Here is a 225,170-nt window from a genome sequence, read left to right as displayed (position 1 = left end):
CTTGGCGCGGGTAGTGTGCGAGACCGATACGCGGATGCGCGGCACGCTGTCGATCAGGGCCTTGACCAGGCTGGTCTTGCCGGCACCAGAAGGAGCCGAAACGATGTAGAGAGTGCCGGTGGTGACGGTCATGGTTGCATCCTGAGCAAAAGGAAATGATGCCTGGCGGGCACCGGTAACTTATTCGATGTTCTGTACCTGTTCGCGCATCTGTTCGATCAGCACCTTGAGATTGACCGCTGCCTGGGTGCTGCGGGTATCGAAGGCTTTCGAACCAAGGGTGTTGGCTTCGCGGTTGAGTTCCTGCATCAGGAAGTCCAGGCGCCGGCCAGCTGCGCCGCCCGCCTTCAGTACGCGGCGCACTTCACTGACGTGGGTGGTCAGGCGATCAAGCTCCTCGGCGACGTCGCTCTTCTGCGCCAGCAGCACCAGTTCCTGCTCCAGGCGTTGTGGCTCCAGTTCGGCCTGCATGTCGGCGCAGCGGTCGAGAATTTTCTGCCGTTGCCCGGCGAGCATCTGCGGCACCAGCTCGCGCAGGGCGACGACTTCGTCCTGAATGCTGTCCAGTCGCTCATTGAGCAGCTTGGCCAGTTCGGCGCCTTCGCGGCCACGGCCTGCTTTCAGCTCGCCGAGGGCCTGGTCGAACAGGGCCAGGGCCGCGGCGTTGAGGGCTTGCGGGTCGGCCGCGTCGGCCACCAGTACACCGGGCCAGGCCAGTACTTCGAGCGGGTTGAGCGGGGCTGGCTGCTTGATCAAGCCGGCCACCTGCTCGGCAGCGGCGATCAGTTGGCTGGCGCGCTCGTTGTCCACTTTCAGGCTCTTGCCACTGCTTTCCTCGGCGAAGCGCAGGGTGCATTCGACCTTGCCACGCGAGAGTCCCTGGCGCAGCGCTTCGCGCACGGCGCCTTCGAGATCGCGAAAGGCATCGGGCAGGCGCAGGTGCGGTTCCAGGTAGCGGTGATTGACCGAGCGCAGTTCCCAGCTCAGGGTGCCGTGGGCGCCGGCCCCTTCGACGCGGGCGAAGGCCGTCATGCTGTGCACCATGGGAATACCTCTCGGATCAATGAACAAGGGCGCGGGATTGTAGCGCAGTGCGTCGGTCGGCCCAATCCGGCATGTCGCGCGCGCGATGGCGGCCCTATAATGCCCGGCAGATTTCCCCGCTCTCTTATCAGGTATTAGCAGATGAAACGTCCCAGTGGCCGTGCCTCCACCCAGTTGCGCGCTGTTCGCATCACCCGCAACTACACCAAGCATGCCGAGGGTTCGGTGCTGGTCGAGTTCGGCGACACCAAGGTCATTTGCACCGCCAGCGTCGAGTCCGGTGTGCCGCGCTTCCTCAAGGGGCAGGGCCAGGGCTGGCTGACTGCCGAGTACGGCATGCTGCCGCGCGCCACCGGCGACCGTAACCAGCGTGAGGCCAGCCGCGGCAAGCAGGGTGGTCGTACCTTGGAGATCCAGCGCCTGATCGGCCGCTCCCTGCGCGCAGCGCTGGATATGAGCAAGCTGGGCGAGAACACCATCTATATCGATTGCGATGTCATCCAGGCCGATGGCGGCACCCGCACGGCCTCGATCACTGGCGCCATGGTGGCCCTGGCCGATGCGTTGAAAGTGCTGAAGAAGCGCGGCGCCCTGAAAGGCGAGCCACTCAAGCAGATGGTCGCTGCCGTTTCCGTGGGCATCTACCAGGGCGAGCCTGTGCTCGACCTGGACTACCTGGAAGACTCCGCTGCCGAGACCGATCTCAACGTGGTGATGACCGATGCTGGCGGTTTCATCGAGGTGCAGGGCACGGCCGAAGGTGCCCCCTTCCAGCCTGAAGAGCTGAATGCCATGCTCGCCCTGGCGCAACAAGGCATGCGCGAGTTGTTCGAACTGCAGCGTGCCGCACTGGTCGACTGACAGAGAGGAGAGCCCTATGAGCGAGCAGAATCTGGTTCCCATTCCAAGCCAGGAGGCTCGCCAGTGGGCGATGCTGTGTCACTACGCCGCCTTCTTCTGGGTATTGGCGCCACTGATTGGCAATGTCATCGGACCGCTGATCGTCTGGCAGTTGAAGAAGGAGTCCGATCCCTTTGTCGATGACCAGGGGCGCGAAGCGCTGAATTTCCAGATCACCTACAGCATCGCCATGATGGTCTGCGGGTTGCTGGCCTGGGTACTGATCGGTTTTCCGCTGATGCTGTTGGTCAGTGTAACGGCGCTGGTGCTGACTATCATTGCCGGTATCAAGGCCAATGAGGGCAAGCCTTACCGCTATCCCCTCTGCTGGCGCCTGGTCAAGTAAGCGTTCCATATCGCTGCTACAAGGAGTACGTGCGTGGCCGGAGCCAGTCTACTGACCTTGTTTGATGACATCGCCACCGTGCTGGACGATGTCGCTCTGATGACCAAGCTGGCGGCGAAGAAAACCGCTGGCGTACTGGGCGATGATCTGGCCCTGAACGCCCAGCAGGTTTCCGGTGTCAGAGCTGACCGTGAATTGCCGGTGGTGTGGGCGGTGGCCAAGGGCTCGCTGCTGAACAAGGCGATTCTGGTGCCGGCGGCCTTGCTGATCAGTGCCTTCGTACCCTGGGCGGTCACGCCGTTGCTGATGCTGGGCGGGGCTTTCCTGTGTTTCGAGGGCTTCGAGAAACTTGCGCACAAGTTTCTGCATGGCAAGGAGGCGGCGCGCGAACAGCACGATCAGCGTGTGCAGGCGCTGGCCGACCCTGACGTGGATATCCAGACGTTCGAGAAGGACAAGATCAAGGGGGCGATTCGTACCGATTTCATCCTCTCGGCGGAAATCATCGCCATTACGCTGGGCGTGGTAGCGGCTCAGCCATTCATTCAGCAGGTTGCCGTGCTGTCCGGCATCGCCCTGGTCATGACCATTGGGGTGTATGGCCTGGTCGCGGGTATCGTCAAACTGGATGATGCCGGGCTCTACCTGAGCCAGCGTGACAGCGTCCTGGCGCAAAAGACCGGGCATGGCATCCTCTGGTTCGCGCCCTGGCTGATGAAGGCGTTGTCGGTGGTGGGTACCGCCGCGATGTTCATGGTTGGTGGCGGCATCCTGACTCACGGTATTCCGTTCGCCAATGCGCTGATTCACCAGGCTGCCGAGGCGGTGGTGTCCGTTTCAGTGGTGGGCGGCGTGCTGGGTGCGCTGACCCCGACGCTGCTCAATGCCGTATTCGGCATCGTCGCGGGTGGGGTTGTGCTGGTGCTGGTCAGTGCCGTGGCAAAGGCCTGGCGCGCGCTGCGTGGTGTGCGCGGCTGATGCAGGCAGCTGGAGCTGCTCAGACGCTGAGCAGCCAGTCGTAGTCGACGATCAGCGGTGCATGCTGCGAAAAGCGTGGCTGGCGCGGAAGCTTGGCGTTGCGCACGGTGCGGCGCATGCCGGGCGTCAGCAACTGATAGTCGAAGCGCCAGCCAAGGTTGAGCATTTCTGCCTGCTCGCTATCCGGCCACCAGCTGTACTGGTCGCCTTCACGGCTGACTTCACGCAGGGCGTCGACATAGCCCATGTTGCCGATGACTTCGTCCATCCAGGCACGCTCGGGCGCCAGAAAGCCGGGCATCTGCTGGCAATCGCGCCAGTTCTTCACGTCGATTTTCTGGTGCGCGACGAACAGCGAGCCACAGTAGATGTAGTCGCGTCGCTTGCGGCGCTGTTTGTCCAGGTAGCCGCTGAAGTCGTCGATGAATTTGAACTTCTGGTTGAGGTTCTCATCGCCGCCCTGGCCCGAAGGCAGCAGGATGGTAGCGATGCTGACCTTGTCAAAGTCCGCCTGCAGGTAACGCCCGTAACGATCGGCCATCTCGAAGCCGAGACCGTGGATGACCGCCTTCGGTTGCAGGCGCGAATACAGCGCTACGCCCCCTTGGTCGGGTATCTCGGCATCACACGCATAGAGAAAGTAACCATCCAGCTGGAAAGCCGGATCATCCAGTTCAACGGAGGAAGCACGGGTGTCTTGCAGGCAGATCACGTCGGCATTCTGGGCTTGCAGCCAACTGAGCAAACCACGCTCGACCGCACCCTGAATACCATTCACGTTCACACTGATGATCCGCATAAATGGCCCCCAAAAACACCTGCGTGTATGATACCTGAGCTCATCCCTAATTAGCCAAATTCATAGCTACAAGCGTGTCGTTCGGGGCTTTTCATGCAGGCGTATCAGCGCGAATTCATCCGTTTTGCCATCGAACGCGGCGTGCTGCGTTTCGGTGAGTTCACCCTAAAGTCCGGACGTACCAGTCCCTACTTCTTCAATGCCGGCCTGTTCAACAGCGGCCTGGCCCTGGCCAAGCTGGGGCGTTTCTATGCCTCGGCGCTGGTCGACAGCGGTATCGATTTCGATGTGCTGTTCGGCCCCGCCTACAAGGGCATTCCCCTGGCAGCCGCGACGGCCGTGGCGCTTGCCGAGCAGCACGAGCGCGACCTGCCATGGTGTTTCAACCGCAAAGAGGCGAAGGCCCATGGCGAAGGTGGCACGCTGGTCGGTGCGCCGTTGAATGGCCGAGTGATGATCATCGATGACGTGATCACCGCCGGCACGGCGATTCGCGAAGTGATGCAGATCATTCAGGCGCAGGAAGCCCAGGCGGCAGGCGTGCTGATTGCCTTGAATCGCCAGGAGCGGGGCAAGGGCGAGCTATCGGCTATCCAGGAAGTCGAGCGCGACTATGCTGTTCCCGTGGTGAGTATTGTGTCGCTGGAGCAGGTGCTGGATTATCTGGCGGGCGATAGCGAGTTGAAGAAGCATCTGCCGGCGGTGGAGGCTTATCGCGCGGAGTATGGAATCTAGGCGCTGCCGAGTTCTTTCTGAGGCAAGCCTAACATCACGACCAGGACAAGAAGGGTGCGGCTCATGCTCAAGTCGGGCGCAATGCGCTGGATACTGTTGATGACCTTTTGCCTGCCACCGCTGGCAGGCGCTACGGAGCTGTACCGTTACCTCGATGATCGCGGCGAGATCGTGATCAATCGCCTTGGTGTGCCGCCAGAGTACGTGGGCAAGGGCTATGACGTGCTCAATGAGAAGGGTCGTGTGGTGCGTGTGGTGCCGCCCGCACCTAGCGAAGAAGAGCGCGTGCGTCAGGCAAGCGAGAAGGCCAAGGCCAACTCCGATGCTCAGCTTCTGCGGCTATACAGCAGTGTCGAGGACGTGGACCGGGCGCGTGATCGCAAGCTGGTCGAGCTGGACGGTGTGATCAGTGTGGCACGCAGCAACCTGCAGTCATTGCGTACTCAGCAAGCCAATCTGCAGGCTCAGGCAGCCGATACCGAGCGTGCTGGTGGTGAAGTGCCGCAGCACCTGCTGGTGCAAATCGATAACCTGCGTGCTGAGCAGGCGGGGGCGGAAAAGGATATTCAGCGTTTTCTCAAGGACAAAGAGAATGCAGCGGCCTCGTTCGCAGCCGACCGCACACGCTTGCTCGAGTTGTTCAATCGACGTAAATGAAACAGGCCGCCGTCTCACGGCGGCCTGTGGCTCGATCAGAAGTGCTGCTTGCGGTTGCTGATCAGCGTGCCCACGCCACTGTCAGTGAAGATCTCCAGCAACACGGCATTCGGCACGCGGCCATCGATGATATGGGCGCTGGTCACGCCACCTTGCACGGCCTCCAGGGCGCAGCGGATCTTCGGTAGCATGCCGCCGTAGATGGTGCCGTCGGCGATCAGTTCGTCGACCTGCTCGGTGGTCAGGCCGGTCAGTACTTCGCCCTGCTTGTTCATCAGGCCGGCGATGTTGGTCAGCAGCATCAGCTTCTCTGCTCGTAGCGCTTCCGCCACCTTGCCGGCGACCAGGTCGGCGTTGATGTTGTAGGACTCGCCATCCGCGCCCACCCCGATCGGGGCGATCACCGGGATGAAGTCGCCCTTGACCAGCATGTTCAGCAGGTCGGTATTGATGCCGACCACCTCGCCAACGTGGCCAATGTCGATGATTTCCGGCTGGGTCATTTCCGGGGTCTGGCGGCTGACGGTGAGTTTCTTCGCGCGGATCAGCTCTGCATCCTTGCCGGTCAGGCCGATGGCGCTGCCGCCGTGACGGTTGATCAGGTTGACGATGCTCTTGTTGACCTGGCCGCCGAGGACCATCTCCACCACGTCCATGGTGGCCGTATCGGTCACGCGCATGCCGTCGATGAAGTGGCTCTCGATGGACAGGCGCTTGAGCAGGTCGCCGATCTGCGGGCCGCCACCATGCACCACCACGGGATTGATGCCGACCGCCTTCATCAGCACGATGTCGCGGGCGAAGCCTTCCTTGAGCTCTTCGCTTTCCATGGCGTTGCCGCCGTACTTGATCACCAGGGTCTTGCCGACGAAGCGCCGGATATAGGGCAGTGCCTCGGACAGGACTTTGGCGACTTGGGTAGCGGCATCACGGTTGAGGGTCATTGCAGCGAAAGCTCCAGGGCAGATCAGAACGACAGGTTGAGTTCAGGGGCGACGGTGTAGAGCTGGGCGCGGAAAACTTCCTTGATGCGCGCCAGCTCTTCTTCGGTCTCGGCTTCGAAGCGCAGTACCAGCACCGGGGTAGTGTTGGAGGCGCGGACCAGGCCCCAGCCTTTCGGGTAGTCGACGCGCACGCCGTCCAGGGTGGTCAGGTTGGCTTCACCCCAGACGCCGTCGCGTTGCAGTCTGTCGATCAGACGGAATTTATTCTCGTCGGTCACGGTGATGTTGATCTCCGGCGTGGAAATATCGCTCGGGAAGGCGGAGAACACATGTTCGGCGTCGCGTTTGTCCTGGCTGAGGATTTCCAGCAGGCGCGCAGCGGCATAGATGCCGTCGTCGAAGCCGAACCAGCGCTCCTTGAAGAAGATATGCCCGCTCATTTCGCCGGCCAGCAAGGCGCCGGTTTCACGCATTTTTTTCTTGATCAGCGAGTGACCGGTTTTCCACATCACCGGGCGGCCGCCGTAGCCGCTGATCAGCGCGCCTAGGCGGCGGGTGCATTTGACGTCATAGATGATGTCCGCGCCGGGGTTGCGTGATACCACGTCCTTGGCGAACAGCATCATCAGGCGATCCGGGAAGACCATGTTGCCGAGGTTGGTGACCACGCCGACGCGGTCGCCATCGCCATCGAAGGCCAGCCCCAGGTCGGCGCCTTCGGCTTTTACGCGGGCAATCAGGTCGACCAGGTTTTCCGGCTTGCCCGGGTCCGGGTGGTGGTTGGGGAAGTTGCCGTCGACATCGCAGAACAGCGGGATCACGGTGCAACCCAGGGCATCGATCAGACGGGGGGCGATCACCCCGGCGACGCCGTTGCCGCAGTCGACCACTACTTTCAGTGGCTTGGCCAGGGCGATGTCGCCGACGATCTGCTTGAAGTAGCGCTCGAGGATGTCGACTTGCTCGACGGTACCGGTACCGCTGGCCAGGTCGTTGTTGTCGATGCGGGTTTTCAGTGCCTGAATCTGTTCATTGGCCTGAGTGTCGCCGGCAATGACGATCTTGAAGCCGTTGTAGTCCGGCGGGTTGTGGCTGCCGGTGAGCATGACCCCGGACTTGCCTTCGAGTACATGGGTGGCGAAATACAGGGCCGGTGTCGGCACCATACCGATATCGGTGACGTGGCAGCCGCAGTCGAGCAGACCCTGAATCAACTGTTGGACAAGTTGTGGGCCAGACAGGCGGCCGTCACGGCCGACAGCGACATTGGGCTCGCCCTTGGCCAGGCTTTCCGAGCCGATGGCGCGCCCGATCCAGTAGGCGGCTTCGTCGGTCAGGGTGTCGCCGACCACGCCGCGAATGTCATAGGCGCGGAAGATGGTAGCGGGCAGGTTGGGGGGCGTCTGTGTGGCGTCAGCCATGAAAGTTTGCTCCAGTCCCAGGAGATCCTGGTCTTCGTCAAGAATGTCGATATCGAGTATGTCGGTGTCTTGGAACAGCGGGTCTGCCAGTTGCGCGGGCTTGAGTGGCGTCTCCGTCTTGACCGTGGCGCTGTGGGCGCCGCCGTCGGTGCTTGGGCTGTCCTGCTTGCGGCGTGGCAGGCGGGCCATGGCCTGGCCCAGTCCATCGAGGGCGGGCAGGCGCAGGCTGAAGGCTTTGACCGACTTTCCGGCGGAAAGCTCCTTGAGCATCTGTGCTAATTGGTGCACGTCGCCGCGCAACTGCCCGAGCAGGTGATTGCGGGTCAGGTACAGGCCAAGGAGGGCGCCGCCCAAGGCAAGGATGATGGCCAGTGCGAGCATGGCCGGTGCAATCGGCGGGGCGGACAAGGTGCTGCCGACACTAAAGGTCAGCGTCCAGTTCGGGTTGCCTGTGGCAAATTGCACGGGCTCGCCCGAGGCGGCCTCACCGCGTAGCGCGAGGATTTGCGGGGTGCCCTTGTTGAACTGCTGGCTCAGTTGGAGCTGGCCGACACCGGGCGCCAGGGGCGGCAAGGCATTGAGCAGTCGGTCGATGTCGACCACCAGCAGCAGGGTGCCCTGCAGCGGACCGTTGTCCGAGCTGCGCAGTGGCGCCACGCTGTAGACCAGCCAGCGCTCACCGACCTTGTAGGCTTCGGGGGCCGGCTGCTGGCCGTTCTCCAGGCGCCTGACCAGGTCGAGCGCGGCGAAGTTCATAGGGCCGCTACGGCCGACATCCAGCGCGGCCCGGCCTGGGGCGTTCAGGTGAGCGTCGACGATGCCCTGCCAGTGTTGCAGGCTGCGTTCCGCTGCGCCGATCAGGCTGCGATCTTCGCTTTGCAGGGCGGTTTGCAGGGATGGGTCGCGTGCGGCGGCAAGCGTATCGGCCTGCAACTGCTGCAGCGCCTGCTTGAGCGCGCCGGCCTGGCTGCCACCCCAGGCCTGGACCAGGCGCTGCTGTTCCTGGCGACTGCTGCCGTCCAGGCTGAACCAGAGGATCAGTGCGGCCGCGAGCATGCCCGCCACCACGGCGATACCGCCAGGCAACAGGGCCTTGTGGTCACTCCTGGGTTTGGCGGCCTGGGGTTGTTCACCGGCACTTACCAGTGGGGAAGTGTCATTGTCCTTGGCAGTGCGCTTGAAGAGTTTCACGAACGTCTCCCGGGCAGTTCATCCTGAAAAAATTGAGCTTAGTGGCTACCTGAGTGGCCGAAGCCGCCCGCGCCGCGCTGGCTGAGGTGCCCCCGACTTTCATCGAAGGTGTCGACCAGCTCGAAATGCGCTTGCACCACGGGCACCAGTACCAGTTGGGCAATGCGCTCGCCGACGGCAATGGTGAATGGGGTTTGCCCGCGGTTCCAGCACGACACCATCAGCTCACCCTGGTAATCCGAGTCGATCAGGCCGACCAGGTTGCCCAGCACGATGCCGTGTTTGTGGCCCAGTCCCGAACGTGGCAGGACCAGCGCCGCCAGGCCCGGATCGCCGATGTAGATCGACAGGCCCGTGGGAATCAGCAGCGTCTGGCCCGGCTCCAGTACCTGGTCCTCTTTCAGCATGGCACGCAGGTCGAGGCCGGCCGAACCCGGCGTGGCGTACTGCGGCAGGGGGAATTCATTGCCCAGGCGGGGATCGAGAATCTTGGCTTGCAAAGCGTGCATGGCGGGCCTTGTAGATGAAAGGTAAGTCAGGCGCGGTTCAGGCGCTCGGCGATGAAGCTCACCAGTTGCCGGGCGATCTTGCTCTTGCTGGTCTGGGCAAAACTGCTGGCCTGCAACTCGCGGTCGATGATGGTGATGGCGTTCTCTTCGCTGTTGAAGCCAATGGTCGGGTTGGCCACGTCGTTGGCAACGATCAGGTCGAGGTTCTTGTCCTTGAGCTTGCGTGCAGCATAGCCGAGCAGGTTCTCGGTTTCTGCGGCAAAGCCGACGCTGAAGGGGCGGTCCGCGCGTCCGGCGAGCGTGGCGAGGATGTCCGGGTTGCGTACCAGTTGCAGGAGCAGCCCGTCACCGGTGCTCGGGTCTTTCTTCAGTTTGTGCTGGGCCACCACTTCCGGGCGGTAGTCGGCGACGGCAGCAGAGGCGATCAGCAGGTCGCAGGGCATCGCCGCCTCGCAGGCTGCAAGCATGTCGCGCGCGCTGACCACATCGATGCGCTCGACCCGGTCTGGCGTCGGCAGGTGCACCGGGCCGGTGATCAGGGTGACGCGTGCGCCTGCTTCCACCGCAGCTTCAGCGAGGGCGAAACCCATCTTGCCGGAGCTGTGGTTGGTGATGTAACGCACCGGGTCGATGTTTTCCTGGGTAGGGCCGGCGGTGATCAGCACATGCACGCCGGTCAGGGCCTGGCCGACGAAGCAGTCGGCGGCGCGCTGGGCCAGTTCTTCGGCTTCAAGCATGCGGCCTGGGCCGACATCGCCACAGGCTTGGCTGCCGGCCGCTGGGCCGAACAGGCGGATGCCACGTTGCTCAAGGAGTTGGGTATTGGCCTGGGTGGCCGGATCACGCCACATGGCTTGGTTCATCGCCGGCGCGAGGGCGACGGGGGCGTCGGTGGCCAGCACCAGGGTGCTCAGCAGGTCGTCGGCAACGCCTTGTGCCAGGCGCGCGATCAGGTCGGCGGTAGCCGGCGCAACCAGAACCAGGTCGGCCCAGCGGGCCAGCTCGATGTGGCCCATGGCGGCTTCCGCTTCCGGGTCGAGCAGGTCGAGGTGTACCGGGTGGCCAGACAGTGCCTGCAAGGTCAGTGGGGTGATGAATTCGCGTCCACCGCGGGTCATGACCACGCGGACTTCGGCGCCCTGGTCGCGCAAGCGGCGTACCAGCTCCGCGCTCTTGTAGGCGGCGATGCCGCCGCCGACGCCCAGGACGATGCGTTTCCGATACAGCCGCTGCATAGGCCTGCCTTAAATGAAGGGTGGGTTGCGCTGCGGCGACGACGCCTCCCCAGGCCAATCGCCGCGCAAAAAAGTTGGGCTAAGATAGCACAGGGCCCGCAGGGGAACAGCGGGCCGCAACGACAGGGAGATGTCATGAGTATTCGCGATTGGCCTGCGGCGGAGCGTCCGCGGGAGAAACTGTTGGACCTGGGGGCAGCGGCACTGACCGATGCCGAATTGCTGGCGATTTTCCTGCGCACCGGGGTTACCGGGCAGAGCGCGGTCGATCTGGCTCGGCACCTGCTGAATGACTTCGGCAGTTTGCGGGCGCTGCTTGAGGCGGACCTGCCAGGATTCAGTCAGCGCCTTGGCCTTGGGCCAGCGAAATACGCCCAGTTGCAGGCGGTACTGGAGATGGGCCGGCGCCATCTGGCCGAGCGGCTGCGCCGCGACTCCGTACTGGAAAGCCCGCAAGCGGTGCGCGACTACCTCAAGGCGCGCCTGCGCCATGAGCCCCACGAGGTGTTTGGCTGCCTGTTCCTCGATGCCAAGCACCGGGTGATCGAATTCGAAGCGCTGTTCCATGGCAGCATCGACGGTGCCAGTGTCTACCCGCGCCAGGTGGTTAAACGTTGTCTGGCGCAGAATGCGGCGGCGGTGATTCTGGTGCACAACCACCCCTCTGGCGTGGCGGAACCGAGCCAGGCAGATCGACTGCTTACCGAGCGGCTCAAGGAGGCACTGGCATTGGTCGAGGTGCGAGTGCTCGATCATTTCGTCGTGGGAGATGGCGAGCCGCTGTCCATGGCAGAACGAGGGTGGGTCTGAGGGGCTTCGTGCAGGATGTAGGTCAGCTGTTGCAGGTTGTGCGCCCCTGTAATCCAGCCACGGTGGGCATGGCGCGCTCTACGGGTAGAAAACGCTACCTGCGCCCGGGGTAAGCCGACTAGCGTTCTTGCTTGAGCTGCACGCGGGAGAAGTCCTGGCGGCCGAATGGGTTGGCCTGATAGCCCTCGACCCGCGTGCTCAGCAGTACGCTGGCGGTCGGGTGGGCCAGTGGTAGCCACAGCGCCTGCTCTTCGATGATCTGCTGTGCGGCGTGATAGGCGGTGCTGCGTTGGGCCTGGGCGCTGCGGGTCTTGCCCTCGGCAATCAGGCGGTCGAGGCTGGCATCGCAGTAGCGGGCAAAGTTGGTGCCCGTCTGCACGGCGGCGCAGGAAAATTGCGGACTGAGAAAGTTGTCCGGATCGCCGTTGTCACCGGCCCAGCCCATGAACAGCAGGTCGTGTTCGCCCGCCTTGGCGCGGCGGATCAACTCCCCCCACTCGATCACGCGGATCTGTGCGCGGATGCCGATCTGCGCCAAATCGGCCTGCAGCAATTGCGCGCCGAGGCTGGGGTTGGGGTTGAGCAGGCTGCTGGAGGGGCGCGTCCAGATGGTGGTCTGGAAACCCTCTGCCAAACCAACCTCGGCCAGTAGCTCGCGGGCTTTTTGCGGGGCGTGCGGGTAGCGCGGGAGGTCGCTGGCAAAGCTCCACGTGGTGGGCGGGAACGGGCCGCGGGCTGGCTGGGCGCTGCCTTCGAAGACAGCCTTGAGGTAGCTGGCGCGGTCGAAGGCCAGGTTAATCGCCTGGCGCACCTGGGGCTTGTCCAAAGGCGGATGCTGGCTGTTGATGGCGACGAAGGCGGTCATGAATGCTGGCGTTTCGCTGATGGCCAGCGCCGGGTCGAGGCGGGCGCTGCGCACGTCCAGGGGCTTGGGCGAGAGTGCGATATGGCACTCGCCACGCCGCAGCTTCTGCAGGCGCACGGTGGCTTCCGGGGTAATGGCGAATACCAGGGCATCGACACCTGGCTTGCCGGCGAAGTAATCGGGGTTGGCGGTATAGCGCACCACCGCGTCGCGCTGAAAGCGCTTGAGCACGAAGGGGCCGGTACCGACTGGCTGGCGGTTGAGTCGCTCCGGCGTACCGGCCTTGAGCAGTTGGGCGGCGTACTCGGCCGAGTAGATGGAGGCGAAGCCCATGCTCAGGCTGGCGAGGAAAGTGGCGTCGGCCTGCTTCAGGGTGAAGCGTACGGTGTGTGGGTCGGGCGCACTGATCTGGGTGATCAGCGTCGGCCATTGCATCGATTGCGCATGGGGATAACCGCTGGGCGAGGTCTTGTACCAGGGATGGTTGGGATCGAGCATGCGCTGGAAGCTGAACAGCACGTCTTCGGCATTCAGGGGGCGGCCGGGGGTGAACCAGGGTGTGCTGTGGAAGCGGACGCCGGTGCGCAGGTGGAAGTCCCAGGTCAGGCCATCGGCGGAAACCTCCCAGCGTTCGGCCAGGCTGGGCCGCAGTTGCCCGCTGGTGGCATCGAATTCGACCAGGCGATTCATCAGCACGTCCGCCGAGGCGTTGGTAGTGGTCAACGCGTTGTAGCGGACCACATCGAAGCCTTCCGGGCTGGCCTCGGTGCACACGCTGAGTGTGGTGGCATGGCCAAGGATGGGGATGAGCAGCAGGAGCAGGGCAGCGAGGCGCATATATAAAAGGTGTCTCCAGATCGGGGTCGCCAAGGCTGGCCTGTGGGATGAGGCGTGCGAGATGTTCGGGCCGAGCGCGATACCCTGAGCGTCCGGCCAGCGCCTAACCTAGACCAACATGGCGGGCGCGACAATCGCCGGTGGCGACGAGCGGTCGTCTTCCGCTGGCCTTGCCAACGCTGGCGAGCCGGGGTTCCGATGGCAGGGGTGGCTGTTGGCAGCACGTATCTCGCCTTGCGGCGATGGGGGTGTTCTGGTATAAAGCAGCGCTCTTTTCTAGGGGCCCGGTACTGCGCCAGCAGATGAGGCCGGTAAGACCCCCCGAGAAACGCGGCGCAGAGCGCCAAATGACTTTATTAGTTCAAGCGGCCAACCCATGCCGGGTTGGGCATGTGGTTTTAGAGGGCTGAGGCATGTCGAGAGTCTGTCAAGTTACCGGTAAGGGTCCGGTAACCGGGAACAACGTTTCCCACGCGAACAACAAAACCCGTCGTCGTTTCCTGCCGAACCTGCAGCATCACCGCTTCTGGGTCGAGTCTGAAAAGCGTTTCGTGCGTCTGCGCGTTTCTGCCAAAGGCATGCGCATCATCGACAAACGCGGCATTGACGTAGTGCTGACCGAGCTGCGCGCTCGCGGCGAAAAGGTTTAAGGAGCAAGTCATGCGTGAACTAATCCGTTTGGTGTCCAGCGCCGGTACCGGCCACTTCTACACCACTGACAAGAACAAGCGCACCACCCCGGACAAAATCGAGATCAAGAAATTTGATCCGGTTGTTCGCAAGCACGTGACCTACAAGGAAGCCAAGATCAAGTAATTGATCCGGCCCTTGCGAAAAACCCGCCTGATGGCGGGTTTTTTTATGGCCGGCTATTCATGGCGGTCACCCTTCGGCTGCCGCGATGCGCCGCTAGACATTTCTCCCGGAAATTCTTAACGGCGGTGATTTAGCGGTTGGGCGCGCAGGTTCAGTCAGCGGCCTGTTCGAAGATCACATAGACCTTTCTGCACGGCTCCAGTACTTCCCAGGTCCCGGAGAACCCGGCTGGAATCACGAAGCGGTCACCGGCGCGTACGGTACGGGCGTTGCCCTGCTGATCGCGCAGTACGGAAACCCCCTGAAGGATTTCGCAGTATTCATGCTCGGTGTAGTTGACTGTCCACTGCCCGACCGCGCCCTCCCAGATGCCGGTGTTGAACTGACCGCAGGGGCTGGCGTAGTGATTGCGAACGCTCTGCTCGGGGTCGCCCTTGAGGATCTTTTCCGCGGCGGGGCGATAGTGCTCGGGTGTGCTGGTGCTGCTGGCGAAATCGACGATCTGCTCGATGTTCATCGTTCTTTCCGGGGGCTGGCTGGGGCGGTTGGTCTGGAGTCTATGTTTGATAAAACGCACATTGCAAGGCGATAAACAGGCGTTTGTCAAAAATATTGAAAAGGCACCTGCCGGTGGTTTAGTGTTGCCGGCACGGTGGCCGCTGCCCGGCCTGACAGACTATTTGCCCGTGCGTGTGGTCGATTCACTACACGCTCCGACCCGAGGATACCGCTATGAGCCTTACCCGTGCCGATTGGGAGCAGCGCGCCCAGAACCTGAAGTTCGAGGGCCGTGCCTTCATTCATGGCGAGTACCGTGCGGCCGCCTCCGGGGCGACGTTCGACTGCCTGAGCCCGGTTGACGGTCGTCTGCTCGGCCCGGTTGCCAGCTGTGACCAGGCCGATGCCGACCTGGCGGTGCAGGATGCCCGTGCCACGTTCGACTCCGGTGCCTGGTCGCGCTTGGCACCGGTCGAGCGCAAGAAAATCATGATCCGCTTCGCCGACCTGATCGACGCCCACACCGAGGAACTGGCGCTGCTGGAAACCCTCGACATGGGCAAGCCGATTGGCGACTCCACCGCGGTCGACGTGCCGGCTGCCTCGCGAGCGATTCGCTGGAGCGGTGAGGCCATCGACAAGATCTATGACGAAGTGGCCGCCACCGCTCACAACGAGCTGGGCCTGGTCACCCGCGAGCCGATTGGCGTGGTCGCGGCCATCGTGCCATGGAACTTCCCCCTGCTGATGACCTGCTGGAAGCTCGGTCCAGCGCTGGCGACCGGCAACTCGGTGATTCTCAAACCGTCGGAGAAGTCACCGCTGACCGGTATCCGCATCGCCCAGCTGGCCATCGAGGCGGGTATTCCGGCAGGTGTGTTCAACGTGCTGCCGGGCTTCGGCCATACCGTGGGCAAGGCCCTGGCCTTGCATATGGATGTCGACACCCTGGTGTTCACCGGGTCGACCAAGATCGCCAAGCAACTGATGATCTATGCCGGTGAGTCGAACATGAAGCGCGTCTGGCTGGAGGCCGGTGGCAAGAGCCCGAACATCGTCTTCGCCGATGCGCCGGACCTCAAGGCCGCTGCCGAGGCTGCCGCCAGCGCCATCGCCTACAACCAGGGCGAGGTCTGTACGGCTGGCTCGCGTCTGCTGGTGGAGAATTCGATCAAGGACACCTTCGTGCCCATGGTGGTCGAGGCGATCAAGACCTGGAAGCCGGGCAACCCGCTGGACCCGGCAACCAATGTCGGCGCGCTGGTCGATACCACGCAACTGAACAACGTGCTGGCCTATATCCAGGCCGGGCATGACGATGGCGCCAGGCTGGTGGCCGGCGGCAAGCGCGTGCTGGAAGAGACCGGCGGCACCTACGTCGAGCCGACGGTGTTCGATGGCGTGAGCAATGCCATGCGCATCGCCAAGGAAGAAATCTTCGGCCCGGTACTGGCCGTGATCGGTTTCGATAGCGCCGAGGAAGCGGTACAGATCGCCAATGACACGGTGTATGGCCTGGCGGCTGCGGTATGGACCAGCAACCTGTCCAAGGCGCACCTGACCGCCAAGGCGCTGCGTGCCGGCAGCGTGTGGGTCAACCAGTACGATGGCGGTGACATGACCGCGCCGTTCGGCGGCTTCAAGCAGTCGGGCAACGGTCGCGACAAGTCGCTGCATGCCTTCGATAAGTACACCGAACTGAAGGCCACCTGGATCAAGCTGTAGTCATTCTGGGCGACCTCCGGGCCGTCGGTCATGCTGCGTTGTGTCCTCGCTTTTAATGCTCACGTACTGCAGTACGCTGCGCTTAAAAGCTGCGGGGCGCCTGGCCTGACCTTAGTCCCGAAGCTCTGGATTGATGGTGGATTCGACAACAGGATCGTATAGCGTTATTGAAAGGTCCGCTCCTCCGGGAGCCGGCTCTCGCGAGCCAAACCTGCGGCCGGGTTTCTGCAAGGAAACCCGGCCGTTTTGCATAGAGGGCCGTCCTGGCTGGAGACGATGATGACAATGCGTTGGGGCACCTATTTCGCCGTCTGCATGGCAGTGATCAGCATCGGCCTGGCCCTTGGGGTCACCATGCCACTGGTATCGCTACGCCTGGAAAGCTGGGGGCATGGGTCGTTCGCCATCGGTGTGATGGCGGCCACGCCGGCGATTGGCGTGTTGCTCGGCGCTTCCATTGCCGGACGGCTGGCTGCGTGGCTCGGCACCGCTCGCCTGATGCAGGCGTGCCTGCTGGTAGGGGCGATGTCCATCGTGCTGCTGGCGTTGATACAGAACTATGCGGTGTGGCTTGGCTTGCGTCTGTTCATCGGCGTGGCGCTGACTGTGGTGTTCATCCTCGGCGAAAGCTGGATCAACCAACTGGCCGTCGAACACCTGCGCGGGCGCCTGGTGGCCCTGTATGGCACTGGCTATGCCCTCAGCCAACTGTCCGGGCCACTGTTGCTGACTGTGCTGGGTACCGACAGTGATCTGGCGTTCTGGGTTGGTACTGGCCTGCTGGTGGGCGGTTCGCTGTTGCTGCTGGGGCGCACCGGCGCACCGAGTGTGGGCGGTCACAGTGCGTCGGGGCGTGACCTGCTGGTGTTTTGCCGGCGTATGCCGACCATTGCCTGGGCGGTGATGCTGTTTGCCGCCTTCGAGGCAATGATGCTGACGCTGTTGCCGATCTACGGCCTGCGCCAGGGTTTCACCCAGGAGGTCGCGCTGCTGATGGCCAGCGTGGTGGTAGTCGGTGATGCCGCCCTGCAACTGCCCATTGGCTGGCTGGCCGATCAGATGTCGCGGCGCACGCTGTTCCGCGGCTGTGGCGTGGTGCTGTTGCTGTCCAGCCTGGGGGTTCCGCTGTTGCTGCATACGCCGCTGATCTGGGTGCTATGGGTGCTGTTCGGCGCCAGTGCCGGTGGCCTGTTCACCTTGTCGCTGATCCTCATCGGCGAGCGTTTCCGCGACGATGAGCTGGTGAGCGCCAATGCCCATGTGGCCCAGCTCTGGGGTATCGGCTGCCTGGTCGGGCCGCTGGCCACGGGCGCTGCCAGCCAGTGGATAAGTGGGCATGCGTTGCCGCTGTTGATGGCGGTGGGTGCGGCGGGCTTTATCTGGCTGGCCTGGCGTTCCGATGATGAGTTGCTGACTTCCGGTGCTACCCGCTGAGCGTCATAGCAGGCGCTCCACCCCGATAACCCGGGCGAACCAGGCGTTGAACTGGCGCCAGGCACCGCCCGGTTCCTGTTCGATAACGTGCTCCTGGCCGTTGTCCTCGGCAATCCACACCAGGCGTTTGCCGTCATCTGTCAGGCGCACCTCGTAACTGAGGGACGGCTGCATGCCCTGCAAGGCCAGCTCACGCACGCGCTGGCTGAGGAGCGGGCTGTCGATCAGTACGCCGACCTCGGTGTTCCACAGCACCGAGCGCGGATCGAAGTTGAGCGAGCCGATGAACACCTTGCGCTGGTCGATGATCATTGCCTTGCTGTGCAGGCTGGAGTTGGAGGCACCGCTGAAGCTGTAGGGTGCGCCAGAGCCACCGACCGGGCCTTCGCCGTCGGGTTGGCGGCGCATCTCGAACAGACGGATGCCATGTTCCAGCAGCGCCTTGCGATAGGGCGCGTAGCCGCCATGTACGGCGGGTACATCGGTGGCTTCCAGCGAGTTGGTCAGCAGGCGCACATCGACTCCGGCATCGGCGTGGGCGGTCAGGTAACCGAGGCCTTCGGGGGCTGGCACGAAGTACGCCGAGACCAGGATCAGCTCTTCGCTGAGTTGCTCTAGGTCCGGCTGCAGCTGGCTGGTCAGCAGCAGGTGGGCGTCTGGTATGCCGCTGGCCAGTACCTTGCTGGGTGCGTCCCACAGGGCGCTGCCATGGGCCCAGGTCAGCTCACTGAGCCAGGTTTCAAGCTGAGGCGTGTGGCGGTAGGCGAGTAGGCGTTCATAGAGGGTTTTCTGTTCCAGTCGGGCGCGAGCCAGGTAGCCCCGCAGGCGCTGCCGGGACTGCTCCACCTCGGCGGGTTTCGCCTGGCGCCAGACAAACTGCTGCACGGGCTTGCTCAGGGCGCTGTTCCAGTACTGGTCGAAGCTATGGGCCAGCTGTTCCGCCACGGGGCCGACGGCGAGCAGGTCGATATCGGTGAAGTTCAGGTTGGGCTCGGCATCGAAGTACTCGTCGCCCAGGTTGCGCCCACCGACGATGGCCGCGCTGCTGTCGGCCAGCCACAGCTTGTTGTGCATGCGCCGGTGCTGCTGGCCGAGGTTCAGCGCGCGACCCAAGAGGCGGGTGATGCCCATGGTCCGTCCCAGGTGCAGCGGGTTGAACAGGCGTACCTGGATATTCGGGTGGGCGGCGAAACGGGCGATCTGGTAGTCGCGCCCATCACTGCTGGTGTCATCGATCAGCAGGCGCACGCGAACGCCACGGTCGGCGGCGGTGAGAATTTCATCGAACAGCGCGCGGGTGCTGAGGCCGTCGTGAATGATGTAGTACTGCAGATCGAGGCTGTGCTGCGCGGCGCGAATCAGTTCGGCGCGGGCGGCAAAGGCTTCGTTGCTGGCCGGCAACAAACGAAACCCCGACTGCCCGGGATGCGCGGCGGCCAATGCCTGCAAGCGCTGGCCAAAGCTGGAGCGTTCAGCGGGGATGGCCTGGCTGGTCTGGATCTGCGGCGGCGTGGCACAGGCGCCCAGGCAGAGCAGCAGGGCGATCAGCAGGACGCGGTGCACGGCAGCCTCCGGTGACGGGTGGGATGGTCGAGCTTGGACGCTGATGCTCGGTGATGATTCAGGTTGTAGGGGCTGCCAGCAGGCTGGCAATGGTTTCGCCGACTCGGCGCACGGCGTTTTCCACCTGCGCGCTGGGCTTGGCGGCGTAGTTCATGCGCAGGCAATTACGGAACTTGCCGGACGCGGAAAAGATGCTGCCCGTGGCGATCTGCACCCCATGTTGTTGCAGCTCGCGATTGAGGCGATGGCTGTCGAAGCCATCCGGCATCTCCACCCAGATCATGAAGCTGCCTTGCGGTTGGCTGACCTTGACCGTAGTCGGAAAGTAGCGGGCAATCCACTCGAGCATCATGTCGCGGCCGCGCTGGTACTGCGCGCGCATGCGCCGCAGGTGCGGCTCGTAGTGGCCGCCGGCGATGAATTCGGCGAGCGCCATCTGCGGCAGCTGGGCGGTCGAGCCGGTGCCCATGTACTTCATGTGCAGCACACGGTCGCGGTAACGACCGGGCGCGATCCAGCCGATACGCAGGCCGGGTGCCAGGGTTTTCGAGAATGAGCTGCACAGCAGCACGCGACCGTCCTCATCGAATGACTTGATGGTGCGCGGCCGCGGGTAGTGGTACGCCAGTTCGCCATACACATCGTCCTCGATGATCGCCACGTCATAGCGCTGTGCCAGGCTCAGCAGGGCACGCTTGCTGGCCTCCGGCATGATGTAGCCGAGCGGGTTGTTGCAGGTGGGCGTGAGCTGGATGGCCTTGATCGGCCACTGTTCGAGCGCCAGCTCCAGCGCGCTCAGGCTGATGCCGGTGAGCGGGTCGCTGGGCAGTTCCAGAGCCTTCATGCCGAAACCCTTGAGCGCCTGCATCACGCCATGAAAGCTCGGCGAGTCGACTGCGACGATATCGCCGGGCTCGCACACGGCACGAATCGCGGCCGACAGCGCTTCGTGGCAACCGGTGGTGATGATGATGTCGTCAGCGGGGATATGGCAGCCGGAATCCAGCATCAGGCGCGACACTTGCTCGCGCAAGGCGGGGTCACCATGGATGCTGCCGTAGGTCAGGGTGCTGACATCCTGGCGACGACTGAGTCGCGACAGCGAGCGCAGCAGCGGTTTGAGAGTGGGGCCGCTGATGTCCGGGCGGCCACGCCCGAGCTGGATCAGATCAGGGGAGGGCGCGTTGCTGATCTGCTCCAGCACCTGATCCCATTGCGAAACCTCTACGGGGCGCTGGGGTGTGCGACTGACATTGGGCAGCGCCGGCGCCCGGCGCGTCATCGGCACGAAGTACCCGGACTTGGGGCGTGGCACGGCCAGGCCCTGGTCCTCAAGGTGGCGATAGGCTTGCTGCACGGTGCTCAGGCTGACGCCGTGCTCGAGGCTGAGCGCGCGCACCGACGGCAGGCGATCACCGGGCCGGTACAGGCCCTGCTCGATGCGGGCGCTGAGGGCGTCGGCCAGCAGGCGGTAGCGGGTCATGGTGGTCTCCCGGCTGAAGCGAAACTCAAAACCAGTACAGATGGCATTTCAATATTCAATTCAGAGAGAAATATGGCTCATCTGTATGGAAATAATAGCGATCTGCTGGATCTGTAATGGTTCTATTGCGTTGTTCATCATCTATTTCCATACAGATGAAGGCAAGGAGAACGGTTATGAGCGACCTGAGCGAGAGGGTGATCAGCCCATCCCTGCAGGGTTGCGAGGTCGGCGATAGGGCGAAGCAGGCCCCCGGAGGCTGGGGTGTTTTTCTGCGGCGCTGGCGCACCCGCAGGGCCCTGGGCGAACTCTCGGACAGCCAGTTGCGCGACATCGGCCTGACCCGTGAGCAGGCTCAGGCCGAAGCACAAATGCCTTTCTGGCGCTTGTGGCGTTAGCGCGCAAAAGCAGCGGAAGGCCCTAGGTCGCGGCTGGGACCGTTCGTCGATCAACCCGAATCAATGGGAACACTTCGAGTCCACGTCATGAGCGGTCCATTTCGGTGCATCACCGGCATGGCCACTTCATGAATCGATCGATAAGGAGTTAACCCATGCGTTTGAACGGACTGACCACGACCACCGCCCTTGGCCTCTGCCTGGCTGGAGCCTCCCACGTCTACGCCGACTCGGTGACCGACCCGATTTCCAACCTGGGCCTGATCGGCTCGCACAACCAGTACAAGCTCAGCGTTTTCGATGAAAGCGACAAGTCCCGGGTCAACCAGGGCGGCCTGTACTACAACTTCGGCAACAAGCTCACCGGCCAGGAAGGTTTCATCTACCAGATCGGTGCCGAAGGGCAATACGGCAAGAAGGATGACACCAAGTACAAGTCGGCTCGCGCCGAGTTCGACCTGGGCCTGCGTGCCGCGCTGAGCACCAACAACTACATCGATGGGATCATCGGTGGCGGTTACGACTGGGGTCGTGTCCAGCATGACGATGTGCGCATCGGGCTGGGCAGGGAAGACGTCAAACTGACCACCAAATCGCCATTCGCCAAGGCCGGCCTTGGCTACAACTACCTGACCCCGGACTACACCGTGCGTCTGGAACTGGGTGCGCGTTATTCCATCGAGGGCCGTAGCAAGCTCGAAGCGGGTGACTCGGACACCGTCGACCTCAAGGACAAGGTCAACCCTTACGGTGAGCTGACCGTGCTGTGGAACAAAGGCATCAACAACCTGCCGATCAGCACCAGCCTGTACTACACCCAGACTCGCTATCAGCTCGATAGCAGCAGCACCTTCGCCGAGCGCAGCAAGCTCAAGCAGGAACAGGTCGGCCTGAAACTCGGTCTGGCATTCTGATCCTGATGTAGCGGACGTGAAGCCGTCCCCGTTGCGGGGCGGCTTCACGGTGGTGCGTCACATTCCCAGCTTCTCTTTGACCTGATACCAGAGCATGCCCAGCGCCAGCAGTGGCGAGCGCAGCAACTTGCCGCCGGGGAAGGTCATGTGGGGTACCTGGTTGAACAGGTCGAATCCCGTGCTCTGTTCGCCACTGATGGCGTCGGCCAGCAGCTTGCCGGCCAGGTGCGTGGCATTCAGGCCATGCCCGGAATAGGCCTGGGCATAATAGACATTGGGCTGCTCGGCGAGCCGGCCGATCTGCGGCAGACGGTTGGCACCGATACCGATCATGCCGCCCCAGTGGTAATCGACGGCGACATTTTCCAGTTGTGGGAACACCTGCAGCATCTTCGGCCGCATATAGGCGGTGATGTCGGCCGGGTCGCGCCCGGAGTAATGGCAGGCGCCGCCGAACAGCAGGCGACGGTCCGCGGAGAGGCGGTAGTAGTCGAGCGCCACGCGCTGGTCGCACAGCGCCATGTTCTGCGGGATCAGGCTGCGCGCCTGAGCCGGTGACAGCGGCTCGGTGGCGATCACGTAGCTGCCAGCAGGTAGCACCTTGCCGCCGATTTCCGCATTCAGATCATTCAGGTAGGCATTGCAGGCCAGCACCAGGGTACGCGCCCGGACCTGTCCGTTGGCGGTATGCACCTTCACTTCCGGGCCGTAGTCGATGCGGGTTACCGCTGAGTCTTCGAACAACCGCACGCCCAGCGAGGCTGCTGCCGCGGCTTCGCCCAGCGCCAGGTTGAGTGGGTGAAGATGCCCGGAGCCCATGTCGATCAGGCCACCGACATAGCGGTCGGAGCCAACCACTTCATGCATTTGCTCGGGTTGCAGCAAGCGTACCTCGTGGCGGTAATCGAGCTTCCACAGGTCTTCCAGGTCCTCGGCGAAACCGGCCAGGTCGCGGGGGGTGTTGGCCAGGTCGCAGTAGCCCCAGGTCAGGTCGCAATCGATGCGAAAGTGCTCGACCCGTCGACGGACCAGTTCCACCGCTTCCAGGCCCATCAGCTTGAGCGCGCGCACGCCGTCTTCACCGAGCACGGGGGCGAACTGCTCGACATCGTGGCCAACGCCGCGAATCAACTGCCCGCCATTGCGACCGCTGGCACCCCAACCGACCTTATGGGCTTCCAGCAGCACCACCGAGAAGCCGCGCTCAGCCAGTTCGATGGCCGTATTCAGCCCGGAAAAACCACCACCGACGATGCACACGTCGGCCACTGTTTCGCCTGCCAGTGCCGGATAGCTCAACGCCCGGTTGGCGGTGGCGGCGTAATAAGAGGCAGCGTGCTGGTCGGAATGCACGGCGTGTGGTTGCGGCTGGCGAACGCGAGCGTTCATGTGCGGAATCCTGTTTTTTGTGTTTGGAAAATTTGACGCAGCATAAGCGCGTCACTCACCGCTAGCCAAGAGGGCGCGCCGGAAAACTGCGTGAAGTGATCATTTCTCCCGCTGACGCTAAGATGCGCGCCTTCTTTCAGGGCGCCGCCGATGAGTTGTACCAATCGCAAGATCGATCACCTGCGTCGGCAGATCCCGCGTTTCGACTGCGTGCCCGGTTGCCACGACTGTTGCGGCCCGGTAACGGCCTCGTCGGAGGAAATGGCGCGCCTGCCGGTCAGGAGCGACGCCGAGCACGACGCGGCGCTGGCCGAGTTCAACTGCGTGCACCTTGGCCCCCAGGGCTGCCAGGTGTATGACCAGCGCCCGTTGATCTGCCGGCTGTTCGGCACCACGGCGAGCCTGCCGTGCCCGCGTGGGCGTGGGCCCGAGACGCCGACCGAGCCACAGGTCGAACGCCAGGTGCATCAGTTGATTGCCAGTACCCGGCAGGTGCTGGTCTAGGCGGGGCATTTTTCTTGGATATAATGCGACTCACTTTCAATTGGAAGCGATAATCCGCAATGTCCAAGTCCTCACCCGACGTCGAACTGATCGGCGCCCTGGCGCTGCATTATGACGACCTGGTCGACTACATTCGCCGGCGCTTCCAGGGTGGCCAGTTCGCCCGCGAGGTGGTGCACGACGTGTGCGTGCAATTGCTGGAAAAGCCACCGCAGCAACCGGTGCACCTGCCGTTCGCCTTCCTGCGTCGTGTCACCTTCAATCGGGCCATCGATCGGCGTCGTGCCGACAACACCCGCAATGCCTATTTCGAGCGAACGGCCGAGGTGCCGGACTGGCATGTGCACGAACTCGATGGCGCGGCGACGCTGAGCTTCGAGCAGCAACTGGAGGCGCTGCTGGCAATCATCGAGGCGTTACCGGCGCGAGCCCGCCAGGTGTTTCTCCTGCACCGTATCCATGGCATGCCGCAGCGTGAGATCGCGGCTGAGCTGGATATCTCGGTCAATATGGTGACTCAGCATTTTTCCCGGGCCATGCGCACCATCGCCCGGGACTGGGAGCCGGCGCGCCAGGTCCTGGCTGGCCGGTACCGCACGCAATGAGCAGTCCTGTTCGCCCGGAGAGCAACGCGTCGGCTGCCGACCCTCTGGCGCCTTTCGAGCAGGCCTTGCGCACGCGCGTACCCTCCCGCGATGCGCTGTTGGCCGAGGCCAAGGCGCAGAGCGCGCGGCAACGGCGGCGCAAGCAGGCGCTTGGTGGCGGGCTTTCGGCCTTGCTGCTCGCTGCGGGCTTGTGGACGCTGGACCCGGCCTGGCATAGCGAGGACATACGGACCGCCACTGGCCAGCGCGAGAGTTTGCAACTGGCCGACGGCAGCCAGGTCGTGCTCAATAGCGCCACGCACCTGCGGGTCGAGCGGCGCCTGCGCAGCCGGCAGATCGACTTGCTGGACGGCGAGGCGACCTTCACCGTGGAGCACGCAGACAAGCCGTTCATCGTGCGCAGCCAGGGTGTGGCGGTGCGTGATATCGGCACGGTATTCAACGTGCGCAGTGACAGCCGGGGCGTCGCGGTCGCGGTGATCGAGGGCGCGGTCGAGGTGTCTAGCCAGGAATCGCCGGCGCAACGTCTGGATGGTGGTCAGCAAGTGCTGGCCAGTGCCGGGCGGGTTGGCCCTATAGAAGTGGCGGACATGGGGCGGGTCACTGCCTGGCAGCAAGGCAAGCTGCGTTTCGACGGTATGCCGTTGCGTGATGTGCTCGTCGATATCCAGCGCTATCGCCAGGCACCGGTTCGCCTGGCCGATGCGCGCCTCGGCAGGCTGCGGGTATCCGGTGAGTTCGACAGCGACTCGGTTGAATCGTTGATCGACCTGCTACCGGCGATCCTGCCGGTGGTCATGGTGCGGGGCGGCGATGGTAGCGTGCTGATCAGCGGGCGCTAGACGCGGCATTTCATCGCGAGGGGCGCGGTGCAGGTTTCGTGGGAGCACGCTGCGGCAAGGCGTTGCTGCTCGTCCCCCCAGACCGGTTTGCCAGCCGCCACTCTTGTCGAACAGGCGGCTGGTGGTGACGCAAAAAATAACGAGAATTTTTTGCATCACCACCTCAACATTCCCCGGCGTCGATCCGCCACTCCCTGTGAATGTCATTTCTGATTCGTGTCACGGGGAGCTTCATGAACACCAACGCACCATCGAACCGCTCGCGGCTCAGCCGTCTCTCATTGCTGGCTGCCGGCATCATGCTGGCTCAGACTCTGTATGCGCAGGACGCCACCCACGCGCTGAACCTGCCGGCGCAACCGCTGGACCAGGCGCTCAACGCCCTGGCCGGGCAGACCGGCAGCCGCATCCTGTTTGCCACTGATGTTGCCGCTGGCCAGCAGGCGCCGGCCCTGAGTGGCGAGCTGAGCCTGGATCAAGCTTTGCAGCGCTTGCTGCAAGGCTCTGGCCTCAGTGTCGAACGGACGGCCGATGGCAGCTATGCAGTGACCCAGCCGGTGGTATCCGGTGGTGCGCTGAATCTGGGTGTGATCAGTGTGCAGGGCCAGGGCATGGGGCAGATGACCGAGAACACCGGCTCCTACACGCCCAGCCTGACCAGTGTCGGCTCCAAGACCCCGACCAGCCTGCGCCAGACGCCGCAGTCGGTTTCGGTGGTGACTCACCAGGTGATTCAGGACAAGGGCATGGTCGATTTGACCGATGCCATGAAGATGACGCCAGGTATCACTGTGCGCAACTCGAACGAGCGCATCAACGACTTTTACTCCCGCGGCTTTGCCATCGAGAACATCCAGATCGATGGTGCAGCCCCCATGGCGCTGGGCACTACAGCGGGCAGCTTCTATTCAAGCAAGGTCTACAACTTGGCCGAGTTCGATCACGTCGAAGTCCTGCGTGGGGCCTCGGGTCTTTTCGGTGGCACTGGCGATCCGGGCGGCATCATCAACCTTGTGCGCAAGCGTCCTCTGGACACCTATCAATTGAAGTTCGAGGCGTCTGCAGGTTCATGGGACAACTACCGCAGCCAGGTCGACATCACCGGGCCGATGGGCTTCGACGGCAAGCTGAGGGGGCGACTGGTAGCGGCCTATGCCGACAGGCAGTACTTCATGGATGAGCGCAGTTCGCAGAGCCCTACGCTTTACGGCATCCTGGAGGCGGATGTGCTGCCCAGCACGCGCCTGACCATTGGTGGACGTTCCGAGCGTATCAATGAGAACGGTGCCAGCGCCGGCCTGCCTCGCTACAGCGACGGCAAGGATCTCGGTTTGCCGCGTCATACCAACCTGAGCGAAAGCTGGGCGTTCCAGGACGGTCGGTCGGATGAGGTGTTTGCCAAGGTCGACCACGAGCTGTCGGATGACTGGAAGCTCAACGTCAGTTACACCCAGACTCAGGACTCCGGGCTGCAGAAGCGCGCATTCAACGTGGGCAGTGTCAACCCGGTGACTGGCACCGGGGCAACGCGCTACGGCAGTGTTGCGCGCTACCGCAGCGATCAGCAACTGGCGGACGTTAACCTGGCGGGTAAATTCAACCTGTTCGATCGCCAGCATGAGTTCCTGATGGGGGCAGATCATCAGCGAATTACCAGCCAATGGCGGGGCACCGGGCAACTGGCAGGCGCGTTCGATCCAATCAACGTGTTCGACCCCGGTTCCACGCCGTGGCCAAAGCCACCCACCACCAAGGATTGGCTGGCTGATTACAACCCCAATACCCAGATCCAGTACGGCCTCTACTCGACCCTGCGGCTGCAACTGGCCGAACCTCTGCACCTGATCGTGGGTGCTCGTGCGCAACGGTACAAGTTCTATCAGACGTATCAGGAAAGCGGCGTTGCACCGGCTTATCTTTCCACCCGAGAGCCGACCAAGGTTGTTCCATATGGTGGCGTGGTATACGACCTGAGTGATGAGTGGTCGGCGTATGCCAGCTATTCGGAGATCTTCAAGCCACAGCAGAACAAACTTGCAGGCCCAGCGCCTGCACCGGGTACCGAGTCCAGCAACTCGATCGAGCCCATGACCGGCAAGACCTACGAAACCGGTATCAAGGGGGAGCTGTGGGGCGGTGCCGTCAACACTTCCTTCGCTCTGTATTACACCAAGCGTGAGTACGAGGCTGTACTGGACCCTGCTTATCCGGTAACGACCGTTCCGTTTGGCGGCAGCTGCTGCTATGTGACGCAGGGCGAAGTGGTCAGCAAGGGGGTGGACATGGAGGTCAGCGGCGAGCTGCTTCCTGACTGGAGCCTGATGGCGGGTTACACCTACAACCACAACCAGAATCGTAACGACAACACGGTGTTCAGCAGCCTGACCCCCAAACACCTGTTCAAGCTATGGTCGACATATCGTCTACCAGGCGAATTCAATGACTTGAAAGTCGGCGGCGGGGTGAATCTGCAGAGTGCCAACTATGTCAGTGGAGCCGCAGCGGTGCTGGACAACACAGGTGCGGTCATTCGCAACGAAAGCTATGAATATCGCCAGGCGGGCTACGCCGTGTGGAACGCCATGGCCGAGTATCGTCTCGATGATCACTGGGCTCTCACCTACAACCTCAACAATGTGTTCGACAAAACCTATTATTCGACAGTAGGTTCTTCGGTTGCCGCCAACTGGTACGGTGAGCCACGCAACCACATGCTGACCCTGCGCGGTACCTTCTGGTAATCGGCAAAGCCGCAAGAAAGCCCGCAACGCTGCGGGCTTTTGCATGGGCGCGACCTGTCTCGATTGCAGCGAGATCACCCAGCGGTCCGTCGCCGCATAGAGGCGACGCCCCCGCCCATGCGCAGCAAGTCATGGCTCAGCCCATGCTGCCCCCTGCAAGGTCACCGCCCTCCAGCACGCCCGGGGCGACCGCCAGCTAAGGCGCAGCTTGTCCACCCATCGAGGCGCCAAGACCCAGCATTGCCAGGGCGGAAAACGCCTCGCGGCTGTGCACGAGCCGATCTCGCCCGCAGACAGCAGAACACCCGCAATCGCGGGCGTTGTGCTTTTTAACCTGAGCGTTTCCACCTGCAAGGCTCAGTTCGCTTTATTCCGGCACCGGCAGGGTCAGGCTCTCCTTCACCTCTTCCATCACGATGTAGCTCTTCGACTCGCGCACATGTGGCAGCTTGAGCAGGATGTCACCGAGCAGCTTGCGGTAGCTGGCCATCTCGTTGATGCGCGCCTTCACCAGGTAGTCGAAGTCGCCGGAGACCAGGTGACATTCCAGCACGTGCGGCAGCTTGAGCACGGCGCGGCGGAATTCCTCGAAGGTATCGCCGGACTTGTAGTCCAGGCTGATCTCGACGAACACCAGCAGGCTGGCCTTGAGTTGCTGCGGATTGAGGCGGGCGTGGTAGCCCATGATGATGCCTTCGCGCTCGAGGCGGCGGACGCGCTCGGTGCAGGGCGTGGTCGACAGGCCGACCCGCTCGCCCAGTTCGGTGAAGCTGATGCGCCCGTCTTCCTGCAGGATGCGCAGAATGTTGCGGTCGATCTTGTCCAGTTCGCGGCGGCTCTGGTGTTGGGTTCTCATGGGAGATATCTCTGCATACAAAGCGTTAGTCCATTAATCATCGCTAATATAGCCTCCTGGCCAGGTGAAAACACTGGTTCTGCAAAACGCCTTGATCTTCCTCCGCCCGACGGCCACCCTGAACCTTCGACTGCCTGCACGAGGTCCCGCGCATGCCGCCACGCCGCACCGGAATCCGGGTGATGCGGATTCTGCTGCTTGTACTCATCCTGCTCATCGCCGCGAGCGTGCTGCTGTACGACCGTTTGCTGGCGCAGCAGGGCATCCGTCATCTCGATTGGAGCGGGCTGAGCCTGTCGCGCAGCGGTGTCGCGCTGGACAGCCTGACCCTCGAGCGCCTGGGCGATGACGGCAGCCTGTTGGACCTGCGCGCCGAACAACTCAACGTGGCCTGGCCCGGTTACCACGACGGCCGCCCACGTCTGCCGGCCGTGCACAGCCAGCACCTGATCCTGCGCTGGCAGCCCGGCAGCCAGGTGACTGCCGATGCAACGCCGCCAGACCCGCAAGCCTGGCGGGATGCCCTGGCCTGGATACCCGAGCGCCTGACCCTCGATGCCTTCGAACTTGATCTACCTTGCGCCGTCGGGCGCTGCACCCTGACGGGCAGCGCGAGGCTGGTGCGCGGGCAACGCCTGACCGAGCCGGCCGAGTTGCACCTGGAATTGCAGCAGGACGGGCGTTTGGCGCAAGTGCAGGCGCAGGTACAGCGACTCGATACGGATTGGCAATTGAACGCTAGCGCCACCATCGACCAGCAACCGCTGCTCGAACTGAACAGCACCTGGCAGGCCGATAGCGCCACGCCGCTGTGGCGTGGCCATGTGCAGGTGGCGCAAGTGGCCGACACGCGGGGTCTGTTCGCCTGGCTGCAGCAATGGCAACCCGCGGATGAACGTCTGTTGCACGCCCAGGCTGCTCTGCGCGTGCAGGCGGACTGGCAGGTGACTGTGGCGAGCGGTGATGGCGCGCCAGACCTGCAGCGCATCCTCGATGGCACGGGCGACTTCACCACCACGCTGCACCTGGCCAGCCCCCAGTTGCGCCATGAGGGTGTGCGTGGCGATGGGCTGGCCCTGGCGTTGGCGCTACAGGGGCGGTTCGGCGACGGCCAGCTGCAGCTCGACGCCTTACCAGATTCGCGCGTGAGTGCGGCCAGGCTGGATACCGGCCAGGCCGTCGACTTGCGTGACGTGGTTGTCGAGCTGGCGGGCCTGAACCTCCAGCTCGGCTCCGGAACGGCCAACGTTTCCGGCCCATTGAGCGTTAATGTCGGGCGCGTGCAGCAGGCCAATGTGCACCCGCTGGGCTGGCGTTTCGTCGGTCAGGTGACGGCCGATCCGCAGCGCCAGCAACTGCGCGGCAAGCTGAGCAATACGGCCGACCTGGCGCTCGAGGTGGAGGCCCGGCGCGATCCCCAGGGCGCGCTGGCCCTGGATGCCACGTTGGCGGAGGTGTTCTTCCGCGCGGCTAACCCGTTGAGCAAGACGGCGCTCGACTGGCCGGCGTTGCTGGAGTTTGCCAATGGCTGCATGCAAGGCAAGGCCACGTTGCAGATCACGGCGGATAACCAGCCTCTGGCGCTCCAGGTCGGGCTGCAGTTCAGCGGCCTGGATGGCATCTATGACCGCAGCGAGCTGCGTGGGGTGAGTGGCCGGCTTGACCTGGCCCTGCGTGGTCAGGCGTTGACGCTCGATGTGCCCGATCTGCAGATACAACTGGCCAACCCGGGTCTGCCCATCGGGCCGTTGCAGTTCCAGGGCCGCTACAGCGCCAAGCTGGATCGCCCTCAGGCGGGGCAATTGCAGTGGCAAAAAGCCCAGGCCGGGTTGTTCAACGGGCAGGCCTGGCTGGCGCCGGGGCAGCTCGACCTGAGCCGGCCGAGCCAGCAAGTGCCTTTGCAACTCAAGGGTGTGCAACTGGCCGAGGTTTTCCGGGTCTATCCCGCCGAGGGCCTGGCTGGTCGCGGCACCCTGGATGGCGAGCTGCCGCTGTTGATCGACGCCAAGGGTGTGCGGGTCGAGCACGGCAGCCTGGCGGCGCGTGAGCCGGGCTACCTGCAATTTCGCTCGCAGAAGATCCAGGCGCTGGGCCGCAGCAACCCGAGTATGCAACTGGTGGTCGATGCCCTGGATGACTTCCACTACCAGGTGCTCGACAGTGCCGTTAGCTATGATGAACAGGGCAAGCTCACGTTGGCCCTGCGCCTGCAAGGGCGCAACCCGGACCTGGAAAAAGGCCGGCCGATCAACCTCAACGTCAACCTGGAAGAGGACATTCCCGCCTTGCTGACCAGCCTGCAACTCACCGACAAGGTCAGTGAAACCATCCGCCAGCGCGTGCAGGAACGTCTGCGCCAGCGCAATGTACCCGCCCCATGACCCGGGAGATCGCCATGCGCTTACCCGCCATGCTCACCATTGCCCTGCTTGGCTGCCTCAGTGCGGCCTGCACCCCCACGGTCCAGTTGGCCGTGCCCAACGAGCCAATCAACATCAACCTCAATGTGAAGATCGAGCATGAGATCTACATCAAGGTCGACAAGGCTCTGGACTCCATCATCAACGAATCCAGCGGCCTGTTCTGAGTCGCTACAAGGAGTACGCATGAAACTGCGCAGCAAACTGGCCTACGGCCTGTTGACCCTGTGTCTCAGCCTGCCAGCCATGGCCCTGAGTCTCAACGAAGCCATGTCGGCCCTCGGCCCGGCCAAGGCCGCCGGTCAGTTGGGTGAACAGCCTGATGGTTACCTGGGCGTGGTCAGCAACAGCGGCCAGGCCGGCGAGGTGGCCCGCCTGATCAACCAGGCCCGCCAGGCCGAATACCAGCGCCTGGCCAAGGATAATGGTCTGCAACTGGGCGACGTCGAGGCGCTGGCCGGGCAGAAGGCCCTGGAGAAAACGCCGTCCGGGCAGTACATCCAGGTCAACGGCAAGTGGGTGCGCAAATAGTCGCTGACGCGATAATCCACTGCTTATTGCCCCGCACGGCAGCGTCTTACGCTGCCGTGCCCCTGAAAACTCCCTCTGCGACGCCGCTAATCGCCAAATAGCACCGCGTAAACAGTGAAAATCACTGGCTATGTCTTCCTATACTGCGCTGCATAACGCTCAGTACAACAAACGCCAGCGAATACTCGCGGCGAGGGAGGCAAAAAATGCGTGTTCTGGTGCTTGGCAGCGGTGTGATCGGTACCGCCAGCGCGTACTACCTGGCTCGTGCCGGTTTCGAGGTGGTTGTCGTTGATCGCCAGGATGGTCCGGCGCTGGAAACCAGCTTTGCCAATGCCGGCCAGGTCTCCCCCGGTTATGCCTCGCCCTGGGCTGCGCCCGGCGTCCCGCTCAAGGCCATCAAGTGGCTGCTGCAAACCCATGCACCGTTGGCGATCAAGGCCACTGCCGATATCGACCAGTACCTGTGGATGGCGCAAATGCTGCGTAACTGCACCGCGGCACGCTATGCGGTGAACAAGGAGCGCATGGTGCGTCTGTCCGAGTACAGCCGCGACTGCCTCGATGAGCTGCGTGCCGAAACCGGCATCGCCTACGAGGGTCGCCAACTCGGCACCACGCAACTGTTCCGCACCCAGGCTCAGCTCGATGCCGCCGCCAAGGACATTGCCGTCCTTGAACAGTCCGGCGTGCCTTATGAGGTGCTCGACCGTGCCGGCATCGCCCGCGTAGAACCGGCCCTGGCCGGGGTGACCGAGAAGCTTGCCGGTGCCTTGCGCCTGCCGAACGACCAGACTGGCGACTGCCAGATGTTCACCACCAAGCTGGCCGACATGGCCCGTGCGCTGGGTGTGGAATTCCGTTTCGGGCAGAACATCCAGTCCCTCGACCATGCCGGTGATCGCATCAATGGCGTGTGGATCGACGGCAAGCTGGAAACCGCCGACCGCTACGTACTCGCCCTCGGCAGCTACAGCCCGCAACTGCTCAAGCCGCTGGGTATCCGCGCGCCGGTCTACCCGCTCAAGGGCTACTCGCTGACCGTGCCGATCACCAACCCGGACATGGCCCCGGCGTCGACCATTCTCGACGAGACCTACAAGGTCGCGATCACCCGCTTCGACAACCGTATCCGTGTGGGTGGCATGGCCGAGATCGCCGGTTTCGACCTGAGCCTCAATCCGCGTCGCCGTGAAACCCTGGAGATGATCACTGCCGATCTCTACCCGCAGGGCGGCGACCTGAGCCAGGCCAGTTTCTGGACCGGCCTGCGCCCGGCTACCCCGGACGGCACGCCAATCGTAGGGGCGACTGCCTACCGCAACCTGTTCCTCAATACCGGACACGGTACCCTTGGCTGGACCATGGCCTGCGGCTCCGGTCGTTTCCTCGCCGACCTGATGGCGAAGAAGCGCCCGCAGATCAGCGCCGAAGGCCTGGATATTTCCCGTTATGGCAACACCAAGGAGCGCCAAGCCCATGCCCGTCCAGCGTCTGCACATTGAGAAACGTTACAGCGAAGTCGTCATCCATAACGGCACCGTCTACCTGGCGGGACAACTGGCCGATGACTACAGCGGTGATGTGCGTGCGCAAACCCGCGAAACCCTGGCCAGCATCGACCGCCTGCTCGGCGAGGCCGGTACCGACAAGTCGCGTATCCTTTCGGTGACCATCTACCTCAAGGACATGGCCGACTACGCCGGTCTCAATGCCGAGTGGGACGCCTGGGTCGCCGAGGGCAATGCGCCGGCACGTGCCTGCGTCAAGGCCGAATTGTACGACCCGCGCGTGCTGGTCGAGATGACCGTGATCGCCGCCCAGGCCTGATTTCCCGTTCTTGCCCGGCAACCCCCGCCGGGCTTTTTTTATTCACACGTCCTGCTGAAGAAGTCCGAGCCATGCGTCCTGCCCGTGCCCTCATCGATCTCGACGCCCTGCGTCACAACTACCGGCTGGCCCGCGAAGTCAGCGGTGCCAGAGCCCTGGCCGTGGTCAAGGCAGATGCCTATGGCCATGGCGCGCTGCGCTGCGCCCAGGCACTGGCGAACGAGGTCAACGGCTTCGCCGTGGCCTGCATCGAGGAGGCGTTGGCATTGCGCGACACCGGGATCGAACAACCGATCCTGCTGCTGGAAGGATTCTTCGAGGCCGATGAGCTGGTCCTGATCGAGCGCCACCGGCTGTGGTGCGTGGTGCATGCCACCTGGCAGATCGAGGCCATCGAGCGTGCGGCGTTCAGCCAGCCGCTGACGATCTTTCTCAAGCTCGACTCGGGCATGCACCGGGTTGGCCTGCACCCGAGCGAATACCGCACAGCGCACCAGCGTTTGCTGAGTAGCGGCAAGGTGGAAAAGATCGTGCTGATGAGCCACTTTTCCCGCGCCGATGAGCTGGATTGCCCGCGCAGCCAGGAGCAGGTCGCCGTGTTCAATCAGGCCCGCGCCGACCTGCGTGCGGAGGTCAGCCTGCGCAACTCGCCGGCCATTCTCGGCTGGCCGCAGCTGTTTCCCGAGCAGACGGCGAACGACTGGGTTCGCCCCGGCATCATGCTCTACGGCGCCACGCCCTTCGAACAGCCACTGGAGCTGGCCGGCCGCCTGCAGCCGGTGATGACCCTGGAGTCGAAAGTCATCAGCGTGCGCGAATTGCCTGCTGGCGAGCCGGTGGGCTATGGCGCGCGTTTCATCAGTGACCGGCCGACGCGTGTCGGCGTGGTTGCCATGGGCTACGCCGACGGTTATCCGCGTCATGCGCCGACCGGCACGCCGGTGTTCATCGACGGCCAGCCGTCGCGGCTGATCGGCCGGGTATCGATGGATATGCTCACTGTTGACCTTACCGATCTGCCGCAAGCCGGACTCGGCAGCCGCGTCGAGCTGTGGGGGCGCAATGTGCTGGCCAGCGACGTTGCAGCCAGCGCCGAGACCATCCCATATCAGCTGTTTTGCAACCTGCGGCGGGTGCAGATGCTCTATTCCGGGGGCTAGCCGATGAGGTGCCAAGGATTTGCAGTCAGCGTGTTGTAAATACTGAACACTGTTGCCATGATACGGCCACTTTCCCCCGTATCAGCTACCTCCAAGGAGGACTCCAGCATTGGACGTCGGTGCTCGACTGCAATCCATACGCAAACTCAAGGGCCTTTCCCAGCGTGAACTCGCCAAGCGGGCGGGCGTCACCAACAGCACCATCTCGATGATCGAGAAGAACAGTGTGAGCCCCTCGATCAGCTCGCTGAAAAAGGTGCTTGGTGGCATTCCCATGTCGCTGGTGGAATTCTTTTCCCTCGATATCGAGCAGGAAAACACCACGCAGGTGGTGTACCGAGCCGACGAACTGACCGACCTGTCCAGTGGCGCCGTCACCATGAAACTGGTGGGCAAGGCGCATCCCAGCCGAGCGATCACCTTCCTCGACGAAACCTACCCGCCCACCTCCGATACCGGCGAAGAAATGCTCGCCCATGACGGTGAAGAGGCCGGCATGGTGGTGGAAGGTCAACTCGAACTGACCGTGGGCGCCGATGTATTCGTGCTTGAGCCGGGTGACAGCTACTACTTCGAGAGCAGCAAGCCGCACCGTTTCCGTAATCCTTACGACAAACCGGCGCGACTGATCAGCGCCACCACACCGGCAAATTTTTGAGAACCGGTTCAGGGGCTTCTGACTTTCTGCCTCAGGGCCGTTGCGCTTGTCCGGCGCCAATCCAGAAGACCCTGAGCCGGTTCGAGTCGGTCGAGTCCAAAGTCGAAACCTGATCCGACCTCTGGCGGATACAGGTGTACCGCGGGCCGGAGCAATATCCCTGCGACAACTTGGGTTGTTTCCGGGTAGCTGTTCTAACCGTTATACTGGCGCCCGCTCGCGAAACCGTGGCCGCGGGCGTGACTAGCCACAATGAGGGTGTACCGTGAACCTGATCAAAAAAATGCTGGTAGCCAATGCTGCCGTATTGGCCCTGTGGGCTGTGAGCGCTCAGGCTGCGACCAACGATGAAATCGCCGAGCGTATCAAGCCGGTTGGCGAAGTCTGCGTGCAGGGCCAAGAGTGCAAAGGTGTGGCAGCAGTAGCTGCTTCTGCTGGTGGCGGCGCTAAAACGCCGGACGACATCATCACTGCTCACTGTGGCGCCTGCCACACTGCAGGCATCCTGGGTGCGCCGAAAATCGGCGATACCGCTGCCTGGAAAGAGCGTGCCGATCACCAGGGCGGCCTCGATGGCATCCTGGCCAAGGCAATTTCCGGTATCAATGCGATGCCGCCGAAAGGCACCTGTGCCGATTGCAGCGATGAAGAGCTGCTGGGTGCGATCAAGAAGATGTCCGGCCTCTGATTCAGAGAAGCTGAACACCCACAAAGCCGCCCTCGGGCGGTTTTGTCGTTTCTGGGTGGTTGAATCAGTGTGAGCAAAGCGGCCTGCTGGTCTGTCCAACGCCTCGACAGTCGTGTGTCGAGGAGATTGCCAGGTGCCGAGTTGCTCACTGGAACAGGCCGTGGATGCGGTACTGGCCCGTATTGAAGGTCCCATCCGCCTGGGTTTGCCTCTGGGGTTGGGCAAGCCCAATCGCTTCGTCAACGCGCTTTATCAGCGGGTCAAAACCCTGCCTGAACGTTCGTTGTTCATCTATACCGCCTTGTCGCTGGGTAAACCGCAGGCTGGCAGTGAGCTGGAACAACGTTTCATGGGGCCGTTCCTGCGCCGCGTGTATGGCGACTATGTCGAGCTGGATTACCTGAGCGATCTGCGCTGCGGCGAGTTGCCGGCCAATGTGCGCATCGAGGAGTTCTACCTGCAGCCCGGTAGCCAGTTGAGCAATCCGCTGGCGCAGCAGAACTACGTCAGCCTCAATTACAGCCAGGTAGCGCGTGACCTGAACCGCAAGGGCATCAACGTCATCGCCCAACTGGTTGCTGGCGATGCGCAACGCCCGGGCCACCTGAGCCTGAGCTGCAACCCGGATATCACCCTCGATCTGTTGCCGCTGTTGCGGCGGCGCCGGGAGCAGGGCGAGCCGATTCTGTGCATCGCCCAGGTGCACGCCGATTTGCCCTATATGGCCGGCGCGGCGGAAATCGGCAGGAACGATTTCGACCTAGTGCTCAATGGGCCGGACCGCAGCCGCTTGTTTTCTACCCCCAACATGCCGGTCAGCCTGCAGGACCATGCTATCGGCCTGCACGCCAGCAGCCTGGTGCGCGACGGTGGTACGTTGCAGATCGGCATCGGTTCGATGGCCGATGCGCTGGCGGGTGCGCTGATCGCACGGCATACGGATAACGCCCGTTATCGTGCCCTGTTGGCAGCGCTGCAGGCGCCGGACAAATGGGGCGAGCTGGTTCAGCGCGAAGGGGGTATCGAGGCCTTCGATCGTGGTCTGTACGGTTGCAGCGAGATGTTCCTGCTCGGGCTGCTGGCGCTGATCGAAGCTGGCGTAGTGCGGCGTGCCGTGTACCCGGATATGGCCTTGCAGCGCCTGGCCGATGGCGGTGGCTTGGATGCCGAGGGTCGCTTGCACAGCGATCTGGGCGGGCTGCCGCAGAGGCTCGACAGCACCACGCTGGGCTGGCTGCAGGAGCATGGCCTGTTGTCCGCCGTGCTGAGCCTGGAAGGTGAGCAGGTGCGCCTGCCTGATGGACAGCGGGTGTCGGCCGATTTGGGGGATCCGGCCAGCGTGGCAGCCATCAGCCCGTATCGCGGGCAGGCCCGTGGCGGGGTGTGGGTGCATGGCGGTTTCTTTCTCGGGCCGCAGGCGTTCTACCAGCGCTTGCGCGCGTTGCAGGACGACCAGCGCACGCGCATCGGCATGACCGCGATCAGCTACATCAATCGCCTGTATGGCGACGAGCCGCTCAAGCGTCGGCAGCGGCGGGATGCGCGCTTCATCAACAGCTGCTTCTGCGTCACCCTGCTTGGCGCCAGCGCCGCCGACCAACTGGAAGACGGACGCGTACTCAGTGGTGTGGGCGGGCAATATGACTTCGTCGCCCAGGCCCAGGAGCTGGAAGGTGCGCGGGCGATCCTGATGCTGCGCAGCTGGCGCGAGTCGGGCGGTGAGGTGCAGTCCAACATTGTCTGGCAATACGCCCACGCCACCATTCCGCGGCACCTGCGCGACCTGGTGGTGACCGAGTACGGCATCGCCGACCTGCGCGGTAAGCCGGATGCCGAGGTGATCGAGGCATTGCTGAAGATTGCCGATTCACGCTTCCAGGACTCATTGATCGCGGCGGCGCAGCAGGCCGGCAAGCTGGCCGATGATTTTGTGCTGACGCCCGAGTACCGGCAGAACACTCCCTGGCGCTTGCTGGCGTTGCAGGGCGAGTTTCCCCAGCTGTTCGCCGAGTACCCGTTGGGCTGCGACTTCACCGGCGAAGAACAGCAATTGCTGCGGGCACTGCGCTGGCTGAAGAGCAAGCTCAAGCTCAGCGAGATCCTCGAGTTGGGCATGGCCACCCTGTTCGACCTACCCGATCCGGCGCTGTATGCCGAGCACTTGCAACGCATGGGGCTGGCCCAGCCTGACGGTCTGCGCGAACAGTTGTATCAGAAGCTGTTGCTGGCCGGACTCAAGGCCACGGCGAGCAGTTGAGCCATCGCCGTTGGGGAAGGGCCGATCGAGTAGGGCGCGCCTTGCGCACCAGAGACCTGTTCGCTGCTCCGGCGTGCACGTACAGATGACGTAGTTACTTCTTCAACATGGCGCGCATGTTGGCCAGGGCGTCGTTGCCCCGGGCGGCCTTGACCTCCACGGGAGCGTCTTCCTGGCCTTCCCAGACCAGGTCTTCCTGCGGCAGTTCGTCAAGGAAGCGGCTCGGCGTGCAGTCGATGATCTCGCCATACTGCTTGCGCTTGGCGGCGAAGGTCAGGGCCAGGTTGCGCTTGGCGCGGGTGATGCCGACATAGGCCAGGCGCCGTTCTTCCTCGATGCTGTCGGCCTCGATGCTGGAGCGGTGGGGGAGAATTTCCTCCTCGAAACCGATGATGTACACCGATGGGAACTCCAGGCCCTTGGAGGCGTGCATGGTCATCATCTGCACGCCTTCGGCGCCGTCTTCCTCTTCCTGCTGGCGCTCGAGCATGTCGCGCAGGACCAGCTTGCCGATGGCCTCCTCGATGGTCATCTCGCCGTCTTCGTCTTTTTCCAGGGTGTTCTTCAGCGCTTCCACGAGGAACCAGACGTTGCCCATGCGCGCTTCGGCCACCTTGTCGCTGGAGGCGTTCTGCCGCAGCCACTGCTCGTAGTCGATGTCCATGATCATGCTGCGCAGGGCGGCGATCGGGTCGCTCTGCGCGCACTGCTGGCGAACGCCATCCATCCAGCGCTTGAAGCGCGCCAGGCGCTCGGTATAACGGCTGTCCAGGTGCTCGCCCAGGCCGATTTCATCGGTGGCGGCGTACATGCTGATCTTGCGTTCGGTGGCGTAGTTGCCGAGCTTTTCCAGGGTGGTCGAGCCGATCTCGCGGCGTGGCACGTTGATCACGCGGAGAAAGGCGTTGTCGTCGTCCGGGTTGACCAGCAGGCGGAAGTAGCTCATCAGGTCCTTCACTTCCTGGCGGGCGAAGAAGCTGGTGCCGCCACTCAGGCGATAGGGGATCTGGTGGTGCTGCAGCTTCAGCTCCATCAGCTTGGCCTGGTAGTTGCCCCGGTAGAGGATGGCGAAGTCGCTGTACGGGCGCTCGGTACGCAGGTGCTCGGTGAGGATTTCCAGGGCCACGCGCTCGCACTCGGCGTCTTCGTTGCGGGTGCGGATCACGCGGATCTCGTCGCCCATGCCCATCTCGCTCCACAGCTGCTTCTCGAAGGCGTGGGGGTTGTTGGCGATGAGGGTGTTGGCGCATTTGAGGATGCGGCTGGTGGAGCGGTAGTTCTGCTCCAGCATCACCACCTTCAGCGAGGGGTAATCCTCTTTCAGCAGCATCAGGTTTTCCGGGCGCGCGCCACGCCAGGCGTAGATCGACTGGTCATCGTCCCCGACCACGGTAATCTGGTTGCGCATGCCCACCAGCAGCTTCACCAGCAGGTACTGGCTGGAGTTGGTGTCCTGGTATTCGTCGACCAGCAGGTAGCGGATGCGGTTCTGCCACTTCTCCAGGATGTCCTTGTGCTCCTGGAACAGCTTCACCGGCAGCAGGATCAGGTCGTTGAAGTCCACCGCGTTGTACGCCTTGAGCGTGCGCTGGTAGTGCAGGTAGACGATGGCGGCAGTCTGCTCCTTGGGGCCACGGGCGCCCGCCAGGGCCTCGTCCGGCAGGATCAGGTCGTTCTTCCAACTGTCTATGTAGTTCTTGATCTCGTCGGCGCCATCATCGCCGGCGTATTCCTTCTGCATGATGTCGGTCAGCAGGGCCTTGATGTCGCCGTCGTCGAAGATCGAGAAGCCCGGCTTGTAGCCCAGCGCCGCGTATTCCTTGCGGATGATGTTCATGCCCAGGTTATGGAAGGTCGACACGGTCAGGCCGCGTGCTTCGCTACCCTTGAGCAGGGTACCGACACGTTCCTTCATCTCGCGCGCGGCCTTGTTGGTGAAGGTCATGGCGACGATATGACGAGCCTGGATGCCGCATTTCTGCACCAGGTGGGCGATCTTGCGGGTAATTACGCTGGTCTTGCCGGAGCCAGCACCGGCGAGCACCAATAGAGGGCCGCCGACGTAGTTCACGGCTTCTTGCTGCCGGGGATTGAGTCGGGACATGCGCGGGAGTATCGATGGCGAAACGGACGCGCATTCTATCAGGCCGGAGCCTGGCTGCCTTCGACGATAAAAAGCCTCAGGAATGTGCGCTAAGTCGCTATTTTCAGAGAGCGAGTACAGGTGTACTGCTTGTGCACGGTTGTCCCGGCCCGGCCTTTGCCGCAGGATGCGAAACCTGTGTAAGAACAGCCAGATAGAGACGCCGACACGGCGCGTGTAGAGATTCATGTTTATTGGGGGAGGTCGTTTGTCTGCGCCTGTTGAACCATTGCGCCTGATCCTGCTGGCTGAAAACCCAGCATGGGCCGCTTTGCTCCGTACACAGCTGGCAGCGCTGGGCAACGGCTATCCCCTGATCACCGCCCCCAACTGGCAGGCCGCCAGTGGCTTGTTCGACAACCCGGATAGCGGCCTGTTGCTGAGTACGCCGGCTTGTCTGCCGGCCCCTGGCACCTGTCCCCTGCCTGTGGTGCTGCTGCTCGAGCACGACCCGCAGCTGCCGCCGGCAGATGCTTACGACTGGCTGGTGCGCGACCAATTGACGGTCGACCAGTTGCGCCGATGCCTGCGCTACGCGCGTGAGCGCAGTCAGTTGCAAGGCACGCTGCAACGCCTGGCCGAACAGGACTCGCTGACCGGTATCGCCAATCGCCAGGGCTTCCAGGCCCTGCTCGCGAATCGGCTTGCCCGGCATCAGGGGCGCGGCCTGGCGCTTGGTCATCTCGATCTGGACAATTTCCGCCACGCCAATGATGCCCTTGGGCACCAGGCCGGCGACCGCCTGATCCTGCAGGTGGTGGGGCGGCTCAAGGCGCAACTGGAGCCTGGCGACTACCTGGCCCGGTTGGGTGGCGACGAATTTGCCCTGCTCCTGGATACGCGCCGCGATGTGCGGCGGGCCGAGCAGGTGGCCGAACGCATCATCGAGGCGCTGGCCGAACCGTACTGGGTGGATGGCGAGAGCCTGCTGATCGGCTGCAGCCTGGGCCTCGCCCATATTCGTGCGGGTGTGGATGCCGACTCGCTGCTGCTGCACGCGCACATCGCCATGCAACAGGCCAAGGCGGTTCAGGGGTGTGCGATGCATGTCTACGACGAGCGCCTCAACCGCAGCGCACGTCACCTTGCCGACCTGGAAGGCGAGCTGCGCCGCGCTTTGCGTCGCGACGAGCTGGAGCTGCATTACCAGCCGCGTCTATGCCTGCAAACAGGCGGCATCGCCGGTATCGAGGCGTTGGTGCGTTGGCAGCACCCGGAGCGTGGCCTGCTGGGGCCGGATGAGTTCATTCCGCTGGCCGAGGAAAGCGGCCTGATCGTGCCACTCGGTTATTGGGTGATCTCCCGTGCGCTGCGCGACATGCAGTGGTTGCGCGGGCGTGGCCTGCCGGCGTTGCACATGGCGATCAACCTGTCGTTTCGCCAGTTCCAGGACAGCCAGTTGCTCAACACCCTGCAGCGGTTGATCGAGGAACGTGGCGTCGAGGCGCAATGGCTGGAGTTCGAGCTTACCGAGACCGCCGTGATGCGCCGCAGTGAGCAGATTCGCCAGACCATGCAGACGCTTGGTCAGTTGGGCGTACGCTTCTCGCTGGACGATTTCGGCACGGGCTTTTCCTCCTTCGTGCACCTCAACAACCTGCCGATTACCCTGCTGAAGATCGACAAGAGCTTCGTCGCCGGCATGAGCGAGCGGGCGGAGAACCGCCAGTTGGTGCGGGCGATGATCAACCTGGCGCATAACCTTCATCTGGAGGTGGTGGCCGAAGGGGTGGAGACCACCGAGCAACTGGCGCTGCTGCGCCAGTTCGGCTGCAACCAGGTGCAGGGCTATCTGATCGCCAAGGCGCTGCCACTGGCCGAGCTGGCGCGCTTCCTGGTATTCGGCATGCGCCAGTCGCTGTTGTCCTGAGCGCGTCCTACGCGGTGCCTGGGCTCGCTTTTGCGATCAGCTGAGCGGGCACCTGCTGGCGGCGCAACAGGCGGGCGATCTTCCACTCGAATCCCACGCTCAGGCCGATAGCGGCGCAGGCCAGCCCACCCGCCAGTCCCCACCAGACACCATGGGCACCCCAGCCAAGCGGGAAGGCCAGCAGCCAGGCCAAAGGCACGCCAATCACCCAGTAGCAGGCCAGTCCGACAAGGAAGGTGGTCTTGCCATCCTTGAGGCCGCGGATTGCACCCATGGCGATGTTCTGCACCCCATCGAACAGTTCAAACCAGGCGGCCACGGCCAGCAGGCTGACGGCCAGGGCGGCAATTTCTGCGAAGGCGGGATCGTGCCGGTCGACGAACAATCCCACCACCACGCCGGGCGCGAGCCAGAACAGCAGGGCGAAGCCGAGCATGCAACAGGCACCGCTGACGATGCCCAGACGCCCGGCGCGGCGGGCCGCGAGCAGGTTGCCGGCACCGTAGTGCTGGCCGATACGGAAGGTGGTGGCGTAGGAAATGCCCACCGGCACCATGAAGGCCACGTACACCGACATGATCGCGATCTGGTGCGCGGCCAGGGCCTGGCTGCCGATGGCGCCCATGCACATGGCGGCGAAGACGAACATGCCGGACTCGACCGCGTAGGTACCGCCGATGGGCAGGCCAAGGCGCAGCAGTTCCTTGATGTCCTCCAGGCGAGGCCGCGACAGTCCCGTCAGCAGGGGATAGGCCATGTAGGCGCGATGGCGCATGAGGTACCACGCCAGGACCAGGGCCATGCAGTTGCTGACCAGTGCCGTGATCAGGCCGATACCGGCCAGACCCAGTGGCGGCAGGCCGAACCAGCCGTGGATCAGCGCATAGTTGAGAACGAAGTTGGCCAGCGCCCCGACGATGCTGATCGCCATGATCGGCCCGGGGCGGCCGATGGCGGCGGTGAAGCCGCGCAGCGCCATGAACGTCATATAGCCAGGCAGGCCGAATACCAGGGTGCCGAGAAACTGCATGGCCCCACTGATGTTGTGGGCCTCCTGGCCGAAGTGCCGCAGCAAGGGTTCCAGGTTCCACAACAGGGTGCCGGCGCCCAGTGCCAGCGCCCAGCCCAGCCAGAGCCCGCTCTGGGCCAGACGGGTAACCCCGTCGATGTCTTTGGCGCCATGACGAATGGCGACCAGGTTGCCAACGGCGGCCAGCACGCCGACGCAGAAGATCGAGACGAACGCATAGCTGGCTGCGCCCAACCCGCCCGCGGCCAGTTCTGCGGGGCCGAGCAGGCCCATCATCAGGGTGTCGGTGAACACCATCAGCACGTGCGCCAACTGGGCGGCGATCAGCGGGCCGGCCAGGTGGAAGATGGCGGCAAGCTCCTGACGATTACGACCGTAACGGGTGTGGCTAGACATGAGTAAGGCTCAGTAGGACGGTTTGCCATGCTGGTTCGAAGCAGCGGAGAATGGCGCTATTCTCCGCAGCAAGACGGCCCTCCACAAAAGGAAAAGTTCGATGCCTGGCATGATTAAAACTCATGGATTGAGCGCATGAGTCGGCGCCTGCCCCCGCTGTATGCCCTGCGTGCTTTCGAGGCGGCTGCGCGGCATGCTTCGTTCACCCGCGCGGCTGAAGAACTGGCCATCACCCAGAGCGCCGTGAGCCGGCACATCCGCACCCTCGAGGAGCACTTTGCCTGCCGCCTGTTCGAGCGCAAGGGCCGAACCCTGCAACTGACTGATGCCGCTTGGCTGATCCTGCCGGGTCTTCGCGATGGCTTCGATGCGCTGGAAAGAGCCTGCCTGACGTTGCGCATCGAGGATGCCACGCTGCGCCTGAAAGCGCCGTCGACCCTGACCATGCGCTGGTTGCTCGCGCGCTTGTCACGTTTTCGTCTGCTCAATGCCGATTGCGAAGTGCAACTGACCAGCGCTTGGATGGACGTGGACAAAGTCGATTTCCACCACGAGCCCTTCGACTGCGCTGTGCTGCTGAGCAAGGGTGGGCGTTTCAGCGAGGAATGGGAAAGCACCGAGCTGTTCGCCGAGTGGCTGATCCCCGTGTGTGCGCCTGATGCTGTGGGCGACGCCCCCTGGAACCTCGAGCGCCTGCAGGCGGCGGAGCTGTTGCACCCGACGCCGGACCGTCGCGACTGGCGCCGCTGGCTGCAGCGCATGGGGCTGAGCGAGCAGGTACCGCTCAAGGGCGGCCAGGTGTTCGATACCCTAGAACTGGGCATCGTTGCGGCAGCGCGCGGTTATGGCGTGTCCGTGGGCGATCTGGTGATGGTGGCCGAGGACGTCAACCAGGGCCGTCTCGGCCTGCCTTGGCCCAATGCAGTCGCCAGTGGCGACAGCTACTACCTGGTCTGGCCCAAGGCCCGCCGCGGACAGGAGCGCCTGCGGCGGCTGCGGGACTACCTGGTGAACGAAGTAGCGGCCATGCAATTGCCGCAGGTGGCCCTGCTGAAATAGCGGCGCCTCTGTTCCCGATGAAATCCTGTTGCCGGAGACGCCGCGCGCACTGGGCAGCGGCGTTGGTGCGTATGCACTGGGCGGCGGCCCACGCACCCACTCCTCATCGGGCTTACCGCGTCATGTGCAGGAAGTGCATGTGTCGTTCGTACTGGTCGAGGATGTCGCCAATGACCTCCTCGCGGCTCCAGCCCATCAGGTCGTAGTCCTGGCCACCCTCGCTGAGGTGCACCTCGGCGCGGAAGTATTTGCGCTCCTCGTTGCTGTCATCGCGGGTATCACGCATGACGAAGCTGGGCTGGATGAACGCGCGCGGGCGTACCTGATAGCGGAAGTCGACTTCGTCGCCATGGCCCACGGACAAGGTCACGCGGCCATCCTCGCCACTCTCCACGTCTGCCTTGAGCCCCTGTTTGTGCAGCTCGGCGCTGACCTGCTGGCAAGCCGGCAACACCACGTCGCTGATGAAACGACTGACATGGGCCCGGCGCGGGAACATGCCGATATTGCGCAGGCGTCGCTGCCAGCCGCCGTGGCTGCTGCTCATCCGCGGGCTCAGCGCCACCTGCTGGCGCAGGCCGCGCTTGGCCGCATCCAGTTGCAGGGCACGCAGCAGGCCCCACATCGAGGCGAGCAGGGCGATCACGAAAGGCAGGGCGCTGGCGATGGTTGCCGTCTGCAGCGCCTTGAGGCCGTCCGCCAGCAGCAGGGCGATGGCCACCGCAGTCATTACGGCAGCCCAGAACACCCGCTGCCAGACGGGGGTACGGTCCTTGCCGCCGGAGGCGAGCATGTCCACCACCATGGCTCCGGAGTCCGCCGAGGTGACGAAGAACACCACGATCATCAGCACGGCGATCTGCGACAGCACGGCGGAGAACGGGAAGTGTTCGAGGAAGGCGAACAGGGCCAGGGCGCTGTCCTTGTCGACGGCGGTGGCCAGGTCCTGGAAGCCGTCGATCATGATCATGTGGATCGCTGTGTCACCGAACACCGTCATCCACAGCAGGGTGAAGCCGGCTGGCACCACCAGTACGCCACTGATGAACTGGCGAATGGTGCGCCCGCGCGAAATGCGTGCGATGAACAGGCCGACGAAGGGCGACCAGGACAGCCACCAGCCCCAGTAGAACAGTGTCCAGCCGCCGATCCAGTCGGTGGGTTCGTAGGCATAGAGGTTGAAGGTCTTGCTGACGATCTCCGACAGGTAGCCACCGGTGTTCTGCACGAAGGTCTGCAGGATGAACACCGTCGGGCCGAGCACCAGCACCACCAGCAGCAGGCCGACGGCGAGGATCATGTTCAGCTCGGACAGGCGGCGGATGCCCTTGTCCAGGCCGCTGAGCACCGACAGGGTGGCCAGCAGCATGGTGCCGATGATCAGGCAAACCTGCACCGTGCTGTTGATCGGCAGGTCGTACAGGTGGTTCAGACCGCTGTTGATCTGCAACACGCCATAGCCGAGCGAGGTAGCGACGCCGAGCACCGTGCCGATCACCGCGAAGATGTCCACGGCATGGCCGATGGGTCCGTAGATGCGTTCGCCAATCAGCGGGTACAACGCCGAGCGCAGGGTCAGCGGCAGGTTATGCCGGTAGCTGAAGTAGGCGAGGATCAGCGCGACGATGGCGTAGATCGCCCAGGCATGCAGGCCCCAGTGGAAGAAGGTCAGCTTCATCGCTTCGCGTGCGGCCTGCACGGTCTGCGGGTCGCCCACGGGCGGGGCGATGAAGTGCATCACCGGCTCGGCCACGCCGAAGAACATCAGGCCGATGCCCATGCCGGCGCAGAACAGCATGGAGAACCAGGTGGTGTTATTGTACTCCGGCTCGCTGTGGTCGGGGCCGAGCTTGATATCGCCATAGCGGCTGACGGCGAGAAACACGGCGAACAGCAGGATTAGGGCGACGGCCAGGACATAGACCCAACTGGCATTCTCGATGATCCAGGACTGGGTAATGGCGAACACGTTCTGGGCGTGTTGCTGGAAGAACGAGCTGTAGACCACCAGGCAGGCGATCAGCAGGGTGGAGCCGATGAAGACCGGCGGATTGAGGGTGGAACGCGAAGACGAAGATGCCTCCATTGAGCTAGCTCTCCTTGTTATCGGATGGCCGCCAAGGGCGGAAGGCGCGCCATCCTAGCATAGTCCGATAGTCAATATCTTTTCAGAGGCTAGCTTCGATAGCTTTCCCGGTGGTTCGTTCAGGTGATTTTACTCAGCGTAGTTCAGCCAGGACGGTATTGCAGGGCCTCACCCAGATGACGCCGGTCGATGGCATCGACCTCATCCAGGTCGGCCAGGGTGCGTGCCACCTTGAGCAGGCGATGGGCCGCGCGCAGCGAGAGGTTCAGGCGCTCGCAGGCCTGTTCCAGCCACTGTTGGTCGGTGCTACTCAAGCCGCAATGCTGGCGCAGCCCCGGCAGATCGAGAAAGGCATTCGCACAGCCCTGGCGCTGGACCTGGCGTTGACGGGCCTTGGCGACCTGCGCCGCAACGCGGGCACTGTTTTCGCCTGGTTGCGGCGTGGTGTGCAGAACGGTGCTCTCGCGGGCCACGGTCAGGTGCAGGTCGATGCGGTCGAGGAGCGGGCCGGAGAGCTTGCTGCGGTAGCGCTGGATCTGGTCCGGCGCGCAGCGGCAGCGCCCGCTCGGATCGCCCAGGTAACCGCAAGGGCAGGGATTCATCGCTGCGACCAGTTGGAAGCGTGCCGGGAAACGTACCTTGTCACGCGCCCGGGCGATCACGATGCAGCCTGATTCAAGGGGCTCGCGCAGGACTTCCAATACCTTGCGGTCGAACTCGGGAAGTTCATCGAGGAACAGAATGCCTTCGTGGGCCAAGGTAATTTCGCCGGGTTGCGGACGACTGCCTCCGCCGACCAGTGCCGGCCCGGATGCACTGTGGTGCGGTTGGCGAAAGGGTCTCTGTGGCCAGTGTTGCAGCGGGGCATGGCTGGCCACTGAGTGGATAGCGGCGACCTCCAGGGCTTCCCGCTCATCCAGTGGTGGCAGCAGGCCGGGCAGGCGACTGGCGAGCAAGGTCTTGCCCGTGCCGGGAGGGCCGGTAAAAAGCAGGTTATGTCCACCGCTGGCGGCGATCAGCAGGGCGCGTTTGGCGGCCAGTTGGCCTTGAACCTCGGACAGGTCCGGGTAGGGCTGTGTTTCTCGTAATAATCCTGTGGCCTGGTAAGGCTGCAACGGTGTATGGCCATTGAGGTGGGCGGCGATCTCCAGCAGATGATCGACGGCCAGTACGGGCAGGCCCGAAGCCAGGCAGGCTTCCTCGGCGTTGGCCTTGGGCACCACCAGCATGCGCTTGGCTGTACGGGCGGCGAGGGCAGCCGGCAAGACCCCCTGCACTGGACGCACCGCGCCAGACAGCGCCAGCTCGCCGAGGCATTCGAGGGTATCGAGGCCTTCTGCTGGAATCTGCCCGCTGGCTGCAAGAATGCCCAATGCAATGGCCAGGTCGAACCGGCCACCGTCCTTTGGCAAGTCTGCAGGGGCCAGATTCAATGTGATACGCCGCGCTGGAAAGTCGAAGCCGGAGTTGAGGATGGCGCTGCGCACGCGGTCCTTGCTCTCTTTGACGGCGGTTTCCGGCAGGCCGACCAGCGCCATGCTCGGCAGGCCATTGGCCAGATGGGCTTCGACGGTAACGGTGGGGGCTTCCACGCCGACCTGGGCGCGGCTGTGGACGATGGCCAGGGACATTGATCACTCCTTTGATCAGGTCACCGGCCGCTGATCGGAGGATCAGTCGGCAGGCGGTTTTTGCTGGGCTTCCAGTTCGGCGACCTTGGCTTCCAGCGCTTCGAGGCGTGCACGGGTGCGCGCCAGGACGGTCATCTGACTGTCGAATTCATCGCGGCTGACCAGGTCGAGCTTGCTGAACGCACTTTGTAGCAAGGACTTGAACTGGGCTTCGAATTCGCCGCGTGGCAGTGGCGTTTCCCCGTTGAACAGGCGCGAGGCATGGCTACTGAGGGCGTCGAGAAGGGCTTTGGGCGGCAGCATGTTGAAGGTTCCGATTACAGACGCGGCAGTGTAGCACGCAGCTTTTCTGGCTTTGCGCGGGTGGATTGCACGCTTTTCGCACATCCCCGTGGATCGCCGTGCACCATTTTTGTGCGTTGCAGGATGAGGGAGAGGGCTTGAAAAACCTGTTTGCTGGCTAAGTGCCTGAAAAAATCCACTTTTGCGAGAGCTGGCAAGGTTTCTGCTTAGTTGCCTGTGACGGGTGCACCGATGCAGTAACGGTTCACCAGGTGAGGCGGGGAAATGTTTCACCAGATGCGGTTGGTTGGCATCGGAAATAGCCGGCGTCATGGCGTCCGGTGCGTTTCAAAAGCCAGGCACTGCGCTTAGACTTGTTCGGGGTTCGTTTTTTCCTGGGGCAAGTCAACCAATACGGGAGAGAGTTTCATGAAGCTAGTCACTGCCATCATCAAGCCGTTCAAGCTGGACGACGTGCGCGAGTCACTGTCGGAGATCGGCGTGCAGGGCATTACCGTCACTGAAGTCAAAGGCTTCGGTCGGCAAAAGGGCCACACCGAGCTGTATCGCGGTGCGGAGTACGTGGTTGATTTCTTGCCGAAGGTGAAGATCGACGTGGCCATCGCTGATGACCAACTGGATCGTGTCATCGAGGCGATCACCAAGGCGGCCAACACCGGCAAGATTGGTGACGGCAAGATCTTCGTTGTCAATCTGGAACAGGCGATCCGTATCCGTACCGGCGAGACCGGCACAGACGCGGTTTAAGTAAGCCCCCGAACCCAACACGCCCCAGGAGAAAAACACATGACTCTGCGTAAGATCGCAGGGCTAGGAGCCCTTTTGTCTCTCGTTACCCCAGGCTTGGCCATGGCTGACGAGGCTGTTCTCAACTCTGGCGACACCGCCTGGATGCTGACTGCCACCGCACTGGTGCTGTTCATGACCATCCCGGGTTTGGCGCTGTTCTATGCCGGCATGGTGCGTTCCAAGAACGTGCTGTCGGTCATGATGCAATGCTTCGCCATCACCGGTGTGATGAGCATCCTCTGGTTCGTCTACGGCTACAGCCTGGCGTTCGATACCACCGGGATGGAAGCGGGCGTCACCAACTTCAATTCCTTCGTTGGCGGCTTGAGCAACTTGTTCCTCGGCAAGTTGACCAAGGACGCGTTGATCGGTGCCTTCCCGGAAAGCGTGTTCATCACCTTCCAGATGACCTTCGCGATCATCACCCCGGCCCTGATCGTCGGTGCCTTCGCCGAGCGCATGAAGTTCTCCGCGATGCTGATCTTCATGGTCGTCTGGTTCACCCTGGTCTACGCACCGATTGCCCACATGGTCTGGGGCGGTGAAGGTGGCCTGATGTGGGACTGGGGCGTGCTGGACTTCGCCGGTGGCACCGTGGTGCACATCAACGCCGGTATTGCCGGTCTGGTGGCGTGCATCGTGCTCGGCAAGCGTAAAGGCTACCCGACCACCGCCATGGCGCCGCACAACCTGGGTTACACCCTGATTGGTGCCGCGATGCTGTGGGTCGGCTGGTTCGGCTTCAACGCCGGCTCCGCTGCAGCAGCTGACGACACCGCTGGCATGGCCATGCTGGTCACCCAGATCGCCACCGCTGCCGCTGCCCTGGGCTGGATGTTCGCCGAGTGGATCACCCACGGTAAGCCGAGTGCCCTGGGCATCGCCTCCGGTGTGGTGGCCGGCCTGGTCGCCATCACCCCGGCTGCCGGCACTGTCGGTCCGGTTGGTGCGCTGATCATCGGTCTGGCTGCCGGCGTGATCTGCTTCTTCTGCGCCACCAGCCTGAAGCGCAAGCTGGGCTATGACGACTCCCTGGATGTGTTCGGTGTGCATGGTATCGGCGGTATCGTCGGCGCCCTGTTGACCGGTGCGTTCGCAGCCCCGGCGCTGGGTGGCTTCGGTGAAGTGACCAACATCGCCGGCCAACTGTGGATCCAGTTCAAAGGCGTTGCCTTCACGGTGATCTACACCGCGGTCATCACCTACATCATCCTCAAAGTGCTGGATCTGGTGATGGGCCTGCGTGTCAGCGAAGAGTCCGAGAGCGTTGGCCTCGACCTCTCCGAGCACAACGAACGCGGCTACAACCTGTAAGCCCTGCTGATGTGCAAAAAAAACGCCCGGTTCGCCGGGCGTTTTACTGTCTGCGCCCTTGCTGGCGCGATGCATTCGGTATCCCGGAGTACGTATGGAAAGCACGGCACTGATTCCCTTGCAGTATGCGCTGGACACCTTTTACCTGTTGATCAGCGGCGCCCTGGTGATGCTCATGGCTTCCGGTTTCGCCATGCTCGAGGCCGGTCTGGTGCGGGCGAAGAACACTGCGGAAATCCTCGCCAAGAACGTCACCCTCTACGCCCTGGCCAGCGTGATGTACCTGCTGGTCGGCTATTACCTGATGTACAACGGCCCGGCAGGGGGCGTGTGGCCGCATGTGGGCTTCCTGATCGGCAATGAGCATGCCGTCGAAGCGGTCAGCGCGGCGGGCAAGGACGCTCCGAGCTTTTCGGCGCGGGCGGATTTCTTCTTCCAGGTGGTGTTCGCCGCGACCTGCATGTCGATCATTTCCGGGGCGGTGGCAGAGCGTATGCGCCTGTGGGCCTTTCTCGCCTTTGCCGTGGTGATGTGTGGCGTGATCTATCCCATCGAGGGCTACTGGACCTGGGGCGGTGGCTTCCTCAAGCAGGTCGGCTTCAAGGACTTTGCCGGCTCGGGTGTCGTTCACCTGGCCGGTGCATCCGCGGCGTTGGCCGGCGTCATCCTGCTCGGTGCGCGGCGCGGCAAGTACGGCAACCATGGGCAGATCAATGCGATTCCGGGCGCCAATCTGCCGCTCGCGGCGTTGGGCACCTTGCTGCTGTGGGTCGGCTGGTTCGGCTTCAACGGCGGTTCGCAGCTGAAGATCAGCTCCATCGAGGATGCCAACGCGGTGGCCTCGGTGTTCGTCAACACCAACATGGCGGCGGCCGGTGGTTTGCTCGCCGCGCTGGTGGTGGCACGCATCCTGTTCGGCAAGGCTGACCTGACCATGATCCTCAATGGAGCGCTCGCCGGGTTGGTGGCGATCACCGCCGAGCCGTCGACGCCCACGGCAGTGCAGGCTTCCCTGATCGGTGCCGTGGGTGGCGTGCTGGTGGTGTTCAGCATTCTGCTGCTCGACAAGCTGCGTATCGATGATCCGGTCGGTGCCATCTCGGTGCACGGCGCGGGCGGCATCTGGGGGCTGTTGGCTGTACCCCTGACCAATAGCAGCGCCAGCCTCACCTCGCAGATGCTGGGTGCGGCCTGCATTTTTGCCTGGGTCTTCGTCGCCAGTCTGATCGTGTGGGGATTGATCAAACTAATCATGGGCCTGCGTGTCAGTGAGGAAGATGAGTACGAGGGCATGGATATCGTCGAGTGCGGTATGGAAGCCTATCCGGAGTTCACCCGCAAATAGTCCCTGAGCAGGTGTTGGCAAGGGGCGCTGCGGCGCCCTTTGTTTTTTCTGCGGGCGCCAAGGAGGCGTTGAATGTTCCATCGCAAGTCTGAGGGCCGTGTCTGTTTTGACGCGACGTGTTGCCGCGTTAAAACAGGCTCCGGTGCGGTTGTGATGACCCCGCAACAGACCCTAGAATGCGCGCCCAACGGGACACTGCAGGTGCGTGGGTGATGTGGCTACAACGGCTGATTACGCTTCGCCCTAGGGCACGTGGCTTTCATCTGGTGAGCGAGGAATTGCAGGCGGGTTTGCCGGAGTTGCGCCACTACCGTGTAGGCATATTACATCTGTGGCTGCAGCACACATCGGCTTCGCTGACGATCAACGAGAATGCCGATAGCGCAGTGCGACGTGACTTCGAACGCTTCTTTGATCGTCTTGTGCCGCAAGACGAGCAGGGCTACGAACATAACGACGAAGGTGCGGACGACCTGCCTGCACATTTCAAGTCCAGCCTGCTGGGCTGCCAGTTGAGTCTGCCGATAACCTCGGGACAACTGGCGCTGGGCACCTGGCAAGGAATTTATCTCGGTGAACACCGGGACAGGGGAGGCGCCCGCCGTGTGCTGGCGACTCTTCATGGCGAGACCAACTGAGGCATTGCTGCACGGTGTGTGGCGGGCCCGTGGATTTTTCCGGCGGCGTTTTGCAAAACGCGCCACTGGGCTATAACTAAACTGCTTTGCGCACGTCATGAGGTAGAACATGAGCGACGAAGAACTGGAACAAGACGAACTCGAAGTCGGTGATGAGGACGACGGCGAGGAACTGGCGGCGGCCGACGATGGTGCGGTCGATGACGATGACGACGGTGATGCCGGCGATGCGCCGAGCAAGCCTGGCAAGAAAGCCAAGGCCGCTGTCGAGGTCGATGAACTGCCGAGCATCGAAGCCAAGCAGAAAGAACGTGACGCCCTGGCCAAGGCCATGGAGGAGTTTCTTTCGCGCGGTGGCAAGGTGCAGGAAGTCGAGCCCAATGTGGTTGCCGACCCGCCCAAGAAGCCGGACAGCAAGTACGGCAGTCGCCCTATCTGAGCCCTGCCGTTACTGAAAAAGCCCGCCCCTTGGCGGGCTTTTTCATGCCTGGGTGGGCCGTTGCCAGCGTTCGAACAGCGCCGGCAATTCGGCCAGATTACGGACCTGGGCATCCGGCGCGGCGTCGCCGTTCCAGGTTTTGCCCTGCGGGTTGAACCAGACCGCGCGCATGCCGGCGGCACGGGCTCCAGCGATGTCGTCACTTGGGTGGTCGCCGATGTGTGCCGCCTGCCCGGCCTCGATGCCGGCGCGTTGCAAGGCGCTCTGGAAGGGCAGGGGATCGGGTTTGCCTATGCCCAGTTCCTCGGCGCACAGGGCGAAGCGGAAGTAGTCCGCCAGGCCCAGTCGGCGCACGTCGGCGTTACCGTTGGTGATCACGCCGAGCATGAAGCGGTTGGCCAGTTTCTCCAGTGTTTCATGCACTTCGGGAAACAGGGCCACCTGATGGCGCGCTTCGAGGAACACCTCGAAACCGGCGGCGGCCAGGTGTTGTGCCTCGTCATGGGCATAGCCGGCGTCTTCCAGGGCGTGGAACAGCAGGCGGCGGCGCAGTTCGCTGAGGCGGTGCCTGAGCGCCGGCTCGGCACTCAGCAGGCGGCTGCGCACGGCCCACAGGTGTTCCACCGGAACCGGGCCGAGGCGGGGGGCCTGGTCGGCCAGCCAGTCGCGCAGCACGGCTTCGGCGCTGTGCATCACGGGCGCCACGTCCCACAGGGTGTCATCGAGGTCGAAGGTAATCAGGCGCAGGCTCATTCGTCGTTTCTCGTACTGCGTTTGGCGCGAGGGTGGGCCTTGTCGTAGACCGTGGCCAGGTGCTGGAAATCCAGGTGGGTGTAGATCTGCGTGGTGGCGATGTCGGCGTGGCCGAGCAGTTCCTGCACGGCGCGCAGGTCCTGCGACGACTCCAGCATGTGGCTGGCGAAACTGTGCCGCAACATGTGAGGGTGCACATGTTGGCCCAGCTCGCGCACGCCGGCCTGGCGCACGCGCAATTGCACGGCGCGGGCACCGATGCGGCGGCCTTGCTGGCTGACGAACAGCGCGGCATCCGGCGGGTTGCTCAACTGGCGCAGCGGCAGCCACTGCTGCAGCGCTTCGCGGGCCTTGCTGCCGATGGGCAGTTCACGGGTCTTGTTGCCCTTGCCGCGCACACGCACCAGCCCGGCGGCCAGGTCGAGGCCGTCGAGGTCGAGGTTGACCAGTTCGGACAGGCGCAGGCCCGAGGAATAGAACAGCTCGAGCATGGCGTGGTCGCGACGGGCGATGAAGTCGTCTTCCACTGCGCCATCGAGCAGTTGCTGGGCGCGGTCGGCATCGAGGGTGCGCGGCAGGCGGCGCTCGCCCTTGGGCGGTGACAGCCCGCTGGCCGGGTCGTGCCGGCACAGGCCTTCACGAGCCAGGTAGTGATAGAGCCCGCGTACCGCCGACAATAGGCGAGCCAGCGAACGGCTGGCCTGGCCCTTGGCGTGCAGGCGGGCAATGAAGCCCCGCAGGCTGCGGCTGTCGAGGTCAATCCAGTGGTGGATGGCGTTCTTCTCGCAGAGGGCGAGAACGGTCAGCAGGTCACGGCGGTAGCCGTCGAGGGTGTGCGCCGACACCTGGCGCTCACTGCGCAGGTGTTCGAGGTAAGCATCCAATTGGTCGTGCATGGAGGCTCCTGGCGTGATGATTCGGGTCGGGCCGCGATCAGCGCCAAGCCCGTTGCTCGCGAAATCTCGGCGCTGGCCGACTCGCGAGCATGGCTCGCTTCTACAGGTCAGCGGACCGAGCGCAGCGGCGTGGCGAAGCGCGGCACTATCCGGGCGACCACTTCGGCGATGTAGCCGAGGAACAGTGTACCCAGCGAACTCTTGTAGTGTTGCGGGTCGGGACTGCCGATGGCCAACACGCCATGCAGGCCCTGGTGAGTGAGCGAGACCACGGCCGCCGAGCCAACCTTTTCTTGCTCGGCTTCGCCGAAGAGGAAGGCCAGTTCATGAGGGCGCAGCACGCCGCAGGTGGTCTTGCCGCCGCTGAGCAGCCCGCCGATTACCTGGTGCGCTTCCGCGCTGCTCACCGTGCGGCCCACGCCGAGTGGGCTGTCGCTGAACAGGATCAGGCTGACGAAGGGCACCTGGAAGGCATGGCGCAGGCTGTCTTCCACGGCGCTGACCACTTCTTCCAGGCTGCCAGCATCGAGCAGGTCGAGAATCAGGCGGCGGGTCTTGTCGAACAGGCGGTCGTTGTCGCGGGCCACGTCCATCAACTGCGACAGGCGATGGCGCATCTCGATGTTGCGCTCGCGCAACAATTTGACCTGGCGCTCTACCAGTGACACGGCTTCGCCCGGCAGGTGCGGGATGCGCAGTTCGGGGATCAGCTCTTCATGGTCGACGAAGAATTCCGGGTGCTGGCGCAAGTAGGCGGCCACGGTCGCGGAATCGAGCGGAACGGGTGGATCCTGGCGCTGATCGGTCATAAACGAACCTGTCCTTCGTACACGCGAACGGCGGGGCCGGTCATCATAACTGGCTGGCCGGGGCCTGCCCACTCGATGCACAGCTTGCCACCGGGCAGTTCCAGCTGCAGTGGCGAATCCATCCAACCCTGGCGAATCGCAGCCACCGCGGCAGCGCAGGCGCCGGTACCGCAGGCCTGGGTTTCCCCGGCGCCACGTTCCCACACGCGCAGGCGTGCGTGGTGGCGATCCTGCACCTGGAGGAAGCCGACATTGACCCGCTGCGGGAAGCGCGGGTGGTGTTCCAGTTTCGGGCCCAGGGTATGCACTGGCGCGTTGTCGACCGTGTCGACGCGCAGCACGGCATGCGGGTTGCCCATGGAGATCGCGGCCAGCTCGACGGTTTGTCCGTCCACGTCGACCGGGTAGCTCAGTGCCTCGTTGTCGGCCTGGAACGGGATGTCGGCCGGCACCAGGCGCGGTGGGCCCATGTCGACCGTGACCTGGCCATCGGGACGCAGGTTGAGTTCGATGATGCCGCCCTTGGTTTCGACACGAATGCGCTTTTTCACCGTCAGGCGCTTGTCGACGACGAAGCGGGCGAAGCAGCGGGCGCCGTTGCCGCACTGCTCCACTTCCGAGCCGTCAGCGTTGAAGATGCGGTAGCGGAAGTCGACATCCGGGCTGCCTGGTGCTTCGACGATCAGCAACTGATCGAAGCCGACGCCCGTGTGGCGGTCGCCCCACTGCTTGGCGTGCTTGGGCTGGATATGCGCGTGCTGGCTGATCAGGTCGAGGACCATGAAGTCGTTGCCCAGGCCGTGCATCTTGGTGAAGCGCAATAACATGATCGCGCCCTCACTGCGGCGGCAGGCTTTCGCCGGCGTAGAGTTCGGCCAGGGTTTCGCGGCGGCGCACCTCGAAGGCCTGCTCGCCATCCACCAGCACTTCGGCGGCGCGGCCACGGGTGTTGTAGTTCGAACTCATGACGAAACCGTAAGCGCCAGCCGAGCGCACGGCCAGCAGATCGCCTTCGGCCAGGGCCAGCTCGCGGTTCTTGGCGAGGAAGTCGCCGGTCTCGCAGATCGGTCCGACGATGTCGTACGTGCGCGGCTCGGCATCGCGAGGCTGCACCGGCACCACGTCCATCCAGGCCTGGTACAGGGCCGGGCGGATCAGGTCGTTCATCGCCGCGTCGACGATGGCGAAATCCTTGTGCTCGGTGTGCTTGAGGTATTCCACACGGGTCAGCAGCACGCCAGCGTTGGCGACAATGGAGCGGCCCGGCTCGAACACCAGGGCCAGGTCGCGACCCTGAATGCGTTCGCGCACGGCGGCGATGTAGTCGCCGGCCAGCGGCGGTTGCTCGTCACGGTACTGCACGCCCAGACCGCCACCGAGGTCGAGGTGGCGGATGCGGATGCCTTGCTCGGCCAGGTTGTCGATCAGCGCCAGCAGGCGATCGAGGGCATCGAGAAATGGCGGCAGGGTGGTCAGCTGTGAGCCGATATGGCAATCGACGCCAACGATTTCCAGGTTCGACAGGGCTGCAGCACGGGCGTATACGGCCGGCGCATCGGCGATGGCAATACCGAATTTGTTTTCTTTCAGGCCGGTGGAAATATACGGGTGGGTGCCGGCGTCGACGTCCGGGTTGACCCGCAGCGAGATCGCCGCGGTCTTGCCCAGTTCGGCGGCGACCACTTGCAGGCGCTCCAGCTCATCGGTGGACTCGACGTTGAAGCAGTGCACGCCGACTTCCAGCGCGCGACGCATGTCGTCACGGGTCTTGCCGACGCCGGAGAAAACGATCTTGCTCGGCTCGCCGCCGGCGGCCAGGGCGCGTTCCAGCTCACCCCGCGACACGATGTCAAAACCGGCGCCCAGACGTGCCAGGACGTTGAGTACGCCCAGGTTGGAGTTGGCTTTGACAGCGAAGCAGACCAGGTGGGGCATGCCGTTCAGGGCGTCGGCGTAGGCGCGGTACTGCGCCTCGATGTGGGCACGGGAATAGATATAGGTGGGCGTGCCGAAGCGTTCGGCAATTGCGGACAGGGCCACGCCCTCCGCGAACAGTTGCCCGTCGCGGTTGGTAAAGGCTTGCATGGAACCCCCTTAGAGGAAGATGTCTCTGTCGCGTTCTTTGGTCGTTTTCTCGTCGTCCGGGTGGTACAGCGGACCTTTCTGACCGCAGCCGGTAAGGGCGGCACAGAGAACGGCCAATGCGATGAAGGGCAGCAGCAGGCGCTTCATGGTGAATTCCTTTGCAAAATCATGAATGGGCAGGAGTATACCCACCCCCCGGCAGCTTGCCTATGCGCCAGGGCTCCCGCCCGACGGGGCCTGCAACCTGGCGTGCGGGGCCACGGCTTTGCAGATAGCATGCGCTTAAAAAATGGAGGTGCGATGGACAACTCGACCCCGCTTGCCAGCTCCGTGTCGGTCGCCTATCTGCAAGGTTTGCTGGACTACCTCGGGCGCCTGGGGTTCGCCAGCAACGCGTTGCTGGCGCATGTCCAGCTGAGTCCGGAGATCCTGACCCAGCGTGATCAGCGGGTAGCGGCCAGCGCCTACCTCGAACTGCTGGGCGAGGGTGTGCGCCTGACCGGCGATGAGCAGCTTGGGCTGCACCTTGGCGAGGCCATTCGGCCCGGCTACTACGGGGTGCTCGGTTACCTGATCATGAGTTGCGCGACCCTGGCCGATGCGCTGCACCGGCAAGCGCGCTATGCCGCATTGGTCGGCAACCTGGGCCGCGTGGAGCTGGACGACGAACCGCCGCGTCCGGGCATGGAGGCCTTGGTGGCTCATCGCTGGCACCCGCTCTTGGTGCAGCATCAGCGTTTGCATTGCGAGGAAACCCTGGTGGGCTGGATGACGTTCGGGCACTGGGTCAGCGGCCTGCAGATTCCGCCCACAGAGGTGCGGTTCCAATACCCGGCGCCGGCTGACATCACTGAATACCAGCGGGTTTTCGGTTGCCCGGTGCTTTTCGGTCAGGCCGATAACGCCCTGGTTTTCCCCAAGCGCCTGCTGGCTACACCGTTGGGACAGGCCGATGCCCAGCTGCGCCATCTGCTCGATGCGCATGCCGACCGCCTGCTCGGCGAGCTCAACCAGGGGCACCAGGTGCTCGACCGCGCCCGCCGTGAACTGGCACGACAGCTGCCCGAGCAGGGCGCTGATTTGGAGTCGCTGGCGCAGACCCTGCAACTCAGTCCGCGCACTTTACAGCGGCGTTTGCGCGAGGCCGGGTTATCCTTTAGCCAGTTGCTCGACGAGACGCGCGAGCAGCTGGTGCTGCATTATCTGCGCGACCCGGCGCTGGAGCTGGCGGAAATCGCCTTTCTCGTCGGGTTCAGCGAGACCGGTTCCCTGGCCCGCGCCTTTCGGCGCTGGACCGGACAAAGCCCCGGTGCCTACCGGCAGAACCAGGCCGACCCCGCATCCTTTTCCTGAGGTAGTTGTACATGAGTTTGAGCGAAGCCCGTTTCCATGACCTGATCGATGCCGCCCAGGAAATCGTGGAGGACGTATTCGATGACAGTGGTCTGGACATCGACCTGGAAAACTCCGCCGGCGTGCTGACCGTGCGTTTCGAGAACGGCACCCAGGTGATCCTCAGTCGCCAGGAGCCGCTACGTCAGCTGTGGGTGGCGGCTCGTTCCGGTGGCTTCCACTTCGACTATGACGAGGCGCAGGGTTTGTGGATCTGCGACACCAGCGAAGAGCCGCTGGGTGAGTTGCTGGCGCGGGTAACCCAGGAGCAGGCCGGTGAGCAGCTCGAGTTCGAAGAACTCTGATTCGACCGGCGTAGATGTCGTCGCATCACCCTGTCGGCGTCAGTGTTGCCTGGATGACGAGGATCAGTGCCTGGGCTGTGGCCGTCTGCTCAGCGAGATTCTCGATTGGAGCCGCTCGGACAGCCAGCAGCGCCGGGCCATCTGCCAGGCCGCACAAGAGCGGCTGAAGGCCCGCCCGCGGTTCTGACCGCCTGGTATTGCTTATTTGGCTGCCTGTGGTACGGTCAGGCCTTGTTTGCAAAACCCTGCCTTCGGGCGGGGTTTTGCTTTTTCTGGACTAACAGGAGATTGCCGGACGCCATGATCAGTACACCCCCGATCACTATCACCCGCCTCGACCTGCAGCGCCTGGAGCGTCTGCTCGACAGTCTGGAGGACTACGGCCCAGCCGCCGAAGCACTCGAAACAGAGCTGACGCGGGCCCAAGTGGTGGGCCACGATGAAGTGCCGGCCGGTGTGGTGACGATGAACTCGCGGGTGCATTGTCGTGAGGAGAGCAGTGGCAAGGACTATCACCTGACCCTGGTCTACCCGCAGGATGCCGGCCCCGAAGGCACCGTATCGATCCTGGCGCCGGTCGGCTGCGCCCTGCTGGGGTTGACGGTCGGTCAGCACATCGACTGGCCGGGCCCGGGCGGCAAGCTGCTCAAGCTGACCCTGCTGGACATCGAATACCAGCCTGAAGCGGCAGGTGATTTCGAGCGTTGATCCTGTGCTGCGGTGGTGTCTGCGGTGTGTCTCATACCGCCGCAGGCAGCCCGAGGCCTTTCCCATAAGCGTGCGTGGCTGAAGCCCCTGTCCTAGTCGCCGCCGCCTCCGCATCCGCTGCTGCACCCACTGCTACCACTGTCGCTGCTGCAGCCTGTGCTGCTGGTGGAGCTGGTATCGCCTCCCGAACTGCAACTGAAATGGCTGACGCAGAATGCGTTGTCGGCACCGATGCTGCCTGGCGCGGCGCCGCAATCAGGTCGATAGCTGAAGCCGTCGGCGATACTCAGCTCGGTATCCAGGGTGAACAACCAGGGCAACACGCGTGTTGTGTGGGGAGCAAGGCCGACGCGGGCACAAGCCAGCCGCCAGGTGCGCGTCATCGCTTCGGCGCTGGCGCTGGCGCTGGCATTGCGCAATGCATCATTCGGTGTGTGATGCAGGAATCGCCCCAGGCCTTTGCGGCAGAACTGGGCATACTGCTGGGTGTACAGAATGAATTCGTGCCACGCCACATCCACCGCCTGTGAAGGCATCGCAACCCTCTTATTTCCCGCCAGTCGGCACAACTGAAAGTACTCGCGTAGGCCGCGCAGCACCTTGTTGCCCTGTTCGGTTGTCAGGTGCGGGTAGCGCTGCAGCAGTTTGCTGTGCAGCCGCTCGGGAAACCGGTAATGGTCGAGGAACGCCTCGCGCTGGCGCTGCTTGGCTTTGCGCCATGCCCTGATGGCGAAGGCGATGCCTGCACCAATCAGTAACGTGGCAATCAGGCTCATGGGTGTTCCTTGTTTATGGCTGACGCAGGATCAGGCTGTCTGCAGCGCACGGTTGAGGGCGCCTTCCAACTCTGCCTTGTAGCGCAGGTAGTGGATGGTCTGGGTATGGCCGTCATCGAGAATGCGCGACAGGTCGAGGTCGGTGATGTAGCAGGGGTAGCGCTCGGCTTCCCGGCGCTGGGCGAGAATGTGGCGGGCCACGGCGCTGAACAGTTCGCTGCCATATTCCAGTTCGGAAAATTCGCGGTGGTTGCAGTACAGGGTGACATGCACCTGGGCCTGATCCGAGCGCTCGACGATGGCTTGTACGTCGTAGAACGGATGGCTGACCGACGCCTGCGGCGCTGCCCGGCGCTCCAGGTGGCGAGCGCGTTGCGGCGGGGCGGGCAAGACCTCGTAGTAGAGGACATCCAGTGCCGCGGGAGGCAGGGGTTCATCCAGGGGTAGCAGGGCATTGCGCCGGTACAACACCGATTGCAGAAAGCGCTGCAGGGGCGTCAGCAGGCTCTGTTCGTCCCGGTAGGGGAGGCGCTGACGCCAAAGCGCGTTGTACTCGTCGAGCACGCTGATCTCGGCCTGCTCGCCGTCGATCCGGTAGAACACCTGGATGCACTCCGGGCGCCCGGCCGGGAGGATCAGGGCCAGGTCCTCGCCTTCCAGGGCGTAGCGGTCCAGGCGTAGCGGGCTGTATTGCGCCTGTTCGTCGCCCAGGTGCTCGACCAGCATGGGCAGGTCGGACAAGGCGCAGTGGCTGACCTGGCCGGGGCGCAGGTCGAGCATGTGGTACTGCTGCTGGATCTGCAGCAGGTAGCGGCTGGCGCCGAGCGGATCGTCGAGGGAGCCCAGTACATCGCGGAACAGTTCTTCGACCCGCTGGGCAATGGCATTGGCCCGGTTGCGGCAGAAGCAGCGTACACGCAGGGTGGGCGGCGGCCGGTGGGCGGGCAGGCTGTTGAGAAAGTCGCGCAGGCAATCGAGCAGCGCATGAGGGCCGTCGTAGCGACTGACCAGCAGCTCGTTCCAGCTGTTCAGGCTGACCTGGTCGAGAGTCAGCACCAGGTTCTCGCGCACCCCGGCGTAGCCCAGCGAGTCGGTGCGCTCGGTGGTCATGTGCACGTTGAGCTGGCTGTGCGCCTTGAGCGGGTCGATGCCGACGTTGATCAGCAGCACCACTTCAGCCGGCTCGGCGCTGTGCAGCAGGGCTTCCTCGGCGACCGGTGGCAGTGGCAGCGGCAGTGCCTGTTGCAGGCTGGTGAGCAGGTTGGACAGCTCGAACTCGCTGAGGTCACTGCCGCCTGGGTGCAGCGACAGGCGGGTGCTGCTGTCGATCACGCTGTTGCGGTGGCACCAGGCGAGCAGTTCGATCAGTTCACGGGCCCGCTTGAGCGGGGCGAAGTCCGGCCATTCCTGGGTCGTCAGGCTGCCGTTATACAGCGCCCACTGGCTCTCGGTGCCGCTTTCGCCGCCACTGTGTACCAGGGTCAGGGTATCTTCGGCCAGGTCCGGCGCGATGCCCGGATTGATGAATTCGATCTTGCCGGCCTTGCGTTCGAACGCCGCGTACAGGCGCCGGCCGAGCACGCCGAGGTCGCGGCTATTGAGCGGGCTGGCAGCCTGTTGGGTGCGCGCGAAGGCGGAGAGGAAGCGGTAGCTGTAGGTCAGCTCGTTGACCAGGGCGCGGCGCTCCGCACTGACCTGGCGTACTTTCCATTGGCTGCGGCTATCGAGCATGGTCAGTGCGCGGGGCGTCCAGTTCCACTCTTTGGTCAGGCGTTCGAGCAGCAGGCGTTGCCAGCTTTTTGCCCGGTTGCGCGGTGGGCTGCTGAGCTTCTTGTTGACCTTGAGGTACAGGCAACGGCGGATCAGCTCCAGGCGTTCCAGCTCGCCACGGGCGGTGAGGTATTCCTCCAGGCGCCGGTACACGACGATGTACGGGTCGAGCTCGTCGAGGTCGAGCTGGTTGGCAAACACGGCCTGCTTGTAGCGCAGGCTCAGGCATTCCACCTGGGGATGTTCACTGGCGTAGACCTCGGTCAGCAGCAGTTTGAGCACCGATTTGTACGGCGATTCGATGCCCTTGAACAGCTGCCACATGCCGGCGCCGATGAACTCGCCAGGCGGGATGTGGGCCATGTGGCCGAGGTCGAGCACCTCGTCGGCGCGGATGAAACGCTTGCTCAGCAGGGCGTGGGTGTAGGCGCTGTAGTTGCTTTCCTCGTACACCGGCACCAGCCACCACAGCGGGGTGCGGCCGCCGAGCCAGATGGCCGTGCGGTAGAACTCGTCGAGCAGCAGGTAATGCTGGGTGGTGCCGCAGTCGTCCGAAGTCAGCTGGGCTTCGCGGTCGCCCAGGGTGAAGCGTGCCGGGTCGATGAGAAAGAAGTGGGTTTCCGCCCCCTGGGTCGCGGCCCAGGCTTCGAGCAGATCGCACTTCTTGCGCAGTTCCTGCAGGGCGCGGGCGTCGAGGTCGGGGGCATGGCAGACCCACAGGTCCATGTCGCTTTGCTCGGCCTGGGCCACGGTGCCCAGGCTGCCCATCAGGAACAGGCCGTGGATCGGCATGTTCGGTTTACCGCCCGTCGTACTGCTGCGGCGGGCCTTGTAGGAGAACGAGCGGGTCAGGCGCTGCGCTTCGGCCAGCAGGTCGTCGTCCGGCTCGAATCCGCTGAGCCCGGCTGGCGTGCTGCCGGAGACATAACCGGGCAGCAGCGGATGATTGACGTGCAGCAGCAGGGGTAGCAGGCGCAGGACCAGCTGCTGGCGTGTCGACAGTGCCTGCATGGCCCGCGCCAGGCGGCCATCGTTGATCTTGAGGAAGCGGGCGCGCAGTTGGCTCAGCACCTTGCGGTCGATGCCATCATTGATATCCGGGCGGATTTCCTGGGTGCGCGTCATGGCCTGCTCGAAACGGGGAATGAGCCAAGCCTACCAGCCGCAGACGGCCTCCGGCAGGGGGGGCTGGCCGCGGTCTGGCAGAAGAAATCATATCGCTCGGGCCGGATGCAGCCGATCCGGTGCGTAGCGGGTGCTGGGTCGGTGCTCAGGCAGGTTGCGGCGTAAGGATGGTCAGCAGAGCCTGGGCGTGCTCGGCGGCATCCAGGCCGAGGCTGGTGAGGTAGCCGCCGTCGGCCTGGGTGACCAGCCCTTTTTCGTACAGGCGGGTAATCGCCCCCTGGGTTTTCGACGTGGCGTTGTTATGCACCTTGAGCCCTTCCTGCACGTTTTCCAGGTTGTACAGGGCGAGGATTTCCAGCTCGGCGATCAGTTCGGGGGTGTAGGCCATGGGAAACTCCGGTTCTTGTTGTTCTGAGCTACCAGCCCGAGCCGGTAGCGGGTGGGTGAGTGGGTGTCTGGGCAGTGTAGCGAGTGTGGCTCACTGCAGCGTTTGAGTATGCTGCCACTGTTTGAGGATTTCCCGATAGCGGCCATTTTCCTGTATCCGGCGAATGCCTTCATCGAAGCGTTGCAGCAGGACGGCGGCCTGGCTGTGCTGGCGTGAAAAGGTCAGGTACAGCTGCGGCCGGTGCACGGTAGCAACCGGCACGAACTGGTTGGCCAGCTCCGGGTATTCGTCGAACAGGGCATGGGCCGTGCCCTGGAAGGCAACGGTGAAGTCGACCCGTCGGTGCAGCAGCATGCGGAATCCATTGAGGTCCTTGCGCACGGCCACCCGGCGGATGTTTTCCATTTCGTCGAAGGTGCTGCCGTACTCGTAGCCGATGGTCACGGCCACCTGGCGTTGGCCGATCTGTTCGAGACGGTTCAGTGGCCGGGCTTCATCGCGGCGTGCCCAGAGCAGGATGTCATCGCTGAATAGCGGCGTCTGGGGCAACTGGTATTGCGAGGCGATGCGTGCATCTGGCGAGGTATTGAAGCAGGCGACCAGTTGACCATTGCGGGCCATTTCCATGCAGCGCGCATAAGGGTAGGGCTGCAGTTCGATCTGCACGCCGCTGGCGTCGAACGCGGCCTGGACAATGTCCACGGACATGCCCTGGACCTTGCCATCCTTGTAGGCGGTGTAGGGGAACCAGTCGTCTTCGGCGCCAATGCGATAGACCTCGGCCCGGGCAGGTGGCATGCCCAGGCACAGGAGGAGCGCAAACAGGGTGGCGAGCACGCCAGGCCGAAGGCCGTTGTGACACAGTTCGGGCATCCGCTGAAGTGTCCATCCACGGCAGAGTTGTCCCCACCATAGCAGCGCTGCCCGGCACGCTGGAAGGCATACAGATCAATATTCGGTACAGGTAATCAGTCTGCCGAGGCGTCTTCAGGCAGCGTCGGCAGGGCGCGCAGTGCCTGTTCGTACCAGGCCTGGTCGAATGGGCGATCGGCGCGCAGCATGGCGTCGATCTCATGGGCCAATACCAGTGCCATCAGTTCGAGGATTTCCTCGCGCGGGTAGCCCACCAGGGTCAACTTGTTATAGGTGGCCTTGGCGGCTGGCGGGCTGTCGGCCTCCAGCTGGTTTTCGATGGCCTGGATCAGGGTCGCTTCGGTGAAGGCCTCTTCGTCGTTGTCGTCGTGTTCGCTCATGCCAGGTTCCTCATGCAAAGGTCGCCAGTTTGCCACGGCGGAAACGTTCGCTGGTCATTCAGGTCGCTGATAGACGCCACAGCACATCCTCTATCCGCTATAACCAGGCTTTCCCCCGTCCTGGATATCACCATGCTCAGACTCCATGGATTTGCCGTCAGCAACTACTACAACATGGTCAAGCTGGCTCTGTTGGAAAAGGGCATCCCGTTCGAAACGGTTACCGTACACGGTAGCCAGACCCCTGAATTCCTGGCCATCAGCCCGCGTGGCAAGGTGCCGGTGCTGCAGACCGAACACGGCTATATCAACGAAACCAGCGCGATTCTGGAGTTCCTCGAAAGCTATTCCCCGGACAGCCCCCTGCTGCCTGCCGACCCGGCGGCGCGGGCGCAGACCCGTGCACTGATGCGGGAAATCGAGCTGTACATCGAACTGCCGGCCCGCGCCTGCTACCCGCAGGCATTCTTCGGTTTCGCCCTCGATGAAGCAATTACCCGCAAGGCGCGGGACGAGCTGCTCGCCGGTGTGGCGACACTGAAGCGCCATGGCAAGTTTGCCCCCTACGTCGCGGGTGACCAGTTCAGCCTGGCGGACCTGTATTTCCTCTATAGCCTCGACCTGGCCTGTGGCGTTGGCCAGAACGTTTTCGGCCTCGATCTGCTGGAGGATTTTGCCCAGGCGCGCGAGCTGCTCGACTTGCTGGGGTGTAACCCGAATGTGCAACGCATCGCCGCCGATCGCGAAGCCGAGATGGCCGACTTTATCGCGCTGCGCAGCGCTGGTCGTACCTAGGATCTGTCGCCGTTTCGACACGGATGTTGGGATCGAGGCAATTGCGGACGTTCGACCTTTGCGTTTCATCACGCACTGGTTGGTGGGCTGAAGCCCACCCTACAGAGTTATACCCCCGCGTAGGGTGGGCTTCAGCCCACCAATTGCGGTGTCCGCTTGTGCCTCAAAGAAGTCCTTTCGAGGGCCTAGTTTGAAATAACCTCCATAACATCCAATGATGTTGTATCGAATAGGCAACGACGCCTAGGTTCGCCAGCAGAACCTAGGGGCAAGGCGTCCCGATGCCATCGAGTGCCAGGGCGAAGAACTGCAGGCGGTAACCGGAGCTGGCTGCCTGGCGGCAGAGCTTCTCGTCGTAGTCGCCGTACTCGGCGATGAATACCGGTTTGCCCTGGCGACGCAGTGCCTGGTAACGGTCGCACTCCTTGTACTGGTAGCAGCTCTCGTTCACCGCGAAGTCGACGTGCTCGGCCAGTTGCGGGAGCAGTTCGACGGCATTCTTCAGGCCGACCAGCAGGCCACGCTGGTGTGCGGCATCGGTCAGCCAGTGGATAAAGTCGAGCTGCTGGCTTTTGCTCAGGTGCAGGCCGTTGTCATTGCTGTAGCCGTCGATATTATCCGGGTCCACGCCATCGCAGCCTTTGCGTTTGGCCAGGTCCAGGCGGGCACTGAGCAGGGTGCGTACGTCATTGCGGCGGATATCCAGCCAGCGCTCGCCGGGCCAGTCGGGCAGTGGCTTGCCCAGTGCGACGCGCGGGTAGCGGGCGGCATCACTGCGCCAGTCTTCCCAGGTGCCGGCGCTGAAATAGCACAGCACGATGCGGCCCTGGCGCTGCAGATCGGCGATGGTGTCCTGGTGGGTGTCGTACAGGTCGACGTTGTACACCTGCCGTGCTGGCGTCTCCAGTGGGCCGCTGAGTTGCATGTGCCAGCTGCTGTCGGCGGGAATCGCCTGCGGCGTGGCGTGGGCGCCGGAGAAAACGAGCAGAACGGTCAGGGCTAGTAGAGGGCGCATGGCGGGCTATCGGATGGCCAGGATCGGCGCAGCATACGCGAGCGCTGCCCGATAGCGTGACAGTGCCCGCCCGGCGGCTCAGCCGGCCGCGAAGTCCGTCAGTGCCTGACCGGTCATGCGGTAGATGATCCACTCGTCCTGCGGCTTGGCGCCGATGGATTGGTAGAACTGAATGGCCGGCTCGTTCCAGTCCAGCACAGACCATTCGAAGCGCCCGCAGCCCTTGGCCACGGCAATCTGCGCCAGGTGACGGAGGATTGCCTTGCCCGCGCCGAGACTGCGTTGCTCCGGGCTGACATAGAGGTCTTCGAGGTACAGGCCGTGCTTGCCCAGCCAGGTCGAGTAGTTGAAGAAATACACGGCATAGCCGATTGGCACGCCGTCGTATTCGCAGATCAGCCCATGGGTGGTGCTGGCTTCGCCGAACAGGCTGGCTTCGATGCCGGCCACGTCGGTCTTCACTTCATGCTCGGCCTTTTCATAGATCGCCAGGTCGGTGATGAAACGCAGGATCAGCGCGGCGTCTTCGCGTGTGGCGGGGCGGATGTTCAGGGACATGGCGATGACTTCCGTAAGAAAACAATGAGGGTTAGCGAACCGCCAGACTGGCCAGGAAGGCTTCGACGGCCTCGCGTGAATCCAGGCGCAGGTAACGGCATTGCGCCGGCGCATTGCGCATCTCGTCCCCATAGCGTTGCCGATAGATGGCATGGCGCGTCCAGGTCCAGGCGAGAATGGATTGCCTGGGGTTGAGCTTGAACAAATTGCTCCAGCGTTCGCGGTTGCCGTTCCACAGCTCCTCGCGGGTGGTCAGGCGCCGCAAGGTGCGCCACAGCACCTGGCGCATGACCTTGGGCCGCGGCAGGTCGAGCCAGATCACCATGTCGGAGCGTTCGCGCACCAGGGGACGTACGGCCGAGTAATTGCCTTCCACCACCCAGCCATCGCCGTGCAACGCTTCACGCGTCACCTGCTGGAATTGTTCGGTGGGCAGCGGCTGCCAGTTGGGCTGGTGAAACAAGGCATCCAGCTCGATATGCCGATAGCCCAGGTGCTGCGCCAGGCGGCGCGACAAGGTGGTCTTGCCGGCGCCTGAGCAACCCACCACCGAAATGCGGCGGCCGGGTGGGGTCATCGGGAAGCGAGCAGGGCTTTACCGCGTGCCACAGCTTCGCGCACCTGGTTTGGCGCCGTGCCGCCGATGTGATTGCGCGCGTTCACCGAGCCTTCCAGGGTCAGCACGGCGAAAACGTCGTCACCAATCTGGTCGCTGAACTGACGCAGTTCGGTCAGGGTCATCTCGGCCAGGTCCTTGCCGGAGTCGACGCCGTACTTCACTGCGTGGCCGACGATTTCGTGGCAGTCGCGGAACGGCAGGCCCTTGCGCACCAGATAGTCGGCGAGATCGGTGGCGGTGGAGAAGCCACGGCGCGCCGCTTCGCGCATCATTTCGCGCTTGGGCTTGATCGCCGGAACCATGTCGGCGAACGCACGCAGCGAATCACGCAGGGTGTCGGCGGCGTCGAACAGCGGTTCCTTGTCTTCCTGGTTGTCCTTGTTGTAGGCCAGCGGCTGGCCCTTCATCAGGGTCAGCAGGCCCATCAGCGCGCCGAATACGCGGCCGGATTTGCCACGCACCAGTTCCGGCACGTCGGGGTTCTTCTTCTGCGGCATGATCGAGGAGCCGGTGCAAAAACGATCCGGCAGGTCGATGAACTGGAACTGCGCGGAGGTCCAGAGCACCAGTTCTTCGGAGAAGCGCGACAGGTGCATCATCGCCAGCGAGGCGGCGGCACAGAATTCGATGGCGAAGTCGCGGTCGGACACGCCGTCCAGCGAGTTGCCACCAACGGCGTCGAAACCGAGCAGTTCTGCGGTGATCTCGCGTTGAATCGGGTAGGTAGTGCCAGCCAGGGCGGCCGAGCCGAGCGGCAGGCGGTTGACCCGCTTGCGACAGTCGACCAGGCGCTCGTAGTCGCGGCTGAGCATCTCGAACCAGGCCAGCAGGTGGTGGCCGAAGGTCACCGGTTGTGCGGTCTGCAGGTGGGTGAAGCCGGGCATGATGGTGTCCGCTTCCGTTTCGGCCAGGCCGACCAGGCCCTGTTGCAGGCGGGTGATCTCGGCCAGGATCAGGTCGATCTCGTCACGCAGCCACAAGCGGATATCGGTAGCGACCTGGTCGTTGCGCGAACGGCCGGTGTGCAGCTTCTTGCCGGTCACGCCGATACGGTCGGTCAGGCGTGCTTCGATGTTCATGTGCACGTCTTCCAGGTCGACGCGCCAGTCGAAGCTGCCGGCTTCGATCTCGCCCTGGATTTCCTTCAGGCCTTTTTCGATGGCATCGCGCTCATCGCTCGTCAGCACACCGACCTTGGCCAGCATGGTGGCGTGGGCGATGGAGCCCATGATGTCGTGGCGATAGAGGCGCTTGTCGAACTCGACGGAGGCGGTGAAACGGGCGACGAAGGCATCGACTGGCTCGCTGAAACGGCCACCCCAGGACTGGTTGGTTTTCTCGGTGCTCATGACAGAACTCGTGCGAAAGACAGGCGCGGTGCCTGCGGAACGGAAAAAGTGTGTCGATAATAACAGCGTTGCCAAGAAAACCGGCCACCTGAGGCGCGGTTGATGTTTACTCGCACCTTTGGCGTGGCTATGCAGCCAGGTCAGTCCATGCGGTACGAGCGCACCTGGTCACCCTGCTCGCGCTCCCGTGGTGGTCGGCTCTCATTTTTCCTTGCTGAAACGTAAAGCCTCGTTGTCAGCCTGGTGCACAAGGACATTGCCCCGATGCGTATCGAATGGTTGAACCGTAGGCCCGCTCCTGCCCGCCGTGACGATTTCTTCCTGCCCGAACTGTGCCTGCCCGAGGCGCTACTGAGCCTGGTGTTGCTCGCCGAGTTACTGGTGCTGGTGCTGGTACTGGCGGAGCCGATGCAGCCGGGCTTCAACTGGGTGCGCCTGGCGCTGACGTCGCTGTTCGTGCAGTGGATCGTGCTGCTCTCGGCCGCCCTGTTGTGCCGGCTGCGACCGTTGCTGTCGAACCTGCATGCGGCCGCTGCCGGCGTTCTGTGCTGCGCCGTGGTGGTCAGCCTGACCCTGGTTTGCACCGCCGTGGCGGACTACTACGAACTGGCCGGCCCGCTGCCCCGTAGCGGCGAGGTCAATCTGTACCTGCGTCACGCGCTGATCAGCCTGATCATGTCGGCGCTGCTGTTGCGCTACTTCTATCTGCAGAGCCAGTGGCGACGTCAGGAGCAGGCCGAACTCAAGGCACGCATCGAGTCGCTGCAGGCACGCATTCGTCCACACTTTCTGTTCAACAGTCTGAACAGCATCGCCAGTCTGGTGGTCATAGATCCCAGCAAGGCCGAACAGGCGGTGCTGGATCTGTCCGATCTGTTCCGCGCCAGCCTGGCCAAGCCCGGAACCCTGGTGCCATGGAGTGAAGAATTGGAATTGGCGCAAAGATATTTGTCGATCGAACAATACCGGCTCGGCGACCGGCTACAGTTGGACTGGCAGGTGGACACCGTGCCAGGCGACTTGCCGATTCCCCAACTGACCCTGCAACCGCTGCTGGAAAATGCCCTGATCTATGGCATCCAGCCGCGTATAGACGGCGGGTTGGTGCAGGTAACGGCGCAGTATGAGGACGGGGTGTTCCAGTTGTGCGTCAGCAACCCCTATGACGAGGGTGCCGAAATGAAACCTTCGCGCGGTACTCAACAGGCATTGGTGAATATAGATGCGCGAGTTGCGGCACTTTTTGGGCCGCGCGCGAGTCTCAGCGTGGATCGCCGTGACGGGCGCCACTTCACCTGTCTACGCTATCCTTGTGCGAGACTCACGCAGGAAGCCAGAGCAATATGAATGTGCTTATCGTCGATGACGAACCCCTTGCCCGCGAGCGCCTGAGCCGTCTGGTCGGTGAGCTTGATGGCTATAGAGTCCTGGAACCCGCAGCCAGCAATGGCGAAGAGGCGTTGGCGTTGATCGACAGCCTCAAGCCCGACGTGGTGCTGCTGGATATCCGCATGCCCGGCCTCGATGGCCTGCAGGTGGCGGCCAAGCTTTGCGAGCGCGAAGCACCGCCTGCGGTGATCTTCTGTACGGCCCATGACGAGTTTGCCCTGGAAGCCTTCCAGGTCAGCGCCGTTGGCTATCTGGTCAAGCCAGTGCGCCCAGAGGCTCTGGCCGAGGCGCTGAAGAAAGCCGAACGCCCCAATCGCGTTCAACTGGCGGCCCTCACGCGCCCCAATGGCATCGATGGCGCCGGCCCGCGCAGCCATATCAGTGCCCGTACGCGCAAAGGCATCGAGCTGATTCCGCTGGAGCATGTGATCTTCTTCATCGCTGATCACAAGTACGTGACCTTGCGCCACGAGGGCGGCGAGGTACTGTTGGATGAGCCGTTGAAGGCGCTGGAAGACGAGTTCGGTGATCGCTTCGTGCGTATCCACCGCAATGCCCTGGTGGCCCGCGAGCGTATCGAGCGTTTGCAACGCACGCCGCTCGGGCATTTCCAGCTGTACCTCAAAGGGCTTAACGGCGAGCCGCTGACGGTCAGCCGCCGGCATGTCGCCGGGGTGCGCAAGTTGATGAACCACCTCTAGGGCCTGCCCCCGTGCCACGGGCGCGCCGCGACCACGCGTCCCGGCGCGCTTGAAGGGGGAGGCCTGTTATCATTCCGGCAGTCCTTTGTCCGGAAGTCATCATGTCCCGCGAAATCCGCATTGCCACTCGCAAGAGTGCCCTGGCCCTGTGGCAGGCCGAATACGTCAAGGCGCGCCTCGAACAGGCCCATCCCGGGTTGAGCGTCAGCCTGGTGCCGATGGTCAGTCGTGGCGACAAACTCCTCGACGCGCCGCTGGCGAAAATCGGTGGCAAGGGCCTGTTCGTCAAGGAACTGGAAACCGCGCTGCTGGAAAACGAAGCCGACATCGCCGTGCATTCGATGAAGGATGTGCCGATGGACTTCCCCGAAGGCCTGGGCCTGTTCTGCATCTGCGAGCGCGAAGACCCGCGCGATGCCTTCGTCTCCAATACCTACGCCAGCCTCGATGAGTTGCCTGCCGGCAGCATCGTTGGTACCTCCAGCTTGCGGCGGCAGGCGCAATTGCTGGCGCGCCGCCCGGACCTGAAGATTCACTTCCTGCGCGGCAACGTCAACACCCGCCTGGCCAAGCTGGATGCCGGTGAGTACGACGCCATCATCCTTGCTGCCGCCGGCCTGATTCGCCTGGGTTTCGAGGCGCGTATCCGCTCCTCGATCAGTGTCGACGACAGCCTGCCGGCCGGTGGCCAGGGCGCGGTCGGCATCGAATGCCGGACAGCAGACGCGGAAATCCATGCCCTGCTGGCACCTCTGCATCACCACGCCACGGCGGTACGGGTGAATGCCGAACGGGCAATGAACAAGCATCTCAATGGCGGTTGCCAGGTGCCCATTGCCTGCTATGCCGTGCTGGAGGGTGAGCAGGTGTGGCTGCGCGGCCTGGTCGGCCAACCCGATGGTGGTTTGCTGCTGCGTGCCGAGGCACGTGCCGCGTCCAGCGATGCTGAGTCGCTGGGTGTGACGGTCGCCGAAGACCTGTTGCAACAGGGCGCCCAGGCGATTCTCGCGGCGGTGTATGGCGAGGCCGGGCATCCGTGACAGGCTGGCGCCTGCTGCTGACCCGTCCCGCCGCTGAGTGCGAGGAACTCGCTGCGGTACTGGCGGCGGCGGGAATCCATAGCAGCAGCCTGCCGCTCCTGGAAACCGAGGCGCTGCCGGACACGGACGCGCAACGCGCGATCCTGCTCGAGCTGGATCGCTACCAGGCGATCATCGTGGTCAGCAAGCCGGCCGCTCGCTTGGCGTTGGAGCGCATCGGGCGCTACTGGCCGCAGGTTCCTGAACAGCCGCGTTGGTTCAGCGTTGGCGCCGCCACGGCAGGCGTGCTCAGTGACTATGGCCTGGCCGTCAGCTATCCCCCGCAAGGCGATGATAGTGAGGCTTTGCTGGCACTGCCCGAGCTCGGGCAGGCACTGGCCACATCGGCAGCGCCGCGTGCGTTGATCATCCGTGGCGAAGGTGGGCGCGAGCTGATTGCGCAGACCTTGCGCGAGCGTGGGGTGGCGGTCGACTATCTGGAACTCTATCGTCGCTATTGCCCGGTCTACCCGGCAGATGCCTTGCGGCAGCGAATAAGCGTGGAACGTCTCAACGCGCTGCTGGTCAGCAGTGCTCAGGGGCTGCAACATCTGCAGCAGTTGGCGGCAGATGCCTGGCCGGCTGTGGCTCGGCTACCCTTGTTGGTACCCAGCCCGCGAGTGGCCGCTCTGGCCCGCGAGGCGGGAGCCCTGAACGTTATAGATTGTCGCGGCGCCAGCGCTGCGGCTGTTCTGGCAGCGTTGCACGCACGTGCAGCGCCGCCCCTCTGATGCAAAGGATGGACATGTGAGCGAAACAGCCCCGCAGATCATCGAAACGACCCCGCAAACCGAGACGCCCGTCGTGGCCGCGCCAGCCAAAGCCCCTGGGCGCGCCCTGGCTGGATTTGCTCTGCTGATTGGCCTCGTCGGCCTGGGCGCGGGTGGCTGGAGCAGCTGGCAGTTGTACCAGCAGCGGGCCGCTGCCGCCGAAGACCTGGCCCAGCTCGAGCACAGCAACGAGGCAGCACAGCAGCAGTTCAAGGCCATCGAGCAGCGTGTACTGCAACGCCTTGCCGGCTTGCCCACCGCCACCGAACTGGGCGAGCAGCGCGACCTGCTGGTCGGTCTGCAGGGTGAGCAGCAGCGTCTGGCGCAGAGTTTGAGCAATGTCCTGGGCAAGAGCCGCGAGGACTGGCGCCTGGCTGAATCCGAACATCTGTTGCGCCTGGCCATGCTGCGCCTGACCGCCCTGCAGGACGTCAACAGCGCCACGGCACTGGTCGAAGGCGCCGATGAAATCCTGCGTGCCCAGAATGATCCACAGGCATTTGCCGCGCGTGGAGAGCTGATCAAGGTGCTGGAAGCCTTGCGTAGCCTGCCGCAGGTCGATCGCAGTGGGCTGTTCCTGCAACTCGCGGCACTGCGGGGTCAGGTCAACGACCTGCAGAAGCTGGCGCCCGAATACGTCCTGTCGCCCGAGGCGCCCGCCACCGCCAATGCCAGTGATGGCAGTCGCTGGGACGAGATCTGGGCCAAGCTGTCGCGCTACGTACGCATCGACCTGCATGCCGATCAGGACGTGCGCCCGCAGCTGGCCGGGCAGAGTCTGGCCCAGGTACGCCTGACCCTGGCGTTGGCGCTGGAGCAGGCGCAATGGGGCGCGCTCAATGGTCAGCCGGAGGTCTATCGGCAGGCCCTGACGGCAGCGGACGATGTACTGGACACCTATTTCGACCGCGACAACCAGGCGGTCAAGGCAATGCAACAGCGTATCGGTGACCTTTCCGGGAAACCAGTGGCGGTACAGTTGCCGACCTTGGATACGGCCCTGAATACGCTGCAGGTCTACCTCAAGCGCCGTGAGTCGGCCGACCTGCTGCCACCGGTCGAGGAGGGTGGGCAATGATCCGCGCCATTCTCCTGCTGGTCCTCATTGCCGTTGCCGCCACCTTCCTCGGCCTGGCCATCGCCGAGCACAGCGGCTATGTGCTGATTTCCTGGAAAGGCTTCCGTTACGAGTCCGGCCTGTGGGTGTTCCTGCTGTTACTGGTCGCGCTCTGGCTGGTGCTGTGGACGCTGCGCTGGATCACCCGCGTCGTGCTGGTATCCGGTGGCCTGGCCAATCCCTGGTCGCGGCGCAACCGTGAGCGTCGCCAGGAAGTGGCGGCAGAGAAGGGCCTGCTGGACCTGGCCGAGGGGCGCTGGGAGCAGGCCGTAAAGCATTTGCAGCGCGCCGCCGAAGGTGAACATCAACCGCTGCTGCATTACCTGGGCGCAGCGCGAGCAGCGAACGAGCTGGGTCATTACGAGCAAAGCGACGGCTTTCTCGAAAAGGCGTTGCAGCGTCAGCCTCAGGCTGAGCTGGCAATTGCCCTGACCCATGCTGATCTGCAGCAGGATCGTGGCGAAAGCGAAGCGGCGCTGGAAACTTTGCAGGTGATGCACCAGCGCCACCCTCATCAGCGTCAGGTGTTGCGGCAGCTGCAGCGCCTGTTGCTGGCGCAGGGTGACTGGTCGGGATTGCTCGGTCTGCTGCCGGAGCTGCGCAAGAACAAGGTGCTCGATGCGGACGCGCTGGCCAAGCTGGAACTGCAGGTCTGGCGTGGTCGATTGATCGCCGCGGGTGAGGCCGGCCTGGACCAGGGCGAAGTCGCCTTGCAGCCCTTGACTACCGCCTGGCAGCAATTGTCGTCGGCGCAGCGCAGCCAGCCTGAACTGGTGGTGGCGTATGCCAGCCAGCTCAATCGCCTGGGCGCTGCGGAAGAAGCCGAAGAAGTACTGCGCAAAGCCTTCAAGCATCACTACAGCGAACGCCTGGTGCATGCCTACGGCCTGGTGCGTGGGCGTGATCCGGGCCGTCAGTTGCAGACCGCCGAAGCGCTGCTCAAGGAACATCCGGACGATCCGGCGCTGCTGCTGTGCCTGGGGCGCCTGTGCCTGCAGAACAGCCTGTGGGGCAAGGCGCGGGAGTACTTCGAGCTGAGCCTGAAGTTCGGTCGTAACGCCGATGCTTGCGCCGAGTTGGCACGCCTGCTCGCTCGCCTGGGTGAGGTGGAGCAAAGCAATCGTCTGTTCCAGGAGGGGCTCAACTTGCTCGATCAGCGCTTGCCAGCGCTGCCGCTGCCAGAGGCTCGTCCGGTCTGACTGGAACCTGCGGCGCCCCGTCACGGTTGATGGGGCGCGCATTTTCTTGAAAGCCGGGGTGGCTTTCCTCTACCGTACCGCCTTTGCTGCCCCGCTTCGGAGTTCCCATGGCCCCGGCCAATCCGCGTACCCTGTTTTTTCTGGCTGTTATTGCTTGTCTGGGCCTGATTGGCGGTGCGCTGTATCTGGAGCATGGGGTCGGCCTGGAACCCTGCCCGCTGTGCATCGTCCAGCGCGTTTGCGTCATGCTGTTTGCGCTGGTTTGCCTGGTCGCGGCCCTTCATGGGCCGGCTCGTCTGGGGCGACGCATCTATGGCGGGCTGACGTTGCTGATTGCCCTGGCCGGTGCCGCAACGGCCTGGCGGCAGATCTGGCTGCAGAGTGTGCCGGTGGATGAGGGGGATGCCTGCCTGCCGCCGCTGGAACACCTGATCGACGCCCTTTCCCTGCGAGAAGTCCTCAGCCTGGCATTCCATGGCACGTCCGATTGCACCGCCCTGAGCTGGTCGCTGTACGGCATGAGCCTGCCGGAATGGAGCCTGTTGGCTTTTGCCGGAATGATCCTGTTCAGCCTGTTTCAGATCCTGCGTCGCGGCTGAATTCCTATCCGATCCGCCCTGCACGATTCGCGTGCAGGCGCTTCAGGCTGTGCGCAGTTCTGGCAATTTAACCGTTCGTTGACTTGATGCTAACGGCAGGCGGGCATACTCTGGCCCAACGCTTCGCCGGTAAGTTGCCATTGTGGCGCAGTGCTTATGGCCAAGGCGGCAATTTGACAGACGTCGTCCGCAGAGCTGTTTCACCCGTATTCACCCGTAGGGAAGAGAACATCATGCTCGAGAGCTGCCAGAACGCCCAGGAACGTTGGGGAGGAGTGCACCAGTTGATCGACCGCTGGTTGCAGGAACGTCATGAGTTGGTGAGGGCTTATGGTGCTCTCAATGACAAGCCTCAAGCCGAGGTAGGCAGTGCGCCTGACCTGCATCGCTTCTGCGAAATTCTGGTCGACTACGTGTCGGCAGGGCACTTCGAGGTCTACGAGCAACTCACTGTCGAGGCCAAGGCTTTCGGTGATCAGCGTGGCCTGGAACTGGCCAAGCAGATCTACCCGCGCATCGAGTCCATCACCGAAGTCGCACTGGCGTTCAATGATCGCTGCGACAAGGGCGATTGCGCTGACACGGCTTCTCTGGGGGCAGAACTCAAGCGTCTGGGGCAGTTGCTGCACGAGCGCTTCGAGCTGGAGGACTGCTTGATCGAGGTGTTGCACAACGCTCATCAGGAACAGGTCGCTCCTTCGCTCTGAACCACCCGCTCGACGTGGCTCAGTCGGCCACGTCGAGCAGCTCCACCTCGAATACCAATGGCGCATCCGGTGGAATCAGATCACCGGCCCCTTCGCTGCCATAGCCCTGCTCGGACGGAATCACCACGCGCCACTTCGCACCGGTCGGCATTGCCTGCAAGGCCGTTTGCCAGCCGCGAATCAGGCTGTCGAGGCGAAACCACTGCGGGCTTTCACTCTGATCGAACACGCTGCCATCCGCCAACTCGCCGCGGTAGCGCACCTGCACTCGGTTACCGGCCTGCGGATGTTTTTCGCTACCCGCGCGTAGCTCCTGTACCAGTACACCGCCGGTCAGTTCGCGAGTCCCCGGTCGGGATTTTTCGCGCTCTAAAAATTGCTGTTGAGCACGCTGTGCCTGCTCCTTTTGCGTACGCGCTTCGCGCTCTTGCAGACGTTGCTCATGCTGTTCCAATTGGCGTTCGATCTGTTCCTTCGACAAGCGCAGCGGTTCATTGCGATAGGCCTGTCCGAGGCCGTCCAGCAAGGCTTGCACATCGAGCCCGGGGACTTCGTTATGCAATCGTTCACCCAGTCGGGCACCCAGACTGTAGGCCAGATCATCCTGCTGCTGAGTCGCCGATAACAGGCCGGAAAACAGACAGAGGAACAGCAGTGTGCAACCCCGCATGAGGGGGATCTCCATTGGAAAAATAGCGATGATTATGCCAGTGCCTGGCATTGTATTGATGCAGGTGCTAGCGACTGTTGAATCAGGCGTCTAGTATGGGGTCACCACCCTCGCCAGGAGGCATGCCATGCCGACTAACAAGAAGTCCGTTACCACCCCTTTGCACTTGCTTCAGCAACTCTCCCATAGCCTGCTCGAACATCTTGAAAGCGCATGTTCGCAAGCGCTGGTCGACGCAGAGGATTTGCTCACCAAACTGGAAAAACAACGTGTAAAAGCGCAGGAAAAACTGCACGGCGCACGACTCAAGTTGCAAGACGCGGCCAAGGCAGGAAAAGCCAAGGCGCAGGACAAGGCAAAGTCGGCCATCGCTGAGCTGGAGGCATTGCTGGATGGTCTCAAGGCACGTCAAACCGAGACCCGTAACTACATTCTGCAACTCAAGCGTGATGCTCAGGAAAGCCTGAAACTGGCGCAAGGCATTGGCAAGGTTCGGGAAGCAGCAGCGAAGGCACTGACCTCGCGTACAGCGGCTAAACCTGCTGCCAAGCCAGCCGCGAAACCGGCAGCCAAACCCGCTGCGAAGAGCGCTCCCAAGGCGGCCACCAAGCCCGCTGCGAAACCTGCCGCAAACAAAGCTGCAGCGAAGCCCGCCGCCAGTAAGCCCGCCGCAAAACCCGCTGCAAAACCAGCAGCCAAGGCTCCGGCAAAATCTGCCGCCAAGCCGGCAGCTAAACCGGCAGCTAAACCTGCGGCATCCGCTGCCAAGCCCGCTGTGAAAAAGCCAGTTGCTAGCGCGAGCAAGGCACCTGCCAAGCCGGCTGCAAAACCGGCTGCCAAGCCGGCCGCCAGCGCCGCTGCCAAGCCTGCAGTGAAGAAAGCACCAGCCAAGCCAGCTGCCAAACCCGCTGCGAAACCAGCTAGCAAGCCAGCGACCGCCGCTGCCAAGCCGGCTGCTGCCAAGCCCGCCGCAAAACCTGCCTCAGCCAAGCCCGCCGCTAAACCCGCGACCGCCGCTGCCAAACCCGCTGTTGCAAAGCCAGCGGCCAAAGCCCCGGCCAAACCGGCCAGCAAGCCGGCTGCGAAGCCCGCAGCCAAGCCAGCTGCAGCCAAGCCAGCGGCGAAGCCAGTGAGCAAGCCCGCTGCCGCCAAACCTGCTGCGAAAAAACCGGTAGAGAAAGAAGTGGTTGCTACCCCGGTTGCACCTGTCGCGCCTGCCAGCAACGGCAGCACACCTCCAGGCGCCTAATTCAGGCGGCGGTTGTAGCCGCGGCGCGCAGCAGGTTCAGCGCGTCGCGGTTCGCTTTCTCAACAGGGCCGAGCAATGGCTCCAGCCAGCTCGGCTTGTTGTGCGATGAATCTGCCGGCCAGGTTTCCATCTGCGCTTCCAGGCGCAGCAGCAGTTCACGTTCGCTTTCCAGTTCCAGTGCCTTCACCTGTTCGCGCAGGGCATGCAGTCTTGCATCGCTTGTCGCACCGGCACGCCAGTTCTGACGCAATGCTCGCAGGGGGCGCACGACCTGGTCTTGCCAGGGTTTGGCGATAGCGTGCAAATGATGCAGGCGTTCGGCATTGCACGGCACGCCGCGCTGTTCCAGCCAGAGTCCGCTCAACAGCAGGCAGACATCTGCCCCCGCGTCCTGCAACTGCAGGCAGGCGTGTTCAACGCCGGGTTGGCCATAGCAGTGTGTGGCGAAACTCCATAGATCAGGCTGCATGTGGCTCTCCGGGCGATTGCGCGGCGAAGCTGGTAGACTCCGCGCCCTATGATTCGACTACAAAACCTCACTTTACAGCGTGGTCCGCAGCGCCTGCTAGAAAGCGCTGAACTGACCCTGCACGCCGGCCATAAAGCCGGTCTGATTGGCGCCAATGGTGCCGGCAAATCCAGCCTGTTCGCCTTGCTGCGCGGCGAGCTGGGGCCGGATGCTGGCGACTGCCATTTGCCACCCGACTGGCGCATCGCGCACATGCGCCAGGAGATCGACACCCTCGACTGCCTGGCGGTGGATTACGTACTCGATGGTGACGTACACCTGCGTCAGGTACAGCATGACCTGGCGGCGGCCGAGGCCGCGCATGACGGTGGCGCCATTGCCCGCCTGCACAGCGAGCTGGACAGCGCCGACGGCTATACCGCCGATGCGCGTGCACGAAAACTGCTGGCCGGGCTTGGTTTTACCGCCGAGCAGATGGACCGCCGCGTCGGTGATTTTTCCGGTGGCTGGCGCATGCGCCTCAACCTGGCCCAGGCGCTGATGTGCCCGTCCGACCTGCTGTTGCTCGACGAACCGACCAACCACCTCGACCTCGACGCCATCCTCTGGCTGGAGGAGTGGCTGAAAAGTTACCCGGGCACGCTGCTGCTGATTTCCCACGACCGTGATTTTCTCGATGCGGTGGTCGACCATGTCGCTCATCTCGATCAGCAGAAACTGACCCTCTACCGGGGCGGCTACTCGGCCTTCGAGCGCACCCGTGCCGAGCGTCTGGCGCAGCAGCAACAGGCCTACGAGAAGCAGCAGGCGCAGCGCGCGCACATGGAAAAGTACATCGCCCGCTTCAAGGCGCAGGCGACCAAGGCCCGTCAGGCGCAAAGCCGGATCAAGGCGCTGGAACGTCTGGAAGAACTGGCGCCGGCGCATGTCGACTCGCCGTTCGATTTCAGCTTCCGCGAGGCGGACAAGATATCCAGCCCGCTGCTCGACCTGTCCGACGCGCAACTCGGCTACGGCGACAAGGCCGTGTTGCAGCAGGTCAAGCTGCAGCTTACTCCGGGCGCGCGCATCGGCCTGCTGGGTCCAAACGGCGCGGGTAAGTCGACCCTGATCAAGACCCTCTCCGGTGAGCTGACACCGTTGAGCGGACGTCTGCACTGTGGCGAGAACCTGGCCATCGGCTACTTCGCCCAGCATCAACTCGACTCGCTGGATGCCAAGGCCAGCCCGTTGCTGCACCTACAGCGACTGGCACCGAGCGAGCGCGAGCAGACCCTGCGGGATTTCCTCGGCGGTTTCGATTTTCGCGGCCCGCGTTGCGACGAGCCGGTGCTGAATTTTTCCGGTGGCGAGAAGGCCCGCCTGGCCCTGGCGCTGATCGCCTGGCAGAAGCCCAACCTGCTGTTGCTCGATGAGCCGACCAACCATCTCGACCTGGAAATGCGCCTGGCGCTGACCATGGCCTTGCAGGAGTTCGCTGGTGCGGTACTGGTGGTGTCGCACGACAGGCACCTGCTGAAAAGCACCACGGACGAATTCCTCCTGGTGGCGGATGGGCGTATCCAGCCGTTCGACGGCGACCTCGACGATTACACCCGCTGGCTTTCGGATTACCGCATTCGCCAACAGCCGGTGTCGGCGCCGAGCCTTGCGCCAGACAGGACCGACAAGCGTGCGCAACGCCAGGCCGCTGCCGCGTTGCGTCAGCAACTGGCACCGCACAAGAAGCAGGCGGACAAGCTCGAACAGGAACTGGGCAAGGTGCAGGAAAAGCTCGCCAGTGTGGAAACCCGGTTGGGCGACAGCGGCCTGTACGATGCGGCACGCAAAGATGAGTTGCGCGAGCTGCTGGCCGAACAGGCACGGCTCAAGACGCGTGAAGCCGAGCTCGAAGAGGCCTGGTTGCAGGCCCTGGAAATCCTGGAGGACCTGCAACAGCAACTGGAGGAGAGTGACTGATGGAACACCTGGAGTTGCTCACGACCTGGCGCGATCCACTGGTACGCGCGGGCCAGGTGCTGTTGATCCTGCTGTTGGCATGGATCGCCCAGCGCATCCTGACCCGCGCCATCAGCCGCCTCGGCACGCGCTACAGCATGCTGCCGCAGGAGGTTCTATTGCCGCTGCGCGGGTTGGTGCGCTGGTTGATCATGGGCAGCGCGGTGATGTTGGTGCTGGAGCGCCTGGGCGTGTCGGCGACGGTGTTGTGGACGGCGCTGACCGGCTTCACTGCAGTCGCAGCGGTAGCCTTCTTCGCCATCTGGAGCGTGCTGTCGAACATGTTCTGTGCGCTGCTGATCTTCACCATGGGGCCACTGCGGCTGGGCGACACGGTGGAAGTCATCGACAGCGCCGACAAGCCGGGGGTCAAGGGGCGGGTGATCGCCATCAACCTGTTCTACACCACCTTGCAGGACCTCGACGAGAACGCCGCCGGTGCTCTGTTGCAGGTGCCCAATAGTCTGTTCTTCCAGAAGTCCGTGCGCCGCTGGCGCTGATCTTTGCTCCCGGGCGGTACTCGCCGCCGTGTCTGCGCGGGAGTAGGCTGTGGGCCTGCTCCTGTTCTTTCTTCTTGAGGTAATTCGCCATGGCCGTGGAAACCTGGCTCGCTTTTTTCGTCGCCTGTTGGGTCATCAGCCTGTCGCCGGGGGCGGGGGCTATCGCCTCGATGTCCAGCGGTCTGCAATACGGCTTTTTGCGTGGTTACTGGAACGCGCTTGGGCTGCAGATCGGCCTGGCGCTGCAGATCGCCATCGTTGCGGCGGGGGTCGGCGCCTTGCTCGCCACGTCGTCGTTGGCGTTCAGCCTGATCAAGTGGTTTGGTGTGGCCTATCTGGTCTGGCTGGCCGTGGCACAGTGGCGCGCGGCACCGACGGACCTGTCGGCGAGTTCGGGCGAACGACCGATTGGTCGGCCATTGACGCTGGTATTGCGCGGCTTTCTGGTCAACGCCAGCAACCCCAAGGCGGTGGTGTTCATGCTGGCCGTGCTGCCACAGTTCATCCACCCGCAGGAACCGCTGCTGCCGCAGTACCTGATCATGGGGACGACCATGATCATCGTCGACCTGATCGTCATGGCCGGTTATACCGGGCTGGCTTCGCGTGTCCTGCGTGCCTTGCGTACACAGAAACAACAGCGCGTGATGAACCGCACCTTCGCCGGTCTGTTCGTTGGCGCTGCCGCGTTGCTGGCGATGGTGCGCCGCGCACCGGTGGCTTGACGCGATGCGGGTATGGATCGACGCCGATGCTTGCCCTCGTGGCGCGCGTGATCAGGTGGTGAAGTTTGCCTTGAAGCGTGGCTTCGAGGTGGTGCTGGTGGCGGGGCAGGCGGTGGCCAGGCCGACCTTCGTCTGCGTGCGGTTGATCGTCGTGCCCAGTGGCCCCGACGCGGCTGACGATTACCTGGTCGAACATGCCGTGCCTGGCGAGCTGGTGATCTGCAGCGATGTACCGCTGGCTGATCGGCTGGTGAAGAAGGGGGTTTCGGCACTCGACCCGCGGGGGCGCGAGTTCGACGAACGCAACATGGGCGAACGCCTGGCCGTGCGCAATCTGTTCACCGATCTGCGCGAGCAGGGGCAGGTCGGTGGTGGTCAGGCCGCCTATGGCGAGAAGGATCGGCAGGCATTCGCCAATGCGCTGGATCGCATCCTGGTTCGTCTGATGCGGGCCCGCTGATACTGGTCCGCCCATCTACGGGCCTATGCCCCGCGTGCAATCAACCGCAGAAATACGTGCCGGTTCCCACGGCTACCAAGGTGCCATCGTCGCTGTGCAGTTCGCTTCGGACCACCGCCACCTTGTTGCCGGCGCGCAGTGGGACGGCGGTGGCGGTGAAACGCTGACCACGGCCAGGGCGCAGGTAGTCGACCCGCAGGTCGATGGTGCCGAGTTTGGACAGCCGCTGCATGCGTTCCTGGCTGGACAGGTGCTGGTGCTTGTCGAAGGCACCAATCAAGGCCATGGCACCGCCGGTGACATCCAGCAGCGAGGAGATCACCCCGCCATGCAGAATGCCCTGGACGAAGTTGCCGATCAGCTCGGGTTTCATTGGCAGGCTCATCACCACCTGTTCGCCCGACAGTTCGACGATCTCGATGCCCAATACCTGATTGAAGGGAATGCGCTGGAAGAAGCCGTTGACGGCATCGCGGAGTTCGGGCGTGAGGGAAAAGGCGGGCTGGGTCATGGACGTTATCTGCGGCAGAGGGAGCTTCACGCTGCCGCAGTTCAGTTGGCTTGACCAGAGTGGCGGCAAAGCTGCTGTGTGGAATGGCCGGATTGGCCTGTTGTCGCGGTCGCAGGGTGCGCGGTTGATGCGCAGGGCGCACCCTGCTGAGCAGGGCGGCACATGACCGGGTGGCACAAGGGCAACATGGCAGTGCCGGCGCGCGAAGAACGCTTAGTGGGGATGGGCCAACTCGAGAACCCGGTCGACCAGCTTATTGATGCCGGCAGCGGCTTCGGCAATCGACTGGGCGCGCATGTAGGCCGGGGTGCTGACCAGTTTGTGCTGGGTGTCTTCGATGATGTCTTCCACGGCGCATTCTTCATGCACACCACCCATGGCCTGCAGGGCTTCGGCGGCTGAGTCTTCGGCGCTGCCCAGGGTGCAGACCACGCCTTGACCGAAGATTTTCACCGCCAGGGCTGGTGCGATGCAGATCAGGCCGATCGGCTTGCCTGCGGCGGCGAAGGCCTGGGCGGCGGCCAGTACGTCCGGTTGTACGCGGCACTCGCTGCCCGCGGTGGCGAAGTTGGAGAGGTTCTTGGCCACACCGAAGCCGCCTGGCAGGAGCAGAGCGTCGTACTGCTCGGCTTTCAGCTCGCGCACATCTTCGACATTACCGCGGGCGATGCGCGCGGATTCGGTAAGCACATTGCGGCTTTCCGGCATTTCTTCGCCAGTCAGGTGGTTGATCACATGCATCTGCGCGATGTTCGGCGCAAAGCACTGAACCTGTGCGCCACGCTGGTCGAGACGCAGCAGGGTAATGACGCTTTCGTGGATTTCCGCGCCGTCATAGACGCCGCAGCCAGAAAGAATGACGGCTACCTTTTTAGTCATGGTGTGCTCCTGATAAGAACGGTGTCGCCAAATGCCGGTCGCCCTGGCATCTACGGCTTTCGGTGAGGCCGCTGGTGTGGCTTAGCATGGTTATGACGCATCCTAGCAGGCTATTGAGAAACGTAGGCGAGGCAGGAAAGACCAGGCAAAAACAGGCGAGGAGGCGGAGTTTACAGCTGTAAATGAGCATTCCGAGCCTGTTTTTAACGCAGGGTTGCCCACGCAGGTAGTTTCTCGATGGCCTGCTAGCCCCGAACCGCCGCAACAATATGGGTGCCCCGTGAATTACATTCTTTATGCCGTCCCCCTGTTCTTTCTGCTGATCGGCATCGAGCTGCTGGTTGATCGCTGGCGCGGGGTGCGGACCTATAACCTGGCCGATGCGCTGAACAGCCTGAGCGCCGGGGTGTTGTCCACCACCAGTGATCTGCTGACCAAGGTGGTTGGCCTGTTGGCCTATACCTATGCCTGGCAGCAATGGGCGCTGTTCGAGCTTTCTGCCAGTGATATTTGGGTGTGGATAGCGGCCTTCGTCTTTTACGACTTCTGCTACTACTGGCTGCACCGCCTGGGGCACGAGCGCAACATTCTCTGGGCCGCACATTCGGTGCATCACCAGAGTGAGGAGTACAACCTCACTACCGCCTTGCGCCAGACCAGTACGGGTTTTCTGCTGGCCTGGATCTTCTATCTGCCCATGGCCCTGGTCGGTGTGCCGCCGCTGGTGTTCTTTACCGTGGGGGCGCTCAACCTGTTGTACCAGTTCTGGGTGCATACCAAGCACATCGGCAAGCTGGGCTGGTTCGAGTGGTTGTTCATCACGCCGTCCAATCATCGTGTTCACCATGCGCAGAACCCTCTCTACATGGACCGTAACTATGGGGGCGTGTTCATCCTCTGGGACCGCCTGTTCGGCACCTTCCAGGATGAGTTGGAGGAGGAGCCGGTGGTGTTTGGCGTGACCACGCCGCTGGCCAGTTGGAACCCGCTATGGGCCAACCTGCAGTTCTATGCCGTGCTCTGGCAGGATGCGGTACGTGCTGAGTCCTGGTGGGACAAGCTGCGTATCTGGTTCATGCGTACGGGCTGGCGTCCGGCCGATGTCGACGCGCGTTACCCTCGGGCCAAGCCGGACCTGTCACGGTTCGTCAAATTCGCCGTGCCCCTGAGCGGCGCCCGGCAGTGTTATGCCGCGCTGCAGTTCGTGGTGTACGTGGCCGGTGGCAGCTACCTACTGGCCAATGGGGCGCAACTGAGCCTGCCCGTGCTGGTGACGGGGTGGGCCTGGATGGCATACGGCCTGTATGCCATCGGTGCCTGGATGGAAAACCGGCCGTTCGTGTTGTGGCTTGAATTGGCACGTCTGGCCCTGAATCTGCCGCTGTTGTGGTGGTTGCAGGCGCAGGGCGTGCTGGCGTCCTCCGTGCCGGCATGGGGTGTACTGGGCGGCTACAGCCTGCTTACTCTGCTGGCGCTCGTGGCACTGCAGCGGCAATGGGTCACGCCCGTTCGCGCCTGATTCCGCCGGGCTGGCGATGCTCTGGCGTCATCAATTGGTCATAATGGGGGTCTATAACCGTCACACTGTGCCCGTGTTCGCGGGCTCCGGAGTCTGCCGTGAGTTTTACCCCCGCCAATCGCCTGTTCCCCGCCACCCGCCTGCGCCGCAACCGTCGCGATGAGTTTTCCCGTCGCCTGGTGCGCGAGAGCGTGCTGACCACCAACGACCTGATCCTGCCGGTGTTCATCCTCGATGGGGAAAACCGCCGCGAGCCGATCCCGTCGATGCCGGGCGTTGAGCGTCTGTCCATCGATCAGTTGTTGAAGGATGCGGCGTACTGGGTCGAGCTGGGGATTCCGGCGATTGACCTGTTTCCCTACATCCCGGTCGAGCGCAAATCCCTGGATGGCGCTGAGGCCTGGAACCCGGATGGTCTGGTCCAGCGGGCGGTTCGCGCGTTGCGCGAGCGCTTTCCGGAACTGGGCGTGATGACCGACGTGGCGCTGGACCCGTACACCACCCATGGCCAGGACGGCATCATCGACGAGGACGGTTACGTTCTTAACGACATCACCATCGATGCTCTGGTCAAGCAGTCGCTGTCCCATGCCGAGGCTGGCGCTCAGGTGATCTCGCCGTCGGACATGATGGACGGGCGCATCCTGTCCATCCGTGAGGCGCTGGAAGTGGCCGGACACGTGAACACGCGCATCATGGCTTATTCGGCGAAGTACGCCAGCGCCTACTACGGTCCGTTCCGCGATGCTGTCGGCTCGGCCGGCAACCTTGGCAAGGGCAACAAGTTCACCTACCAGATGGACCCGGCCAATGGCGACGAGGCACTCCACGAGGTGGCCGCGGACCTGGCTGAAGGCGCCGACATGGTCATGGTCAAGCCGGGCATGCCCTACCTGGATGTGCTCTGGCGCGTGAAACAGGAATTCCGTGCGCCGACCTTTGTCTATCAGGTCAGCGGCGAATACGCCATGCACATGGCGGCCATCCAGAACGGTTGGCTCGGCGAGGCGGTGATCCTGGAGTCATTGACTGCTTTCAAACGTGCGGGTGCCGATGGCATCCTCACCTACTTCGCCGTACGTGCGGCAGAATTGATCAAGGCGGGGCAGTAAGCCCCTGGGAAGAGGTATGAACACCGAGGGACTCAACAAGAACGCAGTAGCGGATGCCACCCCTGTCGCCGAGCAGGACCTGACACCCGTGGACGTAGCCGAGGCAGTGGTTGCGCCGGAGGTGGAGCCAGTCGCTCCAGCGCCCGCCCCGCCGCCCATCCTGTCGGTGGATGACAGCAGCCTGTACATCCATCGCGAGCTGTCCCAGCTGCAGTTCAACATCCGCGTGCTGGAGCAGGCGCTGGACGAGTCCTACCCGCTGCTCGAACGTCTCAAGTTCCTGCTGATCTTCTCCAGCAATCTCGACGAGTTCTTCGAAATTCGTGTCGCCGGATTGAAGAAACAGATCAATTTTGCCCGCGAGCAGGCCGGTCCCGATGGCTTGCTGCCGAGCCAGGCGCTGGCGCGGATTTCCGAGATCGCCCACGAACAGGTCGATCGCCAGTACGGCCTGCTCAACGACGTGCTGCTGCCTGCGCTGGCCAAGCACCAGATCAACTTCATTCGCCGCCGCTACTGGACCGCCAAGCTCAAGGCCTGGGTGCGCCGCTATTTCCGCGAGCAGATCGCGCCGATCATCACCCCCATCGGCCTCGATCCGACGCACCCGTTCCCGTTGCTGGTGAACAAGAGCCTGAACTTCATCGTCGAGCTGGAAGGCGTGGACGCCTTCGGCCGCGATTCCGGCCTGGCGATCATCCCGGCACCACGCCTGTTGCCGCGCATCATCCGTATTCCGGAGGATGTGGGCGGCCCTGGCGACAACTACGTATTCCTGTCCTCGATGATCCACGCCCACGCCGACGACCTGTTTCACGGCATGAGCGTGAAAGGCTGCTACCAGTTCCGCCTGACCCGTAACGCCGACCTGTCGGTCGACGCCGAGGATGTCGACGACCTGGCCCGTGCGCTGCGTGGCGAGCTGTTCAGCCGCCGTTACGGCGATGCCGTGCGCCTGGAAGTGGCGGACACCTGTCCCAAGCACTTGGCCGACTTCCTGCTCAAGCAGTTCAGCCTGAGCGAGAGCGAGCTGTACCGGGTCAACGGGCCGGTCAACCTGACCCGCCTGTTCAGCATCACCGGGTTGGACAGCCACCCTGAGTTGCAGTACAGCCCCTTCACGCCGCTGATTCCCAAGCTTCTGCAGAACAGCGAGAACATCTTCAGCGTGGTCGGCAAGCAGGACATCCTGCTGCTGCACCCGTTCGAATCGTTCACACCGGTGATCGATCTGCTGCGTCAGGCGGCGAAAGACCCGCATGTGCTGGCGATCAAGCAGACGCTGTATCGCTCCGGGGCCAACTCGGAAATCGTCGACGCCCTGGTGGATGCCGCGCGAAACGGCAAGGAAGTCACCGCGGTGATCGAGCTGCGCGCGCGCTTCGACGAGGAGTCCAACCTGGCCCTGGCGAGCCGCCTGCAGGCAGCCGGTGCCGTGGTGATCTACGGCGTGGTTGGCTTCAAGACCCACGCCAAGATGATGCTGATTCTGCGTCGTGAGAACGGCGAGCTGCGCCGCTATGCCCACCTGGGCACCGGTAACTACCACGCCGGCAACGCCCGCCTGTATACCGACTACAGCCTGCTGACCGCCGATGTGGCGCTGGGTGAGGACGTGTCCAAGCTGTTCAGCCAACTGATCGGCATGGGCAAGACCCTGCGCATGAAGAAGCTGCTGCACGCTCCCTTCACCCTGAAGAAGGGCATCCTCGACATGATCGCCCGCGAGGCCCAGGCGGCCAGCGAAGGCAAGCCGGCGCACATCATGGCCAAGGTCAACTCGTTGACCGACGCCAAGGTCATTCGCGCGCTGTACAAGGCCAGCCAGGCCGGGGTGAAGATCGACCTGGTGGTGCGCGGCATGTGCTCCTTGCGTCCAGGTGTGCACGGGGTATCGCACAACATCCACGTACGTTCGATCATCGGCCGCTTCCTCGAGCACAGCCGGATCTACTATTTCCTCAATGGCGGTGACGAGCAACTGTACCTGTCCAGTGCCGACTGGATGGAGCGCAACCTCGACAAGCGCGTGGAAACCTGCTTCCCGGTCGAGGGCAAGAAGCTCACCCTGCGGGTGAAGAAGGAACTGGAGTCCTACCTGACCGACAACACCCAGGCCTGGGTGCTGCAGTCTGATGGCCGCTACGTGCGCATCAGTCCGACCGGCAACGCCAACCCGCGCAATGCGCAGGCAGCCCTGCTGGAGAAACTCACCGCCCCGCCTGTGGTGCGCTGAGCCTGCAACACCATGAAAAAGCCCCGCATCTGCGGGGCTTTTTCGTTCCGGTGACGATCAGCGTACGCTGAGGGTGAAGCCGATGCGCTTCAGCCATTCGGCTTCCTGTTCGAAGTCGGCCTGGGTCAGCGGGTTGGCCTCTAGCCAGCCGTCGGGGAAGGTCAGGTCGAGGCTCTGCGCGCCAGCCTGCATCTGCACGCGCGGCATTTCCTGCGTGCCACGGATGTGATGGAAAAGAATGGCGAAGCGCAGCAGAACGCACAGGCGCAACAACTTGACGCCTTCTTCGCCGAATTCGGCGAATTTGTCCTTGGGAATGTTGCGACGATGGCCGCGCACCAGCAGGGCCAGCATCAACTGATCCTGACGCGAGAAACCGGCCAGGTCGGAGTGCTCGATCAGGTAGGCGCCGTGCTTGTGGTAGTGGTAGTGAGCGATATCCAGGCCGATCTCGTGCACGCGCGAAGCCCATTGCAGCAGGTCGCGGTGCAGGTCGTCGTCGAGCTGCCAGGCATCGGCGACCTTCTCCAGCGCCTGCAGGGCCTTGGTTTCCACGCGCAGGGCCTGATCGGCATCGACGTGGTAGCGCTCCATCAGTGCACTCAGGGTGCGTTCGCGCACGTCCTCGTGCTGGTGGCGGCCGAGGAGGTCGTAAAGCACGCCTTCACGCAGTGCACCATCGCAGTGGTCCATGCGTTGCAGGTCGAGGGCATCGAAGATCGCTTCGGCAATGGCCAGGCCAGCGGGGAAGATCTGCCGGCGATCGGGTTTGATGCCCTCGATATCCAGCTTGTCCACGTCGCCCAGCTTGAACAGCTTGCGTTTGAGCCAGGCCAGGCCTTCGACGTTGATTTCGCCGTTGCCCAGGCCGCCAGCCTTGATTGCCAGGCCGATGGCGCGGATGGTCCCGGAGGCGCCTATGGCCTCCTGCCAACCCAGGCGCTGCAGGCCCTGCTCGATGGCCATCAGCTCCAGGCGCGCGGCGGTGTAGGCCTGGGCGTAGCGCGCGGCGGTGATCTTGCCGTCGCGGAAATAGCGTTGGGTGAAGCTCACGGAGCCCATTTGCAGGCTCTCGCGCAGCAGCGGCTCGAAACGCTGGCCGACGATGAACTCGGTGCTGCCACCGCCAATGTCTGCGACCAGGCGTTTGCCCGGGTTGTCGGGCAGGGTGTGCGAGACCCCGAGGTAAATCAGGCGGGCTTCTTCGCGACCGGAAATCACCTCCACCGGATGGCCCAGCAACGCCTCGGCACGGCGGATGAATTCGCCGCGGTTGCGTGCTTCACGCAAGGCGTTGGTGCCGACGATACGCACCGCACCATGGGGTAGGCCCTGGATCATCTGGGCGAAGCGCCCCAGGCAGTCGAGGCCGCGCTGCATGGCTTCCTCGCTGAGTAAGCGTTGCTCGTCGATGCCGGCAGCCAACTGAACCTTGTCACCCAGGCGGTCGAGAATACGGATTTCGCCTTGGTCGGCCTTGGCCAGAACCATGTGGAAACTGTTCGAGCCAAGGTCGATGGCGGCGATCAGAGAGAACGACTTGGCAGGGGTTTGCGGCATGGGCAGTGATCTCGAAACGTAACGGGTGCGTGCTGCCATGGCAAAGCAGCCGGTCCAATCAGCCCATGTTAACCTCCTGATTATGTACTGCCGTATTCTTTCATCGATTTTTCTCGACGGACCGATAGTCAAGCTTAATGGCCTGCGTCTTTCGGCGGCGTTCAAGCCGGGCTATGATGGCGCCACTTTTTTGCTTCAGATCACGGAGACTATCCATGAGTGAATTCATCACCAACGTCAGCGATGCCAGTTTTGAAGACGACGTGATCAAGGCCGACGGACCGGTTCTGGTCGACTACTGGGCCGAATGGTGCGGCCCGTGCAAGATGATCGCGCCGGTGCTCGACGAGATTGCCCAGACCTACCAGGGCAAGCTCAAGGTGTGCAAACTGAACATCGACGAGAACCAGGACACTCCGCCGAAGTACGGCGTGCGTGGTATCCCGACGCTGATGCTGTTCAAGAACGGCAATGTCGAAGCGACCAAGGTCGGCGCGCTGTCCAAGTCGCAGTTGGCCGCGTTCCTCGACGCCAACATCTGATTGCTGGCGCGCGTCCTGCGCGCCACGTAACGGATGATGCAAAAGCCCCGCATAATGCGGGGCTTTTTGTTGCCGCGGGGTGGACGTGCTGCCAGACCGGTGTTACATTCCGTCGGGTAGCGATTTCTCCGCTACCCTCCAAGCCGTCGCCGACGCTTTCCTATTTCGATAAATTCGAGCGATCCAGTCGCCTTCTCGCGGCGCGGCTTCCAAAGCCCTAGTGCTTTCATCCCCCTTCCTCAAAGCTACGTCATTCTATGAATCTGACCGAACTCAAGCAAAAGCCGATTGCCGAACTGCTCGACCTGGCCGACCAAATGGGCCTGGAAAACATGGCCCGTTCGCGCAAGCAGGACATCATCTTCGCCCTGCTGAAAAAACACGCTAAAAGTGGCGAAGAGATTTCCGGCGACGGCGTGCTGGAGATCCTCCAGGACGGCTTCGGCTTCCTGCGCTCCGCGGACTCCTCCTACCTGGCCGGCCCGGATGACATCTATGTCTCGCCCAGCCAGATCCGCCGTTTCAACCTGCGTACCGGCGACACCATCATCGGCAAGATCCGTCCGCCGAAAGAGGGCGAGCGTTACTTCGCCCTGCTCAAGGTCGACTCGATCAATTTCGATCGCCCGGAAAACGCCAAGAACAAGATCCTGTTCGAGAACCTCACGCCGTTGTTCCCGAACGAGCGTCTCACCATGGAAGCCGGTAACGGCTCCAAGGAAGACCTCACCGCCCGTGTGATCGACCTCTGCGCCCCTATCGGCAAGGGTCAGCGCGGTCTGATCGTCGCGCCGCCGAAAGCCGGCAAGACGATCATGTTGCAGAACATCGCGGCCAATATCACCCGCAACAACCCCGAGTGCCACCTGATCGTCCTGCTGATCGACGAACGCCCGGAAGAAGTGACCGAGATGCAGCGCACCGTGCGCGGCGAGGTGGTCGCCTCGACCTTCGACGAACCGCCGACCCGCCACGTGCAGGTCGCCGAGATGGTGATCGAGAAGGCCAAGCGCCTGGTCGAACACAAGAAGGACGTGGTCATCCTGCTCGACTCCATCACCCGTCTGGCGCGTGCCTACAACACCGTGATCCCGAGCTCCGGCAAGGTGCTGACTGGTGGTGTCGACGCCCACGCCCTGGAGAAGCCGAAGCGCTTCTTCGGTGCTGCGCGTAATATCGAGGAAGGCGGTTCGCTGACCATCATCGCCACCGCGCTGGTCGAAACCGGCTCGAAGATGGACGAAGTGATCTACGAAGAATTCAAGGGTACCGGCAACATGGAGCTGCCCCTGGATCGTCGTATCGCCGAGAAGCGCGTGTTCCCGGCCATCAACATCAACCGCGCCGGTACCCGCCGCGAAGAGTTGCTGACCGCCGAAGACGAGCTGCAGCGCATGTGGATTCTGCGCAAGCTGCTGCACCCGATGGACGAGATCGCCGCCATCGAGTTCCTCCTCGACAAGCTGAAAGACACCAAGACCAACGACGAATTCTTCCTGTCCATGAAGCGGAAGTAAGTCGGGCGTTGTCGCAAAGGCCGGGGAAACCCGGCCTTTGTATTTGCACTGCCTTCTGAATAACCGACTTCGGCGCTACACTTTGCGCCCCACCTGCACGCCCCACACATGAGGCTCAAGCATGCAGTATCGCGACTTGCGCGACTTCATTCAGGGACTGGAAAAGCGTGGTGAACTCAAACGCATCCAGACCCCGATTTCTCCTGTCCTGGAGATGACCGAGATTTGCGACCGCACCCTGCGCAAGGGTGGCCCGGCGCTGCTGTTCGAGAACCCGACCGGCTTCGACATGTCAGTACTGGGCAACCTGTTCGGCACGCCCAAGCGCGTGGCGCTGGGCATGGGCGCCGAGGAAGTCAGCGAGCTGCGCGAAATCGGCAAGCTGCTGGCCTTTCTCAAGGAACCCGAACCGCCGAAGGGCCTGAAGGACGCGTGGTCCAAGCTACCGATCTTCAAGAAGGTCCTGAGCATGGCGCCCAAGGTGCTGAAGGATGCGCCGTGCCAGGAAGTCATCGAGGAAGGTGACGACGTCGACCTGACCAAACTACCGGTACAAACCTGCTGGCCGGGCGATGTCGGGCCGCTGATCACCTGGGGCCTGACCATCACCAAAGGCCCGAACAAGGACCGGCAGAACCTCGGCATCTACCGCCAGCAGGTCATCGGTCGCAACAAGGTGATCATGCGCTGGCTCAGCCACCGCGGTGGTGCCCTGGATTTCCGTGACTGGTGCGAGAAATTCCCCGGCCAACCCTACCCGGTGGCCGTGGCCCTCGGTGCGGACCCGGCGACCATTCTCGGCGCAGTCACGCCGGTGCCGGACAGCCTCTCCGAGTACGCCTTCGCCGGCCTGCTGCGCGGCAACAAGACCGAACTGGTCAAGGCCCGTGGTAGCGACCTGCAGGTGCCTGCCAGTGCCGAAATCGTCCTTGAAGGGGTAATCCACCCCGGCGAGATGGCCGATGAAGGCCCGTATGGCGACCACACCGGCTACTACAACGAAGTCGATCGTTTCCCGGTGTTCACCGTCGAGCGCATCACCCGCCGGCAGAAGCCGATCTATCACAGCACCTACACCGGTCGTCCACCGGATGAACCGGCGATCCTTGGTGTGGCGCTGAACGAAGTGTTCGTGCCGATCCTGCAGAAGCAATTTCCCGAGATCACCGACTTCTACCTACCGCCGGAAGGCTGTTCCTACCGCATGGCGGTGGTGACCATGAAGAAGCAGTACCCCGGGCATGCCAAGCGGGTGATGCTCGGCGTGTGGAGCTTCCTGCGCCAGTTCATGTACACCAAGTTCGTCATCGTCACTGATGACGACATCAATGCGCGCGATTGGAACGACGTGATCTGGGCCATCACCACGCGCATGGACCCCAAGCGCGACACGGTGCTGATCGACAACACGCCGATCGACTACCTCGACTTCGCCTCACCGGTCTCCGGCCTGGGTTCGAAGATGGGCCTGGACGCCACCCACAAGTGGCCAGGCGAAACCACCCGCGAGTGGGGGCGTGCCATCGTTCAGGATGAGGCGGTCAAGCAACGCGTGGATGCGCTGTGGAGCGAGCTCGGGATCGATTGATGAACGTCACATTACAACCGTCCGGCGCGGTCCTTGCCGTGCGCGCCGGCGAGCGCATTCTCGATGCGGCGCGCCGCCTGGGTTACGACTGCCCGCAAAGCTGCCGCAACGGCAATTGCCACGTGTGCAGCGCGTTGCTGGTGGAAGGGCGCATTCGCCAGAACGGCGAGGAGCGCGACCACGGTGAGCTGTACACCTGCCTGGCCGAGCCATTGGAAGATTGCGTACTGCACTGGGATGGCGTGCTCGCCCCCGGCGAGTTGCCGGTGCGCAGCCTGACCTGCCAGTTGATCGAATGCACCGACGTTGGTGGCGATGTATTCCGCGTGCGCCTGCGTGCGCCAGCGGGCAAGGTGCCGCGTTACCACGCCGGGCAGTACCTGCTGTTGCAACGCGAGGATGGCGAATTGTCGGCCTTCTCGCTGGCGTCGGCGCCGCACATGGGGCGCGAGCTGGAGCTGCATGTGCTCGCCCGGGAAGAGAGCGCCATCCGCTTGCTGGCGTTCCTGCGTCGCGAGTGCTTCGCCAAGGTGCAGATGCCCTTTGGCGATACCCACCTGGCCGAGTTGCCGGACGGCCCGCTGGTGTTGATCGCGGCCGGCACCGGCATGGCGCAGATGCACAGCCTGATCGAGCATTCGCGTGCTGCTGGTTTCGCTCATCCGGTGCACCTGTACTGGGGCGTGCGCCAGCCGGACGACTTCTATGACCTGCCGCACTGGGCGGACTGGCAGCAACAGCCGGGCCTGTTTCTGCATCGTGTGGTCAGCGACCTGTGCGACTGGCAGGAACGTTGCGGCCTGTTGCACGAAGCCGTGTGCGAGGACTTCCCCGACCTCAAGCCACTGCATGTCTATGCCAGCGGTTCCCCGGCGATGATCTACGGCACCCTGGATGCGCTGGTCGAGGCGGGCATGGATGCGCACCAGATGCGTGCCGACGTGTTCGCCTACGCCCCGCGCGAGTCGTAACGCCTCCTGCAGGAGGCGCAGGCGTTACAGCAGCAACAGGTTGAGCGCCACCAACAGTGGCAGCAGGATGGCGCACGACCAGAGCATGTAGCCGAAGAAGCTCGGCATCTTCACCCCTTGCTGCTCGGCGATAGCCTTGACCATGAAGTTCGGCGCATTGCCGATGTAGGTCATCGCACCCATGAACACCGAGCCCGTGGAAATTGCCAGCAGGGTCTGCGGCAGGCGCTCCATCAGCACCTGCGCGTCGCCCGCAGCGAGGTTGAAGAACAGCAGGTAAGTGGGCGCGTTGTCGAGAAAGGCCGATAGCGTGCCGCTCATCCAGAAGTACATGCTGTCGATGGGCTGGCCCGTCGGGCCGGTGACATTGGCGACCACTGCCGCCAATGCCCCGTCGCTGCCCGCACGCAGGATGGCGATCACCGGGGCGATGGTCAGGAAGATGCCGGCGAACAGCTTGGCCACTTCGATGATCGGCCCCCAATTGAATTCGTTGCCCGTGCGGATCGCACGCGGGGTGATCCAGAGCGAGACCAGGGCCAGGCCGATCAGGGCCAGATCGCGCAGCAGGTTTTGCAGTTCCACCGGCGTGCCGAATACATCGACGCCAATACCGGGTTTCCACAGTCCGGACATGAGTACGGCCAGCACCACGCCACCGAGCAGCAGGAAGTTCAACTTTCCGCGCAAGCGCAGAGGTTGATCGGGTGTCGGGTCTTCCTCGTTGAGCTCGTGTTCGCGGCTGAACAGATAGCGGTCGATCAGGTAGAACAGGCCCAGCAAGGGCAGGGCCAGCAGAATGACCGGCAAGGCCATGTGCTGCAGGGTCCAGAAGAAATCCACGCCCTTTAGAAATCCGAGAAACAGCGGTGGATCGCCCAGCGGTGTGAGACCGCCTCCCACGTTGGCCACCAGGAAGATGAAGAACACCACGACATGAGCGTTGTGCTTGCGGTTGTCATTGGCGCGCAGCAACGGGCGGATCAGCAACATCGCCGCGCCGGTAGTGCCCATCACCGAGGCCAGCAGGGTGCCCAGCGCCATCAGGCCGGTATTGAGGTGGGGCGAGCCGTGCAGGTTGCCCTCCAGGAGAATGCCGCCGGAGATGGTGAACAGGGCGAACAGCAGAATGATGAATGGCAGGTACTCGCCGAGCAGCACGTGCGCGCCCAGGCTCAGGCCTGGTTGCCAGCCGAAGGTGAACAGGAACGGCACGAGAAACAGCAGCGTCCAGCCGGCGGTTATCTTGCCGAAGTGGTGATGCCAGAGCGCGCCAGCGAACAAGGGCAGCAGGGCGATACTGAGCAGAATGCCGGCGAAGGGCAGTGCCCAGAGCAGGTTCATGCTGGCGCCGTCGACCTCGGCTGCCGTGGCAATGCCAGGAAGGCACAGCAGCAGGACGAGCAACGCTCGCAACACGGTGCGGACGGTGTGGCGCAGGGTAGGAGACAAGTGCATCGACGGGACCGTTAGCTGAGCAGGGCGTGGCGCATTGTTCCATGAACGGTAGCCGCAGTGCAGGTAGAAGTCGTCGCCATGAAAAAGCCCCGCCGGAGCGGGGCTTGATCGGCCGAGAGCCGGGTGGTCAGTCGCGTACCTGGACCACGACCTTGCCAACGGCCTTGCGCTGGCCGAGGGCATTGATCGCCTCGGCGGTTTTCTCGAGCGGAAACACCTGCGAGACCAGGGGCTTGAGTTTGCCTTCGGCATACCACTCGAACAGTTGCTGGAAGTTGGCCAGGTTGTCCTGCGGCTGGCGTTGGGCGAAGGAGCCCCAGAACACGCCCACCAGCGACGCGCCCTTGAGCAGGGGCAGGTTGGCGGGCAGCGAGGGGATGGCGCCACTGGCGAAACCGACCACCAGCAGGCGCCCGTTCCAGGCGATGGAGCGGAAGGCTTCTTCGAACAGCTCGCCGCCGACCGGATCGTAGATCACGTCGACACCCTGGCCGCCGGTGAGGCGTTTGATTTCTTCCTTGAGGCTGCTTTCGCTGTAATTGATCAGCTCATCGGCGCCAGCGGCCTTGGCCACGGCCAGTTTTTCTGTGCTGCTTGCAGCGGCAATCACCTTGGCGCCCATCGCCTTGCCGATCTCCACGGCTGCCAGGCCGACACCGCCGGATGCGCCGAGTACCAGCAGGGTCTCGCCCGCTTTCAGGTTGCCGCGTTGTTTCAGGGCATGCATCGAGGTGCCGTAGGTCATGCTGAAGGCTGCCGCCGACTGAAAGTCGATGCCTTTGGGGATCGGCATTACGTTGTAGCCGGGTACGGCAACCTGCTCGGCGAAGCTGCCCCAGCCAGTCAGTGCCATGACCCGGTCACCGGGGCGTACATGGGTGATCTTCTCGCCCACGGCGGCAACCACGCCGGCTGCCTCGCCGCCTGGCGAGAACGGGAAGGGCGGCTTGAACTGGTATTTACCCTCGATGATCAGGGTGTCGGGAAAGTTGACCCCGGCAGCATGCACGTCGAGAACAATCTCGTTCTTCTTCGGTTCGGGGCTGGCGACTTCTTCCAGGACCAGGTTTTCGGCCGGGCCGAAGGCTTTGCACAGAACAGCTTTCATCACGAGATTCCTCCGCGGATTGGTGGGGAGCAGTGTAGGTGGCGCTCCCCCTCGGTCAATCAGCATGGTCTTGCCTGATGCCCCCCTATAAGCGTCGGGCTTGGGCGCAAGGCCGGCAATGGCTATGCTAGCGGCTATCCCATTAAGGACGTCTTCCCTGTGAAAACCTGGATCGCTCTGCTGCTGGCACTCTCCCTGCCATTCACTGCCCTGGCCAACGAAGAAAACAAGGACGGCGATGCGGCGGGGCCGCAGGTGGCCTACTACAACCTGGTGCCGGCGCTGGTGGGCAACTTCGGTTCGGGGCCTCGCTTGAAATTCTACAAGGCCGATATCGCCTTGCGCGTTAGTGGCAGCGAGGCTGAAGGGCGCGTTCGCCACCACGAACCGCTGATCCGCAATCAACTGGTGATGCTGTTCTCCGAGCAGACCGAGGACAGCATGAGCAGCCAGGAGGCCAAGGAGGCCTTGCGCCAGGAGGCGCTCAAGCAGGTACAAGCGGTATTGCTGCAGGAAGAGGGCAAGCCGCTGGTGGAAGACCTGCTGTTCAACAACCTGATCATCCAGTAAATCCGCTTACGCCGACTGCGGGGCGACACCGCTGTTGTCGCCCCGCGCCCACAGTTGGGTGCGATTGCGCCCCTGGTGTTTGGCGCGATACAGCGCCTGGTCGCTACGCGCGACAAGCGTGGCGGGATGTTCTTCGCAGACCGGATCGGTCTGCGCCAGGCCGATGCTTACGCTCAAGCGTCCGACCGGGCTGGCTGGGTGCGGCAGGTCGAGTTCGGCGAGCATGGCGTGTACGCGCGCGGCAAGGTGTTCGCCGCCTTCCAGCGTGGTGTTGGCGAGGAGGATGACGAATTCCTCTCCGCCATAACGGCACGCCACATCCCCTTCACGTTGCAGGCATTGCCGGAGAATGGCGCCTACCTTCTGCAAGGCATCGTCGCCGGCCAGGTGGCCGAGTGCATCGTTGTAGGCCTTGAAGTGATCGATATCCAGCATGAGCAGCGTCAGTGGTGCATCGATGCGCCGCAGGCGGCGCCATTCGGTCTGCAGGCACTGATCGAAGTAGCGGCGGTTGTACAGGCCGGTCAATCCGTCCAGTTGTGACAGGCGCTGCAACTGTGCTTCCAGCTCCAGGCGTTCACTGTTGTCGCGCGCTACGGCGATCAGGTACTCGCGTTCATTCAGGCGGACCAGTTGAGTATTGATCTCGGCGGCCTGTCGGCTGCCGTCATGGCGACACATTTCATGCTGAAATATCCGCGAAGTGCCCTCGCGCTGGGCGGTGCGCACCTGTTCGAGCCACTGCTGGTAGCCGGGCAGCAACTGCTCTGGATGCTCTCGCAGCAGTTGGGCGAATTGGTCGGCGTGATAGCCCAGGCTGCTGTAGGTGACCTGGTTCATGTGTAGCAATTCGCGGCTCTGGGTATCGAAGATGAACAGGCTGTCATGGCTGGAATCGGTGAGGTCGAGCACCAGTTGCAGGCGCTCACGGCTGTCGCTCAGGTTGCGCTCGATCTGCGCGCGGCGTTCGGCTTCTTCGCTCAGGCGCTGATTGGCTCGTTGCAGGGCGTGGCTGCGTTGGGCATTGCTCAGGGCCAGTGCCAGGGCGGCGACGAGCAGCAGGCTGATAGCCAGGCTGGCACCTAGGACGACCTCCGGCAGCGGCGTACTGAGGCGCTCGATGAGCAGATCCGTGGGGCTCAGTTGCAGGCTGAACGAGCGGTTATTGAGGAGCTGCAACGGCACCCGCTGTTCGAATGCCTGACGGCCAGCGTTCTGGGCATTGCTGTAGAGGGGCGCGCCGTTCTCCATGAGCTGCACGGCAAACTCGTTGACGTCGAGGTCACGCAACAGGGCGTTCATCAGTGGTTCGACACGAAACACGCCTTGCAGGAAGCCGTCGAATTGCTGGTCATCCTGGCTATCGCGCAGAAATAGCGGCGTGTACAGGATGAATCCCTTGCCGCCCTGTACCAGCTCCACGCTATTGGAGAAGCGCTGCTGGCCGGTCGCCTTGGCTTCCATGGCTGTAGGGAAATTCGGGTGCGCAGGGGAAAGGCGGAAATGTGCGGCTGCTTCGTTACTTTTCAGCGGAAGCAGCCAGCGCATCTGCAGATCGGGCCCGACCCACTGGATCGACTGATAGGCTGGGAAGCCCTGCAGCGCCAGGTTGGCCTCGGTTTCCCAGTCATCATGGCTGAGGCGATTGAGGTTGTTCCACAGGCGGGCAATGCGATTGAGGCTTTCCACCTCGTTGAGCAGGTTGCTTTCCAACTGGCGAGCGAGCGCGCGGGCCTGGTAGCTGACGCGCTCCTGCAGGCGCACCTGCTGCTGGTTTTCCAGTTGGCGCCAGAGCAGTGTGCTGGCCGTGCACAGTGCAATCAGCAAGAGGATCAGGGCCAATCGTGCTGACCAGATAAAACGTGGGCGCATGCCTGCACTCCGAAGTGCGTAGCTGAGTTGATAGCACAGCGGCCGGGTCAGCGCATACCGCAGACGATCTGCCATTCGTCTGCGCTGACCGGCATCACCGACAGGCGACTGCCCTTTTGTACCAGCGCTAATCCACTCAACCCGGGTGCGGCCTTCAGGCGTGCCAGGGAGACCACCTGGGGAAAGGCCTCCACGTATTCGACGTCCAGGGCGCTCCAGGGGTTTTTCTCGGCACTGGCTTTGGCATCGAAGTAATGGCTGCTAGGGTCCAGAGCTGTAGGGTCAGGGTAGGGCGCACCAATGATGCGCGCGATTCCGGCGATGCCGGGTTCCGGGCAACTGGAGTGATAGAAGAAGAACAGTTCGCCGATCTGCATGCTGCGCATGAAATTGCGTGCCTGGTAATTACGCACGCCATCCCAGCGGGCGCGACCGAGGCGGCGCAAGTCGAGAATGGATAGTTCGTCGGGTTCTGACTTCATTAGCCAATAAGGCATGAACTTTGCTCCTGTTTTGCGGTCCTTGCTGGCGGACTGTTAATCGTTCCCGCAATGGACTGTCGATTGGCGTCAAGAAAAGCGATCGGGTCGTCATCCTCCGCAGAGAGGGAATGGCCTGATTTTGACGCTGTGGTGGCAAAGACCATCGCGTGCGACCCATATAAAAGCAATGCACCTGGGAAGGGGGAAGGGAGTTGTATGAAGAAGCGTAAACCCGATCTGTTGTGGGTTCTGGTAATTCTGTTCAGCCTGGGAGTGGTTACCACGGGTTACACCCAGAGCATGTGGGAGCGCTCGAGCGCTCAGACTACCAGCCAGGTACAGCAACCCTAACGACCTTGGCGTTGCAGGCTTTCAGTCGTACCAGCGCTTATCGGTTACAACGGCTTCGAGTCTCACATCCCAACTCGCCAGTGCCAGGCGATCGACCTTCTGGCACTCATGGGCTGCGCCCAATAACGTCGGATTCTGCCAATTTTTGCGCAATTGCCGGTAGGCCAGGCTGCGGTCATAAAAACCGCCGCCCATGCCCAGGCGACCACCATACTCATCGAATCCCACCAATGGCAGCACGATCAGATCGAGCGCCCAGGGTTTGCGTTGGCGCGCCTGGCAGACCTTGGGCTCGGCGATACGAAAGCGGTTGGCGATCAGTTGCTCATGCTGCCGCAAGCGCTGGAAGCGCATATGCGTGCGTGGCCAGGCGCTGAGTACGGGCAGGTAGACGGCCTTGCCGCGTCGCTGAGCCGCCTGCAGCACCAGGCGCGGGTCGATCTCGCCATCGTTGGGCAGGTACAGGGCAATGTGTCGGGCGCGGCGAAACAGCGGGTGCTGGGCAAGCTGGCGATACAGATTGCGAGCGGCTTGTTTCTGCTGGGCGGGGGAGAGGGCGCGGCGGGCCTGACGAAGCTGGCGGCGTAAGGCCGGGCGTGAAAGCGTGCCTGCTTCGATCATGAAAATGAAGACTCCCCAGTCGTGCCGCTGTCGGTTTAGCCCTTGAACCCGAAAGTTCAAGGTGGAGATTGCAGGAGGCGTTAAGGCTTTCCGTCAGGCGGACATGCACACCGGCCCCACTTGCAACCCCCGTGGTTGTGCGTATCGGCTCAGGGACATCACCGACTGGCCAACACACCAGGGAGCTGGTGCCGAGTATACCCCAATCAGCCGCTCTGCAATCAGCTTCTGCTATTGATCCTGATCGGTGGTGAGCGCGGTATCGACACGATCAAGAAGGTCGCGCACACGCTCGCGGGTGCTGCTGACTTCCTGGTCCAGGCGTTGTTGTTTGTGCAGCAGGTCGTGGGTGATGTTGAGGGCTGCCATCACGGCGATACGGTCACCACCGATGACTTTGCCGCCGGAGCGGATTTCGCGCATCTTGCCATCCAGGTAGCGCGCGGCGCTTTCCAGGTTGGCGCGTTCGTCTGTCGGACAGGCGATGCAATATTCCTTGTCGAGGATATGCACGGTTACGGTATTGGGTTGGGTCATGTGTCCTGCTCCAGGGCTTTCAGGCGCGAAATCATCGATTCGACCTTGTGCCTGGCCAATTCGTTCTTTTCGATCAGATGAGCGCGCTCTTCGCGCCAGGCCTTCTCGCTGGCCCGTAGGCCGCGGTTCTCGGACTTGAGCTGCTCCACGCGCTGGATCAGCAGGTCCAGTTTGCGCGTAAGGGCTTGCAGTTCGGCGTCTTCCATGGGCTCCTACCTGGGGCGATGAGTGGCGAAACTATAAAGGATTGTCCTGCCTCGCAGGGAACCGCGCGTGCATTCTCTGACCGGCGTCGCACGCAGGGCTTCGATGGTCTTGCCGCCTCTGCCGGTGCTAGGATACGAGGCCTCATTCTAGACATTGCGCTGCCTAGCGCCTAGCTGCCCATGCCCACCTCGAATTCGCCTTACACCGCTTTCGCCGCCCTGCTCGCCAGCACTGGCAAACCCGTTTCTCCTGCCGAGTTGCACGGCCTGTTGCTGGGGCGCAGTTGCGCCGGTGCCGGCTTCGACCCCGAGCCTTGGTTGATCGATGCCGCCGACGTGCTGGGCGCCGAGCCGCAAGATAACGTCCGCCAGGCGCTGATCGGCTTGCAGGAAATGGTCAAGGGCGAGCTGTCCGGTAGCGATATCGCCGTGGTGCTGCTGTTGCCGAGCGACGATGCACCGCTGGCCGAACGGGCCACGGCGCTGGGGCAGTGGTGCCAGGGCTTCCTCGACGGCTTTGGCCTGACCCTGCGCGATGGCGCGCTGAGTGGCGAAGCCATGGAAGTGCTGCAGGATCTTTCCGCCATCGCCCAGGTGCAGAGTGCGCTGGAGGAATCCGAGGACGGCGAGAACGATTACATGGAGGTCATGGAGTACCTGCGCGTGGCCCCGTTGCTGCTGTTCACCGAGTGCAACAAGGCACCGGTCGACGCCGCGCCGAAACCCTCCCTGCACTAAACCTTCTCTGTATTAAGGTCGGAATCGCCCATGGCCAGCATCCCCAAGTCGGAATACGCCCGTCGGCGCAAGGCGCTGATGGCGCAGATGGAACCCAACAGCATCGCCATCCTGCCGGCCGCGCCGGTGTACATCCGCAACCGCGATGTCGAGCATGTGTACCGCCAGGACAGTGACTTTCAGTACCTCAGCGGCTTCCCCGAGCCGGAAGCGGTGCTGGTGCTGATTCCTGGGCGTGCCCATGGCGAGTATGTGCTGTTCTGTCGCGAGCGTGACCCAGAGCGTGAGCTGTGGGACGGTCTGCGTGCCGGCCAGGATGGGGCGATCAAGGCCTACGGTGCCGACGATGCGTTTCCCATTGGCGATATCGACGACATCCTGCCTGGCCTGATCGAAGGCCGCGAGCGCGTGTACTACGCCATCGGCAGTAATCAGGAGTTCGATCACCGGCTGATGGACTGGGTCAACGTGATCCGTTCCAAGGCACGTCAGGGCGCCACGCCGCCCAATGAATTCGTCGCGCTCAACCACCTGCTGCACGACATGCGCCTGTACAAGTCGGCCAATGAAGTGAAGGTGATGCGCGAGGCCGCCGAGATTTCCGCGCGGGCACATATCCGCGCCATGCAGGCCAGTCGCGCCGGGCTGTTCGAGTATCACCTGGAAGCCGAGCTGGACTACGAGTTCCGCAAGGGTGGGGCGAAGATGCCGGCCTACGGCTCGATCGTCGCCGCCGGGCGCAATGCCTGCATCCTGCATTACCGCGAGAACGACGCAGCGCTGAAGGACGGCGACCTGGTGCTGATCGACGCCGGATGCGAGATCGACTGCTACGCCAGTGACATCACCCGCACCTTCCCGGTCAGCGGTAAATTTTCACCCGAGCAGAAGGCTATCTACGAGCTGGTGCTCCAGGCCAACGAAGAGGCGTTCAAGCACATCGCCCCCGGCAAGCACTGGAACGAAGCCCATGAGGCCACCGTGCAGGTGATCACCGCCGGGCTGGTCGAGCTGGGCCTGTTGCAGGGTGACGTCGATGAACTGATCGCCAGCGAAGCCTACAAGCCGTTCTACATGCACCGCGCCGGCCACTGGCTGGGCATGGACGTGCACGATGTCGGTGAATACAAGGTCGGCGGCGAGTGGCGCGTGCTCGAGCCGGGCATGTCGATGACCGTCGAGCCGGGCATCTATATCGCCGTGGATAACCAGAACGTCGCGAAGAAATGGCGCGGCATTGGCGTGCGCATCGAGGACGACGTGGTGGTCACCAAGACCGGTTGCGAAATCCTCACCACGGGCGTGCCCAAGTCCGTTGCCGAGATCGAGGCGCTGATGGCCGCTGCACGTAGCCAGGCGGCCTGAGGCCATGCAACGAGCAAGCCTGGCGATCATTGGCGGTGGCCTGGTTGGTGCAAGCCTGGCGCTGGCGCTGCAGGCCGGGGCCAAGGCACGTGGCTGGCAGATCGCGCTGGTCGAGCCTTTCGCCCCCGGTGACAGCTATCAGCCCAGTTACGATGCCCGCTCCACGGCGCTGTCCTATGGCAGCCGGCAGCTTTATGAGCGCCTGGGCGTGTGGCCGGCGATCAGCCAGCGCGCCGAGGCGATCACCCAGATCCATGTATCCGACCGTGGCCGCTTTGGTGCTGCACGCCTGTCCGCCGAGGACGAAGGCGTGCCGGCGCTGGGCTATGTGGTGGAGAACGCCTGGCTTGGCCATTGCCTGTGGCAGGCGCTGGATGCCGACGTGGTCAGTTGGCGCTGCCCCGCGGAAGTCAGCCGCCTGGAGGCGCTGGATGACGGCTACCGGCTGACGCTCAACGATGAAAGCGTTCTTGATTGCGACCTGGCCGTGCTGGCCGATGGCGGGCGTTCCAGCCTGCGCGAACAGCTCGGTATCGCGGTACGCATCACGCCTTATGGCCAGACTGCGCTGATTGCCAACGTCAGCACGGCCGACGCGCACCAGGGACAGGCCTTCGAACGCTTCACCGACGAAGGACCGATGGCCATGCTGCCGCTGTCGGGCAACCGCAGTGCGCTGGTCTGGACCCGCCCCGGTAACGACGCCGAACGGCTGCTGGGTCTGGACGACAAGGCTTTCCTCGCCGAACTGCAGAACGCTTTTGGCTATCGCCTGGGGGCGCTGCGCCAGGTCGGCGGCCGGCATGTCTACCCATTGGCGTTGAGCGAGGCGCAGGAGCAGGTACGCCCGCATCTGGTGCTGCTCGGCAACGCCGCGCACAGCCTGCACCCGGTTGCCGGACAGGGCTTCAACCTGTCGCTGCGCGACACCCTGGCGCTGGCCGATTGCCTGCTGGCCAGCCCGGCTGCGCCAGGTGATTTCGCCACCCTGCAGCGCTATCGGCAGAGCCAGCAGCAGGACCAGGCGCTGACCGTCGGCTTCTCCGATCAGGTGACTCGCCTGTTCGGCCGTGGCGAGTCGCTGCTGGTCGCTGGGCGTACCCTGGGGCTGCTTGGTCTGGACCTGTTGCCGCCGGCCAAGCGCTGGTTCGCCCGTCAGGCCATGGGCCTGGGGACCCGTCACTCATGAGTGGTTTTTAATGTCCGATCGCAAACTGGCCAGACGCGCGCGCATGCTGCGCTTCGGCCTGAATATCTACCCACCCTACATCGGTGCTGGCGTCAGCGTGCAGCACATCAGCCCGGACTGCCGCGAGGCGCGGGTGAAGATGGTGATGCGCTGGTACAACCGCAACTTCGTTGGCACTCAGTTCGGTGGTTCGCTGTACAGCATGGTCGACCCGTTCTACATGCTGTTGCTGATGCAGTTGCTGGGTAATGACTACATTGTCTGGGACAAGGCCGCCAGCATCGACTTCGTCAGCCCGGGCAAGGGCCCGGTGTTCGCCGACTTCCGTATCGACGATGGGCTGCTCGAGACTATTCGCGCGCGCACCGCCAATGGTGACAAGTACCTGCCCGAGCTGCAGGTGGACATCCGCGACGCTGCCGGCACACTGGTGGCCAGCGTCAACAAGACGCTCTACGTACGCCTCAAACCGCGTGCGCGGCAGGCTTCATAAGGAACGCGACATGCAAGCGGATCTGATCATCGTGGGTGCGGGGATGGTGGGCAGCGCACTGGCGCTGGCGCTGGAAAACAGTGGCCTGGACATCCTCGTCGTCGATGGCAGTCCGCTGAGCTTGCAGCCCTTTGCCGCCGATGCGCCCTTCGAACCACGGGTCAGCGCGTTGTCCGCCGCCAGCCAGCGCATTCTTGAGCGTATAGCTGTCTGGCCGGGCATCGCTGCTCGGCGTGCCGGGCCGTATGCCGAGATGCAGGTGTGGGACGGTTCCGGCACCGGCCAGGTGCACTTCAGCGCTGCCAGCGTGCACGCCGAGGCGCTCGGGCATATCGTCGAGAACCGCGTGGTGCAGGATGCCCTGCTCGAACGCCTGCACGATTCCAGCCTGGGCCTGCTCGGCAATGCCCGCGTCGAACAACTGCGTCGCTCCGGCGATGGTTGGCTGCTGACCCTGGCCGATGGCCGCGAACTGCGCGCGCCATTGCTGGTGGCCGCCGATGGCGCCAATTCGGCAGTGCGTCGCCTGGCGGGTTGCCCGACGCGCGAGTGGGATTACCTGCACCACGCCATCGTCACCAGCGTACGCTGCGCGCGCCCGCACCAGCGCACCGCCTGGCAGCGTTTCACCGATGATGGGCCGTTGGCTTTCCTGCCTTTGCCTGCCGTAGCCGGCGAGCAGCCGGGCGACGAACACTGGTGCTCGATCGTCTGGTCGACCGTGCCGGCCCAAGCCGAACGCCTGATGGCGCTGGATGAGGTGGCCTTCCGTCATGAGCTGGGCAAGGCCTTCGAGTGGCGTCTGGGCGAGGTGACCCAGGCTGATCCGCGACTGTGCATTCCACTGCGCCAGCGCCACGCCAAGCGCTATGTGGAGAGTGGCCTGGCGCTGATCGGCGATGCGGCGCACAGCATCCACCCGCTGGCGGGCCAGGGCGTCAACCTCGGTTTCCTCGACGCCGCTGTCCTGGCAGAAGTCCTGCTTCACGCCCTGGAGCGCGGCGAGCAACCGGGCGATGTGCGCGTGCTCAGCCGTTATGAGCGCCGACGCATGCCGCACAACCTGGCGATGATGGCGGCGATGGAAGGCTTCGAGCGCCTGTTCCAGGCCGATCCATTGCCGCTGCGCTGGTTGCGTAACAGCGGCTTGAACTGGGTCGACAGTCTGCCGGAAGCCAAGGCGCTGTTCATGCGCCAGGCCCTGGGTCTGGTGGGCGATCTGCCTGAGTTGGCAAAAGCTTAAATCTTCGTCGAGTTCGCCCCGCGCACCGGAAATCTGCTGCTACGTCCCATTGGCGTGCGTCGCCCAGCGATGGGGCGGATGACCGACGCCATCCGGCAATCAGCCCCAGGCTGGAGTCGTTTCCTTGAAGCCCTTGTTGGTGCGCATGGCGCATCCTGCCGGGCAGCGTTTGATGAAGCGAGCTGCATGAGTGGCTTGCCAGCGGCTGGTTTTACCCTGACAATGCGATCAATTATCATTTGTAATTTTTATCGCCATGTCTTTCTTCGACTCCCGTGCTCTGCATACGCTCTACAGCGAGCATAACGGCTGGCTGAAGGGCTGGTTGCGCGCGCGCCTGGGCAATGCCAGCGATGCGGCCGACCTGGCTCAGGACACTTTCGTCCGGGTGCTGGCCGCACGCAATGTCGAGGCCATTCGTGAGCCGCGCACCTACCTCAGTGCGATCGCCCGCGCGCTGATGATCGACAAGTTTCGCCGCCAGGCCGTCGAACAGGCCTACCTGGATGTACTGGCGTTACGCCCCGAGCCGCTGGATATTTCCCCGGAAACCCGACTGCTGATCCTGGAAACCCTGACAGCCGTCGATGCGATGCTCGACGGTCTGGGTGAGCGCACGCGACGTATCTTCCTCGCTGTGCAGCTCGAAGGGCTGAGCTACGTGGCCACGGGCGAGCGACTGGGTGTTTCGGTGACCACGGTGAAGAAGTACATGATCCGCGCCATGACCCAGTGCCTGTTGCTGGTGGACGATTGAATGGCTGGCCCCCTGGACCGCAAGACTCTTGAAGCAGCCGCCACCTGGTACGTGCAGCTCAATGCCACGCCGCCCACCGAAGCCGAACACCAGGCTTGGCGCACCTGGCTGGGCGAGAGCGTGGCCAATGCCCAGGCCTGGGCGCGGGTGGAGAAGCTGCAGCGCCAATTGGGCGCGCTGCCGCAGGACGTGGCTCTGCCGACCCTCGCCGGCATGCGTGCCCGTCGCCGTGCGGTGCTCAAGACCCTGGGCATTCTGCTGGCGGTAGGCGCCACGGGCTGGACGGCGGGCGAGCTGGCACCGACCGATGCCTGGCTGGCCGCGCACCGCACCGCCAAGGGGCAGCGGAGCAGCTTGCGGCTGGAGGATGGCAGCCAGCTCGAACTGAACACCGACAGCGCGGTGGATATCGCCTATGACGACACCTTGCGTCGGGTGTACCTGCGACGTGGTGAAATCCTCATCGAGACCGCCACCGACCCCGCTGGCCGGCCTTTTGTCGTGCACACCCGCGAAGGCAGCGTGCGTGCCCTCGGCACCCGTTTCAGCGTGCGCAGCGAGCATGGCCGCAGCGAGGTTGGCGTGATGCAACATGCCGTTGAAGTGCGCCCGTTGCTCCAGCCGGCGGCGGTGCTGCGCCTGGATGCCGGCCAACAGGTCGACTTCGATAGCCGTCGCTTCTCTTCGCCGACGGCTCTGAACGCCAGCAGCGATGCCTGGACCCAAGGCATGCTGACGGTCATCGAATGGCGCCTGGCGGATTTTCTCGCCGAGCTGGGACGTTATCGGCCCGGTTATCTGCGTTGCGCCGATGCGGTCGCCGGGTTGCGCCTGTCTGGTGCCTTCCGCCTCGATGACACCGACCTGATTCTGGAAAACCTCGGTGCCTCGCTGCCGATTCGCGTGCGTTACCTGACACGCTACTGGGTTCAGGTCGAGCCCGCCTGAAAATAATATTGCTCCAGGGTTGCCGATTTTCATTCTCATTCGGCCAAGCAGTGAAGCGGTGAAAACGACCGCACCTTTGCTATGCCCAACCGAAGGAAAACCGCATGACCCGTCTTTCTCTGCGAGCGGCCAGACCGCTGGCTCGAGCCATCCATCTGGCGCTGTTCGGCCTGACCGTCACCTCGCCAGCCCTTTTGGCTGCCCAGGCTGTCGCCCAGACCGCTGAGGTAGCACCGGCCACAGTGGCCACCTACAGCATTGCCGCCGGCCCGTTGGGCACGGCGCTGAGCCAGTTCGCCACGGCTGCGGGCGTGACCCTGTCCTTCGCTGCCGAGCAGACCCAGGGACATCGCTCGCCGGGGCTGCAAGGTGCCTATTCCGTGGACGAGGGGCTGAGCCGATTGCTTACTGGCAGTGGCTTGCTGGCGCAGCGCCAGAGCAACGGCGGCTATGTGCTGGTGCCGGCCCCTGTCGTTGGAGAGATGGCGCTGGAACTGTCGGCGCTGAGCATTTCCGGCAAGGCGCCGGGCTCGACCACCGAGGGCTCCGGGTCCTATACCACCGATTCCTCAAGTAGCTCGACGCGCCTGAATCTGTCACTCAGGGAGACACCGCAGTCGGTCACGGTGCTGACCCGGCAACGCATGGAAGACCAGAAACTCGACAACCTGACCGATGCCCTGGATGCCACTACCGGTATCACGGTGATCCGCGAAAGCATGGGCGCTGACAGTACTGTGTATATGTCGCGCGGTTTCGCGATCCGCAATTTCGAGATCGATGGCGTACCGACCTCGGCGAACATGGACAACTACACCCAGAACACCGCGATGTATGACCGGGTGGAAGTGGTACGCGGAGCGACCGGGCTGATCAGTGGCCTGGGTAACCCGTCGGCGACCATCAACCTGATCCGCAAGCGACCCACCAACGACCCGCAGGTCATCCTCAGTGCCGAAGCGGGCAGTTGGGATCGCTACGGCCTGGGGGTGGACATTGGTGGCGCATTGAACGACAGCGGTACGGTGCGGGCGCGCTTCGTCGCCGACCACAAGGACCAGCATGCCTGGATTGACCGTTTCAGCCAGGAGTTGACGACCCTCTACGGCATCAGCGAGCTGGACCTGACGGATTCGACCCTGCTGACCCTGGGTTTCAGCCACCAGATCACCCACACCAATGCGCCGATGCGTACCGGTTTCCCGCTTTTCACCACCGACGGCGGGCTGACCGATATCAAGCGTTCCTTCAATACCTCGCCGAACTGGAGCTACTACGATCGCCAGCAGAGCACATTGTTCACCTCTGTCGAGCAGCACTTCGCCAATGGTTGGAGTGGCAAGCTGGAGTACAGTCACGCGCGCAACGACTACGACACGGTGATCAGCTACATGTCGGGCGATATCGACCCGGCTACCGGTGCTGGTGCCTTGATCATGCCGACCCGCTGGGCTTCGGCGCCGCAGCAGGACAGCCTGGATGCCTACCTCACCGGCTCGTTCCCGCTGTTCGGGCGTGAGCACGAACTGATCGGTGGCGTCACCTTGTCGCGCCTCGAAGAGCGCGGCACGCCGAACTATGGTGGCTGGCTGCGGCCAAGCTCGGGTTACCAGGGCAGCATCCCGAACATCTATGACTGGGATGGCAAGACCCCCAAGCCGCACTTCAACAAGGTCGGGGAAAGCGATGTAACCGAAACCCAATACGCCGCTTACCTCACCTCGCGTTGGCACCTGACCGACGCCGCCAGCCTGATCCTCGGCACCCGGGTGGTGGACTGGAATCGCGAGAGCAAGAGCCGGCTCTACAGCGGTACCAGCAGCAAGACCGAGCGTACCGAGACCGGGATCGTCATCCCCTATGCCGGCTTCGTCTACGACCTGAACGACATCTGGACGGCCTACGCCAGCTACACGCAGATATTCAATCCGCAGTCGTCCAACGTGCGTGATGTCAGCGGTTCGCCGCTCGATCCGTTGGAGGGCACCGGCTATGAGGTGGGCCTGAAGGCCGGCTTCTACGACGGGCGTCTCAACACCAGCCTGGCATTGTTCCGCGTCGAGCAGGACAACCTCGCCGTCGCCGATGGCAACAGGCTGCAGCCCAACGGCTTCCAGGCCTACAGAGCCGAGAGTGGCACCAGCAGCGAGGGTGTCGAGCTGGAGGTCAACGGCGAGATCAGCGACGGCTGGCAATTCAGCGGCGGCTATTCCTACAGCGTCAGCTTCAATGATGATGACCGACGCATCGTCACCGAGATCCCGCGCAACAGCGTCAAGCTGTTCACCACCTACCGCCTGCCGGGCGCGTTGGACAAGGTCACCATTGGTGGTGGGCTGAACTGGCAGAGCCGCTCCGGTTATGACCTCTACTATGCCACCACCCAGAGCAGCTACACCCTGGCCAGCCTGATGGCCAAGTACCAGATCACGCCGGCGCTGTCGGCCACGCTGAACGTCAACAACCTGTTCGACAAGGAGTACTACACCACCACGGCCGCGGGGCTCTATGGGGCGCCACGCAACTTCATGACGACGTTGCGTTACGCCTATTGAGGTGTGCCTGGCGCCAGCGCGTGGGCTGCACTCACGCGCTGGTGCGGGTCTGTCCAGTCTGGGCGAGAGGCGTGTCCATGCGGAGCGTGGCTACGGTCTGCTGTGAGGCGATCGGACAAGCCACCCCGCAACATCTGGAAACGGCGCAGGGCGGTCTTGTCGTTGAGGGTGAAGATGAGAGTCACTATCATCTCGGCCTCGCATCCACGCAGAAGGCAACTCCCATGCAGGTACGCAACGCGCTCTTGGCCGCCGTGGCTTTCACGCTCGTAGCCGGTAATGCCCAGGCTGCCGACGAGGTGGTGGTCTACTCCTCGCGCATCGACGAGCTGATCAAACCGGTATTCGACGCCTATACCGCCAAGACCGGGGTCAAGGTCAAGTTCATCACCGACAAGGAAGCGCCGCTGATGCAGCGCATCAAGGCCGAAGGTGAGAATGGCGTGGCTGACCTGCTGATCACTGTCGATGCCGGCAACCTCTGGCAGGCCGAGCAGATGGGCATCCTGCAACCGTTCGCCTCGACCACCGTCGATGCCAACATCCCCGCGCAGTACCGTTCCAGCACCCATGCCTGGACCGGCCTGTCGCTGCGGGCGCGGACCATCGTCTACTCGACCGAGCGGGTCAAGCCGGAAGAATTGTCCACCTACGAAGCGCTGGCCGATGCCAACTGGGAAGGCCGCCTGTGCCTGCGCACCAGCAAGAAGGTCTACAACCAGTCACTTACCGCGACCCTGATCGAGACGCACGGCGCGGACAAGGCCGAGCAGATCGTCAAGGGCTGGGTGAACAACCTGGCCACCGATGTGTTCGCCGATGACAATTCGGTGATCCAGGCCGTGGACGCCGGTCAGTGCGACGTCGGCATTGTCAACACCTACTACTACGGGCGCATGCACAAGGCCAACCCGGGCCTGCGCGCCAAGCTGTTCTGGCCCAACCAGAACGACCGTGGCGTACACGTGAACCTGTCGGGTGTTGGCGTGACCAAACACGCTCCGCATGCCGAGGCGGCGAAGAAACTGGTGGAATGGATGACCACGCCGGAGGCGCAGGGTCTGTTCGCGGAGATCAACCAGGAGTTTCCGGCCAACCCTCAGGTCAAACCGTCGGCGGAAGTCGCGGCCTGGGGTAGCTTCAAGGCCGACAGCCTGCCGGTGGAAGTGGCGGGCAAACGCCAGGCTGAAGCCATCCGCCTGATGGATCGTGCCGGCTGGAACTGAGTCGCTAGGGGAGGGCGGAGTTTTCGTAGGGTGGATGGCGCTTTTCCCATCCACCGCTACGCGGCTCTACCCTGCGATGGGGTGAAGCGGTAAATCCCTAGACCCCAGCGGATCCTACACCCGCCGTTATACTCGACGCCCCGGCCTTCCGGGGCGTCGTATTTTCACCACCGAGGAGTCTGCGTGGCCCACCCCGCTCAACGCCGCTGGTACCCCATCGCTTTTGCCGTTGCTGCGCTGGTGCTGCTGCCGCTGTCTGTCCTGCTGCTGTCCTGGCACGAGGTCGACCGGGAGATCTGGGCACACCTGTGGGACACGCAGATGCCGCGCCTGCTCGGCAATACCCTGGTGCTGGTGCTCGGCGTCTCGGTTGGTGTGGTCGGCCTTGGGGTCAGCCTGGCCTGGCTTACCAGCCTCTGCGAGTTTCCCGGGCGACGCTGGCTGGACTGGGCGCTGATGCTGCCGTTCGCGATTCCCGCCTATGTGCTGGCGTTCGTCTTCATCGGCCTGTTCGACTTTTCCGGCCCGCTGCAGAGCCTGCTGCGTGAGGGGTTCGGCAGCAGCATCCGTTTCCCGCGTGTGCGTTCTACCGGCGGCGTGATCATCGTGCTGGTACTGGTGTTCTATCCCTACGTGTACCTGCTGGCGCGCAGTGCCTTCCTGGCTCAGGGCAAGGGGCTGATGGAGGCGGCGCGGGTGCTGGGTCAGTCGCCATGGCAGGCCTTCTGGCGTGTGGCCCTGCCGATGGCGCGCCCGGTCATCGGTGCCGGCCTGGCGCTGGCGATCATGGAAACCCTGGCGGACTTCGGCGCGGTGGCGGTCTTCAACTTCGACACCTTCACCACGGCCATCTACAAGACCTGGTACGGCTTCTACAGCCTGTCCAGCGCGGCACAGTTGGCCAGCCTGCTGCTGTTATTCGTGATGCTGGTGCTGTATGGCGAGCGTCGGGCGCGGGGAAGCAATCGCCCGGCCAACGAGCGTGCACGCGGGCAGGCGCTGTATCACCTGCGCGGCTGGAAGGCGGCGCTGGCCAGTGGCTGGTGCGGCCTGGTGTTCGCCTGCGCGTTCGTCATCCCGCTGCTGCAACTGCTGGTGTGGTTCTGGCAGCGTGGCCGGTTCGATCTGGACGAGCGTTATGTCGGATTGATCCTGCATACCCTCTATCTTGGCGGGTTGGCGGCGCTGATCACGGTGGCGGTGGCCCTGCTGCTGGTCTTCGCCCGACGCCTGGCGCCGACCCGCCCGGTGCGTACGGCGGTGGCCCTGGCCAATCTCGGCTACGCCTTGCCCGGCTCGGTGCTGGCGGTGGCCATCATGCTGGCCTTCAGCAGCCTGGACAGCCACCTGGTGATTCCGTTGTCCACCTGGTTGGGCGGCGCCGGCAAGCCGTTGCTGCTGGGCAGCCTGGCGGCGTTGCTGCTGGCCTATCTGGTGCGCTTCATGGCGGTGGCCTTCGGGCCGCTGGAGAATGCCCTGGCGCGCATCCGCCCGTCGCTGCCGGAGGCCTCGCGCTGTCTGGGCGTCGGCGGGCCGCGCCTGTTCTTCCGTGTTTATCTGCCATTGCTGACACCTGGCGTGCTCACCGCGGCGCTGCTGGTGTTCGTCGATGTGCTCAAGGAAATGCCGGCCACCCTGCTGATGCGTCCCTTCGGCTGGGACACCCTGGCTGTGCGCATCTTCGAGATGACCAGCGAGGGCGAATGGGCTCGCGCGGCGTTGCCGGCGCTGACCCTGGTGCTGGTCGGCCTGCTGCCTGTAATCGGCCTGATTCGCCGTTCGGCGCGCCAGCTCGGACATTGATCCGGTGAGGTGTCCAGTTACCGCGCGCGGGGCTACAATGCGCGCCTGCTGACGCAGCCCGACCATGAACCCCGCATCCGCTGCAGGCCCCGGCCAGCGCTGGCGGGCGTCTAGCACAAGGAGTTTCCAATGGGACAGCGTACCCCTCTGTACGAACAGCATCTGGCGCTCGGCGCCAAGATGGTCGATTTCGGTGGCTGGGACATGCCGCTGCACTACGGCTCGCAAGTCGAGGAGCACCATCAGGTACGCCGCGACTGTGGTGTGTTCGACGTGTCCCATATGACTGTCGTCGATGTCACCGGCGCCCAGGCCAAGGCCTGGCTGCAGCACTTGCTGGCCAATGATGTCGAGCGTCTGCAAGGACCGGGCAAGGCCCTGTACAGCGGCATGCTCAACGAGCGTGGCGGCGTGGTCGACGACCTGATCGTCTACCTGACCGACTGGGGCTACCGCGTGGTGGTCAATGCCGCCACCCGTGACAAGGACCTGGCCTGGATGCAGGCGCAGAGCGCCGGTTTCGATGTGCAGCTGACCGAGCGGGCCGAGCTGGCCATGCTTGCCGTCCAGGGCCCGCAGGCACGCCGCAAGACTGGCGAACTGGTGTCCTCGGCGCGTGCCTCGCTGATCAATGAACTCAAGGTGTTCCAGGGCCTGCCCGAAGGTGACTGGTTCATCGCCCGTACCGGCTATACCGGTGAAGACGGCCTGGAAATCATGCTGCCGGCCGAGCAGGCCGCCGATTTCCTCAGCGAGCTGGTCGGTGCCGGCATCGCCCCCATCGGCCTCGGCGCGCGTGACACGCTGCGCCTGGAGGCCGGCATGAACCTCTACGGTCAGGACATGACCGACGACGTATCGCCCCTGGCCGCGAACATGGCCTGGACCATCGCCTGGGAGCCGGCCGAGCGCCAGTTCGTTGGCCGCTCTGCCCTGGAAACCCAGCGCGCTGCGGGCGACCAGCCCAAGCTGGTCGGCCTGGTGCTGGAAGAGCGCGGCGTACTGCGGGCACACCAAGTGGTGCGGGTCGAGGGTGTTGGCGAAGGTGAAATCACCAGCGGCAGCTTCTCGCCCACCCTGGGCAAGTCCATTGCCCTGGCCCGCGTCCCGGCAGCGACCGGCGAGCGCGCCGAGGTGGAGATTCGCGGCAAGTGGTACCCGGTGCGGGTGGTCAAGCCGAGCTTCGTGCGTCACGGCAAGGCCGTAATTTGATTCACGATTGGCTGCGCGTCGGCCAGGCTGTGTTGACAGTGAGATCAGCGTGCTCATTTACCCCCGTAAACTGCACGTCTACTCGCCGCCGCCTTGCCAGGCTCTCGTGCGCAAAATCGTAACCGACTCTCTCTTAACTGCTAAATTTTCCAGGCGGGCTTTCCGCCAACGATCCTGAGGACATCCTGATGAGCACTCTACCCGCCGATCTGCGTTACGCCGCCAGCCACGAATGGGCCCGCCTCGAAGCAGACGGCACTGTCACGGTCGGCATCAGTGACCATGCCCAGGAAGCCCTGGGTGACGTGGTTTACGTTGAACTGCCGGAAGTCGGCAAAAGCCTCGCCGCTGGCCAGGAAGCCGGTGTGGTCGAGTCGGTGAAGGCCGCTTCGGACATCTATGCGCCGGTCGCTGGTGAAGTGATCGCCATCAACGAAGCGCTCAGCGACAGCCCGGAGCTGGTCAATGGCGAACCCTACGCGGCCTGGTTCTTCAAGCTGAAGCCGACCAACACTGCCGATCTTGAAGCCCTGCTCGATGCCGCCGGTTACCAGGCGTCCTGCGACGCCGAAGCCTGATCGCACCGGCTGTCTGAGTCACTGAGCCTCGACCTGTCGGGGCTCTGTCATTTTTCGAGAGTCCCGCCATGTCCCAGTCGCCTCGTTTGTCCCAGTTGCACCAGCCCGATGCTTTCCTGCGTCGTCACCTTGGTCCCGATGCCGATGAGCAGCGCGCCATGCTCGCCAGCCTGGGCGTGGCGGACCGTGACGAACTGATCGTGCAGACGGTGCCGCCGTCCATCCGCCTCAATGGCGCGCTGGCATTGCCAACGGCACTGGACGAGCGGGGCGCGCTGGCCAAGCTCAAGGGCTATGCCGAGCAGAACCAGCAATGGACCAGCCTGATCGGCATGGGCTACCACGGCACCCTGACGCCGACCGTGATCCTGCGCAACGTGCTGGAAAACCCGGGCTGGTACACCGCCTACACGCCGTACCAACCGGAGATCGCCCAAGGTCGTCTGGAAGCGCTGCTGAACTTCCAGCAACTGACCATCGACCTCACCGGCCTGGACCTCGCTAGCGCCTCGCTGCTCGATGAAGCCACCGCCGCCGGCGAAGCCATGGCCCTGGCCAAGCGCGTGGCCAAGTCGAAGAGCAACCTGTTCTTCGTCGACGAGAATTGCCACCCGCAGACCATCTCCGTGGTACAGACCCGCGCCGAAGGCTTCGGCCTCGAGGTGGTGGTCGGCCCGCTCGATGAGCTGGGCCAGCACCAGGTCTTCGGTGCGCTGCTGCAGTACCCGGACACCCACGGCGAGATCCGCGACCTGCGTCCGATCATCACCGCCCTGCACGCGCAGAACGCCCTGGCCTGCGTCGCCGCTGACCTGCTCTCGCTGCTGTTGCTGACTCCGCCGGGTGAGTTGGGCGCCGACGTGGTGTTCGGCTCGGCCCAGCGCTTCGGCGTGCCGATGGGCTACGGCGGCCCGCACGCGGCATTTTTCGCCACCAGCGACGCCTACAAGCGCGCCATGCCCGGCCGCATCATCGGCGTGTCCAAGGACGCTCGCGGCAACACCGCGTTGCGCATGGCGCTGCAGACCCGCGAGCAGCACATCCGCCGCGAGAAGGCCAACTCCAACATCTGCACCTCGCAGGTGCTGCTGGCCAACATCGCCAGCTGCTACGCCGTCTACCACGGCCCGCAGGGCCTGAAGCAGATTGCCCAGCGCGTGCACCGGCTGACCGCCATCCTCGCTGAGGGCCTGGCGCAGAAGGGCCTCAAACGTGACAACCAGCATTTCTTCGACACCCTGACCCTGGAAGTCGGCGGCGCGCAGAGCGCGATCATCGAGTCGGCCAAGGCCGCGCGCATCAACCTGCGCATCCTCGGTCGCGGCAAGCTCGGCGTCAGCCTGGACGAGACCTGCACCGCACAGACCGTCGAGCAGCTGCTGAGCATCTTCCTCGGCGCCGATCATGGCCTGAACGTCGACGAACTGGACGCCGGTGACGTGCCGTCGGGCATCCCGGTCGACCTGCAGCGCAGCTCCGCCTACCTGACCCACCCGGTGTTCAATACGCATCACAGCGAAACCGCGATGCTGCGTTACCTCAAGCGCCTGGAGAACAAGGACCTGGCGCTGAACCAGTCGATGATCCCGCTGGGCTCCTGCACCATGAAGCTCAATGCCACCAGCGAGATGATCCCGATTACCTGGCCGGAGTTCGCCAGCCTGCACCCCTTCGTGCCGGTCGAGCAGGCCCACGGCTACAAACTGATGATCGACGAGCTGGAAGAATGGCTGCGCGCCATCACCGGTTTCGACGCCATCTGCACCCAGCCCAACTCGGGCGCGCAGGGCGAGTACGCCGGCCTGCTGGCGATCCGCAAGTACCACCAGAGCCGCGGCGACGAGCACCGCGATATCTGCCTGATCCCGGCCTCGGCCCACGGCACCAACCCTGCCTCGGCGCAGATGCTGAGCATGCGCGTGGTGGTGGTGGCCTGCGACGCCGCCGGCAACGTCGACATGGATGACCTCAAGGCCAGGGTCGTCGAGGCCGGCGACAAGCTGTCCTGCCTGATGATCACCTACCCGTCGACCCACGGCGTGTACGAGGAAGGCATCCGCGAGATCTGCGACGTGGTGCATGCCCACGGCGGCCAGGTGTACATGGACGGCGCCAACCTCAACGCCCAGGTCGGCCTGGCGCGTCCGGCCGACATCGGCGCTGACGTGTCGCACATGAACCTGCACAAGACCTTCTGCATCCCACACGGCGGGGGCGGCCCAGGCATGGGCCCGATCGGCGTCAAGGCGCACCTGGCGCCCTTCGTCGCCAACCACCCGGTGATCGAGCTGCAAGGGCCGAACCCGCAGAACACTGCGGTCAGCGCCGCGCCGTGGGGCAGCGCGAGCATCCTGCCGATCAGCTGGATGTACATCGCCATGATGGGCCCGCAACTGGCCGACGCCACCGAAGTCGCGATCCTCAACGCCAACTACCTGGCCAGCCAGCTGACCGGTGCCTTCCCGGTGCTCTATACCGGGCGCAATGACCGTGTTGCCCACGAGTGCATTCTCGATTTGCGTCCGCTCAAGGCGGAAACCGGGATCAGCGAGGAAGATGTGGCCAAGCGCCTGATGGACTATGGCTTCCATGCGCCGACCATGAGCTTCCCGGTGCCGGGCACGCTGATGATCGAGCCAACCGAGAGCGAGTCCAAGGAAGAGCTGGATCGCTTTATCAGCGCCATGCTCAGCATCCGTGCCGAGATCACCAAGGTCGCCAACGGCGAGTGGCCCGCCGAGGACAACCCGCTCAAGCGCGCGCCGCATACCCTGGCGGATGTCACCGGGGTGTGGGAGCGGCCGTACAGCATCGAGGAAGCCGTAACGCCATCGGCCCACACCCGTGCGCACAAGTACTGGCCGGCGGTGAACCGCGTCGACAACGTGTTCGGCGATCGCAACCTGTTCTGCGCCTGCGTGCCGATGGACGACTACCGCGAGTGATCCAGGTGTGACCGCATGAAAAAGGCCGCCCTTGGGCGGCGGCCTTTTTCATGGCTATCTCCTCGCTATCTATTGCTCACGTAGGCTGTGTCATTTGCATCGAGAGCAATAGCGAGGCCCGGCGCTAGCGAGCAGCGACATCCGGCTCGGCGATCAGAATGGCTTCGGCCAGCTGCTCGTCCGTGGCCTTGAGTCCTGGATTCTCGCTGCGTACGCGTTGCAGGGCCGCCTCCAGGTAGGAGCCGCGGATCTGCCCACCGCTGGCGATATAAGCGCCCGCGTCGTCCTGGGCGGCGATCACCAGCTTGTGGTCCTTGAACGTCACATAGGTCGAGGCGGTGGTAGCCCCTGATGACAGGATATTGCGAACGGTGCCATCGGCCATCGCCTGGCCAACGGGAAGGCAGAGCAGGGCGAGGGCAAAGCAGACTGAACGGCGCATGGTAGTGGCTCCTTGGGTGGTCCTACCTGTATGGAGGCCCTGGCAGCAACAGGAGTTCAGATTATTCGCCAGCCTGGATCGACCACCTGCTCCGGCATGCGTTGGTCGAACACGCCGCAAACAGGGCTGGGCAAGCCGCCCCGATTTGCGTGAGGATAGCTCTACGGCGGGCTTCTGCTCCGCAAAACCGGATAACGAGGAGAGCCGCATGGGCGCGCGAAACATCCTGCAGGTAGGGCCAGTGACGGAGCGTTTCAACACGCGCCTGACGCAGGACTATCAGGCCGAACGACTGTGGACGCAGGCGGACAGGGAGGCTTTTCTCAGCCAGCATGGCGCGGATGTCGAGGTGCTGGTGACCTCGATCCGCTTCGGTTGCGATGCCACGTTGCTGGAGCGCTTGCCCAACCTGCGGGCCATCTGCAACTTCGGCGTCGGCTATGACAGCGTCGATGTCGGCGCGGCGAAGCAGCGGGGCATCCAGGTCAGCAATACACCGGATGTGCTCAACGACTGCGTGGCCGACCTGGCGCTGGGGCTGATCATCGACACGGCGCGGCGCCTGTCCGAGGCGGATCGCTTCGTGCGCCGAGGTGCCTGGCCGCAGGGCAACTTCCCGCTGGCGCGCCGGGTCACGGGCAAGCGGGTGGGTATCGTCGGCCTGGGTCGGATCGGCAAGGATGTGGCCACGCGCTGCGCCGGCTTCGATATGCAGATCCGCTACCACAACCGCAAGCCCGACCCGCACAGCCCCTATGGCTACGAGGCCGAGCTGACGGCGCTGGCGCGCTGGGCCGATTTCCTGGTGCTGACCTGCCCCGGTGGCGCACAGACCCGCCACTTGATCGATGCGCCTGTGCTCGAAGCCCTGGGGCCGCAGGGGTTGTTGATCAACGTCGCGCGTGGCTCGGTGGTCGATGAGGTCGCGCTGGTCGCCGCATTGCAGAACGGCACGCTGGGCGGCGCCGGCCTGGATGTGTTCGAGGACGAACCACGTGTACCCGCCGCATTGCTGGCGCTGGATAACGTGGTGCTGTTGCCCCACATCGCCAGCGGCACCGAGGAAACCCGCCTGCAGATGGAGGAACTGGTGTTCAGCAACCTTGACGCATTCCTTGCCGACGGCCAGGTGCTGACCGCCGTTTGAGGGGAGGGTGGTAGGCGATAAAGGCGTCGCCCACCCGACGGATCAGTCCGGGCTGGCTTCCACGCGTAGCAGTACACCTTCCTGGCCGACCACGCGGACGGTGGTGCCGGCGGGAAGGTCCTGGCCGATGACCAGCCACAGGGTATCGCCGGCCTTGATCTTGCCGCGTCCGCCAGCGATGGCTTCATGCAGCACGAAGGTGCGACCGATGAACTCCTGTCCGCGCTGGTTCAGGCCAGGCTGGTCGGAGACCTTCTTGTTCCCGCGCTGGCGCAGCCACCAGAACACCGCTGTGAACACCGAGAGCACGCCGAACAGGACGAACTGCCAGACCCACGGCAGCTCCGGGAACAGATAGGTGATCACCCCCACGCTGGCGGCTGCTACGCCGATCCACAGCAGATAACCCGCAGCGCCAAAGACCTCGACGATCAGCAGCAGCGTGCCGAAGGCCAGCCAGTCCCAGAAGGACAGATTCTGCAGGTAGGCGATCATGCTTTCTTGTCACCGGAGCCGAAGGTTGCCTTGACGATTTCGCCGATACCGCCGACCGCGCCGATCACCTGGCTGGCTTCCAGTGGCATCAGGATCACCTTGCTGTTGTTGGCGCTGGCCAGGCTGCCCAGGGCCTCGATGTACTTCTGCGCGACGAAGTAGTTGACCGCCTGCACGTTACCGCTGGCGATGGCCTCGGACACCATGCGTGTGGCTTCCGCTTCGGCCTGGGCCGCACGTTCGCGGGCTTCGGCTTCGAGGAAGGCGGCCTGGCGCTGACCTTCGGCCTTGAGAATGTCGCCCTGCTTCTGCCCTTCGGCGGTGAGGATGGCGGCGGCGCGTAGGCCTTCGGCTTCGAGGATCTGGGCGCGCTTGATACGTTCGGCTTTCATCTGCCCGGACATGGCGGCCATCAGGTCGGCGGGCGGGCTGATGTCCTTGATCTCGATACGGGTGATCTTGATGCCCCAGGGCGCGGTGGCTTCGTCCACGGTCTTGAGCAGGCGCTCGTTGATCGCATCGCGCTGGCCGAGCATGGCGTCCAGCTCCATGGAGCCGAGCACGGTACGGATGTTGGTCATCACCAGGTTGCGGATGGCGTGTTCGAGGTTGTTGACCTCATAGGCCGCTTGCGCCGCGTTGATGATCTGGAAGAAGCAGATGGCGTCGATCTTCACCGTGGCGTTGTCGGCGGTGATGACTTCCTGCGGCGGGATATCCAGCACGCTTTCCATGACGTTGAGCTTGCGACCGATCTTGTCGACCACCGGGACGATGATGTTCAGGCCCGGCTTCAGTGTGTTGGTGTAGCGCCCGAAGCGCTCCACCGTCCACTCATAGCCCTGCGGGACGAACTTGACGCCCATGACGACGATGGCCACGGCCAGGCCGACGAAGAGAACGATTACGCTGCCGATTTCCATGTGCTGAATCCTTGTTGGAGATGATGCTGAATGGCGAGTTACCGGGATTCTATAGGAGTTGTCCGCTGAGCAGAGGCTGGGCCGGGTTTTGGTAACAAGTCTCTGCTCATGGGTCGGGGGACCCAGACGAATCCGAAAACCTTACCCGAGCCAGATGGAAATATAGCTGTGCGATTAGCGCCAGCTATAGCTGACGCCGGTGTACACAGCGAAGCCTTCGCCGGGTGTCGCACGGGCAATGTCGCGCCCCTGGTCGTTGTAGCCGGGGGTGATGGTGGAGGCATAGCGCTCGCCGGTCAGGTTGCGCAGCTCCAGCCAGCCTTGCCAGTCCTCGGCGTGGTAGCCCGCACTGGCGCCGAACACCTTGTAGCTGCCGGCGTGGCGGCTGTTGGCGTAGTCGACGGCAACGCGCGAGGCCAGTTGGGCGTTGAGCGCGAGGAACCAGCCGTCGGGACGCTGGAAGCGCAGCTCACCCTGGTAATAGTGCTGCGGGAGGCCCGGCAGGCGGTTGTCGCCGAAGGCTGCGTCATCGCGGTAACGGAATTCGTTGAGGGTGTAGGCCTGGCGCAGCAGTAACTGGCCGGCCTGGCCCTGCCAGAGGGTGCTGTGCAAACCGGCTTCGATGCCCTGGTGCACGGTCGGGCTGGCATTGGCCTCGGCGTTGTAGAGGTTGCCCAGGCCATCGGCCAGTTCAACGCTGAGCAACTCGTGGCGGACCCACGAGTAGTAGTAGCTCAGGTCCCAGCTGCCGAGGATGGAGTCGCCCCGGCCACCGAACTCCAGGGTGGTGGCGGTCTGGTTTTCCAGTTCGACTGGCGTGCGGATCATTCCTGTTGCGGGGCCGCTGCCAGCCGGGAACTTGTCGTTGGAGCCCCACAGCATCGACCAGGCATGTGGCGCCTCCACCGAGCGGCTGAGGTTGCCGAACAGTTGCAGGTCGGGTGCAAGTTGGTAGCGCAGGCCCAGGCGCGGGGCGTAGTCCCAGGTGCTGAGGCTGAGGGCGTCGCCGCCTTGCGGGTAGGTCACCTGCACTTCGCGACGGGTGTAGATCAGCGCCAGCCCGCTGGACAGCCAGAGGTCGGGCGCCAGTTCCAGGTCATTGCTGAACTGCAGCACCGAGTCCGAGCCGTTGTGCTCGTAGTCGCGGGTGTGGGTGCCGACCGGGTAGGCGCCGGCGACGCGCACGTACTCTTTGGCGCCGCTGCCCGGCAGGAACACGGTGGCACGCAGGGCCACGGCGCTGTGGCTGTCATGGCCGAACAACTGGTGCGGCTTGCTGTAGCGCAGCGAGGTGCTGACGTCGCTGTAGTCCAGCTTCACCCGGTTGGTGCTTTCGTGCAGGTCCATCGGGTAGTCGTGGTAGGCGAGGCCGGCCTCGAACAGACCGCCATCCTCGAAGCGCCAGGTGGTCTTGTTGGCCAGCCAGGTGCTGCCGTGCTGTGGGCGGCTGGAATCACGGGCGACGAACGTCGGGTTGGCCATGCGCGGGTGGTGCTTGATCTGATCGAGGGTCAGGCGGCCGGGCGTTTCGTGGTCGGTTTCGCGATAGCGCAGGTAGAAACGGGTCTCCAGTTGCGCATTGAAGCGATAGCCGACGTTGGCCATGACCCCTTGGCTGTTGCCGGATGCATGGTCCTGATAACCGTCGTAATCGGAGTCGGTCAGGGCCACGAAGTAGTCGGCGTTGTCGTTGTGCCCACCGCTGCTGACATGGCGTTTGCGCCAGCCGTAGCTGCCGGCTTCGTAGCGCAGGGTCAGCGGTGCGGCGGTCAGGCCGGTGGGGCTGATCAGATCGACCGCGCCGCCCAGGGCCAGGGCGCCCTTGTCGAAGCCATTGGCGCCACGCAGTACTTCGGCGCGATCGATCCACAACGGTTCCTGCAGTTCATAGGGCGTGCCGCCAGGGCCGGTCAGTGCCAGGCCATCGAGTAGGACGAAGGTGCCGGAGCCGTGACCACCCGAGCCACGGTTGATGCCCGAACCCCGGATCGACAGGCGGACGCCTTCGTTACCCGCTGACTGGGCGTAGATGCCGGGTTGGTAGGCCAGCACCTCCTGCATCGTGCTGCTGCGCGATGCCTCGATGTCCCTGGCTTCGATCAGGTTGCTGCCGCCGGGCACCCTGGCCAGCTTCTCGAGTGCCTGTGTCGTATCGTCGAGCGAACGCTCTTCGATGCGCACCACGTCCAGCTCAAGAGGTGCCGCAAGAAGGGGCAGGGGCAACAGGCTCAGGGCCGTGGCGGTCAGGCGGCGAAGGGGCATGGCAACGCGATCCGAAATGCGGGGGGCGGGCATGATGCCATTGAGCGGGGTATCCGGCACAGACTCCTTGGCCTGTGCCGCGCCTTCCAGCCTTTACTTCTGCTCGCTCTGCGGCGTGACCCGCAGGACTTCTTCGATGGTGGTCTGGCCGGCGGCGACTTTTTGCGCACCGGACAGGCGCAGGCTGCGCATGCCTTCCTTGAAGGCCTGGCGGCGCAGGGCGATGAGGTCGGTATCGGCGGTGATCTGCGGCTTGATGCCGTCGTTGAGCAGCATGATCTCGTACACACCGGCGCGGCCGCGGTAGCCGGTCTCGCGGCACTCCGGGCAACCCACGGCGCGGTGCGCCTGGGTCGGCAGCGGGGCATTCCAGGGCTTGGTCAGGTTCTGCCAGTCGTCCTCGTCGAGGTCTACCGGCGCCTTGCAGTGCGGACACAGGGTGCGCACCAGGCGTTGGGCCATGACCCCGAGCAGGGTGGCCTTGAGCAGGTAGTAGGGCACGCCGAGTTCGAGCAGGCGGGTGATGGCGCTGGGCGCGTCGTTGGTGTGCAGGGTGGAGAGCACCAGGTGGCCGGTCAGCGCGGCCTGGATGGCCATCTCGGCGGTCTCCAGGTCGCGGATCTCGCCGACCATGATGATGTCCGGGTCCTGGCGCATCAGCGCGCGCACGCCGCTGGCGAAGGTCAGGTCGATGTTGTGCTGCACCTGCATCTGGTTGAAGGCGCCCTCGATCATCTCGATGGGGTCTTCGATGGTGCACACGTTCACTTCGTCGGTCGCCAGTTGCTTGAGCGTGGTGTACAGCGTGGTGGTCTTGCCCGAGCCGGTCGGGCCGGTGACCAGGATGATGCCGTTGGGCTGGCTGGTCATGCTCTCCCAGCGGCGCAGGTCGTCCGGGGAGAAACCGAGCTGGTCGGGGTTCTTCAGCAGCACTTCCGGGTCGAAGATACGCATCACCATCTTCTCGCCGAAGGCGGTGGGCAGGGTCGACAGGCGCAATTCCACTTCGCCGCCATCGGGGGTCTTGGTCTTGATCCGGCCGTCCTGCGGCTTGCGCTTTTCCGCCACGTTCATCCGCCCCAGGCTCTTCAGGCGGCTGACGATGGCCATCGTCACCTGCGGGGGGAACTGGTAGACGGTGTGCAGCACACCGTCGATGCGGAAGCGCACGCTGCCCTGTTCGCGACGCGGCTCGATGTGGATGTCACTGGCGCGCTGCTGGTAGGCGTACTGGAACAGCCAGTCGACGATATTGACGATGTGCGAGTCATTGGCGTCCGGCTCCTGGTCGCTGGCGCCGAGGTTGAGCAGTTGCTCGAAGTTGCCGACTCCGCTCATCTTCTGATCGGTGGCGCTGGCTCCGCTGACCGAGCGGGCCAGGCGGTAGAACTCGGTGGTGAAGCGTTGCAGGTCCGCCGGGTTGGCCACCACGCGCTTGATCGGGCGCTTGAGCACGTGGGTCAGGTTGGCTTCCCAGGCGTGCACGAAGGGCTGCGCGCTGGCGATGGTCACCGCTTCGCTGGTGACCGCCACGGCGAGGATCTTGTGGCGCTGGGCGAAGGCGTAGGACATCACCGGGGTGATCGCCGCAACGTCGATCTTCAGCGGGTCAATGCGCAGGTAGGGCTGGCCGGCATGGTTGGCCAGCCAGACGGTGAGGCCTTCGAGATCGTGTTTCTTGCCCGGCCGCATGAGGTCGTCGACCTGTTGTGCGGCGAGGAATTCCAGGGGATGCAATTGCGCATTGCCCGAGGCACGCCGCAGTACCAGGCACTGCTCGGCGTTCTCCTCGCTGATCCGGCCCTGGGCGATCAGCTCGCGCAGGATGTCGTTGAGATCGAGCCAGCGATCCTGGCTGGACGGCGCGAGTGCGGACATAGAGCTCCCTTAGGGTGGTCGACGATTTCGCCAGCTTATTTCAACAGCAGCTTCCAGGGTTTGAGCGTGGCCACAGTATGGGCCTGCGCCACGCGTGCGGCCAACACCTCGGCATCCAGCGGCTGGTTGGCCAGGGCGTGCAGCTTGTTCAGCTCGCCATACAGGCGGTCCAGTTCGGGCAACTCCAGCAATACCTGCCGCGCCAGGTGCAGCCAGACCTGGATGCGCTCGATGCGCGGCAGTTGCTCGGCCAGGTCCTCGGGTTGCTGTTGATAGCGCTTGAGCTGCAGGTCGCGGGCTTCCTCGCCGAGCAGGTGGGTGAGCCAGTTACCCAGGGGCGCCGCGCCCTGGCGATTGCCACGGTTGTTGCGCGCGACGGTCCAGCTCCGGTTGAGCAGCCAGCGCGACAGGTTCAGCGAGAACAGCCCCCAGCGCGTGCCGTGCAGCTCGGCGGCGAACAGCGCCGGTGCGTTCTGCCGCAGGCTGTCGTCGTGCTGGCCGGCCAGCAGGCGTGGGCGCCAGTCGGCGAGCAGGCCGTCGAGGGCTTCGCGCAGGTCATGGCTGGAGGCGCGTGGCGCGGCCTGGCCCAGGCTGCCGAGCAGGGCGCGCAGTTCGATCAGTTGTTCCAGCCAGTCGGCGAGCAGGCGCCAGTGACCATTGAAACGGTATTGCTCGGCCAGACGCTGGCTGCTGCCGAGCAGGTACCAGCCGAGGGCCACGACGGCGTCGTCCAGGCTCTGTTCGGCATCCAGTTCCGGCACGGGCAGGTTGAGGTTGTAGCTGCTGGCATCGAACAGGCGATAGCCACGCTCGGCCTTGCTGATATCACAGGGCATCAGCGGCAGGTCGGCGGCCAGCTCGGCGGCCAGTTCCAGCAGCGCGGCCGGGTCGCCCTCGCGCAGTTCCAGCTCCAGCTCGCAGATTTCTTCCTCGCCTTCACCGGCGATGACCTTGCCCAGGTCCAGTGCCGCTTCGATCACCACCTTGGCCTTGCCACGGCCCCAGGCGATTTCGGCTTTCTGGCGCACGAAGTCGGTGGTGAAGATCGGCTTGAGCTGCTTCTTGTCCAGCTCGGCCAGACTCGCCGGCCAGCAGTCGTTGGTGAGCTTCTTCAGGTCGAGCTTGGCCTTGGGCAGGTACCAATCCCACTCGTTGCGCTCGGACAGGCCGGCCACGCTCTGGCCACGGCTCTTCAGGGTCTGGATGACCTGTTCGCCGTCGCGGCGCAGGCGCAGGGCGACCCGGGCGGCGGACAGTTGGCGGTCATCGGTGTCGAAGTACTGATTGAACAACTCATGCTGCGACCAGCCGGATTTGTTGCGCTTCTTCAGCAGCGGATGGTCGCGCAGGGCGGCGAGGGTTTCGCGACTGGCGCGCAATTTTATTTCGGTTTCTTTGTTCATGGCCGGAGCGTTCATTTCAGGCGCAGCGTGGACCAGCTGCCAAGACGGCGAAGTCTACAGGAGCCGGAGGTTCCCTGCCGGCTCAGCGGGATAGTTGACGTGTCGCGCGGCGCGGAGGATGGTCGCCCTCAATCGCGCTGATTTCATCGACGAGTATCTGCATGCGCCTGACTCCTGCCGTTGTGCACACCCATCCCCGATTGATCATCGCCGCTACGGTGGGCGTTCTGGTGGCGCTGCTGGCCTGGCAGGCCGCGCCGTTGCTGCGGGTGTTGATCGGTTGGAACGTGATGGTCTGGCTCTATCTGTTGCTGGTCGGCTGGCTGGTGGTCCGCTCCAGTGCCGAGGATGTCCAGCGCAAGGCCGACATCGAGGACGAGAATGCCCAGGCGGTGCTGGTGATTGTCAGCATCGCCGCGCTGGCCAGCCTGGTCGCGATCATCTTCGAACTGGCGGCCGCGGGCGGCTCGCAGGTCGATGACAAACTGCTGCGCTATGGCTTCACCGTGCTGACGGTGCTGGGCTCCTGGTTCCTGATCGGCACCATCTTCACCCTGCACTACGCCTACCTGTTCTACATGACCGACAACCCCAGGCCCGCGCTGATCTTCCCGGGTAACGAGCAGGCGCCCGACTACTGGGAGTTTCTCTACTTCGCCTTCACCATCAGTGTGGCGGTGCAGACCTCGGACGTGGTGATCACCACACCGGCCATGCGCAAGGTGGTGCTGGCCCATTCGATCATCGGGTTTCTGTTCAATACCGCGATCCTCGGCCTGTCGATCAATATTGCTGCCGGGCTGATCGGCTGAGAACCATGCTGTCGTAAGCGTGCTGCTTCAGAACACCTGGCAAGACGCTGCGGCAGAGCGCCATTTACCTCTATGATGGCGCTCAGTCTCTGGAGGTTTCCCATGTCCCTGCCGTCACTCAAGGATCAATTCGCCGCGCTGATTGCCACGCCCTCGGTGAGCTGCACCCAGCCGCATTGGGACCAGTCCAATCGTGCGGTGATTGATGTCCTGGCCGGCTGGCTGAGCGAGCTGGGTTTCACCTGCGAAATCCAGGACGTCGCGCCGGGCAAGGCCAACCTGTTGGCCAGCTACGGCAGCGGTCCCGGCGGCCTTGTCCTGGCAGGGCACAGCGATACCGTACCGTTCGATGCCGCGCTCTGGCAGAGCGATCCGCTGCGCCTCACCGAGCAGGGCGACCGTTGGGTTGGCCTCGGCGTGTGCGACATGAAGGGCTTCTTCCCGCTGGTTATCGAAGCTGTACGCGGTTTGATCGACCAGCCGTTCAAGCAGCCATTGCTGATCCTTGCCACCTGCGACGAAGAAAGCTCGATGTCCGGCGCCCGTGCCCTGGCCGATGCCGGCCGGCCGCTGGGGCGTGCGGCGGTGATCGGCGAGCCGACAGGCCTGAAGCCGATTCGCCTGCACAAGGGCGTGATGATGGAGCGCATCGATATTCTCGGGCAGAGCGGTCACTCGTCCGATCCGAGTCTCGGTCATAGCGCGCTGGAAGCAATGCACGATGCCATTGGTGAACTGCGTGGCCTGCGCGCGCAGTGGCAGCGCGAATTCAACAACCCGCAATTCAGCGTGCCGCAGCCGACCCTCAACCTCGGCTGCATCCATGGGGGCGACAACCCTAACCGGATCTGCGGCCAGTGCTCGCTGGAGTTCGACCTGCGTCCGTTGCCGGGGATGAATCCGGAGCACCTGCGCGCGGCGATTCGCAGCAAATTGCAGCCGCTGGCCGAGCGGCACCAGGTGAACATCGACTTCGCCCCGCTGTTCGCCGAGGTGCCGCCCTTCGAGCAGCGCGCCGACAGCGAACTGGTGCGCCTGGCCGAACGCCTGACCGGTCACAGCGCACAGTCGGTGGCATTTGGCACCGAAGCGCCTTATCTTCAGCAACTTGGCTGTGACACCATCGTGCTGGGGCCGGGTGATATCGACTGCGCCCACCAGCCCGGCGAGTTTCTCGAGCTGGCGCGGATCGAACCGATGCTGCAGATCCTGCGTCAACTGATCCAACACTACTGCCTGTGAGCCCACAAGGGGACCCTGATGTTGCTGCGACGACGCTAAACCGACTTCCCCCGTTCCGGGGCAGGGATGAGCGCACTCATCCGGCGCCACGCGCCTCTTTTTACCGGTGTACGCACCATTCGTTTCGTCACGCTCGACAGGCTTTTTCATGCACGACTACGTCAACTGGCTTCGCCATGCTTCGCCCTATATCAACGCCCATCGGGACTGCACCTTCGTGGTCATGCTGCCCGGCGAGGGTGTTGCGCACCCCAACTTCGGCAATATCGTTCACGACCTGGTGCTGCTGCACAGCCTCGGCGTGCGCCTGGTGCTGGTGCATGGGTCGCGCCCACAGATCGAGGCGCGTCTGGCCGCGCGTGGGCTGACACCGCATTTCCACCGTGACCTGCGCATCACCGATGGACCGACCCTGGAGTGCGTGATCGAGGCTGTCGGCCAACTGCGGATCGCCATCGAAGCGCGCCTGTCGATGGACATGGCCGCCTCGCCGATGCAGGGCTCGCGCCTGCGCGTGACCGGTGGCAACTTCGTCACCGCGCGTCCAATCGGCGTCGTGGATGGCGTCGACTATCACCACACCGGCGAAGTGCGTCGGGTCGACCGCAAGGGCATCGGCCGCCAGCTCGACGAGCGCAGCATCGTGCTGCTGTCGTCGCTCGGCTATTCGCCCACCGGGGAAATCTTCAACCTGGCCTGCGAGGATGTGGCGACGCGTGCGGCCATCGATCTGCAAGCCGACAAGCTGCTGCTGTTCAGTGCCGAACGCGGCCTGCTCGACGAGAGTGGCAAGCTGGTGCGCGAACTGCGTCCGCAGCAGGTGCCGCACTACCTGGAGCGGCTGGGCAACAGCTACCAGGGCGAACTGCTCGACGCCGCGGCGCAGGCCTGCCGGGGCGGGGTCAAGCGCAGCCATATCGTCAGCTACAGCGACGACGGCGCGTTGCTCACCGAGCTGTTCACCCGTGACGGTGGCGGCACGCTGGTGGACCAGGAACAGTTCGAATCGCTGCGCGAGGCGACCATCGAGGATGTCGGCGGGTTGATGGACCTGATCACCCCGTTGGAGGATCAGGGCATTCTCGTGCGTCGTTCGCGCGAGGTGCTGGAGCGCGAGATCGAGCAGTTCAGCATCGTCGAGCGCGATGGCCTGATCATCGCCTGTGCGGCGCTGTACCAGATCGCCGACTCCGATTCCGGCGAGCTGGCCTGTCTGGCAGTGAATCCCGACTACCGCCATGGCGGCCGTGGTGACGAACTGCTCGAACGCATCGAAGAGCGTGCCCGCGCCAAGGGCCTGAAGACCCTGTTCGTGCTCACCACGCGCACCGCCCACTGGTTCCGCGAACGCGGCTTCGAACCCAGCGGCGTGGAGAAACTGCCAGCCGCACGGGCCTCGCTGTACAACTACCAGCGCAATTCGAAGATTTTCGAAAAGACGCTGTAGCCCGCGTTTGAAGGTGGGCGTGGCCATACAGCCACGCCTATCGAGAATCGTCAGCAGGCTTTCATCACGGTAGTGCGCTTGGTTTTACTGGAAGTGGAAGTTGCCGCTGAATACGACTTTTCCATCCAGGCTGACGGAGCACTGGCGTGCGGTTTCCACGGGGACGACTTTTCCGAGTAGGGGAAGCAGACCTGGATAGAAGGCCTTATCGCACTCGGGTGTTTTCTCAAAAGCCATTGAGCGCCCTTGGCTATCGGCCTTGATCGCACATCCCTGAATCAGATCCGAAGATAGTTGGGCCAGTTCGACATTGCTCTCGCTTGTGCCGCTTCTAAGTTCAATCAACTCATAGCAGCTACCGCTTGCGGTGCCGTTCTTCAGCGTTTTATGGAAGACCACGCGTTGGTAGTCATCGCCTTGGAATGCCGTTTCGTCATTTACACGGACAAGATACTGCGAGGGTTTGAACGGAATTGCACGGATACAAAAGTCGGTTGTGATGACTTGTCCGGCAATCTCACGGGTTTCACTCTGGCAGCCAGGTTTGGCTGTTGCGAAAGCGCTGGTGGGTTGTCCCTGGCTGGCACAGCCGGATAATAGGGCGAGGGCAATAACGCTGTAATAAATGCGCAGCATGCAGAAGTCCTTTTCATGGTGAGAAGGTGCGCATGGTCGTTGACGATGTTGTTTCTGGCAATAGATTGGATGAATTAGGCGCTGCGGCGCTGGTGCTGTTTGAACTGCTCGTTGCCGTCGTCCCACCCGGCTTCCCAGGCGGCGGCGAGGACATCGGCGGGGTAGGGTTGCTGGTGCTGCGGCTGGCCGGTGAGGCCGGCCATGTAGCCTTGCTGGTAGGCCTTGTTCAGGCTTTCCAGGCTCCAGTCTTCGAGAGCGGTGTCAGCGGGCGACGTCATCGCATGTGCCAGTGCGGGATTTCCCGTCAGGCTAGCTGGCCTCCCGCTCGGGCGGAAGGTCATTGGTCCGCGCCGAACGGTACGATTGACGGTTTTGTGACGGGCTGCCCTATTCCGGGGCCGCCCGGTGCGTGTGCCAGAACCTGTGCAAAGCCCGCGAGCCAGAGGTATGCCAGGCAAATGCAGGCGAGGACGCGCGGTTTACGTGCTGTAAGTGAGCATGACCCGCTTCGCTCGCCCCTTTGGGGCCGCACTGAAGTACGTTAGCCGCAAACGGCTTGCTGAGCCTGCTTTTAACGCGGTAACGCCGACGCGCAGCAGGCTTTGAACGGGTTAGACGCTGATACCGAGAATGCTGGCTTGATAGGCCGCGACGAAGGTGTCGAAGTCGCCTGGCTCGGCGCTTTCCAGTTCCGCCTGTTCGGCCAGGGACTGACGGGCCAGGCCCTCGAAGAACTGTTGCTCCTCTGCACTCAATGGGCGCGCCTTGAAGTCCTCGGCGTGGGCGCGGCTGTAGCGCATGGCAAAGTCGCGGAAGCTTTCGCCACGGGCCTGCAGTTCGGCGAGCACCTGCGCCGAGGGCGTCAGGCTGGCATCGTCGATTTTGGCTTGCTGCTGCACGAGCGCCTGCTGGAAGCTTTCGCCGCCATGCGCGCGGTCGAGCAGTTCGGCGATGGGCGCGAAGTCCTGTAGCAATTGCGTGGCCCAGGCCTTGAGTTCCACCGTCTGGCCATCGCGCTGCAGGTGCAGGCCCGGACGGCGGCCTTCCTTGACGGTCTTGAGGAAGTTGTCGGAGCAGGAGCGGCATTCGCCGCCTTCGAACAGTGGGCTGTCCTGCAGGGCACAGAACAGCACGAAGACGTCGAGGAAGCGCGCTTCGGTCAGGTCGATGCCCAGTGGCAGGTAGGGGTTGATGTCCAGGCAGCGGACTTCGACGTACTGCACGCCGCGGGCGATCAGGGCCTGGATCGGCCGTTCGCCGGAGTAGGTCACGCGCTTGGGACGGATGTTCGAGTAGTACTCGTTCTCGATCTGCAGCACGTTGGTGTTGAGCTGCACCCATTCGCCATTCTGCTTGGTGCCGACGTCGGCATACGGCGCATAGGGCGTGGACACGGCCTGGCGCAGGCTTTCGGTGTAGCTGGCCAGGTCGTTGTAGCAGGGTGTGAGGCCGGCCTGGGCGTTGTTCTGGTAGCCCAGGTCGCTCATGCGCAGGCTGGTGGCGTAGGGCAGGTAGAGGGTGTCGGCGTCGAGTTGCTGCAACTGGTGCGGGCGGCCACGCAGGAAGCTGCTATCCAGTGCCGGCGAGGCGCCGAACAGGTACATCAGCAGCCAGCTGTAGCGGCGGAAGTTGCGGGTCAGGGCGATGTAGCGGGTCGACTGGTAGTCGCGCACGCTGCCGGTGTCGCCGTCGAGCTTCTGCAGCAGCGGCCAGATACGTTCCGCCAGGCTGAAGTTGTAGTGAATGCCGGCAATGCATTGCATGGTTTTGCCGTAGCGCAGGGCCAGGCCCTTGCGGTAGACGTGCTTGAGCTTGCCGATGTTGGAATTGCCATAGCGGGCGATCGGGATGTCTTCTTCTTCCGGCAGCGGGCCGGGCATCGACGGGCTCCAGAGGAACTCGTCGTCATTGGCCAGCTTGCTGTAGGCGAAGCGGTGGATGCGATCCAGATCGTCCAGGGTCTGCACGGCGTCGGCTTCGGCCGGGGTGATGAACTCCAGCAGCGCCTCGGAATAGTCCGTGGTGATCTGCGGGTTGGTCAGCGCCGCGCCCAGGGCGTGCGGGTGGTCGCTGTGCGCCAGTTGGCCGTCGGCGGTGACGCGCAGGCATTCGCGCTCGATGCCATGCAGGCTTTGAGTCAGCAGGGACAGGGCAGGGCTTTCGCCGAGCAGGGCCAGGCGGCGGGAGAAAAGCTCGCTCAAGATTGTTGTTCCTTCACGCATCGGTCGCCCGGATATGGGGGTGGACATGGCGCACTGCAAGGGGATGAAAGAAAACGACCACGGGCCGGTGGGGCCGAAAGTCCTGCCAGTCTAGCCGAGCGGCCTGGCTGGCGGCACTCGAGAAAAGCGCCGCGCAGTGTACTTCATCGGTTTGCGCACGGTGATAGTCCGCCGCAGGCGGGGCAACGGCACAGGGCGGCCGAGGCCGCCCTGTTGTTGAAGAAGGCAGGCCAGCCCCCGCCAGGAGGCCTGGCCCTTTACTCAGAAGCCCACGCTGGCCTGGATGAACAGGGTGCGTGGCTGGCCCATGTAGATGCCGGCGTTGTTGTCGCTGGAGCGGGTGTAGTAGCGGCGGTCGAACAGGTTTTTCACCCCGGCGCCGATCTTCAGGTTGGACAGTTGCTCGCCGAAGTCATAGGCACCGCGCACGTTCCAGGTCACGTAGCCGGGAATGTCGCCGTACTGGCCGTCGGCCGTGGGCTCGGTGATGTAGACGCCGGTGAAGCGGTTGTTGGCCATGCCAGTGCCTGGCGCTCGTTGCATGGACTGGGCGTAGCCATCGAAGTTGTAGGTCCAGCGGTTGACCTGGTAGCGCAGGCCGAGGTTGGCCACCTGGCGCGAGTAGAACGGCAGGTCTCGGCCCTTGAACGCCGGGATCTCGCCTTCGTAGGTCGCGCGGGTGTAGGTCAGCCCGCCGTTGATGCTCAGGCCGCTGAGCAGCGCATCGAGGTTGTACTGGCCGGACATTTCCAGGCCCTGGTGCTTGGTCGCCCCGAGGTTGGTCCAGCCCACGGCGTTGCTGATGTACTGCAGCTCATCGGCGAAGTCGATGTAGAACGCGGTCAGCTCGCCGCTCCACAGGTCGTCGCTGTAGCGGGTGCCGATCTCGTAGGTCTTGGCTTTCTCCGGTTCCAGGCCGTTGGCAGTTTCGTTGCCGCTGCCACCTTGGCCGAGCTGGAAGTACTGCAGACTGCCGAAGGAGGTCTCGTAGTTGGCGAACACCTTCCACGCATCGGAGATGTGGTACATCACGCTCAGGGCTGGCAGGGGCTCGTTGTACGACTTGTTGCGCTTCTTCTCGGGGACTCGTGCGCCGGTCTCGCTGATCACGGGGCGATCATGCCAGTCGGTGTCGATGCGCTCGAAGCGGATGCCCGGGGTGAGGGTCCAGTTGCCGATGTCGATCTTGTCGTCGATGTAGAACGAGCTGGCTTCGGTGCCGCCATCGCGGTCCTGGTAGACGTGGCCGTCGGCGGTCGGGCCGGTGCTTGGCGTCGGGACGTTGTTGACCAACTGCAGGCGGCTGCCCTGCTCGCGCATGGCTTCCTTGAGGTAGCGATAGCCGACGCCGACTTCGTGGGTGGTGTCGCCCAGGAAGAACAGGCGTGAGACGCGCGGCTCGATGCCGAAGGTGTGGTAGCTGCGCGGGAAGGAGCCCAGCGTATCCATCGCTCGGGGGGCGAGGTTGCTGCCCCGGAAGCTGTCGCTGTAGTAGGTCAGCACTTCGAACTGGGTCAGGTCGTCAATCTGGCGCAGGTACTTGAGGGACACATCCTTGCGCCGGCCACTGAAGTTGTCCCAGTCACGCACCGACTGGTACGGATTGTCGTCGTACTGCGCCTGGGTCAGGCCGCCGGGCATGTCTGCGGCGGCGTCGTAGTAGTGGAAATTGAGGCTGAAGTCATCCTGCTCGGTTGGCGCCCAGTGGGTCTTGAGGATGACGTCGTCGATGTCGTTGCGGTTGTTGCGATCGCGGTAGCCCGAACCTTTTACCCCGGAATACAGCAGCGCGGCACCGATGCCGTTGTCGGCGGTGCCGCCAACGAATGCGCTGTTGAGGGTCTTCCAGCCGCCGTGGGAAGCGTGCTCCATGGTGGTGGAGACTTCGCCGCTGAAGGTCTCCGGGATGGCGCGGGTGACGAAGTTGATCACCCCGCCGACGTTCTGCGGCCCGTAGCGCACCGAACCGGCGCCGCGGACGACGTCGATGCTGTCCAGGTTACCGACGGAGATGGGGGCCATCGATAGCTGCGGCTGGCCGTAGGGCGCGAACGCGGCCGGCACACCATCGATCAGCACGGTGGAGCGGGGCGACAGACGCGAGGTCAGGCCGCGTACCCCGAAGTTCAGCGAAATATCACTGCCGCCGGTGCCGTTGGATTCCTGCACCTGCACCCCCGGCACGCTGCGCAGCACGTCACGCACGTTGCTGGCGGCCTGCTCGACCATCGCTTCGCGGCGGATCACGGTGCGCGCACCGGGATGGTTTTGCACCACGCGTTCTTCGGCGGTGCCCAGCCAGTTGCCGACCACCGAGACGGTGGAAGTGGGCAGTTCCAGCGAGCCTTGCTGGTCGTCGGCCGTCGGGGCGCGCAGCACGAACGAATCGTCGACCTGCTCGTAGCTCAGCCCGCTGCCGCGCAGCAGGCTGTCCAGTGCAGCCTGGGGCGACAGGTCGCCGGATACTGCAGGCGCTTGCTTATTGGCCACCAGCTCCGGACTGAAGAACAGTTGCAGCGAGGTCTGCTGGCCCAGTTGGGTCAGGGCGCTGGCCAGGGGCTGGGCGGGGATCTGGATGCTGTAGCGGGATTCGGCGTATGCGCCGCCCGACAGGCTGGCCAGGCTGATGGCCAGGCTCAGGGAAAGCACGCGCAGGGAGCGTTCAGTAGTGGCAGAAAATCGAGGATTTCTCACGTTCATCCGGTCCTGTAATGGGAGGCCATGCTGGTTCGAGGAAAAACAGCTGGGCAAGAAGACGAACGGCGAACGAAAATCCTGAATCTAAAAAGGAATTATTTTCATACTGCCGTCGGCGAGGGTTTCGATACGCACGGGTAACACCCGTGGTAGAGCGCTCAGCAGGGCATCGGTGTCGTTGGCGCGGAATACACTGGAGAAGCGCAAACCGGCCACGGCCGGGGCCACCAGCAAGGGCTTTTCCCGGTAGCGCGAGACTTCTGCCACCACGTCGACCAATGGCGTGTCATTGAACACCAGACGCCCCTGGCGCCAGGCCGTGGCGGCAGCGATGTCGATCGGCTGGATCGCACTGACCACCCCCGCCGAGTTGACCCGCACGCCATCGCCTGCAGTGAGAGGACGGGTGGCGGCGTTCTGGCTGCCGTGCACCAGTACCGAGCCGGACTCCACCGCCACACGGACCACGCCGGCCTGGTGGCGTACATCGAAACGGGTACCGGTCACGGTGATGGTGCCGGCGCCGGCCTGGACCACGAACGGCCGTTGCGGGTCGCGGCTGACGCTGAACAGGGCTTCGCCCTCCTGAAGGGTCACGTCGCGACGTTGGTCGTGCAGGCGCACGGTAAGCCGTGTACGGCCCCCCAGTTCGAGCTGCGAGCCATCGGCCAGAGTGACCTGGCGGTGCTCGCCGGCCCGGGTGGCGTAGGTTTCGCCGCGCCAGGCCAGGGGGTCGAGCAGGTAGACCAGGCCGATAGCCAGGACCGCGCTGGCGGCCGTGGCCAACAGGGCCGGGCGCCAGCGTCGCGGCGATGGCTCGCGGCTCAGGGCGCGCAGGCGCTGTTCCGTGAGCAGGCCGGTAACCTGCCAGAGCTGTTGCAGGCGCGCATATTCCTCGCGGTGCTGCGGTGCTGCGTCCAGCCAGGCGTCGAAGTGCTGTTGTTCCTGCGCGCTGGGCTCGGCATCCTGGCGCCGGCTGAACCAGCGCGCGGCCTGCTCGCGCACGGCATCGTCGGCGGGCAGCTGGGCGTGGATCGGGTCGGGGGTCATGGCGGGCTCAGGTCCAGTCGGTCGCGCAAATGACGCAGGGTGCGGATCATATAGCGTTCGACCATGTTGCGGGACAGGCCGAGGCGTTCGGCGATTTCCGCCTGGCTCAGGCCATCGAGCTTTTGCCAGATGAACACCTGGCGGCACTTGAGCGGCAGCTCGACCAGCGCCTGTTCGATCGACTCGGCCAGTTGCAGGGCGTGCATCAGGGATTCGGGGTCGCCGCCACCGGCCTCGTCCATGCCACTGGCACCCTGTTCCACCAGCGCACGTCGCTCATCACGGCGGAATTGATCGACGGCGATGTTGCGGGTGATCTGGTGCAGGTAGGCGCGCGGTTGCTGGACCTCCTGCTGGCCCTGCTGCTGTTCCCCTTCGAGCACGCGCACGAAGGCATCGTGGGCGAGATCTTCGGCGCGCTGACGGTTTCTCAGGCGACGCGTCCAGGTGCCAACGAGTTCTTCGTAGTGCTGGAAGAAACCGGGTTTGCGGGTGGACATCGGAGGCAGGGCTGCCAGAAGGAAATAGTTGCTAATGATAATTGTTATTTTATGAAGGGTGCAATTCAGCCGCTCGGTGGTCGCCCAGCCGGCAGGAAGGAGGCGTGCTGCCGCCGAGACGGCAACACGGGGCATCAGGTCATTTGCAGATGAAGGTGGATTGCGCGGTGGCGATCAGCTTGTCACCTTGCAGCACCTTGGCTTCCAGCACGTGCACCTTGCGCCCGGCGTTGAGCACGCGGGCGTGGCAGACGATCTCGCCTTCGCTGACGGCGCGGATGTAGTTTATCTTGCACTCCAGGGTCATGCTGCCGGCCTCGCCGCCGAACAGGCTGTGGCTGGCCTGGCCGAGGGCGGTGTCGATCAGCGAAAACAGCGCGCCGCCGTGCATGCGGCCATGCAGGTTGAGCAACTGCTCTTGCATGCTCATGCGCACCTGGGACTCGCCGTTCTCGGCCTTGTCGATGGTCATGCCGAGCAGCTTGCTGAAGTTGCTGCTCTGGCCGGCGGCGGAGGTACTGCTCATCGTTTACTTCCTCAATTGCTTGGCGTTGGCGAATAGCGAGGCCATGCCGGCATTCGCCGGGGCCGGTTTGTCCTGGCTCGAATGGCGCTCGCTGCGCGGTTGCGCGGCGCGGTTCTGACCGCCGTTGCGCGCACCACCACGGGTACCTTCGACTTTCTCGCCCGGGGTGTCGCTCATGCGCATGGACAGGCCGACGCGGTTACGCGGGATGTCCACCTCCATGACCTTGACCTTGACGATGTCGCCGGCCTTGACCACCTCGTACGGGTCTTTGACGAACTTCTCCGACAGCGCGCTGATGTGGACCAGGCCGTCCTGGTGCACGCCGATATCGACGAAGGCACCGAAGTTGGTGACGTTGGTCACCACGCCTTCGAGGACCATGCCCGGTTGCAGGTCCTTGAGCGTCTCGACGCCATCCTGGAACTCGGCGGTCTTGAATTCCGGGCGCGGGTCGCGGGCCGGTTTGTCGAGTTCCTTGAGAATGTCGGTGACGGTCGGCAGGCCGAAGGTCTCGTCGGTGAACTGCTTCGGATCAAGGCGCTTGAGGAAGCTCGAGTCGCCGAGCAGCGAGCGGATGTCACGGCCAGTGTCGGCGGCGATGCGCTGCACCAGCGGGTAGGCTTCCGGGTGCACGGCAGAGGCGTCCAGGGGGTTGTCGCCGCTCATCACGCGCAGGAAGCCGGCGGCCAGTACGTAGGTCTTCTCGCCCAGGCGCGGGACTTTCTTCAGCTCGTCGCGAGTCTTGAAGGCGCCGTTGGCGTCGCGGTGGGCGACGATGTTCTGCGCCAGCGTGGTGTTGAGGCCGGAGATACGCGCCAGCAGCGCCACCGAGGCGGTGTTGACGTCGACGCCGACGGCATTTACGCAGTCCTCGACCACGGCATCCAGGCTACGTGCCAGCTTGAGCTGCGACACGTCGTGCTGGTACTGGCCGACGCCAATGGCTTTCGGGTCGATCTTCACCAGCTCGGCCAGCGGGTCCTGCAGGCGGCGGGCGATGGACACGGCGCCGCGCAGCGACACGTCCATGTCGGGGAATTCCTTGGCGGCCAGCTCCGAGGCGGAGTACACCGAGGCGCCGGCTTCGCTGACCATGATCTTGGTCAGTTTCAGGCCTGGCAGTTTCTTGATCAGGTCGGCGGCCAGCTTGTCGGTCTCGCGGCTGGCGGTGCCGTTGCCGATGGAGATCAGGTCCACGGCATGCTTGGCGCACAGCTTGGCAAGGATCGCCAGGGTGCCGTCCCAGTCATTGCGCGGCGCGTGCGGGTAGACGGTGGCGGTTTCCAGCACCTTGCCGGTGGTGTCGACCACGGCAACCTTGCAGCCGGTACGCAGGCCCGGGTCCAGCGCCAGGGTGGTGCGCGGGCCGGCGGGTGCAGCGAGCAGCAGGTCGTGCAGGTTGCGGGCGAAGACGTTGATCGCCTCGTCCTCGGACTTCTCGCGCAGTTCGCCGAGCAGGTCGGTTTCCAGGTGGGTGTAGAGCTTGACCTTCCAGGTCCAGCGCACCACTTCGCCCAGCCACTTGTCGGCGGCGCGACCCCGGTTGTCGATGCCGAAACGCTCGCCGATCATCACTTCGCACGGGTGCAGGGTGCCGGGGGCCTCGTCTCCGACCTTCAGGGTGCTGCCGAGGATGCCTTCGTTGCGCCCACGGAAGATCGCCAGGGCGCGGTGCGACGGCACGTTCTTCAACGGTTCGTCGTGCTCGAAGTAGTCGCTGAACTTGGCGCCTTCGGCTTCTTTGCCAGCGACCACGCGGGCGCTGAGGGTGGCGTTGTCCTTGAGGAAGGTGCGCAGGCGCTCGAGCAGGGTGGCATCTTCGGCGAAGCGTTCCATGAGGATGTACTTGGCGCCTTCGAGCACGGCCTTGACGTCGGCGAAGCCTTTCTCGGCATCGACGAAGCGCGCGGCTTCGCTTTCCGGGTTCAGGCTCGGGTCGTTGAACAGGCCGTCAGCCAGCTCGCCGAGGCCGGCTTCCAGGGCGATCTGGCCCTTGGTGCGGCGCTTCTGCTTGTACGGCAAATACAAGTCTTCGAGGCGCGTCTTGGTGTCGGCGAGGTTGATCTCGCGGGCCAGCTCCGGGGTCAGCTTGCCCTGCTCCTCGATGCTGGCGAGGATGCTGGTGCGGCGCTCGTCGAGTTCGCGCAGGTAGCGCAGGCGTTCTTCCAGGTTACGCAGCTGGGTGTCGTCCAGGCTGCCGGTGACTTCCTTGCGGTAGCGCGCGATAAACGGCACGGTAGAGCCTTCGTCGAGCAGGGCCACGGCGGCGGCCACCTGTTGCGGGAGGACACCGAGCTCTTCGGCGATACGCTTGTTGATGCTGTCCATACACCTACCTAGAAAATGAACCGTACTGAACAGTGGCCGGTCTCAGAACCTGTCCAACGTTTGCCGCACGGGGCTTGCGATACGTTGGGTGAGCGCTTGGCCGACCGCAAAGCGCGGCATTATAACCACCGGTTTTTACCGACATGGGCAACCGGTCGGGAAAAATCTGCTAACAATGGCTGGAGCGGGGCGCACGTCGCTTACGCCATAATGCCGCTTCTCTCTATTGGGGACCTGCCATGAGCACAGCTGTCGCGCCGGAAGGCGAAAAGATCCTGATCGTCGACGATGACCCCGGCCTGCGCCGCCTGCTGGAACGCTTCCTCAGCGAGCAGGGCTATCGCGTGCGCGCCGTGGAGAACGTCGAACAGATGGATCGTCTGCTGGCACGCGAGTTGTTCCAGTTGCTGGTACTCGACCTGATGCTGCCAGGCGAGGATGGTTTGTCCGCCTGCCGCCGTCTGCGCGAAGGTGGCAACCAACTGCCGATCATCATGCTCACCGCCAAGGGCGACGAGGCCAGCCGTATTCAGGGCCTGGAAGGCGGCGCCGACGATTACCTGGCCAAGCCATTCAACCCGCGCGAGCTGCTGGCGCGGATCAAGGCCGTGCTGCGTCGTCAGGCTCCGGTGGTGCCGGGCGCGCCGGGCAGTGAAGACGAGAGTGTCAGCTTCGGCGAGTACGAGTTGTCCCTGGCCACCCGCGAGCTGAAGAAGGGCGATCAGGTGCACATGCTCACCACGGGTGAGTTCGCCGTGCTCAAGGCGCTGGTGCAGCATGCCCGCGAGCCGCTGACCCGCGACAAGCTGATGAACCTGGCTCGAGGCCGCGAATGGGATGCCCTGGAGCGCTCCATCGACGTACAGATTTCCCGTCTGCGCCGGTTGATCGAGCCGGACCCGTCCAAGCCGCGCTATATCCAGACGGTCTGGGGCGTGGGCTATGTGTTCGTTCCGGACGGCAGCAAGTAACCCGTAGGGTGGATGACGCTGCATCCATCCGCCATGACCCGTTCGGTGGATGGCCACCCCGTGTAGGGCCACCCCGTGGATCGATACGGCGCGATCCACCCTACGCCTACGGAATGCGTAACACCCGATGAAAACCCCGCTCTGGTTCCCGCAAAGCTTCTTCTCGCGCACCCTGTGGCTCGTGCTCATTGTCGTGCTGTTTTCCAAGGCGCTGACCCTGGTCTACCTGATGATGAACGAGGATGTGCTGGTCGACCGCCAGTACAGCCACGGTGCGGCGCTGACCTTGCGCGCCTATTGGGCGGCCGATCCCGAGGACCGTCCGCACATCGCCAAGGCGGCGATGTTGCGCCGGGTGCCGCGTGCCGACGTGCCGCCGCCCGAGCAGCACTGGCCGTACTCGGAAATTTTCCTGCGGCAGATGCAGGCCGAACTCGGTGCCGACACCGATGTACGGGTGCGCCTGCAGAGCCCACCGTCGCTCTGGGTGCACGCGCCGAGCCTGGGTGAGGATTGGGTGCGCGTGCCGCTGTATCCGCACCCACTGCGGGGGCAGAAGATCTGGAGCGTGCTGGGCTGGTTCCTCGCCATCGGCGTGCTGTCCACCGCGGCTGCGTGGATCTTCGTGCGCCAGCTCAATGCGCCACTCAAACGCCTGGTATTTGCCGCTCGCCAACTGGGCCAGGGGCGCAGCGTGCGCTTGCCGATCAGCGATACGCCCAGCGAGATGACCGAGGTCTACCGGGCGTTCAACCAGATGGCTGAGGATGTCGAGCAGGGCGCCCGCGAGCGTGAGCTGATGCTGGCCGGGGTGTCCCATGACCTGCGCACGCCGTTGACCCGACTGCGCCTGTCACTGGAGTTGCTCGACAGTGACTCGGAGCTGACCGAAGACATGATCCGCGATATCGAGGACATGGACGCCATTCTCGACCAGTTTCTTGCCTTCATCCGCGATGGTCGTGACGAGAAACCGGAGCTGATCGAACTGGGTGAGCTGGTGCGCGACGTGGTTGCACCCTACAACCAGCACGAGGAGCGCGTGCGCCTGTGTCTGGAAGATGTGCCGCCGTTCCCGCTGCGCCGGGTGTCGATCAAGCGCCTACTGGTCAACCTGATCGAAAACGCCCTGCGCTATGGCGGGCAAGGCGTCGAAGTGGCCGCCTATGTGGCAGGTGACCAGGCGGCGCCCTATGTGGTGCTCAGCGTGCTTGACCGGGGGGCTGGCATCGATCCGGCGGAACTGGGCGATATCTTCAACCCGTTTATCCGTGGCGACCGGGCCCGGGGCGGCAAGGGCACTGGCCTGGGCCTGGCCATCGTCAAGCGCATTGCCTCGTTGCATGGCGGTAGCGTCGAGCTGCGCAACCGTTCCGGTGGCGGGCTGGAAGCGCGGATATGCCTGCCCCTGGGGCTGTTGCTGCCGCGTGATGCGGCCTGATCAGGCCTGGGCGCACGGCGAAAGACGCCACACGCTAGGCATTGCGCGATTTCTCGGTGCGCATTGCGCACCCTGCGGGCCGGGCCGGATCAGCCTTTGCCTTTGGTGCGGGTCAGGCCGTGTTCGGCATTCTTTTCCAGGTAGCCGATGATGATCCCGGCGACGTCCTTGCCGGTGGTGGTCTCGATGCCTTCCAGGCCCGGTGAGGAGTTCACTTCCATCACCAGCGGGCCGTGGTTGGAGCGCAGGATGTCGACGCCGGCCACCGACAGACCCATGACCTTGGCCGCGCGGATGGCGGTCATGCGTTCTTCCGGGGTGATCTTGATCAGGCTGGCGCTGCCGCCGCGGTGCAGGTTGGAGCGGAATTCGCCAGGGGCCGCCTGACGCTTCATCGCGGCAATGACCTTGTCGCCGACCACGAAGCAGCGGATGTCGGCACCGCCGGCTTCTTTTATATATTCCTGCACCATGATGTTCTGCTTGAGCCCCATGAAGGCCTCGATCACCGATTCAGCGGCCTTCTCGGTCTCGCAGAGCACCACGCCGATGCCCTGGGTGCCTTCCAGTACCTTGATCACCAGCGGCGCGCCGTTGACCATGTGGATCAGATCGGGAATATCGTCTGGCGAGTGGGCGAAGCCGGTCACCGGCAGGCCGATCCCTTTGCGTGACAACAGTTGCAGTGAGCGCAGCTTGTCGCGCGAGCGGCTGATCGCCACCGACTCGTTGAGCGGAAACACGCCCATCATTTCGAACTGGCGCAGCACGGCGCAGCCATAGAAGGTAACCGAGGCGCCGATGCGCGGGATCACCGCATCGAAGCCTTCGAGCGGTCGGCCCCGGTAGTGGATCTGCGGCTTGTGGCTGGCGATGTTCATGTAGGCGCGCAGGGTGTCGACCACCACCACCTCATGGCCGCGCTGCGTGCCCGCCTCCACCAGGCGGCGGGTCGAGTACAGGCGAGGGTTGCGCGACAGGATGGCGATTCTCATTGGGCACCGGGGGCAGAAGGAAGCTGAGGTTTGTCTTGTACGTAGGTCAGGGCAGGGTTGACCACCAGATTGCCCTGGACCAGCGCCTTGGAGCCGAGCAGCACGCGGTAACGCATGGTCTTGCGGCAGGCCAGGGTGAACTCCACCGGCCAGGAGCGATCACCCAGGGTCAGCCGGGTGCGAATCACATAACGGGTCTGGCTCTGGCCGTTCGAGCTTTTGATGGTCTTGACCGATACCACCAGGGCTTCGCAGCGATGGCGGCGCTGTACCAGCGTGCCGAGGTGGGCGGTGAAGCGCACCCATTCCTGGCCATCGCGCTGGAACGGCTGGATATCGCTGGCATGCAGGGTCGAGGTGCTGGCGCCGGTGTCGATCTTGGCGCGCAGGCCGACCATGCCCAGCTCTGGCAGGTTGATCCACTCGCGCAGGCCAACCACCGATAAATGATCGAATGTCTTCAAGGTGGTGTTCCGTCGGGCCTGAACCGGAAAGGTTCGGGCATTCTAGTTGCCCCATGTGACAACTGCATCAGGCAAGATTCACGCTGAGTTTCAAAGGTTAGGGTGCCATGAGCGACAAGAATGATGACAAGGTGCGTCTGGACAAGTGGCTGTGGGCCGCGCGTTTCTACAAGACCCGCAGCCTGGCCAAGGAAGCCATCGAGGGCGGCAAGGTGCATTGCCGGGGCGAACGCTGCAAGCCGGGCAAGGAGCCGAGGATTGGCGACGAGTATGTAATCCGCACCGGTTTCGAGGAGCGCACGGTGGTGGTCTGCGAATTATCGATGGTGCGCCGCGGCGCCCCCGAGGCCCAGGCGCTCTATCGCGAGAGAGAAGAAAGCATCAGCCGCCGTGAAGAGGCTGCGGCCCAGCGCAAGGCAGGAGCACTGGGCGTGCAGACTGACGGCCGGCCGAACAAGAAACAGCGCCGGCAATTGCTGGGGTTGCGCGGCGACTGAACCGTCAGTTGGCCTGTAGAACGCTCATGCGACCGATCACGGGGAGGCGCCGCACCAAGGGCAGGAACGGTTGGCACAGGCGTTCGAGGCCTGCGGCAATCAGCCCGGCCAAGGGTGTGCAGTAACCCCAGGCGTAGGTGAACAGCGCCAGGAAGACCCCGCCAACGGCCACATCCACCAGCCAGTGGGCGCCCGTCACCAGGCGCGGCAGGCAGAAGAACAGCACCACCAGCAGGGTCGCTGCCAGTTTCCAGCCACGGCTGAAGCGTGCCATGAACAGGCCCCAGATCATCAGCACCGAGGCGTGGTCACCTGGGAAGCTGCGGCTGGAACGGTCCTTGAGTTCGAAAACATGTTCAAGCCAGGGGAAGTGGTCGCTCAGGTGAATTGCGCCTTCGATCTGGATCGAGGGGCTCGCATGCTGCCAGCCGAGGTGCTTGGCCAGCTTAGTGAATATCACCCGGATCACCAGCAGCAGCGCCAGCAAGGCAAGGAAGTGCAGCAGAGCAGGGCGCACCTCGTTGCTCGCGAACACCCAGCCGCTGTGGATCAGCAGAACCAGCATGAGCACGCCGACCATGGCATCCGTCGGGCGCAGGCTGGCGATGGCCCAGAGCGTGTCCCAGGCCGGGCTGTGCAGCAGGGAGCCATTGAGCGTGTGGAAGACCCACAGGTTACCGGCCTCCCACAGGGCGCGAGTACCCGGCAGTTGCCAGCTCAGCAGCACGGTGAATGCAATGGCGTTGAGGACCAGCAAAGCCGGCCATCGCCAGGTGGCTTGGATGCGAATGGCTTTATCCATAGAATCTCCTCCCTTCTTCCTTCCTTGAGTTGAAATCGGCGGCGCACCTTATAAGGGCGTGAAGCCATTTTGTCATTCTCATCCGACGCCTGGCCTGCCTAATGCACGATTTTGATCACACTCAGCGCTTTCTGTTCGATGACACCGATGTTCGTGGCGAACTGGTCAGCCTCGGCGAAAGCTATCAACACGTGCTGGCCAAGCATCCCTACCCGGAGCCGGTTGCCCAATTGCTGGGCGAGTTGCTGGCCGCGGCGGCGCTGCTGGTCGGCACCATGAAGTTCGACGGCCTGCTGATCCTGCAGGCACGCTCGTCCGGAGCGGTGCCACTGCTGATGATCGAGTGCTCCAGTGAGCGCGAGGTGCGTGGCATCGCTCGCTATCATGCCGAGCAGATCAAGCCGGGCGATGGCCTGCGCGAGCTGATGCCCGATGGCACCCTGGCACTGACCGTCGATCCACGTCAGGGCCAGCGCTATCAAGGCATCGTCGACCTGGAAGGCGACAGCTTGGAGCAAAGCCTGTCTGCGTACTTCGCCACCTCCGAGCAGTTGCCGACCCGTTTCTGGCTGCGCGCCGATGGCCAGCGCGCACGCGGTCTGCTGTTGCAACAGTTGCCGGCCGATCGCCTGCGTGAGCCCGAGGAGCGTGAAGCCAGTTGGCAGCACGTGCTGACCCTGGCCAACACCCTGACCGCCGAAGAGTTGCTCGGCCTGGACAATGACACCCTGCTGCATCGCCTCTACCACGAAGAGACCGTGCGACTGTTCGAGCCGCTGCCGCTGCAGTTCCGCTGCAGTTGTTCGCGCGAGCGTTCGGCGCGGGCGCTGATCAGCCTGGGCCACGAGGATGCGCGGCAGTTGCTCGGCGAGCAGGGCGGCGAACTGGTGATCGATTGCCAGTTCTGCAACGAGCGCTATGCCTTCGATGCCGCGGATGTCGATCTGCTGTTCGCGGGTGGCGGTACGGACAACCCCTCGGCCACCGTGCATTGACGATAGCGTGCGTCTATCGATCGGGTAGATGGAACGCATACTGCCAAGGCGCGTGCTTTTCTGGCATACTCCCGCGACTTTTTTAGCGCTGTAGTTGAATCCTGTTTTCACTACAGCGTGTCAAGCACACGTTTGGAAGACTCGGCCATGGCCGACGGGGACCCTCATGACGCAAGCCAATACCGCCGTTTACACCGATATCAGTGCTGCCCAACTGGTCGAAGAGGCCATCCGTCGTGGCGAAGGTGAACTGGCCGCCAACGGTTCTCTGGTGGTACGCACCGGTCACCGCACCGGCCGCTCGCCAGTCGATCGCTTCATCGTTCAGGAGCCGAGCACCGAGGCGAAGATCGCCTGGGGTGCCATCAACCGTCCGTTCCCGGCCGACAAGTTCGACGCCCTGTGGGCGCGTGTCGAGGCGTTCAACAACGCTCAGGACCATTTCGTTTCCCATGTGCATGTCGGTTCGGCCGATGCGCACTACCTGCCGGTCAAGATGACCACCCAGACTGCCTGGCAGAACCTGTTTGGCCGTCAGCTGTTCATCAATCCGCCGCAGTACAACCCGTCCGCCAAGGACGAGTGGCAGGTGCTGAACGTCGCCAACTTCGAGTGCGTGCCCGAGCGTGACGGCACCAACTCCGACGGTTGCGTGATCCTCAACTTCGCTCAGAAGAAAGTTCTGATCGCCGGCATGCGTTACGCCGGTGAAATGAAGAAGGCCATGTTCTCCGTACAGAACTTCCTGCTGCCGGACGTCGACGTGCTGCCAATGCACTGCGCCGCCAACATCGGCGAAGACGGCGACACCACCCTGTTCTTCGGCCTGTCCGGCACCGGCAAGACCACCCTGTCCGCCGATCCGGCGCGCTACCTGATCGGCGACGACGAGCACGGCTGGGGCGTGGGCGTGGTGTTCAACATCGAAGGCGGCTGCTACGCCAAGTGCATCGACCTGTCCGAGAAGAACGAGCCGGTGATCTGGAAAGCCATCCAGTTCGGCGCCGTGCTGGAAAACGTCGTGCTCGACGAGAACCGCGTTCCAGACTACAGCGATGACAGCCTGACCCAGAACAGCCGTGCTGCCTATCCGCTGGAGCTGATCGAGAAACGCAGCGAGAAGAACCTCGGTGGCGAGCCGAATGCCGTGATCTTCCTGACCTGCGACCTGACTGGCGTGCTGCCACCGGTGTCGATCCTCAACGAAGAGCAGGCCGCGTACCACTTCCTGTCCGGCTACACCGCGCTGGTCGGTTCCACCGAAATGGGCTCGGGCGGCGGCATCAAGTCGACCTTCTCCACCTGCTTCGGCGCACCGTTCTTCCCGCGTCCGGCTGGCGAATACGCCGAGCTGCTGATCAAGCGTATCCGTGGCTTCGGTTCCAAGGTCTACCTGGTCAACACCGGCTGGACCGGTGGTGGCTACGGCGTCGGCAACCGCTTCAACATCCCGACCACCCGTGGCGTGATCGCGGCGATCCAGAGCGGTGCGCTGATCGGTGCTGAGACCGAGCAACTGCCGATCATCAACCTGAGCGTGCCGAAAGCCGTTCCAGGCGTCGAGACCAACCTGCTCAACCCGCGCAACACCTGGGCTGACAAGGCTGCCTACGACGAAGCGGCCAAAGGCCTGGCCAAGCTGTTCGTCGAGAACTTCACCAAGTTCGACGTTTCCGACGCCATCCGCAACGCTGGCCCACAGCTGTAAGCGTCGTGCGATGAAAAAAGCCGCCTTCGGGCGGCTTTTTTGTGTCCGGTGATTCCTGGTAGATCACCCGGCGGTGCCACCTGCCCTGCAGGGTGCGCGGTGCGCGCTGCCAGTGCCCCTATTTTGCCGGGGTGGCATCCGCTCATTTGCGGTCGGCCAGCACACCGATAAGAAAGAACACCAGCAACAGCACCGGCGACAGGGTGAAGTTGTTGAAGTAGCCCAGGCCCTTGGCCAGCCAGGGCGTGAGGAAGACGATGGCCAGGCCGTAGCCGACCGCACAGACCAGCACGAAGATCAGCGTGCGCAGGAAGAAGTTGAGGTTGCCGATGGTGCGTTGCACCCAGGCGTTGATACCAGGCCCGAACAGGACAAGCAGCGTGGCCATGATAGCCAGCGAGATGTCGTACAAATTGCCGCGGCACCAGCGCGACAGGGTGGCGATCAGGTCCAGTAGCAGATCCATTGAAGCTCCTTCGAATGATGGGGCGCAGTCAGCCCTGCGCCACCAGGTTGCGGCCAGCGCGCTTGGCTCGGTAGAGCGCGGCATCGGCACGGTGTAGTAGCTGTTCGAGGTTTTCCCCGGGATTGGCGGTGGCGCAGCCGATGCTCAGGGTGATCGGTCGGGCTTCATCGCCGTGTTTATAGGGCGTATTGGCAACCTGCGCACGCAAGCGCTCGGCCACCAGCAGCGCCTGGCTGGCGGTGGTGTCGCGCAGCAGCAGGATGAACTCTTCACCGCCGTAGCGCCCGAGCGGCTCGTCGGGGCGCAGACTGGAGGACAGGGTGTCGACCACATGACGCAGCACCGCGTCCCCAGCCTGGTGACCGAGGGTGTCGTTGACCTGCTTGAAGTGGTCGATATCGAGCAGCAGCAGCGATACCGGTGCGCGATCCGCCGTCAGCGCGCGCTGGCTCATGTCGATGAGCATGGTGCGCGAATAGGCATTGGTCAGCGCGTCATGGCTGAGCTGGTGCTCGAGCATGGCGTGCAGGCGCTCGTTGAGCATCAGGATGAAACCCACGGAAATACAGATGGCCAGCAGGCTGTGGGTGGAGAAGTAGAGGATGTTGATTGGCGTTGGGGCGAGAAACTCGCTGCCGGTGGCGGGAAAGCTGATGGCGTTGATGATGCGCAGCCCCGAGACCAATACGTCGAAGAACACGGTAACGGCGGTGAACAGGTAGGGGAAGCTGGTGCGGCCCGCCTGGCGTGGACGCAAGCGGGTGACATCCAGGCCATAGAGCAGCAACAGGAAGCCGGAAACGAGGGAGAAGATTGCCACCCGCACGGAGAACAGATCGACCACGTAGGTACACAGGGTCATGATCAGGCAGGCGCTGATCAGGCCCAGGGCGAGCAGGCCGTTGCGTGGGCGCAGCCCGAAGAACGCCCGGCTGCCGGAGTAGATCATCGCCACCGACGCCAGGCTGGCGATATTGGCCACGGTCATCGACAGCAGATCAGGAATGATGTCGCGCAGGCCATAGAGCGAGGAGGCGCCAGCGAGGACCAGCATTGCCAGGCTCCAATGCCGGGCGCCACCGATGCGTTCGCGAATCGAGGCCGGCATCGCGAACAGCACGAAGGACATCAGCAGGCTGAGGGCCGCCAGAATGAAGATGATGCTGCGCGGGTCGAGCACAGGGGAGTCGCCGGTTCACGGGGAATTGCATAGCCTACCGGAACAGGGCTGCGGCTGTCAGTCGAGGAACATCTGCAGCAGATCATTGAGGAACAGTTGCCCTTCGCGGCTGGCCGCCAGACGTGCCGGATCGGTCAGTAGCAGCTTGCGCTGCTCGGCGTTACGGCGGGCCTCGGCCAGTCGCGTCAGCGGCAATCCGGTGCGCTGACTGAACAGCTCGGCAGCGACGCCATCGTTCAGGCGCAGGGCATTCATCAGAAACTCGAACGGCAACTCGTCTGTGCCCAGCAAGCGTTCGCCGGCCTGGAACGCCTTGTGTGGATCAAGGTAGTCCTTGGGCAGGCGAGTCTTCCAGGTGCGGATGATGCGCCCCTCCGGCGTGCTCAGCTTGGCGTGGGCACCCGCGCCAATGCCGAGGAAGTCGCCGAAGGTCCAGTAGTTGAGGTTGTGCCGCGCCGCCTGGCGGGGCTGGGCATAGGCGGAAATCTCATACTGCGCGTAGCCCTCGGCGGCCAGCAGGGCTTGCCCGGCTTCCTGGATATCCCACAGCAGGTCGTCTTCGGGCAGCTGTGGCGGCTGGCTCCAGAACACCGTATTCGGCTCCATGGTCAGCTGGTACCAGGACAGGTGTGTGGGCTGCTGGGCGATGGCGGTGCGCAGGTCGAACAGTGCGTCGTCGATGGACTGCTCGGGCAGGCCGTGCATCAGGTCCAGGTTGAAGTTGTCGAAGCCGGCATTGCGCGCCATGTCGGCTGCGCGAATCGCCTCGTTGCCGTCGTGGATACGCCCGAGGGCCTTGAGCTTGGCTTCCTGGAAACTCTGCACGCCGATGGACAGGCGATTGATGCCCAGGCTGCGGTAGTCGCGAAACTTGGCCTGCTCGAAGGTGCCGGGGTTGGCTTCCAGGGTGATCTCGATATCGGGGGCGAACGCCACGCGACGCTCCACGCCTTCAAGCAATCGTCCAAGGGCCCTGGCCGAGAACAGGCTGGGGGTGCCGCCGCCGAAGAAAATCGAGGTCAGCGAGCGGCCATGAACATGAACGAGGTCAGCCTCCAGGTCGGCCAGCAGCGCATCGACATAGGCGTCTTCCGGCAACTCGGGGCCGGCAGCATGCGAGTTGAAGTCGCAGTACGGGCATTTGCGCACGCACCACGGAATGTGGATGTAGAGCGCCAGTGGCGGGAGTTCGAAGCCCCCGGTCGCCAACACCAGGCCCTCGCCTGTGCGGCCGGGGGCGTCGTTCATAAACCCAGGCGCTGCTTGAGCAGGGCCATGGCGCGGGCGCGGTGGCTCAGCTGGTTCTTTTCGGCAGGTGCCAGCTCGGCACTGGAACAGCGGCTTTCCGGCACCCAGAACAGCGGGTCGTAGCCAAAACCATGTTCGCCGCGAGCGGCATGCAGGATGCTGCCGTGCCACAGGCCTTCGCAGATGATCGGCAGCGGGTCGTCGGCGTGACGCACCAGGGCCAGGCAGCAGACGAACTGGGCCGTGCGTTGTGCGTCCGGAACGTCCTTCAGCGTGGCCAGCAGCTTGGCATTGTTCGCCGCATCGCCCTGGCCGTCGGCGTAGCGTGCCGAGTAGATGCCCGGCGCACCGCCGAGGGCGTCGACCGCCAGGCCGGAATCATCGGCCAGCGCCGGCAGGCCGGAGACGCGGGCGGCGTTGCGCGCCTTGAGAATGGCGTTCTCGATGAACGAAAGACCGGTTTCCTCCGGCTCCACCGAGGAAAATTCACCGACCGAGCGTACCCGCACGGCATTGCCGAGCATGGCTTGCAGTTCCTTGAGTTTGCCGGCGTTGTGGCTGGCGAGTACGAGTTCTGTGAGCGGCATCATTCGTCGGGGAACACTTCCTGGTTGAAGGTGAAGCTGTGCGGGGCGGCATCACCGACCTGGACATTCAGGGTAAAGGTCAGCATTTCGCGCTGGCGCAGCGGGAACTCGGCGAGGTAATACACCGCGCCATTTTCCAGGACCTGTTTGAAGGTCAGGGTGGTGGTCTGGCTGAGCAGGTTCTTCACCTGACCGCTGACTTGCGCGGGCGTGCCCTTGCCGGCCTTGAGTACGGCGACGTTGAGCACGCCACCGGTCTTGCTGCGTGTCAGGCCGGCGGCAGCGGCGATATCGGGTTGCAGGAAGCTGGAATTGAACACGCTGTAGTGCACATCCAGGTCGGCGAAGCTCTGCTTGCGTTCAGCGGCGGCGGGCAGGGCGAACAGGAGGCAAGCTAGCAGGCAGGCGATACGGGACATGAGGATTCTCCGGTGGCGTCAGGCGGTTAGACGGCTATGCGGTGATCGGCCAGGCCGGGACCGCTGACGCGATAAATGCCGATCTCACCCAATAGATTAGGCCATAGCCGGCTGCCGAGGTTGTGGCGATGTTCGTGGTCCACGGCCAGGCGCTCTTCGACCTTGGCGCTCTGCTCGCGGCACAGGCGCTCGAAGTCGGCGAAGGTGCAGAAGTGGATGTTCGGCGTGTTGTACCAGGTGTAGGGCAGAAAGTCCGACACCGGCATGCGCCCGTTGCGCGCCAGGTACCAGCGGCAGCGCCAGTGGCCGAAGTTGGGGAAGGTAATGATGCAGGTCTTGCCGACGCGCAGCATTTCCGCGAGCACCTTGTCCGGGAAGTGCAGGGCTTGCAGCGATTGGGTCATTACCACCACATCGAAACTGTTGCTGGCGAAGTTGCCCAGTCCCAGGTCGAGGTCCTGTTCGATGACATTGACCCCGCGTTCGATGCAGGTGGCGATCTTTTCCGGGTCGATTTCCAGGCCGTAGCCACTGACCTGCTTGTTTTCGTGCAGCCAGGCCAGGAGTTCGCCGTCGCCGCAGCCGAGGTCGAGCACGCGGCTACCGGCGGGAATCCAGTCCTGAATGATTTCGAGGTCGGCACGCATGGTTACACCACAATCCTGTTCATGTAGCTGCTGAACGCCTGGCGATAACGTGGAATCGGCATGAGGAAGGCGTCGTGGCCTTGTGGGGCGTCGATTTCCAGGTAGCTGACGTTTTTCTTGGCGGCGACCAGCGCCTTGACCACTTCCTGCGAACGCGCAGGGGAGAAGCGCCAGTCGGTGGTGAAGGACATCAGGCAGAAGTCGGCCTTGACTCCCATCAGCGTCTTGACCAGATCGCCGTCGTGGGCGGCGGCTGGGTCGAAGTAGTCCAGCGCCTTGGTCATCAGCAGGTAGGTGTTGGCATCGAAGCGGCCGGAGAACTCCTCGCCCTGATAGCGCAGGTAGCTTTCGACCTGGAACTCGACGCTGTGGAAGTCGTAGTTGAGCTTGTCGGCCTTGAGTCCGCGGCCGAATTTCTCGCCCATGGCTTCGTCCGACAGGTAGGTGATGTGGCCGACCATCCGCGCCAGCATCAGACCGCGCTTGGGGATGACGCCACGCTCCTGGAAATGCCCGCCGTGGAAATCCGGGTCGGTGAGAATCGCCTGGCGCGCCACTTCGTTGAAGGCGATGTTTTCCGCCGACAGGCGCGGTGCCGAGGCGATGGACAGGCAATGGCGGATGCGCTCGGGGTAGCTGATGGCCCATTGCAGCGCCTGCATGCCACCCAGGCTACCGCCGACCACCGCAGCCCACTGCGCGATGCCCAGCAGGTCGGCGAGGCGGGCCTGGCTGTGCACCCAGTCCTCCACGGTCATCACCGGGAAGTCGGCGCCGAACACCTTGCCGGTGGCCGGATTGAGGCTGGCAGGGCCGGTCGAGCCGTTGCAGCCGCCCAGGTTGTTCAGGCTGACGACGAAGAACTTGTTGGTATCGATAGGTTTGCCAGGGCCGATGCAGCTGTCCCACCAGCCGGGCTTGCGGTCATCCGGGCTGTGATAACCCGCGGCATGGTGGTGGCCGGACAAGGCGTGGCAAATCAGCACGGCGTTGCTCGCCGAGGCGTTCAGCGTGCCGTAGGTCTCGTAGACCAGTTCATACTGTTCGAGGGTGCGGCCACTGACCAGGGCCAGGGGCTCGGCAAAATGAGCGGTCTGCGGGGTGACCAGACCGACGGAGTCTTCGGGGAAGGCAGTCGACATCGATGCTGCTCGTGATCAAACAAGTGCAGCAGTCTAAAGAGCGAGGCCCCCTGCGGCAAGCACGCAGGTCATGGGCAAGGCCTTGAAATGCCTGCATTCCAGAGCGGGGCGATGTGATCAGGCGCATCGGTACTGGCCTGTGCTGCAAGCCCGCCAGCGGTGTGGCGGGCAGGCGTCAATACGGCTTAGCGCGACGCCGCCGGCAGGGTGACGACTTTGCCCTGACGCTGGATGGGCGCGGGGCGGCGCAGGGCGCGGAGCATGTCGCCTGCCTGGAGCAGTTGCGCCTCCAGCTCTTCGACATAGCGGCCCAGTTGTTGCCCGCGCTGACGCGCCTGCTGGGTTTCCTGGGTCAGCGACTTCAGCCGCAGCATGTGGGTTTCCAGCAGTTGCTTGTGTTCCAGGGTGTGCTGCATCAAGGGCATCAGGGCATCGTTGGCCCACTGGGCGACCTCGGTGTGCAGGCGCTGATGCAGCCCGATGACCTCCTGGACCAGCGTGGCGAAGAAGCGTCGGGTCAGTGCCCGCTGCTCGGTCAGCAGGGTCTTCAGGTGCAGGCGGAACTGATCGGCCTTGCCACGCAGTTGCTGCAACTCACGCAGGTAGCGCTTGCTGTTGAACTGAGGCGCGTCGACCCCGTGTAGTGGGTTCTCTTCGTTGTGGCGCCGGTAGATGGCGGCGACCATCTTGTTGGCCATCTCGGCTTCGTGGGCGAGGTTGCCGAGGTCGTGCTCCACCGACTGGAAGAACTGCAGGATGGATTGGTTGATGCCCAGCGTCGTCCAACTGCCGCTCAGACCCTGGCGTACCTTGGCCAGGTGCTCGTCGAGGTTCTCCTGGCGCACGGCGCTGAGTAGCAGGTCGCCCTGGCGCTTGAGCAGGCGCTGGTTGGTCTTCAGGCCAAGCAGGCGCTTGTGGTGCTGGCTGTGGTCCTCTTTGGTCCTGGCGGTCAGTTCGAAGAGCATCTGGCCATTGTCCTGCTGGTGCGTCGACAGCAGCTCCTGCTGTTCGCGGACCTTTTCCAGGCGCAGGTTGAGCACGTGCTGGCTGTTGTTGAGCAACGCCAGGACCTGCCTGACCACACGTTCTTCGAGGAGGCGCTCCTTCTGCGTGACGATGCGCTCGCACAGCAGGTTTTCCAGGGCGGCCAACTGGCTGCGCTCGAGCAGCTCCGGGTCTTTGCGTACCTTGGCCAGCATGGCCTGCTTGGCCGAGAGGGGCAGCACGCTGTCGGTGTCGATACCGAGTTGCAGGGCGGTCGCGTTACGAATCTGGCTGATGGCCTGCTGCACGAAGTCTTCGCCGGCGAGGTCGTCCCACAGCACGTCGATTTTGTTCAGCACGGCGAACAGGCTGGACTGGGTGTCTTCGTCGAGCTGGCGAATATGCTGCTGCCAGATGGCCATGTCGCTGGCGGTGACGCCGGTGTCGGCCGCGAGCAGGAAGATGATCGCCTGGGCGCTGGGTAGCATCGACAGGGTCAGCTCGGGCTCGCTGCCCAGTGCATTGAGGCCGGGTGTATCGAGGATGCGCAGGCCCTGGCGCAGCAGGGGGTGGTCGAAGTTGACCATGGCGTGGCGCCAGGCCGGCACCAGCACCTGGTCCGGTTTGCCGGCACTTTCCAGCATGTCGGGGTGGAAGCCGAGCTGGATTGCCTGTTCCACCGCCATGGGCTTGGTCTTGGCCACTTGGGCGAAGGCTTGCACCATGTTGTCCGGGTCGCTGGTGTCCAGCGGGATGTTCACCCAGTGCCGCGGGATGCGCTTGAACTGCGCCACGCTGGCAGGCGCGGTGCGGGTCTCGATGGGCAGCAGGCGGATGAAGGAGCGCTCGGAGCTGGGGTCGAAGAACAGCTCGGTAGGGCACATGGTGGTGCGCCCGGCTTGAGATGGCAGCATGCGCTGGCCGTATTCGGAGAAGAACAGGCTGTTGATCAGCTCGGTCTTGCCGCGGGAGAACTCACCGACGAAGGCCAGGGTGATGTGGTCGGTGCGCAGCAGGCGCAGGGCGCGTTCCAGGCGAGTGTCCACAGCCTCCGAGCCGAGGCGGTTATGCGCCAGCCAGCTGCGGTAGCGGGTGATCTCGCGCATCAGCTCGCGCTTCCAGGTCACGTAGGCATCGACCTGTTGAGTGAGACGTTCCATGCTCATCCAGCGACCCTCTCGGCTGTGCATCCTGCAATGTCGGGGGCGGTTGTGCAGAAGGACTGCAGGGCGCGCCGTGCTCACTCCGCGACAATGCCGATGGCTTTGCCGAAGATCCCCGCATTATGCGGGGGTTAGGCCCGCCGTCAATTGGCCTGATGGATTGTTCGCACCGTACGGTTGTCCGGTGTGACTCAGTGGTCAATTTGGGCGAGTCAGGTCGGGCAGAGGCGGGAGTGTCTGCGGGCGTTTGATGCGCACGCGTTTTTGTCGATTCAGTTCGCCGCTTTCCAGGCTGACCTGGCTCTTGGCGACGCCGAACGCCTTGCCGAGGAAGGCCATCAGGTGCGCATTGGCCTTGCCTTCCACTGGCGGCGCGGTGAGGCGAATCTTCAAGCGCTCACCGTGCAGCCCGGCAAATTCGTCGCGGCTGGCCTTGGGCTGCAGATGGCAATCGAGGATCAGGTCGTCGCCATCCCAGCGATACCAGGGCATCTCAGAGGAAAGGGCTGATGATGCTGGGCATCTGCGCCATCGCTGCCAGATTACCGATGACGAAACGGTCGATCAGGTGCAACGCCATGAAGGCGAAGATCGGCGAGATATCCAGGCCGCCGAGGTTGGGCAGCAAGCGTCGGAACGGCGCCAGCATCGGTTCGCAGATCTGGTTGACCAACTGCGCGCCCGGGTTGTGGCTACCGGGAGCGACCCAGGACAGGATCACGCTGATGATCATGGCGAAGAAGAAGATCTTCAGGAACAGTGAGGTGACTGCGATGACTGCCCATACCAGCAGTTGCAGGCCGATGCTGGCCGGGTTGACGCCAGCGATGGTGACGATGACCACCATCAGCAGCAGTTGCACGAGGATCGCCAGCACCAGGGACGCCAGGTCCAGCCCGCCGAAGCCGGGGATGATCTTGCGCAGTGGCTTGAGCAGCGGCTGCGTGGCCTTCACGGTGAACTGGCTGAGCGGGTTGTAGAAGTCGGCACGTACCAGTTGCAGGACGAAGCGCAGCAGAACGATCAGCAGGTACAGGCTGCCAATCGTCTGGATGATATAGATGAGGGCTTCCGATAATCCGGACATGAAGACTCCTGTTATTTACCAAGCTGTTCAGCGAGTTCCGCAGAGCGGTGTGCGGCAGCGTCCAGCGCCTGTTGGACCAGCGCCTCGAAACCGCCGGCCTGGAATGCCTTGATCGCCGCTTCGGTGGTGCCATTCGGCGAGGTGACGCGGCGACGCAGTTCGGCGGCGTCGACATCGCTGCTGGTGGCCATGCGTGCGGCGCCCAGTGCGGTGTGCAAGGTGAGCTGTTCGGCGATCTCACGTGACAGGCCGAGTTTCTCACCCGCCGCAGTCATGGCTTCGATCAGCAGGAAGAAGTACGCCGGGCCGCTGCCGGAGACGGCGGTGACTGCGTCGATCTGTTGTTCGTTCTCCAGCCACAGTGCCAGGCCGACGGCGGACAGCAGCTGCTCTGCCAGTTCACGCTGGGCGGCGCTGACAGCGACATTGGCGTACAGGCCACTGGCACCCTGGCGCAGCAGCGCCGGGGTATTGGGCATGCAGCGCACGATGGCGCGCTCGGCGCCCAGCCAGTTGGCCAGGCTGGCGCAGCTGATGCCGGCAGCGATGGAGACGATCAGTTGCCCGTCGTTCAGGCTCGGTGCCAGGGCCTGGCTGACCTGCTTGAGTACTTGCGGCTTGGTTGCCAGCACCACGACATCGGCACCGGTGACGGCTTCGGCATTGCTCTCGAACAGCGCGATGCCATGTTCGGCGGCGACTTTTGCCCGTTGCTCGGCGCCTGGATCGCTGGCGCGGATGTGGCTGGCCGGGATGCCCTGGGCGAGCAGGCCGCCGATCAGGCTGGCGGCCATGTTGCCGGCGCCGATGAAGGTGATGCGTGGGTGACTCATCTCATGATTCCTTCGATTCAGGGTGTCCGTGCCGTTCAGGCCGGGTCTGCGTTGCGTGTCTCAAGCGGGTTGCGTGCGCCGAACAGGGCCGTGCCGACGCGCACCCAGGTCGCTCCTTCGGTGACGGCGGCCTCCAGGTCATGGCTCATGCCCATGGACAGGGTGTCGAGGTCCAGGCCCAGGCTGTCGCGCAATGCCCGCAGGCGGGCGAAGGCGGCGTGTTGTTCGGCGGGGTCGTCGGTCGGTTCGGGAATTGTCATCAATCCGCGCAGTTTCAGGTGTGGCAGTTGTGTAACCGCCTGTGCCAGTGCAGCCAGCTCGTCCGCCGTGCAGCCCGATTTGCTGGCTTCACCGCTGACATTCACCTGCAGGCAGATGTTCAGCGGCGGCAGACCGGCGGGGCGTTGCGCGGCCAGGCGTTCGGCGATTTTCAGGCGATCCACCGAGTGCACCCAGTGGAAGTGCTCGGCGATCAGCTTGGTCTTGTTCGATTGAATGGGGCCGATGAAGTGCCAGATCAAGTCCAGATCGGTCAATTCGCCCTGCTTGCCCAGGGCTTCCTGCAGGTAGTTCTCGCCAAAATCACGAACACCGGCAGCATGCGCCTCGCGCAGGGCGGCGGCGGGTTTGGTCTTGCTCACGGCGAGCAGGCCAATGCTTGCATTCTCTCGCCCCGAGGCATGCGCCGCCTCACGGATACGTGCGCGAACCTTTGCAATATTCTCTGCTATCGTGGACATTACTCGCGCTCTATAGCCCGCCCGTCAGGGGTTTGCGGCATTCTACCTGCTTGCATGTGATTGGGGAGTCCCATGGATATTACCGAGCTGCTTGCCTTCAGTGCCAAGCAAGGCGCGTCGGACCTGCACCTCTCGGCGGGCTTGCCGCCGATGATTCGGGTTGATGGCGATGTACGGCGGATCAACCTGCCGGCGCTGGATCACAAACAGGTCCACGCGCTGATCTACGACATCATGAACGACAAGCAGCGCAAGGATTTCGAGGAGTTCCTCGAAACCGACTTCTCTTTCGAAGTGCCGGGCGTGGCGCGCTTCCGGGTCAACGCCTTCAACCAGAACCGTGGCGCCGGTGCGGTGTTCCGGACCATTCCTTCCAAGGTGCTGACCATGGAAGACCTGGGCATGGGCGAGATCTTCAAGAAGATTTCCGACGTGCCGCGTGGCCTGGTGCTGGTGACCGGGCCGACCGGTTCGGGTAAGTCGACCACCCTGGCGGCGATGCTCGACTACATCAACAGCAACAAATATCACCACATCCTCACCGTCGAAGACCCCATCGAATTCGTTCACGAATCGAAGAAATGCCTGGTCAACCAGCGTGAAGTGCACCGCGACACCCACGGCTTCTCCGAAGCCCTGCGCTCGGCACTGCGTGAAGACCCTGACATCATCCTGGTGGGTGAGATGCGCGACCTGGAAACCATCCGCCTGGCGCTGACTGCCGCGGAAACCGGTCACCTGGTATTCGGCACCCTGCACACCACCTCCGCGGCCAAGACCATCGACCGCGTGGTCGACGTGTTCCCCGCCGAAGAGAAGTCCATGGTCCGCTCGATGCTCTCGGAATCCCTGCAATCGGTTATCTCGCAGACACTGCTGAAGAAGATCGGAGGTGGTCGGGTAGCGGCCCATGAAATCATGATCGGCACCCCGGCGATCCGTAACCTGATTCGCGAAGACAAGGTCGCGCAGATGTACTCGGCGATCCAGACCGGCGGCTCGCTGGGCATGCAGACCCTGGACATGTGCCTCAAGGGGCTGGTTGCCAAAGGGTTGGTCAGCCGCGAACAGGCACGAGAAAAAGCCAAGACACCGGAAAACTTCTAATCACAGGCCGGAAATATTCCGGCCATTTGCCCGCGCGAAGATAGTGTTGCGTGGGCCTTCCCTGGCGGGCGATAGCTGAAGTGTGTCGAGCCAGGGCTTGCATCCGATAGGTGAGAAAACCATGGAATTCGAAAAGCTGCTGCGTCTGATGGTGGAAAAGGGTGGTTCCGACCTGTTCATAACCGCCGGTGTGCCACCGTCGATGAAGGTCAATGGCAAGATCATGCCGGTCACCAAGAACGCCATGTCGCCGGAGCAGACGCGGGAAACCGTGCACTCGGTGATGAACGAGGCGCAGCGCCGCGAATTCACGGAAAACCATGAGTGCAACTTCGCCATCAGTGCCCGTGGCGTGGGCCGCTTCCGCGTCAGTGCCTTCTATCAGCGCAACCTCGCCGGCATGGTGCTGCGTCGCATCGAGACCAACATTCCGACCCTGGAAGACCTCAAGCTGCCGGAGATCCTCAAGAAGCTGGCGCTGACCAAGCGTGGCCTGGTGCTGTTCGTCGGCGCCACCGGCACCGGCAAATCGACCTCGCTGGCAGCGATGATCGGCTACCGCAACAAGAACAGCAGCGGCCACATCATCTCCATCGAAGACCCCATCGAGTACATCCACCAGCACCAGAGCTGCATCGTCACCCAGCGCGAAGTGGGTATCGATACCGAGTCGTTCGAGGTGGCCCTGAAGAACACCCTGCGCCAGGCGCCGGACGTGATCCTGATCGGCGAGATCCGCACCCGCGAGACCATGGACCATGCCGTGGCCTTCGCCGAAACCGGCCACTTGTGCCTGGCGACCCTGCACGCCAACAACGCCAACCAGGCGCTGGACCGGATCATCAACTTCTTCCCGCCAGACCGCCACAACCAGGTGTGGATGGACCTCTCGCTCAATCTCAAGGCCATCGTCGCCCAACAACTGGTGCCGACCCCGGATGGCAAGGGTCGTCGCGCGGTGATCGAGGTGCTGATCAATACCCCGCTGGCCGCTGACCTGATCCGCAAGGGCGAGGTGCACGAGCTCAAGTCGCTGATGAAGCGCTCGACCGAGATGGGCATGCAGACTTTCGACCAGGCGCTGTACAACCTCTACAGCCAGGGCGAGATCACTTACGAAGATGCGCTGCTCTACGCCGACTCGGCCAACGACCTGCGCCTGATGATCAAGCTGGGCTCGGAAACCGACGGTGACCACCTGACCAGCATGAGCCAGGGGCTGTCGCTGGAGGTCAGTGACGAGGAACCGGGCGGGCGTCGCTTCCGCTGATTACCTCATTCGCCGGAGTCGGCTGCGTACGAATGCGCTTGCCGGCCCTGGCCGCCACGGCTTCGGCCTGACCATCGACCTGCGCGCCCGCTCGTGCCTGACTCATCAGGCGCGGGATCAGTGGCCCTTCCGGCAGGTGTTTCCAGAAACGTACCGGCATGCTGCGTTCCAGCACGCTCGGGTTCAGCCGTGCCGGATTGAAGGTGCTGCTGTAGTAGGTCTGCCACAGGGTCGGTGAGGTGTCGGGTGACTGTTGCGCCAGTACCCTCAGTTCCTCTGGGCAAGGAAACAGCAGGCGTATCTGCTGGCCATCCCAGAGCGCCGCGCCATCCGGTGTGGCGATCAACCAGGTGCTGTTGCCCATGCGTTCGGCGAAATGCTCGACTGCAATATCCAGCACGTCATGGGCCGGTTCGTGCCAGGCGACGAAGGCGGGCACCTCGGTGCCGGCCCCACGAGGCTGGAAACGCAGGAAGGCATGCAGATGATGTACCTCGCGGTGCACGGCCTTGATGCGCCGGTGCAGCACGCTACCGTCCATATCCCCCGACAGCATGGCGGCCCGCTCGCCCTGGCTGACGCGCCAGAGAATCCGGTAGAGCAGCGCCCAGCGGTCATCGGCACGAAAACGCGCGGCGAGTTCAAGCAATGCCGGCAATTCCCTGGGGACGGCAATCGTCACCGCCGTGCCGGAGCCCTGTTCGTCAGCCAGTTGGTCGAACAGGTCCGGAGCGGCCTGCTGGTGTTGCCAGTTGACCGCGTACGGAGGAATGCCTAGGTGCAGCAATCGACGTGCGGCAGCGCGCCAGCCGGTGAAGCTGCCGTCGAAATGGATGTTGTGCATCACCACAGGGCCATTTGCGCGGGTGTTTCGCTGAGCTGGCGACGTAGCGTCGCCGACTCCACCGTGGCCTGCTGGGGGCGGTAGTCCTGGGTGACGATAAAGGGCCGGGCCTTGTCCATGGCGCAGCGCAGGCGCACCACGTCGGCGTAACGGATGCGCCGTTCGCTGCGCAGTGCCACCAGGCGTTTCGCGCTGAGCACGCCGATGCCCGGTACGCGGGCGATCAGGGCCGGCTCGGCCTGGTTCAGGTCCAGGGGGAACAGCGCGCGGTTGGCCAGCGCCCAGGCCAGTTTGGGGTCAATATCCAGCGGCAGGTTGCCTGGCAGGGCGATCAGTTCCTGCACGCTGAAACCATAGCCACGCAGGAGGAAATCGGCCTGGTACAGGCGATGCTCGCGCAACAGCGGCGGTGCCTGGAACGGCACGCTTTTCGGGCTTTGCGGGATCGGGCTGAACGCCGAGTAGTACACGCGTTTGAGGCGATAGGCACCGTACAGCGTCTGCGCAGTCTGCAGGATGGTGCGGTCGTCGGTGTCGTCGGCACCGACGATCATTTGGGTACTCTGCCCGGCTGGCGCGAAGGCTGGTCCGCGTGTCTCCTCGCGAGCTTGCTCGACGCCTTGATGGATGGTGCCCATGGCCTGGCGGATCGGGGTGAGGCGTTTTTCCGGAGCGAGGCGGATCAGGCTGCTTTCGGTGGGCAGCTCGATGTTCACGCTGAGCCGATCGGCGTAGCGACCGGCCTGCTCGATCAGCTCCGGCGCCGCATCGGGTATGGTCTTGAGGTGGATGTAGCCCCGAAACTCGTGCTCCTCGCGCAGCAGGCGCGCGACCCGCACCAGTTGCTCCATGGTGTAGTCGGCCGAGCGGATGATGCCGGAGCTGAGAAACAGGCCGCTGATGCAGTTGCGCCGGTAGAAATCCAGGGTCAGCGTCACCACCTCTTCTGGGGTGAAGCGGGCACGCGGTACGTCGCTGGAGCGGCGGTTGACGCAGTATTGGCAGTCGTACAGGCAGAAGTTGGTCAGCAGGATCTTCAGCAGGGCGACACAGCGCCCGTCCGGGGTGAAGCTGTGGCAGATGCCCATACCGTTGGTCGCGCCCAGCCCGGATTTGCCCCGCGAATCGCGCTTAGGCGCGCCACTGCTGGCGCAGGACACGTCATATTTGGCAGCGTCGGCGAGCACGCTAAGCTTGTCGATGAGTTCCATGATTGCTCAAATACTGTATTTACATACAGTATTTGATGATTGATCAACGAGCGCAAGAGGCCTTGCGATCAGTGGTTGCGGTTTGCGGATTTGAATACAGAGACAAGGAGTTCACATGCAGCAGCACGACACGCACAGCAAGATCATCGGTTACCTGTTGTGGATCTTCGGTTTCCTCGGCGCGCACCGTTTCTACTACGGCAAGCCGGTGACCGGCACCATCTGGTTCTTTACCTTCGGCCTGCTGTTCATTGGCTGGATCATCGACCTGTTCCTGATCCCCAGCATGGATCGGGAAGCCGACCTGCGCTTCAACGCCGGGCCGCTCGACTACAACATCGCCTGGATTCTGCTGACTTTTCTCGGCGCCTTTGGGGTGCACCGTATGTACCAGGGCAAGTGGATCACCGGGATCCTCTATCTGGTGACGCTCGGCTTTTGCGGTCTGGGCGTGTTGTACGACTTCTGGACGCTGAACAACCAGGTGTCCGTATGCAATGCGCGCTATGGCTGAATAGGTGGTCAGGCCTGGTTATCGTGCGAGCGGCCATGGGCGGTCAGCCAGCGTCGCTCGCGGCAGGCGTTGTCGAAGTGCCGTTGCGGCGGCTCTATGGTTGCGCCCTGCGGGTGCTGCAGGACCGTGTAGGAAATCCAGCACTCGCCACACGCAGCGTCAGAGGGCGCGCTGTCCTGCTCGATGGCGCGCTGGACCACGGCGCCATTGTCGAAGTGATAGGTGATGGACTGCCGATAGACCTCGAAACCCTCGTCCGGCCAATGCTGCTCTTCGCTCGTCTGCGCAACGATCTGCACGCGGCTGTGGGTGCGCAGGATGGCACTGGCGTAGGTATAGAGGTTGTTCATGGCTGAGCTGGCACGGGCCTGTCGAGTGCTCCATCTCAACGCGAACGACGGGCCGATTCCATCAGACCAACGTGGTGCCGGAGTGCATCCGTGGTAGCGGTTGGGCGATAGGTCGAAAGTGCTGGTGTCACGACACGAATCAAATGTCGGCCCGGCTCTGGGGCTTAGTGGGAGCGGGCCATGCCCGCGAAGCCTTTGTGCTCTTGATTTCGCTGGCAGGAACTAGGCATCTCCGCCCGCTCCCACGAAAAGACGACACAAGGCCCGGCCAGCCAGATGTACTGGCCGGGCCTTGGAGCTCAGCCCTGGAAGCTGATGCGTCCATCCACCAGGGTGTAGCGCACCCGACCTGGCAGGCAGTGGCCGATAAAGGGGCTGTTGCCGCCTTTGGAGTACCAGGTTTCGCCAGCCAGGGTCTGGCCTTCGGCATCGAACAGCAGCAGGTCGGCGGGGGCGCCGACGGCCAGACGTCCGGCTGGCAGGCGCAGGGCCTTGGCCGGGCCGGCGCTGAGGCGAGCGAGCAGGGTGGGCAGGTCGAGCAGGCCGTCCTGAACCAGGGTCAATGCCAGTGGCAGCAGCAGTTCGACGCTGCTGATGCCTGGCTCGGTGGCGCCGAACGGCGCCAGCTTGGCGTCGGCCTCGTGAGGCTGGTGGTGGCTGGCGATGGTGCCGATCACGCCGCTCTTCACTGCGTCGCGCAGGCCATCGCGGTCGAAGGCGGTGCGCAGCGGTGGCTGCACGTGGTAAAGGCTGGAGAAGCCGAGCAGCGACTCGTCGGTGAGGATCAGTTGGTACATCGCCACATCGGCGGTGACCGGCAGGCCACGGGCCTGGGCGGCGGCGATCATCTCGGCGCCGCGGGCGCTGGTCAACTGACTGAAGTGGGCGCGGACGCCGCTTTGTTCGACCAGCAGCAGGTCGCGGGCCAGGGCCACGGTTTCTGCGGTCTCGGGAATCCCGGCCAGGCCGAGGAAGCTGGCGGTGGCGCCTTCGTGGGCCAGGCCACCGTCGGCGAGGTCGGCATCCTGGGCGTGGAAGATCACCGTCAGGTCGAAGGTCGCCGCGTATTCCAGTGCGCGGCGCAGGGTGCGGTTGTTGGCGAAGGGCGCCAGTTCGTTGCTGAATGCCACACAGCCAGCGTCACGCAAGGCAACCAGCTCGGCAAGCTGCTCGCCGCCGAGGTTCTTGGTCAGGGCGCCGATGGGGAAGACCTTGGTATGCCCGGCCTCCTGGGCGCGGTCGAGGATCAGCTCGACCACTGCCGGGGTGTCCAGCACCGGCTTGGTCAGCGGCGGGCAGCACAGGCTGGTGACGCCACCGGCGGCGGCGGCCAGGGTCTCGCTGGCTATGTTGCCCTTACGGCTGTAGCCCGGCTCGCGTAGGGCCACGGCGAGGTCGACCAGGCCCGGGGTGGCGATCAGACCACGGGCGTCGATATCGCGGTCGGCGACGAAGCCGCTCGGTGCCTGGTCGAAGGCGGCGATCTTGCCGCTGTCCAGGTAGAGGTCGCGGACCTGGTCCTGGCCGCTGGCCGGGTCGATCACGCGGGCTCCGAGGATACGGGTACGCATCAGTTCTGCTCCTCGGCATTCAGTTGGCGCTGGGCGGTCTGCCCGCTCATGGCCATGGACAGCACGGCCATGCGGATGGCGATGCCGTAGGTGACCTGGTTGAGGATCACCGACTGTGGGCCATCGGCCACGGCCGATTCGATTTCCACGCCACGGTTGATCGGCCCCGGGTGCATCACCAGGGCGTCCGGTTTGGCCAGTTTGAGGCGCTGCTCGGTGAGGCCGTAGAGGCGGTAGAACTCACCCTCGCTGGGCAGCAGGCCGCCCTGCATGCGCTCGCGCTGCAGGCGCAGCATGATCACCACGTCGACATCCTTGAGGCCTTCGGCCAGGTCGCTGTAGACCTTTACTCCGTACTGTTCGATGCCCACCGGTAGCAGGGTCTTCGGCCCGATCACGCGAATGTCCGGGCAGCCCAGGGTTTTCAGCGCGAGCATGTTCGAGCGCGCCACCCGCGAATGCAGGATGTCGCCGACAATCGCCACCGAGAGGTTTTCGAAACCGCCCTTGTGGCGGCGGATGGTGAGCATGTCGAGCATGCCCTGGGTCGGGTGTGCGTGGCGGCCGTCACCACCGTTGATGATCGCCAGGTTGGGGCATACATGTTCGGCGATGAAGTGCGCGGCGCCGGAGTCGGCATGGCGCACAACGAAGATGTCGGCGGCCATGGCTTCGAGGTTGCGCAAAGTGTCGAACAGGGTCTCGCCCTTGCTGGTCGAGCTGGTCGAGACGTTGAGGCTGATCACGTCGGCGGACAGGCGCTGGGCCGCCAGCTCGAAGGTGGTGCGGGTGCGCGTGGAGTTCTCGAAGAATACGTTGCACACGGTCTTGCCGCGCAGCAGCGGGACTTTCTTCACTGCGCGGGCGCCGACCTCGAGGAAGGAGTCGGCGGTGTCGAGGATTTCCGTCAGCAGTTCGCGAGGCAGGCCGTCGAGCGAGAGGAAGTGGCGCAACTGGCCCTGGTCGTTGAGCTGTAGCGAGCGCTTGGCATCGGTAGGCATGGGGCGGGCCTTGGCTAGGAAGCGGAAAGGGTTTGCAGCTCGAGGGCGAGCGGCGCTGGGCCGAGCAATTTTACCCGTTCGTTGCCGGCCAGGGCGAGGGTTGCGCCGAGGATGTCGGCATGGATCGGCAGTTCACGGGCGTCCAGGTCGAGCAGGCTGACCAGGGTCACGCTGGCCGGGCGGCCGTAGTCGAACAGTTCGTTGAGTGCGGCGCGGATGGTGCGTCCGCTCATCAGCACGTCGTCGATCAGTACCAGGTGCTGGCCTTCGATCTCGAACGGCAGCTCGGACGGGCGCACCTGCGGGTGCAGGCCGTTCTGGGTGAAGTCGTCGCGGTAGAAGGACACGTCCAGGGTGCCCAGCGGTACGTCCAGCCCCAGTTGTTCGAGCAGGGCCTGGGCGACCCAGACGCCGCCGGTGCGGATGCCGATGAAGTGGGGCTGGTCGATGCCACGGCGCTGCAGCAGGCTGGTCAGCTCGCTGGCCATGCGTGGCAGCAGTTCGGCAGGGTTGGGCAGGGCCATGTCAGGGTCTCTCGCAATCAGGTCGAAGGGTGTTCGGCCAGCCAGCCTTCCAGCAACAAGGCGGCGGCCAGGGCGTCGACCGGGTTTTCCCGGTAACCGCCGCGCTGGCCCTGGGCCAGGCGCTCGCCCTTGGCTTCGAAGGTGGTCAGGCGTTCGTCGTGGGTATGCACCGGCAAGTTGAAGCGGCCGTTAAGGCGCCGGGCGAATTTTTCCGCACGGTCGCTCATCTCGCTTTTGCTGCCGTCCATATTCAGCGGCAGGCCAACGACGATGGCGTCCGGCCGCCATTCCTTGATCAGGCGTTCGACCTTCTGCCAGTCCGGCACGCCATTTTGCGCCTTGAGCACGCACAGCTCGCGGGCCTGGCCGGTGATGACCTGGCCGACGGCAACGCCGATCTGCTTGGTGCCGTAGTCGAAGCCGAGCAGCAGGCGCAGCGGTTTGGTGGTGCTCATGCGTGCCCGGCCTGGGCGGTCAGCAGGCTGAGGTTGATACCGAGCAGGGCGGCAGCGGCGTTCAGGCGCTGGTCGAACGGCAGATCGAAGAGGATGGCGTTGTCCGCCGGGCAGGTCAGCCAGGCGTTATCGCCGAGTTCCTGCTCCAGTTGCCCGGCTTCCCAGCCGGCATAGCCGAGGGTAATCAGGTGTTTCGCCGGACCGCTGCCTTCGGCAATGGCGAACAACACGTCCTGCGAGGTGGACAGGGCCAGTTCGCCGAGCTCCAGGGTCGCCTGGAAGGTCGGGCCCGCAGGGTGCAGGACAAAGCCGCGATCAGTCTGCACCGGGCCGCCGGAAAAGATCGGCAGGCTCTGGCACAGGGCGGGCGGGGTGTCATCGGGGCGCAGCTGTTCGAGTACTTCGGCCAGGTTGAGGCCCGTGGGACGGTTGATCACCAGGCCCATGGCGCCCTGTTCGTTGTGCTCGACCAGGTAGGTTACGGTTTGCGCGAAATTCGGATCGGCCATGTGCGGCATGGCAATCAGAAAGTGGTGCTTGAGGGAGGTAGCGACGTCGTTCATGGCGGTAGTGTCATGGAGCTAGACGGAAGCTACAAGCCATAAGCGTCAAGTCAGGGTGAAAACTCAGGCCCAATGCCTGCGCCGGAGGGTTGCATGCGCCGGCTTTGCCTACTGGCTGGAAAGTCGGTCGCCGCGTTCGAAGCGCCAGGTACGAATGATTTCCAGACGATCGAACTCGGACAGATCGCCGCTGAACGGCGCGAATGGCGCTGCCAGGCGGACGATGCGCAGGGCGGCCTGATCGAGGGTCGGCTGGCCGGAAGACTCCAGTACCAGTACTTCATACAGGCTGCCGTCGCGGTTGATCGACACCAATAGACGCAGGCTGCCGTAGATGCGCTGGCGCCGAGCCTCATCCGGGTAGTTGAGGTTGCCGATGCGCTCGACCTTCTTGCGCCATTCGTCCTTGTACCAGGCGCCCTTGTCGCGCATGGTCGAGGCGGCGTTGAGGCGGTGGATCTTCGGGCGTTTGGCGTAGCGCTGCTGTTCCTGGGCCAGTTCGGCCTCCAGGCTGGCGATTTCCGAGGACAGTTGCGAACTGTCGAATACCGGTGCCGGCGGCGCTTCTAGGGTAGCCTTGGTTTCCTCGCGCTTGGTCGGAGTCTTTTCCTTTTGCGGCGCGTGGGTGGCGATGGCGGCCTTTGGCGCTTCCTTGCGTTGTGCGGGCGGTGGCGCGGTGGGCGGGGTGACGCGCTTGACCTCGGTGTCCTGAAACACGGCCTGCTCGGTGGTCTTCGGCGCCGCCTTGTGCTCCAGCGTGCCGCTGCCCTGCTGGTTATCCTGGGCCAGGAAGTCGGCTTCTTTCGGCTTTTCCTGGCTCTTGAAGGTGGACAGGGTGATTTCCAAGGTCTTGCTCAGGTCGCCGGGTTTGATCACGGTGAAGCTGACCCCGAGGATCAGTGCCAGGTGCAGCACGCAGGCGATGAGCAGGGTGAAGCCCAGCCGGTCCGCTGGGCGGACACCGGCGCTGAGCCGTTCGGGCGGGGTACTGGCTGCGTTCATCGTGGGTCGACAGAATTTGGGTCGGCAGGGTTCGAAGTGCCGCGCAGTCTGCCGACTCCGGCCTTCACGCTGCAAGCCTCGCGTCCAAAGCTGCTAGCTGCTTCAAACTTGTGGCTTGGCCTGGCGGGCCTTGAGCTTGCCGTCGATGGCGTCCATCAGGCGTTCACCAATGCGCGTGTCGAAGGCCTTGTCGATCTCGCGGATGCAGGTTGGGCTGGTCACGTTGATTTCCGTGAGGTGCTCACCGATTACGTCGAGGCCGACGAACAGCAGGCCCTTTTCCCGCAGTACCGGACCGACCTGGGCGGCGATCCAGCGATCACGCTCGGTCAGCGGTCGCGCCTCGCCCGTACCGCCAGCGGCCAGGTTGCCGCGGGTCTCGCCCTGCGCCGGGATACGCGCCAGGCAATAGGGGATCGGCTCACCATCGATCATCAGGATGCGCTTGTCGCCGTCCTTGATGCCTGGAAGGTAGCCTTGCGCCATGCATTGCTGGGTGCCGTGGGCGGTCAGGGTTTCCAGGATCACTGAGAGGTTGGGGTCTCCGGCGCGGTGGCGGAAGATCATCGAACCGCCCATGCCATCCAGGGGTTTGAGAATGATGTCACGCTGCGCTTCGGCAAACTCGCGCAGAATGTCGGCCCTGCGGCTGACCAAGGTGGGCGGCATGCAGTGGGGGAACAGCGTGGCGAAGAGCTTCTCGTTACAGTCGCGCAGGCTCTGGGGGCGGTTGACCACCAGGACGCCGTCGGCTTCGGCACGTTCCAGCAGGTAGGTGGAGTAGACGAACTCGTTGTCGAAGGGCGGGTCCTTGCGCATCAGGATCACGTCCAGTTCGCCCAGCGGGCTGTCCTGCTCGGCGTCCAGTTCGAACCATTGCTGGGGGTTGTCGAAAACGCGCAGTGGGCGCATGCGGGCGCGGGCCTGGCCGGCGTTCTGATACAGGTCGCGCTGCTCCATATAGAAGAGCGACCAGCCACGGGCCTGGGCGGCGAGAAGCATGGCCAGCGAGCTGTCCTTCTTGAAGCTGATCTGGGAAATGGGATCCATGACGATCCCCAGGCGAACGCTCATCGGGGTAAAACCTCCGCACCGTGATTCCGGCAAGAAAGGGCCTTGGCGGCCATACTGAGATGCGCAAGGGTGGCGCTGGCGACCCTGCCGGTCAAGAAAAACCCTACATGTTCGGGGCTTATGGCTTGCATCTGGAGAGTGTGCTAAAAAGGCCCGATGATTGGGTCGCAGCCCGTCGGTGGCAGGGCCTCAGGCACACTGTATAACGTAAGAACAATGACTCACCGAGGCGATGGTAGGGCACACATGGAACAGCATTCCGAGGGTTTGAGGGTGATGGTGATCGACGATTCGAAGACGATTCGTCGCACTGCCGAAACCTTGCTGAAGAAGGTCGGTTGCGAGGTCATCACGGCAGTTGATGGCTTCGATGCACTGGCCAAAATTGCCGATACTCATCCGAGCATCATCTTCGTTGACATCATGATGCCGCGTCTCGATGGCTATCAGACTTGCGCCCTGATCAAGAACAACAGTGCTTTCAAATCCACACCGGTGATCATGCTGTCCTCCAAGGACGGTCTGTTCGACAAGGCCAAAGGCCGAATCGTCGGTTCTGACCAGTACCTGACCAAGCCCTTCAGCAAAGAAGAGCTTCTCGGTGCGATCAAGGCGCATGTCCCCGAGTTCACTCCGGTGGAACAAGCCTCCTGATTTCCGGCCTGGCCGGTTAAGCCTTTTTGCGTATGGGGAACACCATGGCTCGTATTCTGATTGTTGATGACTCGCCGACCGAGATGTACAAGCTGACCGCCATGCTGGAAAAGCACGGCCATCAGGTGCTCAAGGCGGAAAATGGCGCCGACGGCGTCGCGCTGGCGCGTCAGGAAAAACCCGATGCCGTCCTGATGGATATCGTCATGCCGGGCCTCAACGGCTTTCAGGCAACCCGCCAACTGACCAAGGATGCCGACACTGGCCATATCCCGGTCATCATCGTTACCACCAAGGATCAGGAGACCGACAAGGTCTGGGGCAAACGCCAGGGCGCGCGCGATTACCTGACCAAGCCGGTGGATGAAGACACCCTGATGAAAACCCTGAATGCGGTGCTGGCCGGCTGATGCCGCGCCAGTCCGTAGTTCGATAACAACAAAGGCCAGGGCCGGCATGTCGGACGCTCAGTCTCCCTTTCAGCTCCTCGTGCAAATCGATCAGCGCTGCCGTGTGCTGGCTGCCGGTTTGCCATCGCAACAACAAGCGGTGCAGTTCTGGAGCGGCATCGGTTTTCGCATGGGCGAGCGATTCTTCGTCGCACCGATGGGCGAGATTGGTGAGGTCCTGCACGAGCCACGCTATACCTTGCTGCCGGGTGTAAAGAGCTGGGTCAAGGGTGTTGCCAACGTACGTGGCCGGTTATTGCCGGTCATGGATCTGTGTGGATTCTTCGGCTCCGAGCTGTCGCCCCTGCGCAAGCAGCGGCGTGTGCTGGTGGTCGATCACCAGGACGTGTTCGCCGGGCTGACGGTCGATGAAGTATTCGGCATGCAGCACTTCCCGGTGGATACCTTCACCGAACAGCTTCCAGCGCTCGAAGCGTCCATTCAGCCTTTCATCCATGGCCTGTTCCAACGTGAACAACCATGGTTGGTGTTCAGTCCGCATGCGCTGGCTCAACATCAAGGCTTTCTGGATGTGGCTATATAAGATTTTCGGTTGGGTCGGCAGTTGCCGGCCTTTTGGCGTTACATGGGAACCGTAGTGCGGTAGGTCCAGGCGGGGGCCACATAATGAAGAAACTAAACGCAGGCAATCTTTTGGCAGGTGCGCGTAGTAACACGCTGATCGCCGGACTGTTCATCGTCCTGATCATCTCCATCGTGTTGCTGTTCGCCAACTTCGCCTATCTCAACACCCAGTCCAACTACGACAAGGAATACATCAGCCACTCCGGTGAGCTGCGTGTGCTTTCCCAGCGGATCGCGAAGAACGCCACCGAGGCCGCAACCGGCAAGGCGGCAGCCTTCCCGCTGCTCAAGGAAGCCCGCAATGGCTTCGAAGAGCGCTGGGGCTACCTGACCCAAGGTGACGAAAGCACCGGCCTACCTCAGGCACCCGAGTCGATGCGCGCGCACATGGACGCGGTGCAGACCGACTGGGACAGCCTGCGCAAGAACGCCGACGCCATCCTCGCCAGTGAGCAGACCGTTCTCTCGCTGCACCAGGTCGCCGCGACCCTCGCGGAAACCATCCCGCAGTTGCAGGTCGAGTACGAAGAAGTCGTCGACATCCTCCTGCAAAGCGGCGCACCCGCTGCCCAGGTCGCGGTTGCTCAGCGTCAGTCGCTGCTCGCCGAACGTATTCTCGGTTCGGTGAACAAGGTACTGGCCGGTGACGAAGACTCGGTACAGGCCGCCGACATGTTCGGTCGCGACGCCAGCCTGTTCGGTCGCGTCCTGAAGGCGATGACCGAAGGCAACGCTGCCATGGAGATTTCCAAGGTCACCGACACCGACGCCCTCGAGCGTCTGGCCGAAATTTCCGAACTGTTCCAGTTCGTTTCCGGCTCGGTGGACGAGATTCTCGAAACCTCGCCAGAACTGTTCCAGGTACGTGAATCCGCCAGCACCATCTTTACCGACTCGCAGACCCTGCTGGACAAGGCCTCGGGCCTGGCCGACGGCTTCGAGAACCTGGCCGGTGGTCGTTACTTCAATACCATTGCCGGTTATGTGCTCGGCCTGCTCGCCCTGGCCTCGATTATCCTGATCGGCCTGGTGATGGTGCGTGAAACCAACCGCCGACTGGGCGAAACCGCCGAGAAGAACGAACGTAACCAGGCAGCGATTCTGCGTCTGCTCGATGAAATCGCCGACCTCGCCGACGGTGACCTGACGGTAGCGGCCACGGTAACCGAAGACTTCACCGGTGCCATCGCCGACTCCATCAACTACTCCATCGACCAACTGCGCGACCTGGTACTGACGATCAACTCGACCGCCGTTCAGGTGGCTGCCGCAGCCCAGGAAACCCAGGCCACGGCGATGCACCTGGCCGAGGCCTCCGAGCACCAGGCGCAGGAAATCGCTGGTGCGTCGGCCGCGATCAACGAAATGGCCGTGTCGATTGACCAGGTATCGGCGAACGCCTCGGAATCCTCCGCGGTAGCGGAACGTTCCGTAGCCATCGCCAACAAGGGTAACGAGGTGGTGCACAACACCATCACCGGCATGGATAACATCCGTGAGCAGATCCAGGACACCTCGAAGCGGATCAAACGCCTCGGTGAATCGTCCCAGGAGATCGGTGACATCGTTAGCCTGATCAACGACATTGCCGACCAGACCAACATCCTCGCACTGAACGCCGCGATCCAGGCCTCCATGGCCGGTGACGCCGGTCGAGGCTTCGCCGTGGTAGCGGACGAGGTACAGCGTCTCGCGGAACGTTCCTCCGGCGCGACCAAGCAGATCGAGGCGCTGGTTAAAACGATTCAGACCGACACCAACGAAGCGGTTATCTCCATGGAGCAGACCACCTCCGAAGTGGTGCGCGGTGCCCGCCTGGCACAGGACGCCGGTGTGGCGCTGGAAGAGATCGAGAAGGTATCCAAGACCCTCGCGGCACTCATCCAGAACATCTCCAACGCCGCTCGCCAGCAGGCTTCGTCTGCCGGCCACATCTCCAACACCATGAACGTGATCCAGGAGATCACCTCGCAGACCTCCGCAGGTACCACCGCTACCGCCAAGAGCATTGGTAACCTGGCCAAGATGGCCAGTGAGATGCGCAAATCGGTATCCGGCTTCACCCTGCCGGACGGTCAGGTCTGATCAGGAGAGGCGCGGCGGCCTGAACCGGTCGCTGCGCAGGATTCCTGGCCATGAGCAAGGGACACGGCATGCAGCCAAGCAGCGTCTGGGCCTTGAAACCCCTGGCCGATATGTCTCACGCGGAATTCCGTGACTGGCAGGCTCTGCTGGAAGAGCGCACCGGCGTGGTGGTCAACGAACAGCGCCGGGCCTTCCTGCAGACCAACCTGACCGCGCGGATGCGCGAGCTGGATATCAGCGACTACGCCAGCTATTTCCGCCAGGTCACCGATGGCCCACGCGGCGCGGTGGAGTGGTCGACGTTGCTGGACCGGCTGACGGTGCAGGAGACCCGTTTCTTCCGCCATCGCCCGTCCTTCGATGTGCTGGAGCGCTACCTGCGCGGGCGGTTGGCCACGGATGCCGTTCCGCAGCCCTGGTCGCTGTGGAGCGTAGGTTGCTCGAGTGGCGAAGAGCCTTATTCGATGGCGATCTGCGCGGCCGAAGTGCTGCGCGAAGCCGGGCAGATCCAGCCGTTCGGGGTGACCGGTACGGATATCAGCCTGAATGTATTGAACAAGGCGCGCGAGGCCGTATATGGCGCGCGGCGCCTGGAACAAGTGGATTTTGACCTGTGCGAGCGCTACTTCATCGCCCAGGCGGATGGACGTTTCAAGATAGTGCCGGATCTGGCGGCGCGTATCTGTTTTGCCAGATTGAACGTACTGGAACTGGGCAAGGCGCCCATGACCGGCACGGACGTTATCTTCTGTCAGAACCTGCTGATCTATTTCCGCCGTTGGCGGCGCCGCGAAATCCTCAATCGCCTGGCTGAGCGCCTGGCACCAGGGGGCTTGCTGGTCGTCGGCGTGGGGGAGGTAGTCGGTTGGCAACACCCGGACCTTGAGCCGGTTGCCGACGAGCGGGTGCTGGCGTTTACCCGCAAGGGCTAAGACAAGAATGACTGGAGTCGGTATGGGTGATCGGCACGATTATGTCGCCCTGGAGTGGGTCAAAGGCGAGATCGCGGAAACCCTGAAACAGGCCCGCCAGGCCCTGGAGGCGTTCGTCGAGAACCCGCAGGACCCGACGCGCATGCGGTTCTGCCTGACCTACGTGCACCAGGTGCATGGCACGTTGCAGATGGTCGAGTTCTACGGCGCGGCCCTGCTCGCCGAGGAAATGGAGCATCTCGCCCAGGCCCTGATGGAAGGCCGTGTCAGCAACCAGAACGAAGCGCTGGAAGTGCTGATGCAGGCCATCCTGCAACTGCCGGTCTACCTCGATCGTATTCAGAGCGCCCGCCGCGACCTGCCGATGGTCGTGCTGCCCCTGCTCAACGACCTGCGTGCCGCGCGCGGCGAGAAGCTGCTCTCGGAAACCAGCCTGTTTTCCCCCGAATTGCCGGCCCAGCAAGCGCCGCTGTCCGAGGAATCGCTCGACCGCCTGCGTACCGCCGAGCTGCCCGTGCTGTTGCGCAAATTGCGCCAGATGCTGCAGGTGGCACTGGTCGGGGTAATCCGCAATCAGGACCTGCCAACCAACCTGGGCTACATGGCCCGCGTATTCGGCCGCCTGGAAACCCTGTGCCAGGACGCACCGCTTGGCCCGCTGTGGCAGATTGCCTCGGGCATGGTCGAAGGCCTGGCCAACGGCAGCGTGACCAATGGTGCCTCGGTTCGCACCCTGTTGCGTCAGGTGGACCGCGAGCTCAAGCGCCTGGTCGAGCAGGGCGCCGATGGCATCAACCAGCCGGCTCCCGAGGACCTGGCGAAGAACCTGCTGTTCTATGTGGCCAAGGCACCGGCACAGTCGCCGCGTTTGCGTGCACTCAAGGAACAGTACCGCCTGGATGACGCGCTGCCGGACACCGAGGTGGTCGACGAAGAGCGCGCGCGCCTGGCCGGACCGGATCGCGATGCGATGCGCTCGGTGGTCGCCGCCCTGTGCGAGGAGCTGGTGCGGGTCAAGGACAGCCTCGATCTGTTCGTGCGTAGCGACCGCCAGCACGTTGGCGATCTCGATGGGTTGTCGGCTCCGCTCAAGCAGATTGCCGATACCCTCGGTGTGCTGGGCTTTGGCCAGCCGCGCAAGGTCATCGTTGACCAGATCGAAGTCGTGCACAGCCTGGCCCGTGGCCAGAGCGAACCGGGCGATGCGGTGTTGATGGATATCGCCGGTGCGCTGCTGTACGTCGAGGCGACGCTGGCCGGCATGGTCGGCCCCAGTGACGACCGGCAGAGCGAACAGAGCCACCTGCCCACCACCGATGTGACGCAGATTCACCAGTTGGTGATCAAGGAAGCGCGCACCGGACTGGAGCAGGCCAAGGACGCGATCATCGAGTTCATCGCTTCGCAGTGGAACCATGACCACCTGGCCCGTGTGCCGGAGCTGCTGACGCAGGTTCGCGGTGGCCTGGCGATGATTCCGCTAAGCCGTGCGGCGACCCTGCTGCAAGCCTGCAATCGTTACATCGAAGAACAGTTGCTGGCGCGCAAGGCCGTGCCCAACTGGCAGAACCTGGACACCCTCGCCGATGCCATCACCAGCGTGGAGTACTACCTCGAACGCCTGTCCGAGGACCACGCGACCCAGGGCGACCTGATTCTCGACGTGGCGGAAGAGAGCCTCGAAAGCCTCGGTTATCCGTTGCAGGAAAAGCCCTCGATTCTTGATCGGGTCGCGCCAGATCGCGCCGAACCACCAGCCGTGTCGCAGGCACCGCTGGACGATCCGCTGGATGAAATCGAGGTGCTGGCCGACGAAGCGCCAGCGCCGGTTTTTCAGGAAGCCGAGCAGACTGCGGATTTTGCGGTGCTGGACCTGGACCCCCTGGAGCTGGAGCCGTTGGCTGATGGCGGCGTCGATGAGCTGAGCAGCGACGTTGTGTCGCTCGACCTGCCTGCTGCCGATGGCCAGCCGCTGGTCGCGGACGACGACTGGAGTTTCGCCGAGTTCGACGCTTCGCTGGTCGAACTGGCCCCGGCTCCGGCTGAGCAGCCTGCCGAATTGCTGCCCGCACTGGACTTCGATGAGCTGCAACCGCTAGACGAAGCACCTGCCGTTATCGACTTGGGCGAGCTGGACGAGCTGAGTGTCGAGTCGCCCGACGATGAACCGCTCGAGTGGGATGCCGAGCAAATCGTCGACCTCGACCTGCCGGACGTCGAGCTATCGACCGAGCCCTTTGCCGTCGAGCTTCCCGAGCCGGTTGGCGAAAAGCCACTGTCCATGGCCGATGTCATGGCGGCTCCCGTGCAGGCCATCAACCCGCCTGCGCAAGATGTGCCGCCTAGCCTGTTGCCACCTCCGGCGGACGAAGAGCCGGTCGATGAAGAACTGCTCGAAGTCTTTGTCGAGGAAGCCGCCGAGGTACTGGAAACCATCGGCGAGTACCTGCCGCAATGGGTAGCCGATACCCGCAACAAGGACGCTTTGATCGAAGTCCGCCGTGCTTTCCACACCCTCAAGGGCAGTGGGCGTATGGTGCGTGCCTTGGTCATCGGTGAGCTGGGCTGGTCGGTCGAGAATCTGCTCAACCGAGTTCTGGATCGCAGCATCGAAGCCGATGCACCAGTGTTCAAGGTGGTCAACGATGTAGTGGCTCTGATGCCCGCGCTGGTCGAAGAGTTCGCCGCCAAGGCGCAGCGCCAGCGCGACGATGTCGACCTGCTGGCGGCTACGGCGCATGCACTGGCTCGTGGCCTGCCTACGCCTCAGGTTGCTGCTGTCGACGAGACGCCGACACTTTCTTTCGAAGCCGAAGCCGAAGCCGAAGCCGAAGCCGAAGCCGAAGCCGAAGCCGAAGCCGAGCCAGTCTTGGCTTCGCTCGAGCTGGATGACGAGCTCGATGGCGAGCCCCTCGATCCACAGCTGCTGGAAATTTTCCGCAACGAAGCGGAAACCCATCTGGATGCACTGGTCGGTTTTCTTGCCGATTGCGCCCAGGAACTGCCGCAGCCGGTGACCGACTCGCTGCAACGTGCACTGCATACCCTCAAGGGCAGTGCACACATGGCGGGCATCCTGCCGATTGCCGAGCTCGCCACGCCGCTGGAGAAACTGGTCAAGGAGTTCAAGACCAACCTGATTCTTGTGGACATGGCCGACGCCGAGTTGCTGCAGCGCGCCGAGCAATTGTTCCGTATCGGTCTGGATAACCTCGAAACCCAACCGTTGGCAGTTATCGACGGGGCCGAAGCATTCCTGGCTGACGTGCAGAAGCGCCATCAGGAACGTCTCGACACCAGCGAACAGGAACGTCAGGACCAGCAGGGCGAAGTGCGTGATCCGCAACTGATCTCGATCTTCCTCGCCGAAGGCATGGACATCCTGCTCGACGCCGAAGACCTGCTGCGCAAATGGCGCGAACACCCCAGCGAACAGCAGGAACTGACAGCGCTGCTGGATGAACTGACGACCCTGGGTCGCGGTGCCGAGATGGCCGAGCTGCCGCAGATCGATGAGCTGTGCCAGGCCTTGCTCGAGCTGTACCAGGCTGTGCAGGAAGGGCGTCTGGCAGTCAGCGAGCGCTTCTTCAGTGAGGCCGAAGCGGCCCATGAAGTGCTGATCGACATGATGGATCAGGTGGCGGCAGGCCTGCAGGTGAGCCCGCAGCCGGAGCAGGTCGCGTCGCTGCATCGCCTGCTTGAGGAAGTGCTCAACCCAGAAGCGCTGTCATTGCTCGACCTCGATGTGCCGAACGGTCTGGAGGTCATCGAGCTCGATGAGCTGGAAGCCGGTCAGCTCAGTGACAGCGAGCTGAGTGCCTTCGGCTTGCCCGAGGCCCCGCACGACGAAGAGCCTGAAACCAGCCAGCCTGCTCCTCTGCCATCGAGCATGCCGGAGAGTCTCGACCAGGAAATGGTGGAGATTTTCCTCGAGGAAGCCGTGGATATTCTCGACAGTGCCGGCCAGGCACTGGACCGCTGGTTGGCAGAGCCGGAGAACAACCTGGTCCTGTCGTCGTTGCAGCGTGACCTGCATACCCTCAAGGGTGGCGCACGCATGGCCGAAATCAGTGCCATCGGCGACCTGGCCCATGAGCTGGAGTCGCTGTACGAGGGGCTGGTCGACCGGCGCTTCAGCCATTCGCCTTATCTCGCAGACTTGTTGCAGCAAAGCCATGATCGCCTGGCTCAGGTGCTCGAGCAGTTGCAGCGCAACCAGCCACTGGCTGACTCCTCCGCGTTGATCGAGGCGATTCGTCAGTTCCGTCATGGCGGCGGCACGCCCGGGCCGGATGGCGGTGAGCCGGTCGACGAGCCACCTGTCCAACCGAATGAGCCGGAGCAAACCAGTGAACTGACGCCCGCCGCAGACGAGCTGTCGCCCGGTTCAGCGGAAATGGACCTGGGTGAGTTGGCAGAGGTCGATTTCGTCGCCCCCGATTTGCCGATTCCCGATGACGAGAGCGAGGCCACTGCCGAGGCCGACGCACAGCCGTTCGTGGCAGAGGCGCCGCAGTTGGAAGACCTGCCGGCACTGAGCAATGACGAGTGGTCGCTCGACGGCGCCTTGCCTGAACTGGGCAGTGAGCCATTGGGCGACGACGTAGAGCCTGAGGCCGTTTCCGCCGGTACGGACCTGCAGCAGCCGGACTATTCGCAGGCCGCTGTCGACAGTGAGCCATTGGAGCATGAATCCGATTCGCCTCTGTTTGCTCAGCCCGAGGCTGAAAGTGCTGTCGAAGATCTGCAAGCCGCGGGTGAACTCCCGGAACTCGATGCCTGGCTCGAACCCGATGCGGATGCCGTACCGGTCGTCGAGCATAAAGAGCCTGTTTTAACCGCTCCGGCGCCGGTCACTCCTGCCCCTGTCGTCGCACAGGCGCCGGCAGCGGAGGACTACGATCAGGAACTGGTGGAGATCTTCCTCGAAGAAGGTTTCGACATCATCGAAAGTGCCGGTGCGGCTCTGCAGCGCTGGACCGGTGATATCAACAACACCCTTGAGGTCGAGTCGCTGCAGCGCGACCTGCACACCCTCAAGGGCGGTGCACGGATGGCCGAGATTCGCGAGATCGGCGATCTGGCCCATGAGCTGGAATTCCTTTACGAAGGTGTAGGCGATGGACGTCTGCGCGCCAGCAGTGATCTGCTGGTGCTGCTCCAGGCCTGCCATGACCGCCTTGCCGAAATGCTTGAAGCCGTACGCGACCAACGTGCGGTCCCGCAAGGCGCGGCGCTGATCGACACCATCCGCCAGTTTCGCGCCAACCCGGACGAACAACTGAGCATTCCTTCCAGCGTGCACCTGCAGCCGGTGGACGATGTCGAGGCCGAGGCGGACATCCTCGACATCTTCCTCGAAGAGGCGGATGACCTGCTGGAGTCCATGGAGTCAGCGCTCGGCAACTGGGAAGCCGAGCGCACCGATGCCAGTGCCCTCGACGAGATGCTGCGCATTCTGCACACCCTCAAGGGCGGTGCACGGTTGTCCGGGCAGAAGCGCCTGGGCGACCTGACCCACGATCTCGAACAACACCTGACCGAAGCTCAACAGCAGGATGCGCCCTGGCCGGAAAGCCTGTTCCTCGATGTGCAGTCCGGTTTCGAGGGCTTGCAGAAGGAACTTGACCAACTGCGCCAGCGGCTCGACGAGAGCCAGGTCGCGGATGCGGGAACACTGGTTTCAGCGCCTGAAGAGCCTGCGGCATCGGCTCCCGTTACCCTGACTACACCGATTGTCGCCGCCAGCGCTGCACCTCAGCGCCAGCAGGAAAACCGCGTGTTGCCTTTCGTCCAGCGGGCTGCCGAGGCGGCGCTCGAAGCGGCCTCGCGGCGCGCTCCGCAGGAGCTGGTCAAGGTGCCGGCGGACCTGCTCGAAGGGCTGGTCAACCTGGCGGGGGAAACCTCGATCTTCCGTGGCCGGGTCGAGCAGCAGGTCAGCGATGTCACCTTCACCCTGGGCGAGATGGAAGCCACCATCGAGCGGGTACGCGACCAGTTGCGCCGCCTCGATACCGAAACCCAGGCGCAGATTCTCAGCCGTTACCAGGCCGAGGCCGAGCGTTCCGGCTACGAAGATTTCGACCCGCTGGAAATGGACCGTCACTCGCAGTTGCAGCAGCTCTCGCGCGCGCTGTTCGAGTCCGCGTCCGACTTGCTCGACCTGAAGGAAACCCTGGCCGCGCGTAACCGCGATGCGGAAACCCTGCTGTTGCAGCAGGCGCGGGTCAACACCGAATTGCAGGAAGGCCTGATGCGTACGCGCATGGTGCCTTTCGACCGGCTGGTCCCACGCCTGCGCCGCATCGTTCGCCAGGTGGCGGCCGAGCTGGGCAAGCAGGTCGAGTTCCATGTCGGCAACGCCGACGGGGAAATGGACCGTACCGTGCTGGAGCGTATCGTCGCGCCGCTGGAACACATGCTGCGCAACGCCGTCGACCATGGTATCGAACCGGCCGATGTACGCCGTGGCAACGGCAAGTCCGAGGTGGGCAATATTCGCCTGACCCTGGGTCGTGAAGGCGGCGATATTCTCCTCGTGCTGAGCGATGACGGCGGCGGTGTGCGGCTCGAGGCCGTGCGGCGCAAGGCCATCGAGCGCGGCATGATGGATGCCGACTCCGACCTGACCGACCACGAGATTCTGCAATTCATCCTCGAGGCCGGGTTCTCCACCGCCGAGAAGGTCACGCAGATTTCCGGGCGTGGCGTCGGCATGGACGTGGTCCACTCCGAGGTGAAACAGCTCGGTGGTTCGATGAGCATCGAATCGACCGTGGGCGAGGGCACGCGCTTCCTGATCCGCCTGCCCTTCACCGTGTCGGTCAACCGCGCGCTGATGGTGCTGTCCGGCGAAGACCTGTACGCCATCCCGTTGAACACCATCGAAGGTATCGTGCGGGTGTCGCCGTACGAGCTGGAGGCCTACTACGCCCCCGACGCGCCGCGTTTCGAATACGCCGGCCAGGCCTACGAACTGAAATACCTCGGCGACCTGCTGAACAACGGCCAGCAGCCCAAGCTGATCGGCCAGAGCCTGCCGTTGCCGGTGATTCTGGTGCGTTCCAGCGAGCACGTGGTGGCGGTGCAGGTGGACAGCCTGGCCGGTTCGCGCGAGATCGTGGTGAAGAGCCTGGGGCCGCAGTTCGCCGGGGTGCACGGTATTTCCGGGGCGACCATCCTGGGTGACGGTCGCGTGGTGGTGATTCTCGACCTGCTGGCGACCATCCGGGTGCGTCACGCGCACCTGCTCAGCCAGCAGCCGCGCCTGGCTGGGCATCAGGCCCAGACCGCCGCCGAGATCGAAGCAGACCGGCCGACGCTGGTCATGGTGGTCGACGATTCGGTCACCGTGCGCAAGGTCACCAGCCGCCTGCTTGAACGCAACGGCATGAACGTGCTGACCGCCAAGGACGGGGTCGATGCGATCTCGCAACTGCAGGAACACAAGCCGGACATCATGCTGCTGGATATCGAAATGCCACGCATGGACGGCTTCGAAGTGGCCACTCTGGTGCGTCACGATGAGCGTCTGAAGGACCTGCCGATCATCATGATCACCTCGCGTACCGGTGATAAGCACCGCGAGCGGGCCATGACCATTGGCGTCAACGAGTACCTGGGTAAGCCCTACCAGGAATCCGATCTGCTCGAAAATATCCAGAAGTTGGTCAAGCGCCATGAGTGAAACGCGAACCTCTGCCCGTATTGCGGTGATTGCCGATACCTCGTTGCAACGCCATGTGCTGCAGCAGGCGCTAGCCGGCAATGGTTACCAGGTGGTGCTCAATAGTGACCCGGCGCGCCTCGACGAAGAGACCCTGAGCGCCTGCGAGACCGATCTGTGGCTGGTCGACCTGGCTCAGTCGGATGATTCGCCCCTGGTTGACAGCCTGCTCGAGCGGGTCAGCGCGCCGGTGCTGTTTGGCGAAGGCCATGCGCCGGAGCGGCATTCGGAAAATTACCCGCGCTGGGAGCGCAGCCTGTTCGGCAAGCTCAAGCGCCTGGTTGGCGATCCGGCCCAGGCCGTGGGCCCGAGCCTGGAGGCCCTGCTCGCCGAGGCGCAACGCCCCAGCCGCCTGGAGTTGCCGAGCGCGCTGGCCAGCACGCCGCTGGTGGCCGGTGAGCCGGCACGCCAGGTCTGGCTGCTGGCTGCTTCGTTGGGTGGCCCCGAGGCCGTAAAGGCTTTTCTCGATGCGCTGCCGGGCGGTTTGCCGATTGGCTTCGTCTACGCCCAGCACATCGGTGCGAGTTTCGAGAGTGCCCTGCCGCAGGCTGTCGGTCGACATAGCCAGTGGCACGTCAATCCGGCCCGGCAGAACGACCCGGTACGCTGCGGTGAGGTCATCGTCGTGCCCGTATCCTTCGAGCTCGGCTTCGCCGAGGACGGCGCGATGCAGGTGACCGAGCGCAGCTGGCCGGAGCCCTACAGCCCATCCATTGATCAGATGATGCTCAACCTGGCACAGCAGTTCGGTGCAAACTGTGGCGTGATTGCCTTCAGTGGCATGGGCAGCGACGGCAGCGCTGCCGCCGGTTACGTGCGCCGCCAGGGCGGTGTGATCTGGACCCAGCGCGCCGACAGCTGCGCCTGCCCGAGCATGCCGGACAGCCTGCGCGAAGGTGGTTACAGCTCATTCAGCGGTGACCCGCGCGAGCTGGCCGAAGCGCTGGTCAACCATCTGGCCGGCCAGTTCGCCTGATGCGTTGCCAAACTCTCCACAGGATTGCCCCATGAGCCAAGCCCCAAGCATCGTTTCCAGCGTCAACAGCCTCACTGCTCTGCTGGTGCCGCTCACCGACCGTACCCTGCTGCTGCCTAACGTGGCTGTGGCCGAGCTGATTCCCTACCGTGCGCCACAGGTTACGCCCGGGTTGCCTGCCTGGTTCCTGGGGCAGGTTGCCTGGCGCGATCTGCAACTGCCGCTGCTGTCGTTCGAGGCGGCCTCCGATGGCCAGGCGCAGATCGGCCAAAGTGCCCGCGTTGCGGTAATCAACGCCCTGGGCGGGCGCGATCAGGTCAAGTTCATCGCCTTGCTCGTGCAGGGGATTCCGCGCTCGCTGAAGGTCGACGGCAACCTGGCCCGCTCCAGCGAGGCATTGGCCCCCCTGGAGCTGGACGCGGTGCAACTGGGCGACGCCGTGGTCAAGATTCCTGATCTGGTCGGGCTGGAACAGAAACTGGCCGATGCCGGGTTGATCTGAGCGCCCCATGGCCGCCATGCAGCATGGTCTGATCGGCGAGATCGAAGTCGCCAGCAGCCAGGGATACGGCCATCGTTTCGAGAAGCACAGCCACGACGAGTTCGTGATCAGCGCCAACCTGTTCGGCAATGAGCAGGTATGGCTCGATGGGCGCAGTTTCAGTGCCGGTGCCGGCACCCTTACCACCTACAACCCTGGACAGATCCAGGGCGGTGGCGTGCCTGAAGACCAGCCCTGGCACTTCGTCAGTCTGTATGTCACTGCCGATTTGTTGTCCCACAGCCTGGGCCTGGCCCGTGTCGAGTTTGCCCGTGCGGCCACCTATCTACCGGGCCTGACACAGCGCATGGCGCAGGTGGTCGATGGCAGCCTGGCGGATGATCGCTTTCTGCGTGAGCGCGGCGAGGAGCGCTTGATCCTGCTGCTCGGCGATATCGTGCAAGCGTCCGGTGTGCGCTTGCCAATGGAGGCGCGCCTGGCTCGGGGCGCTGTGCTGCAGTTGCAGGAGTTGCTCGCCGCGCAACTGGATGCTGCGCCCAATTTGGAGCAGATGGCCACACCGCTGGGGCTGTCGAAATTCCAGTTGCTGCGTGCGTTTCAGCAGGACACCGGCATGAGCCCTCGGCAATGGGCCATGCAACTGCGCACACGTCGGGCGCAGGGTTTGCTGCGCGCCGGCCTGGCCGTGACCGAGGTGGCGCATACCCTCGGCTTTGCCGATCAGAGTCACCTTACCCGTCATTTTCGCGCGGCCTATGGCCTGCCGCCGGGCCAGTATCAGCGGGCCGTGCGACGCTGACCGCTGCAATCGGGTTCAAGTTTTCCTGCCGCTATTGCCTGACACTGACGCCCAGTCTTGTTCTGGAGTACGTCGATGTTGGCCATTTTCCTTGCCGCCATGCTCTTTGGTCTGGCGTTCTGTGCCTCGCCCGGGGCGGTATTCAGTGAAACCTTGCGACGTGGGCTCGGTGGTGGTTTTCGCCCGGCTTTGCTGGTGCAACTTGGCTCGCTGATTGGTGATGCGGTGTGGGCGGTGATTGGCCTTACGGGCCTGGTCCTGCTGCTCGGTCAGGAGAGCGTGCGGCTTCCTTTGACCCTGGCCAGCGCGGCTTATCTGGCCTGGCTTGGCGTGCAAGGGCTGCGCGATGCCTGGCAGCCGCCAGAGCAGGAGGCTGCCAATGGGTCGCAGGCGCGCAATGCTTTCGGCGCTGGGGCACTGCTGTCGCTGTCGAACCCGAAGAACATTGTGTTCTGGGGCGCCCTGGGCAGTGCCCTGGCGGGAATCGTCGAGGGCACGCCGAGCCAGGTGCAGATGCTGGTGTTCTTCGCCGGCTTCATGTTCGCGGCGTTGATTTGGTGCTTTATCTGCGCAGCGCTGGTGGATTGGCTGCGACGTCATACATCGCTGCTCTGGCATCGGGTCAGCTATGCCGCCTGTGGGGTCATGCTACTGGTGCTGGCGGCGCTGACGTTGCGTGCCCTGTGATGGCTAGCGCGACAGGCGTTCGCGCAGGGACTCGAAGTTGCCCAGCGCGACATGGCGCTCATGATCGCCGACGAGGATCTGGCCATCTGGCAGCTCTGTCCAGTGCAGCAGTCCGCCCGGTAGATCCAGCATGCCGTAGCGGATGCGCAGCACCTGACCAGATGCTGGATGCCAGAGTTGGCCGAGGTCGCGTGAACGGTGTGGCTGCAGCCAGCAGGCCAGCAACAGCCAGTCATCATTGACCTTGTGCAGACGCAGGTAGCGACCTTCGGCAAGGTTGCTCAGGGCATGCCGGGTGATGTGGCCACTGTCGAGGCTGCCGTGGCAGAGGGCGTCCTCTTCCAGCCAGGTGATCGAGGCCGGCGCCACCGAGGTGGCATGGGCCGGGTCGGCGGGCCCACCTGCATCCCCCGTTAGAACCAGGGGCTGGATCTGGCCATTACGCCATTCGAAGAACTGCCCACGCAGCACAAGGCAGACCCGCCCATCGACGGTGTCGAACACGGCGGGTGGGTTGTCGATGGCGCGCCGGGGCTGCGGTGCCTCGAATACCGGTTCGGCGCTGACCTCGCTGTCGGCCTTGGTGAAGTCTCGATAGATGAAGAGCATGCCGCGATCACTCAGCAGCAGGTCGTCGCCGGCGAAGCCCAGGGCAAACTCTGGTGCGCGGCGTTGCCGACTGGAGGGCGCGGGCGGCAGCGGCGACGCGGGCATGGCCAGAGTCAGTTCGTGCGGGATGTCGGAGCCGCACAGCCAGGCATACGGCTGGCCTGATGGATTGCTGCGAACCCAGGCATAGCGCCCCGTTGGGTTGGTTGCTGTGCAAAGTACGGCGCCGTGTGGCTGCTCGGCGAGTGGCTTGATGCACGGCCATTGGCGCAGATCGACCAGCATGCGCGTGGCCATGGTTCCCTGCTGGGCGATAGCCAATCCGGGCAACAGGTGTTCGGCTTGCTCCAGTTGCTGGTAGGCCGTGCCTGGCACCAAGGCCGTTGCGCCTGGCGTCTGTTTGCCGAGCGCTGTTGCCGACTGGCGCTGAACCTTGGCTTGCTCGCCCTGCTTGAGCAGGCTGGCGAGAATGCCGGCAGCTCGATCGGATTCGATGATGAACAGGTCGATGCTGTCGTCACCCGTTTCACGCTCGATAAGCGCGAGCCCCAGTTGGTGCAATACCTGTCCCAGAGGCGGCAGGAAATCCTCGGCAGTATCGTCACGCAGGTGCTGCAATAGCTCGTCCAGCTCGGAGGAGCCCAGTTGTGGGAAGGGCTCTGCATACACCTGACGGATCACATCAAGCACGTCGTGCAGGGGCGCTTTCCAGTCGAAGGTGATGAAACGATGCATGCGTGCTGCCTGGCGTGATGAGGTCCGCTGACTCTATTCAGTGACCGGCAAGCCTGTAAAGCCGGTGAGGCACGTCAGGCGAAATCGCCCCACAGCTGCTGGGCGACGCTGAGTGCCACCACCGGAGCGGTTTCGGTGCGCAGCACACGAGGGCCGAGTCGCGCAGAGTGGAAGCTGGCGGCCTGGGCTTGGGCGACTTCGGCATCGCTCAGGCCACCTTCGGGGCCGATGAGGAAGGCCAGGGTGGTCGGCCGTGCGTGGCTGGCCAGCGGCTCGGCAACCGGATGCAGCACCAGCTTGAGGTCGGCATCGGCCTGCTGTAGCCAGTCGGTCAGCAGGATGGGCGGATGGATGACCGGCAGTACCGAGCGGCCGCATTGCTCGCAGGCGCTGATCGCCACCTGGCGCCAGTGGGCCATGCGCTTGTCGGCGCGCTCATCCTTGAGGCGCACTTCGCAGCGATCGGAGACGATCGGGCTGATCTCGGCAGCACCCAACTCGGTGGCCTTCTGGATCGCCCAGTCCATACGTTCACCACGTGACAGGCCCTGGCCGAGGTGTACGCGTAGCGCTGATTCGGCCTGGCCGTCGAACTGCTCGCGCAGTTCGACGCGCACGTTCTTCTTGCCCACTTCGATCAGTTCGCCGAGGTACTCCTGGCCGCTGCCGTCGAACAGTTGCACGGCATCGCCCACTGCATGGCGCAGCACGCGACCGATGTAGTGGGCCTGGGCTTCGGGCAGCTCGTGCTGGCCGAGGGAGAGCGGGGCATCGATGAAGAAGCGGGATAGGCGCATGGGACAAGAACCTGGAACAGAGGCGTGCATTCTAGCCGTAGGTTGCGGCCTGCGCACCGTGGCGCGTGCGGGGCGGGGCTGCGGAGGGAGGAATAGGGTGGGGCGGCGCTCCATGCGTCCACCAGCTAGCGCTGCGACGGATGAGCCGCGCGTCCTCCACCCTGCATTTACCCGGATGGCGACGGTGATGGTTCCCCCGCTCCGGCGTTAGAGTCCCTCCGGGGACGCTCCGCGTCCCGCCGACGCGGAGCATCGGTTGGCTGCATTCCCACGCGGAGCGTGGGAACGATCAGCGTGAGCTTACCGCGGCCTTCAGCCCGGGTCGCGGTGGTTGGGGTAGAGGTCGCCGTGTACGGCGACGCTGACCGAGGTGCGGGTGGCGATGTCGATGCCTTCGCTGGCCACTTCGGCAAGGAAGTCGATCTGCTCCGGGGTAATCACGTAGGGCGGCAGGAAGTACACCACACTGCCCAGCGGGCGCAGCAGAGCGCCGCGCTCCAGAGCATGCTGGTAGACCCGCAAGCCGCGACGCTCTTGCCACGAGTAGGCCGTCTTGCTGGGTTTGTCCTGCACCATTTCGATGGCCAGGGCCATACCGGTCTGGCGCACTTCGGCCACATGCGGGTGATCGACCAGGTGCGCGGTGGCGCTGGCCATGCGTGCGCTCAGGGCCTTGTTGGCCTCGATCACGTTGTCCTCGGCGAAGATGTCCAGCGTCGCCAGGGCAGCGGCGCAGGCCAGCGGGTTGCCGGTGTAGGTGTGCGAATGCAGGAAGGCGCGCAGGGTGGCGTAGTCGTCGTAGAAGGCCTGGTACACGGTGTTTGTGGTGAGCACGGCGGCCATCGGCAGGTAGCCGCCGGTGAGCGCCTTGGACAGCACGAGGAAATCCGGGGAAATGCCGGCCTGCTCGCAGGCGAACATCGTCCCGGTGCGGCCGAAGCCGACGGCGATTTCGTCGTGGATCAGGTGCACGCCATAGCGGTTGCAGGCCTCGCGCAGCAGGGTCAGATAGACCGGGTGGTACATGCGCATGCCACCGGCACCCTGGATCAGCGGCTCGACGATCACCGCCGCGACTTCGTGGTGGTGGTCGGCCAGGGTCTGTTCCATGGCCGCGAACAGGTTGCGCGAGTGTTCTTCCCAGCTCATGCCCTCGGGGCGCAGGTAGCAGTCCGGGCTGGGCACTTTGATCGTATCGAGCAGCAGCGACTTGTAGGTGTCGGTGAACAGGGCGACGTCACCTACCGACATCGCCGCCACGGTTTCGCCGTGGTAGCTGTTGCTCAGGGTGACGAAGCGCTTCTTCGCCGGCTGCCCGCAGTTGAGCCAGTAGTGGTAGCTCATCTTCAGCGCCACCTCGATGCCCGAGGAGCCGTTGTCGGCGTAGAACACCCGGTCCAGCCCAGCTGGGGTGATCTGCACCAGGCGCTCGGAGAGTTCGATCACCGGCGGGTGGGTGAAGCCGGCCAGCATCACGTGTTCGAGACTGTCGAGCTGGTCGCGGATGCGCTGGTTGATGCGCGGGTTGCCATGGCCGAAGACGTTGACCCACCAGGAGCTGACCGCGTCGAGATAGCGCTTGCCGTCGAAGTCTTCCAGCCACACGCCGTCGCCGCGCTTGATTGGCACCAGCGGTAGGCGCTCGTGATCTTTCATCTGTGTGCAGGGATGCCACAGGACCTTCAAGTCACGCTGTATCCACTGGTCATTCAAACTCATGGCGGGTCTCCCAATTGCCGGCCGCACAGGCTAGCAGATGCGAGCGCTGGATTCGTACCGCGTGCAGCCGCCTGGCGGCAGACAGATGTTTGGGCAGAGGCAGATTTGCCGTTCGTCCCTGTAGCCGCTCGTAGGGCGAGCACGTTCTCTCAGGCTCGACCGGTTGGCAGTTTGCCTGCCCAGCCCTCGTCTACTATTGCCTGACGATTTTCATACACGAGCGATTCCCAAAGAGTGTGCACGAGGCACGACTCGTTTTTCCGCGTAGAGGTAAGGATATGAAGGGGTTATTGTCTGCGGCTGCCATCGGTGGGCTGCTCTCAGTGGCGGGTTGTGGCCCGCTTCCGCCTACGCAGGATGATGTCGAGGCCCAGGCCCTGCAGTTGAAGCAGGCAACCGATGAATTGATTCAGTCGGCAGTGCAGAGCGGGCAGGCTGTGGTGGTCACCACCACGATCAATCTGGATGCCGACCCGATGGGGGATTTCAACGACCCTGATGTCGCCGCCGAATTTCAGCGCATTCGCTGGTCTGCAACGCAGTGGACGAACATCAATGATCCTGAAGCGCATCTGACCGTAGGCAATTCGCGGCGCGCCTTCGATATCGGTCCAACCGGCAACTTCTACCAGACGGTATTCGGGCGCGTGCTTTATCAGGTCTATATCGTCTCGCCCGGTACCTACCGCCTGTCGGGCGCGAATTATCAATTGCCGCGTACCGAGATACCGAACCCGCAGTTGAGCCTGCCCAAACCGATCAAACCTTCTGCCTTGGGTCAGGTCGTCCTGACCAAGACCAACTTTGCCGAGTTCAACAAGGCGGTTGAGTGGCGCGATGCATCATATGGCACCCGCACCGAGAGCTGGACGGGCTGCACGGCGGTGCATGTCATGAGTGGTGCCTGCGTAAGCTCCCAGAAATTCAAGCAGGAGGTGACCGAGCTCAGGGACCCAGCGGGCTATCGCAGCGTCACCCAGAAGAAGGACGTGGCCGGCGCCATGGTGACCGTTAGCCTGAAAAAGGATTTTGCCCGTTTCACCATCAAGCCTGGCGAGGTTCTGCTGGTCGATGGTTTCTATGCCGACCCGCCGATCAGCAATTACTCCGCCGACAGTTGCAAGCAGGTGGCGGCGAATGATGTCCGCTGCGAGTTGGACAGCGTCACGTTTACCCGGATGTCCACCTCGCTCGAGGATTGGCGCAATGCGTCCGACCCGGCCAAGTATGGGTATACCGGCATGAGTGCCGTGCTGAAAGCGATGCGCTATCAGGAGCCGGAAATCCTGGCCAAGCCTGTCAAACAGCCATCGCGCTGGGGAATTCCTTACCAACTGAAGTAAGGGTGTTTGGATGGGCAGGTGCGATTTTTGCGCGCACCTGTTCCTGTGATCCGGAGCGGCAGGGAGCCGCTCTGGTTCGCCTGCTGCACTCGGTGCAACGGTTTTTCTTCTTGTTTTTGATATATCTGTTTACTCGATATTTCGAAGCGAAAAATTCCGCTTTAATTCGATGAATTTGCCGCTAGGCTTGAGCCATCGTTTTTCTCGGAATTCTTATCCATGCAATGGCGTAATTCGACCTCCCGCTACGGCCTGACCAGCATCGTGTTGCACTGGGTTGTGGCGGTGGTGGTATTGGGTCTGTTCGGGCTCGGCCTGTGGATGGTCGGCCTCGATTACTACAGCAGCTGGCGTCACACCGCGCCGGAGCTGCACAAGGGCATTGGCCTGACCCTGTTCGCGGTGATGTTGTTACGCCTGCTCTGGCGCTTCCTCAGCCCACCACCGCCAGCGCCCGCCAATCACGGCCCGCTGACCCGCATCGCGTCGAAAGCCGGGCATGCCTTTCTCTACCTCGGTTTGTTCGTCCTGATGATCTCCGGTTACCTGATCTCGACCGCTGATAATCGTGGCATCAGTGTCTTCGGCCTGTTCGAGGTGCCGGCGACCATCACCAGCATTCCTCAGCAGGCCGACGTGGCTGGCCTGGTGCATGAATACCTCGCCTGGGGGCTGGTGATTTTCGCTGGCCTGCATGCCCTGGCCGCTCTCAAACACCATTTCATCGACCGTGATGCGACGCTTGTGCGCATGCTCGGCCGTACCCGCAAGTAACCTCAAGGAGATAGACGATGCTCAAGAAATCCCTCGCGGCTCTGACCCTGGGCGCAGCCCTGTTCGCCGGCCAGGCCATGGCTGCCGACTACGCCATCGACAAGGAAGGCCAACACGCGTTCATCAACTTCAAGATCAGCCACCTGGGCTACAGCTGGCTGTACGGCACCTTCAAGGACTTCGACGGCAGCTTCAGCTTCGATGCCAAGGCACCGGAAGCTAGCAAGGTCAGCGTCAAGATCAACACCGCCAGCCTTGACTCCAACCATGCCGAGCGTGACAAGCACCTGCGTGGTCCTGACTTCCTGAACACCAGCAAGAACCCAACCTCGACGTTCGAGTCTACCGCCGTCAAGTCGACCGGCGAAGGCACTGCCGACATCACCGGCAACCTGACCCTCAACGGCGTGACCAAGCCCGTGGTGATCCAGGCCAAGTTCCTCGGCGAAGGCAAGGACCCATGGGGCGGCTACCGTGCCGGCTTCGAAGGCAGCACCACCCTGCAACTGAAAGACTTCAACATTCAGGGCCCGGGCCCGGCTTCCCAGTCGGTCGAGCTGATCCTGTCGGTTGAGGGCGTGCGCCAGTAACTGACTCATCGCTGCATGAAAGAAGCCGGCCTAGCGCCGGCTTTTTTCATGGTGTTCATTGATTGGCGCGTGGGCGCAGACAGGCAATGCGGGATGCCGGGTACGGATCTTTTCAGGGGCATGACATTACGAGCAGGCATGAAAAAGCCGGGCATGCCCGGCTTTTCGTTCAACATCGACGCAGGCTTATTCGGCTGGCGTCTCGGTACGACGTGTCAGCAGGGCAGGCTTCTCGCCACGTGGGCGGTTGTCCGACAACTGATCGAGCTGTTCAGCGGTAGGCAGGCGTTCACCCTTGCGGATGATCAGCGGCTGCTTGACCGTACGGCTGTCCTGCACGGCAGGTTCCTGACGGTCACGCGGCATCGAGTCGATGCGGCGACCACCACCGGCGCCACGGCCTTGGCCGGAGCCATTACGTCCCTGCCCCTGGCGTTGCCCGCCACCTGGCTTCGCCTTGCCATTGCCCTGGCTAGCACCGCCCTGGCGTGGCTGACCACCTTGGCCACGGTTGTTCGGTGTGCGCCCTTGGGGTGCTTGTCCCTGGCCCTGACCTGGGCGACGCGGATTGCGCCCCTGTGGCTTGGGCGGTTGCGCAGGTACGTAGTCCGCACGGTTGCCGAAGTTGTCGAAATCGTCGTCGAGGAATTCTTCCGGGTCGCGATTGGGGTTGGGTTGCACAGGCGCTGCCGAGGCCTGTTGCTGGCGCGGCTGACGCGCGGGCTGGTTGCCTGGTGCCTGGCCTGGTACGCGTTCCTTGTTCTTGCCGCCGCGACGGTTGCGCGAGCGTTTTTCCTTGCCTTCACCGCCCGCGCTGTCGGCGGCTGCATTGTTACTGGCGCCGTTGTTGCGCTCACGTTGCGGGCGGTCGGCACGAGGCTGGCGCTCTGGGCGCGGGCCGCGAACTTCGGGCTTTTCCACTTCCACGGTGCTTGGGTCGAAGCCCATGGTGTCGCCGTCCGGGATCTTCTGCTTGGTCATCCGTTCGATGCCCTTGAGCAGTTTCTCCTCGTCCGGTGCGACCAGCGAGATCGCCTCACCACTGCGGCCGGCACGACCGGTACGGCCGATGCGGTGTACGTAGTCTTCTTCGACGTTGGGCAGCTCGAAGTTGACCACATGGGGCAACTGGTCGATGTCCAGGCCGCGCGCGGCGATGTCGGTGGCGACCAGGATGCGCACCTGGTTGGCCTTGAAGTCGGCCAGGGCCTTGGTGCGGGCGTTCTGGCTCTTGTTGCCGTGGATTGCCACCGCTGGCAGGCCATGCTTGTCGAGGTATTCGGCCAGGCGGTTGGCACCGTGCTTGGTGCGGGTGAAGACCAGCACCTGTTCCCAGGCGCCCTGGGTGATCAGGTGAGCGAGCAAGGCGCGCTTGTGGCTGGCCTGCAGGCGGAACACGCGTTGTTCGATACGCTCGACCGTAGTGTTCGGCGGCGTGACTTCGATGCGTTCCGGGTTGTGCAGCAGCTTGCCGGCCAGGTCGGTGATGTCCTTGGAGAAGGTCGCCGAGAACAGCAGGTTCTGCCGTTGTGCCGGTAATCTGGCGAGGACCTTCTTCACGTCATGGATGAAGCCCATGTCGAGCATGCGGTCGGCTTCGTCGAGGACGAGGATTTCCACATGGGAGAGGTCGACGCTGCCTTGGCCGGCGAGGTCGAGCAGGCGACCGGGGCAGGCGACGAGGACGTCGACGCCCTTGGCCATGGCCTGCACCTGCGGGTTCATGCCGACGCCGCCGAAGATGCAGGCGCTGACCAGTGGCAGGTCACGGGCATAGACCTTGAAGCTGTCGTGCACCTGGGCCGCCAGCTCGCGAGTCGGGGTAAGCACCAGGACGCGCGGTTGACGCGGGCCATGACGCTGGGATTTATCGGGATGACCGCCTGGAAAGAGACGTTCGAGGACCGGAAGGGCGAAGCCGCCGGTTTTGCCAGTGCCCGTCTGGGCGGCGACCATCAGATCGCGACCTTGCAACACGGCGGGAATCGCCCGCTGTTGCACCGGAGTGGGCTGGGTGTAGCCTGCAGCTTCTACGGCACCGGCTAAAGCCTCGGAGAGACCGAGGGAAACAAAGGACATGAGTCATCCTGTCTGTGTGGGGCGAAAGCCCGATGGGAATGTGCCTTGCTCGAATCGCTTGTGGGGGGCGATCCCGTCCGGTCCTGCAAGGCAATTAGGTAGCCGTGCATCCGGGCGTAAGCGTAGCGGGTTGGCGGAGTATAACAGACCCGAAGGTCTGCGCAGCTACCGTCGAGAGGATGAATCGACACCGGCTCAGGCGCCCTCGGTGTCGGCATCCTCACGCTTGGCGACCTTGTGCTGGTCTTCGCTGCTGCCCAGTTTCCAGTAGCTGGAAATGTACAGATCCTTCCTGTCGACCTGGCGTTCATCCTTCAGGTGCCGGCGCAGGGCGCGCATGCCGGAGAACTCGCAGGCGGCCCAGATGCTCGGGCGGCCAGGCAGCCAGTCGAGCTGGCGCACGTGGTCGGCGAGCACCTCGCTGCGTTCGCCCGACTGGGCATTGACCAGCCAGTGAACCTGCAGGCCGGCGGGATGCTCCAGCGGTTGAATGTCGTCTTCGCTGATCACTTCGATCACCGCATGGCCCTGGGCATTGGCCGGCAATTGTTCGAGGTTGACGCTGATGGCCGGCAGGGCGGTCATGTCGCCTGCGATCAGGAACCAGTCGGCACTGTTGTCGACCAGCTTCTTCGGGCCGGGACCGCCGATCAGGATGCTGTCGCCGGGACGGGCGTGCTTGGCCCAGTGGGAGGCCGGGCCGGCTTCTTCATGCAGCACGAAATCGACATCGAAGGCATCGGCGCGCTGATGACGCACGGTGTAGGTGCGCATCAGGCCGCGCGGGTTGTCGGCCAGCGGGAAGATCAGCTTGATATAGGCGCTTTCCTGGTCAGCCGGGAACTCGCTGATGTTGGGGCCGCCCAGGGTAACCCTGAGCATGTGCGGGGTGACGTACCGGGATGCGATGACATGCAGGGTGCGTGGCGCGGGACGGGACATGGGTTACTCCTGATCGTCGTTCAGATTGTCGGCCATGCGGCGGGCCAACTGGATGAAGGTGTCGACTTGCTCGGTGCTCAGGCCGGTAGTCATACGCCGGGCGGCCGCGGCTTCGAGCTTCATGACCTGCTGCATGACGGCTTCCCCTGCTGGGCTGAGGGTCAGCCATTGGCTGCGGCGGTCTGTCGGGTTGTCATGCTTGATGATCATCGCGGCCTCGAGCAGGTCGTTGAGAACGCGGGTGATCTGCGCCTTGTCGCGGCGCATCCGCGAGGCCAGGGCCAGGGCCGTGCAGTCGGGAATAGTGGCGATGCCCTTGAGGGCGCGAACATGGGTGACTGGCAAGGCAATGCCAGTTTTCTGGATCGCCCGGCGCAAATGAGCCTTATAGGCATGTGTCAGTTGCTGGAGGGGGTCGGCCAGGTAGCGAGCGTTCATTGCAGCGTCCATTAAGTTGACAGTATCAACTTAATTTTATCTGTTGATACTGTCAACTATATTGCGTGAATTCGTGGTCCTGCTGCCGCTGCCAGCTACCGGAACAGAGACGTCCTGGGCTTCTGGCGGCAGGGCTGCTCGGGAAAGAGATAGGCAGAAGGTGCAGGCATGGCGCCGCGAAAGGCTAACCCATAAGCGTTGATATGAGAATTATTATCAATTATCTTTCGCGCTTCATTTGAGGGCCTGCTCGTGAGCGATGATCGTCTTGGGCTTCTGTATGCAGAGCACAATGGTTGGCTGAAAAGCTGGTTGTACCGGCGGCTCGGCTGCACCACCCAGGCTGCCGATCTGGCCCAGGACACCTTTGTGCGCCTGCTCCAGGCACAACGCAAAACGGGTGAGAGCCTGAGCCTGCAGCGCCCGCGCGCCTACCTGGCGACGGTCGGTCGGCGGTTGGTCTACGACCATTTCCGCCGTCAGTCGCTCGAACAGGCCTACCTGGACACGTTGGCGCTGATGCCCGAAGCCTTTGCGCTCTCGCCGGAAGAGCAGTGGCAGATGCGCGAAACCCTGCTGGCACTGGATGAACTGCTCGACGGGTTCAAGCCCATGGTGCGCACGGTATTCCTGCTGGCGCAGCTGGAGGGGTTGAACTATGCACAGATCTCCCGCCAGTTGGGCATCAGCGAACGAACGGTCAAGCGCCATATGGCGTGTGCCTTCGAAGCCTGCATCCTGTTCGAGGGCGCGCTCTGATGCCAGCTGGCGAAGCGCCGATCAGCCGTGAGGTTGCCCGCCAGGCCGCGCATTGGCTGATGCTGATGCACGGCAATCAGGCCAGTGGCGTTGAGCAGCAGGCCTGTTCGAGCTGGCGTGCCGCCGACCCCGAGCACGAACGGGCCTGGCAGCGGGTATTGCGCGTACAGGACAAGCTCGGCCTGCTGCCGCCGGACGTGGCCATGGGCACCCTCAACCGGGAACGCCGCCAGGCGCTCAAGGGCCTGCTGGTGCTGGCCGCGTTGCTGCCGGTCGGTTACGCGAGTCATGCATTACTGGAGCGTCAGCAATGGCTGGCTGATCTGCGTACCGGCGTAGGTGAGCGTCGCGAATGGGTACTGGCCGATGGCAGTCGCCTGCATCTCAACAGCGACACTGCCGTCGACGTGCTGTTCAGCGACGAGCAGCGACTGATTCGCTTGCGCCGAGGCGAGCTGCTGCTCGACAGCGGGGCGGACGCTGGCCAGTCCCATTATCGGCCTCTGCGGGTGGAAACGGCGCAGGGCATTCTGCAAGCGCTGGGCACACGCTTTGCCGTGCGCCGCCTGGACGAGCAGGCGCTTACTCATCTGGCAGTGTTCGACGGCTCCGTCCGTATCCAGCCGCATCGTGGCCAGCCTGCCACCCTGGTTGCGGCGCAGCCGGCGAGTTTCTCCAGTAGCACCGTCGGGCCGCTGGCTGCGCTGGATGAAACGGCCGCCAGTTGGACGCGCGGCCTGCTGATCGCCGATGAAATGCCACTTGGCCAGTTCGTCGAGGAACTCGGTCGTCACCGTGCCGGCTGGCTGCGCTGTGCGCCGGAGGTGGCTGGCCTGGCTATCAGCGGTACCTTCCAGCTGAACAACACCGAGGCCATTCTCGCGGCCCTGCCACACACCTTGCCTGTCACCGTCGAACGGCATACCCGCTATTGGATTACGCTGCGCGCACGCTAAGTGGGCCTGCTCGTCTCTTAGAACCTGTCTCGGATCTGATGCGCGTCGGCCCAACTGCGTTGAAAGCGGCTTCGGAATGCTCATTTACAGCGCGTAAACTGCGCTTCCTCGGCCGCTTTCGCCTTGTTTGGCTCTAGCTCGCGAGATCCGAAACAGGTTCTTGTGCGAACGAGAAATAGTTTGGCCCTTTTTCCCATCTCGTCAGTCCTGAACAGGGAAATCTGCCCACCAATCAGGATGTCGATTCGATGAAACGAACCACCAGCCCCCGGCAATTGCTGGCGCTCTCTTTACTGGCTGTCGCGCTGGGAGCCCAGCCGACGTTCGCCCAGGCCGAACAGGCTGTCAGCTATCAGATCGGTGCCGGTAGCCTGACCCAGGCGTTGAATAGCTTTGCAGCCGAGGCAGGCGTAACCGTCCAGTTTTCCCCAGCGCTGACCCGCGGCCTCGACTCGCCCGGATTGCGTGGCACATACAGCGCCGAGCAAGGGCTGGCCGCATTGCTGGCGGGCTCCGGCTTGGAAGCACTGCGCCGTGGGGACGGTGTGTATGTGCTGAGCCGCCGTGTGGACACCAGCGGGAACGCCATGGAGCTGGGCGCCACGACGGTCACTGGCGCGGGCCTGGGCACCACGACAGAACGCACGGGCTCATACACCACGGGTGCGGTGACCATCGGTAAATCGGCGCACTCCCTGCGGGAAACCCCGCAATCGGTGTCGATCATGACCCGCCAGCTCATGGACGATAAGAACCTGATCACGCTGGACCAGGTGCTGGCCAAGACCCCGGGCCTTTCCTTCACTCAGCGCAATTTCGGCTCTCACCAGTACCAGTCGCGTGGTTTCGTACTGGGTGAAGAGGCCTACATGATGGATGGCGTTCCCGGCCTGTCCTATAACCTCACCGGCTGGATGCCGGCCGACATGGCCATCTATGACCGGGTCGAGGTGCTGCGTGGCGCGGCAGGCCTGCTGGTCGGTGCTGGCAGCCCGGGTGGTGCGGTCAACCTGGTGCGCAAGCGCCCAACGGTCGAGCCGATGTTCTCGGTGACGACCCGTGCGGGCTCCTGGGACAACTATCGCCTGGACCTGGATGGCAGCGGCCGGCTCAATGACGCAGGCACGCTACGTGGTCGCCTCGTCGCTGCCTACGAGGACAAGGGCTCCTACATCGACGGTCTGAATGCGAAGACACCGTTGCTGTACGGCATCCTCGAGGCGGACGTGACGGATGACACCACGCTGACCCTGAGCCTGCGCCGCCAGCGCACCGATATCAGGGGCTATTCGATCTTCAACCTGCCGCGCTACAGCAATGGCAATGCGCTGGGCATGTCGCGTTCCACATCGCTGTCGCAAAACTGGAACCGCAATGAAACGGAACTGGACGAGGTCTTCACCGAGCTCACCCATCGCTTCAATGACAACTGGACCAGCCGAACCTCGGTGGCCCATACCGAAGGCGGTTTCGATCAGAAGATCGCGTATGCACAGGGCACCATCGATCCGCTCACCCAGGCCGGTTCGTTCTTCCGCATGGTCGAGTTTCGTGACACCCGCATCAGCAACACCGGTGTAGACAGCTTCCTGGAGGGTAGCTTCGATGCCTTCGGTCTGTCCCATCAGCTCACCGTGGGGGCCAGCTGGTCCAGGCAGGATGTGACCGAGAAGCGCGCGCCGGTAAGACTTGCCACGCCTGTGCCGGTCAACATCTTCGATGTCGACCACCATGCCTTCGCCGAACCTGCCCGCCCCGCCTGGACGCAGATCACCGAGTATGTGGAGGAACGCAAGGGCATCTACGCCAGCACCCGCCTGCGTCTGGCCGAGCCATTGAGCCTGGTGCTGGGTACCCGGTTGAGTTGGTACGAATATGATTTCGACGCCAAGCTCGGCACTGGTGACTATACGAACAGGCAGAACCGGGAGTTCACCCCGTTCGCCGGCCTTATCTACGACATCGACCAGCACTGGTCCTGGTACGCCAGCTACGCGGATATCTTCAAGCCCCAGGCCAATTACCGCGACGTCGGTGGCACGCCTCTCGACCCCGCTATCGGCACGAACTATGAAACCGGTATCAAGGGTGAGTTGTTCGACAAGCGCCTGAATCTGTCCATGGCGCTGTTCTACGTCAAACAGGAAGACGTGCTTGCCGAAGACAAGGCCAACGCCGGCAAGTGCGCCAGCAATGATGCCTGGGGCACCTGCTACACCAACGCGACGATTCAGCGCAGCAAGGGTGTCGACATCGAGGCCAGTGGCGAAGTACTGCCCGGCCTGCAAGTGATGGGGGGCTACACCTACAACATGACCAGCAGCAGCTCCGCCACGGCGCTGACAGTCGATACGCCGAAACATATCGCGCGAGTCAGCACCAGCTACACCTTGCCCGGCAATTGGAGTCGCCTGACCCTCGGCGCCGGTGTTTCCGCACAGTCAGGCTTTGGCAGCAAATCCCTGACCGGTGTGGAGTACGGAGCAGCCGGCCGTGCGATCTGGGACGCACGCGTGGCCTGGAAAATCGACGAGCACTGGAAAGTCAGCCTGACCGGCGAAAACCTGCTTGATCGCAATTATTACGTATCAGCCCCGGCACTCGATCGCGGAAACATCTTCGGTGATCCGCGCAGCTACATGCTGACCCTGCGCGGCGACTTCTGATCGACCGTGTCCGCTCCCACAGAAGGTGTGGGAGCGACTTGTCACTCAGCGGGTTTCATCGTCTCTCAGCTCACCACCCGATAGCACGGCACATAGGCGCTGCCGCCCGGCAGCTTCATGCGGTGCTGTTCGACGAAGGCCTGCAGCAGGCGATCCAGTGGTTGCATGATGCTCTTGTCACCGCGCAGCTCGTAGGGACCGTGGGCTTCGATCAGCCGGATACCCTGTTCCTTGACGTTGCCGGCGACGATGCCGGAGAAGGCGCGGCGCAGGTTGGCGGCCAGCTCGTGGGCGGGTTGTTCGCGGGTCAGGTTCAGGCTGGCCATGGCCGCGTGGGTCGGTTCGAAGGGGCGCTGGAAGCCCTCGTCGATCTTCAGCAACCAGTTGAAGTGGAAGGCGTCATTGCGTTCGCGGCGGAAGCGTTCGACGGCCTTGATGCCCTGTGCCATCTGCCGGGCGACCTCGGCCGGGTCATTGATGATCATCGTGTAGCGTGCCTGCGCTGCTTCCCCGAGGGTCGCGCCGATGAACTCATGCAGCTGTTGCAGGTAGGCGGCGGCGCCTTTCGGCCCGGTGAGGATCAGCGGGAAGGGCAGGTCGGCGTTGTCCGGGTGCATGAGGATGCCGAGCAGGTAGAGGAATTCCTCCGCCGTACCGGCGCCGCCCGGGAAGATGATGATGCCGTGGCCGACACGCACGAAGGCTTCCAGGCGTTTTTCGATATCCGGCAGGATCACCAGTTCGTTGACGATGGGGTTGGGCGCCTCGGCGGCGATGATGCCGGGCTCGGTCAGGCCCAGGTAGCGTGCACCGATGATGCGTTGCTTGGTGTGGGAGATGGTTGCGCCCTTCATCGGGCCTTTCATCACGCCGGGGCCGCAGCCGGTGCAAACGTCGAGTTTGCGCAGGCCCAGCTCGTGGCCGACCTTCTTGGTGTACTTGTACTCATCGCTGCTGATCGAGTGGCCGCCCCAGCACACCACCATCTTCGGCTCCACGCCGGCACGCAGGGCGTGGGCGTTGCGCAGCAGGTGGAAGACGTAGTCGGTGATGCCTTGCGAGCTGTCGATGTCGACGCGTTTGCTCTCGCGTTCGCTCTGCGTATAGACGATGTCACGCAGGGCGCTGAACAGCATTTCGCGGGTGCTGGCGATCATCTCGCCATCGACGAACGCGTCGGCCGGGGCGTTGATCAGCTCCAGGCGAATGCCGCGATCCTGCTGATGAATGCGGATCTCGAAGTCGGCGTAGGCCTCGAGGATGGTCTTGGCGTTGTCGCTGTGCGCGCCGGTATTGAGGATCGCCAGGGCGCACTGGCGGAACAGGGCGTAGACACTGCCGGAGCCGGTTTCGCGCAGTTGTTGGACTTCACGCTGGGAGAGGGTTTCCAGGCTGCCCCGGGGAGAAATGGTGGCGTTGGTTCTGTTGCGTATGGCCATGATGTTCCTGGCAGGCAGCCGGTTCAGGTTGCGCTGCGGTGAGGTGAATCGATGGCCTGGGAAGGCATATGCGCGGGTCGGCAGGCCGTACGAAAGGTCGCGTAGTGTCCGTTGCCAGGCTGGGGCGGTCAATGTTGCCTGGCTGAGTGGTGCGTCAATTTGGTGCGAATGGGCCGAGTGGGGTGCTGCGTTCTGCTGCCGTAAACTGCGCTGTGTGCATCAGCAAGCCCGTGCAGGACTTCGGCATGCATGACGTACCCTGCTGCGCCTGCTTTGCCAAAGAAAAAGCCCCGGCATGCCGGGGCTTATCCAGACCAGAAAACGTGACGCTTAGCGCGGCAGTTTCAGGTTGTTCCAGATCGCTAGGCTCGGCTCGGCCTGGTTCAGGGTATAGAAGTGCAACCCTGGTGCGCCGCCTTGCAGCAGGCGCTCGCACATCTCGCTGACCACCTCGGTACCGAAGGCCTGAATGCTGTCTAGGTCATCGGCGTAGGCTTCCAGCTGCTTGCGAATCCAGCGTGGGATTTCCGCGCCGCAGGCATCGGAGAAACGCGCCAGCTTGCTGTAGTTGGTGATCGGCATGATGCCCGGCACGATCGGGATGTCCACGCCCAGCTTGCGTACGCGCTCGACGAAATAGAAATAACAGTCGGCGCTGAAGAAATACTGGGTGATGGCGCTGTCGGCACCGGCGCGGGCCTTGCGCACGAAGTTGCTCAGGTCATCCTCGAAGTGGCGTGCCTGCGGATGCACTTCCGGGTAGGCGGCGACTTCGATGTGGAAGTGATCGCCGGTTTCGGCGCGGATGAACTCGACCAGTTCGTTGGCGTAGCGCATTTCACCGCTGGCGATGCCCATGCCCGATGGCAGGTCGCCGCGCAGGGCGACGATGCGGCGGATGCCGGCGTTCTTGTACAGGTTGAGCAGGCTGCGCAGCTCTTCCTTGCTGTCGCCGACGCAGGACAGGTGCGGCGCGGTGGGCACCTTCACGTCGCCGTCTAGCTGCAGCACGGTGTTGAGCGTGCGGTCGCGTGTCGAGCCGCCAGCACCGTAGGTGCAGGAAAAGAAATCCGGATTGTAGGTGGCCAACTGGCGGGCAGTGCCCAGCAGTTTTTCATGCCCGGCTTCGGTCTTGGTCGGGAAGAACTCGAAGCTGTAACGGCGTTCTTGACTCATAAGGTTATCCCGTAGGGTGGGCTGGCCGAAGGCGTGGCCCACCGCAGAGTGGCTTGGCTGGCGGGTTGCGCCGCAATGCAACGCAACCCGCCCTACAGGGCATTAGTAGCGGTAGCTGTCCGGCTTGAACGGGCCTTCGACACTCACGCCGATGTACTCGGCCTGTTTCGCGGTCAGTTGGGTGACCACGCCACCGAAGCCCTTGACCATTTCCAGGGCGACTTCTTCGTCCAGTTTCTTCGGCAGCACTTCCACGGTCAGGCGCTCGGCCTTCTTCTCGGCGGAGAGCTCGGCGAACTTCTGCTCGAACAGGAAAATCTGCGCCAGCACCTGGTTGGCGAACGAGCCGTCCATGATGCGGCTCGGGTGGCCAGTGGCGTTGCCCAGGTTCACCAGGCGGCCTTCGGCCAGCAGGATCAGGTAGTCGTCATTGCGCGGGTCGAAGGTGCCAGCGCCGGTGCGGTGGATCTTGTGCACCTGCGGCTTGACCTCTTCCCAGGCCCAGTTCTTGCGCATGAAGGCGGTGTCGATCTCGTTGTCGAAGTGACCGATGTTGCACACCACGGCGCGGGCCTTGAGCGCTTTGAGCATGCCGGCGTCACAGACGTTGGCGTTGCCGGTGGTGGTGACGATCAGGTCGATCTTGCCCAGCAGGGCGGCGTCGATGCTGGCGTCGGTGCCGTCATTGATGCCGTTCTTGTACGGCGAAACCAGCTCGAAGCCGTCCATGCAGGCCTGCATGGCGCAGATCGGGTCGATCTCGGAAACCTTGACGATCATGCCTTCCTGGCGCAGCGACTGAGCCGAGCCCTTGCCCACGTCGCCGTAGCCGATCACCAGGGCCTGCTTACCGGACAGCAGGTGGTCGGTGCCGCGCTTGATGGCGTCGTTGAGGCTGTGGCGGCAGCCGTATTTGTTGTCGTTCTTGCTCTTGGTCACCGCGTCGTTGACGTTGATCGCCGGGACTTTCAGGGTGCCGGCCTTGAGCATGTCCAGCAGGCGGTGTACGCCGGTGGTGGTTTCCTCGGTCACGCCGTGGATCTTGTCCAGCATGGCCGGGTATTTCTTGTGCAGGATTTCGGTCAGGTCACCGCCGTCGTCCAGCACCATGTTGGCGTCCCATGGCTGGCCATCCTTGAGGATGGTCTGCTCGATGCACCACTCGTATTCTGCTTCGGTCTCGCCTTTCCAGGCGAACACCGGAATGCCGGCGGCGGCGATGGCGGCAGCGGCCTGGTCCTGGGTGGAGAAGATGTTGCAGCTGGACCAGCGCACTTCGGCGCCCAGTGCGGTCAGCGTCTCGATCAGCACGCCGGTCTGGATGGTCATGTGGATGCAGCCGAGGATCTTGGCGCCTTTCAGCGGTTGGCTGGCGGCGTACTTGCGACGCAGGCCCATCAGTGCCGGCATCTCGGATTCGGCGATGATCAGCTCTTTGCGGCCCCAATCGGCCAGGGAAATATCGGCGACTTTGAAATCGTTAAAAGCAGCGCTCATACAAAAGCTCTCCATTCGTTGTCTGCGAATGGGCGCCGTTGATGCGTATGGTTAACGCCCCGTTCGAGCCTGACAGGTCGTCATCGCTGGATGACCCTGCTGCAGCGCCCCTCGAACGGGTGGCGGGCGCACCGTGGCAGTGCCAGGTGCGTGAAACCCGGCGATTATAGCCGGGCCAGCGGGCCAGCCCAAGGGTTTCCGTGCGCGTCTATCATGCCGATTGAAAGGCTTGTCACGACACCTCGGGGTTGGCCTGCGATGATGGCCGCCGAACCGACACGCGAAAAGGAGTGGGTATGAATTTCCACACACGCAAATGGGTGAAACCAGAAGACCTCAACCCCAACGGCACGCTGTTCGGCGGTAGCCTGCTGAAGTGGATCGACGAGGAGGCGGCGATCTACGCGATCATCCAGCTCGGCAGCCAGAAAGTGGTGACCAAGCTGATTTCCGAGATCAACTTCGTCAGTTCGGCGCGCCAGGGCGACATCATCGAGCTGGGCATTACTGCCAGCGAGTTCGGTCGTACCTCGCTGACCCTGCGTTGCGAAGTGCGCAACAAGATCACCCGTAAAAGCATCCTGACCATCGACCGCCTGGTGTTCGTCAACGTGGGTGAGGATGGCCAGCCGGTGCCGCACGGCAAGACCGAAATCAGCTACATCCGCGACCAGTTCAAGGACTGATGCGCACTGCGACAAACTGCCGCTCGGCTTGGTATTTGCCGGTCATGTGCGGATACTGGCCGGCGCCGTGAACCAACCGCGATGTATGCCATGACCTGCAAAGCCGTGATTGTCCTGTTTGTCGCCCTGAGCCTGAGTGCCTGTGGCGGTGTCGATCCGAACTCGCCGCAAGGCAAGCGTCAGACGCTGTTCAAGCAGATGTTGAAAACCAGCGAAGACCTGGGAGGCATGCTGCGCGGACGCATTGTGTTCGATGGCCCGCGTTTCAGTGAGGGTGCCAGGCAGCTCGACGAATTGTCTCGCCAGCCCTGGCAGCACTTCCCGCAGCTCTCGGACAGCGAGAGCGCCAAGCCGGAGGTGTGGCAGCAGCACGAGCGCTTCCAGCAACTGGCGCGCGAGTTGGAGTCCGCCACTGGTGCACTGGCTGCGGCCAGCGCTGCGCCTCCCCTGGATCCCGCTGCATTGGCGCCGCTGGTGCAGCGCGTCGAGGACGGCTGCGAGACCTGTCACAAGGCGTTCCGCGCCTACTGATCGGCAATGGCCACCGCGCTGTCAGGCGGATTGCCGAAACCGGCGACGCCAGCAGTGCGCAGGTGTTCGCGCAGGGCCAATACCTCGGGATGACGAAAGAATTCGACCAGTTGCCGAGCGCGGCCTGCGCCGATGCCAGGCTCTTGCTGCCAGTCGGCGCTGCTACGGCGGGCCAGATCGTCCCAGTGTCCCGGCAGTCGGGCGCCTGCGCTGGGCGGCATGCCCAGCGCCTTCAGCCAGCGTGAGAAGGGACGTTGGCGCGCGCTATCGAAACGCTGCAGCAGGTCTGCGGCGCTGCGTTCGCCCAGGCCGGGCAGGCTGACCAGCTCGGCCTGATCCAGGTCCAGCCAGCCGAGCAGATGCTGCAGCTTGCCGGCCTGTTGCAGGCGTTCCCAGGTGCCGGGGCCGACGCCGCTCAATGCCAATCCCTGCTTGCTGCTGAGCCAGGCCAGGCGTGCCTGGAACTGCCCCTCGCAGCCGGGCGTCGGCTGCCAGCAGCTCAAGGCGTGGTAGCGCGCGCTGTCCGGCGGGATGACCGGCTCGCGTTGTGCGGCTTGCCAGACCACGCTGTCCAGACGCGGGATGGTCAGTCCGGCCAGCGTCACCGCGACCTGGTCGCCTGGGCGGATGTCGAGTGCCTGCCAGCGTTTCAGCGAGCCGACACTCACGCGTGACACCGTGCGGTCGTCCAGGCGCAGTGGCTGCAGTTCCAGCACGGGCGTGATGCGCCCGCTACGGCCAATGTTGAAACGGACCGCGCGTACCTCTGCCAGCGCCTGCGCCAGCGGGTATTTCCAGGCTACCGCCCAGCGGGGCGGCTCGGCTCGCCAGCGGTTGGCAGGCGGCCTGGTGCTTTGGCGCAGCACCACACCATCGGTGGCGAAGGGCAGGCCCGTGCGGTACCAGTGCTCGCGCCAGTGGCGTACCTCGGCCAGCGTGGTGACCGGTTGACTGAATGCGAGAGGCTCAGTGAATCCCAGCGCGTGCAGGCCTGCCAGGCGCTCGCTCAGCGTGGCTGGGCCATCGGGCCAGTCCCAGACGAACAGGCCGATGGCGGCTGCATCCTGGTCAGTCAGCGTGCGTCGGGCTAGCAGGCCGGCGACCTTGCTGCGGGCGCCGGCTCCGCCCTGTGTGGCCTGCACATGATCGGTAAGGCTCCAGTAGAGTTCGCCCTGCAGGATCAGGTCACGTTGGCTGGATAATTGGTCAGGAATCGCGGGGATGCGTTGGGCGTTGCGGGTCCAGTCCTCGCCGCTGCGACCGTCGCCGCGGCTGATGGCCTGGCTCAGCCGGCCCCGGCGATAGACCAGGGTGACCGCTACGCCGTCGACCTTGGGCTGTACCCAGACGTTCTCGCGTGTCGCCAGCCAGGCGGCAACGGCGTGTTCGTCCGGCAGTTTGTCCAGGCCGGTTTGCGACACCGGATGGTGCAGGGGATGGCTGAGGTGCCGGGTAGTGGTGACCAGCGGTTGAGTCGCAGGAGGCGCCTGTTCCGGGAAACAGGTGGCCCACGTTTGCTGGCGTGCACGGGCCTGGTCATAAAGCTCGTCGCTGATCGGCGAGCGGCCCTGGCGATGGTAGGCGTCGTCCCATTGCGCCAGTTGCGCGGCGAGGTGATGCAGTTCCTGTTGAGCTTGCCCGGTGGACCATTCAGGGCAGGCCAGGGTGGTTTGGTTCAGGCAGACGAACAGCACTAACGCAATCCGGCGTTTCATCGAGGAGCATCCTTGCTCGGGCGAATGATCTGGGCAGTCTAGTCAGTGCTCGGCCGGGTGCATTGTGGCATGCGCATAGTGCGACGGAGGTCTCGATGTCGACGCCATGCAGGCGATGAGCGGGCTTCGAATGGAGCGGTCTTGGCGGATTCCTGCGCCGTGCTCTATACCAAGAAGCGAAGCTGATCCTTGTCACGGTATCTGCAGTTTCTGTGTGACCTTCTTCCTCTCCCCTGACCCGGCGTCAGGCCAGGGGACCTTGCAAGATTTGCTTCGTGCTCATCCGTAGCGCCTTCCTCCGTGGAAGGACAGGCAAACTTCGAGGGTCATCATGATGAAATACCTACCCATGCTTGGGGTGATCGTGTTGCTCGGCCTCTCCGGCTGTGCCGGAAACAAGGTCGATAGCCGGGACTATTCCGGTTTTCTCGGTGACTACAGCCGGCTGACGCCGCAGCAGTCACCGTCCGGCGCCCCGGTGATGCGCTGGATCGACCCGGCTCTGGATATCTCCCGCTATCACAGTGTTTACATCGAGCGCAGTCAGTTCTACCCGAAACCACAGCCGACGGCGCGCATCTCGCAGAAGACCCTGGATGACATCACCCGCTATTACGATGGTGCCCTGCAGCGCGAAGTCGCCAGGACCATGCCGCTGGCCCGTTCACCCGGCCCGGGCGTGATCGTGGTGCGCCCGGCGATCACGGCTGTATCCAGCGCCAAGGAGGGTTTGCGTGCCTATGAGGTGATTCCGGTTGCACTGGTCGTGGCTGCCGTCGGCGCGGCGGCTGGTACGCGCGATGAGGAAACGGTGATTGCCACAGAAGCGGCCTTTATCGACGGCGGCACCAATCAGGTATTGGCACAGGTGGTACGCAAGGGCACGGGCATGACCCTGGAAAACGATTCGCAGATGATGACGGCTGAGGACTTCAAGGCGGTGCTGGATGGCTGGGCGCGCGATATGCATGCGTCCTACCTCAAGCTCAAAGCCCAATAGGGGTGTCCTGTACGGCAATGAAAAAGCCCCGCTTGTGCGGGGCTTTTTTGTACCGGGGTAATTACAGGCCGGCAGCGGCGCGCAGGTCGGCGGCCTTGTCGGTCTTTTCCCAGGTGAAGGTGGTGAAGGTGTCGTCACCGACGGTCTTCTGCTGCGGCGTGCGACCGAAGTGACCGTAGGCCGCAGTGGCCTGGTACATCGGGTGCAGCAGGTCGAGCATCTTGGTGATGGCGTACGGACGCAGGTCGAACACCTCGCGCACCAGCTTGATGATGGTGTCGTCGCTGACCTTGTTGGTACCGAAGGTGTTGATCGAGATCGACGTCGGCTGGGCTACGCCGATGGCGTAGGACACCTGGATCTCGCAACGCTCGGCCAGGCCGGCGGCAACGATGTTCTTCGCCACGTAACGACCTGCGTAAGCAGCCGAACGGTCGACCTTGGATGGGTCCTTGCCGGAGAACGCGCCACCACCGTGACGGGCCATGCCACCGTAGGAGTCGACGATGATCTTGCGTCCGGTCAGGCCGCAGTCGCCCACCGGGCCGCCGATCACGAAGTTGCCGGTCGGGTTGATGTGGAACTGGGTGTTCTTGTGCAGCAGTTCGGCCGGCAGCGCGTGCTTGATGATCAGCTCCATCACGCCTTCACGCAGGTCGGACAGCGAGACTTCCGGGTTGTGCTGGGTGGACAGCACCACGGCGTCGATACCGACCACCTTGCCGTTCTCGTACTGACAGGTGACCTGGCTCTTGGCATCCGGGCGCAGCCAGGTCAGCAGACCGGTCTTGCGCGCTTCGGCCTGGCGTTCGACGAGGGCATGGGAGAAACGGATCGGGGCCGGCATCAGCACATCGGTCTCGTTGCTGGCGTAGCCGAACATCAGGCCCTGGTCGCCGGCGCCCTGGTCTTCCGGCTTGGCGCGGTCGACCCCCTGGTTGATGTCGGGGGACTGCTTGCCAATGATGTTCATCACGCCGCAGGTGGCGCCGTCGAAGCCGACGTCGGAACTGGTGTAGCCGATGCCGCAGATCACGTCGCGGACGATCTGTTCCAGGTCGACCCAGGCAGTGGTGGTGACTTCGCCGGCGATGATGGCGACCCCGGTCTTGACCAGGGTTTCCACGGCCACGCGGGCGTGTTTGTCCTGGGTGATGATGGCGTCGAGGACGGCATCGGAAATCTGGTCGGCAATCTTGTCCGGATGGCCTTCAGATACGGACTCGGAGGTAAACAGGGAGTATTCGCTCATTTAAAAATCCTATTCCTATTCATACCTGGTTAGGCGGGTTTGCTTCGCATCCGGCTTGGCGAAGTGCCGTACCTGAATCTGAAAGCCGTTCTTGAGGCCCACATAGAGGCTCTCGCCGGGCGTGAGCCCCGCGGCATCGGCCCAGCGGGCCAGGTCTTCCTGTTCAAAGCCCAGCCAGAGATCGCCGCAGGCCTCCCTGGCCCAGCTCTGGTTGTGGCTGCATAACTCGGTGATCAACAGGCTGCCACCGGTGTTGACCAGGCGGGCCAGACGTTCAAGGGCGTCGGCCGGGGCGGCGAAATGGTGCAGGACCATATTCACCACCACACAGTCGGCAGCCTCGATGTGATCATTCAGCGCATCGGCCAGTTGCAGTTCGACATTGCCCAGGCCGTCTTGCGCACAGCGCAGGCGGGCCAGTTCGAGCATGGCCGGGCTGTTGTCCAAAGCGCGCACCTGGTTGAAGCGCTGCGCCAGCTCCGGCAGGAACCCGCCGTCGCCGGGGCCGACTTCCAGGGCTGTGGCATCCGTGGTGAAGCCCAACGCATCGAGCAGGGCCAGCACGCTGTCGCGGTACTGCGGCAGGCCGGCGATCAGGTCCTGCTGGGCCTGGAAGGTATCGGCGATCCGGGCGAAAAAGTCGCGGCTGGCCGTGGCGCGCTGCTCGTGCACGGCGGCAATGCGGCTGCTCACGGCCTCCGGCAGGGCCAGGGCATCGACTTCCTGCAGCAGTGCGGCATGTAGCGCACCGCCCAGCAATTCGGTCTGGGGCAGTGCGCGGCGATAGAAGATGGCATTGCCTTCCCGGCGGGTGGCGACCAGGCCCGCCTGGGCCAGCACCTTGAGGTGATGGCTGATGCCGGACTGGCCGGTGGCGAAGATCTGTGCCAGTTCCAGCACGCCGAACGAGTCATTGGCCAGCGCGCGCAGGACGTTCAGGCGCAGCGGGTCACCGCCGGCCTTGCACAGGGCCGCCAGCTCATCGGTGGGTTCGACGTGGAGTCTGGGCGCACGCATATTCATAAGGGCGGCAGTCTAGCCCTCGGCTTTGTGCGTCGCAACGCCAATATCAATAAGTTTTGATATTGGCCTGTGTGGTCAGTGCCGTTCCTGGGCCAGGGCAAGAAAGGCAGTCGGGGCAGGGCTCAGGCTGCGTCCGGTGTGCCAGAGCACATGCAGTTCCCGTTCGATCTGCAGATCGTCCAGCTGCAGTTGCACCAGTGACCCGTTGCTCAGTTCGCTGCCTACCGCACGCTGGGACAGCCAGGCGATGCCCTGGCCATCCTGCACCAAGTGCTTCAGCGCTTCGCTGCTGGCGACGGACAACCGTGGGCACAGGTCCAGGCCATGGTCGTGGTAGGCCTGTTCGATGGCCGCGCGCGTGCCGGAGCCTTGTTCGCGCAGGTACAGGTCTTGTCCGCTGAGATCGGCCGCATGCAGGTCGCTGCGCCGGGCCAGTGGATGCTGGGGGCCGCTCACCGGCAGCAGGCGGTCGCGTTCCAGCAGGTGGCTGGCATAGGCATCGCGGGGGAAGGGCCCTTCGACGAAGCCAAGACTGGCGCGTTCGTCGTCAAGCAGCTCGGTGACCAGCCGGGTGTTGCTGACCTGCAGGTCGATATGAATGCCGGGGTGCAGGGCGCGGAAGCGGCTGATCAGCGCAGGCAGCAGATAGGTGCCCAGGGTGGCGCTGGCGGCCAGGCGCAGTTCGCCCTCGGCGAGCCCGGCGAAGCCGCGCATTTCACGCTCGGCAGCGTGCTCGAGTGCGAAGATGCGTTCGGCGTAGTGATGCAGGCGTTGCCCGGCCTCGGTCAGCGCCACGCCGCGGGGCAGACGATCGAACAGGATCAGGTCGAGGCGCGCCTCCAGCTCGCGGATCTCACGGGTGACGGCGGGCTGGCTGATATGCAATTGCTCGGCACCGGCACTGATGCTGCCGGCATCGGCCACGGCGAGAAAAACCTTGAGGTGATGAAGATTCATAGAGAAAAGGCATGCCAAAAATACTGAATATGTATTTTTTATATAGCACGGCCCTCCCTACTCTTGTAACCACGGTTCCGCCAACGGAGCCATTCGACAGGAGTTTTCTCTATGGCCCGCCCCCTGCGTTATCTCGATGCCCCCCGTGACCTGATTCGTCATTTCATTCCCGGCTGGTTCGCCGTGACCATGGGCACCGGCGTGCTGGCGCTGGTCGTAGCCGGATTGCCCTGGGCGCTGCCGTTCAAGCATGAGCTGGGCGAGGTCCTGTGGCTGTTCAACGGCCTGCTGTTTCTGGTCTTCAGCATCCTGTTCGTCGCACGCCTGGTGCTGCACCGGGACACGCTGGGGCCGATGTTGCTGCATCCGGTCCAGTCGATGTTCCTCGGTGCCATCCCCATGGGGCTGGCGACGCTGATCAATGGCCTGGTGCTGTTCGGTGGCGCGCGTTGGGGCGAATCCGCCTATGCCCTTGCCTATGGGTTGTGGTGGCTGGATGTGCTGCTGGCGCTGGGCGCGGCCCTGCTGGTGCCTTACCTGATGTTCACCCGGCAGAGCCACGCGCTGGAAAAACTCACTGCCGTCTGGCTGTTGCCCATCGTCGCCCCGGAAGTGGCTGCGAGCAGTGCAGGCGTGCTGGCGCCGCACCTGGCGCCGGAGGCCGCGCAATTGATACTGACGGTCGGGTACCTGCTGTGGGGGTTGTCCATGACCCTGGCCTTCTCCCTGATCACTCTGGTGCTGCTGCGCCTGGCCCTGCACAAACTGCCGGACACCGATTTTGCCGCCACCAGCTGGTTGCCGCTCGGGCCATTGGCGACCGGTTGCCTGGGCCTGTTGACGCTTGGCCATGACGCGCCGCAGGCATTCGCCGGCTCTGCGCTGCGGGTAATCGCCGACCTAGCACCGGCGTTGGGGTTGATCGGCGGGCTGGTTCTGTGGGGGGCGGGGCTCTGGTGGTTGGTGATCGCCAGCCTGTTCACCCGGCGTTATATCCGCGACCGGATGACCTTCAACCTGGGCTGGTGGGGATTCACCTTTCCGCTGGGAGTGTTCACTTTGGCGACGTTCGAGCTGTATCGGCAGACCGAGTTGACTCTGTTCGCCGTCGTCGGCGCTGTGCTGGCGCTGCAGTTGGCGACCGTCTGGCTGCTGGTGATGCGCCGCACAGTGGCCGGCATCTGGCGTGGCGAGTTGTTCCGGGCACCCTGCCTGTGCACGCCGATGAGTCCGGCGCAGGGCGTTTTCCAGCGCTGATCACCTGCATGAAATGACGGCGCTGCAAGCGGCTTGCAGCGCCGTTTGGCTGATGTATTCAGGCGCTTGAAACGAATTTGCCGACGCCCCTCGACCATCTCTGATTGCTCATGCCTGCTCGCTGGGCGAAAATGGCCGCCTTTTTTCGTTCAGCGTCTTTTCAGACCCGCAGGAGATCAGCGATGCCCAGCCGTCGTGAGCGTGCCAATGCCATTCGTGCCCTCAGCATGGATGCCGTGCAAAAAGCCAACAGCGGCCACCCCGGTGCCCCGATGGGCATGGCGGATATCGCCGAAGTGCTCTGGCGCGACTACCTCAAGCACAACCCGAGCAACCCGAACTGGGCCGACCGTGATCGCTTCGTGCTGTCCAACGGCCACGGCTCGATGCTGATCTATTCGCTGCTGCACCTGACCGGCTACGACCTGTCCATCGATGACCTGAAGAACTTCCGCCAGCTGCACAGCAAGACCCCGGGCCACCCGGAGTTTGGCTACACCGCCGGCGTGGAGACCACCACGGGCCCGCTCGGCCAGGGTATCGCCAACGCCGTGGGCTTCGCCGTGGCGGAGAAGGTGCTGGCCGCACAGTTCAACCGTGATGGCCACAACATCGTCGACCACAACACCTACGTGTTCCTCGGCGACGGCTGCATGATGGAAGGCATCAGCCATGAAGTCTGCTCGCTGGCCGGCACCCTGGGCCTGGGCAAGCTGATCGCTTTCTACGACGACAACGGCATTTCCATCGACGGCGAAGTGCACGGCTGGTTCACCGATGACACCCCGGCGCGCTTCGAAGCCTACGGCTGGCAGGTGATCCGCAATGTCGACGGCCACGACGCCGACGAAATCAAGACCGCCATCGATACCGCACGCAAATCCAGCGACCGTCCGACGCTGATCTGCTGCAAGACCATCATCGGTTTCGGTTCGCCGAACAAGCAGGGCAAGGAAGAGTCCCACGGCGCCGCGCTGGGTGACGCCGAGATCGCCCTGACCCGCGAAGCCCTGGGCTGGAGCCACGCGCCGTTCGATATCCCGGCTGACATATACGCCGAGTGGAGCGCCAAGGACACCGGTACCGCTGCCGAGGCCGAGTGGAACCAGCGCTTCGCCGCTTACTCCGCCGCCTACCCGGAACTGGCCAATGAGCTGGTACGGCGCATGGCGGGCGAGCTGCCGGCCGATTTCGCCGAGAAGGCCTCGGCGTTCATCCGCGACGTCGCCGAGAAGGGCGAGACCATCGCCAGCCGCAAGGCCAGCCAGAACAGCCTGAACGCCTTCGGTCCGCTGCTGCCGGAGCTGCTCGGTGGTTCGGCCGACCTGGCCGGCTCCAACCTGACCCTGTGGAAAGGCTGCAAGGGCGTGTCCGCCGAGGGCGCTTCCGGCAACTACCTGTTCTACGGTGTGCGCGAGTTCGGCATGAGCGCGATCATGAACGGCATCGCCCTGCACGGTGGCCTGATCCCCTACGGCGCGACCTTCCTGATGTTCATGGAATACGCTCGCAACGCCGTGCGCATGGCCGCCCTGATGAAGCAGCGTGTGCTGTTCGTCTACACCCACGATTCCATCGGCCTGGGCGAGGACGGCCCGACCCACCAGCCGGTCGAGCAACTGACCAGCCTGCGCAGCACGCCGAACCTGGACACCTGGCGCCCGGCCGATGCCGTGGAGTCCGCCGTGGCCTGGAAGTACGCCATCGAGCGCAAGGATGGCCCGTCGGCGCTGATCTTCAGCCGCCAGAACCTGCAGCACCAGGTGCGTGATGCCCAGCAGCTTAGTGATATTGAACGTGGCGCCTATGTGCTCAAGGACTGCGACGGCGAGGCGGAACTGATCCTCATCGCCACCGGTTCTGAAGTCGGCCTGGCCGTGCAGGCCTACGACAAGCTGAGTGCCCAGGGGCACAAGGTGCGTGTGGTATCGATGCCGTCGACCAGCGTGTTCGACCAGCAGGATGCCGGCTATCGCCAGGCCGTGTTGCCGCTGCAGGTCAGCGCGCGCATCGCCATCGAGGCTGCCCATGCCGACTTCTGGTACAAGTACGTCGGCCTCGAAGGCCGTGTGATCGGCATGACCACCTACGGCGAATCGGCTCCGGCTGGCGCGCTGTTCGAAGCGTTCGGCTTCACCCTCGACAACATCCTGGGAACCGCCGCCGAACTGCTGGAAGCCTAAGCAAGAACGACACCGCAGGGTGGGCCGGGGCTACGCGCCCCGATCCAGCCTACGGTTCATCCGAGACCTCCCATGTCCAAGCCTCGCTACAAAGTCGCCCTCAACGGATACGGCCGTATCGGTCGTTGTGTGCTGCGCGCGCTGCATGAGCGTGGCGCGGGCGCGGGGCTTGAGATCGTCGCGTTGAATGATCTGGCCGACCAGGCCAGCATCGAATACCTGACCCGTTTCGACTCGACCCACGGCCGTTTTCCGGGCGAGGTGCGCGTCGATGGCGATTGCCTGCACATCAATGGCAACTGTGTGAAGGTGCTGCGCGAAAGCACGCCGGAAGCCATCGACTGGGCCGGCCTGGGCATCGACCTGTTGCTCGAATGCTCCGGGCAGTACACCAACCGGGCCCAGGCCGAGCGTTTCCTGCGGGCCGGCGCACCACGCGTGCTGCTCTCGCAGCCGATGGCCAGCGAGGCGGATGTCGACGCGACCATTGTCTTCGGCGTCAACCAGGATCGCCTTAGCGGCGCCGAGCGGCTGGTCTCCAACGCGTCCTGTACCACCAACTGCGGGGTGCCGCTGCTCAAGTTGCTGAACGAGGCGGTGGGGCTTGAGTACGCCTCGATCACCACCATCCATTCGGCGATGAATGACCAGCCGGTGATCGATGCCTATCACCACGAGGATCTGCGGCGTACCCGTTCGGCCTTCCAGTCGGTGATTCCGGTGTCCACTGGTCTGGCGCGTGGCATCGAACGGCTGTTGCCGGAACTTGCCGGGCGCATTCAGGCCAAAGCCATACGAGTGCCGACGGTGAATGTGTCGTGCCTCGACATTACCCTGCAGACCACCCGTGACACCTCGGCCGAGGCGATCAACTGCGTGTTGCGCGAAGCCACGCAGAGTGGCCCGCTCAAAGGCCTGGTGGCCTATACCGAGCTGCCGCACGCCAGCTGCGACTTCAACCACGATGCCCATTCGGCCATCGTCGACGGCAGTCAGACCCGGGTTTCCGGCCCGCGTCTGGTCAATCTGCTGGCCTGGTTCGACAACGAGTGGGGATTTGCCAACCGCATGCTCGATGTGGCCGGCCATTTCCTCGACGTTTCCACTGCTTCCACCTGATTCAGCCCCTTAAGGACTGCTCCCATGACCGTTTTGAAGATGACCGACCTCGACCTCAAAGGTAAACGCGTGCTGATTCGCGAGGACCTCAATGTCCCGGTGAAGGACGGCGTGGTGAAAAGCGATGCGCGCATCATCGCCGCCTTGCCGACCATCAAGCTGGCCCTGGAGAAAGGCGCCGCGGTCATGGTCTGCTCGCACCTGGGCCGCCCGACCGAAGGCGAGTTCAGCGAAGAGAACAGCCTCAAGCCGGTGGCCGACTACCTGAGCAAGGCGCTCGGTCGCGAGGTGCCGCTGGTGGCTGATTACCTGAACGGCATCGACGTCAAGAACGGCGAGCTGGTGCTGTTCGAGAACGTGCGCTTCAACAAGGGCGAGAAAAAGAACACCGACGAGTTGGCCAAGCAGTACGCGGCCCTGTGCGACGTGTTCATCATGGACGCCTTCGGCACTGCCCACCGCGCCGAGGGTTCGACACACGGAGTCGCCAAGTTCGCCAAGGTGGCGGCGGCCGGTCCGCTGCTGGCGGCCGAGCTGGATGCCCTGGGCAAGGCCCTGGGCGAGCCGCAACGACCGATGCTGGCCATCGTCGCCGGCTCCAAGGTATCGACCAAGCTCGACGTGCTGAACAGCCTGAGCCAGCTCTGCGACCAGCTCATCGTCGGCGGCGGCATCGCCAATACCTTCCTTGCCGCGGCGGGCTACAAGGTCGGCAAGTCGCTGCACGAAGCCGATCTGCTCGATACCGCGCGTGCCATCGCGGCCAAGGTCAGCGTACCGCTGCCGATCGACGTGGTGGTGGCCAAGGAGTTCGCTGAAGGCGCCGAGGCCACCATCAAGCTGATCGCCGATGTTGCCGACGACGACATGATCCTCGATATCGGCCCGCAGACTGCCGTGCAATTCGCCGAGATGCTCAAGGCATCGAAGACCATCCTGTGGAACGGCCCGGTCGGGGTATTCGAGTTCGACCAGTTCGGTAACGGCACCAAGGTGCTCGCCGAGGCCATCGCGCAAAGCTCGGCGTTCTCGATTGCCGGCGGTGGCGACACCCTGGCGGCGATCGACAAATACGGCGTGAGTGAGCGCATCTCCTATATTTCCACCGGTGGCGGGGCGTTCCTCGAGTTCGTCGAGGGCAAGGTGTTGCCGGCGGTGGAGGTACTGGAGCAGCGGGCCAAGTAAAAACCTGCTCACGATCTGCTGCGCCAGCGCTTATCGCTAGGTCGCCAGGTCGTGAAGAGCGTCAAGCCTGCTAAACCAATCGCCGCTCCCCATGGTCACTTGCACAGGACCCCGGAGAAAAGGAGTGGCGAGATGCGTAACGTAACGATAGTGATGATGGTGCTGTGTGCCGGCTTGGCCGGTTGCGCGGCAGATGGTTCACGGCCGAGTACCTGCGAGGTGTTCAGCCCGTCGGAGATCATCCTGCCGACCACGCAGGATGATCAGCGCGTCGAGGCCCAGAGCAGCGGCGATCCAACCATCTCCAGCGCCCCGGAGCAGCAGGACTGCCCATGAGCGTTGAAGGGTGATAACCGTCTGAATGGGTGGCGAGGGAACGGATATGACGTATCGGACAGGGACGCTGCTGCTTCTGGCTGCGTTGATCGCGCTGGGTGGGTGTACTGCGCGCCCGGCGGCGAACGGCGAGGCCTGGACACGCTGGGTCTGTGACAGCCAGGCCGAAGTGCTGTGGCGATTCGTCGATGACAGCCGTGAGGCTGTCGACGTGCGCCTTGGTGGAGACGATATCGTCCACCGCCTCAGGTTGGAGCCTTCCGGCTCTGGCGCGCTGTACAGCGACCAACTGCTGGCCTTTCACACCAAGGGCGAAGAAGGATTGATATACCGGGTAGCCGACGATGACCTGATCGGTCGCGGCTGCAAGGCGCAGTAACGTTATGGATTGAGCCCGTGCCGCCAGGCGGTATGGGAGAAATGGGGCGAACCACCCCGCAACACTTGAACAGAGCCTGCCCCTGCGGCAGGCTTGCACGATTAACGACCCCCAAACCGGGAGACAGGAAACCATGGCACTCATCAGCATGCGCCAGATGCTCGACCACGCCGCCGAATTCGGCTACGGCGTGCCGGCCTTCAACGTCAACAACCTCGAGCAGATGCGCGCCATCATGGAAGCCGCCGACAAGACCGATTCGCCGGTCATCGTCCAGGCTTCCGCGGGTGCTCGCAAGTACGCTGGCGCGCCGTTCCTGCGCCACCTGATCCTGGCCGCCATCGAAGAATTCCCGCACATCCCGGTGTGCATGCACCAGGATCACGGCACCAGCCCTGACGTCTGCCAACGCTCGATCCAGCTGGGTTTCAGCTCGGTGATGATGGACGGCTCGCTGAAGGAAGACGGCAAGACCCCGTCCGACTACGACTACAACGTCCGCGTGACCCAGCAGACCGTGGCCTTCGCCCACGCCTGCGGCGTTTCGGTGGAAGGTGAGCTGGGTTGCCTGGGCAGCCTGGAAACCGGCCAGGCCGGTGAAGAGGATGGCGTTGGTGCCGAGGGCATCCTCGACCACAGCCAGATGCTGACCGACCCGGAAGAGGCGGCCGACTTCGTCAAGCGTACCCAGGTCGACGCCCTGGCTATCGCTATCGGCACCAGCCACGGCGCGTACAAGTTCACCAAGCCGCCGACCGGTGACATCCTCGCCATCGACCGCATCAAGGAAATCCACAAGCGCATCCCCAACACGCACCTGGTGATGCATGGCTCGTCCTCGGTGCCGCAGGACTGGCTGGCGATCATCAACGAGTACGGTGGCGACATCAAGGAAACCTACGGCGTGCCGGTCGAGGAAATCGTCGAAGGCATCAAGTACGGCGTACGCAAGGTCAACATCGACACCGACCTGCGTCTGGCCTCCACCGGTGCCATCCGCCGTTTCATGGCGCAGCACCCGAGCGAGTTCGACCCACGCAAGTTCTTCGCTCAGACCGTGACTGCCATGCGCGACGTGTGCATCGCCCGTTACGAAGCCTTCGGCACCGCCGGCAATGCCTCCAAGATCAAACCGATCTCCCTGGAAGGCATGTACCTGCGCTACGCCAAAGGCGAGCTGGCCGCCAAGGTCAACTAAGCCATAGGTTGTGAATGAAGCCCCGCCATGCGGGGCTTTTTCATGGGCGCGAAAAGGGCAGGTGGTCAGGCGGCGCCGTGCGTGGGGTGTCGAGCGGTGTGCATGGCGGTAGACTGATGGCCCGATCCGCGTCGTAGCACCCATGGCCACTGCTCTCAAATACCTCCAGTCCTATCCGCCGCATCTGCAGCAGCAGGTGATGCAGATGATCGCGGACAATCGCCTCGGCGATTACCTGGCCACGCGTTATCCGGCCCGCCATCAGGTCCAGAGCGACAAGGCGCTGTACGGTTATACGATCGGTCTCAAGCAGGAATACCTGCGCAGCGCACCGGCCATCGACAAGGTGCTCTACGACAACCGCCTCGACCTGACCCATCGTGCCCTCGGCCTGCACACGGCGATCTCACGGGTGCAGGGCGGCAAGCTCAAGGCGAAGAAGGAAATCCGCGTGGCGGCGCTGTTCAAGGATGCGGCACCGGAGTTCCTCAACATGATCGTGGTGCATGAACTGGCGCATCTGAAGGAGGCCGAGCACAACAAGGCCTTCTACAAGTTGTGTGAACACATGCTGCCGGGCTACCACCAGCTCGAGTTCGATCTGCGCCTCTACCTGACCTGGCGCGAGCTCTCTGCCGCTTAGCTCGTGCTGCTAATGTCCTACGCCAGTGCGCAGGGGGCGCACCAGGACGCAGATAGTTATTCAGACCCTCTTGGCCTGTATGAAAAGTGATCAGCTCGGCCTGGGCCACGCCTTCCGTGGGCTCTGGCCAGTCATCCTCGGGTTATCCACAGAAGCATCCCCGGCCTTTGTGCACAACCCGTTGAGCGGGAAGACTTTTTATCTGCTCAGTGAACCTGGTCGATGGTCCAGCGCAGTGCTCCGCTGCCCACCTCGTCACCGATGCCCTGGCCGAGCAGTTGTTGGCCCAATGGCGCGCGGGGCGTTATCAGCATGATCTCACCGCCGTCTCCCTGAACCTTGAGGCCGGCGCCATCCGGGCCGAGCAGCAGGCATTGGCGTTTGCCGTTGTCGCTGCTCAGTTCGACCAGGGCACCGAGCTGGATACCGGCCTGCTCGTCGAATGCGCGCAGTTGCACGGTGCGCCAGGCCTGCAGTGCCTGGCGGATTTCTTCGACGCGCCGCGCTTGCCCTGCCGCCAGGTAGGAAGCCTCCAGGCCGAGGGTGTCGTACTTGTTTTCGGCGATGTTCTCTTCGTGGGTTGCCGCCTCATGCGCGGTTTGTGCCGCGCGAATGGCGGCCGCCAGATCGTTTTCGAGCAGTTGGATGATCTGTTGCTGGAGGCGCTGTTTATCCATCGATGCAGAATCTGTGCTGAGCAGTAGGGCGCGCAGCGTAGCCCATCTGCGGGCATCTGGCTGCAGGGCTCATGTCACCCGATCCTCGACATGGACACGGTTGCGTCCGGCGGCCTTGGCCTTGTACATGGCGGCATCGGCCTGGCGGATCAGCAGGGTACCGTCCTCTTCGCCATGGCTGAGGGCAATGCCGATGCTGGCGCCGACCTGTACCCGCAGGGCGCCCAGGCTGATTGGCTGGGCGATGGCTTTCAGCACCCGTTCGGCTACTTCGTTGGCACCTTGGGCGGACTGCACGGTTTCGCAGATCAGGATGAATTCGTCGCCACCCAGGCGTGCCACCAGGTCGGTCTCGCGGGCGCAATGCAGCAAGCGCCGTGCGATTTCACTGAGCACCTGATCGCCCAGGCCATGGCCGTGCTGGTCATTGATCGGCTTGAAGCCATCCAGGTCGATCAGCATCACCGCCAGCAGCTCCTGGCGGCGCTGCGTACGGCGAATGGCCATGTCCAGTTGCTGCTGCAGCGCGGTGCGGTTGGCCAGGCCGGTCAGCGGGTCTTTCAGGGCCAGGTTGCGCAGGCGCTGATTGGCAATCTCCAGCGCTTCGGTGCGTTCGGCCACATGCTGCTCGAGCTCTTTCTCGTGAAGCTGCAGGGCTTTTTCCTTCTGCCGTTTGTGCTCGTTGAAGCGTGCAGCCAGGGCGAGCGACAGCAGGATCATTTCCAGTGAGGAGCCAATCTGCATCGCGTACAGGGTGATGGTGTTGGTGGGAATCAGGGCGAAGTTGCGCAGGGCCAGCATCAGGGCGCCGGTGAGCAGCATCAGCCAGGCCAGCACGAACAACCGGGCGCCGGGCACGCGATGGCGGACGCTGAGAAAGCCGGTGATCAGCAGCATCAACGACAGCGCCAATCCGCTGATGGACATGGTTTGCAGGGCGCGTTGCACGGGGAGCAGCAAGGTCGCCACGGCGGCGCAACACATGATCACCAGCAACAGGCGCAGCAAACGGTCCCAGCGTGGCAGCCAGCTCGGCGTGTCGAGAAAGCTGCGGGTGAACAGGATCGAGGCAGCCGAGGCCAGCGTCAGGCCAACTGGCAGGGCCCGATTGGTCCACCAGCCGGCGTTCGGCCACAGGTACTGCGGACCGAAGCCATTGAGTGCGACGACACCGATCCCGAAGGTCAGCATGAACAGGACATAGAACAGGAAGGGGCGTTCGCGCAGGGCGAGGAACAACAGGAAGTTGTACAGGCCCAGGGCAATGAGCACGCCGCCATATAGCGCGTGCACCACGTAGCCATTGAGGCTGTGTTGTTCGAAGGCGCGTGCCGGCCACAGGGTGCTGCTCAGCGTCATGCTGCCTTCGGAACTGGCGCGCAGGTACAGGGTGCGGCTCTCGCCAGGGTGCAGGCGCGTTTCGAAGACGGGCGTGCGGTTACCGATACTGCGTTCGGCGTAAGGCACCATGTCGCCGGCCAGGGACAGGTGGACGCCATCGCTGCCGACATCGTGCAGTTGCACACGGTCGAGTGAGGGGTAGCTGATTTCCAGGCGCCAGAGATGCAGGCGGCTGGCTTCCGACTTCACGTGCAGGCGTAGCCAGATCGCGCCGCTGACATAGCCGAAGCTGAGGTCGCGCCGCGCGGCGCTGTTCTGGAAACGTTCGGGCGTGGCGCGCACGTCATCCAGCGTCAGGTTGCCCTCGGGGTCGGCAAGGTAATCGACCTGGCCAAGCAGCTCGATGGCGGCCGTGTCATCGCGCAGCACCAACTCGGCTTTGACGGGCCACGCCAGCGCACAGAGAAGCAGACACAACCACGTAGCCAACCGCATTGGGATGGGAAATGCAGGGACGCCAGACATCTAAAGAACTCTTGCTGCGTGCGCCCTCCTGGCGCGGTGTGCCAATACTGGCAGAGTGCTGGCTATTCTGACCAGCAGCTGGCGCAGCGGCCTGGTTCTGCTTGCCGGGCCTTACCGAGACAACAGCCTCTCCGGTTCACGTTCAAAGTCTCCGACCCGCGTTCAAGTCACCTAGACGAACTGTGCCGCCGCATAGGCCGAGGCCCAGGCCCACTGGAAGTTGAAGCCGCCGAGGTGGCCGGTGACATCGAGAACTTCACCGATGAAATACAGCCCCGGTGACTTCAGCGACTCCAGGGTCTTGGACGAGACCTCGCGGGTGTCGACGCCACCGAGGGTGACTTCGGCGGTGCGGTAGCCTTCGGTGCCGGCCGGCACCAGCGTCCAGTTCGCCAGCTTCTGCGCAACGGCCTCGAGTTCTGCGGCGCTGTATTGCTTGAGCGGTTTGGAGACGAACCACTGCTCGGCCAGCAGCCCGGCCATCTTCTTGGTGAACAGCTCGCCCAGCAGGGTTTTCAGCTCGCTGTTAGGGCGCTCGCGCTGCTGGCTGGCCAGCCACTCGGGCAGGTCGATATGCGGCAGCAGGTTGATCTGCACGCTGTCGCCCGGTTGCCAGTACGAGGAAATCTGCAGGATCGCCGGGCCGCTCAGGCCGCGGTGGGTGAACAGGATGTTTTCCTTGAAGCGCTGGCCATTACAACTGACCACGCAATCTTCCACCGATGTCCCGGACAAGGCCGTGCACAGCTCTTTCAGGTTCGGCTCGGTGATGGTGAAAGGCACCAGGCCGGCGCGCGTCGGTAGCAGTTCGTGACCGAACTGGCGAGCGACCTGA

211 protein-coding genes, 1 other RNA gene and 1 riboswitch (2 of these 213 only partly in view) are annotated in these 225,170 nt (G+C 63.6%); of the genes, 111 read left to right on the top strand and 101 right to left on the bottom strand.

Annotated elements, in window-relative coordinates:
* Together gmk and ACWPW0_RS21970 are read right to left on the bottom strand one after the other, a co-directional pair.
* A protein-coding gene (gene gmk, locus ACWPW0_RS21975; protein ID WP_454256552.1) for a guanylate kinase crosses the window boundary here: on the bottom strand, positions 1–132 show its 5' portion. 489 nt of this gene lie to the left of the window's left edge; 132 of the gene's 621 nt are visible here — the first part of the coding sequence; it begins with the start codon at positions 130–132; its stop codon lies off the left edge, out of view.
* 48 nt (positions 133–180) lie between these two features.
* Positions 181–1,044, bottom strand: coding sequence for a YicC/YloC family endoribonuclease (locus ACWPW0_RS21970; protein WP_454256551.1), 864 nt, complete (start codon positions 1,042–1,044; stop codon positions 181–183).
* Positions 1,045–1,185: 141 nt separating this feature from the next.
* Here ACWPW0_RS21970 and rph point away from each other — a divergent pair, with 141 nt between their 5' ends.
* The 3 genes from rph to ACWPW0_RS21955 are packed head-to-tail and all read left to right on the top strand — an operon-like array spanning position 1,186 to position 3,268.
* Entirely contained in the window at positions 1,186–1,905 is a 720-nt protein-coding gene (gene rph / locus ACWPW0_RS21965; protein WP_192327281.1) for a ribonuclease PH, read from the top strand.
* 16 nt (positions 1,906–1,921) lie between these two features.
* A complete protein-coding gene (locus tag ACWPW0_RS21960) occupies positions 1,922–2,290 on the top strand; it encodes a DUF4870 domain-containing protein (protein WP_447595079.1) in 369 nt (122 codons plus the stop codon).
* Between the two features lie 33 nt (positions 2,291–2,323).
* Positions 2,324–3,268: a DUF808 domain-containing protein gene (locus ACWPW0_RS21955; RefSeq protein WP_454256550.1), complete on the top strand. Its 945-nt coding sequence runs from the start codon at positions 2,324–2,326 to the stop codon at positions 3,266–3,268.
* A 19-nt stretch (positions 3,269–3,287) separates the two neighbouring features.
* Here ACWPW0_RS21955 and ACWPW0_RS21950 read toward each other — a convergent pair whose 3' ends face one another.
* Complete coding sequence (locus ACWPW0_RS21950) at positions 3,288–4,067, bottom strand: exodeoxyribonuclease III (RefSeq protein ID WP_447595076.1); 780 nt, start codon at positions 4,065–4,067, stop codon at positions 3,288–3,290.
* Between the two features lie 93 nt (positions 4,068–4,160).
* Between ACWPW0_RS21950 and pyrE the strand changes: the two genes are divergently transcribed.
* Complete coding sequence (gene pyrE, locus ACWPW0_RS21945) at positions 4,161–4,802, top strand: orotate phosphoribosyltransferase (RefSeq protein ID WP_447595074.1); 642 nt, start codon at positions 4,161–4,163, stop codon at positions 4,800–4,802.
* 63 nt (positions 4,803–4,865) lie between these two features.
* Entirely contained in the window at positions 4,866–5,459 is a 594-nt protein-coding gene (locus ACWPW0_RS21940; RefSeq protein WP_454256549.1) for a DUF4124 domain-containing protein, read from the top strand.
* A gap of 35 nt (positions 5,460–5,494) precedes the next feature.
* On the opposite strand, the gene argB is transcribed toward ACWPW0_RS21940, so the two are convergent.
* The 4 genes from argB to coaBC form a co-directional block, all read right to left on the bottom strand.
* Positions 5,495–6,403 carry an acetylglutamate kinase gene (gene argB / locus ACWPW0_RS21935; RefSeq protein ID WP_454256548.1) on the bottom strand — a complete coding sequence of 303 codons (909 nt, stop codon included), beginning with the start codon at positions 6,401–6,403 and terminating at the stop codon, positions 5,495–5,497.
* 23 nt (positions 6,404–6,426) lie between these two features.
* Positions 6,427–7,824 carry a phosphomannomutase/phosphoglucomutase gene (gene algC / locus ACWPW0_RS21930; protein WP_454256782.1) on the bottom strand — a complete coding sequence of 466 codons (1,398 nt, stop codon included), beginning with the start codon at positions 7,822–7,824 and terminating at the stop codon, positions 6,427–6,429.
* Between the two features lie 1,229 nt (positions 7,825–9,053).
* The gene (dut, locus tag ACWPW0_RS21925; RefSeq protein ID WP_447595068.1) at positions 9,054–9,524 is read right to left on the bottom strand and encodes a dUTP diphosphatase; all 471 of its coding nucleotides are present in this window, start codon (positions 9,522–9,524) and stop codon (positions 9,054–9,056) included.
* Between the two features lie 26 nt (positions 9,525–9,550).
* A complete protein-coding gene (gene coaBC, locus ACWPW0_RS21920) occupies positions 9,551–10,759 on the bottom strand; it encodes a bifunctional phosphopantothenoylcysteine decarboxylase/phosphopantothenate--cysteine ligase CoaBC (protein ID WP_454256547.1) in 1,209 nt (402 codons plus the stop codon).
* A gap of 135 nt (positions 10,760–10,894) precedes the next feature.
* Here coaBC and radC point away from each other — a divergent pair, with 135 nt between their 5' ends.
* The gene (radC, locus tag ACWPW0_RS21915; RefSeq protein ID WP_447595065.1) at positions 10,895–11,569 is read left to right on the top strand and encodes a RadC family protein; all 675 of its coding nucleotides are present in this window, start codon (positions 10,895–10,897) and stop codon (positions 11,567–11,569) included.
* A gap of 118 nt (positions 11,570–11,687) precedes the next feature.
* Here the strand turns inward: radC and ACWPW0_RS21910 are convergent, their stop codons facing one another.
* Positions 11,688–13,271: an ABC transporter substrate-binding protein gene (locus ACWPW0_RS21910; protein ID WP_447595063.1), complete on the bottom strand. Its 1,584-nt coding sequence runs from the start codon at positions 13,269–13,271 to the stop codon at positions 11,688–11,690.
* Between the two features lie 413 nt (positions 13,272–13,684).
* On the opposite strand from ACWPW0_RS21910, the gene rpmB reads away from it, so the two are divergent.
* Both rpmB and rpmG read left to right on the top strand, forming a co-directional pair.
* The gene (rpmB, locus tag ACWPW0_RS21905) at positions 13,685–13,921 is read left to right on the top strand and encodes a 50S ribosomal protein L28 (protein WP_447595061.1); all 237 of its coding nucleotides are present in this window, start codon (positions 13,685–13,687) and stop codon (positions 13,919–13,921) included.
* Between the two features lie 10 nt (positions 13,922–13,931).
* Positions 13,932–14,087 carry a 50S ribosomal protein L33 gene (rpmG, locus tag ACWPW0_RS21900; protein ID WP_083723973.1) on the top strand — a complete coding sequence of 52 codons (156 nt, stop codon included), beginning with the start codon at positions 13,932–13,934 and terminating at the stop codon, positions 14,085–14,087.
* A gap of 151 nt (positions 14,088–14,238) precedes the next feature.
* Here rpmG and ACWPW0_RS21895 read toward each other — a convergent pair whose 3' ends face one another.
* Entirely contained in the window at positions 14,239–14,604 is a 366-nt protein-coding gene (locus ACWPW0_RS21895) for a cupin domain-containing protein (RefSeq protein WP_454256546.1), read from the bottom strand.
* A gap of 215 nt (positions 14,605–14,819) precedes the next feature.
* Between ACWPW0_RS21895 and ACWPW0_RS21890 the strand changes: the two genes are divergently transcribed.
* Positions 14,820–16,310: an aldehyde dehydrogenase gene (locus ACWPW0_RS21890; RefSeq protein ID WP_454256545.1), complete on the top strand. Its 1,491-nt coding sequence runs from the start codon at positions 14,820–14,822 to the stop codon at positions 16,308–16,310.
* A gap of 285 nt (positions 16,311–16,595) precedes the next feature.
* Entirely contained in the window at positions 16,596–17,744 is a 1,149-nt protein-coding gene (locus ACWPW0_RS21885) for an MFS transporter (protein WP_454256781.1), read from the top strand.
* Between the two features lie 3 nt (positions 17,745–17,747).
* Here ACWPW0_RS21885 and ACWPW0_RS21880 read toward each other — a convergent pair whose 3' ends face one another.
* On the bottom strand, positions 17,748–19,307 hold the full coding sequence (locus ACWPW0_RS21880; RefSeq protein WP_454256544.1) for a phospholipase D family protein: 1,560 nt from the start codon (positions 19,305–19,307) through the stop codon (positions 17,748–17,750).
* A 58-nt stretch (positions 19,308–19,365) separates the two neighbouring features.
* Positions 19,366–20,790 carry an aminotransferase-like domain-containing protein gene (locus tag ACWPW0_RS21875; protein WP_454256543.1) on the bottom strand — a complete coding sequence of 475 codons (1,425 nt, stop codon included), beginning with the start codon at positions 20,788–20,790 and terminating at the stop codon, positions 19,366–19,368.
* Between the two features lie 176 nt (positions 20,791–20,966).
* Here ACWPW0_RS21875 and ACWPW0_RS21870 point away from each other — a divergent pair, with 176 nt between their 5' ends.
* Positions 20,967–21,188 (top strand): DUF1127 domain-containing protein, encoded by a 222-nt coding sequence (locus ACWPW0_RS21870; protein ID WP_454256542.1) that lies wholly within the window; start codon positions 20,967–20,969, stop codon positions 21,186–21,188.
* A 155-nt stretch (positions 21,189–21,343) separates the two neighbouring features.
* Positions 21,344–22,102, top strand: a complete 759-nt coding sequence (locus tag ACWPW0_RS21865) for a hypothetical protein (RefSeq protein WP_447595051.1) — start codon at positions 21,344–21,346, stop codon at positions 22,100–22,102.
* A gap of 57 nt (positions 22,103–22,159) precedes the next feature.
* On the opposite strand, the gene ACWPW0_RS21860 is transcribed toward ACWPW0_RS21865, so the two are convergent.
* On the bottom strand, positions 22,160–23,491 hold the full coding sequence (locus ACWPW0_RS21860; protein WP_454256541.1) for an NAD(P)/FAD-dependent oxidoreductase: 1,332 nt from the start codon (positions 23,489–23,491) through the stop codon (positions 22,160–22,162).
* 150 nt (positions 23,492–23,641) lie between these two features.
* On the opposite strand from ACWPW0_RS21860, the gene ACWPW0_RS21855 reads away from it, so the two are divergent.
* The 4 genes from ACWPW0_RS21855 (at position 23,642) to ACWPW0_RS21840 (ending at position 28,183) form a co-directional block, all read left to right on the top strand.
* A complete protein-coding gene (locus ACWPW0_RS21855; protein WP_447595047.1) occupies positions 23,642–23,995 on the top strand; it encodes a YkgJ family cysteine cluster protein in 354 nt (117 codons plus the stop codon).
* A gap of 59 nt (positions 23,996–24,054) precedes the next feature.
* Positions 24,055–24,600 carry an RNA polymerase sigma factor gene (locus tag ACWPW0_RS21850; RefSeq protein WP_454256540.1) on the top strand — a complete coding sequence of 182 codons (546 nt, stop codon included), beginning with the start codon at positions 24,055–24,057 and terminating at the stop codon, positions 24,598–24,600.
* Positions 24,597–25,442 (top strand): FecR family protein, encoded by an 846-nt coding sequence (locus ACWPW0_RS21845; protein ID WP_454256539.1) that lies wholly within the window; start codon positions 24,597–24,599, stop codon positions 25,440–25,442. Before ACWPW0_RS21850 ends, ACWPW0_RS21845 begins: the two co-directional genes overlap by 4 nt.
* A gap of 233 nt (positions 25,443–25,675) precedes the next feature.
* Positions 25,676–28,183 (top strand): TonB-dependent siderophore receptor, encoded by a 2,508-nt coding sequence (locus tag ACWPW0_RS21840; protein WP_454256538.1) that lies wholly within the window; start codon positions 25,676–25,678, stop codon positions 28,181–28,183.
* 367 nt (positions 28,184–28,550) lie between these two features.
* On the opposite strand, the gene dadR is transcribed toward ACWPW0_RS21840, so the two are convergent.
* Positions 28,551–29,039 (bottom strand): transcriptional regulator DadR, encoded by a 489-nt coding sequence (gene dadR / locus ACWPW0_RS21835; protein WP_160077865.1) that lies wholly within the window; start codon positions 29,037–29,039, stop codon positions 28,551–28,553.
* Positions 29,040–29,191: 152 nt separating this feature from the next.
* Here dadR and ACWPW0_RS21830 point away from each other — a divergent pair, with 152 nt between their 5' ends.
* The 9 genes from ACWPW0_RS21830 (at position 29,192) to ACWPW0_RS21790 (ending at position 38,583) form a co-directional block, all read left to right on the top strand.
* Positions 29,192–31,420 (top strand): intermembrane phospholipid transport protein YdbH family protein, encoded by a 2,229-nt coding sequence (locus ACWPW0_RS21830; RefSeq protein WP_454256537.1) that lies wholly within the window; start codon positions 29,192–29,194, stop codon positions 31,418–31,420.
* A 14-nt stretch (positions 31,421–31,434) separates the two neighbouring features.
* Positions 31,435–31,626, top strand: a complete 192-nt coding sequence (locus tag ACWPW0_RS21825) for a YnbE family lipoprotein (protein WP_454256536.1) — start codon at positions 31,435–31,437, stop codon at positions 31,624–31,626.
* 19 nt (positions 31,627–31,645) lie between these two features.
* Positions 31,646–31,990 (top strand): YdbL family protein, encoded by a 345-nt coding sequence (locus tag ACWPW0_RS21820; RefSeq protein WP_447595035.1) that lies wholly within the window; start codon positions 31,646–31,648, stop codon positions 31,988–31,990.
* Between the two features lie 206 nt (positions 31,991–32,196).
* On the top strand, positions 32,197–33,495 hold the full coding sequence (gene dadA, locus ACWPW0_RS21815; RefSeq protein ID WP_447595033.1) for a D-amino acid dehydrogenase: 1,299 nt from the start codon (positions 32,197–32,199) through the stop codon (positions 33,493–33,495).
* The gene (locus ACWPW0_RS21810) at positions 33,470–33,820 is read left to right on the top strand and encodes a RidA family protein (protein ID WP_447595031.1); all 351 of its coding nucleotides are present in this window, start codon (positions 33,470–33,472) and stop codon (positions 33,818–33,820) included. The genes dadA and ACWPW0_RS21810 overlap by 26 nt, the downstream gene beginning before the upstream one ends.
* 71 nt (positions 33,821–33,891) lie before the next feature.
* Complete coding sequence (alr, locus tag ACWPW0_RS21805; protein WP_454256535.1) at positions 33,892–34,980, top strand: alanine racemase; 1,089 nt, start codon at positions 33,892–33,894, stop codon at positions 34,978–34,980.
* Between the two features lie 109 nt (positions 34,981–35,089).
* Complete coding sequence (locus ACWPW0_RS21800) at positions 35,090–35,638, top strand: cupin domain-containing protein (protein WP_447595027.1); 549 nt, start codon at positions 35,090–35,092, stop codon at positions 35,636–35,638.
* 265 nt (positions 35,639–35,903) lie between these two features.
* The gene (locus ACWPW0_RS21795; RefSeq protein WP_447595025.1) at positions 35,904–36,326 is read left to right on the top strand and encodes a c-type cytochrome; all 423 of its coding nucleotides are present in this window, start codon (positions 35,904–35,906) and stop codon (positions 36,324–36,326) included.
* 133 nt (positions 36,327–36,459) lie between these two features.
* Entirely contained in the window at positions 36,460–38,583 is a 2,124-nt protein-coding gene (locus tag ACWPW0_RS21790; protein WP_454256534.1) for an acetyl-CoA hydrolase/transferase C-terminal domain-containing protein, read from the top strand.
* Positions 38,584–38,677: 94 nt separating this feature from the next.
* Here the strand turns inward: ACWPW0_RS21790 and rep are convergent, their stop codons facing one another.
* The gene (rep, locus tag ACWPW0_RS21785) at positions 38,678–40,687 is read right to left on the bottom strand and encodes a DNA helicase Rep (RefSeq protein WP_447595022.1); all 2,010 of its coding nucleotides are present in this window, start codon (positions 40,685–40,687) and stop codon (positions 38,678–38,680) included.
* A gap of 247 nt (positions 40,688–40,934) precedes the next feature.
* Here rep and ACWPW0_RS21780 point away from each other — a divergent pair, with 247 nt between their 5' ends.
* Entirely contained in the window at positions 40,935–42,596 is a 1,662-nt protein-coding gene (locus ACWPW0_RS21780; protein ID WP_454256533.1) for a putative bifunctional diguanylate cyclase/phosphodiesterase, read from the top strand.
* Positions 42,597–42,603: 7 nt separating this feature from the next.
* Here the strand turns inward: ACWPW0_RS21780 and ACWPW0_RS21775 are convergent, their stop codons facing one another.
* Positions 42,604–44,022: a NorM family multidrug efflux MATE transporter gene (locus tag ACWPW0_RS21775; protein ID WP_454256532.1), complete on the bottom strand. Its 1,419-nt coding sequence runs from the start codon at positions 44,020–44,022 to the stop codon at positions 42,604–42,606.
* Positions 44,023–44,157: 135 nt separating this feature from the next.
* Between ACWPW0_RS21775 and ACWPW0_RS21770 the strand changes: the two genes are divergently transcribed.
* Complete coding sequence (locus tag ACWPW0_RS21770) at positions 44,158–45,081, top strand: LysR substrate-binding domain-containing protein (protein WP_447595016.1); 924 nt, start codon at positions 44,158–44,160, stop codon at positions 45,079–45,081.
* Positions 45,082–45,193: 112 nt separating this feature from the next.
* On the opposite strand, the gene betT is transcribed toward ACWPW0_RS21770, so the two are convergent.
* The 3 genes from betT to ACWPW0_RS21755 all read right to left on the bottom strand — a co-directional run bounded on the left by betT (position 45,194) and on the right by ACWPW0_RS21755 (position 49,101).
* Positions 45,194–47,167, bottom strand: coding sequence for a choline BCCT transporter BetT (betT, locus tag ACWPW0_RS21765; RefSeq protein ID WP_454256531.1), 1,974 nt, complete (start codon positions 47,165–47,167; stop codon positions 45,194–45,196).
* A gap of 143 nt (positions 47,168–47,310) precedes the next feature.
* Positions 47,311–48,798, bottom strand: a complete 1,488-nt coding sequence (locus ACWPW0_RS21760) for a YifB family Mg chelatase-like AAA ATPase (RefSeq protein ID WP_454256530.1) — start codon at positions 48,796–48,798, stop codon at positions 47,311–47,313.
* A gap of 42 nt (positions 48,799–48,840) precedes the next feature.
* Entirely contained in the window at positions 48,841–49,101 is a 261-nt protein-coding gene (locus ACWPW0_RS21755) for an accessory factor UbiK family protein (RefSeq protein ID WP_447595010.1), read from the bottom strand.
* A 408-nt stretch (positions 49,102–49,509) separates the two neighbouring features.
* Here ACWPW0_RS21755 and glnK point away from each other — a divergent pair, with 408 nt between their 5' ends.
* The 5 genes from glnK to sutA all read left to right on the top strand — a co-directional run bounded on the left by glnK (position 49,510) and on the right by sutA (position 53,626).
* Complete coding sequence (glnK, locus tag ACWPW0_RS21750) at positions 49,510–49,848, top strand: P-II family nitrogen regulator (RefSeq protein WP_021700071.1); 339 nt, start codon at positions 49,510–49,512, stop codon at positions 49,846–49,848.
* Positions 49,849–49,887: 39 nt separating this feature from the next.
* Positions 49,888–51,204 carry an ammonium transporter gene (locus ACWPW0_RS21745; protein ID WP_447595007.1) on the top strand — a complete coding sequence of 439 codons (1,317 nt, stop codon included), beginning with the start codon at positions 49,888–49,890 and terminating at the stop codon, positions 51,202–51,204.
* Between the two features lie 94 nt (positions 51,205–51,298).
* Positions 51,299–52,549 carry an ammonium transporter gene (locus ACWPW0_RS21740; protein ID WP_454256529.1) on the top strand — a complete coding sequence of 417 codons (1,251 nt, stop codon included), beginning with the start codon at positions 51,299–51,301 and terminating at the stop codon, positions 52,547–52,549.
* Between the two features lie 212 nt (positions 52,550–52,761).
* Entirely contained in the window at positions 52,762–53,187 is a 426-nt protein-coding gene (locus ACWPW0_RS21735; RefSeq protein ID WP_447595004.1) for a secondary thiamine-phosphate synthase enzyme YjbQ, read from the top strand.
* Positions 53,188–53,296: 109 nt separating this feature from the next.
* Positions 53,297–53,626 carry a transcriptional regulator SutA gene (gene sutA / locus ACWPW0_RS21730; protein WP_447595002.1) on the top strand — a complete coding sequence of 110 codons (330 nt, stop codon included), beginning with the start codon at positions 53,297–53,299 and terminating at the stop codon, positions 53,624–53,626.
* A gap of 42 nt (positions 53,627–53,668) precedes the next feature.
* Here the strand turns inward: sutA and ACWPW0_RS21725 are convergent, their stop codons facing one another.
* The 6 genes from ACWPW0_RS21725 to lptM form a co-directional block, all read right to left on the bottom strand.
* Complete coding sequence (locus ACWPW0_RS21725; protein ID WP_447595000.1) at positions 53,669–54,379, bottom strand: HAD family hydrolase; 711 nt, start codon at positions 54,377–54,379, stop codon at positions 53,669–53,671.
* Positions 54,376–55,275 carry a tyrosine recombinase XerC gene (gene xerC, locus ACWPW0_RS21720; protein ID WP_454256528.1) on the bottom strand — a complete coding sequence of 300 codons (900 nt, stop codon included), beginning with the start codon at positions 55,273–55,275 and terminating at the stop codon, positions 54,376–54,378. The genes ACWPW0_RS21725 and xerC overlap by 4 nt, the downstream gene beginning before the upstream one ends.
* Before the next feature lie 107 nt (positions 55,276–55,382).
* A complete protein-coding gene (locus ACWPW0_RS21715; RefSeq protein ID WP_454256527.1) occupies positions 55,383–56,084 on the bottom strand; it encodes a DUF484 family protein in 702 nt (233 codons plus the stop codon).
* Positions 56,081–56,911, bottom strand: a complete 831-nt coding sequence (gene dapF / locus ACWPW0_RS21710) for a diaminopimelate epimerase (RefSeq protein WP_454256526.1) — start codon at positions 56,909–56,911, stop codon at positions 56,081–56,083. The genes ACWPW0_RS21715 and dapF overlap by 4 nt, the downstream gene beginning before the upstream one ends.
* Before the next feature lie 10 nt (positions 56,912–56,921).
* Positions 56,922–58,169, bottom strand: coding sequence for a diaminopimelate decarboxylase (gene lysA / locus ACWPW0_RS21705; protein ID WP_454256525.1), 1,248 nt, complete (start codon positions 58,167–58,169; stop codon positions 56,922–56,924).
* A 9-nt stretch (positions 58,170–58,178) separates the two neighbouring features.
* Positions 58,179–58,316, bottom strand: coding sequence for an LPS translocon maturation chaperone LptM (gene lptM, locus ACWPW0_RS21700; RefSeq protein ID WP_111946747.1), 138 nt, complete (start codon positions 58,314–58,316; stop codon positions 58,179–58,181).
* A gap of 153 nt (positions 58,317–58,469) precedes the next feature.
* Here lptM and ACWPW0_RS21695 point away from each other — a divergent pair, with 153 nt between their 5' ends.
* The 4 genes from ACWPW0_RS21695 (at position 58,470) to rnk (ending at position 60,574) form a co-directional block, all read left to right on the top strand.
* Entirely contained in the window at positions 58,470–59,522 is a 1,053-nt protein-coding gene (locus tag ACWPW0_RS21695; RefSeq protein WP_454256524.1) for an AraC family transcriptional regulator, read from the top strand.
* Positions 59,523–59,533: 11 nt separating this feature from the next.
* Complete coding sequence (gene cyaY, locus ACWPW0_RS21690; RefSeq protein ID WP_447594989.1) at positions 59,534–59,866, top strand: iron donor protein CyaY; 333 nt, start codon at positions 59,534–59,536, stop codon at positions 59,864–59,866.
* The gene (locus tag ACWPW0_RS21685) at positions 59,838–60,053 is read left to right on the top strand and encodes a DUF1289 domain-containing protein (protein WP_447594988.1); all 216 of its coding nucleotides are present in this window, start codon (positions 59,838–59,840) and stop codon (positions 60,051–60,053) included. Before cyaY ends, ACWPW0_RS21685 begins: the two co-directional genes overlap by 29 nt.
* Before the next feature lie 116 nt (positions 60,054–60,169).
* Complete coding sequence (rnk, locus tag ACWPW0_RS21680) at positions 60,170–60,574, top strand: nucleoside diphosphate kinase regulator (protein WP_454256780.1); 405 nt, start codon at positions 60,170–60,172, stop codon at positions 60,572–60,574.
* A gap of 92 nt (positions 60,575–60,666) precedes the next feature.
* Here the strand turns inward: rnk and ACWPW0_RS21675 are convergent, their stop codons facing one another.
* The 5 genes from ACWPW0_RS21675 to ACWPW0_RS21655 form a co-directional block, all read right to left on the bottom strand.
* A complete protein-coding gene (locus tag ACWPW0_RS21675) occupies positions 60,667–61,350 on the bottom strand; it encodes a glycine-rich domain-containing protein (protein ID WP_454256523.1) in 684 nt (227 codons plus the stop codon).
* A 30-nt stretch (positions 61,351–61,380) separates the two neighbouring features.
* Positions 61,381–64,245, bottom strand: a complete 2,865-nt coding sequence (locus ACWPW0_RS21670) for a class I adenylate cyclase (RefSeq protein WP_454256522.1) — start codon at positions 64,243–64,245, stop codon at positions 61,381–61,383.
* A gap of 145 nt (positions 64,246–64,390) precedes the next feature.
* Entirely contained in the window at positions 64,391–64,633 is a 243-nt protein-coding gene (locus ACWPW0_RS21665) for a TIGR02647 family protein (protein WP_447594981.1), read from the bottom strand.
* 90 nt (positions 64,634–64,723) lie between these two features.
* The gene (locus ACWPW0_RS21660) at positions 64,724–65,506 is read right to left on the bottom strand and encodes a substrate-binding periplasmic protein (RefSeq protein ID WP_454256521.1); all 783 of its coding nucleotides are present in this window, start codon (positions 65,504–65,506) and stop codon (positions 64,724–64,726) included.
* A gap of 95 nt (positions 65,507–65,601) precedes the next feature.
* Positions 65,602–65,886, bottom strand: coding sequence for a hypothetical protein (locus ACWPW0_RS21655; protein ID WP_447594977.1), 285 nt, complete (start codon positions 65,884–65,886; stop codon positions 65,602–65,604).
* Positions 65,887–66,018: 132 nt separating this feature from the next.
* On the opposite strand from ACWPW0_RS21655, the gene ACWPW0_RS21650 reads away from it, so the two are divergent.
* Complete coding sequence (locus ACWPW0_RS21650) at positions 66,019–66,681, top strand: glutathione S-transferase family protein (RefSeq protein WP_454256520.1); 663 nt, start codon at positions 66,019–66,021, stop codon at positions 66,679–66,681.
* Between the two features lie 262 nt (positions 66,682–66,943).
* Here the strand turns inward: ACWPW0_RS21650 and ACWPW0_RS21645 are convergent, their stop codons facing one another.
* The 4 genes from ACWPW0_RS21645 to argH form a co-directional block, all read right to left on the bottom strand.
* On the bottom strand, positions 66,944–67,696 hold the full coding sequence (locus ACWPW0_RS21645) for an endo alpha-1,4 polygalactosaminidase (protein ID WP_454256519.1): 753 nt from the start codon (positions 67,694–67,696) through the stop codon (positions 66,944–66,946).
* Between the two features lie 78 nt (positions 67,697–67,774).
* Positions 67,775–68,254 carry an N-acetyltransferase family protein gene (locus ACWPW0_RS21640; RefSeq protein ID WP_454256518.1) on the bottom strand — a complete coding sequence of 160 codons (480 nt, stop codon included), beginning with the start codon at positions 68,252–68,254 and terminating at the stop codon, positions 67,775–67,777.
* A 31-nt stretch (positions 68,255–68,285) separates the two neighbouring features.
* Positions 68,286–68,831 carry a shikimate kinase gene (locus ACWPW0_RS21635; RefSeq protein ID WP_454256517.1) on the bottom strand — a complete coding sequence of 182 codons (546 nt, stop codon included), beginning with the start codon at positions 68,829–68,831 and terminating at the stop codon, positions 68,286–68,288.
* Positions 68,828–70,222 carry an argininosuccinate lyase gene (gene argH, locus ACWPW0_RS21630; protein ID WP_454256516.1) on the bottom strand — a complete coding sequence of 465 codons (1,395 nt, stop codon included), beginning with the start codon at positions 70,220–70,222 and terminating at the stop codon, positions 68,828–68,830. Before argH ends, ACWPW0_RS21635 begins: the two co-directional genes overlap by 4 nt.
* A 264-nt stretch (positions 70,223–70,486) precedes the next feature.
* Here argH and ACWPW0_RS21625 point away from each other — a divergent pair, with 264 nt between their 5' ends.
* From ACWPW0_RS21625 to rsd, 8 genes are all read left to right on the top strand, one after another.
* Positions 70,487–71,569, top strand: coding sequence for a sensor histidine kinase (locus ACWPW0_RS21625; RefSeq protein WP_447594966.1), 1,083 nt, complete (start codon positions 70,487–70,489; stop codon positions 71,567–71,569).
* Positions 71,566–72,312, top strand: coding sequence for a LytR/AlgR family response regulator transcription factor (locus ACWPW0_RS21620; protein WP_447594964.1), 747 nt, complete (start codon positions 71,566–71,568; stop codon positions 72,310–72,312). Before ACWPW0_RS21625 ends, ACWPW0_RS21620 begins: the two co-directional genes overlap by 4 nt.
* Before the next feature lie 98 nt (positions 72,313–72,410).
* Entirely contained in the window at positions 72,411–73,352 is a 942-nt protein-coding gene (gene hemC, locus ACWPW0_RS21615; RefSeq protein ID WP_447595746.1) for a hydroxymethylbilane synthase, read from the top strand.
* Positions 73,349–74,122, top strand: coding sequence for a uroporphyrinogen-III synthase (locus ACWPW0_RS21610; protein WP_454256515.1), 774 nt, complete (start codon positions 73,349–73,351; stop codon positions 74,120–74,122). Before hemC ends, ACWPW0_RS21610 begins: the two co-directional genes overlap by 4 nt.
* A 16-nt stretch (positions 74,123–74,138) precedes the next feature.
* The gene (locus tag ACWPW0_RS21605) at positions 74,139–75,239 is read left to right on the top strand and encodes a uroporphyrinogen-III C-methyltransferase (protein WP_454256514.1); all 1,101 of its coding nucleotides are present in this window, start codon (positions 74,139–74,141) and stop codon (positions 75,237–75,239) included.
* Entirely contained in the window at positions 75,236–76,477 is a 1,242-nt protein-coding gene (locus tag ACWPW0_RS21600) for a heme biosynthesis HemY N-terminal domain-containing protein (protein ID WP_447594959.1), read from the top strand. Before ACWPW0_RS21605 ends, ACWPW0_RS21600 begins: the two co-directional genes overlap by 4 nt.
* Before the next feature lie 107 nt (positions 76,478–76,584).
* A complete protein-coding gene (locus tag ACWPW0_RS21595) occupies positions 76,585–77,076 on the top strand; it encodes a disulfide bond formation protein B (protein ID WP_454256513.1) in 492 nt (163 codons plus the stop codon).
* Between the two features lie 233 nt (positions 77,077–77,309).
* Positions 77,310–77,783, top strand: a complete 474-nt coding sequence (gene rsd, locus ACWPW0_RS21590; RefSeq protein WP_447594955.1) for a sigma D regulator — start codon at positions 77,310–77,312, stop codon at positions 77,781–77,783.
* A 19-nt stretch (positions 77,784–77,802) separates the two neighbouring features.
* Here rsd and ACWPW0_RS21585 read toward each other — a convergent pair whose 3' ends face one another.
* Positions 77,803–78,453, bottom strand: a complete 651-nt coding sequence (locus tag ACWPW0_RS21585) for an FKBP-type peptidyl-prolyl cis-trans isomerase (RefSeq protein WP_454256512.1) — start codon at positions 78,451–78,453, stop codon at positions 77,803–77,805.
* 127 nt (positions 78,454–78,580) lie between these two features.
* On the opposite strand from ACWPW0_RS21585, the gene ACWPW0_RS21580 reads away from it, so the two are divergent.
* Positions 78,581–79,702 carry an AlgP family protein gene (locus tag ACWPW0_RS21580; RefSeq protein ID WP_454256511.1) on the top strand — a complete coding sequence of 374 codons (1,122 nt, stop codon included), beginning with the start codon at positions 78,581–78,583 and terminating at the stop codon, positions 79,700–79,702.
* Position 79,703: 1 nt separating this feature from the next.
* Here the strand turns inward: ACWPW0_RS21580 and ACWPW0_RS21575 are convergent, their stop codons facing one another.
* Positions 79,704–80,171: a TIGR02444 family protein gene (locus ACWPW0_RS21575; protein ID WP_454256510.1), complete on the bottom strand. Its 468-nt coding sequence runs from the start codon at positions 80,169–80,171 to the stop codon at positions 79,704–79,706.
* Between the two features lie 48 nt (positions 80,172–80,219).
* On the opposite strand from ACWPW0_RS21575, the gene ACWPW0_RS21570 reads away from it, so the two are divergent.
* The 4 genes from ACWPW0_RS21570 to ACWPW0_RS21555 all read left to right on the top strand — a co-directional run bounded on the left by ACWPW0_RS21570 (position 80,220) and on the right by ACWPW0_RS21555 (position 83,854).
* Positions 80,220–82,130, top strand: a complete 1,911-nt coding sequence (locus ACWPW0_RS21570; protein WP_454256509.1) for an ATP-binding cassette domain-containing protein — start codon at positions 80,220–80,222, stop codon at positions 82,128–82,130.
* Positions 82,130–82,669, top strand: coding sequence for a mechanosensitive ion channel domain-containing protein (locus tag ACWPW0_RS21565; protein ID WP_447594947.1), 540 nt, complete (start codon positions 82,130–82,132; stop codon positions 82,667–82,669). Before ACWPW0_RS21570 ends, ACWPW0_RS21565 begins: the two co-directional genes overlap by 1 nt.
* Before the next feature lie 89 nt (positions 82,670–82,758).
* Positions 82,759–83,394: a homoserine/homoserine lactone efflux protein gene (gene rhtB / locus ACWPW0_RS21560; RefSeq protein ID WP_447594945.1), complete on the top strand. Its 636-nt coding sequence runs from the start codon at positions 82,759–82,761 to the stop codon at positions 83,392–83,394.
* 4 nt (positions 83,395–83,398) lie between these two features.
* Positions 83,399–83,854, top strand: coding sequence for a YaiI/YqxD family protein (locus ACWPW0_RS21555; protein ID WP_454256508.1), 456 nt, complete (start codon positions 83,399–83,401; stop codon positions 83,852–83,854).
* Between the two features lie 40 nt (positions 83,855–83,894).
* On the opposite strand, the gene ACWPW0_RS21550 is transcribed toward ACWPW0_RS21555, so the two are convergent.
* Together ACWPW0_RS21550 and elbB are read right to left on the bottom strand one after the other, a co-directional pair.
* Positions 83,895–84,365 carry a thioesterase family protein gene (locus ACWPW0_RS21550; protein ID WP_447594942.1) on the bottom strand — a complete coding sequence of 157 codons (471 nt, stop codon included), beginning with the start codon at positions 84,363–84,365 and terminating at the stop codon, positions 83,895–83,897.
* Positions 84,366–84,578: 213 nt separating this feature from the next.
* Positions 84,579–85,244 carry an isoprenoid biosynthesis glyoxalase ElbB gene (elbB, locus tag ACWPW0_RS21545; RefSeq protein WP_454256507.1) on the bottom strand — a complete coding sequence of 222 codons (666 nt, stop codon included), beginning with the start codon at positions 85,242–85,244 and terminating at the stop codon, positions 84,579–84,581.
* Positions 85,245–85,524: 280 nt separating this feature from the next.
* On the opposite strand from elbB, the gene ACWPW0_RS21540 reads away from it, so the two are divergent.
* The 3 genes from ACWPW0_RS21540 to ppk1 all read left to right on the top strand — a co-directional run bounded on the left by ACWPW0_RS21540 (position 85,525) and on the right by ppk1 (position 90,111).
* Entirely contained in the window at positions 85,525–86,763 is a 1,239-nt protein-coding gene (locus ACWPW0_RS21540; protein ID WP_454256506.1) for a sterol desaturase family protein, read from the top strand.
* A gap of 98 nt (positions 86,764–86,861) precedes the next feature.
* Positions 86,862–87,875: a porphobilinogen synthase gene (gene hemB / locus ACWPW0_RS21535; RefSeq protein ID WP_447594937.1), complete on the top strand. Its 1,014-nt coding sequence runs from the start codon at positions 86,862–86,864 to the stop codon at positions 87,873–87,875.
* Positions 87,876–87,891: 16 nt separating this feature from the next.
* Positions 87,892–90,111: a polyphosphate kinase 1 gene (ppk1, locus tag ACWPW0_RS21530; RefSeq protein WP_447594935.1), complete on the top strand. Its 2,220-nt coding sequence runs from the start codon at positions 87,892–87,894 to the stop codon at positions 90,109–90,111.
* Positions 90,112–90,168: 57 nt separating this feature from the next.
* Here ppk1 and ppx read toward each other — a convergent pair whose 3' ends face one another.
* Complete coding sequence (gene ppx, locus ACWPW0_RS21525; RefSeq protein ID WP_454256505.1) at positions 90,169–91,671, bottom strand: exopolyphosphatase; 1,503 nt, start codon at positions 91,669–91,671, stop codon at positions 90,169–90,171.
* A 215-nt stretch (positions 91,672–91,886) separates the two neighbouring features.
* On the opposite strand from ppx, the gene trxA reads away from it, so the two are divergent.
* The 4 genes from trxA (at position 91,887) to ACWPW0_RS21505 (ending at position 96,289) form a co-directional block, all read left to right on the top strand.
* On the top strand, positions 91,887–92,213 hold the full coding sequence (trxA, locus tag ACWPW0_RS21520) for a thioredoxin TrxA (RefSeq protein ID WP_447594932.1): 327 nt from the start codon (positions 91,887–91,889) through the stop codon (positions 92,211–92,213).
* A gap of 257 nt (positions 92,214–92,470) precedes the next feature.
* A complete protein-coding gene (gene rho / locus ACWPW0_RS21515; RefSeq protein ID WP_447594930.1) occupies positions 92,471–93,730 on the top strand; it encodes a transcription termination factor Rho in 1,260 nt (419 codons plus the stop codon).
* Between the two features lie 121 nt (positions 93,731–93,851).
* Positions 93,852–95,318: a 4-hydroxy-3-polyprenylbenzoate decarboxylase gene (gene ubiD / locus ACWPW0_RS21510; protein ID WP_454256504.1), complete on the top strand. Its 1,467-nt coding sequence runs from the start codon at positions 93,852–93,854 to the stop codon at positions 95,316–95,318.
* On the top strand, positions 95,318–96,289 hold the full coding sequence (locus ACWPW0_RS21505; RefSeq protein ID WP_454256503.1) for a CDP-6-deoxy-delta-3,4-glucoseen reductase: 972 nt from the start codon (positions 95,318–95,320) through the stop codon (positions 96,287–96,289). Before ubiD ends, ACWPW0_RS21505 begins: the two co-directional genes overlap by 1 nt.
* A gap of 24 nt (positions 96,290–96,313) precedes the next feature.
* Here the strand turns inward: ACWPW0_RS21505 and ACWPW0_RS21500 are convergent, their stop codons facing one another.
* On the bottom strand, positions 96,314–97,747 hold the full coding sequence (locus tag ACWPW0_RS21500) for a sodium:proton antiporter (RefSeq protein ID WP_454256502.1): 1,434 nt from the start codon (positions 97,745–97,747) through the stop codon (positions 96,314–96,316).
* Between the two features lie 127 nt (positions 97,748–97,874).
* Positions 97,875–98,855, bottom strand: coding sequence for an NADPH:quinone oxidoreductase family protein (locus ACWPW0_RS21495; RefSeq protein ID WP_454256501.1), 981 nt, complete (start codon positions 98,853–98,855; stop codon positions 97,875–97,877).
* A 159-nt stretch (positions 98,856–99,014) separates the two neighbouring features.
* On the opposite strand from ACWPW0_RS21495, the gene ACWPW0_RS21490 reads away from it, so the two are divergent.
* Positions 99,015–99,425, top strand: coding sequence for a flagellar basal body-associated protein FliL (locus ACWPW0_RS21490; protein ID WP_447594921.1), 411 nt, complete (start codon positions 99,015–99,017; stop codon positions 99,423–99,425).
* 6 nt (positions 99,426–99,431) lie between these two features.
* On the opposite strand, the gene ACWPW0_RS21485 is transcribed toward ACWPW0_RS21490, so the two are convergent.
* Positions 99,432–101,297 carry a sensor domain-containing diguanylate cyclase gene (locus tag ACWPW0_RS21485; protein WP_454256500.1) on the bottom strand — a complete coding sequence of 622 codons (1,866 nt, stop codon included), beginning with the start codon at positions 101,295–101,297 and terminating at the stop codon, positions 99,432–99,434.
* A gap of 47 nt (positions 101,298–101,344) precedes the next feature.
* On the bottom strand, positions 101,345–101,794 hold the full coding sequence (locus tag ACWPW0_RS21480) for an EVE domain-containing protein (protein ID WP_447594917.1): 450 nt from the start codon (positions 101,792–101,794) through the stop codon (positions 101,345–101,347).
* Between the two features lie 201 nt (positions 101,795–101,995).
* Between ACWPW0_RS21480 and ACWPW0_RS21475 the strand changes: the two genes are divergently transcribed.
* Positions 101,996–102,130 (top strand): hypothetical protein, encoded by a 135-nt coding sequence (locus ACWPW0_RS21475; RefSeq protein ID WP_447594915.1) that lies wholly within the window; start codon positions 101,996–101,998, stop codon positions 102,128–102,130.
* A gap of 21 nt (positions 102,131–102,151) precedes the next feature.
* Here ACWPW0_RS21475 and ACWPW0_RS21470 read toward each other — a convergent pair whose 3' ends face one another.
* The 4 genes from ACWPW0_RS21470 to ACWPW0_RS21455 form a co-directional block, all read right to left on the bottom strand.
* Entirely contained in the window at positions 102,152–102,751 is a 600-nt protein-coding gene (locus ACWPW0_RS21470) for a 5-formyltetrahydrofolate cyclo-ligase (protein ID WP_454256499.1), read from the bottom strand.
* 8 nt (positions 102,752–102,759) lie between these two features.
* Positions 102,760–102,938, bottom strand: a non-coding RNA gene (gene ssrS / locus ACWPW0_RS21465) — 6S RNA.
* A gap of 44 nt (positions 102,939–102,982) precedes the next feature.
* On the bottom strand, positions 102,983–103,288 hold the full coding sequence (locus ACWPW0_RS21460) for a cell division protein ZapA (RefSeq protein ID WP_447594912.1): 306 nt from the start codon (positions 103,286–103,288) through the stop codon (positions 102,983–102,985).
* The gene (locus ACWPW0_RS21455; protein ID WP_447594910.1) at positions 103,285–103,494 is read right to left on the bottom strand and encodes a TIGR02449 family protein; all 210 of its coding nucleotides are present in this window, start codon (positions 103,492–103,494) and stop codon (positions 103,285–103,287) included. Before ACWPW0_RS21455 ends, ACWPW0_RS21460 begins: the two co-directional genes overlap by 4 nt.
* A 180-nt stretch (positions 103,495–103,674) precedes the next feature.
* On the opposite strand from ACWPW0_RS21455, the gene ACWPW0_RS21450 reads away from it, so the two are divergent.
* From ACWPW0_RS21450 to gcvP, 13 genes are all read left to right on the top strand, one after another.
* On the top strand, positions 103,675–104,232 hold the full coding sequence (locus tag ACWPW0_RS21450; RefSeq protein WP_447594908.1) for a YecA/YgfB family protein: 558 nt from the start codon (positions 103,675–103,677) through the stop codon (positions 104,230–104,232).
* A 30-nt stretch (positions 104,233–104,262) separates the two neighbouring features.
* Positions 104,263–105,597, top strand: a complete 1,335-nt coding sequence (gene pepP / locus ACWPW0_RS21445; protein WP_447594906.1) for a Xaa-Pro aminopeptidase — start codon at positions 104,263–104,265, stop codon at positions 105,595–105,597.
* 4 nt (positions 105,598–105,601) lie between these two features.
* Positions 105,602–106,786: a 2-octaprenyl-6-methoxyphenyl hydroxylase gene (gene ubiH / locus ACWPW0_RS21440; RefSeq protein WP_454256498.1), complete on the top strand. Its 1,185-nt coding sequence runs from the start codon at positions 105,602–105,604 to the stop codon at positions 106,784–106,786.
* A 10-nt stretch (positions 106,787–106,796) separates the two neighbouring features.
* Entirely contained in the window at positions 106,797–107,279 is a 483-nt protein-coding gene (locus ACWPW0_RS21435) for a DUF4442 domain-containing protein (RefSeq protein ID WP_454256497.1), read from the top strand.
* Positions 107,280–107,289: 10 nt separating this feature from the next.
* A complete protein-coding gene (locus ACWPW0_RS21430; protein ID WP_454256496.1) occupies positions 107,290–108,522 on the top strand; it encodes a 2-octaprenyl-3-methyl-6-methoxy-1,4-benzoquinol hydroxylase in 1,233 nt (410 codons plus the stop codon).
* A gap of 256 nt (positions 108,523–108,778) precedes the next feature.
* Positions 108,779–109,279 carry a sigma-70 family RNA polymerase sigma factor gene (locus ACWPW0_RS21425; protein WP_454256495.1) on the top strand — a complete coding sequence of 167 codons (501 nt, stop codon included), beginning with the start codon at positions 108,779–108,781 and terminating at the stop codon, positions 109,277–109,279.
* Positions 109,280–110,227 (top strand): FecR domain-containing protein, encoded by a 948-nt coding sequence (locus tag ACWPW0_RS21420; RefSeq protein ID WP_454256494.1) that lies wholly within the window; start codon positions 109,280–109,282, stop codon positions 110,225–110,227.
* 104 nt (positions 110,228–110,331) lie between these two features.
* A complete protein-coding gene (locus ACWPW0_RS21415) occupies positions 110,332–112,782 on the top strand; it encodes a TonB-dependent siderophore receptor (protein WP_454256493.1) in 2,451 nt (816 codons plus the stop codon).
* Between the two features lie 224 nt (positions 112,783–113,006).
* A complete protein-coding gene (locus ACWPW0_RS21410; RefSeq protein WP_454256492.1) occupies positions 113,007–114,008 on the top strand; it encodes an extracellular solute-binding protein in 1,002 nt (333 codons plus the stop codon).
* Between the two features lie 183 nt (positions 114,009–114,191).
* A complete protein-coding gene (locus ACWPW0_RS21405) occupies positions 114,192–115,811 on the top strand; it encodes an ABC transporter permease (protein ID WP_454256491.1) in 1,620 nt (539 codons plus the stop codon).
* A 129-nt stretch (positions 115,812–115,940) separates the two neighbouring features.
* The gene (gene gcvT / locus ACWPW0_RS21400) at positions 115,941–117,023 is read left to right on the top strand and encodes a glycine cleavage system aminomethyltransferase GcvT (protein WP_447594893.1); all 1,083 of its coding nucleotides are present in this window, start codon (positions 115,941–115,943) and stop codon (positions 117,021–117,023) included.
* A gap of 188 nt (positions 117,024–117,211) precedes the next feature.
* A complete protein-coding gene (gene gcvH, locus ACWPW0_RS21395) occupies positions 117,212–117,601 on the top strand; it encodes a glycine cleavage system protein GcvH (protein ID WP_454256490.1) in 390 nt (129 codons plus the stop codon).
* Positions 117,602–117,669: 68 nt separating this feature from the next.
* Complete coding sequence (gene gcvP, locus ACWPW0_RS21390; protein ID WP_454256489.1) at positions 117,670–120,546, top strand: aminomethyl-transferring glycine dehydrogenase; 2,877 nt, start codon at positions 117,670–117,672, stop codon at positions 120,544–120,546.
* Between the two features lie 124 nt (positions 120,547–120,670).
* Here the strand turns inward: gcvP and ACWPW0_RS21385 are convergent, their stop codons facing one another.
* Complete coding sequence (locus ACWPW0_RS21385) at positions 120,671–120,988, bottom strand: DUF2388 domain-containing protein (RefSeq protein ID WP_447594887.1); 318 nt, start codon at positions 120,986–120,988, stop codon at positions 120,671–120,673.
* Positions 120,989–121,196: 208 nt separating this feature from the next.
* Between ACWPW0_RS21385 and ACWPW0_RS21380 the strand changes: the two genes are divergently transcribed.
* Positions 121,197–122,135, top strand: coding sequence for a 2-hydroxyacid dehydrogenase (locus ACWPW0_RS21380; protein ID WP_454256488.1), 939 nt, complete (start codon positions 121,197–121,199; stop codon positions 122,133–122,135).
* 42 nt (positions 122,136–122,177) lie between these two features.
* Here ACWPW0_RS21380 and ACWPW0_RS21375 read toward each other — a convergent pair whose 3' ends face one another.
* The 5 genes from ACWPW0_RS21375 to ACWPW0_RS21355 all read right to left on the bottom strand — a co-directional run bounded on the left by ACWPW0_RS21375 (position 122,178) and on the right by ACWPW0_RS21355 (position 129,096).
* A complete protein-coding gene (locus ACWPW0_RS21375; RefSeq protein ID WP_454256487.1) occupies positions 122,178–122,630 on the bottom strand; it encodes an NfeD family protein in 453 nt (150 codons plus the stop codon).
* Positions 122,627–123,553, bottom strand: coding sequence for an SPFH domain-containing protein (locus tag ACWPW0_RS21370; RefSeq protein WP_447594882.1), 927 nt, complete (start codon positions 123,551–123,553; stop codon positions 122,627–122,629). The genes ACWPW0_RS21375 and ACWPW0_RS21370 overlap by 4 nt, the downstream gene beginning before the upstream one ends.
* Before the next feature lie 174 nt (positions 123,554–123,727).
* Complete coding sequence (locus ACWPW0_RS21365) at positions 123,728–125,848, bottom strand: TonB-dependent receptor family protein (protein ID WP_454256486.1); 2,121 nt, start codon at positions 125,846–125,848, stop codon at positions 123,728–123,730.
* Between the two features lie 60 nt (positions 125,849–125,908).
* A complete protein-coding gene (locus tag ACWPW0_RS21360) occupies positions 125,909–127,693 on the bottom strand; it encodes a GspE/PulE family protein (protein ID WP_447594879.1) in 1,785 nt (594 codons plus the stop codon).
* A 35-nt stretch (positions 127,694–127,728) separates the two neighbouring features.
* Positions 127,729–129,096 (bottom strand): CYTH domain-containing protein, encoded by a 1,368-nt coding sequence (locus tag ACWPW0_RS21355; protein ID WP_454256485.1) that lies wholly within the window; start codon positions 129,094–129,096, stop codon positions 127,729–127,731.
* A gap of 161 nt (positions 129,097–129,257) precedes the next feature.
* On the opposite strand from ACWPW0_RS21355, the gene ACWPW0_RS21350 reads away from it, so the two are divergent.
* From ACWPW0_RS21350 to argA, 3 genes are all read left to right on the top strand, one after another.
* Positions 129,258–129,908 carry a DUF1345 domain-containing protein gene (locus ACWPW0_RS21350; protein WP_447594876.1) on the top strand — a complete coding sequence of 217 codons (651 nt, stop codon included), beginning with the start codon at positions 129,258–129,260 and terminating at the stop codon, positions 129,906–129,908.
* Positions 129,909–130,010: 102 nt separating this feature from the next.
* Positions 130,011–131,150 carry an acetylornithine deacetylase gene (argE, locus tag ACWPW0_RS21345; RefSeq protein WP_447594875.1) on the top strand — a complete coding sequence of 380 codons (1,140 nt, stop codon included), beginning with the start codon at positions 130,011–130,013 and terminating at the stop codon, positions 131,148–131,150.
* Positions 131,151–131,298: 148 nt separating this feature from the next.
* Complete coding sequence (gene argA / locus ACWPW0_RS21340; protein ID WP_447594873.1) at positions 131,299–132,597, top strand: amino-acid N-acetyltransferase; 1,299 nt, start codon at positions 131,299–131,301, stop codon at positions 132,595–132,597.
* A gap of 84 nt (positions 132,598–132,681) precedes the next feature.
* On the opposite strand, the gene ACWPW0_RS21335 is transcribed toward argA, so the two are convergent.
* The 8 genes from ACWPW0_RS21335 to ACWPW0_RS21300 all read right to left on the bottom strand — a co-directional run bounded on the left by ACWPW0_RS21335 (position 132,682) and on the right by ACWPW0_RS21300 (position 142,559).
* Positions 132,682–133,233, bottom strand: a complete 552-nt coding sequence (locus ACWPW0_RS21335) for a hypothetical protein (protein WP_454256484.1) — start codon at positions 133,231–133,233, stop codon at positions 132,682–132,684.
* A gap of 74 nt (positions 133,234–133,307) precedes the next feature.
* Positions 133,308–133,511: a ribosome modulation factor gene (gene rmf / locus ACWPW0_RS21330; protein ID WP_447594869.1), complete on the bottom strand. Its 204-nt coding sequence runs from the start codon at positions 133,509–133,511 to the stop codon at positions 133,308–133,310.
* A gap of 333 nt (positions 133,512–133,844) precedes the next feature.
* Positions 133,845–135,434 carry a glutamate--cysteine ligase gene (gene gshA, locus ACWPW0_RS21325; RefSeq protein WP_454256483.1) on the bottom strand — a complete coding sequence of 530 codons (1,590 nt, stop codon included), beginning with the start codon at positions 135,432–135,434 and terminating at the stop codon, positions 133,845–133,847.
* A 282-nt stretch (positions 135,435–135,716) separates the two neighbouring features.
* Positions 135,717–138,155, bottom strand: coding sequence for a TonB-dependent siderophore receptor (locus tag ACWPW0_RS21320; protein ID WP_454256482.1), 2,439 nt, complete (start codon positions 138,153–138,155; stop codon positions 135,717–135,719).
* Between the two features lie 81 nt (positions 138,156–138,236).
* Positions 138,237–139,202, bottom strand: a complete 966-nt coding sequence (locus ACWPW0_RS21315; RefSeq protein ID WP_454256481.1) for a FecR family protein — start codon at positions 139,200–139,202, stop codon at positions 138,237–138,239.
* A complete protein-coding gene (locus ACWPW0_RS21310; protein ID WP_447594862.1) occupies positions 139,199–139,702 on the bottom strand; it encodes an RNA polymerase sigma factor in 504 nt (167 codons plus the stop codon). Before ACWPW0_RS21310 ends, ACWPW0_RS21315 begins: the two co-directional genes overlap by 4 nt.
* A 139-nt stretch (positions 139,703–139,841) precedes the next feature.
* Entirely contained in the window at positions 139,842–140,228 is a 387-nt protein-coding gene (locus ACWPW0_RS21305) for a PaaI family thioesterase (RefSeq protein WP_447594860.1), read from the bottom strand.
* A 3-nt stretch (positions 140,229–140,231) separates the two neighbouring features.
* Positions 140,232–142,559 (bottom strand): Tex family protein, encoded by a 2,328-nt coding sequence (locus ACWPW0_RS21300; protein ID WP_454256480.1) that lies wholly within the window; start codon positions 142,557–142,559, stop codon positions 140,232–140,234.
* A gap of 239 nt (positions 142,560–142,798) precedes the next feature.
* On the opposite strand from ACWPW0_RS21300, the gene ompR reads away from it, so the two are divergent.
* Positions 142,799–143,530: an osmolarity response regulator transcription factor OmpR gene (gene ompR, locus ACWPW0_RS21295; RefSeq protein WP_447594857.1), complete on the top strand. Its 732-nt coding sequence runs from the start codon at positions 142,799–142,801 to the stop codon at positions 143,528–143,530.
* Positions 143,531–143,657: 127 nt separating this feature from the next.
* A complete protein-coding gene (locus tag ACWPW0_RS21290) occupies positions 143,658–144,971 on the top strand; it encodes an ATP-binding protein (RefSeq protein ID WP_454256479.1) in 1,314 nt (437 codons plus the stop codon).
* Between the two features lie 89 nt (positions 144,972–145,060).
* On the opposite strand, the gene rimK is transcribed toward ACWPW0_RS21290, so the two are convergent.
* Entirely contained in the window at positions 145,061–145,966 is a 906-nt protein-coding gene (rimK, locus tag ACWPW0_RS21285) for a 30S ribosomal protein S6--L-glutamate ligase (RefSeq protein WP_447594853.1), read from the bottom strand.
* Entirely contained in the window at positions 145,963–146,430 is a 468-nt protein-coding gene (gene rimB / locus ACWPW0_RS21280; RefSeq protein ID WP_447594851.1) for a retropepsin-like aspartic endopeptidase RimB, read from the bottom strand. Before rimB ends, rimK begins: the two co-directional genes overlap by 4 nt.
* Positions 146,431–146,537: 107 nt before the next feature.
* Here rimB and ACWPW0_RS21275 point away from each other — a divergent pair, with 107 nt between their 5' ends.
* On the top strand, positions 146,538–146,927 hold the full coding sequence (locus ACWPW0_RS21275; protein ID WP_454256478.1) for an RNA-binding S4 domain-containing protein: 390 nt from the start codon (positions 146,538–146,540) through the stop codon (positions 146,925–146,927).
* Positions 146,928–146,931: 4 nt separating this feature from the next.
* Here the strand turns inward: ACWPW0_RS21275 and ACWPW0_RS21270 are convergent, their stop codons facing one another.
* A complete protein-coding gene (locus ACWPW0_RS21270; protein ID WP_454256477.1) occupies positions 146,932–147,729 on the bottom strand; it encodes a phosphatase PAP2 family protein in 798 nt (265 codons plus the stop codon).
* A gap of 101 nt (positions 147,730–147,830) precedes the next feature.
* Here ACWPW0_RS21270 and hslO point away from each other — a divergent pair, with 101 nt between their 5' ends.
* Together hslO and ACWPW0_RS21260 are read left to right on the top strand one after the other, a co-directional pair.
* A complete protein-coding gene (hslO, locus tag ACWPW0_RS21265; protein ID WP_454256476.1) occupies positions 147,831–148,724 on the top strand; it encodes an Hsp33 family molecular chaperone HslO in 894 nt (297 codons plus the stop codon).
* Between the two features lie 166 nt (positions 148,725–148,890).
* Positions 148,891–150,432, top strand: a complete 1,542-nt coding sequence (locus ACWPW0_RS21260) for a phosphoenolpyruvate carboxykinase (protein ID WP_454256475.1) — start codon at positions 148,891–148,893, stop codon at positions 150,430–150,432.
* A 142-nt stretch (positions 150,433–150,574) separates the two neighbouring features.
* On the opposite strand, the gene ACWPW0_RS21255 is transcribed toward ACWPW0_RS21260, so the two are convergent.
* From ACWPW0_RS21255 to ACWPW0_RS21200, 12 genes are all read right to left on the bottom strand, one after another.
* Positions 150,575–150,898: a DUF3392 domain-containing protein gene (locus ACWPW0_RS21255; RefSeq protein WP_447594842.1), complete on the bottom strand. Its 324-nt coding sequence runs from the start codon at positions 150,896–150,898 to the stop codon at positions 150,575–150,577.
* Positions 150,899–150,926: 28 nt separating this feature from the next.
* Complete coding sequence (locus tag ACWPW0_RS21250; RefSeq protein WP_454256474.1) at positions 150,927–152,078, bottom strand: GGDEF domain-containing protein; 1,152 nt, start codon at positions 152,076–152,078, stop codon at positions 150,927–150,929.
* Between the two features lie 57 nt (positions 152,079–152,135).
* Positions 152,136–153,326, bottom strand: coding sequence for a radical SAM family heme chaperone HemW (hemW, locus tag ACWPW0_RS21245; protein WP_454256473.1), 1,191 nt, complete (start codon positions 153,324–153,326; stop codon positions 152,136–152,138).
* A complete protein-coding gene (gene rdgB, locus ACWPW0_RS21240; RefSeq protein ID WP_454256472.1) occupies positions 153,323–153,916 on the bottom strand; it encodes an RdgB/HAM1 family non-canonical purine NTP pyrophosphatase in 594 nt (197 codons plus the stop codon). The genes hemW and rdgB overlap by 4 nt, the downstream gene beginning before the upstream one ends.
* The gene (locus ACWPW0_RS21235; protein WP_447594834.1) at positions 153,913–154,332 is read right to left on the bottom strand and encodes a DUF4426 domain-containing protein; all 420 of its coding nucleotides are present in this window, start codon (positions 154,330–154,332) and stop codon (positions 153,913–153,915) included. The genes rdgB and ACWPW0_RS21235 overlap by 4 nt, the downstream gene beginning before the upstream one ends.
* A 26-nt stretch (positions 154,333–154,358) precedes the next feature.
* Complete coding sequence (gene metW, locus ACWPW0_RS21230; protein ID WP_447594832.1) at positions 154,359–154,979, bottom strand: methionine biosynthesis protein MetW; 621 nt, start codon at positions 154,977–154,979, stop codon at positions 154,359–154,361.
* Between the two features lie 2 nt (positions 154,980–154,981).
* Complete coding sequence (gene metX, locus ACWPW0_RS21225; protein WP_447594830.1) at positions 154,982–156,121, bottom strand: homoserine O-succinyltransferase MetX; 1,140 nt, start codon at positions 156,119–156,121, stop codon at positions 154,982–154,984.
* A 185-nt stretch (positions 156,122–156,306) separates the two neighbouring features.
* Positions 156,307–158,271 carry a dynamin family protein gene (locus ACWPW0_RS21220; RefSeq protein ID WP_447594828.1) on the bottom strand — a complete coding sequence of 655 codons (1,965 nt, stop codon included), beginning with the start codon at positions 158,269–158,271 and terminating at the stop codon, positions 156,307–156,309.
* 195 nt (positions 158,272–158,466) lie between these two features.
* Entirely contained in the window at positions 158,467–158,760 is a 294-nt protein-coding gene (locus ACWPW0_RS21215) for a DUF167 domain-containing protein (RefSeq protein ID WP_454256471.1), read from the bottom strand.
* Between the two features lies 1 nt (position 158,761).
* A complete protein-coding gene (locus tag ACWPW0_RS21210) occupies positions 158,762–159,355 on the bottom strand; it encodes a YggT family protein (protein WP_447594824.1) in 594 nt (197 codons plus the stop codon).
* A gap of 11 nt (positions 159,356–159,366) precedes the next feature.
* Positions 159,367–160,188: a pyrroline-5-carboxylate reductase gene (gene proC, locus ACWPW0_RS21205; protein ID WP_454256470.1), complete on the bottom strand. Its 822-nt coding sequence runs from the start codon at positions 160,186–160,188 to the stop codon at positions 159,367–159,369.
* A gap of 35 nt (positions 160,189–160,223) precedes the next feature.
* On the bottom strand, positions 160,224–160,928 hold the full coding sequence (locus ACWPW0_RS21200; RefSeq protein WP_454256469.1) for a YggS family pyridoxal phosphate-dependent enzyme: 705 nt from the start codon (positions 160,926–160,928) through the stop codon (positions 160,224–160,226).
* A gap of 72 nt (positions 160,929–161,000) precedes the next feature.
* Here ACWPW0_RS21200 and pilT point away from each other — a divergent pair, with 72 nt between their 5' ends.
* Positions 161,001–162,035, top strand: coding sequence for a type IV pilus twitching motility protein PilT (pilT, locus tag ACWPW0_RS21195; RefSeq protein ID WP_447594818.1), 1,035 nt, complete (start codon positions 161,001–161,003; stop codon positions 162,033–162,035).
* Positions 162,036–162,156: 121 nt separating this feature from the next.
* Positions 162,157–163,305, top strand: a complete 1,149-nt coding sequence (locus ACWPW0_RS21190) for a PilT/PilU family type 4a pilus ATPase (protein WP_447594816.1) — start codon at positions 162,157–162,159, stop codon at positions 163,303–163,305.
* Here ACWPW0_RS21190 and ACWPW0_RS21185 read toward each other — a convergent pair.
* Together ACWPW0_RS21185 and ACWPW0_RS21180 are read right to left on the bottom strand one after the other, a co-directional pair.
* Positions 163,268–164,149, bottom strand: coding sequence for a TIGR03915 family putative DNA repair protein (locus tag ACWPW0_RS21185; protein WP_454256468.1), 882 nt, complete (start codon positions 164,147–164,149; stop codon positions 163,268–163,270). The two genes, ACWPW0_RS21190 and ACWPW0_RS21185, sit on opposite strands and share 38 nt — an antisense overlap.
* Positions 164,149–165,360 (bottom strand): putative DNA modification/repair radical SAM protein, encoded by a 1,212-nt coding sequence (locus tag ACWPW0_RS21180; protein ID WP_454256467.1) that lies wholly within the window; start codon positions 165,358–165,360, stop codon positions 164,149–164,151. Before ACWPW0_RS21180 ends, ACWPW0_RS21185 begins: the two co-directional genes overlap by 1 nt.
* 115 nt (positions 165,361–165,475) lie before the next feature.
* Between ACWPW0_RS21180 and ACWPW0_RS21175 the strand changes: the two genes are divergently transcribed.
* Positions 165,476–165,874, top strand: a complete 399-nt coding sequence (locus ACWPW0_RS21175; protein WP_454256466.1) for an NINE protein — start codon at positions 165,476–165,478, stop codon at positions 165,872–165,874.
* A gap of 8 nt (positions 165,875–165,882) precedes the next feature.
* Here ACWPW0_RS21175 and ACWPW0_RS21170 read toward each other — a convergent pair whose 3' ends face one another.
* The 8 genes from ACWPW0_RS21170 to gshB form a co-directional block, all read right to left on the bottom strand.
* Positions 165,883–166,224, bottom strand: a complete 342-nt coding sequence (locus ACWPW0_RS21170; RefSeq protein ID WP_454256465.1) for a hypothetical protein — start codon at positions 166,222–166,224, stop codon at positions 165,883–165,885.
* A gap of 299 nt (positions 166,225–166,523) precedes the next feature.
* Complete coding sequence (locus ACWPW0_RS21165; RefSeq protein WP_454256464.1) at positions 166,524–167,795, bottom strand: dihydroorotase; 1,272 nt, start codon at positions 167,793–167,795, stop codon at positions 166,524–166,526.
* On the bottom strand, positions 167,795–168,796 hold the full coding sequence (locus ACWPW0_RS21160; RefSeq protein ID WP_447594804.1) for an aspartate carbamoyltransferase catalytic subunit: 1,002 nt from the start codon (positions 168,794–168,796) through the stop codon (positions 167,795–167,797). The genes ACWPW0_RS21165 and ACWPW0_RS21160 overlap by 1 nt, the downstream gene beginning before the upstream one ends.
* A gap of 14 nt (positions 168,797–168,810) precedes the next feature.
* Positions 168,811–169,320 (bottom strand): bifunctional pyr operon transcriptional regulator/uracil phosphoribosyltransferase PyrR, encoded by a 510-nt coding sequence (gene pyrR, locus ACWPW0_RS21155; RefSeq protein WP_447594802.1) that lies wholly within the window; start codon positions 169,318–169,320, stop codon positions 168,811–168,813.
* A gap of 17 nt (positions 169,321–169,337) precedes the next feature.
* On the bottom strand, positions 169,338–169,775 hold the full coding sequence (ruvX, locus tag ACWPW0_RS21150; protein WP_454256463.1) for a Holliday junction resolvase RuvX: 438 nt from the start codon (positions 169,773–169,775) through the stop codon (positions 169,338–169,340).
* A complete protein-coding gene (locus tag ACWPW0_RS21145) occupies positions 169,772–170,338 on the bottom strand; it encodes a YqgE/AlgH family protein (RefSeq protein WP_447594798.1) in 567 nt (188 codons plus the stop codon). The genes ruvX and ACWPW0_RS21145 overlap by 4 nt, the downstream gene beginning before the upstream one ends.
* Before the next feature lie 108 nt (positions 170,339–170,446).
* The gene (locus ACWPW0_RS21140) at positions 170,447–171,340 is read right to left on the bottom strand and encodes an energy transducer TonB (protein WP_454256462.1); all 894 of its coding nucleotides are present in this window, start codon (positions 171,338–171,340) and stop codon (positions 170,447–170,449) included.
* A 102-nt stretch (positions 171,341–171,442) separates the two neighbouring features.
* The gene (gene gshB / locus ACWPW0_RS21135; protein ID WP_454256461.1) at positions 171,443–172,414 is read right to left on the bottom strand and encodes a glutathione synthase; all 972 of its coding nucleotides are present in this window, start codon (positions 172,412–172,414) and stop codon (positions 171,443–171,445) included.
* Between the two features lie 246 nt (positions 172,415–172,660).
* Between gshB and pilG the strand changes: the two genes are divergently transcribed.
* The 10 genes from pilG (at position 172,661) to ACWPW0_RS21085 (ending at position 187,809) form a co-directional block, all read left to right on the top strand.
* Positions 172,661–173,068, top strand: a complete 408-nt coding sequence (pilG, locus tag ACWPW0_RS21130) for a twitching motility response regulator PilG (RefSeq protein ID WP_447594792.1) — start codon at positions 172,661–172,663, stop codon at positions 173,066–173,068.
* 44 nt (positions 173,069–173,112) lie between these two features.
* Entirely contained in the window at positions 173,113–173,478 is a 366-nt protein-coding gene (pilH, locus tag ACWPW0_RS21125; RefSeq protein ID WP_447594790.1) for a twitching motility response regulator PilH, read from the top strand.
* Between the two features lie 46 nt (positions 173,479–173,524).
* On the top strand, positions 173,525–174,061 hold the full coding sequence (locus ACWPW0_RS21120; protein ID WP_447594789.1) for a chemotaxis protein CheW: 537 nt from the start codon (positions 173,525–173,527) through the stop codon (positions 174,059–174,061).
* Positions 174,062–174,144: 83 nt separating this feature from the next.
* The gene (locus ACWPW0_RS21115; RefSeq protein WP_447594787.1) at positions 174,145–176,187 is read left to right on the top strand and encodes a methyl-accepting chemotaxis protein; all 2,043 of its coding nucleotides are present in this window, start codon (positions 174,145–174,147) and stop codon (positions 176,185–176,187) included.
* 68 nt (positions 176,188–176,255) lie between these two features.
* On the top strand, positions 176,256–177,119 hold the full coding sequence (locus ACWPW0_RS21110; RefSeq protein ID WP_447595744.1) for a CheR family methyltransferase: 864 nt from the start codon (positions 176,256–176,258) through the stop codon (positions 177,117–177,119).
* Between the two features lie 22 nt (positions 177,120–177,141).
* Positions 177,142–184,806 (top strand): Hpt domain-containing protein, encoded by a 7,665-nt coding sequence (locus ACWPW0_RS21105; protein ID WP_454256460.1) that lies wholly within the window; start codon positions 177,142–177,144, stop codon positions 184,804–184,806.
* Complete coding sequence (locus ACWPW0_RS21100) at positions 184,799–185,821, top strand: chemotaxis protein CheB (RefSeq protein WP_454256459.1); 1,023 nt, start codon at positions 184,799–184,801, stop codon at positions 185,819–185,821. The genes ACWPW0_RS21105 and ACWPW0_RS21100 overlap by 8 nt, the downstream gene beginning before the upstream one ends.
* A gap of 31 nt (positions 185,822–185,852) precedes the next feature.
* Positions 185,853–186,323 carry a chemotaxis protein CheW gene (locus tag ACWPW0_RS21095; RefSeq protein ID WP_454256458.1) on the top strand — a complete coding sequence of 157 codons (471 nt, stop codon included), beginning with the start codon at positions 185,853–185,855 and terminating at the stop codon, positions 186,321–186,323.
* Positions 186,324–186,330: 7 nt separating this feature from the next.
* Positions 186,331–187,122: a helix-turn-helix domain-containing protein gene (locus tag ACWPW0_RS21090; RefSeq protein WP_454256457.1), complete on the top strand. Its 792-nt coding sequence runs from the start codon at positions 186,331–186,333 to the stop codon at positions 187,120–187,122.
* Positions 187,123–187,197: 75 nt separating this feature from the next.
* The gene (locus ACWPW0_RS21085) at positions 187,198–187,809 is read left to right on the top strand and encodes a LysE family transporter (protein ID WP_447594777.1); all 612 of its coding nucleotides are present in this window, start codon (positions 187,198–187,200) and stop codon (positions 187,807–187,809) included.
* Between the two features lie 3 nt (positions 187,810–187,812).
* Here the strand turns inward: ACWPW0_RS21085 and ACWPW0_RS21080 are convergent, their stop codons facing one another.
* The 3 genes from ACWPW0_RS21080 to ACWPW0_RS21070 form a co-directional block, all read right to left on the bottom strand.
* Positions 187,813–189,153, bottom strand: coding sequence for a DUF6630 family protein (locus ACWPW0_RS21080; RefSeq protein ID WP_454256456.1), 1,341 nt, complete (start codon positions 189,151–189,153; stop codon positions 187,813–187,815).
* Between the two features lie 74 nt (positions 189,154–189,227).
* Positions 189,228–189,950: a 16S rRNA (uracil(1498)-N(3))-methyltransferase gene (locus ACWPW0_RS21075; protein ID WP_454256455.1), complete on the bottom strand. Its 723-nt coding sequence runs from the start codon at positions 189,948–189,950 to the stop codon at positions 189,228–189,230.
* 312 nt (positions 189,951–190,262) lie between these two features.
* Positions 190,263–191,669, bottom strand: coding sequence for an adenosylmethionine--8-amino-7-oxononanoate transaminase (locus tag ACWPW0_RS21070; RefSeq protein WP_454256454.1), 1,407 nt, complete (start codon positions 191,667–191,669; stop codon positions 190,263–190,265).
* A gap of 236 nt (positions 191,670–191,905) precedes the next feature.
* Here ACWPW0_RS21070 and ACWPW0_RS21065 point away from each other — a divergent pair, with 236 nt between their 5' ends.
* The 3 genes from ACWPW0_RS21065 to ACWPW0_RS21055 all read left to right on the top strand — a co-directional run bounded on the left by ACWPW0_RS21065 (position 191,906) and on the right by ACWPW0_RS21055 (position 194,376).
* Positions 191,906–193,012 carry a hypothetical protein gene (locus ACWPW0_RS21065; RefSeq protein ID WP_454256453.1) on the top strand — a complete coding sequence of 369 codons (1,107 nt, stop codon included), beginning with the start codon at positions 191,906–191,908 and terminating at the stop codon, positions 193,010–193,012.
* A 219-nt stretch (positions 193,013–193,231) separates the two neighbouring features.
* Complete coding sequence (locus tag ACWPW0_RS21060) at positions 193,232–193,786, top strand: cytochrome b (protein WP_454256452.1); 555 nt, start codon at positions 193,232–193,234, stop codon at positions 193,784–193,786.
* Positions 193,787–193,803: 17 nt separating this feature from the next.
* On the top strand, positions 193,804–194,376 hold the full coding sequence (locus tag ACWPW0_RS21055; protein WP_447594767.1) for a YceI family protein: 573 nt from the start codon (positions 193,804–193,806) through the stop codon (positions 194,374–194,376).
* A 186-nt stretch (positions 194,377–194,562) separates the two neighbouring features.
* On the opposite strand, the gene ACWPW0_RS21050 is transcribed toward ACWPW0_RS21055, so the two are convergent.
* From ACWPW0_RS21050 to ACWPW0_RS21040, 3 genes are all read right to left on the bottom strand, one after another.
* A complete protein-coding gene (locus tag ACWPW0_RS21050; RefSeq protein ID WP_454256451.1) occupies positions 194,563–196,455 on the bottom strand; it encodes a DEAD/DEAH box helicase in 1,893 nt (630 codons plus the stop codon).
* 195 nt (positions 196,456–196,650) lie between these two features.
* Complete coding sequence (locus ACWPW0_RS21045; RefSeq protein WP_447594763.1) at positions 196,651–197,397, bottom strand: siderophore-interacting protein; 747 nt, start codon at positions 197,395–197,397, stop codon at positions 196,651–196,653.
* 3 nt (positions 197,398–197,400) lie between these two features.
* Positions 197,401–197,835, bottom strand: coding sequence for a MarR family winged helix-turn-helix transcriptional regulator (locus tag ACWPW0_RS21040; RefSeq protein WP_454256450.1), 435 nt, complete (start codon positions 197,833–197,835; stop codon positions 197,401–197,403).
* 252 nt (positions 197,836–198,087) lie between these two features.
* Here ACWPW0_RS21040 and ACWPW0_RS21035 point away from each other — a divergent pair, with 252 nt between their 5' ends.
* From ACWPW0_RS21035 to ACWPW0_RS21025, 3 genes are all read left to right on the top strand, one after another.
* Positions 198,088–198,594, top strand: a complete 507-nt coding sequence (locus ACWPW0_RS21035; RefSeq protein WP_454256449.1) for a sigma-70 family RNA polymerase sigma factor — start codon at positions 198,088–198,090, stop codon at positions 198,592–198,594.
* Positions 198,594–199,550: a FecR domain-containing protein gene (locus ACWPW0_RS21030; protein ID WP_454256448.1), complete on the top strand. Its 957-nt coding sequence runs from the start codon at positions 198,594–198,596 to the stop codon at positions 199,548–199,550. Before ACWPW0_RS21035 ends, ACWPW0_RS21030 begins: the two co-directional genes overlap by 1 nt.
* A gap of 248 nt (positions 199,551–199,798) precedes the next feature.
* Positions 199,799–202,216 carry a TonB-dependent siderophore receptor gene (locus tag ACWPW0_RS21025; protein WP_454256447.1) on the top strand — a complete coding sequence of 806 codons (2,418 nt, stop codon included), beginning with the start codon at positions 199,799–199,801 and terminating at the stop codon, positions 202,214–202,216.
* 65 nt (positions 202,217–202,281) lie between these two features.
* Here ACWPW0_RS21025 and ppnN read toward each other — a convergent pair whose 3' ends face one another.
* From ppnN to ahcY, 3 genes are all read right to left on the bottom strand, one after another.
* A complete protein-coding gene (gene ppnN / locus ACWPW0_RS21020; RefSeq protein WP_447594754.1) occupies positions 202,282–203,655 on the bottom strand; it encodes a nucleotide 5'-monophosphate nucleosidase PpnN in 1,374 nt (457 codons plus the stop codon).
* Between the two features lie 330 nt (positions 203,656–203,985).
* Positions 203,986–204,831, bottom strand: coding sequence for a methylenetetrahydrofolate reductase [NAD(P)H] (gene metF, locus ACWPW0_RS21015; RefSeq protein WP_447594752.1), 846 nt, complete (start codon positions 204,829–204,831; stop codon positions 203,986–203,988).
* Between the two features lie 102 nt (positions 204,832–204,933).
* Positions 204,934–206,343 carry an adenosylhomocysteinase gene (gene ahcY / locus ACWPW0_RS21010; RefSeq protein ID WP_454256446.1) on the bottom strand — a complete coding sequence of 470 codons (1,410 nt, stop codon included), beginning with the start codon at positions 206,341–206,343 and terminating at the stop codon, positions 204,934–204,936.
* An 8-nt stretch (positions 206,344–206,351) separates the two neighbouring features.
* Positions 206,352–206,447: riboswitch (S-adenosyl-L-homocysteine riboswitch) on the bottom strand.
* 177 nt (positions 206,448–206,624) lie between these two features.
* On the opposite strand from ahcY, the gene ACWPW0_RS21005 reads away from it, so the two are divergent.
* Both ACWPW0_RS21005 and ACWPW0_RS21000 read left to right on the top strand, forming a co-directional pair.
* Positions 206,625–207,014, top strand: a complete 390-nt coding sequence (locus ACWPW0_RS21005) for an acyl-CoA thioesterase (RefSeq protein WP_447594750.1) — start codon at positions 206,625–206,627, stop codon at positions 207,012–207,014.
* Between the two features lie 90 nt (positions 207,015–207,104).
* Positions 207,105–207,545, top strand: coding sequence for a c-type cytochrome (locus ACWPW0_RS21000; protein ID WP_454256445.1), 441 nt, complete (start codon positions 207,105–207,107; stop codon positions 207,543–207,545).
* Here ACWPW0_RS21000 and ligB read toward each other — a convergent pair.
* Complete coding sequence (gene ligB, locus ACWPW0_RS20995; RefSeq protein ID WP_454256444.1) at positions 207,539–209,260, bottom strand: NAD-dependent DNA ligase LigB; 1,722 nt, start codon at positions 209,258–209,260, stop codon at positions 207,539–207,541. The two genes, ACWPW0_RS21000 and ligB, sit on opposite strands and share 7 nt — an antisense overlap.
* Positions 209,261–209,594: 334 nt before the next feature.
* On the opposite strand from ligB, the gene ACWPW0_RS20990 reads away from it, so the two are divergent.
* On the top strand, positions 209,595–210,260 hold the full coding sequence (locus ACWPW0_RS20990) for a DUF3313 domain-containing protein (protein WP_447595742.1): 666 nt from the start codon (positions 209,595–209,597) through the stop codon (positions 210,258–210,260).
* Between the two features lie 61 nt (positions 210,261–210,321).
* Here ACWPW0_RS20990 and metK read toward each other — a convergent pair whose 3' ends face one another.
* The 3 genes from metK to ACWPW0_RS20975 form a co-directional block, all read right to left on the bottom strand.
* Positions 210,322–211,512: a methionine adenosyltransferase gene (gene metK / locus ACWPW0_RS20985; RefSeq protein WP_447594745.1), complete on the bottom strand. Its 1,191-nt coding sequence runs from the start codon at positions 211,510–211,512 to the stop codon at positions 210,322–210,324.
* Between the two features lie 15 nt (positions 211,513–211,527).
* Positions 211,528–212,535 carry an ArsR/SmtB family transcription factor gene (locus ACWPW0_RS20980; protein WP_454256443.1) on the bottom strand — a complete coding sequence of 336 codons (1,008 nt, stop codon included), beginning with the start codon at positions 212,533–212,535 and terminating at the stop codon, positions 211,528–211,530.
* Between the two features lie 75 nt (positions 212,536–212,610).
* Positions 212,611–213,492: a LysR family transcriptional regulator gene (locus ACWPW0_RS20975; RefSeq protein ID WP_454256442.1), complete on the bottom strand. Its 882-nt coding sequence runs from the start codon at positions 213,490–213,492 to the stop codon at positions 212,611–212,613.
* A 111-nt stretch (positions 213,493–213,603) separates the two neighbouring features.
* Between ACWPW0_RS20975 and ACWPW0_RS20970 the strand changes: the two genes are divergently transcribed.
* From ACWPW0_RS20970 to ACWPW0_RS20935, 8 genes are all read left to right on the top strand, one after another.
* Positions 213,604–214,749, top strand: coding sequence for a TDT family transporter (locus ACWPW0_RS20970; RefSeq protein ID WP_447594739.1), 1,146 nt, complete (start codon positions 213,604–213,606; stop codon positions 214,747–214,749).
* Positions 214,750–214,931: 182 nt separating this feature from the next.
* A complete protein-coding gene (tkt, locus tag ACWPW0_RS20965; protein WP_454256441.1) occupies positions 214,932–216,932 on the top strand; it encodes a transketolase in 2,001 nt (666 codons plus the stop codon).
* A gap of 72 nt (positions 216,933–217,004) precedes the next feature.
* Positions 217,005–218,051, top strand: coding sequence for an erythrose-4-phosphate dehydrogenase (gene epd, locus ACWPW0_RS20960; RefSeq protein ID WP_454256440.1), 1,047 nt, complete (start codon positions 217,005–217,007; stop codon positions 218,049–218,051).
* Positions 218,052–218,075: 24 nt separating this feature from the next.
* Entirely contained in the window at positions 218,076–219,236 is a 1,161-nt protein-coding gene (locus tag ACWPW0_RS20955) for a phosphoglycerate kinase (RefSeq protein ID WP_454256439.1), read from the top strand.
* A gap of 132 nt (positions 219,237–219,368) precedes the next feature.
* Complete coding sequence (locus ACWPW0_RS20950) at positions 219,369–219,572, top strand: hypothetical protein (RefSeq protein WP_454256438.1); 204 nt, start codon at positions 219,369–219,371, stop codon at positions 219,570–219,572.
* Between the two features lie 46 nt (positions 219,573–219,618).
* A complete protein-coding gene (locus tag ACWPW0_RS20945) occupies positions 219,619–219,951 on the top strand; it encodes an MliC family protein (RefSeq protein WP_454256437.1) in 333 nt (110 codons plus the stop codon).
* Between the two features lie 133 nt (positions 219,952–220,084).
* Positions 220,085–221,149 (top strand): class II fructose-bisphosphate aldolase, encoded by a 1,065-nt coding sequence (fba, locus tag ACWPW0_RS20940; protein ID WP_447594729.1) that lies wholly within the window; start codon positions 220,085–220,087, stop codon positions 221,147–221,149.
* A 142-nt stretch (positions 221,150–221,291) separates the two neighbouring features.
* Entirely contained in the window at positions 221,292–221,792 is a 501-nt protein-coding gene (locus tag ACWPW0_RS20935) for a YgjP-like metallopeptidase domain-containing protein (protein WP_447594727.1), read from the top strand.
* A gap of 206 nt (positions 221,793–221,998) precedes the next feature.
* On the opposite strand, the gene ACWPW0_RS20930 is transcribed toward ACWPW0_RS20935, so the two are convergent.
* The 3 genes from ACWPW0_RS20930 to ACWPW0_RS20920 all read right to left on the bottom strand — a co-directional run.
* Positions 221,999–222,469, bottom strand: coding sequence for a GreA/GreB family elongation factor (locus tag ACWPW0_RS20930; protein WP_454256436.1), 471 nt, complete (start codon positions 222,467–222,469; stop codon positions 221,999–222,001).
* 69 nt (positions 222,470–222,538) lie between these two features.
* Positions 222,539–224,335, bottom strand: a complete 1,797-nt coding sequence (locus ACWPW0_RS20925) for a 7TM diverse intracellular signaling domain-containing protein (protein WP_454256435.1) — start codon at positions 224,333–224,335, stop codon at positions 222,539–222,541.
* A 171-nt stretch (positions 224,336–224,506) separates the two neighbouring features.
* Positions 224,507–225,170, bottom strand: the 3' portion of a protein-coding gene (locus tag ACWPW0_RS20920; protein WP_454256434.1) for an NAD(P)/FAD-dependent oxidoreductase. It continues 554 nt past the right edge of the window; the window shows 664 of its 1,218 coding nt (coding positions 555–1,218); its start codon lies beyond the right edge, outside the window — the gene reads right to left on this strand; the stop codon is at positions 224,507–224,509.

The sequence above is a fragment of the Pseudomonas sp. Marseille-Q8238 genome, from assembly GCF_965111915.1.
This window is presented reverse-complemented; position numbering and strand designations above follow the sequence as displayed.

Bases quoted from the DNA above. Each gene is read 5' to 3' on its own strand.
- ACWPW0_RS21970 (WP_454256551.1), bottom strand. From the start codon at position 1,044: ATGGTGCACAGCATGACGGCCTTCGCCCGCGTCGAAGGGGCCGGCGCC.
- rph (WP_192327281.1), top strand. From the start codon at position 1,186: ATGAAACGTCCCAGTGGCCGTGCCTCCACCCAGTTGCGCGCTGTTCGC.
- ACWPW0_RS21960 (WP_447595079.1), top strand. From the start codon at position 1,922: ATGAGCGAGCAGAATCTGGTTCCCATTCCAAGCCAGGAGGCTCGCCAG.
- ACWPW0_RS21950 (WP_447595076.1), bottom strand. From the start codon at position 4,067: ATGCGGATCATCAGTGTGAACGTGAATGGTATTCAGGGTGCGGTCGAG.
- pyrE (WP_447595074.1), top strand. From the start codon at position 4,161: ATGCAGGCGTATCAGCGCGAATTCATCCGTTTTGCCATCGAACGCGGC.
- ACWPW0_RS21940 (WP_454256549.1), top strand. From the start codon at position 4,866: ATGCTCAAGTCGGGCGCAATGCGCTGGATACTGTTGATGACCTTTTGC.
- argB (WP_454256548.1), bottom strand. From the start codon at position 6,403: ATGACCCTCAACCGTGATGCCGCTACCCAAGTCGCCAAAGTCCTGTCC.
- algC (WP_454256782.1), bottom strand. From the start codon at position 7,824: ATGGCTGACGCCACACAGACGCCCCCCAACCTGCCCGCTACCATCTTC.
- dut (WP_447595068.1), bottom strand. From the start codon at position 9,524: ATGCACGCTTTGCAAGCCAAGATTCTCGATCCCCGCCTGGGCAATGAA.
- coaBC (WP_454256547.1), bottom strand. From the start codon at position 10,759: ATGCAGCGGCTGTATCGGAAACGCATCGTCCTGGGCGTCGGCGGCGGC.
- radC (WP_447595065.1), top strand. From the start codon at position 10,895: ATGAGTATTCGCGATTGGCCTGCGGCGGAGCGTCCGCGGGAGAAACTG.
- ACWPW0_RS21910 (WP_447595063.1), bottom strand. From the start codon at position 13,271: ATGCGCCTCGCTGCCCTGCTCCTGCTGCTCATCCCCATCCTTGGCCAT.
- rpmB (WP_447595061.1), top strand. From the start codon at position 13,685: ATGTCGAGAGTCTGTCAAGTTACCGGTAAGGGTCCGGTAACCGGGAAC.
- rpmG (WP_083723973.1), top strand. From the start codon at position 13,932: ATGCGTGAACTAATCCGTTTGGTGTCCAGCGCCGGTACCGGCCACTTC.
- ACWPW0_RS21895 (WP_454256546.1), bottom strand. From the start codon at position 14,604: ATGAACATCGAGCAGATCGTCGATTTCGCCAGCAGCACCAGCACACCC.
- ACWPW0_RS21890 (WP_454256545.1), top strand. From the start codon at position 14,820: ATGAGCCTTACCCGTGCCGATTGGGAGCAGCGCGCCCAGAACCTGAAG.
- ACWPW0_RS21885 (WP_454256781.1), top strand. From the start codon at position 16,596: ATGCGTTGGGGCACCTATTTCGCCGTCTGCATGGCAGTGATCAGCATC.
- ACWPW0_RS21875 (WP_454256543.1), bottom strand. From the start codon at position 20,790: ATGACCCGCTACCGCCTGCTGGCCGACGCCCTCAGCGCCCGCATCGAG.
- ACWPW0_RS21870 (WP_454256542.1), top strand. From the start codon at position 20,967: ATGAGCGACCTGAGCGAGAGGGTGATCAGCCCATCCCTGCAGGGTTGC.
- ACWPW0_RS21865 (WP_447595051.1), top strand. From the start codon at position 21,344: ATGCGTTTGAACGGACTGACCACGACCACCGCCCTTGGCCTCTGCCTG.
- ACWPW0_RS21860 (WP_454256541.1), bottom strand. From the start codon at position 23,491: ATGAACGCTCGCGTTCGCCAGCCGCAACCACACGCCGTGCATTCCGAC.
- ACWPW0_RS21855 (WP_447595047.1), top strand. From the start codon at position 23,642: ATGAGTTGTACCAATCGCAAGATCGATCACCTGCGTCGGCAGATCCCG.
- ACWPW0_RS21850 (WP_454256540.1), top strand. From the start codon at position 24,055: ATGTCCAAGTCCTCACCCGACGTCGAACTGATCGGCGCCCTGGCGCTG.
- ACWPW0_RS21845 (WP_454256539.1), top strand. From the start codon at position 24,597: ATGAGCAGTCCTGTTCGCCCGGAGAGCAACGCGTCGGCTGCCGACCCT.
- ACWPW0_RS21840 (WP_454256538.1), top strand. From the start codon at position 25,676: ATGAACACCAACGCACCATCGAACCGCTCGCGGCTCAGCCGTCTCTCA.
- dadR (WP_160077865.1), bottom strand. From the start codon at position 29,039: ATGAGAACCCAACACCAGAGCCGCCGCGAACTGGACAAGATCGACCGC.
- ACWPW0_RS21830 (WP_454256537.1), top strand. From the start codon at position 29,192: ATGCCGCCACGCCGCACCGGAATCCGGGTGATGCGGATTCTGCTGCTT.
- ACWPW0_RS21825 (WP_454256536.1), top strand. From the start codon at position 31,435: ATGCGCTTACCCGCCATGCTCACCATTGCCCTGCTTGGCTGCCTCAGT.
- ACWPW0_RS21820 (WP_447595035.1), top strand. From the start codon at position 31,646: ATGAAACTGCGCAGCAAACTGGCCTACGGCCTGTTGACCCTGTGTCTC.
- dadA (WP_447595033.1), top strand. From the start codon at position 32,197: ATGCGTGTTCTGGTGCTTGGCAGCGGTGTGATCGGTACCGCCAGCGCG.
- ACWPW0_RS21810 (WP_447595031.1), top strand. From the start codon at position 33,470: ATGCCCGTCCAGCGTCTGCACATTGAGAAACGTTACAGCGAAGTCGTC.
- alr (WP_454256535.1), top strand. From the start codon at position 33,892: ATGCGTCCTGCCCGTGCCCTCATCGATCTCGACGCCCTGCGTCACAAC.
- rep (WP_447595022.1), bottom strand. From the start codon at position 40,687: ATGTCCCGACTCAATCCCCGGCAGCAAGAAGCCGTGAACTACGTCGGC.
- ACWPW0_RS21775 (WP_454256532.1), bottom strand. From the start codon at position 44,022: ATGTCTAGCCACACCCGTTACGGTCGTAATCGTCAGGAGCTTGCCGCC.
- ACWPW0_RS21770 (WP_447595016.1), top strand. From the start codon at position 44,158: ATGAGTCGGCGCCTGCCCCCGCTGTATGCCCTGCGTGCTTTCGAGGCG.
- betT (WP_454256531.1), bottom strand. From the start codon at position 47,167: ATGGAGGCATCTTCGTCTTCGCGTTCCACCCTCAATCCGCCGGTCTTC.
- ACWPW0_RS21760 (WP_454256530.1), bottom strand. From the start codon at position 48,798: ATGTCCCTGGCCATCGTCCACAGCCGCGCCCAGGTCGGCGTGGAAGCC.
- ACWPW0_RS21755 (WP_447595010.1), bottom strand. From the start codon at position 49,101: ATGCTGCCGCCCAAAGCCCTTCTCGACGCCCTCAGTAGCCATGCCTCG.
- glnK (WP_021700071.1), top strand. From the start codon at position 49,510: ATGAAGCTAGTCACTGCCATCATCAAGCCGTTCAAGCTGGACGACGTG.
- ACWPW0_RS21745 (WP_447595007.1), top strand. From the start codon at position 49,888: ATGACTCTGCGTAAGATCGCAGGGCTAGGAGCCCTTTTGTCTCTCGTT.
- ACWPW0_RS21740 (WP_454256529.1), top strand. From the start codon at position 51,299: ATGGAAAGCACGGCACTGATTCCCTTGCAGTATGCGCTGGACACCTTT.
- ACWPW0_RS21735 (WP_447595004.1), top strand. From the start codon at position 52,762: ATGTGGCTACAACGGCTGATTACGCTTCGCCCTAGGGCACGTGGCTTT.
- sutA (WP_447595002.1), top strand. From the start codon at position 53,297: ATGAGCGACGAAGAACTGGAACAAGACGAACTCGAAGTCGGTGATGAG.
- ACWPW0_RS21725 (WP_447595000.1), bottom strand. From the start codon at position 54,379: ATGAGCCTGCGCCTGATTACCTTCGACCTCGATGACACCCTGTGGGAC.
- xerC (WP_454256528.1), bottom strand. From the start codon at position 55,275: ATGCACGACCAATTGGATGCTTACCTCGAACACCTGCGCAGTGAGCGC.
- ACWPW0_RS21715 (WP_454256527.1), bottom strand. From the start codon at position 56,084: ATGACCGATCAGCGCCAGGATCCACCCGTTCCGCTCGATTCCGCGACC.
- dapF (WP_454256526.1), bottom strand. From the start codon at position 56,911: ATGTTATTGCGCTTCACCAAGATGCACGGCCTGGGCAACGACTTCATG.
- lysA (WP_454256525.1), bottom strand. From the start codon at position 58,169: ATGCAAGCCTTTACCAACCGCGACGGGCAACTGTTCGCGGAGGGCGTG.
- lptM (WP_111946747.1), bottom strand. From the start codon at position 58,316: ATGAAGCGCCTGCTGCTGCCCTTCATCGCATTGGCCGTTCTCTGTGCC.
- ACWPW0_RS21695 (WP_454256524.1), top strand. From the start codon at position 58,470: ATGGACAACTCGACCCCGCTTGCCAGCTCCGTGTCGGTCGCCTATCTG.
- cyaY (WP_447594989.1), top strand. From the start codon at position 59,534: ATGAGTTTGAGCGAAGCCCGTTTCCATGACCTGATCGATGCCGCCCAG.
- ACWPW0_RS21675 (WP_454256523.1), bottom strand. From the start codon at position 61,350: ATGAGCCTGATTGCCACGTTACTGATTGGTGCAGGCATCGCCTTCGCC.
- ACWPW0_RS21670 (WP_454256522.1), bottom strand. From the start codon at position 64,245: ATGACGCGCACCCAGGAAATCCGCCCGGATATCAATGATGGCATCGAC.
- ACWPW0_RS21665 (WP_447594981.1), bottom strand. From the start codon at position 64,633: ATGGCCTACACCCCCGAACTGATCGCCGAGCTGGAAATCCTCGCCCTG.
- ACWPW0_RS21660 (WP_454256521.1), bottom strand. From the start codon at position 65,506: ATGCCCGAACTGTGTCACAACGGCCTTCGGCCTGGCGTGCTCGCCACC.
- ACWPW0_RS21655 (WP_447594977.1), bottom strand. From the start codon at position 65,886: ATGAGCGAACACGACGACAACGACGAAGAGGCCTTCACCGAAGCGACC.
- ACWPW0_RS21650 (WP_454256520.1), top strand. From the start codon at position 66,019: ATGCTCAGACTCCATGGATTTGCCGTCAGCAACTACTACAACATGGTC.
- ACWPW0_RS21645 (WP_454256519.1), bottom strand. From the start codon at position 67,696: ATGCGCCCTCTACTAGCCCTGACCGTTCTGCTCGTTTTCTCCGGCGCC.
- ACWPW0_RS21640 (WP_454256518.1), bottom strand. From the start codon at position 68,254: ATGTCCCTGAACATCCGCCCCGCCACACGCGAAGACGCCGCGCTGATC.
- ACWPW0_RS21635 (WP_454256517.1), bottom strand. From the start codon at position 68,831: ATGACCCCACCCGGCCGCCGCATTTCGGTGGTGGGTTGCTCAGGCGCC.
- argH (WP_454256516.1), bottom strand. From the start codon at position 70,222: ATGAGCACCGAGAAAACCAACCAGTCCTGGGGTGGCCGTTTCAGCGAG.
- ACWPW0_RS21625 (WP_447594966.1), top strand. From the start codon at position 70,487: ATGCGTATCGAATGGTTGAACCGTAGGCCCGCTCCTGCCCGCCGTGAC.
- ACWPW0_RS21620 (WP_447594964.1), top strand. From the start codon at position 71,566: ATGAATGTGCTTATCGTCGATGACGAACCCCTTGCCCGCGAGCGCCTG.
- ACWPW0_RS21600 (WP_447594959.1), top strand. From the start codon at position 75,236: ATGATCCGCGCCATTCTCCTGCTGGTCCTCATTGCCGTTGCCGCCACC.
- ACWPW0_RS21595 (WP_454256513.1), top strand. From the start codon at position 76,585: ATGGCCCCGGCCAATCCGCGTACCCTGTTTTTTCTGGCTGTTATTGCT.
- rsd (WP_447594955.1), top strand. From the start codon at position 77,310: ATGCTCGAGAGCTGCCAGAACGCCCAGGAACGTTGGGGAGGAGTGCAC.
- ACWPW0_RS21585 (WP_454256512.1), bottom strand. From the start codon at position 78,453: ATGCGGGGTTGCACACTGCTGTTCCTCTGTCTGTTTTCCGGCCTGTTA.
- ACWPW0_RS21580 (WP_454256511.1), top strand. From the start codon at position 78,581: ATGCCGACTAACAAGAAGTCCGTTACCACCCCTTTGCACTTGCTTCAG.
- ACWPW0_RS21575 (WP_454256510.1), bottom strand. From the start codon at position 80,171: ATGCAGCCTGATCTATGGAGTTTCGCCACACACTGCTATGGCCAACCC.
- ACWPW0_RS21570 (WP_454256509.1), top strand. From the start codon at position 80,220: ATGATTCGACTACAAAACCTCACTTTACAGCGTGGTCCGCAGCGCCTG.
- ACWPW0_RS21565 (WP_447594947.1), top strand. From the start codon at position 82,130: ATGGAACACCTGGAGTTGCTCACGACCTGGCGCGATCCACTGGTACGC.
- rhtB (WP_447594945.1), top strand. From the start codon at position 82,759: ATGGCCGTGGAAACCTGGCTCGCTTTTTTCGTCGCCTGTTGGGTCATC.
- ACWPW0_RS21555 (WP_454256508.1), top strand. From the start codon at position 83,399: ATGCGGGTATGGATCGACGCCGATGCTTGCCCTCGTGGCGCGCGTGAT.
- ACWPW0_RS21550 (WP_447594942.1), bottom strand. From the start codon at position 84,365: ATGACCCAGCCCGCCTTTTCCCTCACGCCCGAACTCCGCGATGCCGTC.
- elbB (WP_454256507.1), bottom strand. From the start codon at position 85,244: ATGACTAAAAAGGTAGCCGTCATTCTTTCTGGCTGCGGCGTCTATGAC.
- ppk1 (WP_447594935.1), top strand. From the start codon at position 87,892: ATGAACACCGAGGGACTCAACAAGAACGCAGTAGCGGATGCCACCCCT.
- ppx (WP_454256505.1), bottom strand. From the start codon at position 91,671: ATGCCGCAAACCCCTGCCAAGTCGTTCTCTCTGATCGCCGCCATCGAC.
- trxA (WP_447594932.1), top strand. From the start codon at position 91,887: ATGAGTGAATTCATCACCAACGTCAGCGATGCCAGTTTTGAAGACGAC.
- rho (WP_447594930.1), top strand. From the start codon at position 92,471: ATGAATCTGACCGAACTCAAGCAAAAGCCGATTGCCGAACTGCTCGAC.
- ubiD (WP_454256504.1), top strand. From the start codon at position 93,852: ATGCAGTATCGCGACTTGCGCGACTTCATTCAGGGACTGGAAAAGCGT.
- ACWPW0_RS21505 (WP_454256503.1), top strand. From the start codon at position 95,318: ATGAACGTCACATTACAACCGTCCGGCGCGGTCCTTGCCGTGCGCGCC.
- ACWPW0_RS21500 (WP_454256502.1), bottom strand. From the start codon at position 97,747: ATGCACTTGTCTCCTACCCTGCGCCACACCGTCCGCACCGTGTTGCGA.
- ACWPW0_RS21495 (WP_454256501.1), bottom strand. From the start codon at position 98,855: ATGAAAGCTGTTCTGTGCAAAGCCTTCGGCCCGGCCGAAAACCTGGTC.
- ACWPW0_RS21485 (WP_454256500.1), bottom strand. From the start codon at position 101,297: ATGCGCCCACGTTTTATCTGGTCAGCACGATTGGCCCTGATCCTCTTG.
- ACWPW0_RS21480 (WP_447594917.1), bottom strand. From the start codon at position 101,794: ATGCCTTATTGGCTAATGAAGTCAGAACCCGACGAACTATCCATTCTC.
- ACWPW0_RS21475 (WP_447594915.1), top strand. From the start codon at position 101,996: ATGAAGAAGCGTAAACCCGATCTGTTGTGGGTTCTGGTAATTCTGTTC.
- ACWPW0_RS21470 (WP_454256499.1), bottom strand. From the start codon at position 102,751: ATGATCGAAGCAGGCACGCTTTCACGCCCGGCCTTACGCCGCCAGCTT.
- ACWPW0_RS21460 (WP_447594912.1), bottom strand. From the start codon at position 103,288: ATGACCCAACCCAATACCGTAACCGTGCATATCCTCGACAAGGAATAT.
- ACWPW0_RS21455 (WP_447594910.1), bottom strand. From the start codon at position 103,494: ATGGAAGACGCCGAACTGCAAGCCCTTACGCGCAAACTGGACCTGCTG.
- ACWPW0_RS21450 (WP_447594908.1), top strand. From the start codon at position 103,675: ATGCCCACCTCGAATTCGCCTTACACCGCTTTCGCCGCCCTGCTCGCC.
- pepP (WP_447594906.1), top strand. From the start codon at position 104,263: ATGGCCAGCATCCCCAAGTCGGAATACGCCCGTCGGCGCAAGGCGCTG.
- ubiH (WP_454256498.1), top strand. From the start codon at position 105,602: ATGCAACGAGCAAGCCTGGCGATCATTGGCGGTGGCCTGGTTGGTGCA.
- ACWPW0_RS21435 (WP_454256497.1), top strand. From the start codon at position 106,797: ATGTCCGATCGCAAACTGGCCAGACGCGCGCGCATGCTGCGCTTCGGC.
- ACWPW0_RS21430 (WP_454256496.1), top strand. From the start codon at position 107,290: ATGCAAGCGGATCTGATCATCGTGGGTGCGGGGATGGTGGGCAGCGCA.
- ACWPW0_RS21425 (WP_454256495.1), top strand. From the start codon at position 108,779: ATGTCTTTCTTCGACTCCCGTGCTCTGCATACGCTCTACAGCGAGCAT.
- ACWPW0_RS21420 (WP_454256494.1), top strand. From the start codon at position 109,280: ATGGCTGGCCCCCTGGACCGCAAGACTCTTGAAGCAGCCGCCACCTGG.
- ACWPW0_RS21415 (WP_454256493.1), top strand. From the start codon at position 110,332: ATGACCCGTCTTTCTCTGCGAGCGGCCAGACCGCTGGCTCGAGCCATC.
- ACWPW0_RS21410 (WP_454256492.1), top strand. From the start codon at position 113,007: ATGCAGGTACGCAACGCGCTCTTGGCCGCCGTGGCTTTCACGCTCGTA.
- gcvT (WP_447594893.1), top strand. From the start codon at position 115,941: ATGGGACAGCGTACCCCTCTGTACGAACAGCATCTGGCGCTCGGCGCC.
- gcvH (WP_454256490.1), top strand. From the start codon at position 117,212: ATGAGCACTCTACCCGCCGATCTGCGTTACGCCGCCAGCCACGAATGG.
- gcvP (WP_454256489.1), top strand. From the start codon at position 117,670: ATGTCCCAGTCGCCTCGTTTGTCCCAGTTGCACCAGCCCGATGCTTTC.
- ACWPW0_RS21385 (WP_447594887.1), bottom strand. From the start codon at position 120,988: ATGCGCCGTTCAGTCTGCTTTGCCCTCGCCCTGCTCTGCCTTCCCGTT.
- ACWPW0_RS21380 (WP_454256488.1), top strand. From the start codon at position 121,197: ATGGGCGCGCGAAACATCCTGCAGGTAGGGCCAGTGACGGAGCGTTTC.
- ACWPW0_RS21375 (WP_454256487.1), bottom strand. From the start codon at position 122,630: ATGATCGCCTACCTGCAGAATCTGTCCTTCTGGGACTGGCTGGCCTTC.
- ACWPW0_RS21370 (WP_447594882.1), bottom strand. From the start codon at position 123,553: ATGGAAATCGGCAGCGTAATCGTTCTCTTCGTCGGCCTGGCCGTGGCC.
- ACWPW0_RS21365 (WP_454256486.1), bottom strand. From the start codon at position 125,848: ATGCCCGCCCCCCGCATTTCGGATCGCGTTGCCATGCCCCTTCGCCGC.
- ACWPW0_RS21360 (WP_447594879.1), bottom strand. From the start codon at position 127,693: ATGTCCGCACTCGCGCCGTCCAGCCAGGATCGCTGGCTCGATCTCAAC.
- ACWPW0_RS21355 (WP_454256485.1), bottom strand. From the start codon at position 129,096: ATGAACAAAGAAACCGAAATAAAATTGCGCGCCAGTCGCGAAACCCTC.
- ACWPW0_RS21350 (WP_447594876.1), top strand. From the start codon at position 129,258: ATGCGCCTGACTCCTGCCGTTGTGCACACCCATCCCCGATTGATCATC.
- argE (WP_447594875.1), top strand. From the start codon at position 130,011: ATGTCCCTGCCGTCACTCAAGGATCAATTCGCCGCGCTGATTGCCACG.
- argA (WP_447594873.1), top strand. From the start codon at position 131,299: ATGCACGACTACGTCAACTGGCTTCGCCATGCTTCGCCCTATATCAAC.
- ACWPW0_RS21335 (WP_454256484.1), bottom strand. From the start codon at position 133,233: ATGCTGCGCATTTATTACAGCGTTATTGCCCTCGCCCTATTATCCGGC.
- rmf (WP_447594869.1), bottom strand. From the start codon at position 133,511: ATGACGTCGCCCGCTGACACCGCTCTCGAAGACTGGAGCCTGGAAAGC.
- ACWPW0_RS21320 (WP_454256482.1), bottom strand. From the start codon at position 138,155: ATGAACGTGAGAAATCCTCGATTTTCTGCCACTACTGAACGCTCCCTG.
- ACWPW0_RS21315 (WP_454256481.1), bottom strand. From the start codon at position 139,202: ATGACCCCCGACCCGATCCACGCCCAGCTGCCCGCCGACGATGCCGTG.
- ACWPW0_RS21310 (WP_447594862.1), bottom strand. From the start codon at position 139,702: ATGTCCACCCGCAAACCCGGTTTCTTCCAGCACTACGAAGAACTCGTT.
- ACWPW0_RS21305 (WP_447594860.1), bottom strand. From the start codon at position 140,228: ATGAGCAGTACCTCCGCCGCCGGCCAGAGCAGCAACTTCAGCAAGCTG.
- ACWPW0_RS21300 (WP_454256480.1), bottom strand. From the start codon at position 142,559: ATGGACAGCATCAACAAGCGTATCGCCGAAGAGCTCGGTGTCCTCCCG.
- ompR (WP_447594857.1), top strand. From the start codon at position 142,799: ATGAGCACAGCTGTCGCGCCGGAAGGCGAAAAGATCCTGATCGTCGAC.
- ACWPW0_RS21290 (WP_454256479.1), top strand. From the start codon at position 143,658: ATGAAAACCCCGCTCTGGTTCCCGCAAAGCTTCTTCTCGCGCACCCTG.
- rimK (WP_447594853.1), bottom strand. From the start codon at position 145,966: ATGAGAATCGCCATCCTGTCGCGCAACCCTCGCCTGTACTCGACCCGC.
- ACWPW0_RS21275 (WP_454256478.1), top strand. From the start codon at position 146,538: ATGAGCGACAAGAATGATGACAAGGTGCGTCTGGACAAGTGGCTGTGG.
- ACWPW0_RS21270 (WP_454256477.1), bottom strand. From the start codon at position 147,729: ATGGATAAAGCCATTCGCATCCAAGCCACCTGGCGATGGCCGGCTTTG.
- hslO (WP_454256476.1), top strand. From the start codon at position 147,831: ATGCACGATTTTGATCACACTCAGCGCTTTCTGTTCGATGACACCGAT.
- ACWPW0_RS21260 (WP_454256475.1), top strand. From the start codon at position 148,891: ATGACGCAAGCCAATACCGCCGTTTACACCGATATCAGTGCTGCCCAA.
- ACWPW0_RS21255 (WP_447594842.1), bottom strand. From the start codon at position 150,898: ATGGATCTGCTACTGGACCTGATCGCCACCCTGTCGCGCTGGTGCCGC.
- hemW (WP_454256473.1), bottom strand. From the start codon at position 153,326: ATGAACGACGCCCCCGGCCGCACAGGCGAGGGCCTGGTGTTGGCGACC.
- rdgB (WP_454256472.1), bottom strand. From the start codon at position 153,916: ATGATGCCGCTCACAGAACTCGTACTCGCCAGCCACAACGCCGGCAAA.
- ACWPW0_RS21235 (WP_447594834.1), bottom strand. From the start codon at position 154,332: ATGTCCCGTATCGCCTGCCTGCTAGCTTGCCTCCTGTTCGCCCTGCCC.
- metW (WP_447594832.1), bottom strand. From the start codon at position 154,979: ATGCGTGCCGACCTCGAAATCATTCAGGACTGGATTCCCGCCGGTAGC.
- metX (WP_447594830.1), bottom strand. From the start codon at position 156,121: ATGTCGACTGCCTTCCCCGAAGACTCCGTCGGTCTGGTCACCCCGCAG.
- ACWPW0_RS21220 (WP_447594828.1), bottom strand. From the start codon at position 158,271: ATGAGCATGGAACGTCTCACTCAACAGGTCGATGCCTACGTGACCTGG.
- ACWPW0_RS21215 (WP_454256471.1), bottom strand. From the start codon at position 158,760: ATGCCCTGGTATCGCTGGGATGGCGACGACCTGATCCTCGATTGCCAT.
- ACWPW0_RS21210 (WP_447594824.1), bottom strand. From the start codon at position 159,355: ATGTCCGGATTATCGGAAGCCCTCATCTATATCATCCAGACGATTGGC.
- proC (WP_454256470.1), bottom strand. From the start codon at position 160,188: ATGAGTCACCCACGCATCACCTTCATCGGCGCCGGCAACATGGCCGCC.
- ACWPW0_RS21200 (WP_454256469.1), bottom strand. From the start codon at position 160,928: ATGTCCACGATAGCAGAGAATATTGCAAAGGTTCGCGCACGTATCCGT.
- pilT (WP_447594818.1), top strand. From the start codon at position 161,001: ATGGATATTACCGAGCTGCTTGCCTTCAGTGCCAAGCAAGGCGCGTCG.
- ACWPW0_RS21190 (WP_447594816.1), top strand. From the start codon at position 162,157: ATGGAATTCGAAAAGCTGCTGCGTCTGATGGTGGAAAAGGGTGGTTCC.
- ACWPW0_RS21185 (WP_454256468.1), bottom strand. From the start codon at position 164,149: ATGCACAACATCCATTTCGACGGCAGCTTCACCGGCTGGCGCGCTGCC.
- ACWPW0_RS21180 (WP_454256467.1), bottom strand. From the start codon at position 165,360: ATGGAACTCATCGACAAGCTTAGCGTGCTCGCCGACGCTGCCAAATAT.
- ACWPW0_RS21175 (WP_454256466.1), top strand. From the start codon at position 165,476: ATGCAGCAGCACGACACGCACAGCAAGATCATCGGTTACCTGTTGTGG.
- ACWPW0_RS21170 (WP_454256465.1), bottom strand. From the start codon at position 166,224: ATGAACAACCTCTATACCTACGCCAGTGCCATCCTGCGCACCCACAGC.
- ACWPW0_RS21165 (WP_454256464.1), bottom strand. From the start codon at position 167,795: ATGCGTACCCGTATCCTCGGAGCCCGCGTGATCGACCCGGCCAGCGGC.
- ACWPW0_RS21160 (WP_447594804.1), bottom strand. From the start codon at position 168,796: ATGCCTACCGATGCCAAGCGCTCGCTACAGCTCAACGACCAGGGCCAG.
- pyrR (WP_447594802.1), bottom strand. From the start codon at position 169,320: ATGGCCCTGCCCAACCCTGCCGAACTGCTGCCACGCATGGCCAGCGAG.
- ruvX (WP_454256463.1), bottom strand. From the start codon at position 169,775: ATGAGCACCACCAAACCGCTGCGCCTGCTGCTCGGCTTCGACTACGGC.
- ACWPW0_RS21145 (WP_447594798.1), bottom strand. From the start codon at position 170,338: ATGAACGACGTCGCTACCTCCCTCAAGCACCACTTTCTGATTGCCATG.
- ACWPW0_RS21140 (WP_454256462.1), bottom strand. From the start codon at position 171,340: ATGAACGCAGCCAGTACCCCGCCCGAACGGCTCAGCGCCGGTGTCCGC.
- gshB (WP_454256461.1), bottom strand. From the start codon at position 172,414: ATGAGCGTTCGCCTGGGGATCGTCATGGATCCCATTTCCCAGATCAGC.
- pilG (WP_447594792.1), top strand. From the start codon at position 172,661: ATGGAACAGCATTCCGAGGGTTTGAGGGTGATGGTGATCGACGATTCG.
- pilH (WP_447594790.1), top strand. From the start codon at position 173,113: ATGGCTCGTATTCTGATTGTTGATGACTCGCCGACCGAGATGTACAAG.
- ACWPW0_RS21120 (WP_447594789.1), top strand. From the start codon at position 173,525: ATGTCGGACGCTCAGTCTCCCTTTCAGCTCCTCGTGCAAATCGATCAG.
- ACWPW0_RS21115 (WP_447594787.1), top strand. From the start codon at position 174,145: ATGAAGAAACTAAACGCAGGCAATCTTTTGGCAGGTGCGCGTAGTAAC.
- ACWPW0_RS21110 (WP_447595744.1), top strand. From the start codon at position 176,256: ATGCAGCCAAGCAGCGTCTGGGCCTTGAAACCCCTGGCCGATATGTCT.
- ACWPW0_RS21105 (WP_454256460.1), top strand. From the start codon at position 177,142: ATGGGTGATCGGCACGATTATGTCGCCCTGGAGTGGGTCAAAGGCGAG.
- ACWPW0_RS21100 (WP_454256459.1), top strand. From the start codon at position 184,799: ATGAGTGAAACGCGAACCTCTGCCCGTATTGCGGTGATTGCCGATACC.
- ACWPW0_RS21095 (WP_454256458.1), top strand. From the start codon at position 185,853: ATGAGCCAAGCCCCAAGCATCGTTTCCAGCGTCAACAGCCTCACTGCT.
- ACWPW0_RS21090 (WP_454256457.1), top strand. From the start codon at position 186,331: ATGGCCGCCATGCAGCATGGTCTGATCGGCGAGATCGAAGTCGCCAGC.
- ACWPW0_RS21085 (WP_447594777.1), top strand. From the start codon at position 187,198: ATGTTGGCCATTTTCCTTGCCGCCATGCTCTTTGGTCTGGCGTTCTGT.
- ACWPW0_RS21080 (WP_454256456.1), bottom strand. From the start codon at position 189,153: ATGCATCGTTTCATCACCTTCGACTGGAAAGCGCCCCTGCACGACGTG.
- ACWPW0_RS21075 (WP_454256455.1), bottom strand. From the start codon at position 189,950: ATGCGCCTATCCCGCTTCTTCATCGATGCCCCGCTCTCCCTCGGCCAG.
- ACWPW0_RS21070 (WP_454256454.1), bottom strand. From the start codon at position 191,669: ATGAGTTTGAATGACCAGTGGATACAGCGTGACTTGAAGGTCCTGTGG.
- ACWPW0_RS21060 (WP_454256452.1), top strand. From the start codon at position 193,232: ATGCAATGGCGTAATTCGACCTCCCGCTACGGCCTGACCAGCATCGTG.
- ACWPW0_RS21055 (WP_447594767.1), top strand. From the start codon at position 193,804: ATGCTCAAGAAATCCCTCGCGGCTCTGACCCTGGGCGCAGCCCTGTTC.
- ACWPW0_RS21050 (WP_454256451.1), bottom strand. From the start codon at position 196,455: ATGTCCTTTGTTTCCCTCGGTCTCTCCGAGGCTTTAGCCGGTGCCGTA.
- ACWPW0_RS21045 (WP_447594763.1), bottom strand. From the start codon at position 197,397: ATGTCCCGTCCCGCGCCACGCACCCTGCATGTCATCGCATCCCGGTAC.
- ACWPW0_RS21040 (WP_454256450.1), bottom strand. From the start codon at position 197,835: ATGAACGCTCGCTACCTGGCCGACCCCCTCCAGCAACTGACACATGCC.
- ACWPW0_RS21030 (WP_454256448.1), top strand. From the start codon at position 198,594: ATGCCAGCTGGCGAAGCGCCGATCAGCCGTGAGGTTGCCCGCCAGGCC.
- ACWPW0_RS21025 (WP_454256447.1), top strand. From the start codon at position 199,799: ATGAAACGAACCACCAGCCCCCGGCAATTGCTGGCGCTCTCTTTACTG.
- ppnN (WP_447594754.1), bottom strand. From the start codon at position 203,655: ATGGCCATACGCAACAGAACCAACGCCACCATTTCTCCCCGGGGCAGC.
- metF (WP_447594752.1), bottom strand. From the start codon at position 204,831: ATGAGTCAAGAACGCCGTTACAGCTTCGAGTTCTTCCCGACCAAGACC.
- ahcY (WP_454256446.1), bottom strand. From the start codon at position 206,343: ATGGAGAGCTTTTGTATGAGCGCTGCTTTTAACGATTTCAAAGTCGCC.
- ACWPW0_RS21005 (WP_447594750.1), top strand. From the start codon at position 206,625: ATGAATTTCCACACACGCAAATGGGTGAAACCAGAAGACCTCAACCCC.
- ACWPW0_RS21000 (WP_454256445.1), top strand. From the start codon at position 207,105: ATGACCTGCAAAGCCGTGATTGTCCTGTTTGTCGCCCTGAGCCTGAGT.
- ligB (WP_454256444.1), bottom strand. From the start codon at position 209,260: ATGAAACGCCGGATTGCGTTAGTGCTGTTCGTCTGCCTGAACCAAACC.
- ACWPW0_RS20990 (WP_447595742.1), top strand. From the start codon at position 209,595: ATGAAATACCTACCCATGCTTGGGGTGATCGTGTTGCTCGGCCTCTCC.
- metK (WP_447594745.1), bottom strand. From the start codon at position 211,512: ATGAGCGAATACTCCCTGTTTACCTCCGAGTCCGTATCTGAAGGCCAT.
- ACWPW0_RS20980 (WP_454256443.1), bottom strand. From the start codon at position 212,535: ATGAATATGCGTGCGCCCAGACTCCACGTCGAACCCACCGATGAGCTG.
- ACWPW0_RS20975 (WP_454256442.1), bottom strand. From the start codon at position 213,492: ATGAATCTTCATCACCTCAAGGTTTTTCTCGCCGTGGCCGATGCCGGC.
- ACWPW0_RS20970 (WP_447594739.1), top strand. From the start codon at position 213,604: ATGGCCCGCCCCCTGCGTTATCTCGATGCCCCCCGTGACCTGATTCGT.
- tkt (WP_454256441.1), top strand. From the start codon at position 214,932: ATGCCCAGCCGTCGTGAGCGTGCCAATGCCATTCGTGCCCTCAGCATG.
- epd (WP_454256440.1), top strand. From the start codon at position 217,005: ATGTCCAAGCCTCGCTACAAAGTCGCCCTCAACGGATACGGCCGTATC.
- ACWPW0_RS20955 (WP_454256439.1), top strand. From the start codon at position 218,076: ATGACCGTTTTGAAGATGACCGACCTCGACCTCAAAGGTAAACGCGTG.
- ACWPW0_RS20950 (WP_454256438.1), top strand. From the start codon at position 219,369: ATGCGTAACGTAACGATAGTGATGATGGTGCTGTGTGCCGGCTTGGCC.
- ACWPW0_RS20945 (WP_454256437.1), top strand. From the start codon at position 219,619: ATGACGTATCGGACAGGGACGCTGCTGCTTCTGGCTGCGTTGATCGCG.
- fba (WP_447594729.1), top strand. From the start codon at position 220,085: ATGGCACTCATCAGCATGCGCCAGATGCTCGACCACGCCGCCGAATTC.
- ACWPW0_RS20935 (WP_447594727.1), top strand. From the start codon at position 221,292: ATGGCCACTGCTCTCAAATACCTCCAGTCCTATCCGCCGCATCTGCAG.
- ACWPW0_RS20930 (WP_454256436.1), bottom strand. From the start codon at position 222,469: ATGGATAAACAGCGCCTCCAGCAACAGATCATCCAACTGCTCGAAAAC.
- ACWPW0_RS20925 (WP_454256435.1), bottom strand. From the start codon at position 224,335: ATGTCTGGCGTCCCTGCATTTCCCATCCCAATGCGGTTGGCTACGTGG.